This window comes from Sphingomonas sp. AP4-R1 (assembly GCF_013113735.1).
In the GTDB taxonomy this organism is placed as follows: domain Bacteria; phylum Pseudomonadota; class Alphaproteobacteria; order Sphingomonadales; family Sphingomonadaceae; genus Sphingomonas_I.
Window position 1 is genome coordinate 3,018,038 of record NZ_CP053346.1, and the last position, 230,686, is coordinate 3,248,723.

The 230,686-nt window shown below is 66.2% G+C and carries 210 protein-coding genes, 4 tRNA genes and 2 pseudogenes (2 of these 216 cut by a window edge); 112 read left to right on the plus strand and 104 right to left on the minus strand.

Going from position 1 to position 230,686, the window contains the following annotated elements; all coding sequences use genetic code 11:
- From nuoI to HL653_RS14035, 8 genes are all read left to right on the plus strand, one after another.
- Positions 1-271 carry the 3' portion of an NADH-quinone oxidoreductase subunit NuoI gene (nuoI, locus tag HL653_RS14000; RefSeq protein ID WP_171745058.1) on the plus strand. Its footprint begins 215 nt before the window's first position, so the window shows 271 of its 486 coding nt (coding positions 216-486); its start codon lies beyond the left edge, outside the window; it ends in the stop codon at positions 269-271.
- A gap of 36 nt (positions 272-307) precedes the next feature.
- On the plus strand, positions 308-919 hold the full coding sequence (locus HL653_RS14005; protein WP_171745059.1) for an NADH-quinone oxidoreductase subunit J: 612 nt from the start codon (positions 308-310) through the stop codon (positions 917-919).
- The gene (nuoK, locus tag HL653_RS14010; protein ID WP_171745060.1) at positions 916-1,221 is read left to right on the plus strand and encodes an NADH-quinone oxidoreductase subunit NuoK; all 306 of its coding nucleotides are present in this window, start codon (positions 916-918) and stop codon (positions 1,219-1,221) included. The genes HL653_RS14005 and nuoK overlap by 4 nt, the downstream gene beginning before the upstream one ends.
- A 7-nt stretch (positions 1,222-1,228) precedes the next feature.
- Complete coding sequence (nuoL, locus tag HL653_RS14015; RefSeq protein ID WP_171745061.1) at positions 1,229-3,328, plus strand: NADH-quinone oxidoreductase subunit L; 2,100 nt, start codon at positions 1,229-1,231, stop codon at positions 3,326-3,328.
- A gap of 115 nt (positions 3,329-3,443) precedes the next feature.
- Complete coding sequence (locus HL653_RS14020; RefSeq protein ID WP_171745062.1) at positions 3,444-4,970, plus strand: NADH-quinone oxidoreductase subunit M; 1,527 nt, start codon at positions 3,444-3,446, stop codon at positions 4,968-4,970.
- Positions 4,970-6,409, plus strand: a complete 1,440-nt coding sequence (gene nuoN / locus HL653_RS14025; RefSeq protein WP_171745063.1) for an NADH-quinone oxidoreductase subunit NuoN — start codon at positions 4,970-4,972, stop codon at positions 6,407-6,409. Before HL653_RS14020 ends, nuoN begins: the two co-directional genes overlap by 1 nt.
- A 145-nt stretch (positions 6,410-6,554) precedes the next feature.
- On the plus strand, positions 6,555-7,259 hold the full coding sequence (locus HL653_RS14030) for a biotin--[acetyl-CoA-carboxylase] ligase (RefSeq protein ID WP_171745064.1): 705 nt from the start codon (positions 6,555-6,557) through the stop codon (positions 7,257-7,259).
- 107 nt (positions 7,260-7,366) lie between these two features.
- The gene (locus HL653_RS14035; RefSeq protein WP_171745065.1) at positions 7,367-7,993 is read left to right on the plus strand and encodes a trimeric intracellular cation channel family protein; all 627 of its coding nucleotides are present in this window, start codon (positions 7,367-7,369) and stop codon (positions 7,991-7,993) included.
- Positions 7,994-8,048: 55 nt separating this feature from the next.
- Here the strand turns inward: HL653_RS14035 and HL653_RS14040 are convergent, their stop codons facing one another.
- From HL653_RS14040 to HL653_RS14055, 4 genes are all read right to left on the minus strand, one after another.
- On the minus strand, positions 8,049-8,702 hold the full coding sequence (locus HL653_RS14040) for a YitT family protein (protein ID WP_171745066.1): 654 nt from the start codon (positions 8,700-8,702) through the stop codon (positions 8,049-8,051).
- Positions 8,703-8,866: 164 nt separating this feature from the next.
- Entirely contained in the window at positions 8,867-10,339 is a 1,473-nt protein-coding gene (locus HL653_RS14045) for an efflux transporter outer membrane subunit (protein ID WP_171745067.1), read from the minus strand.
- Position 10,340: 1 nt separating this feature from the next.
- Positions 10,341-11,915 (minus strand): MDR family MFS transporter, encoded by a 1,575-nt coding sequence (locus tag HL653_RS14050; protein ID WP_171745068.1) that lies wholly within the window; start codon positions 11,913-11,915, stop codon positions 10,341-10,343.
- Complete coding sequence (locus HL653_RS14055) at positions 11,912-13,000, minus strand: HlyD family secretion protein (RefSeq protein WP_171745069.1); 1,089 nt, start codon at positions 12,998-13,000, stop codon at positions 11,912-11,914. Before HL653_RS14055 ends, HL653_RS14050 begins: the two co-directional genes overlap by 4 nt.
- A gap of 128 nt (positions 13,001-13,128) precedes the next feature.
- Between HL653_RS14055 and HL653_RS14060 the strand changes: the two genes are divergently transcribed.
- Together HL653_RS14060 and HL653_RS14065 are read left to right on the plus strand one after the other, a co-directional pair.
- Positions 13,129-13,536, plus strand: coding sequence for a MarR family winged helix-turn-helix transcriptional regulator (locus tag HL653_RS14060; protein WP_171745070.1), 408 nt, complete (start codon positions 13,129-13,131; stop codon positions 13,534-13,536).
- A 102-nt stretch (positions 13,537-13,638) separates the two neighbouring features.
- On the plus strand, positions 13,639-14,616 hold the full coding sequence (locus HL653_RS14065) for a nitronate monooxygenase family protein (protein ID WP_171746985.1): 978 nt from the start codon (positions 13,639-13,641) through the stop codon (positions 14,614-14,616).
- Between the two features lie 144 nt (positions 14,617-14,760).
- Here HL653_RS14065 and HL653_RS14070 read toward each other — a convergent pair whose 3' ends face one another.
- The 3 genes from HL653_RS14070 to lnt form a co-directional block, all read right to left on the minus strand.
- Positions 14,761-15,435 (minus strand): TetR/AcrR family transcriptional regulator, encoded by a 675-nt coding sequence (locus HL653_RS14070; protein ID WP_171745071.1) that lies wholly within the window; start codon positions 15,433-15,435, stop codon positions 14,761-14,763.
- 130 nt (positions 15,436-15,565) lie between these two features.
- Positions 15,566-16,771 (minus strand): methionine adenosyltransferase, encoded by a 1,206-nt coding sequence (metK, locus tag HL653_RS14075; RefSeq protein WP_171745072.1) that lies wholly within the window; start codon positions 16,769-16,771, stop codon positions 15,566-15,568.
- Between the two features lie 81 nt (positions 16,772-16,852).
- A complete protein-coding gene (gene lnt, locus HL653_RS14080) occupies positions 16,853-18,373 on the minus strand; it encodes an apolipoprotein N-acyltransferase (RefSeq protein ID WP_171745073.1) in 1,521 nt (506 codons plus the stop codon).
- 128 nt (positions 18,374-18,501) lie between these two features.
- Between lnt and HL653_RS14085 the strand changes: the two genes are divergently transcribed.
- The 6 genes from HL653_RS14085 (at position 18,502) to HL653_RS14110 (ending at position 29,430) form a co-directional block, all read left to right on the plus strand.
- The gene (locus tag HL653_RS14085; RefSeq protein WP_171745074.1) at positions 18,502-18,924 is read left to right on the plus strand and encodes a VOC family protein; all 423 of its coding nucleotides are present in this window, start codon (positions 18,502-18,504) and stop codon (positions 18,922-18,924) included.
- A gap of 87 nt (positions 18,925-19,011) precedes the next feature.
- Positions 19,012-20,403: a cytochrome c family protein gene (locus tag HL653_RS14090; protein WP_253716873.1), complete on the plus strand. Its 1,392-nt coding sequence runs from the start codon at positions 19,012-19,014 to the stop codon at positions 20,401-20,403.
- A complete protein-coding gene (locus tag HL653_RS14095; RefSeq protein ID WP_253716875.1) occupies positions 20,400-22,388 on the plus strand; it encodes a heme-binding protein in 1,989 nt (662 codons plus the stop codon). The genes HL653_RS14090 and HL653_RS14095 overlap by 4 nt, the downstream gene beginning before the upstream one ends.
- Positions 22,369-24,459, plus strand: a complete 2,091-nt coding sequence (locus HL653_RS14100; RefSeq protein ID WP_171745075.1) for a hypothetical protein — start codon at positions 22,369-22,371, stop codon at positions 24,457-24,459. Before HL653_RS14095 ends, HL653_RS14100 begins: the two co-directional genes overlap by 20 nt.
- Positions 24,459-28,466 carry a multiheme c-type cytochrome gene (locus tag HL653_RS14105; RefSeq protein WP_171745076.1) on the plus strand — a complete coding sequence of 1,336 codons (4,008 nt, stop codon included), beginning with the start codon at positions 24,459-24,461 and terminating at the stop codon, positions 28,464-28,466. Before HL653_RS14100 ends, HL653_RS14105 begins: the two co-directional genes overlap by 1 nt.
- 757 nt (positions 28,467-29,223) lie before the next feature.
- Positions 29,224-29,430 (plus strand): hypothetical protein, encoded by a 207-nt coding sequence (locus HL653_RS14110; protein ID WP_171745077.1) that lies wholly within the window; start codon positions 29,224-29,226, stop codon positions 29,428-29,430.
- A gap of 244 nt (positions 29,431-29,674) precedes the next feature.
- Here the strand turns inward: HL653_RS14110 and HL653_RS14115 are convergent, their stop codons facing one another.
- Positions 29,675-31,456 carry an ABC-F family ATP-binding cassette domain-containing protein gene (locus HL653_RS14115; protein ID WP_171745078.1) on the minus strand — a complete coding sequence of 594 codons (1,782 nt, stop codon included), beginning with the start codon at positions 31,454-31,456 and terminating at the stop codon, positions 29,675-29,677.
- Positions 31,457-31,627: 171 nt separating this feature from the next.
- Here HL653_RS14115 and HL653_RS14120 point away from each other — a divergent pair, with 171 nt between their 5' ends.
- The 3 genes from HL653_RS14120 to HL653_RS14130 all read left to right on the plus strand — a co-directional run bounded on the left by HL653_RS14120 (position 31,628) and on the right by HL653_RS14130 (position 34,189).
- Positions 31,628-31,936: a PepSY domain-containing protein gene (locus HL653_RS14120; protein WP_171745079.1), complete on the plus strand. Its 309-nt coding sequence runs from the start codon at positions 31,628-31,630 to the stop codon at positions 31,934-31,936.
- Between the two features lie 73 nt (positions 31,937-32,009).
- Complete coding sequence (locus tag HL653_RS14125) at positions 32,010-32,675, plus strand: response regulator transcription factor (protein ID WP_171746988.1); 666 nt, start codon at positions 32,010-32,012, stop codon at positions 32,673-32,675.
- A 116-nt stretch (positions 32,676-32,791) separates the two neighbouring features.
- The gene (locus HL653_RS14130; RefSeq protein ID WP_253718108.1) at positions 32,792-34,189 is read left to right on the plus strand and encodes an ATP-binding protein; all 1,398 of its coding nucleotides are present in this window, start codon (positions 32,792-32,794) and stop codon (positions 34,187-34,189) included.
- A 26-nt stretch (positions 34,190-34,215) separates the two neighbouring features.
- On the opposite strand, the gene HL653_RS14135 is transcribed toward HL653_RS14130, so the two are convergent.
- From HL653_RS14135 to HL653_RS14160, 6 genes are all read right to left on the minus strand, one after another.
- Entirely contained in the window at positions 34,216-34,668 is a 453-nt protein-coding gene (locus HL653_RS14135) for a hypothetical protein (RefSeq protein WP_171745080.1), read from the minus strand.
- A 149-nt stretch (positions 34,669-34,817) separates the two neighbouring features.
- Positions 34,818-35,669 (minus strand): TorF family putative porin, encoded by an 852-nt coding sequence (locus HL653_RS14140; RefSeq protein WP_171745081.1) that lies wholly within the window; start codon positions 35,667-35,669, stop codon positions 34,818-34,820.
- 182 nt (positions 35,670-35,851) lie between these two features.
- Entirely contained in the window at positions 35,852-37,366 is a 1,515-nt protein-coding gene (locus tag HL653_RS14145; RefSeq protein ID WP_171745082.1) for a SulP family inorganic anion transporter, read from the minus strand.
- Positions 37,363-38,058, minus strand: coding sequence for a carbonic anhydrase (locus HL653_RS14150; protein WP_171745083.1), 696 nt, complete (start codon positions 38,056-38,058; stop codon positions 37,363-37,365). Before HL653_RS14150 ends, HL653_RS14145 begins: the two co-directional genes overlap by 4 nt.
- 176 nt (positions 38,059-38,234) lie before the next feature.
- Positions 38,235-39,554 carry an ATP-binding protein gene (locus tag HL653_RS14155; protein ID WP_171745084.1) on the minus strand — a complete coding sequence of 440 codons (1,320 nt, stop codon included), beginning with the start codon at positions 39,552-39,554 and terminating at the stop codon, positions 38,235-38,237.
- 21 nt (positions 39,555-39,575) lie between these two features.
- Positions 39,576-40,283: a response regulator transcription factor gene (locus HL653_RS14160; RefSeq protein WP_171745085.1), complete on the minus strand. Its 708-nt coding sequence runs from the start codon at positions 40,281-40,283 to the stop codon at positions 39,576-39,578.
- 249 nt (positions 40,284-40,532) lie between these two features.
- Here HL653_RS14160 and HL653_RS14165 point away from each other — a divergent pair, with 249 nt between their 5' ends.
- Positions 40,533-40,802, plus strand: coding sequence for a hypothetical protein (locus HL653_RS14165; RefSeq protein ID WP_171745086.1), 270 nt, complete (start codon positions 40,533-40,535; stop codon positions 40,800-40,802).
- Between the two features lie 31 nt (positions 40,803-40,833).
- Here HL653_RS14165 and HL653_RS14170 read toward each other — a convergent pair whose 3' ends face one another.
- Complete coding sequence (locus tag HL653_RS14170; protein WP_171745087.1) at positions 40,834-41,739, minus strand: LysR family transcriptional regulator; 906 nt, start codon at positions 41,737-41,739, stop codon at positions 40,834-40,836.
- A gap of 114 nt (positions 41,740-41,853) precedes the next feature.
- Between HL653_RS14170 and HL653_RS14175 the strand changes: the two genes are divergently transcribed.
- The 3 genes from HL653_RS14175 to HL653_RS14185 all read left to right on the plus strand — a co-directional run bounded on the left by HL653_RS14175 (position 41,854) and on the right by HL653_RS14185 (position 44,356).
- A complete protein-coding gene (locus tag HL653_RS14175) occupies positions 41,854-42,606 on the plus strand; it encodes an SDR family NAD(P)-dependent oxidoreductase (protein WP_171745088.1) in 753 nt (250 codons plus the stop codon).
- 131 nt (positions 42,607-42,737) lie between these two features.
- Positions 42,738-43,814 (plus strand): catalase family peroxidase, encoded by a 1,077-nt coding sequence (locus HL653_RS14180; protein WP_171745089.1) that lies wholly within the window; start codon positions 42,738-42,740, stop codon positions 43,812-43,814.
- A complete protein-coding gene (locus HL653_RS14185; RefSeq protein WP_171745090.1) occupies positions 43,811-44,356 on the plus strand; it encodes a cytochrome b in 546 nt (181 codons plus the stop codon). The genes HL653_RS14180 and HL653_RS14185 overlap by 4 nt, the downstream gene beginning before the upstream one ends.
- On the opposite strand, the gene HL653_RS14190 is transcribed toward HL653_RS14185, so the two are convergent.
- The 8 genes from HL653_RS14190 to HL653_RS14225 all read right to left on the minus strand — a co-directional run bounded on the left by HL653_RS14190 (position 44,353) and on the right by HL653_RS14225 (position 51,703).
- Positions 44,353-45,051 (minus strand): YoaK family protein, encoded by a 699-nt coding sequence (locus HL653_RS14190; protein ID WP_253716877.1) that lies wholly within the window; start codon positions 45,049-45,051, stop codon positions 44,353-44,355. The genes HL653_RS14185 and HL653_RS14190 overlap by 4 nt on opposite strands.
- 26 nt (positions 45,052-45,077) lie before the next feature.
- Positions 45,078-46,466, minus strand: coding sequence for an alginate export family protein (locus tag HL653_RS14195; RefSeq protein ID WP_171745091.1), 1,389 nt, complete (start codon positions 46,464-46,466; stop codon positions 45,078-45,080).
- Entirely contained in the window at positions 46,459-46,884 is a 426-nt protein-coding gene (locus HL653_RS14200; RefSeq protein WP_171745092.1) for a DoxX family protein, read from the minus strand. The genes HL653_RS14195 and HL653_RS14200 overlap by 8 nt, the downstream gene beginning before the upstream one ends.
- Positions 46,881-47,783 carry a glyoxalase gene (locus HL653_RS14205; protein ID WP_171745093.1) on the minus strand — a complete coding sequence of 301 codons (903 nt, stop codon included), beginning with the start codon at positions 47,781-47,783 and terminating at the stop codon, positions 46,881-46,883. The genes HL653_RS14200 and HL653_RS14205 overlap by 4 nt, the downstream gene beginning before the upstream one ends.
- Before the next feature lie 159 nt (positions 47,784-47,942).
- The gene (locus tag HL653_RS14210; protein WP_171746991.1) at positions 47,943-49,787 is read right to left on the minus strand and encodes an amidohydrolase; all 1,845 of its coding nucleotides are present in this window, start codon (positions 49,785-49,787) and stop codon (positions 47,943-47,945) included.
- Positions 49,788-49,870: 83 nt separating this feature from the next.
- A complete protein-coding gene (locus tag HL653_RS14215; RefSeq protein ID WP_171745094.1) occupies positions 49,871-50,110 on the minus strand; it encodes a XapX domain-containing protein in 240 nt (79 codons plus the stop codon).
- A 26-nt stretch (positions 50,111-50,136) separates the two neighbouring features.
- A complete protein-coding gene (locus tag HL653_RS14220; RefSeq protein ID WP_171745095.1) occupies positions 50,137-50,973 on the minus strand; it encodes an alpha/beta fold hydrolase in 837 nt (278 codons plus the stop codon).
- A gap of 70 nt (positions 50,974-51,043) precedes the next feature.
- On the minus strand, positions 51,044-51,703 hold the full coding sequence (locus HL653_RS14225; protein ID WP_171745096.1) for a hydrolase: 660 nt from the start codon (positions 51,701-51,703) through the stop codon (positions 51,044-51,046).
- A gap of 333 nt (positions 51,704-52,036) precedes the next feature.
- Between HL653_RS14225 and HL653_RS14230 the strand changes: the two genes are divergently transcribed.
- Positions 52,037-53,458 carry an MFS transporter gene (locus HL653_RS14230; protein ID WP_253716879.1) on the plus strand — a complete coding sequence of 474 codons (1,422 nt, stop codon included), beginning with the start codon at positions 52,037-52,039 and terminating at the stop codon, positions 53,456-53,458.
- On the opposite strand, the gene HL653_RS24290 is transcribed toward HL653_RS14230, so the two are convergent.
- Genes HL653_RS24290 through HL653_RS14240 form a run of 3 tightly spaced genes read right to left on the minus strand, consistent with a single transcriptional unit; the run spans position 53,427 to position 58,179 of the window.
- Positions 53,427-54,416 (minus strand): nuclease, encoded by a 990-nt coding sequence (locus HL653_RS24290; RefSeq protein WP_253716881.1) that lies wholly within the window; start codon positions 54,414-54,416, stop codon positions 53,427-53,429. The two genes, HL653_RS14230 and HL653_RS24290, sit on opposite strands and share 32 nt — an antisense overlap.
- Positions 54,417-54,430: 14 nt before the next feature.
- Positions 54,431-55,666 (minus strand): YdcF family protein, encoded by a 1,236-nt coding sequence (locus HL653_RS14235; RefSeq protein WP_253716883.1) that lies wholly within the window; start codon positions 55,664-55,666, stop codon positions 54,431-54,433.
- Positions 55,663-58,179, minus strand: coding sequence for a TonB-dependent receptor (locus HL653_RS14240; RefSeq protein ID WP_171745097.1), 2,517 nt, complete (start codon positions 58,177-58,179; stop codon positions 55,663-55,665). Before HL653_RS14240 ends, HL653_RS14235 begins: the two co-directional genes overlap by 4 nt.
- Positions 58,180-58,321: 142 nt before the next feature.
- Between HL653_RS14240 and HL653_RS14245 the strand changes: the two genes are divergently transcribed.
- On the plus strand, positions 58,322-59,431 hold the full coding sequence (locus tag HL653_RS14245) for an ROK family transcriptional regulator (protein ID WP_171745098.1): 1,110 nt from the start codon (positions 58,322-58,324) through the stop codon (positions 59,429-59,431).
- Positions 59,432-59,436: 5 nt separating this feature from the next.
- Here the strand turns inward: HL653_RS14245 and HL653_RS14250 are convergent, their stop codons facing one another.
- The 7 genes from HL653_RS14250 to HL653_RS14280 form a co-directional block, all read right to left on the minus strand.
- Positions 59,437-60,627: an MFS transporter gene (locus HL653_RS14250; protein WP_171745099.1), complete on the minus strand. Its 1,191-nt coding sequence runs from the start codon at positions 60,625-60,627 to the stop codon at positions 59,437-59,439.
- Between the two features lie 78 nt (positions 60,628-60,705).
- On the minus strand, positions 60,706-60,879 hold the full coding sequence (locus HL653_RS14255; protein WP_171745100.1) for a hypothetical protein: 174 nt from the start codon (positions 60,877-60,879) through the stop codon (positions 60,706-60,708).
- Between the two features lie 58 nt (positions 60,880-60,937).
- Positions 60,938-61,651: an extensin family protein gene (locus HL653_RS14260; RefSeq protein ID WP_171745101.1), complete on the minus strand. Its 714-nt coding sequence runs from the start codon at positions 61,649-61,651 to the stop codon at positions 60,938-60,940.
- A 78-nt stretch (positions 61,652-61,729) separates the two neighbouring features.
- Entirely contained in the window at positions 61,730-62,077 is a 348-nt protein-coding gene (locus HL653_RS14265; RefSeq protein WP_171745102.1) for a hypothetical protein, read from the minus strand.
- Between the two features lie 158 nt (positions 62,078-62,235).
- Positions 62,236-62,400 carry a hypothetical protein gene (locus tag HL653_RS14270; RefSeq protein ID WP_171745103.1) on the minus strand — a complete coding sequence of 55 codons (165 nt, stop codon included), beginning with the start codon at positions 62,398-62,400 and terminating at the stop codon, positions 62,236-62,238.
- Positions 62,401-62,456: 56 nt separating this feature from the next.
- Entirely contained in the window at positions 62,457-62,780 is a 324-nt protein-coding gene (locus tag HL653_RS14275) for a hypothetical protein (RefSeq protein ID WP_171745104.1), read from the minus strand.
- 123 nt (positions 62,781-62,903) lie between these two features.
- Positions 62,904-64,172 (minus strand): amidohydrolase family protein, encoded by a 1,269-nt coding sequence (locus tag HL653_RS14280; protein ID WP_253718110.1) that lies wholly within the window; start codon positions 64,170-64,172, stop codon positions 62,904-62,906.
- Positions 64,173-64,321: 149 nt separating this feature from the next.
- Between HL653_RS14280 and HL653_RS14285 the strand changes: the two genes are divergently transcribed.
- Entirely contained in the window at positions 64,322-66,424 is a 2,103-nt protein-coding gene (locus HL653_RS14285) for a penicillin acylase family protein (RefSeq protein ID WP_253718112.1), read from the plus strand.
- A 63-nt stretch (positions 66,425-66,487) separates the two neighbouring features.
- Here HL653_RS14285 and HL653_RS14290 read toward each other — a convergent pair whose 3' ends face one another.
- Complete coding sequence (locus tag HL653_RS14290) at positions 66,488-69,043, minus strand: TonB-dependent receptor (RefSeq protein WP_171745107.1); 2,556 nt, start codon at positions 69,041-69,043, stop codon at positions 66,488-66,490.
- Between the two features lie 267 nt (positions 69,044-69,310).
- Between HL653_RS14290 and HL653_RS14295 the strand changes: the two genes are divergently transcribed.
- From HL653_RS14295 to HL653_RS14335, 9 genes are read left to right on the plus strand one after another with little or no spacing between them, the layout of a single operon-like run.
- The gene (locus tag HL653_RS14295; protein ID WP_171745108.1) at positions 69,311-70,408 is read left to right on the plus strand and encodes an ABC transporter substrate-binding protein; all 1,098 of its coding nucleotides are present in this window, start codon (positions 69,311-69,313) and stop codon (positions 70,406-70,408) included.
- The gene (locus tag HL653_RS14300) at positions 70,405-71,271 is read left to right on the plus strand and encodes an ABC transporter permease (protein ID WP_171745109.1); all 867 of its coding nucleotides are present in this window, start codon (positions 70,405-70,407) and stop codon (positions 71,269-71,271) included. Before HL653_RS14295 ends, HL653_RS14300 begins: the two co-directional genes overlap by 4 nt.
- Complete coding sequence (locus HL653_RS14305) at positions 71,268-72,071, plus strand: ABC transporter ATP-binding protein (RefSeq protein WP_171745110.1); 804 nt, start codon at positions 71,268-71,270, stop codon at positions 72,069-72,071. The genes HL653_RS14300 and HL653_RS14305 overlap by 4 nt, the downstream gene beginning before the upstream one ends.
- Complete coding sequence (locus tag HL653_RS14310) at positions 72,068-72,922, plus strand: nitroreductase family protein (protein ID WP_171745111.1); 855 nt, start codon at positions 72,068-72,070, stop codon at positions 72,920-72,922. The genes HL653_RS14305 and HL653_RS14310 overlap by 4 nt, the downstream gene beginning before the upstream one ends.
- A gap of 43 nt (positions 72,923-72,965) precedes the next feature.
- Positions 72,966-74,075 (plus strand): LLM class flavin-dependent oxidoreductase, encoded by a 1,110-nt coding sequence (locus HL653_RS14315; protein WP_171745112.1) that lies wholly within the window; start codon positions 72,966-72,968, stop codon positions 74,073-74,075.
- Between the two features lie 32 nt (positions 74,076-74,107).
- Positions 74,108-75,370: a sulfite dehydrogenase gene (gene soxC, locus HL653_RS14320; RefSeq protein ID WP_171745113.1), complete on the plus strand. Its 1,263-nt coding sequence runs from the start codon at positions 74,108-74,110 to the stop codon at positions 75,368-75,370.
- Entirely contained in the window at positions 75,357-75,938 is a 582-nt protein-coding gene (locus HL653_RS14325) for a c-type cytochrome (RefSeq protein WP_253716885.1), read from the plus strand. The genes soxC and HL653_RS14325 overlap by 14 nt, the downstream gene beginning before the upstream one ends.
- A 31-nt stretch (positions 75,939-75,969) precedes the next feature.
- On the plus strand, positions 75,970-76,722 hold the full coding sequence (locus HL653_RS14330; protein WP_171745114.1) for an SDR family NAD(P)-dependent oxidoreductase: 753 nt from the start codon (positions 75,970-75,972) through the stop codon (positions 76,720-76,722).
- A gap of 36 nt (positions 76,723-76,758) precedes the next feature.
- Complete coding sequence (locus HL653_RS14335) at positions 76,759-77,766, plus strand: aldo/keto reductase (RefSeq protein WP_171745115.1); 1,008 nt, start codon at positions 76,759-76,761, stop codon at positions 77,764-77,766.
- Positions 77,767-77,796: 30 nt separating this feature from the next.
- On the opposite strand, the gene HL653_RS14340 is transcribed toward HL653_RS14335, so the two are convergent.
- Positions 77,797-78,015: a DUF6771 family protein gene (locus tag HL653_RS14340; RefSeq protein WP_171745116.1), complete on the minus strand. Its 219-nt coding sequence runs from the start codon at positions 78,013-78,015 to the stop codon at positions 77,797-77,799.
- A 438-nt stretch (positions 78,016-78,453) separates the two neighbouring features.
- Between HL653_RS14340 and HL653_RS14345 the strand changes: the two genes are divergently transcribed.
- Together HL653_RS14345 and HL653_RS14350 are read left to right on the plus strand one after the other, a co-directional pair.
- Entirely contained in the window at positions 78,454-80,037 is a 1,584-nt protein-coding gene (locus tag HL653_RS14345) for a Na+/H+ antiporter (RefSeq protein WP_171745117.1), read from the plus strand.
- 301 nt (positions 80,038-80,338) lie between these two features.
- The gene (locus tag HL653_RS14350; protein ID WP_301337922.1) at positions 80,339-81,694 is read left to right on the plus strand and encodes an NAD(P)/FAD-dependent oxidoreductase; all 1,356 of its coding nucleotides are present in this window, start codon (positions 80,339-80,341) and stop codon (positions 81,692-81,694) included.
- 42 nt (positions 81,695-81,736) lie between these two features.
- Here the strand turns inward: HL653_RS14350 and HL653_RS14355 are convergent, their stop codons facing one another.
- The gene (locus HL653_RS14355) at positions 81,737-82,426 is read right to left on the minus strand and encodes a tRNA (guanosine(46)-N(7))-methyltransferase TrmB (RefSeq protein ID WP_171745118.1); all 690 of its coding nucleotides are present in this window, start codon (positions 82,424-82,426) and stop codon (positions 81,737-81,739) included.
- A 67-nt stretch (positions 82,427-82,493) separates the two neighbouring features.
- Entirely contained in the window at positions 82,494-82,685 is a 192-nt protein-coding gene (locus HL653_RS14360) for a hypothetical protein (protein WP_171746995.1), read from the minus strand.
- A gap of 190 nt (positions 82,686-82,875) precedes the next feature.
- Here HL653_RS14360 and gloB point away from each other — a divergent pair, with 190 nt between their 5' ends.
- Genes gloB through HL653_RS14375 form a run of 3 tightly spaced genes read left to right on the plus strand, consistent with a single transcriptional unit; the run spans position 82,876 to position 84,756 of the window.
- Complete coding sequence (gene gloB / locus HL653_RS14365; protein WP_171745119.1) at positions 82,876-83,631, plus strand: hydroxyacylglutathione hydrolase; 756 nt, start codon at positions 82,876-82,878, stop codon at positions 83,629-83,631.
- Between the two features lie 41 nt (positions 83,632-83,672).
- A complete protein-coding gene (locus tag HL653_RS14370) occupies positions 83,673-84,206 on the plus strand; it encodes a flavin reductase family protein (protein WP_171745120.1) in 534 nt (177 codons plus the stop codon).
- Positions 84,207-84,225: 19 nt separating this feature from the next.
- Entirely contained in the window at positions 84,226-84,756 is a 531-nt protein-coding gene (locus tag HL653_RS14375) for a gamma carbonic anhydrase family protein (protein WP_171745121.1), read from the plus strand.
- A gap of 88 nt (positions 84,757-84,844) precedes the next feature.
- Here the strand turns inward: HL653_RS14375 and HL653_RS14380 are convergent, their stop codons facing one another.
- From HL653_RS14380 to HL653_RS14405, 6 genes are all read right to left on the minus strand, one after another.
- Positions 84,845-86,332 (minus strand): CpaF family protein, encoded by a 1,488-nt coding sequence (locus HL653_RS14380; RefSeq protein ID WP_171745122.1) that lies wholly within the window; start codon positions 86,330-86,332, stop codon positions 84,845-84,847.
- Between the two features lie 151 nt (positions 86,333-86,483).
- Positions 86,484-86,744, minus strand: a complete 261-nt coding sequence (locus HL653_RS14385) for an ATP synthase F1 subunit epsilon (protein WP_171745123.1) — start codon at positions 86,742-86,744, stop codon at positions 86,484-86,486.
- A gap of 133 nt (positions 86,745-86,877) precedes the next feature.
- On the minus strand, positions 86,878-88,335 hold the full coding sequence (gene atpD / locus HL653_RS14390) for a F0F1 ATP synthase subunit beta (RefSeq protein ID WP_171745124.1): 1,458 nt from the start codon (positions 88,333-88,335) through the stop codon (positions 86,878-86,880).
- A 27-nt stretch (positions 88,336-88,362) separates the two neighbouring features.
- Entirely contained in the window at positions 88,363-89,250 is an 888-nt protein-coding gene (locus tag HL653_RS14395; protein WP_171745125.1) for a F0F1 ATP synthase subunit gamma, read from the minus strand.
- A gap of 110 nt (positions 89,251-89,360) precedes the next feature.
- Entirely contained in the window at positions 89,361-90,890 is a 1,530-nt protein-coding gene (gene atpA / locus HL653_RS14400) for a F0F1 ATP synthase subunit alpha (protein WP_171745126.1), read from the minus strand.
- A 2-nt stretch (positions 90,891-90,892) separates the two neighbouring features.
- Positions 90,893-91,447, minus strand: coding sequence for a F0F1 ATP synthase subunit delta (locus HL653_RS14405; protein WP_171745127.1), 555 nt, complete (start codon positions 91,445-91,447; stop codon positions 90,893-90,895).
- 229 nt (positions 91,448-91,676) lie between these two features.
- Between HL653_RS14405 and HL653_RS14410 the strand changes: the two genes are divergently transcribed.
- Positions 91,677-92,543 carry a bifunctional transcriptional activator/DNA repair enzyme AdaA gene (locus HL653_RS14410; RefSeq protein ID WP_171745128.1) on the plus strand — a complete coding sequence of 289 codons (867 nt, stop codon included), beginning with the start codon at positions 91,677-91,679 and terminating at the stop codon, positions 92,541-92,543.
- Positions 92,544-92,551: 8 nt separating this feature from the next.
- Here the strand turns inward: HL653_RS14410 and HL653_RS14415 are convergent, their stop codons facing one another.
- Complete coding sequence (locus HL653_RS14415; RefSeq protein WP_171745129.1) at positions 92,552-93,283, minus strand: class I SAM-dependent methyltransferase; 732 nt, start codon at positions 93,281-93,283, stop codon at positions 92,552-92,554.
- Positions 93,284-93,509: 226 nt separating this feature from the next.
- Here HL653_RS14415 and HL653_RS14420 point away from each other — a divergent pair, with 226 nt between their 5' ends.
- Positions 93,510-94,481, plus strand: a complete 972-nt coding sequence (locus HL653_RS14420; RefSeq protein ID WP_171745130.1) for a DUF535 family protein — start codon at positions 93,510-93,512, stop codon at positions 94,479-94,481.
- A 180-nt stretch (positions 94,482-94,661) separates the two neighbouring features.
- Here the strand turns inward: HL653_RS14420 and HL653_RS14425 are convergent, their stop codons facing one another.
- The 4 genes from HL653_RS14425 to gltX all read right to left on the minus strand — a co-directional run bounded on the left by HL653_RS14425 (position 94,662) and on the right by gltX (position 100,066).
- Positions 94,662-96,833 carry a primosomal protein N' gene (locus HL653_RS14425; protein ID WP_171745131.1) on the minus strand — a complete coding sequence of 724 codons (2,172 nt, stop codon included), beginning with the start codon at positions 96,831-96,833 and terminating at the stop codon, positions 94,662-94,664.
- Between the two features lie 147 nt (positions 96,834-96,980).
- Entirely contained in the window at positions 96,981-97,259 is a 279-nt protein-coding gene (locus HL653_RS14430; RefSeq protein ID WP_171745132.1) for a DUF1467 family protein, read from the minus strand.
- Positions 97,260-97,332: 73 nt separating this feature from the next.
- Entirely contained in the window at positions 97,333-98,616 is a 1,284-nt protein-coding gene (gene gltA / locus HL653_RS14435) for a citrate synthase (RefSeq protein ID WP_171745133.1), read from the minus strand.
- Positions 98,617-98,629: 13 nt separating this feature from the next.
- Complete coding sequence (gene gltX / locus HL653_RS14440; RefSeq protein WP_171745134.1) at positions 98,630-100,066, minus strand: glutamate--tRNA ligase; 1,437 nt, start codon at positions 100,064-100,066, stop codon at positions 98,630-98,632.
- Positions 100,067-100,146: 80 nt separating this feature from the next.
- Here gltX and HL653_RS14445 point away from each other — a divergent pair, with 80 nt between their 5' ends.
- The 5 genes from HL653_RS14445 (at position 100,147) to HL653_RS14465 (ending at position 106,331) form a co-directional block, all read left to right on the plus strand.
- Complete coding sequence (locus HL653_RS14445; protein WP_171745135.1) at positions 100,147-102,333, plus strand: ComEC/Rec2 family competence protein; 2,187 nt, start codon at positions 100,147-100,149, stop codon at positions 102,331-102,333.
- A gap of 163 nt (positions 102,334-102,496) precedes the next feature.
- Positions 102,497-104,044 (plus strand): PAS domain-containing sensor histidine kinase, encoded by a 1,548-nt coding sequence (locus tag HL653_RS14450; RefSeq protein WP_171745136.1) that lies wholly within the window; start codon positions 102,497-102,499, stop codon positions 104,042-104,044.
- A 132-nt stretch (positions 104,045-104,176) separates the two neighbouring features.
- The gene (locus tag HL653_RS14455) at positions 104,177-105,034 is read left to right on the plus strand and encodes an MBL fold metallo-hydrolase (RefSeq protein WP_171745137.1); all 858 of its coding nucleotides are present in this window, start codon (positions 104,177-104,179) and stop codon (positions 105,032-105,034) included.
- Complete coding sequence (locus tag HL653_RS14460; protein ID WP_171745138.1) at positions 105,034-105,654, plus strand: DUF4230 domain-containing protein; 621 nt, start codon at positions 105,034-105,036, stop codon at positions 105,652-105,654. Before HL653_RS14455 ends, HL653_RS14460 begins: the two co-directional genes overlap by 1 nt.
- The gene (locus HL653_RS14465; protein ID WP_171745139.1) at positions 105,654-106,331 is read left to right on the plus strand and encodes an SDR family NAD(P)-dependent oxidoreductase; all 678 of its coding nucleotides are present in this window, start codon (positions 105,654-105,656) and stop codon (positions 106,329-106,331) included. Before HL653_RS14460 ends, HL653_RS14465 begins: the two co-directional genes overlap by 1 nt.
- 45 nt (positions 106,332-106,376) lie before the next feature.
- Here the strand turns inward: HL653_RS14465 and HL653_RS14470 are convergent, their stop codons facing one another.
- Positions 106,377-106,955: a cell wall hydrolase gene (locus tag HL653_RS14470; protein WP_171745140.1), complete on the minus strand. Its 579-nt coding sequence runs from the start codon at positions 106,953-106,955 to the stop codon at positions 106,377-106,379.
- A gap of 298 nt (positions 106,956-107,253) precedes the next feature.
- Between HL653_RS14470 and HL653_RS14475 the strand changes: the two genes are divergently transcribed.
- The 4 genes from HL653_RS14475 (at position 107,254) to HL653_RS14490 (ending at position 109,338) form a co-directional block, all read left to right on the plus strand.
- Positions 107,254-108,423 (plus strand): AI-2E family transporter, encoded by a 1,170-nt coding sequence (locus HL653_RS14475; RefSeq protein WP_171745141.1) that lies wholly within the window; start codon positions 107,254-107,256, stop codon positions 108,421-108,423.
- A 158-nt stretch (positions 108,424-108,581) separates the two neighbouring features.
- Positions 108,582-108,658, plus strand: a tRNA-Asp gene (locus tag HL653_RS14480).
- Positions 108,659-108,750: 92 nt separating this feature from the next.
- A tRNA-Asp gene (locus tag HL653_RS14485) sits at positions 108,751-108,827 on the plus strand.
- 244 nt (positions 108,828-109,071) lie between these two features.
- Entirely contained in the window at positions 109,072-109,338 is a 267-nt protein-coding gene (locus tag HL653_RS14490) for a hypothetical protein (RefSeq protein ID WP_171745142.1), read from the plus strand.
- Positions 109,339-109,455: 117 nt separating this feature from the next.
- Here HL653_RS14490 and HL653_RS14495 read toward each other — a convergent pair whose 3' ends face one another.
- The 6 genes from HL653_RS14495 to HL653_RS14520 all read right to left on the minus strand — a co-directional run bounded on the left by HL653_RS14495 (position 109,456) and on the right by HL653_RS14520 (position 112,340).
- A complete protein-coding gene (locus HL653_RS14495; protein WP_253716887.1) occupies positions 109,456-110,403 on the minus strand; it encodes an alpha/beta fold hydrolase in 948 nt (315 codons plus the stop codon).
- A gap of 112 nt (positions 110,404-110,515) precedes the next feature.
- Positions 110,516-110,704, minus strand: coding sequence for a hypothetical protein (locus tag HL653_RS14500; protein WP_171745143.1), 189 nt, complete (start codon positions 110,702-110,704; stop codon positions 110,516-110,518).
- A 77-nt stretch (positions 110,705-110,781) separates the two neighbouring features.
- Positions 110,782-110,988, minus strand: coding sequence for a DUF2842 domain-containing protein (locus tag HL653_RS14505; RefSeq protein WP_171745144.1), 207 nt, complete (start codon positions 110,986-110,988; stop codon positions 110,782-110,784).
- The gene (locus HL653_RS14510) at positions 110,985-111,605 is read right to left on the minus strand and encodes a 5-formyltetrahydrofolate cyclo-ligase (protein ID WP_171745145.1); all 621 of its coding nucleotides are present in this window, start codon (positions 111,603-111,605) and stop codon (positions 110,985-110,987) included. Before HL653_RS14510 ends, HL653_RS14505 begins: the two co-directional genes overlap by 4 nt.
- Before the next feature lie 154 nt (positions 111,606-111,759).
- Entirely contained in the window at positions 111,760-112,131 is a 372-nt protein-coding gene (locus tag HL653_RS14515) for a cell division protein ZapA (RefSeq protein WP_171745146.1), read from the minus strand.
- On the minus strand, positions 112,131-112,340 hold the full coding sequence (locus tag HL653_RS14520; RefSeq protein ID WP_171745147.1) for a hypothetical protein: 210 nt from the start codon (positions 112,338-112,340) through the stop codon (positions 112,131-112,133). Before HL653_RS14520 ends, HL653_RS14515 begins: the two co-directional genes overlap by 1 nt.
- Before the next feature lie 208 nt (positions 112,341-112,548).
- Here HL653_RS14520 and tkt point away from each other — a divergent pair, with 208 nt between their 5' ends.
- From tkt to HL653_RS14570, 10 genes are all read left to right on the plus strand, one after another.
- Complete coding sequence (gene tkt, locus HL653_RS14525; RefSeq protein ID WP_253716889.1) at positions 112,549-114,525, plus strand: transketolase; 1,977 nt, start codon at positions 112,549-112,551, stop codon at positions 114,523-114,525.
- A gap of 14 nt (positions 114,526-114,539) precedes the next feature.
- Positions 114,540-115,547 (plus strand): type I glyceraldehyde-3-phosphate dehydrogenase, encoded by a 1,008-nt coding sequence (gene gap, locus HL653_RS14530; RefSeq protein ID WP_171745149.1) that lies wholly within the window; start codon positions 114,540-114,542, stop codon positions 115,545-115,547.
- Between the two features lie 144 nt (positions 115,548-115,691).
- Entirely contained in the window at positions 115,692-116,147 is a 456-nt protein-coding gene (locus HL653_RS14535) for an MOSC domain-containing protein (RefSeq protein WP_171745150.1), read from the plus strand.
- On the plus strand, positions 116,144-117,337 hold the full coding sequence (gene pgk, locus HL653_RS14540) for a phosphoglycerate kinase (RefSeq protein WP_171745151.1): 1,194 nt from the start codon (positions 116,144-116,146) through the stop codon (positions 117,335-117,337). Before HL653_RS14535 ends, pgk begins: the two co-directional genes overlap by 4 nt.
- A gap of 54 nt (positions 117,338-117,391) precedes the next feature.
- Positions 117,392-117,637 (plus strand): ribbon-helix-helix protein, CopG family, encoded by a 246-nt coding sequence (locus tag HL653_RS14545; protein WP_171745152.1) that lies wholly within the window; start codon positions 117,392-117,394, stop codon positions 117,635-117,637.
- 14 nt (positions 117,638-117,651) lie between these two features.
- Positions 117,652-117,960: a type II toxin-antitoxin system PemK/MazF family toxin gene (locus HL653_RS14550; protein ID WP_253716891.1), complete on the plus strand. Its 309-nt coding sequence runs from the start codon at positions 117,652-117,654 to the stop codon at positions 117,958-117,960.
- Positions 117,961-117,990: 30 nt separating this feature from the next.
- On the plus strand, positions 117,991-118,887 hold the full coding sequence (locus HL653_RS14555) for a fructose bisphosphate aldolase (RefSeq protein ID WP_171745154.1): 897 nt from the start codon (positions 117,991-117,993) through the stop codon (positions 118,885-118,887).
- A 50-nt stretch (positions 118,888-118,937) separates the two neighbouring features.
- The gene (locus HL653_RS14560) at positions 118,938-119,423 is read left to right on the plus strand and encodes a hypothetical protein (protein WP_171745155.1); all 486 of its coding nucleotides are present in this window, start codon (positions 118,938-118,940) and stop codon (positions 119,421-119,423) included.
- Positions 119,410-120,105, plus strand: a complete 696-nt coding sequence (thiE, locus tag HL653_RS14565) for a thiamine phosphate synthase (protein WP_367613563.1) — start codon at positions 119,410-119,412, stop codon at positions 120,103-120,105. The genes HL653_RS14560 and thiE overlap by 14 nt, the downstream gene beginning before the upstream one ends.
- A gap of 104 nt (positions 120,106-120,209) precedes the next feature.
- Complete coding sequence (locus HL653_RS14570; protein ID WP_171745157.1) at positions 120,210-122,042, plus strand: diguanylate cyclase; 1,833 nt, start codon at positions 120,210-120,212, stop codon at positions 122,040-122,042.
- 96 nt (positions 122,043-122,138) lie between these two features.
- On the opposite strand, the gene arsH is transcribed toward HL653_RS14570, so the two are convergent.
- From arsH to HL653_RS14585, 3 genes are read right to left on the minus strand one after another with little or no spacing between them, the layout of a single operon-like run.
- On the minus strand, positions 122,139-122,882 hold the full coding sequence (gene arsH / locus HL653_RS14575) for an arsenical resistance protein ArsH (protein WP_171745158.1): 744 nt from the start codon (positions 122,880-122,882) through the stop codon (positions 122,139-122,141).
- Positions 122,879-123,250 carry an arsenate reductase (glutaredoxin) gene (gene arsC / locus HL653_RS14580; protein WP_171745159.1) on the minus strand — a complete coding sequence of 124 codons (372 nt, stop codon included), beginning with the start codon at positions 123,248-123,250 and terminating at the stop codon, positions 122,879-122,881. Before arsC ends, arsH begins: the two co-directional genes overlap by 4 nt.
- A 10-nt stretch (positions 123,251-123,260) precedes the next feature.
- The gene (locus HL653_RS14585) at positions 123,261-123,590 is read right to left on the minus strand and encodes a helix-turn-helix transcriptional regulator (RefSeq protein ID WP_171745160.1); all 330 of its coding nucleotides are present in this window, start codon (positions 123,588-123,590) and stop codon (positions 123,261-123,263) included.
- A gap of 193 nt (positions 123,591-123,783) precedes the next feature.
- On the opposite strand from HL653_RS14585, the gene HL653_RS14590 reads away from it, so the two are divergent.
- The 3 genes from HL653_RS14590 (at position 123,784) to HL653_RS14600 (ending at position 126,021) form a co-directional block, all read left to right on the plus strand.
- On the plus strand, positions 123,784-125,052 hold the full coding sequence (locus HL653_RS14590; protein ID WP_171745161.1) for an APC family permease: 1,269 nt from the start codon (positions 123,784-123,786) through the stop codon (positions 125,050-125,052).
- Between the two features lie 34 nt (positions 125,053-125,086).
- Positions 125,087-125,269, plus strand: coding sequence for a hypothetical protein (locus tag HL653_RS14595; RefSeq protein ID WP_216599869.1), 183 nt, complete (start codon positions 125,087-125,089; stop codon positions 125,267-125,269).
- Positions 125,270-125,697: 428 nt separating this feature from the next.
- Complete coding sequence (locus tag HL653_RS14600) at positions 125,698-126,021, plus strand: endonuclease domain-containing protein (protein ID WP_253716893.1); 324 nt, start codon at positions 125,698-125,700, stop codon at positions 126,019-126,021.
- 201 nt (positions 126,022-126,222) lie between these two features.
- Here HL653_RS14600 and rpsD read toward each other — a convergent pair whose 3' ends face one another.
- Complete coding sequence (gene rpsD, locus HL653_RS14605) at positions 126,223-126,837, minus strand: 30S ribosomal protein S4 (RefSeq protein ID WP_171745164.1); 615 nt, start codon at positions 126,835-126,837, stop codon at positions 126,223-126,225.
- A 290-nt stretch (positions 126,838-127,127) separates the two neighbouring features.
- Between rpsD and HL653_RS14610 the strand changes: the two genes are divergently transcribed.
- Positions 127,128-128,522 (plus strand): phospholipase D-like domain-containing protein, encoded by a 1,395-nt coding sequence (locus HL653_RS14610; protein ID WP_171745165.1) that lies wholly within the window; start codon positions 127,128-127,130, stop codon positions 128,520-128,522.
- A 155-nt stretch (positions 128,523-128,677) separates the two neighbouring features.
- On the opposite strand, the gene HL653_RS14615 is transcribed toward HL653_RS14610, so the two are convergent.
- The 4 genes from HL653_RS14615 to rpiB all read right to left on the minus strand — a co-directional run bounded on the left by HL653_RS14615 (position 128,678) and on the right by rpiB (position 132,189).
- Positions 128,678-129,742, minus strand: coding sequence for a TrmH family RNA methyltransferase (locus HL653_RS14615; protein ID WP_171745166.1), 1,065 nt, complete (start codon positions 129,740-129,742; stop codon positions 128,678-128,680).
- Between the two features lie 86 nt (positions 129,743-129,828).
- The gene (gene nrdR, locus HL653_RS14620; RefSeq protein ID WP_171745167.1) at positions 129,829-130,290 is read right to left on the minus strand and encodes a transcriptional regulator NrdR; all 462 of its coding nucleotides are present in this window, start codon (positions 130,288-130,290) and stop codon (positions 129,829-129,831) included.
- 138 nt (positions 130,291-130,428) lie between these two features.
- Entirely contained in the window at positions 130,429-131,724 is a 1,296-nt protein-coding gene (gene glyA, locus HL653_RS14625) for a serine hydroxymethyltransferase (protein ID WP_171745168.1), read from the minus strand.
- 6 nt (positions 131,725-131,730) lie between these two features.
- Positions 131,731-132,189, minus strand: a complete 459-nt coding sequence (gene rpiB / locus HL653_RS14630) for a ribose 5-phosphate isomerase B (protein WP_171745169.1) — start codon at positions 132,187-132,189, stop codon at positions 131,731-131,733.
- Between the two features lie 325 nt (positions 132,190-132,514).
- Between rpiB and HL653_RS14635 the strand changes: the two genes are divergently transcribed.
- From HL653_RS14635 to zapE, 3 genes are all read left to right on the plus strand, one after another.
- Positions 132,515-133,294, plus strand: coding sequence for a succinate dehydrogenase iron-sulfur subunit (locus HL653_RS14635; protein WP_171745170.1), 780 nt, complete (start codon positions 132,515-132,517; stop codon positions 133,292-133,294).
- A gap of 134 nt (positions 133,295-133,428) precedes the next feature.
- On the plus strand, positions 133,429-133,755 hold the full coding sequence (locus HL653_RS14640) for a PaaI family thioesterase (protein WP_171745171.1): 327 nt from the start codon (positions 133,429-133,431) through the stop codon (positions 133,753-133,755).
- Positions 133,756-133,765: 10 nt separating this feature from the next.
- Positions 133,766-134,926: a cell division protein ZapE gene (gene zapE, locus HL653_RS14645; RefSeq protein ID WP_171745172.1), complete on the plus strand. Its 1,161-nt coding sequence runs from the start codon at positions 133,766-133,768 to the stop codon at positions 134,924-134,926.
- A 117-nt stretch (positions 134,927-135,043) separates the two neighbouring features.
- Here zapE and HL653_RS14650 read toward each other — a convergent pair whose 3' ends face one another.
- Both HL653_RS14650 and HL653_RS14655 read right to left on the minus strand, forming a co-directional pair.
- Positions 135,044-135,457: a TIGR01244 family sulfur transferase gene (locus HL653_RS14650; protein WP_171745173.1), complete on the minus strand. Its 414-nt coding sequence runs from the start codon at positions 135,455-135,457 to the stop codon at positions 135,044-135,046.
- Positions 135,454-135,972: a GNAT family N-acetyltransferase gene (locus HL653_RS14655; protein WP_171745174.1), complete on the minus strand. Its 519-nt coding sequence runs from the start codon at positions 135,970-135,972 to the stop codon at positions 135,454-135,456. Before HL653_RS14655 ends, HL653_RS14650 begins: the two co-directional genes overlap by 4 nt.
- 93 nt (positions 135,973-136,065) lie before the next feature.
- Here HL653_RS14655 and HL653_RS14660 point away from each other — a divergent pair, with 93 nt between their 5' ends.
- On the plus strand, positions 136,066-137,019 hold the full coding sequence (locus tag HL653_RS14660) for a bifunctional helix-turn-helix transcriptional regulator/GNAT family N-acetyltransferase (protein ID WP_171745175.1): 954 nt from the start codon (positions 136,066-136,068) through the stop codon (positions 137,017-137,019).
- Positions 137,020-137,353: 334 nt separating this feature from the next.
- Here HL653_RS14660 and HL653_RS14665 read toward each other — a convergent pair whose 3' ends face one another.
- Positions 137,354-137,629, minus strand: coding sequence for a hypothetical protein (locus tag HL653_RS14665; RefSeq protein WP_171745176.1), 276 nt, complete (start codon positions 137,627-137,629; stop codon positions 137,354-137,356).
- Between the two features lie 416 nt (positions 137,630-138,045).
- Complete coding sequence (gene mutL, locus HL653_RS14670) at positions 138,046-139,875, minus strand: DNA mismatch repair endonuclease MutL (protein ID WP_171745177.1); 1,830 nt, start codon at positions 139,873-139,875, stop codon at positions 138,046-138,048.
- Between the two features lie 112 nt (positions 139,876-139,987).
- Between mutL and HL653_RS14675 the strand changes: the two genes are divergently transcribed.
- The 14 genes from HL653_RS14675 (at position 139,988) to HL653_RS14740 (ending at position 152,191) form a co-directional block, all read left to right on the plus strand.
- Positions 139,988-141,022 carry a rod shape-determining protein gene (locus tag HL653_RS14675; RefSeq protein ID WP_171745178.1) on the plus strand — a complete coding sequence of 345 codons (1,035 nt, stop codon included), beginning with the start codon at positions 139,988-139,990 and terminating at the stop codon, positions 141,020-141,022.
- 221 nt (positions 141,023-141,243) lie between these two features.
- Positions 141,244-142,122, plus strand: coding sequence for a rod shape-determining protein MreC (gene mreC, locus HL653_RS14680; RefSeq protein ID WP_171745179.1), 879 nt, complete (start codon positions 141,244-141,246; stop codon positions 142,120-142,122).
- Positions 142,122-142,658 carry a rod shape-determining protein MreD gene (locus tag HL653_RS14685; RefSeq protein WP_171745180.1) on the plus strand — a complete coding sequence of 179 codons (537 nt, stop codon included), beginning with the start codon at positions 142,122-142,124 and terminating at the stop codon, positions 142,656-142,658. Before mreC ends, HL653_RS14685 begins: the two co-directional genes overlap by 1 nt.
- Positions 142,658-144,655 carry a penicillin-binding protein 2 gene (gene mrdA, locus HL653_RS14690; RefSeq protein ID WP_171745181.1) on the plus strand — a complete coding sequence of 666 codons (1,998 nt, stop codon included), beginning with the start codon at positions 142,658-142,660 and terminating at the stop codon, positions 144,653-144,655. Before HL653_RS14685 ends, mrdA begins: the two co-directional genes overlap by 1 nt.
- Positions 144,656-144,660: 5 nt before the next feature.
- Positions 144,661-145,758 carry a rod shape-determining protein RodA gene (gene rodA, locus HL653_RS14695; RefSeq protein WP_171745182.1) on the plus strand — a complete coding sequence of 366 codons (1,098 nt, stop codon included), beginning with the start codon at positions 144,661-144,663 and terminating at the stop codon, positions 145,756-145,758.
- A gap of 193 nt (positions 145,759-145,951) precedes the next feature.
- A tRNA-Lys gene (locus HL653_RS14700) sits at positions 145,952-146,027 on the plus strand.
- A gap of 153 nt (positions 146,028-146,180) precedes the next feature.
- On the plus strand, positions 146,181-146,459 hold the full coding sequence (locus HL653_RS14705; protein ID WP_171745183.1) for a type II toxin-antitoxin system ParD family antitoxin: 279 nt from the start codon (positions 146,181-146,183) through the stop codon (positions 146,457-146,459).
- A gap of 2 nt (positions 146,460-146,461) precedes the next feature.
- Entirely contained in the window at positions 146,462-146,767 is a 306-nt protein-coding gene (locus HL653_RS14710; RefSeq protein WP_171745184.1) for a type II toxin-antitoxin system RelE/ParE family toxin, read from the plus strand.
- 128 nt (positions 146,768-146,895) lie between these two features.
- The gene (locus HL653_RS14715; RefSeq protein ID WP_171745185.1) at positions 146,896-147,177 is read left to right on the plus strand and encodes a lipid asymmetry maintenance protein MlaB; all 282 of its coding nucleotides are present in this window, start codon (positions 146,896-146,898) and stop codon (positions 147,175-147,177) included.
- 2 nt (positions 147,178-147,179) lie between these two features.
- Positions 147,180-149,387 carry a chemotaxis protein CheA gene (locus tag HL653_RS14720; protein WP_171746997.1) on the plus strand — a complete coding sequence of 736 codons (2,208 nt, stop codon included), beginning with the start codon at positions 147,180-147,182 and terminating at the stop codon, positions 149,385-149,387.
- Positions 149,384-150,238, plus strand: coding sequence for a protein-glutamate O-methyltransferase CheR (locus tag HL653_RS14725; protein ID WP_171745186.1), 855 nt, complete (start codon positions 149,384-149,386; stop codon positions 150,236-150,238). Before HL653_RS14720 ends, HL653_RS14725 begins: the two co-directional genes overlap by 4 nt.
- The gene (locus tag HL653_RS14730) at positions 150,235-151,245 is read left to right on the plus strand and encodes a chemotaxis response regulator protein-glutamate methylesterase (protein ID WP_171745187.1); all 1,011 of its coding nucleotides are present in this window, start codon (positions 150,235-150,237) and stop codon (positions 151,243-151,245) included. The genes HL653_RS14725 and HL653_RS14730 overlap by 4 nt, the downstream gene beginning before the upstream one ends.
- A gap of 62 nt (positions 151,246-151,307) precedes the next feature.
- Complete coding sequence (locus HL653_RS14735) at positions 151,308-151,793, plus strand: chemotaxis protein CheD (protein ID WP_253716896.1); 486 nt, start codon at positions 151,308-151,310, stop codon at positions 151,791-151,793.
- 35 nt (positions 151,794-151,828) lie between these two features.
- Positions 151,829-152,191, plus strand: coding sequence for a response regulator (locus HL653_RS14740; protein WP_171746998.1), 363 nt, complete (start codon positions 151,829-151,831; stop codon positions 152,189-152,191).
- Between the two features lie 477 nt (positions 152,192-152,668).
- Here HL653_RS14740 and HL653_RS14745 read toward each other — a convergent pair whose 3' ends face one another.
- From HL653_RS14745 to HL653_RS14760, 4 genes are read right to left on the minus strand one after another with little or no spacing between them, the layout of a single operon-like run.
- Positions 152,669-152,956: a hypothetical protein gene (locus HL653_RS14745; protein ID WP_171745189.1), complete on the minus strand. Its 288-nt coding sequence runs from the start codon at positions 152,954-152,956 to the stop codon at positions 152,669-152,671.
- Positions 152,953-153,966, minus strand: coding sequence for a chemotaxis protein CheB (locus tag HL653_RS14750; protein WP_171745190.1), 1,014 nt, complete (start codon positions 153,964-153,966; stop codon positions 152,953-152,955). Before HL653_RS14750 ends, HL653_RS14745 begins: the two co-directional genes overlap by 4 nt.
- Positions 153,967-153,991: 25 nt before the next feature.
- Positions 153,992-154,435, minus strand: a complete 444-nt coding sequence (locus tag HL653_RS14755) for a chemotaxis protein CheW (RefSeq protein ID WP_171745191.1) — start codon at positions 154,433-154,435, stop codon at positions 153,992-153,994.
- 11 nt (positions 154,436-154,446) lie between these two features.
- Complete coding sequence (locus HL653_RS14760) at positions 154,447-155,874, minus strand: methyl-accepting chemotaxis protein (protein ID WP_171745192.1); 1,428 nt, start codon at positions 155,872-155,874, stop codon at positions 154,447-154,449.
- Positions 155,875-156,191: 317 nt separating this feature from the next.
- Between HL653_RS14760 and HL653_RS14765 the strand changes: the two genes are divergently transcribed.
- Together HL653_RS14765 and HL653_RS14770 are read left to right on the plus strand one after the other, a co-directional pair.
- Positions 156,192-157,799, plus strand: a complete 1,608-nt coding sequence (locus tag HL653_RS14765) for a sensor histidine kinase (protein WP_171745193.1) — start codon at positions 156,192-156,194, stop codon at positions 157,797-157,799.
- Positions 157,796-158,413: a response regulator transcription factor gene (locus HL653_RS14770; protein WP_171745194.1), complete on the plus strand. Its 618-nt coding sequence runs from the start codon at positions 157,796-157,798 to the stop codon at positions 158,411-158,413. Before HL653_RS14765 ends, HL653_RS14770 begins: the two co-directional genes overlap by 4 nt.
- A gap of 182 nt (positions 158,414-158,595) precedes the next feature.
- Here the strand turns inward: HL653_RS14770 and HL653_RS14775 are convergent, their stop codons facing one another.
- On the minus strand, positions 158,596-159,072 hold the full coding sequence (locus tag HL653_RS14775; protein WP_171745195.1) for a pyridoxamine 5'-phosphate oxidase family protein: 477 nt from the start codon (positions 159,070-159,072) through the stop codon (positions 158,596-158,598).
- A gap of 210 nt (positions 159,073-159,282) precedes the next feature.
- Here HL653_RS14775 and HL653_RS14780 point away from each other — a divergent pair, with 210 nt between their 5' ends.
- The 5 genes from HL653_RS14780 to HL653_RS14800 all read left to right on the plus strand — a co-directional run bounded on the left by HL653_RS14780 (position 159,283) and on the right by HL653_RS14800 (position 166,334).
- Entirely contained in the window at positions 159,283-161,103 is a 1,821-nt protein-coding gene (locus HL653_RS14780) for a sodium:proton antiporter (protein ID WP_171745196.1), read from the plus strand.
- Positions 161,100-161,741: an OmpA family protein gene (locus tag HL653_RS14785; RefSeq protein WP_171745197.1), complete on the plus strand. Its 642-nt coding sequence runs from the start codon at positions 161,100-161,102 to the stop codon at positions 161,739-161,741. Before HL653_RS14780 ends, HL653_RS14785 begins: the two co-directional genes overlap by 4 nt.
- A 274-nt stretch (positions 161,742-162,015) precedes the next feature.
- Positions 162,016-163,752, plus strand: a complete 1,737-nt coding sequence (locus HL653_RS14790; protein WP_253716898.1) for a CHASE3 domain-containing protein — start codon at positions 162,016-162,018, stop codon at positions 163,750-163,752.
- Positions 163,753-163,891: 139 nt separating this feature from the next.
- Positions 163,892-165,220, plus strand: coding sequence for an amidohydrolase family protein (locus HL653_RS14795; RefSeq protein ID WP_171746999.1), 1,329 nt, complete (start codon positions 163,892-163,894; stop codon positions 165,218-165,220).
- On the plus strand, positions 165,204-166,334 hold the full coding sequence (locus tag HL653_RS14800; protein ID WP_171745199.1) for a dipeptidase: 1,131 nt from the start codon (positions 165,204-165,206) through the stop codon (positions 166,332-166,334). Before HL653_RS14795 ends, HL653_RS14800 begins: the two co-directional genes overlap by 17 nt.
- A gap of 202 nt (positions 166,335-166,536) precedes the next feature.
- Here HL653_RS14800 and HL653_RS14805 read toward each other — a convergent pair whose 3' ends face one another.
- The 3 genes from HL653_RS14805 to HL653_RS14815 all read right to left on the minus strand — a co-directional run bounded on the left by HL653_RS14805 (position 166,537) and on the right by HL653_RS14815 (position 171,989).
- A complete protein-coding gene (locus HL653_RS14805) occupies positions 166,537-168,276 on the minus strand; it encodes an alkaline phosphatase (protein ID WP_171745200.1) in 1,740 nt (579 codons plus the stop codon).
- Between the two features lie 2 nt (positions 168,277-168,278).
- A complete protein-coding gene (locus HL653_RS14810) occupies positions 168,279-170,525 on the minus strand; it encodes a TonB-dependent receptor (protein WP_171745201.1) in 2,247 nt (748 codons plus the stop codon).
- A 219-nt stretch (positions 170,526-170,744) separates the two neighbouring features.
- Entirely contained in the window at positions 170,745-171,989 is a 1,245-nt protein-coding gene (locus tag HL653_RS14815; protein WP_171745202.1) for a TetR/AcrR family transcriptional regulator, read from the minus strand.
- A 123-nt stretch (positions 171,990-172,112) separates the two neighbouring features.
- Here HL653_RS14815 and HL653_RS14820 point away from each other — a divergent pair, with 123 nt between their 5' ends.
- Positions 172,113-173,465 carry an FAD/NAD(P)-binding protein gene (locus HL653_RS14820; protein WP_253716900.1) on the plus strand — a complete coding sequence of 451 codons (1,353 nt, stop codon included), beginning with the start codon at positions 172,113-172,115 and terminating at the stop codon, positions 173,463-173,465.
- Between the two features lie 247 nt (positions 173,466-173,712).
- A complete protein-coding gene (locus HL653_RS14825; RefSeq protein ID WP_253716902.1) occupies positions 173,713-174,900 on the plus strand; it encodes a site-specific integrase in 1,188 nt (395 codons plus the stop codon).
- On the opposite strand, the gene HL653_RS14830 is transcribed toward HL653_RS14825, so the two are convergent.
- The gene (locus tag HL653_RS14830; protein ID WP_171745205.1) at positions 174,878-175,069 is read right to left on the minus strand and encodes a helix-turn-helix domain-containing protein; all 192 of its coding nucleotides are present in this window, start codon (positions 175,067-175,069) and stop codon (positions 174,878-174,880) included. The two genes, HL653_RS14825 and HL653_RS14830, sit on opposite strands and share 23 nt — an antisense overlap.
- On the minus strand, positions 175,066-175,281 hold the full coding sequence (locus HL653_RS14835; RefSeq protein ID WP_171745206.1) for an AlpA family transcriptional regulator: 216 nt from the start codon (positions 175,279-175,281) through the stop codon (positions 175,066-175,068). Before HL653_RS14835 ends, HL653_RS14830 begins: the two co-directional genes overlap by 4 nt.
- Positions 175,282-175,738: 457 nt before the next feature.
- Here HL653_RS14835 and HL653_RS14840 point away from each other — a divergent pair, with 457 nt between their 5' ends.
- Positions 175,739-176,155, plus strand: a complete 417-nt coding sequence (locus HL653_RS14840) for a type II toxin-antitoxin system RelE/ParE family toxin (protein ID WP_171745207.1) — start codon at positions 175,739-175,741, stop codon at positions 176,153-176,155.
- The gene (locus HL653_RS14845) at positions 176,133-176,465 is read left to right on the plus strand and encodes a DNA-binding transcriptional regulator (RefSeq protein ID WP_171745208.1); all 333 of its coding nucleotides are present in this window, start codon (positions 176,133-176,135) and stop codon (positions 176,463-176,465) included. Before HL653_RS14840 ends, HL653_RS14845 begins: the two co-directional genes overlap by 23 nt.
- Before the next feature lie 75 nt (positions 176,466-176,540).
- Here the strand turns inward: HL653_RS14845 and HL653_RS14850 are convergent, their stop codons facing one another.
- Positions 176,541-177,041 (minus strand): ATP-binding protein, encoded by a 501-nt coding sequence (locus HL653_RS14850; protein ID WP_253716904.1) that lies wholly within the window; start codon positions 177,039-177,041, stop codon positions 176,541-176,543.
- Between the two features lie 146 nt (positions 177,042-177,187).
- Between HL653_RS14850 and HL653_RS14855 the strand changes: the two genes are divergently transcribed.
- From HL653_RS14855 to HL653_RS14865, 3 genes are all read left to right on the plus strand, one after another.
- Positions 177,188-177,529 carry a hypothetical protein gene (locus tag HL653_RS14855; protein WP_171745210.1) on the plus strand — a complete coding sequence of 114 codons (342 nt, stop codon included), beginning with the start codon at positions 177,188-177,190 and terminating at the stop codon, positions 177,527-177,529.
- Positions 177,530-177,664: 135 nt separating this feature from the next.
- Positions 177,665-179,104 carry a S41 family peptidase gene (locus tag HL653_RS14860; protein WP_171745211.1) on the plus strand — a complete coding sequence of 480 codons (1,440 nt, stop codon included), beginning with the start codon at positions 177,665-177,667 and terminating at the stop codon, positions 179,102-179,104.
- 73 nt (positions 179,105-179,177) lie between these two features.
- On the plus strand, positions 179,178-180,110 hold the full coding sequence (locus HL653_RS14865; protein ID WP_171745212.1) for a phosphotransferase enzyme family protein: 933 nt from the start codon (positions 179,178-179,180) through the stop codon (positions 180,108-180,110).
- Positions 180,111-180,131: 21 nt separating this feature from the next.
- Here the strand turns inward: HL653_RS14865 and HL653_RS14870 are convergent, their stop codons facing one another.
- Positions 180,132-180,620 (minus strand): NUDIX domain-containing protein, encoded by a 489-nt coding sequence (locus tag HL653_RS14870; RefSeq protein WP_171745213.1) that lies wholly within the window; start codon positions 180,618-180,620, stop codon positions 180,132-180,134.
- Positions 180,621-180,627: 7 nt separating this feature from the next.
- Positions 180,628-181,176: pseudogene (locus HL653_RS14875) on the minus strand (recombinase family protein).
- Between the two features lie 824 nt (positions 181,177-182,000).
- Here HL653_RS14875 and HL653_RS14880 point away from each other — a divergent pair.
- Positions 182,001-183,083, plus strand: coding sequence for an IS630 family transposase (locus HL653_RS14880; protein WP_171745214.1), 1,083 nt, complete (start codon positions 182,001-182,003; stop codon positions 183,081-183,083).
- A 152-nt stretch (positions 183,084-183,235) separates the two neighbouring features.
- Here the strand turns inward: HL653_RS14880 and HL653_RS14885 are convergent, their stop codons facing one another.
- From HL653_RS14885 to HL653_RS14900, 4 genes are all read right to left on the minus strand, one after another.
- Positions 183,236-184,369, minus strand: coding sequence for a lipopolysaccharide assembly protein LapB (locus HL653_RS14885; RefSeq protein WP_171745215.1), 1,134 nt, complete (start codon positions 184,367-184,369; stop codon positions 183,236-183,238).
- Positions 184,370-184,534: 165 nt separating this feature from the next.
- Complete coding sequence (locus tag HL653_RS14890; protein WP_171745216.1) at positions 184,535-187,054, minus strand: TonB-dependent receptor; 2,520 nt, start codon at positions 187,052-187,054, stop codon at positions 184,535-184,537.
- A 62-nt stretch (positions 187,055-187,116) separates the two neighbouring features.
- The gene (locus HL653_RS14895; protein WP_171745217.1) at positions 187,117-187,446 is read right to left on the minus strand and encodes a hypothetical protein; all 330 of its coding nucleotides are present in this window, start codon (positions 187,444-187,446) and stop codon (positions 187,117-187,119) included.
- Positions 187,447-187,921: 475 nt separating this feature from the next.
- Positions 187,922-189,076: a YncE family protein gene (locus HL653_RS14900; RefSeq protein WP_171745218.1), complete on the minus strand. Its 1,155-nt coding sequence runs from the start codon at positions 189,074-189,076 to the stop codon at positions 187,922-187,924.
- 273 nt (positions 189,077-189,349) lie between these two features.
- Here HL653_RS14900 and HL653_RS14905 point away from each other — a divergent pair.
- Positions 189,350-189,637 (plus strand): annotated as a pseudogene (locus HL653_RS14905) (transposase); the annotation flags it as partial.
- A 142-nt stretch (positions 189,638-189,779) separates the two neighbouring features.
- On the opposite strand, the gene HL653_RS14910 reads toward HL653_RS14905, so the two are convergent.
- Both HL653_RS14910 and HL653_RS14915 read right to left on the minus strand, forming a co-directional pair.
- Positions 189,780-190,193, minus strand: a complete 414-nt coding sequence (locus HL653_RS14910; protein ID WP_171745219.1) for a hypothetical protein — start codon at positions 190,191-190,193, stop codon at positions 189,780-189,782.
- A 252-nt stretch (positions 190,194-190,445) separates the two neighbouring features.
- Positions 190,446-190,910 carry a GNAT family N-acetyltransferase gene (locus tag HL653_RS14915; protein WP_171745220.1) on the minus strand — a complete coding sequence of 155 codons (465 nt, stop codon included), beginning with the start codon at positions 190,908-190,910 and terminating at the stop codon, positions 190,446-190,448.
- A gap of 550 nt (positions 190,911-191,460) precedes the next feature.
- Between HL653_RS14915 and HL653_RS14920 the strand changes: the two genes are divergently transcribed.
- Both HL653_RS14920 and HL653_RS14925 read left to right on the plus strand, forming a co-directional pair.
- Positions 191,461-192,033, plus strand: coding sequence for a hypothetical protein (locus HL653_RS14920; protein ID WP_253716906.1), 573 nt, complete (start codon positions 191,461-191,463; stop codon positions 192,031-192,033).
- Positions 192,030-193,553, plus strand: coding sequence for a nucleotidyltransferase (locus HL653_RS14925; RefSeq protein ID WP_171745222.1), 1,524 nt, complete (start codon positions 192,030-192,032; stop codon positions 193,551-193,553). Before HL653_RS14920 ends, HL653_RS14925 begins: the two co-directional genes overlap by 4 nt.
- Here HL653_RS14925 and HL653_RS14930 read toward each other — a convergent pair.
- Both HL653_RS14930 and HL653_RS14935 read right to left on the minus strand, forming a co-directional pair.
- A complete protein-coding gene (locus tag HL653_RS14930; protein ID WP_171745223.1) occupies positions 193,508-193,780 on the minus strand; it encodes a conjugal transfer protein TraD in 273 nt (90 codons plus the stop codon). The genes HL653_RS14925 and HL653_RS14930 overlap by 46 nt on opposite strands.
- 22 nt (positions 193,781-193,802) lie before the next feature.
- Complete coding sequence (locus tag HL653_RS14935; RefSeq protein WP_171745224.1) at positions 193,803-194,108, minus strand: conjugal transfer protein TraD; 306 nt, start codon at positions 194,106-194,108, stop codon at positions 193,803-193,805.
- Positions 194,109-194,281: 173 nt separating this feature from the next.
- Between HL653_RS14935 and traA the strand changes: the two genes are divergently transcribed.
- Together traA and HL653_RS14945 are read left to right on the plus strand one after the other, a co-directional pair.
- A complete protein-coding gene (gene traA / locus HL653_RS14940; protein ID WP_171745225.1) occupies positions 194,282-197,239 on the plus strand; it encodes a Ti-type conjugative transfer relaxase TraA in 2,958 nt (985 codons plus the stop codon).
- Positions 197,240-197,255: 16 nt separating this feature from the next.
- Positions 197,256-197,984, plus strand: a complete 729-nt coding sequence (locus HL653_RS14945; RefSeq protein WP_171745226.1) for a DUF6118 family protein — start codon at positions 197,256-197,258, stop codon at positions 197,982-197,984.
- A gap of 88 nt (positions 197,985-198,072) precedes the next feature.
- On the opposite strand, the gene HL653_RS14950 is transcribed toward HL653_RS14945, so the two are convergent.
- The 6 genes from HL653_RS14950 to HL653_RS14975 all read right to left on the minus strand — a co-directional run bounded on the left by HL653_RS14950 (position 198,073) and on the right by HL653_RS14975 (position 207,704).
- Positions 198,073-200,172: a 3'-5' exonuclease gene (locus HL653_RS14950; RefSeq protein ID WP_171745227.1), complete on the minus strand. Its 2,100-nt coding sequence runs from the start codon at positions 200,170-200,172 to the stop codon at positions 198,073-198,075.
- A complete protein-coding gene (locus HL653_RS14955; RefSeq protein ID WP_171742672.1) occupies positions 200,169-200,711 on the minus strand; it encodes a hypothetical protein in 543 nt (180 codons plus the stop codon). Before HL653_RS14955 ends, HL653_RS14950 begins: the two co-directional genes overlap by 4 nt.
- Positions 200,712-200,950: 239 nt before the next feature.
- Positions 200,951-203,869, minus strand: a complete 2,919-nt coding sequence (locus tag HL653_RS14960) for a site-specific DNA-methyltransferase (RefSeq protein WP_171745228.1) — start codon at positions 203,867-203,869, stop codon at positions 200,951-200,953.
- Complete coding sequence (locus HL653_RS14965; protein ID WP_171745229.1) at positions 203,869-206,904, minus strand: BPTD_3080 family restriction endonuclease; 3,036 nt, start codon at positions 206,902-206,904, stop codon at positions 203,869-203,871. The genes HL653_RS14960 and HL653_RS14965 overlap by 1 nt, the downstream gene beginning before the upstream one ends.
- Before the next feature lie 268 nt (positions 206,905-207,172).
- Positions 207,173-207,247, minus strand: a tRNA-Glu gene (locus HL653_RS14970).
- Positions 207,248-207,362: 115 nt separating this feature from the next.
- Entirely contained in the window at positions 207,363-207,704 is a 342-nt protein-coding gene (locus tag HL653_RS14975; protein WP_171745230.1) for a hypothetical protein, read from the minus strand.
- Between the two features lie 178 nt (positions 207,705-207,882).
- On the opposite strand from HL653_RS14975, the gene HL653_RS14980 reads away from it, so the two are divergent.
- From HL653_RS14980 to leuD, 3 genes are all read left to right on the plus strand, one after another.
- Positions 207,883-208,962 carry a sensor histidine kinase gene (locus HL653_RS14980; protein WP_171745231.1) on the plus strand — a complete coding sequence of 360 codons (1,080 nt, stop codon included), beginning with the start codon at positions 207,883-207,885 and terminating at the stop codon, positions 208,960-208,962.
- A gap of 18 nt (positions 208,963-208,980) precedes the next feature.
- Complete coding sequence (locus tag HL653_RS14985) at positions 208,981-209,781, plus strand: LytTR family DNA-binding domain-containing protein (RefSeq protein WP_171745232.1); 801 nt, start codon at positions 208,981-208,983, stop codon at positions 209,779-209,781.
- Between the two features lie 119 nt (positions 209,782-209,900).
- The gene (gene leuD, locus HL653_RS14990; protein WP_171745233.1) at positions 209,901-210,479 is read left to right on the plus strand and encodes a 3-isopropylmalate dehydratase small subunit; all 579 of its coding nucleotides are present in this window, start codon (positions 209,901-209,903) and stop codon (positions 210,477-210,479) included.
- 4 nt (positions 210,480-210,483) lie between these two features.
- Here leuD and HL653_RS14995 read toward each other — a convergent pair whose 3' ends face one another.
- The 5 genes from HL653_RS14995 to gph form a co-directional block, all read right to left on the minus strand.
- The gene (locus tag HL653_RS14995) at positions 210,484-211,446 is read right to left on the minus strand and encodes an FkbM family methyltransferase (RefSeq protein ID WP_171745234.1); all 963 of its coding nucleotides are present in this window, start codon (positions 211,444-211,446) and stop codon (positions 210,484-210,486) included.
- A 110-nt stretch (positions 211,447-211,556) separates the two neighbouring features.
- On the minus strand, positions 211,557-212,255 hold the full coding sequence (phoB, locus tag HL653_RS15000) for a phosphate regulon transcriptional regulator PhoB (RefSeq protein WP_171745235.1): 699 nt from the start codon (positions 212,253-212,255) through the stop codon (positions 211,557-211,559).
- Between the two features lie 10 nt (positions 212,256-212,265).
- The gene (phoU, locus tag HL653_RS15005; protein ID WP_171745236.1) at positions 212,266-212,967 is read right to left on the minus strand and encodes a phosphate signaling complex protein PhoU; all 702 of its coding nucleotides are present in this window, start codon (positions 212,965-212,967) and stop codon (positions 212,266-212,268) included.
- A gap of 67 nt (positions 212,968-213,034) precedes the next feature.
- The gene (locus HL653_RS15010; RefSeq protein ID WP_171745237.1) at positions 213,035-214,111 is read right to left on the minus strand and encodes an ATP-binding protein; all 1,077 of its coding nucleotides are present in this window, start codon (positions 214,109-214,111) and stop codon (positions 213,035-213,037) included.
- 2 nt (positions 214,112-214,113) lie between these two features.
- Complete coding sequence (gene gph / locus HL653_RS15015) at positions 214,114-214,782, minus strand: phosphoglycolate phosphatase (RefSeq protein WP_171745238.1); 669 nt, start codon at positions 214,780-214,782, stop codon at positions 214,114-214,116.
- 59 nt (positions 214,783-214,841) lie between these two features.
- Here gph and glmU point away from each other — a divergent pair, with 59 nt between their 5' ends.
- Positions 214,842-216,191, plus strand: a complete 1,350-nt coding sequence (gene glmU / locus HL653_RS15020) for a bifunctional UDP-N-acetylglucosamine diphosphorylase/glucosamine-1-phosphate N-acetyltransferase GlmU (protein WP_171745239.1) — start codon at positions 214,842-214,844, stop codon at positions 216,189-216,191.
- A gap of 34 nt (positions 216,192-216,225) precedes the next feature.
- On the opposite strand, the gene HL653_RS15025 is transcribed toward glmU, so the two are convergent.
- Both HL653_RS15025 and HL653_RS15030 read right to left on the minus strand, forming a co-directional pair.
- Positions 216,226-218,745 (minus strand): EAL domain-containing protein, encoded by a 2,520-nt coding sequence (locus HL653_RS15025; protein WP_171745240.1) that lies wholly within the window; start codon positions 218,743-218,745, stop codon positions 216,226-216,228.
- A 364-nt stretch (positions 218,746-219,109) separates the two neighbouring features.
- Positions 219,110-220,828, minus strand: coding sequence for a DEAD/DEAH box helicase (locus HL653_RS15030; protein WP_171745241.1), 1,719 nt, complete (start codon positions 220,826-220,828; stop codon positions 219,110-219,112).
- Between the two features lie 519 nt (positions 220,829-221,347).
- Here HL653_RS15030 and glmS point away from each other — a divergent pair.
- Entirely contained in the window at positions 221,348-223,174 is a 1,827-nt protein-coding gene (gene glmS / locus HL653_RS15035) for a glutamine--fructose-6-phosphate transaminase (isomerizing) (RefSeq protein WP_171745242.1), read from the plus strand.
- A gap of 48 nt (positions 223,175-223,222) precedes the next feature.
- On the opposite strand, the gene HL653_RS15040 is transcribed toward glmS, so the two are convergent.
- Positions 223,223-224,737 (minus strand): PQQ-dependent sugar dehydrogenase, encoded by a 1,515-nt coding sequence (locus HL653_RS15040; RefSeq protein ID WP_171745243.1) that lies wholly within the window; start codon positions 224,735-224,737, stop codon positions 223,223-223,225.
- Between the two features lie 104 nt (positions 224,738-224,841).
- Here HL653_RS15040 and HL653_RS15045 point away from each other — a divergent pair, with 104 nt between their 5' ends.
- Both HL653_RS15045 and HL653_RS15050 read left to right on the plus strand, forming a co-directional pair.
- On the plus strand, positions 224,842-225,957 hold the full coding sequence (locus HL653_RS15045; RefSeq protein WP_171745244.1) for an anhydro-N-acetylmuramic acid kinase: 1,116 nt from the start codon (positions 224,842-224,844) through the stop codon (positions 225,955-225,957).
- Positions 225,954-226,286 (plus strand): hypothetical protein, encoded by a 333-nt coding sequence (locus HL653_RS15050; protein ID WP_171745245.1) that lies wholly within the window; start codon positions 225,954-225,956, stop codon positions 226,284-226,286. The genes HL653_RS15045 and HL653_RS15050 overlap by 4 nt, the downstream gene beginning before the upstream one ends.
- A 19-nt stretch (positions 226,287-226,305) precedes the next feature.
- Here the strand turns inward: HL653_RS15050 and HL653_RS15055 are convergent, their stop codons facing one another.
- Positions 226,306-226,965, minus strand: a complete 660-nt coding sequence (locus tag HL653_RS15055) for a hypothetical protein (RefSeq protein WP_171745246.1) — start codon at positions 226,963-226,965, stop codon at positions 226,306-226,308.
- 118 nt (positions 226,966-227,083) lie between these two features.
- Positions 227,084-228,517: an MFS transporter gene (locus HL653_RS15060; protein WP_171745247.1), complete on the minus strand. Its 1,434-nt coding sequence runs from the start codon at positions 228,515-228,517 to the stop codon at positions 227,084-227,086.
- A gap of 83 nt (positions 228,518-228,600) precedes the next feature.
- Between HL653_RS15060 and HL653_RS15065 the strand changes: the two genes are divergently transcribed.
- Positions 228,601-229,629 carry an aspartate-semialdehyde dehydrogenase gene (locus tag HL653_RS15065; protein WP_171745248.1) on the plus strand — a complete coding sequence of 343 codons (1,029 nt, stop codon included), beginning with the start codon at positions 228,601-228,603 and terminating at the stop codon, positions 229,627-229,629.
- Between the two features lie 221 nt (positions 229,630-229,850).
- Positions 229,851-230,686, plus strand: partial view of a catalase gene (locus HL653_RS15070; RefSeq protein ID WP_301337924.1) — the 5' portion only. It continues 817 nt past the right edge of the window; only the first 836 of its 1,653 coding nucleotides appear in the window; it begins with the start codon at positions 229,851-229,853; its stop codon lies off the right edge, out of view.

A 230,686-nucleotide genomic window follows, 5' to 3' on the forward strand; every position in this document is an offset into this window, starting at 1 on the left:
CCCGGCGCAGGCGATCACGATCGAGGCGGAGCCCCGCGACGACGGCAGCCGCCGCACGACGCGCTACGACATCGACATGACCAAGTGCATCTTCTGCGGCTTCTGCCAGGAAGCCTGCCCGGTGGATGCGGTCGTCGAAGGGCCGAACTTCGAATATTCGACCGAGACGCGCGAAGAGCTGATCTACGACAAGGCCAAGCTTCTCGCGAACGGCGACCGGTGGGAGAGGGCGATCGCCCAGAACCTTGCCGCTGACGCACCCTATCGTTAATCGCCGCCACGCTTTCCCGAGGGATTTACCCTTATCGTGATCCAGACGATCGCCTTTTACCTCTTCGCCACGATCGTGGTGCTTTCGGGCATATTGTGCGTCACCGCGCGCAATCCCGTGCATTCCGTGATGTGGCTGATCCTGGCCTTCTTCAACGCGGCAGGGCTGATGCTGCTGGTCGGCGCCGAATTCATCGCGATGCTGCTTGTCATCGTCTATGTCGGCGCGGTCGCGGTGCTGTTCCTGTTCGTCGTGATGATGCTCGACATCGACTTTTCGGAGATGCGCGAGGGCTTCGCCAAATATCTGCCGTTCGGCATCGCGCTGGTGGCCGTATTGGCGGGCGAGATCATCTTCGCGACGGGCGCCTGGAATGCGGGCGCCATCGCGCTGGTCGACGCACCGACGCCGGATCCGGACACGATCCCGAACATCACCGCGCTCGGCCTGCTGATCTACACGCGCTACCTCTTCATCTTCGAAGTGGCCGGCCTGGTGCTGACCGTCGCGCTGATCGGCGCGATCGTGCTGACCCACCGCAAGCGTGGCGACGTGCATCACCAGAATATCGGCAAGCAGAATCGTCGCCGTCCGGAGGACGCCACCGTGAACATGAATCCGCCCGTCGGGCAGGGAGTGGAGCTGTGATCGGGCTCCAGCACTATCTCACCGTTTCGGCGATCCTGTTCGTCACGGGCGTGTTCGGGATCTTCCTCAACCGGAAGAACCTGATCATCATCCTGATGGCGATTGAGCTGATCCTGCTGAGCGTGAACATCAATCTCGTCGCTTTTTCCGCCTTCCTCCACGATCTGGTGGGGCAGGTGTTCGCGATGTTCGTGCTGACGGTGGCGGCGGGCGAGGCGGCGATCGGCCTTGCCATTCTCGTCATCTATTTCCGTGGCCGCGGCACGATCGCGGTCGACGACGTCAACCGGATGAAGGGGTGAACCCGGAGTGATCGTTCCCCTCGTATTCCTGCCGCTGCTGGCGGCCATCATCGCCGGCCTAGGCAATCGCGCGATCGGCAATGTCGCGGCGAAGGTCGTGACGACCGGATCGCTGTTCGTCTCCTGCGCGCTCGCCTGGCCGATCTTCATCGGCTTCCTGACGGGCAGCGACAGCGCGCATGTCGAGACGGTGCTGACCTTCATCAACTCGGGCAGCCTGCAGGTCGCCTGGGAGCTGCGCGTCGATACGCTGACGGCGGTAATGCTGGTGGTGGTGACGAGCGTGTCGAGCCTCGTCCACCTCTACAGCTGGGGCTATATGAGCGAGGATCCCTCGCAGCCCCGCTTCTTCGCCTATCTCTCGCTGTTCACCTTCGCGATGCTGATGCTGGTGACGAGCAACAGCCTGATCCAGATGTTCTTCGGCTGGGAAGGCGTGGGTCTCGCCTCCTATCTGCTGATCGGCTTCTGGTATGAGAAGCCCTCGGCGCAGGCCGCCGCGATCAAGGCGTTCGTGGTCAACCGCGTCGGCGACTTCGGCTTCTCGCTTGGCATCTTCGGCACCTTCCTGGTGTTCGGCACCGTCTCCATCCCCGCGATCCTGGCGGCGGCGCCCGGCATGGCCGGCTCGACGATCGGCTTCCTCGGCGGCCGCGTCGATACGATGACCCTGCTCTGCCTGCTGCTGTTCGTCGGCGCGATGGGCAAGTCGGCCCAGCTCGGCCTGCACGTCTGGTTGCCGGACGCGATGGAAGGCCCGACGCCGGTGTCCGCGCTGATCCACGCCGCGACGATGGTCACGGCCGGCGTCTTCATGGTGTGCCGCCTCTCGCCGATGTTCGAAGTGAGCCCGACGGCGCTGACCGTCGTCACCTATGTGGGCGCGGCGACGGCATTGTTCGCGGCGACGGTGGGTACGGTCCAGACCGACATCAAGCGCGTGATCGCCTATTCGACCTGTTCGCAGCTGGGCTACATGTTCTTCGCGGCAGGCGTGGGCGCCTATAACAGCGCGATGTTCCACCTGTTCACGCACGCTTTCTTCAAGGCGCTGCTGTTCCTGGGCGCCGGCTCGGTGATCCACGCGATGCACCACGAGCAGGACATGCGTTACTATGGCGGCCTCGCGAAGAAGATCCCGCTGACCTTCCTCGCGATGACGGCGGGCACGCTCGCCATCACCGGCGTGGGCATCGAGGACGTGTTCGGCTTCGCCGGCTTCTACTCGAAGGATTCGATCATCGAGGCGGCCTACGCCAAGGGCACGACCGCGGGCGGCGTCGCTTACTTCGTCGGCATCTCGGCGGCCTTGTTGACCAGCTTCTATTCGTGGCGCCTGGTGTTCCTCACCTTCTTCGGCAAGCCGCGCTGGGAGCAGTCCAAGCATATCCAGCATGCCGTGCATGACGCGCACGGCCATGGCGATCATGGCCACGGCCATGAGGATCACGACCATGGGCATGGCCACGATCATGCCCACGGGCATGCGGCGCACGATCATGGCCACGATCACGCGCACGATCATGGCCATGCGAGCGACGGCACGGCGGGTTATCACCCGCACGAGAGCCCGATCGTGATGCTGCTGCCGCTGGTGATCCTGTCGATCGGCGCGATCTTCGCGGGCTTCGTGTTCGCGGTGCCGTTCATCGGCGCGGGCGCGGAAGCCTTCTGGCATGGCAGCCTGCACGTGAACGAGCATCTGTCGCACGCGATGCACGAGATTCCGGAGCTGGCGAAGCTGGCACCGTCGATCGTGATGATCCTGGGCCTCGCCATCGCTTACTGGGCCTACATGCTCAGCCCGAGCATTCCGGGCCGCTTCGTCGCCACGTTCGGGGGGCTGTACCGCTTCCTGCTCAACAAGTGGTATTTCGACGAGCTGTACGACCTGATCTTCGTCCGCCCGGCCTTCGCGCTCGGCCGCTTCCTCTGGAAGCGCGGCGATCAGCAGACGATCGATCGCTTCGGCCCGAACGGCGCCGCCGCGGTGGTGAAGTTCAGCTCGGTCGCGAGCGGCAAGCTCCAGTCCGGTTATGTCTACACCTACGCGCTGGTGATGCTGCTCGGCCTGGCCGCAGCCGCCACCTGGGCGATGGCGGCATGATCACAGCGTTCGTCATCCCCGCGCAAGTGGGGATCCATTCTTCCAAGGGCATGATCTTGATCGCTATGGCAGCGCCAATGGAGTCCCGCCTTCGCGGGAATGACGGGGGGGCGGAATGACCGGCTTCCCTATTCTCACCATCCTGATCGCGCTGCCTCTGGCGGCGGCCATCGCCTGCCTGTTCGCGGATGCGAAGGCGGCGCGGGTGATCGCGCTGGCCGCCACCGTCGTGGATTTCGTACTCGGCATCCTGCTCTGGTCGAACTACCAGATCGGTGGTCCGCAGTGGCAGTTCCAGGAGAATATCGGCCTGTTCGGCAGCTTCGGCTGGGCGCTGGGCATCGACGGCATCGCGCTGATGCTGATCATGCTCTCCGTCTTCCTGATGCCGCTCTGCGTGCTGTCGAGCTGGAAGGCGATCGAGAAGCGCGTTCCGGAATATATGGCTGCGCTGCTGTTGACCGAAGCGCTGATGCTCGGCGTGTTCATGGCGCAGGACCTGTTCCTGTTCTACATCTTCTTCGAAGCCGGCCTGATCCCGATGTATCTGATCATCGGCATCTGGGGCGGTGCGGATCGCATCTACGCGAGCTACAAATTCTTCCTCTACACGCTGCTCGGCTCCATGCTGATGCTGATCGCGATGCTGTGGATGGTGAATTTCGCGCACACGAGCAGCATTCCGGTGCTGATGAACACCGATTTCCCGGTGAAGGTGCAGACCTGGCTGTTCCTGGCCTTCTTCGCGAGCTTCGCGGTGAAGATGCCAATGTGGCCGGTCCACACCTGGCTGCCCGACGCCCACGTGCAGGCGCCGACCGCCGGGTCGGTCATTCTGGCGGGCGTGCTGCTTAAGATGGGTGGCTACGGCTTCATCCGCTTCTCGCTGCCGATGTTCCCGGAAGCCTCGGTCCAGCTCTTCTGGCTGGTGATGACGCTGTCGAGCATCGGCATCGTCTACACCTCGCTCGTCGCGCTCGTGCAGAGCGACATGAAGAAGCTGATCGCTTATTCGTCCGTCGCGCACATGGCGTTCGTCACCTTCGGCCTGTTCGCCTTCAACCGTCAGGGTATCGAGGGCGCGCTGATGGTGATGCTGGGCCACGGTATCGTGTCGGGCGCGCTCTTCCTGTGCGTCGGCGTCGTCTATGATCGCCTGCACACCCGCGAGATCGCGCGCTACGGCGGCGTTTCGACGAACATGCCGCGTTACGCGATGCTGTTCCTGCTGTTCACGATGGCCTCGATCGGTCTGCCGGGTCTGTCCAACTTCGTCGGCGAATTCCTGTCGATGATGGGCACCTATGAGGCCTCGTCGACGGCGGCCTTCATCATGACGACAGGCATCATCACCGGCGCGGCCTACATGCTCTATCTGTATCGCCGCGTGGCCTATGGCCCGCTCGACAAGCCCGACGTCGCCGCGATGAAGGATCTGTCGGCGCGCGAGCTGGCGATCCTCGTCCCGCTGGCGCTGGTGACGATCTGGATGGGCGTCTATCCGGAAAGCTTCATGGCGCCGATGCGGAAGGACGTGGCCGTCGTTCTCGCACGCACCGATCGCGCCTGGCATGGCGGCGATTCCAAGCTGGCCATGGGTGTTCCTGCCACTCCTGCCGAAGCGCACGGGGAGGCGCATTGATGACCGGGTCCGTCACTCTCGCGGCGAGCGTGCCCGAGCTTATCCTTTCGATCGGCGCGCTGTTGCTGCTCCTCGTCGCCGGCTGGCGCGGGGATGGCGGGGCCCGCGCGATCAGCTGGGCCGCGGTCGCGCTGCTCGCCGCCGCCACATATTCGCTGTGCGGTACGCCGAGCCATGCGGGCAGCGCCTATGGCGGCCTGTATCGCGCGGATGCCTTTGCGGGTTACGCCAAGCTGCTGATCTACATCACCTCGGCGGTGGCGATTATGGCGGCGCCGGGCTGGTTCAGTCGGACGGGCGCGATGCGCTCCGAATATCCGATCCTGATCCTGTTCTCGGCGACGGGCATGGGCATCATGGCTTCGGCCGGCGATCTGCTGACGCTCTATGTCGGCCTCGAACTGCAGAGCCTTGCGGCCTATGTTCTCGCCAGCTTCATGCGGCGTGACACGCGCTCGGCCGAAGCGGGTCTGAAATATTTCGTGCTGGGCGCGCTGGCGAGCGGCATCCTGCTCTACGGCATCTCGCTGCTCTACGGCTTTGCGGGCACCACCCAGTTCACCGGCCTGCGCACCGCTTTCGGCGGCGGCGTTTCGACCGGTCTGCTGTTCGGCCTCGTCTTCGTGCTGGCGGGCCTGTCCTTCAAGATCTCGGCCGTGCCGTTCCACATGTGGACGCCGGACGTGTATGAAGGCGCGCCGACGCCGGTGACGGCCTTCTTCGCCTCGGCGCCGAAGGTGGCGGCGATGGCGCTGCTGGTGCGCGTGGTGGTGGAAGCGATGGGCCCGGCGACCGATGCGTGGCGCCAGATCATCATCTTCACCAGCCTCGCCTCGATCGTGCTGGGCGCGGTGGCGGCGATCGGCCAGACGAATATCAAGCGTCTGCTGGCCTATTCGTCGATCAACAATGTCGGCTTCGCGCTGATCGGTCTCGCGGCGGGCACGCCCGAGGGCGTCTCGGCCGTGATGATCTACATGACCGTCTATGTTGCGATGACGCTGGGCAGCTTCCTGTGCATCCTGCGGATGCGCGACCAGAATGGTGCGCCGGTGGAATCGATCGCGGCGCTGTCCGGCCTGTCGCGCTCGCGTCCGGCTCTGGCGGCGGCGCTGGCGATGTTCATGTTCAGCCTCGCGGGCATCCCGCCGCTGTTCGGCTTCTATCCGAAGCTGGCGGTGTTCGGTGCCGCGACCAACAACGGTCTGTTCTGGCTGGCGCTGGTGGGTGCGGTCGGCTCAGTGATCGGCGCCTTCTATTATCTGAAGATCGTCAAGACGATGTACTTCGACGAGCCGGCGGCACCGCTGGCGTCGTCGGACGACAAGCTGGAGGGTGGCCTGATCGCCATCTCGGCGGTGATCATCTCGCCGCTCGGCTATCTCGCCATCCCGGCGCTGAGCGCCGTGACGCTGGCGGCGGCCAAGGCCCTCTTCTGAGAGTCTGTTCGATGCGCCTCTCGGCGCATGGCCGCACCGGCCCGCTCCCCCACCCGACCTCCCATAGCATACAGCCGTTGGGAGATCGGGCGGCGGAGCGGGCCGGTGCCGGCGCGAAGTGCGGTTCCATACGCAGGTTACATCCATGATCCGGACCGTCGCGGAGACGGGATCGACCAACGCCGATCTGCTGGCCACCGCAGCCACGCTTCCGGAAGGTACGTGGCTGCGCGCCGAGCGGCAGACGCAGGGGCGCGGGCGCCTCGGCCGGGTGTGGGCCTCCGAGCCCGGCAATCTCTATACGAGTACGCTGGTGCGCGTGGGGCCGGGCGATCCGGCCGCGCCGACGCTGGCCTTGGTGGCGGGGGTGGCGCTGCATGCGACGGCATGCGCGTGGACGGGCGAGCGTGCGTCCGCGCTCCAGCTGAAGTGGCCCAACGATCTGCTGGCCGATGGCGCGAAGCTGGCGGGCATCCTGCTGGAGCGGAACGGCGACGCGATCGTCGCGGGCTTCGGTGTCAATCTGGCGGCGGCGCCCGAGGGGCTGGGCCGGGCGACGGCGAGCTTCGCAGGGCTGACAGGTGCTGCCCCCGATCCGGCGCTGTTTCTGGAGGATCTGGCGCGGGAGTTCGCCACATGGCTGGGCCGCTGGCGCGCGCAGGGCATCGACGCGGTGCGCGCGGCCTGGCAGGAGCGCGCGCATCCGATCGGCACGGCCCTGGTGACGCGCGGGCCGGAGGGCGAGCGCGAGGGGCTGTTCGAGGGGCTGGATGGCGAAGGCGCGCTGCGGCTCCGGCGCGCGGACGGGACGATCGAGACGATCCGCGCGGGGGACGTGTTTCTGATGTGAACGGGGCGACGGGCGGCGTGCCTGCCGTTCCGCTCTCATGAGCGGTTGGCGGAGCTTCCCGCTGCCGGTAGGCGGGGCGCGAAGGCAGGCGGCGCGGGTAAGGACTTATGGCTATCATCGGGCCGAACGCGGTGTCGCCCGTTCTGCATCTGCTCAGCATTGCCGGCCTCACGGTCTTCGCGATTTCCGGCGCGCTCGCGGCGGCACGGCAGCGGCTCGACATCATCGCGGGGGGCTTCTTCGCCGTCGTGACCGCCACCGGCGGCGGGACGGTGCGCGATGTGCTGATCGACGAGCCGGTCTTCTGGATCCGGGACTGGTCGCCCGTCGTCATCTGTGCGCTGGCGACCGTCGCCGTGTGGCTGGTTCCGCTGCATCGCTGGCCGGCCAAGGCGCTCGACTGGTTCGACGCGGCGGGATTGTCCGCCTTCGCCGTGTTCGGCACGGCCAAGGCCCTCGGCGTCGGCGTGTCGCCGTTGCCGGCGGTGGTGATGGGGGTCGTCACGGCCTGTCTGGGCGGCATCATCCGCGACATGGTGGCGGGCGTGCCGTCGATCATGCTCCGCAACGAGCTCTATGTCACCGCCGCGCTGGCGGCGGGGCTGGCGTTCGTGGGCCTGCTTCATACCGGGATGGGGTATGGCTGGGCGTCCCTGATCTCCGCCGCCGTCGGTTTCGCGCTGCGCGGCGCGGGCATTCGCTGGAAGCTGGCGCTGCCCCGCCATCGCGGCTGACCCTCGGACGACAGAACACTCTTCCGGGCGACGCGATCGCCGGACCCGGAGGGACTCAATAGCCCGTATAGCGCCCCGGCCGATGCCAGACGATCATGATGCCGTTGAGCGCGACGGCGCTGACAATCGACCAGCCGAGCCGATCCCAGGGAACGACGAAGGCGGAGGCGGCCAGCACGCAGGCGTCGAGCGTCATCTGCGTGCGGCCCGCATTCAGGCCGCGCGAGCGATAGAGCCAGAGCGCCACCACGCCGAAGCCGCCGACGCCCGACTGGTGCCGGGCGAGGGCGAGGACGCCCATGCCGATCGCGGAGCCGCCGACGAGCGCGGCGAAGGCGGGGTTGATCGTCAGCACCTGCATCATCTGCGGCGCGAAGCCGGACAGGCCGGCGAGCGCGACGTTCAGCAGGATCGTCTTGATCGTGAACTCAGCCCCCATCGTGCGCGCGGCGAGGATCAGGAAGGGCAGGTTGGCACCGGCCAGCAGCAGGCCGACGGGTAGCGGCACCAGATAGCGCAGCAGCAACGCCACGCCCGCGACGCCACCCGTGACGAGCTTCGCCGCCTGCAGCAGCATCAGCCCGACCATCACGAGCGACCAGCCGACGGCGAGCGCATAGACATCCTCGCCCCAATGATGCTCCTGCGGCACGACGGCGCGCTCGGACGGGGGCGGGGCAGGGGACTCGCTCAGGGGGTGGTTCCTCATCGGGTGATGCGGCGGCTCTAAGCGGGCGGGGGGGAAGAGGGAAGCGGCGCCTCGGCGCGTCCGGATGCTTTCCGTGCTCCAGCGAACGCCGGAGCCCAGGGCTTCAGATCATGCGCTGGCAGCCCTGTGTTCCTGCGTTCGCAGGAACACAGGGCAGGATCGGGTCAGGCCCAGCCGAGGCCGAGTGCCTTTTCCACGCTGATGAAGGCGGCCGTCAGCGCGGCTTCCTCGGCGGCGAGGCTGGCTTCGGCGGAGAGGCGGCGGCGTTCGGCCTCGGCGGCGTCGATCTTGGTGGCGGTGCCGGCGCGCTCGCGCTGGGCGGCGAGATCGGCGGCGGTGCGCGCGGCGACGAGCGCACGGGCGCGATCCGCGACGATCGCGCGCTGATCGCGGAAGCGGGCGAGCGCGCCTTCGGCATCGCGCAGGCCGGACAGGACGGCGGCACGATATTTGGCTTCGGCCTCGTCGCGCACGGCCTCGGCCTGCGCGACCCGGGCGCGGTTGCGGCCGAAATCGAGGAAGCTCCAGCTGATCTGCGGGGCGAGCAGGGCCGTGAAACTGCTGGGATCGACCAGATCGGACGGGCTGGTGCCGCCGAGGCCGAAAATGCCCATGAACTTCACCTTCGGGAAACGGGCCGCCTCGGCATTGCCGATCTTGGCGGTCTGCATCGCCAGTTCGCGTTCGGCGGCGCGGATGTCCGGACGCTTTTGCAGCAGGGCGGCGGGATCGCCGATCGCCACTTCGGCGGGGGGCAGGGGCACGGCGGCGCCAGCAGAGGCAGGGGCCTGCAGCTCCGCATCCAGCGCGCCGGGGGCGAGCGCGAGCAGGGTGGCGAGTTCGTCGCAATAGGAATCGCGCTGCGTGGCGAGGGGAACGAGCTGCGCGCGCGCCTCCTCCAGCTGCTGCCGCGCCTGCTCCAGTTCGGCGCGGGGCGCGGTGCCGCCGTCGAAGCGCTGCTGCGTGAGCGCGAGCGCCTGTTCGCCGAGCGCTACCGAGCGCTGGCCGAGCGCGATGCGGCGCTGGCGATCGCGCAGATTGACATAGGCCTGCGCGACCTCGGCGGTAAGCGTCACCTGCGCGTCCGCGAGCTTCGCCTCCGCCTGCTCGGCCTGCGCGCGCGAGGCTTCCACGGAGCGGCGATTGGCGCCGAACAGGTCCAGCTCCCAGCTGGCATCGAAACCGGCATTGTAGAAATCGAAGCTGCTGGATCCGTTGCTGTCGCTGCTGCCGGAACTGCCGGAGCCGCTATCCTGCTGGACGTTCAGGCCCGGCAGCGACGCATGGGCATAAGCGCCGGTCGCGCTGACCGACGGCAGTGCGTTGGCGCGCTGGGCCCGGAGGGCGGCGCGCGCCTGGCGGATGCGCGCCTGTGCGGCGGCGAGATCGGCATTGGCGGCGAGCGCGCGATCCTGAAGGCTGTTCAGCACGGGATCGCCCAGCGCGGTCCACCATTTGCCGGCGAGGGGCGCCGTGGCCGGGGAGGCGCCGGCGCGCGCGAAGGCGGCCGGAGGGGCACCGGCGCCCAGAGCGGGCGGCCCCTTGTAATCCGGGCCGACCGTGCAGCCGGCGAGCGCGGTGGCGGCGATCAGGAGCGGAGCGGCCAGTGGAGAGAGGGGGGAGCGGGCATATCGCATGTCAGTGACCCATTTCGGCGGGCTTGAACCGCTTGGGCAGCGGCCGGAGCAGCAAGGCGAGCGGCAGCGTGGCGATCACGCCGACGGTGAGGATCCAGAACATGTCGACATAGGTGAGCGTCAGCGCCTGCGTCTGGATCGTGCCGGCGAGCGAGCGATAGGCGCTGGGCATGCCGCCGAGCGTCATCGCCTGACCGTTCATATAATCCTGAACGGTGAGCGAGTTGGCGGGCAGGGCTTCCTCCAGCCGGCGCTGGTGAAGCCACATGCGCTCATCCTGCACGACCGAAATGCCGGCGAGCGCGAGGCTGCCGCCGAGATTGCGCGCCGTGCTGAACAGGCCCGCCGCATCGCGCGCATATTCCACCGGCACGGAGGAGACCGCCGCCTGATTGAGGAACATCATCGCCATCGTCTGGCCGAGGCCGCGGATGAGCTGGGAGTGGGTGAAGCTGTCACCGGCGGAGAAAGCGGTGAGATCGGTTTCCAGCCAGCAGCTGAAGGCGAGCAGACCGAGCCCGCCCATCACCATCACGCGCACGTCGATATTCCGCAGCAGCCACGGCACGCACAGCATCAGCAAAGCGGCGGGAATGCCGGCGAGGAAGACGACGCCGCCCGACTGGAGGGCGTTGTAGCCGGCGATCGCGGTGAGGAACTGGGGGATGATGAAGGAGGTGCCGTAAAGCGCCATGCCGACGACGATCGCCATGATGATCACCGCGCCGAACTGACGATCCAGCAGCAGCCTCAGGCGCAGCACGGGCCGTTCCGCCACGGCCTGCCCGATCATCAGCGAGACGAAGCCCGTCAGCGAGACGCCCGCCATGATCACGATCAGCGTGGAATCGAACCACTGCTCGCGCTCGCCCTCCTCCAGGAAGACGGTGAGGCCGCCGAGGAAGAAGACGATGCCGGCGATGCCGAACCAGTCCGCCTCGCGCAGCAGATGCAATTGCGAGCGGATGGCGGGCAGGCCGAAGGTCAGCAGGCACAGCAGCACGACGCCGACGGGAAGATTGAGGAAGAAGGCATAATGCCAGGAAACATTCTCGGCGAGCCAGCCGCCGATGACGGGGCCGAAGACCGGGCCGGTGATCGCGGTGAAGCCGAAGGCGGCGATGCCGACCGGCTGCTGGTGCGGCGGCAGGCGCGTGGCGATGATCGACATGGCCGTCGGGATCAGCGCGCCGCCGGTGAAGCCCTGCCCGACGCGGCCGACGATCATCATCGGCAGCGTGGTGGAGAAACCGCACATCATGGAGAAGGCCGTGAACAGGCTGACCATGATCATCAGGAAGGTGCGCAGGCCCACCAGCCGCTCCAGCCAGCCGGCGAGCGGGATCATGATGATCTCCGCCACCAGATAGGCGGTCGCGATCCAGGTGCCCTCGGTGCCGCTCGCGCCGATCTCGCCCTGGATGGTGGGGAGGGCCGAGTTCACGATCGAGATGTCGAGCGTCGCCATGAAGGCGCCGATCGTGCCGGCCGCCACCGCCAGCCATGCGGCGAAATCGGCGCGGGCGGGCGGGGCGGGGGGAGAGGCGGGCGCGGCGCCGGCCGCCGCTCCGCTCATCGCGCGCCAGCCCGCGTATCGACCGTGACGCGCACGGACAGGCCGGCGATCAGGCGGCGGCGGACCTCCGGCGCGGCATCGATCGCGATGCGGACGGGCACGCGCTGGACGATCTTCGTGAAGTTGCCGGTCGCGTTCTGCGGCGGCAGCAGCGAGAATTCGGCGCCGGTGCCGGGCGAGAGGCTCTCGACATGGCCGCGCACGTCGGCATCCGGCAGCGCATCGATGCTGACCGTCACCGACTGGCCGGGACGCATATGGCCGATCTGCGTTTCCTTGAAATTGGCGACCACATACAGCGCATCGACCGGCACGATCGACATCAGGCGCATGCCCGGCTGCACATATTGGCCGATCCGCACGCTGCGATCGCCGATCTTGCCCGTGATGCTGGCGCGGATCAGCGCCGAGTTCAGATTGACGTTGGCGGCGGCGAGCTGGGCCTGTGCCGCCTTGCCCTGCGCTTCGGCCTGGCGGATCTGGGCGGTGAGGGATCCGATGCGGCGCTGGGCGGTCTCAAGCCCGGCGCGGCGCTGGGCGACATCGGCATGCGCTTCCTCGGACTGACGACGCAGGCTGGCGAGCTTCTCGCGCGTTTCCGCACCGGAGGCGGCGAGGGGCGTGTAGCGGGCCAGCTCGCCATCGGCGAAGCGCTGCGTGGCGAGCGCGCTGGTGAGCTGGGCGCGCGACTGATCGATCGTGGCTTCCTGCTCGCGGATCTGCGCGCGGATATTGTCGGCATTGGCGGAGGAGACGCCCTGCTGCGCCACATATTGGGCGGATTGGGCGCGATAGTCGCGCGCATCGAGGCGAACGAGCGGGGTGCCGGCGCGGACGTCCTGATTGTCCGCGACGAACAATTGCTCGACATAACCCGACACCTTCGAGGAGACGGTGACGCTGTCGCCGCGGACATAAGCGTCGTTCGTTTCCTCGAAATAGCGGCCGACCAGCAGATGATAGACGAGCCAGCCGCCGCCGCCGATCAGCGCGGCCGCCGCGATGATCGCGATCACCCGCCGCATGCGCCCGTTGCGCTTCTCCGCCTCGGTGCCTGCCCGCTCCGCTTCCGATGCCGTCGCCATATCTTCCAGCCCTAGTTTGCGGGGGGCGCTCTTGCCGCTTGCCGCAAGATATGGCAATACCATTCATTATGGGATTGCGAAATAAGTTTGATGTGGGGGGATTGGGTCACGCCCTGCGGGATTTCTATGTGAAATCGCAGCTGGAGATGGACCGGATGCTCAAGGCGCAGGGGCATGGCCTGTCGCTGCCGCGCCTGCGCCTGCTGGGGTTCATCGCCGAAAAGGGGCAGACCCGATCGGTGGATGTGGCCGAGGCGTTCGGCTTCGCGCCGCGCACCGTGACGGAGGCGCTGGACGGGCTGGAGAAAGCCGGGCTGATCGGGCGCACGGCCTCCGCCACCGATCGGCGGGCCAAATTGATCGCGCTGACCGATGCGGGGCGTGCGGCACTGGATGCGTCGGAGCCGGCGGTGAAGCGCTTCGTGGACCAGGTGTTCACTGCGCTGGACGCCAGCGAGAAGAGCGCGCTCGCCGGGCTGCTGACGAAACTGACGGACCGGCTCGATACGCTCGCGGCGGAGCGGGAGCCCGCCTGACCCTCGGGCCGCGACCGACCTTATTCACCGTGGCGATTGCGGAGAGGCCGCAACGCGCGCTATGCCTGCCGATAACGATAAGTAGATGACGTATATGATAGGCTGGCCATGAAGACGCGTTTCACCGAATTGTGCGGCATCGCGCATCCCGTGATGATGGGCGGCATGATGTGGGTGGGGCGCGCGGGGCTGGCGGCGGCGGTGTCCGAAGCGGGCGGGCTCGGCACGATCACCGCGCTGACGCAGCCGACGCCCGAGGATCTGACCAAGGAGATCGCCCGCGTCCGCGAGCTGACCGACAAGCCCTTTGCGGTGAACCTCACACTGCTGCCCTCGATGCGCGATACGCCATATGCCGAATATCGACGCGCGATCATCGAAGGCGGGGTGAGGATCGTCGAGACGGCGGGCAACAAGCCCGAGGAGCATATCGGCGAGCTGAAGGCGCACGGCATCGTCGTGATCCACAAATGCACGTCGGTGCGGCACGCGCTGTCGGCCGAGCGGTGGGGTGTGGACGCGATCTCGATCGACGGTTTCGAATGCGCGGGTCATCCGGGCGAGGACGATATTCCCGGCCTCGTGCTGATCCCGGCGGCGGCGGACAAGGTGACGATCCCGATGATCGCCAGCGGCGGCTTCGGCGATGGACGCGGGCTGGCGGCGGCGCTGGCGCTGGGGGCCGAAGGGATCAACATGGGCACGCGTTTCTGCGCGACGCGGGAGGCGCAGATCCACGAAAACTGCAAGCAGGCGTTCGTGGCCAATGACGAGCGCAGCACCAACCTGATCTTCCGCAATCTCCACAACACTGCGCGCGTGGCGAAGACGCCTTTGTCGGACGAGGTGGTGAGGCTGCTCGCGCAGCCCGGCGCCAAGTTCGAGGATGTGGCGGAGCTGGTGCGCGGCGTGAAGGGGCGCCAGCTGCTGGAGACGGGCGACATGGAGGCCGGCCTGTTCTGGGGCGGGCAGGTGCAGGGCCTCATCCGCGACGTGCCGACGGCGGGCGAACTGGTGATGCGGATCGTGCGTGAGGCGGAGGGGATCATCCGCGAACGGCTGGCGGGGATGGTGGGGTAAGGGCTCACCCTCCCCGTGAGGGGGGAGATGGCGCCGAAGGAGACGGAGGGGGAGGTCGGCGACCGGCTGGCTTCCTCCCCCTCCGTCAGGCTGAAGCCTGACACCTCCCCCTGGCGGGGGAGGATCAAGGAAGGGGCCGCATTCTTACTCCTCGATCAGCGCGCGCAGCGCCGCGATCGTCGCGTCCACGCCATGCTCGAAGATGGCGCGGCGCCGGTCGGTGTCGGCGTGATCGAGCAGTTCCTGGGCCAATGCGCGCTCCTGCGGAGGGATCTCGCCCAGAAAGGCGTCCGTGACGAGGCAGGTCGGCGCGCGAAACTGGCCGACCATCAGCGACATCGCCATGTCTCCGAACCAGGAGGTGGCGAAGGCGAGCCGTTCGCCACGCAAGCCGGCCTCGCGGAGGATATGCGCCATCGGCAGCCAGATGCGAACGCAGGCGGGCACCAGTTGTTCGTCCCACTTGATCAGCTTCAGGGCGACCGGCCAGCGCCGGAACAAATGTTCGAGCCCGTCCAGCCAGGCGCGGATCGCGGGCTCCCAGCCCCCCGTGGATCCGCCCATTTCGAACTGGCCGAAGATCGTCTCCGAGGCCGCTTCCAGCAGCGCGTCGCGGCCGGAGAAATAGGTGTAGAGCGCCATCGGCGAGGCATCCACGCGCGCGGCGAGGCGGGCCATGCTGAACGGCTCCAGCCCATCGGCCGCGAGCATCTCCAGCGTCGCTTCGATCAGTTGGTCGCGGGAAATGCGGCTCGGGCGCCCGCGGCCCCGGGTCGAGGCTTTCGCAGTGGTCGCGTCTGGCTTGGGGAGCCGGGCCATGAGGAGCGCAGTGGATCCGCGCGCGGCATCACGCAAGATTTAGCGTGAGCGATAAGGATAATCGGTGAAAGAAAAGGGGTGAACCGCAGCCTGTGGCAGACTGCGGCTCACCCCTTCGAGGATCAGTCGATCAGAGCGCGGCCTTCAGCGCGTCGACCAGATCGGTCTTCTCCCACGGGAAGAAGTCGCCGTCGGGCTTGCGGCCGAAGTGACCATAAGCGGCGGTGCGCTGATAGATCGGCTTGTTGAGCGCCAGATGCTCGCGGATGCCGCGCGGGGTGAGCCCGCCGAGCGCCTCGATCTTGCCGATCGCGGTCTCGATCGCGGCATCGTCCACCGTGCCGGTGCCGTGCGTGTCGACATAGAGCGACAGCGGCTTGGACACGCCGATCGCGTAGGCGAGCTGGATCGTCACGCGCTTGGCGAGGCCGGCGGCGACGATGTTCTTCGCCAGATAGCGCGTGATGTAGGCGGCCGAGCGATCCACCTTGGTGGGATCCTTGCCCGAGAAGGCGCCGCCACCGTGCGGCGAGGCGCCGCCGTAGGTGTCGACGATGATCTTGCGGCCGGTGAGGCCGGCGTCGCCGTCCGGGCCACCGATCTCGAAGCTGCCGGTGGGGTTGATGTGGTATTCGGTCGCGTCCGAGAGCAGCTCGGCCGGCAGGATGTCAGCGACGACCTGCTTCACATAAGCGTGCAACTCGGCCTCCTTGGCGCCCTCGTCATAGCCCTTGGCATGCTGGGTCGAGACGACGATCGCGGTGGCGGCGACGGGCTTGCCGTCCTTGAAGCGCAGGGTCACCTGGCTCTTGGCGTCCGGCTCCAGGAAGGGAGCGGCGCCCGAGTGGCGATCGGCCGCCATCCTGGCGAGGATCTTGTGGCTGTAGTCCAGCGTAGCCGGCATCAGATCCGGCGTCTCGTCGCAGGCGAAGCCGAACATGATGCCCTGGTCGCCGGCGCCTTCGTCCTTGTTGCCCGAGGCATCGACGCCCTGCGCGATGTGCGCGGACTGGGCGTGGAGATTATTCTCGAAGCGGAAGGTCTGCCAGTGGAAGCCATCCTGCTCATAGCCGATGCGCTTCACCGTCTCGCGGACGGTCTTCTCGATTTCTTCCTCGGCGCCGGGCGCCCATTCGCCATTCTCATAGACGCCCTTGCAGCGGATCTCGCCGGCGAGGACGACGAGCTGGGTGGTCGTCAGCGTCTCGCACGCGATGCGCGCATAGGGGTCCTTGGACAGGAACAGATCGACGATGGCGTCGGAAATCTGGTCGGCGACCTTGTCGGGATGGCCTTCGGAAACGCTTTCCGAGGTAAAGAGATAGTCGCTACGCATATGATCGATCGTTCCTTCGTTCGGACCCGCGCCGCCCTCGGCGGTCGCACTTAAAGACATCTTTATGTCTCGACACCGCCCTTAGCGACGGCGGCGCCCGCTGGCAAATCCCCATATGAGCAGTAGGAGTGCACCGGCCGCAGCCAGAACGTTGCCGAAGCGCGCGAACGGGGTGGGCGCCAGCACCGGTGGCAGGCGCGAGTCGATCGCGCCGGCCTGATGCCAGGGCAGCGAGGCGAGCAGGCGGCCGTGCCCGTCGACCACGGCCGAGATGCCGGTGGGGGTCGAGCGGATGACGGGCATGCCTTCCTCGGCGGCGCGCAGCCGGGCCTGCGCCAGATGCTGGGGCGGGCCCCAGCGGCCGAACCACGCATCGTTCGAGGGATTGAACAGGAAGCGCGGGCGATGCGCGGCATCGATCACATGGCCGGAGAAGATGATCTCGTAGCAGATCTGGACGCCGACCAGGCCGATGCCGGGCATCAGGATGCCGCGCGGGCCGGGGCCGGGCTGGAAATCCATGTCGCCGGGGGCGAGGCGGGAGAGGCCGATCGCGGACAGGATCGGGCGCATCGGCAGATATTCGCCGTAGGGGACGAGATGCGACTTGTCGTAGCGGCCGATCAATCGCGCCTCCGGCGTGAGGCCGAACAGGCTGTTCGTGGCGGTGACGGGGTTGCCGGCCTTGTCATAATTGAAGTGGATCGCGCCGGTGAGCAGCAGATCGCGCGGGCCGAGCAGGCTGGCGATCGTCTCGCGCGCCAGCGGATTCTCGTCGAGATACCAGGGCACGGCGACTTCGGGCCACAGGATCAGGCGCGGCGCGCGGCCGGGCTTGCCGGTGAGGCGGACGAGGCGATCATAGTTGCGTGCCTCGGCGCCTTCCTCCCATTTCTCATTCTGGTTGATGTTGGGCTGGATCACGCGGATCGCGATCCCCTCCCGCCCGGCGCCGTCGAAGCTGACGGCGTGGATCGCGGCGGCGACGATCGCGAGCAGCAAGGGCGCGCCCGCCATGAGGAGGGCACGAAGGCCGGTACGGGTGACGGCGAGCCAGATCAGCCCGCCGGTCAGCACCGCGAGGCCGGACAGGACATAGGTGCCGAACAGAGGCGCGAGCGCGGTGGCGCCGGGCACCTCCAGCCAGACCACGCCGAGCGGATTCCAGGCGAAGCCGGTGAAGGCGGTGGCGCGCAGCCATTCGGTGACGATCCAGAGCGCGGCGGCGAACACAGCGAGCGCCTCGGGCCGTTTCACGATCTTGCCGAGCGCCCAGGCGAGGGCCAGGCCGAGCGCGGGATAGATGGCGAGATAGAGTGACAGCAGCAGCACCGCGATCCAGCCGAGCCACGCCGGCATCGCCGCCTGGAAGGTGAAGGCGGTGGCGATCCAGTTCAGCCCGACCGTGAACTGGCCGAGCCCGAACCACCAGCCGAGCCCGAACGCCTGCCCGAAGCGCCGCGCGCGGATCAGCAAGGCGAGCAAGGCCGCGAGGCAGCAGAAGGTGAGCGGCCAGATCGCAAAAGGCTCGAACCCGAAGGCCGAGGCGCAGCCGAGGAGGAAGGCGAGGGGGAGGGCGCGCGTGGCGCTGAGAGGACGCATCGCCGCCTGCTCTAGCGCCGGTTCGTGACGGATGCAGCGATGATGTTGCTGCTTCCTGACGTTCTCGTCCGCGACGGGGAGGAATCGGGTATCTTGCGCTCCCGCCGGTCGCGATTATCCATCCGTCTATGACGCTCCAGCCCTTCCACCTCGCTTTCCCCGTTCACGATCTGGCCGCCGCGCGCGCCTTTTATGGCGGACTGCTGGGCTGCGGGGAGGGGCGGAGTTCGGATCACTGGATCGATTTCGATCTGCGCGGACACCAGATCGTCGCGCATCTGGATCCCGCCGCCAAGCCCGCCGGTGTCACCAATCCGGTCGACGGGCATGACGTGCCCGTGCCGCATTTCGGCGTGGTGCTGGAGTGGGACGACTGGCACGCGCTGGCCGAGCGGCTGAAGGTGGCAGGGGTGCGGTTCGGGATCGAACCATATGTGCGCTTCAAGGGGCAGGCGGGCGAGCAGGCGACGATGTTCTTTCGCGACCCGTCCGGCAATGCGCTCGAGTTCAAGGCGTTTCGCGACATCGGGCAGCTTTTCGCGACGGATTAGGCACGTCGTCGCAACAAAGGCTCGTTACGCCTATGGCCTCTTTGCCCGACTTTCGCTAACCGATGACGGACGGAGCGGGGGCGACGGGTGGGGCTTGAGAAAAACCGGACGGGACGCATCGCGCTGACCACCCTGGTGGTCGCGGCCTTCGCCGTTCTCGCGATCCTCTGTTTCGCAGGTCCCAAAGGCGATCGGGCCGAGGCCGCAACCCGCATTTCCGGCGCCGAACATCTGGGCGTGGCTTCCTGCGCCGGCACCACCTGCCACGGCCGGCAGGAGGCCGATGGCGCCGTCGTACGGCAGGACGAAATCCTGCGCTGGCAGGACGAATCGAGCCAGGCCGGCGCGCACAGCCGCGCGTGGCGCGTGCTGGGCCAGCCGCGCGGGCTCGCGATCGCGGCCAAGCTGGGCATCGGCGATCCGCAGAAGGCGGGCGAATGCCTCGGCTGCCATGCCGATCCGGCGCCGACTCGCGGGCCGCGCTGGACCGTGTCCGACGGGGTCGGCTGCGAATCGTGCCACGGCGGCGCGAATGCGCCGTGGCTGAGCAGCCATTATGCGGTGGGCGCGACGCATGCCTCCAACGTGAAGGGCGGGCTCACCCCGATCGACGAACCTTCGGCGCGCGCGGACCGCTGCCTCGACTGCCATTTCGGCAGCGCGCGCGAAGGCCAGTTCGTCGACCATCGGATCATGGCGGCGGGCCATCCGCGTATCTCGTTCGAGCTCGACCTGTTCACGACGCTGGAGCAGCATTGGAACGAGGATGCGGACTATCTGAAGCGCAAGGGCGCCTCCTCGCCGATCAAGAGCTGGGCGGTGGGCCAGGCGGCGGCGGTGGGCCGCGCGCTCAGCGTCTATTCGGGGCCGCGTGGGGTCGCGGGCGTATTCGCCGAACCCTATTTCTTCGATTGCCACAGCTGCCACCGGCGCATTTCCGACGATGCCGATTTCAAGCCGATCTCGCTGCCCAATCCGGAGCGGCCGACGCCGGTGGGCGTGCCGCCCTTCCAGGACGAGAATATGATCATGCTGTCGGCGGCGGCGAAAGTGGTCGCGCCGGCCGAAGGGCAGCGCTTCGACGCGGCGGCGCGCGGTTTCCATGTCGCGCTGACGCAGGGGCGGCCGCAGGCGCTGGCGGCCGCCGGTCGGCTGAAGTCGGCGGCGGGCGCGCTGGAGAGCGCGATGGCGAGCCGGACCTTCTCGACCGCCGAGACGCGCGCGATCGTGGCGGCGATCGCGGCCGAGGGCGGGCGGCGCTACACCGATTATGAGGCGAGCGCGCAGGCGGTGATGGGCCTCGATACATTGCTCAACGCGCTGGTGAAGCAGGGCGCGGTGACGAAGGAGCAGGCGGGCGGCGCGCGCGGGCCGATCGACGCCGCCTATCGCGCGGTGCGCGATCCCAACGCCTACAAGCCGCTGGAATTCCGGGCCGCTTTCCAGCGCGCCGCATCCGCCGTCGGGGGGCTGCATTGAGCCCAGCCCGTCGCCTGATCGGCGCGTTCGTAGCCTGCGCGTTCCTCCTCTCCTCCTGCGGCGGCGGGGGAAGCGGCAGCGGCGTGCTGGCGAGCGATCCCACCACCGGGACGACCAGCCCGACCACACCCAATTTCACGCCGCCCGCGCAGGAAGCGCTGACGACGGCCGATGTCGGCAAGATCATCGCGCAGGCGGCGGGCGAGGCGACGGCGCGGGGCATGCCTTCCGTGATCGCCATCTCCGATCGCGTGGGCAATATTCTGGCCGTCTATAACATGACCGGCGCCAGGCCGACGGCGATGATCCCGACGCCGCCCTCCGGCACCAATCTCGACGTGCAGGGCGCGACGATCCCGGCGGCGGGCGGCGCGATCGCGAAGGCGGTGACGGCGGCCTATCTGTCGAGCGGCGGCAACGCCTTCACCACGCGCACCGCCAGCCAGATCGTGCAGCAGCATTTCCCGCCCGCGCCGACCACGGTGGGTCTGGAGAGCGGGCCGCTGTTCGGCGTGCAGTTCAGCCAATTGCCCTGCTCGGACCTGTCGGCGCGCTATGTCCCGACCGGCGGCGCGGCGGCCCTGATCGGCCCCAAGCGGTCCCCGCTGGGGCTTTCGGCCGATCCGGGCGGCATCCCGCTCTACAAGAATGGCGTGATCGTCGGCGGCATCGGCGTGATGGGCGACGGCGTCTATGGCCTCGACGCCAACACGCTCGACGTGGATGTCGACGACGAGGAATATATCGCGCTGGCGGGCACGATCGGCTTCCAGCCGCCCGCCGCGATCACCGCCGACAAGATCACGGTCGACGGCACGACGTTGCGCTTCATCGATGCGACGACAAGCGGGCTGAAGAGCAATCCCGCCCAGGCGCCGGCCTTCGCCAGCCTGACCTCGGGCGCGCTCGTCCCGGTGCGCGGCTATTTCGCGGAGACGGGGACGCCCGCTCTGCTGGCCGGGCAGGCTTATGGCACGGAGGCGTCGGGCATCCGCGCCTCGACCACGGCCGAGTTCTCGAACCGCGACGCTTATGTGCTGACGGACGGATCGGGCACCAATCGCTTCCCGGTGATCGCCGCGACCGACGGGGGCGATGTCGCCCAGCCGCTGACGCAGGCCGAGGTCCGCACGATCCTGGAGGAAGCCTTCACGATCATGACGCGGGCGAGGGGGCAGATCCGCCGCCCGCTGGACAGCCGCGCGCAGGTGTCGATCACGGTGGTGGATACGCGCGGCGTGTCGCTGGGGCTGGTGCGCGCGCCCGATGCGCCGATCTTCGGCACGGACGTGGCGCTGCAGAAGGCGCGTACGGCCGCCTTCTTCTCGGGCGCGCAGGCGGGGGCGAACCTGCAGGCCGATCCCTCCGCCGACGTGCGCGGGTTCGTCGCCGCCGATCGCGGCTTTCTGGGTGACCAGACCTCGCTGACGGGCAAGTTCGCGTTTACCGATCGCGCCAACGGCAATCTCTCGCGCCCTTATTTCCCGGACGGCGAAGTGGGGCGGCCCAACGGCCCCTTCTCGCGCCCGATCGCGCAGTGGAGCCCCTTCTCGACCGGGCTGCAGTCCGCGCTGATCGCGACCAATCTGGTCGAGCATCTGACCTATGTGACCGACCGGACGGGCACGGTGCGCGATACGGATCCGCGCTGCACCAAGCTGCCGACGACGGCATCGGGCAAGGCGCGCATCGCCAACGGCATCCAGATCTTCCCCGGATCGGTGCCGATCTATCGCGGCAACGTACTGGTGGGCGGCATTGGCGTATCCGGCGACGGCATCGACCAGGACGACATGATCTCGTTCCTCGGCCTCTACAATGCGGGCAACAAGCTGAACACGGGCGTGGCCAACGCGCCCGCCGCGATCCGCGCGGACCAGATCGTCGTCAATCTCGGCGATAAGAGCGTGCGTCTGCGCTTTATCGGCTGCCCGTTCGCGCCGTTCCTCGACACGAGCGATCAAGATGCCTGCTCGGGCAAATAGGGGCCTTTGGCTCTGGCTGCTGGCGGGGGCGGCGGCTACGCCCGCTTTCGCGCAGACGGCCGGACCGGGCGCCGGCAAGGCCGAGCCCGCGTCCCCGATCCTGTGTGCCGAGCCGGTCGATGGCGTACCCACGCCTTTGATCACGGCGGGGCCGCGAAATTGTCTGACGCAGGCCGAGGTGGATGCCGCGCGGACGGCGGCGCCTTTGCCCAAGCGCTCCGACGTGCCCAATCCGACGCCCGCGGCGCAGCTCGTCCCGGCTCCGCCCGCGCCGGCGGTGGATCATCAGGCGCTCGAGCCGCAGCCGGTCTTCCCCGAGGTCGATCCGATCCTGAAGGGGCGTCGCCGCCCCGGTGCGGCGCGGCCCGCGCTGCCGGATGCGATCGTGCAGGACAATCCGGGCGCGGTCCGCCCGCCACCGCCCAGCGCTTTCCCGACCGAGGAAATCCCGATCCCGGATCGCTGGCGCCTGATCTCGGCGCTCTGCCCGGACCGGAATTACGTGGCCGTGCAGGCCGTGTGCCACAACAAGCGCGACCCCTATCACCAGAATCTGCTGAAGGGCGACAAACCGCTCGATCCGCACAAATTCCCGCTGCCGATCAAGGGCGACGACTGGTTCCTCGTCCTTTCGGGTACGTCCGACACGATCTTCGAGCCGCGCTCCTTCCCGACGCCGGTGGGCGTGCAGACGACGGCCAATCCGGGCAGCCTCGACGTGTTCGGCAAGGGCGACAGCATCGTCTTCGCGCAGACCTTCATCGCCAGCGCCGGGCTGATCAAGGGATCGACGGCGTTCATGCCGCCGCACATCGAATATCGCGTCACGCTCGCCTACAACGTCAATTATGTCGACGTGAACGAGCGGCGTATCCTGAACGTGCGCCCGTCCGCGCCGACGCACCGCACGGACCACTTTCTGGGCGTGCAGGAAGCGTTCTTCGATTATCATCTGCGGAACGTCTCCGACCGCTATGATTTCGACAGCCTGCGCGTCGGCATTCAGGAATTTCAGGCCGATTTCCGTGGCTTCCTGTTCAACGACAGCGCGCTCGCGATTCGCCTGTTCGGCAATCGCGACAATAACCGCTTCCAGTATAATCTCGCCGTCTTCCGCCGGCTGGAGAAGGATACGAACAGCGGGCTGAACGATGTCACCCGGACGCCGCGCAACGATTATGTGTTCCTGGCGAACCTCTATCGGCAGGATCTGCCCGTACCGGGTTTCACGAGCCAGCTGATCGGCGTCTATAATCGCAACCGCGAGGGCAATGACGTCCAGATCGACACGAATGGCTTCCCGGTGCGCCCGGCTCTGCTGGGCGATCTGCGCGGGCACGATTACGACGCTTATTATATCGGCTATAATGGCGACGGCCATTTCGACCGGCTGAACCTGACCGTGTCGGCCTACGGCGTATTCGGGCGCGACAGCCACAATTTCCTGACGGGCGAGCGCAACACGATCCGCGCCTTCTTCGCGGCGGCCGAGCCCTCGATCGATTTTTCCTGGGTGCGCGTGCGCGGGGCGGCGATGTTCGCGAGCGGCGACAGCAATCCCTACGACAAGACCGAGACCGGCTATGACGCCATTCTCGAAAACCCGATCTTCGCGGGCGCGGACACGTCCTACTGGATCCGGCAGACGATCCCGTTCGCGGGCGGCGGGCGCGTGATCGGCGTGAACGGGCGCAACGGCATGCTGGCCGATCTGCGCTCGTCCAAGGATCAGGGCCAGTCCAACTTCATCAATCCCGGCACGGTGCTGGCGGGCGGCGGCGCGGATTTCGACCTGACGCCGACCCTGCGGATCTCGGGCAATGCGAACCATCTGTGGTTCCAGACGACCAAGGTGCTGCAGGCGCTGCGCTCCGAAGGATCGATCCCCCGGTCGATCGGCTGGGATCTGTCGGCGGCCGCGATCTGGCGCCCCAAGATGACGCAGAACATCGTCTTCCGCCTCTCCGGCTCCACGCTCCTGGCGGGCAAGGGCTTTCAGGATCTGTTCGCCCAGCAGAACAAATCGAAGGCCTATTATTCCGTGCTCGCCAACGTGATCCTGAGCTACTGATGCGGCGGCGGCTTTCCTCTCTTCTCCGCCACGGAAAGTGGCTGGGGCTGGCGGCGTTGCTGCTCGCTTTCGCGGCCTTGCTACCCGCCACGCGCTCGCTGGCGTCCGAGAGCGAGAAGCCGCACTTCATCACCTATCCGGTGACGCCGGCCGCGCCGCAGAGCCAGACCAAGGACGAGGCGCACGCCAAGTCCGAAGGCTGTATGGATTGCCATTCGGCTAGCGACACGCTGACGATGCACAAGAATGACGCGGTCGTGCTGGGCTGCACCGATTGCCACGGTGGCAATCCCGCGATCCGCGTGGGGCCGGGGCTGAAGCCGGACGACGCCACCTATGTGGCCGCGCGCGACAAGGCGCATGTGCTGCCGCGCTACCCCGAAAGCTGGGGCTGGCCGAAGTCCGCCAATCCGAAGCGCAGCTACACATTGCTCAATCGCGAGGCGCCCGAATATATCCGCTTCGTCAATCCGTCCGACTATCGCGTGGCGCGGCTGGCGTGCGGCGCGTGCCATCTCGAGACGATCGAGGCGGCCGAGCGCTCGCTGATGTCGACGGGCGCGATGCTGTGGGGCGGGGCCGCCTATAATAACGGCATCCTGCCCTACAAGAATTACATCACGGGCGAGGCCTACACGAAGGCCGGCGAGCCGGCGAAACTGCTGTCTCCGGGCACGCCCGTGGGCACGGTGACGCCGCAGCAGGCCGCGCGCGGCGCGCTGCCTCTGCTCTATCCGCTGCCGACGTGGCAGGTGGTGCCGCCGGCCGACGTGTTCCGGGTGTTCGAGCGGGGCGGCCGCACGATCGGCAGCCAGTTCGCCGAGATCGGCCTGCCCAATCCCTCGGGATCGATCCAGAAGCTGGACGAGAATGGCCGACCCGAACTGAAGCAGTCGAACCGCGGGCCGGGCACCGGCATCCGCGTCGCGATCCCGGTGCTGAACATCCACAAGACGCGCCTCAATGATCCGTACATGTGGTTCATGGGCACGAACGACCAGCCGGGCGACTATCGCAATTCGGGCTGCGCGGGCTGCCATGTCGTCTATGCGAACGATCGCGATCCCAAGCACAGCCTGACCTGGGCCTCCTACGGCCGCGACGGGCAGACCGGCACCAAGGACCCGACGATCGCGAACCTGATGGAGCGCGCGGCGGCGGACTTGCACGGCGCGCATGACAAGCCCGCCGGCCATCCCGTGCTGGACGGCGAGAAGGAGCGCGGCCACCCGATCGAGCACGCCTTCACCCGTGCCATCCCGACCGCCCAGTGCATGAACTGCCACATGCACCAGCCGAACATCTTCCTGAACTCCTACCTCGGCTACACGATGTGGGATTATGAATCCGACGCGCCGTTGATGTGGCCGGAGAAGCAGAAATACCCCACAGCGGCCGAGACGCGCGAAGTGGAGGAGCGCAACCCCGAAGCCGCGAGCCCGCGCGGCAAGTGGAGCGACGTGGAGTTCCTGCGCCGCGTCTATGACGACGTGAACCCGTCCGCCAAGGACACGCAGTTCGCCGATTATCACGGCCATGGCTGGAATTTCCGCGGCATCTTCAAGCGCGATCGCGAGGGCAATTTGCTGGACAAGGACGGCAAGATCGTCTCGCCCGACGATCCCGAGAAGTTCAGCAAGAAGGGCATGCCGGACTTCGCGCCGGTGGGCGAGCAGAAGGGCAAGGCGGTCCACCTGATGGACATCCATGCCGAGAAGGGCCTGCAATGCGCGGACTGCCATTTCGCGCAGGACAGCCACGGCAACGGCCTGATCTACGGCGAAGTCGCCAATGCGGTGGAGATCGGCTGCAAGGATTGCCACGGCACTGCCGATGCCTTCCCGACGCTGAAAACGAGCGGCCCGGCCGCCCGGCCCGGCGGCAACGATCTGAGCGTGCTGCGCAATGGCGATGGCCGCCGCCGGTTCGAATGGACAACGGGCGCCGCCGGTGAGCGCGTCCTGATCCAGCGCTCGATCGTCGACCCGAAGCTCGAGTGGAAAGTGTCGCTGGTCAAGAATTCGGTCGATCGCGCCCTCCCGGAATTCAACGTGAAGGCGGCGCGCGCCAAGCTGATGGGCCGGGAGGGCGTGGAGACGGGCCGCTTCGCCTTCGGCCCCGGCGTGGCGCCCGATGCCCGCGCGCATGATCCGAACAAGATGGCCTGCTTCACCTGCCATCTGTCGTGGACGACGTCGTGCGGCGGCTGCCATCTGCCGATCGAGGCGAACTGGAAGACCAAGGAGCATCACTTCAAGGGTGACGAGGAGACGCGCAACTTCGCGACCTACAACCCGCAGGTGGCGCGCGAGGACATGTTCCAGCTCGGCATCCACATGACGACCAAGGGCAATGAGATCGCGCCGGTGCGATCGACCTCGGCGCTGGTGCTGTCCTCCACCAACATCAATCGCGAACGCATCTATATCCAGCAGGCGCCGATCTCCTCGATCGGCTTCTCGAGCCAGGCGTTCGCGCCGCATTTCCCGCATACGGTGCGGACGACCGAGACGAAGACCTGCTCGGACTGCCACCTGTCCGCCGCGAACGACAATAATGCGATCATGGCGCAGCTGATGCTGACCGGCACGGGCAGCGTGAACTTCATGGGGCTCAACGCCTGGCTCGGGCTGGAAGGCGGCGTGGAGGCCGTGCGCGTGACCGAGTGGCAGGAGCCGCAGGCCGTGATCGGCTCCTATCTGCAGCGTTACGCCTATCCCGACTGGTACAAATTGCACGTCGACCGCAACAAGCGCGAGCTGGTCGACTGGAACCGGGGCGCGACGTTCGACAAGAAGATGTCGGGCGAGACCAATCCGGTCGAATCCTTCCGCAACATCGTCCAGAAGGCGGGCGGCAATGCTGCCTGCGTGCAGTTGCGCGGCGAATATCTGTTCGTGGCCGAGGGCAAGGGGGGCTTCCGCGTCTATGACGTCGCCTCGGTCGCCAACAAGGGCTATTCGGACAAGATCACGAGCGCGCCTTTCTCGCCGCTGGGCCAGCGCGATCATGTCGGTTCCGCCAACGCGACCTGCATGGCGCTGCCGACCAACCAGCCGATCAACCCGCTCCGCAACACCGCCGCGATGCGCGCGATGAACCAGGAGCAGGCCTTCGATCCGATCTATCATTATGCGGCGGTGACGGACGCGAAGGAGGGGCTGATCCTCGTCAATGTCGACACGCTGGCCGATGGCGAGCCGCGCAACAATTTCCTCAAGCGCGCGGTGACGTGGAATGCGGGCAACGTGCTGGCGGGCGCGCGGCATATCCAGCTGGCGGGCCACATCGCCTACATCACGGCGGACGTGGGCCTCGTCGTCGTGGACCTCGCCGATCCGCTGCGGCCGAAGCTGGCCGCGACCGTGCCGCTGAAGGATGCGCGGGCGAGCGCGATCCAGTTCCGGTATCTCTGGGTGACGACGGCCGAGGGGCTGCGCGTGCTGGACGTGACGAAGCTGACGGCGCCGAAGCTGCTGCCCGCGATCGTGCCGCTGGCCGATGCGCGCCGGCTCTATGTCGCGCGCACCTATGCCTATGTCGCGGCGGGGGCGGACGGTCTGGTGATCGTCAACGTCACCAATCCCGAGGCGCCGGTCGTCTACCAGAAGGTGACGTTCGACGGGCGGATGGTGGATGCGTCCGACGTCGTGATCGGCGCGACCAACGCCTCGCTCTTCGCCTATGTGGCGGACGGCAAAGCGGGCCTGAAGGTGATCCAGTTGACGAGCCCGGCGAGCCAGCCCAATTTCTACGGCTTCTCGCCCGCGCCGAAGCCCGAGCTGATCGCCTGGGCGAAGACGCCGGCCCCGGCGCGCGCGCTTTCGCGCGGCCTCGACCGCGATCGCGCGGTGGACGAGACGGGCGGCCAGATCGCGATCTTCGGCCGCGTCGGCTCGCGGCCGTTCACGCGGCCCGAAATGGAGCGGTTCTTCCTCAATTCGCGCGGCGTGCCGTGGAAGGTGATGGATCACGCCGACCTCAAGGATTGGGCGGCGGCGCGATAGGGCGCAGACCGCCGCGGCGCGCCCGATCTGGCGGCACGGCGGCCCGAAATGGCCGGGACGCACGAGGCGCTCGAATGTCCGGCCGCTGTCTGGGGCGCGAGAGACCCGGCGCGATCCCCGCGACGTGGCGGACGGGGCGTTTCGGCACGGCGGCGTCAGCGCTGCGAGATCGACCTCAGGACGGATCGGCAGTCAGCATTTCGATCCTCCCCTGCAAGGGGAGGTGACGGCGCAAGGGTTGACGGAGGGCGCGCGCCGTCAGCGGGAATCCCCGTCCGCCAGCCTCCGGCCGATCCTCAGTTCGGGTTGCCCAGGTCCGGCATGGCCAAGATCGTCCGGGATACGACCCGACCCGGAAGGCTGAAGCATCGCGGGCGGGCAATTGTGCCGCCAAAAAAACTGATCGGATACGGATGGTTTATCTGGCCATTGTCACTGCGGAACGGGTTCGTGCCGATAAAATCGTCGGCCGCCGAGTGATCCACTTGCTGCGGCTGCGAAGTGCAAATGTTAAGGGCCGTGCGTCACGGCCTCTCGCCAATAGAGGGAAATAAGCCCGAATTGTTTCGGCTGTGATCCGCATATTGCGCGGCGCATCATATCCAGTTGGGGCTATTCGCTGGCGAACAACTTGGTTGCCATCTTCCCGCACCGGCGCCCGGCCCCGCATCCTTGCCTGAGTTATCCTTCAGTATCCGTGAGGATTATATAAACCAACTCCGTCTAGTGACGTGGCTGATTCCTCTGGAGGCGTGTCGTGCTCGCGTTCGTTGTTCTGGCTTTGATTCCCTATCTCGTCATCGCCTTCGCCATCGGCCGGGTTCTGGGCGCGGCGGACGACCAGCGTGATCGCGAGCGGACGGAGGCGGGCTTGCCGCCTTATGAGGATGTTCCCGGTCCGGTCGTCACCTCTGCGGGCGAGCCGCAGCCCGCTCCGATCTCCCGCATTCTGCCCCACCGCTGAACCAGCGGGTCCAGAGGCGGATCGACGTTCGGCGATTGGAACGGCCGCTTTCGGGACATCGTCACCCTGAACCCTTCGACAGGCTCAGGACAGGCTCGTTTCAGGGGCCATGACCCGACCGTTGAACCAAGCCGACCCGTCAGGTCATGAATGCTGAAACGAGTTCAGCATGACCGTCTGGAATAATATCCGGCACAGTCTTTCAAGCGATCCGAATGTCCATCCGGTCTGGAGGCGGCCGGGGTCAGGCCAGCCCTTCGGCCATTTCCGCCAGTTCCAGCCAGCGCAGTTCGGCTTCCTCCTTGCGGGCGCGGGCCTTATCCAGCGCGGCCATCAGGCTGTCGAAGCGCTTGGGATCGCGCGCATAGAGATCGGGATCGGCCAGCGCCGCTTCGTCGCGGGTGATGGCGGCTTCCAGCTTCTCGATCTCAGTGGGTAGCAGATCGAGGTCGCGCTGGTCCTTGTAGCTGAGCTTGGCCTTCGCTTTAGGCGGGGCGGCGGGCTCGGCCTTCGGGGCCGCCGCCTTGGCGCGCAGCTCCGGCCTGGGGCCGCGCTGCTTTTCCCAATCGGCATAGCCGCCCGCGACCACATCGATCTTGCCCGATCCGTCGAGGCCGAGCGTGACCGTCACCGTGCGATCGAGGAAGTCGCGATCGTGGCTGACGATCAGGACGGTGCCGTCATAATCGGAGATCACCTCCTGCAGCAGATCGAGCGTCTCGAGGTCGAGATCGTTGGTCGGTTCGTCCAGCACGAGCAGGTTGGAATGGCGGGCGAATTCGCGGGCGAGCAGCAGGCGCGAGCGCTCGCCGCCCGAAAGCGTGCCAACTTTCGCATCGATCATGTTGGGATCGAACAGGAATTCCTTGAGATAGCCGATCACGTGCTTGCGCTCGCCCAGCACGTCGATCCAGTCGCCACCGTCCGCGAGAATGTCGCGGATGCGCTTTTCGGGTGCCATCAGCTTGCGCTGCTGATCGATGACGATGCCATCCAGGGTCTGCGCGCGCTTCACCTTGCCCTCGTCGGGCTCGATCTCGCCGGTCAAAAGCTTGAGCAGGGTCGTCTTGCCCGCGCCGTTCGATCCGACCACGCCGATCCGGTCGCCGCGCGTGATGCGGAGCGAGAAATCCTGGATGATCGTGCGCTCGCCATAGCGCTTCGTCACATGCTCGGCATCGATCACGATCTTGGTGCGGGTGTCGTTGGCGGCGTGGACGATCTTGGCGGTGCCCTGCGGGCCGATCATCGCCGCGCGGGTGGCGCGCATCTCCATCAATTTGGCCTTGCGGCCTTCGTTGCGCGCGCGTCGGGCGGTGACGCCGCGCTGGAGCCAATGCTCCTCCAGCTTGAGCTTGGCATCGAGCCGCTCGGCGTTGCGCGCTTCCTCGGCATAGACCTGCTCGGTCCAGGCATCGAAGCCGCCGAAGCCCACTTCCTTGCGGCGGATCAGCCCGCGATCCAGCCACAAGGTCTGGCGGGTGAGGCGCGTGAGGAAGGTACGATCGTGGCTGATCGCGATGAAGGCGCCGCGATAACGGCCCAGCCATTCCTCCAGCCAGTCGATCGCGGCCAGATCGAGATGGTTGGTCGGCTCATCCAGCAGCAGCACGTCGGGATCCATCGCCAGCGCGCGGGCGATGGCGGCGCGGCGGCGCTCGCCGCCCGAGGCGGTGGCGGCCTCACGCGAGAGATCGATGCCGATCTGGTCGGCGATCGCCTCCACCTCATGCGCGACGGGCGCGTCGGGGCCGTTCAGCGCATAATCGCGGAGCGTGGCCATGCCGGTCATCGCCGGTTCCTGCTCCAGCAGGATCACGCGCGTGCCGGGCACGATCGTGCGGCGGCCCTCGTCCGCCTCGATCTGGCCGGCGAGCAGGCGGAGCAGCGTGGTCTTGCCCGCGCCGTTGCGGCCGATCAGCGCCAGCCGGTCCCGCTCGCCGACGTGGATGTCGAAATTGCGGAACAGCCAGCCGGAACCCTGGACGAGACCGACATTTTCGAAAGCGAGGACGGGGGCAGCCATGCGCCCCCGCTAGTCGATGTGGGCGCGCGCGTCATCCTCCCGTAACCCGAAGGATGGCAGATGCCCCGTCTCTCCTGACCTCTGCCTCTCCTGACAGATGCCCCGAAGCCACACCTGCGGCTTTTGAGCCATTCATGGGCTATTCAAGGCCATAACCCTATGCGACGCTCCATGCCGATGTTGAGGCCTCTTGTTGCCGCCGCCGCGGTTCTCGCCCTTGCGCCTGCCGTTCCGGCGGATGCTGGCCAGCGCCGTCGTGAGCAGGATCAGGTGCTGGATGCGCGGCAATCCGGGCAGGTGATGTCGCTGCGACAGATCGAGCAGCGCGTCGTGCCCCGTATGTCCGGCTTCGATTATCTCGGCCCCGAATTCGATCCGGGAACCGCGAGCTATCGGCTGAAGTTCATGCGGGCCGGATCCGTGGTGTGGATCGATGTCGATGCCCGCACCGGTGCGATCATCGGACGAACGGGAAATTGACCGGCGATTGAACCGCCCTTCCTGAACGACCATAAGCGGCGGCGTAACGAGATACGCCCCTTGGGAGACAATGATGCGCGTCCTGATCGTGGAAGACGAACCGAATCTGGGCCGCCAGTTGCGGGCGACCCTGGAGGGGGCGGGCTATGCGATCGACCTCGCCACCGATGGCGAGGATGGCCATTATCTCGGCTCGACCGAGGATTATGACGCGATCGTGCTGGATCTGGGCCTGCCCGAGGTGGACGGGCTGACGGTGCTGGATCGCTGGCGCAAGGAGGGCAAGGACATGCCCGTTCTGGTGCTGACGGCGCGCGACAGCTGGTCCGACAAGGTCGCCGGGCTCGATGCGGGCGCGGACGATTATCTCGCCAAGCCGTTCCAGACCGAGGAATTGATCGCGCGGCTGCGCGCGCTGATCCGCCGCGCTTCGGGCAACAGCTCGTCCGAACTGATCGCGGGCGACATCCGCCTCGATACGCGTTCGGGCAAGGTGACCAAGGCGGGCGAGCCCGTGAAGCTCACCGCCCAGGAATATAAGCTCCTGTCCTACCTGATGCACCACAAGGGCAAGGTGGTGAGCCGGACCGAGCTGATCGAGCATATTTACGATCAGGATTTCGATCGTGATTCCAACACGATCGAGGTGTTCGTTACGCGCATTCGCAAGAAACTGGGTGCCGAGGTGATCACCACCATCCGCGGGCTCGGCTATTCGCTCGACGAGAATGGCGGCTGAAGGTGGGTGCGGGCGTTGAACCGCCCCCGCCCGAACCATCCCGGCGCATGCCGCGCGGCTGGCGCTGGGTCGAGATGCCGGTCAATTTCCTTCGTATGCTTTTCGGGCGGCCGCTGATGGTCACCAACGGTCAGGATCCGATGCTGCATGTGGCGGCCCGCACGACGGGGTCGCTCACGCGGCGCATGATCGGCATCGCCGCGCTCTGGATCCTGCTGCTGCTGGTGGGCGGGGGCGTGGCGCTGGACCGCGTGCTGAACTCCGCGATCAGCCGCAATTTCGACGACCAGCTCGGCTATGTGCTGAACGCGATGATCGCGTCGGCCGAGCTGGATGCGGACGGCGAGGTGCGCTTCACGCGGCCGCTGGGCGACCAGCGCTTCCTGGAGCCGGCCTCCGGGCTTTATTATCAGGTGTCGGGCGACGGTCATGAGCCGTTCCGCTCGCGGTCCCTGTGGGATCGGACGCTGGAAAGCCCGACCCACCATTCCGATCTCGACACCCATATCTATGACAGCAAGCAGTTCAATTACGAACCGCTGCGCGTGATGGAACGGGATCTGCGCCTGCCGGGATCGCAGACGGTGTGGCGGTTCGAGGTGGCGCAGGGGCGCAATGGCCTCGACGAGCAGATCGCGATCCTCCGGCGGACCCTGGTGCGCTCCTTTGCAATCCTCGGGCTCGGGCTGATCGTGATGTCCGCGCTGCAGGCGACGTTCGGACTGTGGCCGCTCCGCAAGGTGCGGCGCGAGATTGCGGCGGTGCGCGCCGGGCGCAGCGCGCGCGTCAATGCGCGCCTGCCGATCGAGATTGCGCCGATGGTGGAGGAGTTGAACGACCTGCTCGCGCATAATGAGCGGCAGGCGGAAGAGGCGCGGCGCCATGCCGGCAATCTCGCCCACGCGCTGAAGACGCCGCTGACCGTGATCATGAACGAGGCGACGGCGAACAGCTCCGATCTGTGCCGCACCGTGATCCGCGAGGCGACAACGATGCGGCGGCAGGTGGATCACCATCTCGCCCGTGCGCGCGCCGTAGGGCGGCGTGGCGCCGCGCAGAGCGTGGCGGCGGTGTGGCCCTCGCTGGACGCGGTGGAACGCGCGGTGAGCCGGCTCTATCCGCAGGTGACGATCGATCTCGACGGCAACCGCGACGCGCGCGTGCGGATCGAGCGGCAGGATCTGGACGAGATGCTCGGCAATCTGATCGAGAATGCCGCCAAATATGGGGGAGGGCGCGTGTTCGCGACGGTCTGCCCGATCACGCGGGGGGTGAAGGGCGCGGACGGAAGCGTCGACATTCTGATCGAGGATGACGGCGTGGGCATTCCCGAGAGCCAGCGCCTCGCCATCTTCGAGCGCGGCGCGCGGCTGGATACGGGCAAGCCGGGCACGGGCCTCGGCCTCGCCATCGTGCGCGACGTGGCCGAGATTTACGGCGGGACGGTCACGCTGGAAGAGAGCGAGGATCTGGGCGGCCTGCTCGTGCGACTGACGCTGCCGGCGGCGGAATAAAGAGATCCGCCGGCATCCGGTCGGCGTCAGTTATAGTCGCAGCGTATCTCGCCGGGGAGAATGTCGATCTGCTGGAGGCCGAGCTTCGGCACCTCGCCCAGATCGATCGCGCATTCGCTGCCATCCTCATTCGCCTCGCAGCGCTCCTTGAAGCGACGGTTCATCGCGGGAATGAGGCGCGCGCTGTCGTCGTTCAGGAGCATGAAGGACAGGCTGGCCGGGGCATCGCGGATGATCTGAAGATCGCTGTAGAGCAGCCGGATGGCGACCTGGGAGATGCGTTCGCCATAAGCGGTGGCGCCGCCTTCGATGGCAAAGAACGCGTCGGTCGTGTCCCGCGTGCCGTCATTTTCGTGGAACGGCTCCAACTGGCTGACGAACCGCCGGGCGGCGGCGGCATTGGGCGGGCAGACGAGATCGACGGCGGACGCCTGCGTGGCGGCGGCCATCATCAGCCCCGTTGCGATCATCCATTTCATCGAAAGCCCCCCCCAACCATCACGTCGCGGTCTTTTGGCGGGCGGGGACGGGCGCGACAAGGGTGTTGCCGCCGTCATGCCGGGCGTTGCGAAGGAGCAGGAGGAAAAGGAGGCGAGGGGGATGCCCTCGCCTCCGGATGGTCATGGGATCAGAAGGCGGCGGTCAGCGTGGCCACCACCGTGGCGCCCGCAATCTGGCCGGTGCCGTCCTGCCCGCGCGTGAAGCTCGGTGCGAGGTAGGCGGCGTCCTTCTTGGAGATGTTGGTGTCGATATAGGCGACGCCGACCGTGAGCGGCGTGCCCGCGATCGTATAATCCACGCCCGCCAGCCAATCGACATATTCGCCGGTCGGCGCGACCGAGGTGGCGAACGGGCCGAGGCCCTTATTGCCGTTCGAATAGCCGAGATGCGCCTTCACGGTGAGGCCCGTGTTCGGGATCCCGCTGGAGACGTCACCCCAGACATAGACGTTCGCATTCTTGTCGCCGGGCTGGTCATAGACGCCGTTGGCGGCCGACGTGCCGTTCAGATACCAGGCGCCCAGCGCTTCCTGCTTGGGTGCATAAGCGACGCCGCCGAGCAGGTTGACCGGGCCGATCGTGGTGGACACCTTCACATAGGGCTCGAGGAAGTCCGTATTGTCGAAGCCCGACGGGTACATATACCAGGTGACGCCCGCGTCGACCGTGACGGTGTCGAACGTCTTCTTGAACCCGGCGACGAGATCCAGCTCCATATTGGCGCCGCCGAACGTGCCCCAGCCGGCGAGGTTGGAGCCCCATGTCGCGACATAGAGGCCGCTTTCATGTGCGATCGTGATGCCGCCCTGCACCGCCAGATTCCGGTCGCTCTGCGAAACGCCGCGGAAACGATAATCGGACGTGAGGCCGACGCTGCCGGAAATAGTGAAGGGTTTGGAAGGCGCTTCCTGGGCGGACGCGGAGCCGGCCGCGAGGCCGGCGAACGCAAGAGCCGCGAGGGCGGCGATGCGGTTACTCATAGAACATTCCCCTTTTTTTAGGATGAATGTTCCCCTGCAGCCAGAGGCTGTCCGTATCTCGACCGACGTGCGGCGGTACGTGCATCCCTCCGGATGACGTCGGTGCTACGCAGCTATTGCGAACCGCCCGCTTCCCGATCGTGACAAAGTGTGTCTCGATCGGGAGGGGCGAGGAGGTGGCGTCAGACCTCGAGGCGACGGAGCTTGTGGGGCGCGCCGGCCAGTTCGACCTGCAGGCCCGCGCTGCGGCGGCGCTGGAGCCAGTCCGCGAGCATTTCGGCGCAGGTGTGGTCGATGCCCGACATGCGGCGCAGATCGAGGCGCAGCGGGCGATCCGTCGGCGTTTCGTCCAGCACCTTCGACAGCTTGGGCAGGCTCAGGAAGGTGGCGGCACCCGCCAGCGCGATCTCGCGAAGGTCGTCCTGCTCGCTGACGTCGACCCGCAGGCGCAGCTTGTTGATCTGCGGCAGGATTTCCAGCGCCGACAGGCCGATACCCACCAGCACGCCGGTCAGCAGATCGGTGGCGATGACGGTGGCGAAGGTGGCGACCCAGATCGCCGCCGGCAGCGCGCCATAATTGTGGAACAGGTGGCGCACATGGCTGAGGCCGACGAGGCGCCAGCCGGTGACGACGAGGATGCCGCCGAGCGCCGCCATCGGGATCTCGCGCAGCAGCCAGGGCAGCAGGGCCACGAAGCCGAGGATCCAGATGCCGTGGAGGATGGCGGAAAGGCGCGTCTGCGCGCCGGCCTGCACGTTGGCGGACGAACGGACGATCACGCCCGTCATCGGCAGCGCGCCGGCAAAGCCGCAGAGCAGATTGCCGACGCCCTGCGCGCGCAGTTCCTTGTTGTAATCGGTGCGCGGGCCATCGTGCATGCGATCGACGGCCGCCGCTGACAGCAAGGTTTCGGCGCTGGCGATGAAGGCGATGGCGAAGCCGGTGGCGATCAGCGAGGGCGACAGCATCTGCGCGAGGAAGCCCTGGCCGGGCACGTCGACCGCCGCGACGATCGAGGCGGGAACGCTGACGCGCAGCACCTCGAGGCCCCCGAAATAGGCGACGAGCGTGCCCGTCACCACGCCGACGAGCGCGCCGGGGACCAGCTTCATCGACGCGGGACGGAATTTCTCCCACGTCAGCATCGCGGCGATCGTGATCAGGCCGATCAGGAAGGCGATTTCGGTAACGGTGGCGTTGGTGGGCTCCAGGCCGAGCAGGCGGCCGGGCATGGCGGCGAGATTGTCGAGCCCGTGGCTGAGCGGCTTCGCATCGAACAGCACATGGAACTGGCCGAGCACGATCAGCGCGCCGATGCCCGCCAGCATCCCGTGGACGACGGCGGGCGAGATGGCGCGGAACCAGCCGCCGAGCTTCATCACGCCGGCGATGAACTGGAGGATGCCCGCCATGACGAGGATGGGGCCCAGCGCGGCGATGCCATGCTCGCGCACCAGCTCGAACACGATCACGGCGAGGCCCGCCGCGGGGCCGCTCACCTGAAGCGGCGATCCGGCCAGCATGCCGACGACGATGCCGCCGATAATGCCGGTCACCAGTCCCTTCTCGGGCGGAACGCCGGAGGCGACCGCGATGCCCATGCAAAGCGGCATCGCAACCAGGAACACTACGATCGACGCCGTCGCGTCGCGGGCCAGCGTCTTGCCCGAGAAGAGGGACTGGAGGTTGATCATTCGGCAGCCTGTGGGAATGCGTAATCGGCGGCGCGGCGGGGCGAAGCCTTCAGCGCGACGGGCAGGTCTTCGCCTTCCTTGATCGCGATGAAGCGGTTGGTTTCGCCATCGAGCGCGAGCATCTGGCCGTGGCCGATATCGAAGAACCAGCCATGCAGCGAAATCTCGCCGCGGGCGATGCCGGCCGCGACCGACGGATGGGTCCGCAGATTGGCAAGCTGGGCCACGACATTCTCGATAATCACGGCACGGAGGCGCTCCGTACCCTCAAGCTCGGGATAGCCGTCATTCACGACCTTGGCGGCGGCGGCCGAATGGCGCAGCCAGGCGGCGACGTTGGGCATCGCATCGAGGCCGGCCGGATTGGCCACGGCCTTCATCGCGCCGCAATCCGAATGGCCGCAGACGATGATGTCGCGGATGCCCAATGCCATCACGGCATATTCGACCGTGGAGGTCACGCCGCCATTCTGGGTGGCGTAGGGCGGGATGATGTTGCCGGCGTTGCGGCAGACGAAGAGGTCGCCCGGCTGGGCCTGCATGATCTGCTCCGGCACCACGCGGCTGTCCGCGCAGGAGATCATCAGGGCCTTGGGGGTCTGGCCCTGGCTGGCGAGCTGTCCGTAGAGAACGCTCTGATTCGGGAAGACCTGCTTCTCGAAGGAAAAGACGCGTCCGATAAGCTCGTTCATTACTGGCTCCTCTGTGCCCTCAGGGAAGGGGCTGAGCCTAGTTACCGCGCTGCTTTTTCTGCGGCGCAGCGCGCCTGTAAGGAAACGTTGCCGCGCGCTGACATGATGAGTGGCGGTTCAGAAATAGGCCGTTGCGGCCACGAAATGTCTCTTTTCGGCTACTTGTGGCCGATTGCTCATGCGCGCGGCAGGATGATCTCGGCGCGCAGGCCGCCTTCGGGCCGGTTCGACAGACGCAATTCGCCACCGTCCTGTTGCACCGCGCGCAGCACGATCGCGAGGCCGAGGCCGAGGCCCTTGGTGTTGCGCGCCCGCGCCGCATCGAGGCGGGAGAAGGGGCGCAGCACCGCCTCCAGCTGATCCTCGGGAATGCCGGGGCCTTCGTCCTCGATCCGGATGCGGATCGCGTCGGGGGAGGAGTCCAGCGTGAGCGTCGCGGACTGGCCGTAGTGGATCGCATTCTCGACCAGATTCACCAGCGCGCGGCGGAAACCCATGCGGCGCAGATCGATCTCCAGATGATCGGGGCCGACATACTGCGCCTCCTGCCCGCGATCCTGCGCCTCCTCGATCGTGGTGACGGCCATCACGGCGAGGTCGGTGCGCGTCGGCGGCTCGGGATCGCCCTCGCCGCCGAGGAAGGCGAGGAGCGAGGCGACCATCGCCTCCATCTCGCCCACGTCGCGGCCGATCGCCTCGCGCAGCGCATCATTGTCGATCGCCTCGGCGCGCAGCTGCACGCGCGCGATCGGCGTGCGGAGATCGTGACCGACCGCGGCCAGGGCCTGCGTGCGATCGTCGATCAGGCGGTGGATGCGCTCCTGCATCGTATTGAAGGCGCGGATCAGCTGGCGGACCTCGCTCGTACCTTCTTCCTCCAGGTGGATGCCGTCGGCCGAACCGACCTTTTCCGTAGCGCGCGCGAGCAGCCGGATCGGAACCAGCGCGCGGCGGATCAGCAGGCCGCCGAGGATGATGAGCGCGACGGCCGGCGCCAGCGCGAGCGCGATCCGGCCGACCGAGAGGTCCCAGGACTGCACCAACTCATGCGTTTTGAAGAGCAGCCAGCTGCCGTCCGAAAGGCGCAGCTCGCCCTGGACCGAGGCGTTGCGGCCCGGCGAGGACAGCCGGATGCGGAGCATGCTCTGCTCCAGCCGGGGCTCCCACGCGATGATCTGGTTGCGCGTCTGGTCCAGCGCGGGGGCGAAATGGGGTGGAGGCGGGGCGTCGGGGCTCCATCGCACCGCATAGCGATCGGTCGTGAGCTGGATGGCGACGAGCGCGCGATCGCGGCGCGGCGCCTCGTTCATCAGCTTGCGCGCGATGATGAGATGCTCGGCCAGCCGACGCGCTTCGTCCTCGCGCACGGAGAAGTGGCTGGACCGCTCGTACAGATAGGTGCTGGCGCCGAACTCGATGACGATCGTCAGCAGCAGGATCGCGAAGATGCGGCCGAGCAGGCCCAGCGGGCCGCCGATGCGGCGGATCAAGCGCATGGGCCTGTCACGAACGTCCCATCAGGCGCGCGCCACCTCGGCATTCAGCATGTAGCCGACGCCGCGCACGGTGGTGATCGGCGCATTCTTGCCATCGGACGAGAGCTTGCGCCGCAGCCGGCTGACGAGAACGTCGATGCTGCGATCGGAGGCGTCGCCGAGGCGGGTGCGCGACAGCTCGATCAGCCGCTCGCGCGAGATGACGCGCTGGGGCTGGCCGACGAAGGTGGCGAGCAGATCGAATTCGGCGCCGGTAAGATCGATCACGGCGCCGGTCGGGCTGCGCAGCTCGCGGCGCGGGAAATTGAGGATGTTGCCGTCGAAATGCGCCTCGCTCTCGCGCGTGCCGGCCTGCTGGCGCTCCAGCCCGCCGCGACGCAGGACGGCGCGGACGCGGGCGATCAGTTCGCGCGTGGAGAAAGGCTTGGCGAGATAGTCGTCGGCGCCGATCTCGAGGCCGATCACGCGATCCGGCTCGCTGCCCTTGGCGCTGATGAAGATGATCGGCACTTCGGACTGCTTGCGGATCTGGCGGCACAGCTCGATGCCGCTGGTGCCGGGCAGCATGATATCGAGCAAAACGAGATCGACCGGCCCGCCCTCGAACGCGATCCACATTTCGGGCGCGGTGGACGCCGTGCGAACGAAATAGCCATTTTCCTGAAGCGCGCGGGCCGTGAGCGTGCGGAGCGCGGGATCATCCTCGACGATGACGATGGAGGGGGTCATTCGATGGCTCTCAATATGTCCGTTCAGTGTCCCGAGGGACCTAGGAAGGTGCTTTCCGTCGATCAACCATTGTAACGCCGTTTGCGCGGAAACTCCCGGCTAGCAATGATTTGTCACGTACTCGCAACCGCCCGGCAGGTTCCGCGACATGCTTCCTTACGAACGCGCCCGAGGCTGGAAATATGTCTCGATTACGTCTGGATGGAGACGGTCGTCAGGGCCGTTTCCGGTTCAACAGGAGACTATATCGTGCGTCGTTTCTTTGCCACCCTTGCCGCGATCGCGCTGCTTCCGGCGATGCCCGCGCTCGCCCAGAGCGTGCACGACACGCATGTCGAACAGGCCGGAACCTCCGGCAAGACCCCGACCAAAAGCTATCGCCCGCTGGCGCGCGAAACGTGCCGCACCGCGACCAACCACCACCAGACGGGCAAGATTCCGCTGACCCCGCAGGCGGCGGCCAGCAGCACGTGCCAGACCGAACTGGCCGCGCGCGAGACGAACGAGCGCAGGGATTGATGCCGCGCGCGGGCTCGGCACGGATGTCGCCTCAGGCGCTCCCGCCGAGCACGTCGCGGGGAAACCCCGCCGCCAGATGATCGATCAGCGCGCGGACCGCCGGCGGCAGTCCGCGCCGCGTCGTGAAGACCAGATGCACGATGCCCTGCAGCCCGCGCCATGCCGGCAGCACGCGCACCAGCCGCCCCGCCGCCAATGCCTCGCTACAGACATGATCGGGCAGGATGGCGACGCCGAGCCCCTCGATCGCGGCGTCGCGCACCGCCGTCATGCTTTCGCAGCCCAGCCGCGGCGTGACGAGCAGCACGCGCTTGGCACCATCCTCCGCTTCCAGATGCCATTCCAGATCGTCGGCCGCATCGTTCGTCGCCAGAACGGGACAGGCGACGAGCTGATCGACATTGCTGATCTGTGAGGCCAGCCGGGGAGCGGCGACGAGGATGCGCGTCGATCGCCCCAGCGAGCGCATCGTGAGCGCCGCATCGCTGGTGAGGCTGCCGCGTACGCGCAGCGCCAGATCGATCCGCTCCTCGATCAGGTCGACCGCGCGATCGGTGGCGATCAACTGCAACCGCACTTTCGGATAGCGGGAAAGGAAGGACGAGATCAGCCCCGATATGGGCTGCAGCATCCCCGTCGGGCAACTGAAGCGCACGCGGCCATGCGGCTCTGCCTGCGCCTGCACCACCAGCGCCTCGGCCTGCTCCGCCTCCGCCAGCATCGCGCGGCAGCGCTCGTAAAAGGCCTGCCCCGTGTCGGTGACGCGGAAGCGGCGGCTGGAGCGCTCGATCAGGCGCAGCCCCAGCCTCTCCTCCAGCCCGGCAACGCGCCGGCTGAGCTTCGACTTCGGTTCACGCAGCGCGCGGCCCGCCGCCGCGAAGCCGCCATGCGCCACGACCTCGGCGAAATAGGCGTAATCGTTCAGGTCGATGCGCATCAGCGTTCCTCCAATGGAACGCTAAGTGCCATATTTGCCCGCTACAGGCATCATCGTTCTCGCCGCATCTACGAGGGGCACCGGCGATCCGCCGGCTACCCAAGGAGACAGACGATGACGAACAGGTTCAACGGCAAGGTCGTGGTGGTGACCGGCGGCACGAGCGGCATCGGCCTCGCGACGGCCAAGGCCTTCTCGGACGAGGGTGCTTCGGTGTTCATCACCGGCCGGCGCCAGGAAACGCTGGATGCGGCGGTGAAGACGATCGGCGGCAAGGTGACGGGCGTGCGCGGCGACATGGCCAACCTCGCCGACATCGATCGCCTCTACGATGCCGTCCAGCAGAAGCATGCGCAGATCGACGTGGTCTTCGCCAATGCCGGCGGCGGCACGATGCTGCCGATCGGCGCGATCACCGAGGAGCATTATCAGAGCATCTTCGATACGAACGTGAAGGGCGTGCTCTTCACCGTGCAGAAGGCGCTGCCGCTGCTGAAGGACGGCGCCTCGGTGATTCTGACCGGATCGACGACCGGCATTTCGGGTACGCCCGCCTTCAGCGTCTATTCGGCGACCAAGGCGGCGGTGCGCAACTTCGCGCGCAACTGGATCCTCGACCTGAAGGATCGCCACATCCGCGTGAACACGGTGAGCCCCGGCGTGACCGACACGGAAGGCCTCAACGATCTGTTCGGCGGCGGCGATCAGGCGCAGGGCACGAAGGATTATCTCGCCAGCCTGATCCCGCTCGGCCGCGTCGGCCAGCCGGAGGAGATCGCGCGGACCGTGCTGTTCCTGGCATCGGACGAGGCGAGCTTCGTCAACGGCGTCGAACTCTTCGTCGATGGCGGGCAGGCGCAGATCTGATCCGGGCGACGAGGCCGGGACCCGTTCGGGGTTCCGGCCAGCCGCCGGCCGGGACGCGCACTCCATAGCGAAGTATGTAACGACGCCCCGGCGCGCGGCGAATATGATGATCGCAGTTGGGAGATCAGCCGATGCCGTTACCGAAACATGCCCTGCCGAGGCTTGCCGTCATCGGCGTCGTCCTCGCTGCGATCGTGCTGCTGTTCGCCTGGGTCGGCGGCTTCCTCTCGCCCGCCCGGATCAGCGGCGGCAAGGTGGCCGACGCGCTGCAGGCGGCGAACGGCAAGGTCTTTCCGGGCTTCCGTCGCGCCCATGCGAAGGGGCTGTGCGTGAGCGGCCGGTTCGAGGCGAACGGGGCGGGCGTGGCGCTCTCCCGTGCCGCTCTGTTTCCGGCGGGGACGGTGCCCGTGACCGGACGCTTCTCCACCGGCGGCGGCAATCCGCTGGCGACCGACGGGCGCAACGTGTTCCACGCGCTCGGCCTGCGCTTCTCGCTGCCCGGTGGTGAGGAGTGGCGGATGGCGGTGGATCACACGCCGATCTTCATCGTCTCCAACCCTGCGGATTTCGTGGCGCTGCAGAAAGCGGGCATCCCCGATCCCAAAACCGGCAAGCCCGATCCGGACAAGGTGAAGGCGTTCGTGGCGACGCATCCCGAAACCAGGGCCTTCATGGACTATATGAAGACCGCGCCTCTGCCCTCCAGCTTCGCCAACGGCACCTATTACAGCATCAACGCCTTCCGCTTCATCGATGCGAAGGGAAGCGAGCGCTTCGTGCGCTGGCAGTTCGTGCCCGAGGCGCCCTTCGCGGCGCTGGACAAGGCGAAGCTGGACGCGATGCCGCGCGATGTCCTGTTCGACGAACTGATCGGTCGGATCGGCAAGGGGCCGCTGAAGTGGCATCTCGTGATCGTCGAGGCGAACCCCGGCGACCGCACCGACAATGCCACCGTGCGCTGGACCGGCGCGCATCGTCAGGTGGATGTCGGTACGCTCGTGCTGGACAAGGCCGCGACCGAAGAGGCGGGCGGCTGCCGCGACGTCAATTTCGATCCGTTGATCCTGCCGGAGGGCGTGGCCGCCTCGGACGATCCGCTGCTGCCCGCGCGATCGGCCGCTTACTCCGCCTCCTACCGGCGGCGCACGATCGAGGGGCCGCACCCGGATGCGCTGACCCAGGCCAAGAGCGAAGGAGAAGGCAAATGAGCCGCCGCCCGACCGCATTGTTCGCGCTGCCCGCCCGCATTCTCCACTGGACGATGGCGGCGCTGATCCTCGCCATGCTGCTGATCGGCATCGGCATGGTTTCGACCACCACCGCCCGCTATCCCGAGCTGCTCGCCTGGCACCGGCCGATCGGGATCGCGATCCTGCTGCTGGCGCTGGTGCGGCTGGTGGTGCGGATCACGCACCGGCCGCCGCCGCTTCCCGCCGATCTGCCCGCCATCCAGGTGCTGGCCGCGAAGGGATCGCATTATCTGCTCTATGCGCTGATGATCGGCATGCCTCTGATGGGCTGGGCGATGCAGTCGGCGGCGGGCTATCCGGTGACGCTGTGGAAGGGCTTCGTGCTGGTCCCGATCCTGCCGCCGAACGGGATCGTCTATGGCTGGCTGCGGCTGCTCCATGGGGTGATGGCGTTCGGCTTCTTCGGCATCATCCTCGCCCATCTCGGCGCCGCTTTGTTCCATGGCCTGATCCGGCGCGACGGCGTGATGGGGAGCATGACCGGCGTGGCGAAGGATTAGATCGGACGTCGCATGGCGGGGTGGAGCGCGCAGGCGATCGTCCCCAGCAGCACCAGCCCGCCCGCCACCGCCAGCGGCGCCGCCAGCCCGACGTGAAAGAGCAGCCACGCGCCGATCGCGGCACCCGCGAAGATCGCGATCACGGCGGCGATGCGGCGGCCCCAATTGGGGTTGCCGCCGCCGGCCGCGCCGGAATCGGCCGCGATGCCGGTGAGCGTCAGCGTCAGAACGGTGGTGGTGAGATCGGCGACCTTGAGCGAACGGATCGTGGCGTTGCGGAAGCCCATGGCGAGGCCCGTCAGCGCGATGATCGCGAACAGGGCCGGATCGGGCGACTGGCTGGCCACGTCGAAGCCGCGCGCGACGAAGGCTGCGATCCAGAGCAACACCGTCTCGACCAGCGCGGCCGTCAGCAGCCAGCGCCGTTCGCTCAGGCCGGCATATATCCGCGCGGTGCGGCCCGCGATCAGCGCGCCGACGAGAAAGCTCAGGATCGCGATGACGAACGGCGCCACCCTGAAGCCCGGCGTGCCCGCCGCCGCGAAGCCGAGGAACACGACATTGCCCGTCATGTTTGCGGTGAAGACCTTGCCGAGGCCGAGGACGCTCGCCGCATCCACCAGCCCGGTCGTGACCGAGAGCAGCAGGAGCAGAGGTACGCGCGGATCCATCCCGCTCTTGATGTCGTCAGCCATGGGACACTCCCTGAAAATGCGTGATGTCAGAAACGGAAATTGGCCTCGCAGCCCAGCATGCCGATCGTCTTGCCGGAGCCGGTCTGGCGGATGAAGCCGCCCGGCACGAAGGCCGAGAGCGAGGTGGAAAGCTCCAGTTCGGGCGTGGCCTGCCAGGCGATCGTCGCCTCGGCTTCCTTGCCGATGAAGCGCGCCGTGGCATCGCCCGGCGCGCGGATCAGATTGCCGGGGATGTCGTACACGCCGTCCGCCTTGGACTGGCGCCAATAGGCCATGCCGGCGAGGCTGGCGGTGATGCCGCCGCCCAGCGCCATCCCCACGCGCGGATTGACGCTGATGATGTTGGTGGGGCCGACCGGCGACAGCTCGCCGAAATATTTGCCCTTGGGAAAGAGCGCGTTGAACGTGTTCAGCCGATCGTCGCTGCGATGTTTGTCGCCGCTCACCACGTTGACGCGCAGCACCGCATCGGGCGCGAACGGCGCCTGCGGGAAGCGGCGGCCGATTTCCGTGCCCACAGTCCAGGCGGCAATGCGGCTGCCGGCGAACTGGCCGAACTGGCCGATGCCCTCGACATTCCAGTGCCAGTCGCCCGCCGTGCCGAACGAGCGCGCGCCGATGCTGTGGCGCAGCTCGCGGCCGGATTGATCGCCGAATTTGGCGGCCGTGTTGCGATAGCCGAGATAATAGAGATCGAGGCCGATGCCGGGGATCGTGGCATAGGCGCCCCACAGGGATTTGGTGCGCGAGCGGCGATCGTCGAACGTGCCGGGGCCCGGCTGGACCGGGCGCACCGCGAGCAGGCTGACGGTGGCGCCGTTGAGCGAGACGAGCGCGCGGGCGCCGTCGAAGGCCAGCGGAACGTTCGGGCCATAGCGCGTGCCGACCAGCCGCTCGGTGCCGAGCGAGAGCATCTGGCGGCCGGCGCGCAGCGTGATGCCGGTGCCCGCCGCGTCGCCCGTCTTCGCCTCGCCCAGCCGGACATCGACGAAGCCCTGCAGCAGATCCACGCGCGTCTGGTCCACGGGACTGGCGGAGGGCTTCACGCCCACGGCATAGGCCGCGATCGGCTGGACGAAGGCGCGCACCCGGCCGACATGAAGATCGGCATGGGGCACGAAGCGAGCCCAGAGATAGCCGTCGTTCGGAGCGGGGCCGCCTCCCCACTGATTGTCGCGATAGGCCTCGTTGCGCAGGCGCAGTTCGGCGCCGGTGGTGAGATAGGCGTCGTCGCCCAGCGGGATATATTTGAAGTCTTCGGTCCAGCGCCCGGCGCGCGCGGCGGGATCGGCCAGGTTCGACCAGTCCTCGTCATAGCGCGTGGTGGTGAGCGTCGGCGGCTCCCACGGCTCGCCGGACTGGGCGGCGGCGGGCGCCGCTGCCAGCACGGCGAGGAGGGGGGCGAGCTTACGCACGGCGCGGGCGCTCCGCGACGTGGGCCACGAGGGCTACGAGGATGAAGCCGCCGATCAGGCCGAGATGCTCGAAGAAGGCGTTGGTCGCCATGAAGCGCGCCTCGCCGGCGGGCATCGCCCAGAAGGCGTTGGCGGTGATCGCGGCGAGCAGGGTGAACACGCCCAGCATCCCTGCGCCCAGCCACGCCAGCCGGCCGGTGAGGATCAGCAGCGGCCCGACCAGCTCGACCGCGATCGTGAGCGCGGCCCACAGAGCGGGCGGGCTCATGCCGAAATGCGCCTGCTCGGCGACGGCCGCGCTCCAGTCGCTCGCCTTCACGATGCCGCCGAGCAGATAGGCGCCGCACAGCAGCAGGCGGGCGGCGAAGACGGTGGGGCGCCAGTCGAGAATGAAGGCGATGGAGCGCGGCGTGGTCACTTGGCCACCGGCGCGTGGATCTCGGCGATATAGCCGCCGGGGAAGCGGACGAGCGCGGCGGTGCGGTCGCCTTCGTCATGGGCGGGAACGAGCATTTCCACGCCGGCGGCCGCAGCCTTGGCCAGCGTCGCGGTCAGGTCGCTGACCTCATAGCCGGTCATGTCGCGGCCATAGGGCCAGGGCAGCTGACCGTCCGAGACGATCACCGCCATCTTGCCATAGCCGGAGCTGAGGCGGACGCGGCGATAGGTGGTGCCGGGGCGGCCGATCTCGGCGCCGGGCGCGGCCTTGTCGTCGGACAGGACCTTGGCGTGGGCGAAGCCGCTCCACTGGCGCAGGAACGTGTCGGCCACGTCCGAGGTCAGGTAGATGCGGTTTTCGGGCACCGTCGCCAGCGCCGGATAGTTCGGCTTGGTGGTGTGCCAGTAGAGCTGCATGTTCACGCCGCCCGCCCACTGCACGACCACGTCGCGGCCGATCGGATCCAGGAAGGTGGTGATCAGGCGGGCGGCGCCGGCCTTGCGCGCCGAGGCGACGGCGGCGTCCATGTCGTCGACGAGATAGCCGGTCCGCTCGGCACCGAAGGGCACGGGGACGGGCGTGAGGAAGCCGAAGACCGAGAGCGAGCCGGCGGGCGTCAGCACGAGCTGCGACATCGTCTTGCTGGTCGTGGGGGTGACCTGGAACTCGCCTTTCTTCGTGGCGGTGCCGCCGAAGGTGGCGGTGAGGCTGGTGACGAAGCGATCGAAATCGCCCGGCGCTACATAGACATGGGTGGTGTCATATTGCGGGCCGATGGCGTGATCGGCGGTAGCGGTTTCGGGGGCTTCCCGAGCGAAAGAGGTGGCGGGGGTGACGGCGATCAGGGCTGTCGTCAAAATCAGCGTGAGGCGGTTCATGTCCGTTGCTCCGGTTGAGAGGCGTGGGCCCCGTTCGGTGTGAACACAGGTCTAGGGTGCGCGTGACATCGCATCGATCCGAATAAAATCGGCGATGATGTTCGATATTCTTGAATAGTTTCCCGGCCCCGCCGTGATCGGAGGGGCCGGGTGACGGCGTCACACGGCCCAGCAGCCGCAGCCGAGCGCGCCCCAGAAGGTCTGGACATCGGCGGCCGGAACAGTGGCGCCAAGCGAGGCGGCATGATCGTGGCCGTGGACGGAGCAGGCCGAGGCGCAGCCGCAGGCGCTGGCGAGCTTCGCAGCCGTCTCCGGCTCGCGATGATAGCCGCCGAAGGTGGCGACCGGGGACCAGTCGGGCATGGGCCTGGGCAGGGCCGGGGCCAGCGGCGCATAGTCGCCCTCGCCGTACACCACCTTGCCGCCGAGCAGGGTGAGGACCGAGCGGATGTGCGGAATGTCGCTTTCGGCCACGCTGAAATAGTCGGCGGTGAGCAAAGCGAGATCGGCGAGCTGGCCCGCCTTGATCTGCCCCTTCTTGCCGATCTCGTTGGAGAACCACGTATTTTCGTGCGTCCACATGCGCAGCGCCTTCTCGCGGCTCATACGGTTGGCGGAGGGATAAAGGCCGAGGCCGCCGACCGTCTTGCCGGTGACGAGCCAGTTCAGCGACACCCACGGATTGTAGCTGGCGACGCGGGTGGCATCGGTGCCGGCGCCGACGGGAATGCCCGCCGCCAGCATCCGGGCGATGGGCGGCGTGCGCTCGGCCGCCTTGGCGCCGTAACGCTCGACGAAATATTCGCCCTGATAGGCCATGCGATGCTGGACGGCGATGCCGCCGCCGAGCGCGGCGATGCGATCGATATTGCGATCACTGATCGTCTCGGCATGATCGAAGAACCAGTTGATCCCGTGCAGCGGGATGTCGCGGTTGACCTTTTCATAGACGTCCAGCGCGCGGCCGATCGTCTCGTCATAGGTGGCGTGCAGGCGCCACGGCCAGCGATGCTCGGCGAGCAGGCGGATCACCGGCTCCAGATCGCCTTCCATGTTCGGCGGCATGTCCGGACGCGCGACCCGGAAATCCTCGAAATCGGCGGCGGAATAGACGAGCATCTCGCCCGCGCCATTGTGGCGATAGGTGTCGTCGCCCTGGCCCGGCGTCACCTGCTTCACCCAGCCGGAAAAGTCGGCCAGTTCTTCCTTCGGCTTCTGCGTGAAGAGGTTGTAGCTGATGCGGACGGTCAACTGATCGTCGGCGTGGAGCTTCTCGATGATCTGATAATCGTCGGGATAATTCTGGAAGCCGCCGCCCGCATCGATCACGCCGGTGACGCCGAGGCTGTTCACCTCGCGCATGAAGTGGCGGGTGGAGTTGATCTGATAATCGGGGGGCAGCTTCGGCCCCTTGGCGAGCGTTGAATAGAGGATCGTGGCGTTGGGCTGGGCCAGCAGCAGCCCGGTGGGATTGCCGGCGGCATCGCGCACGATCTCGCCGCCGGGCGGGTTGGGCGTGTCCTTCGTATAGCCGACGACGCGCAGGGCGGCGGCGTTGAGCAGGGCGCGGTCATAGAGGTGGAGGATGAAGACGGGCGTGTCGGGCGCGACCGCGTTCAGCTCGGCGATCGTGGGCAGGCGCTTCTCGGCGAACTGATGCTCTGTAAAGCCGCCGACGACGCGCACCCATTGCGGGGCGGGGGTGTTGTCCACCTGCCGCTTCAGCATCGCCATCGCCTCGGCCAGGCTCGGCACGCCTTCCCAGCGCAGCTCCATATTATAGTTCAGCCCGCCGCGGATGATGTGCATGTGGCTGTCGATCAGGCCGGGGATCAGGCGGCGGCGGCCGGCATCGATCACGGTGGCGTGGGGTGCGGCCGCGCGGACCTCCGCCTCGCTGCCGACCGCGAGGAACTTGCCGTCGCGGATCGCGACCGCCTCGGCCTGCGGATTTTCGCGATCGAGCGTCGTCACCTTGGCGTTGATGATGATGGTGTCGGTCATCGGGCGGGTCCGTTGGGCGAGAAGGGAAGAAGAGAGTGCGGCGGTGGCGGCGGCACCCACGAGCGTCTGGCGGCGGGTGAGCGTCATGCGTCGTGGCCCGGCAGGCGGCCGAAGATATGGCGGGCGCTGTGATCGCGCAGATAGGCGACGGCGGTGTCGCGCGAGCCGATCCGCTTGAGCAGAGGCGCGGCCTGTTCGCCGACGAGGATGCCCAGCAGGCCGATGAGGGCGATGGCGGGTGGGGCCGGAGACCGGACCCCGAGGAGACTGTAGATGACGCCGACGAGCAGGCCGGCGGCAAGCGAGAGAAGATAGGGCTTCATCGTTCGTCTCCTCGGGGATCGCGGGATCAGGCCTGGACGAAGGCGAGCAGATCGGCGTTCAGCACGTCCGCATTCACCGTCAGCATGCCGTGGCTGAAGCCGGGATAGATCTTCAGCGTGGCGTTCGGCAGGAGTTCGGCCTGCAGGACGGCGGCATTCTTGTACGGCACCACCTGATCGTCATCGCCCTGCAGGACGAGCGCGGGGACGGTGATCGCCTTCAGATCGTCGGTCTGGTCGGTCTCCGAGAAGGCCTTGATGCCTTCATAATGGGCGAGCGCGCTGCCCATCATGCCCTGGCGCCACCAATTGTCGATCACGCCGGGCTTCACGTCCGCGCCTTCGCGATTGAAGCCATAGAAGGGACCGGCGGCGACATCGCGGAAGAATTGCGCGCGATTGGCGGCGAGCCCGGCGCGCAGGCCATCGAACACCTCGATCGGCAGGCCGCCCGGATACCGCTCCGTCTTCAGCATGATCGGTGGCACCGCGCTCACCAGCACCGCCTTGGCGACGCGGCCCTGCGGAATGCCGTAGCGGGCGACATAGGCCGCGACTTCGCCGCCGCCGGTGGAGTGGCCGATATGGATGGCGTTGCGCAGGTCGAGATGCTCGGCCACCGCCGCCGCATCGGCCGCATAATGATCCATGTCGTGGCCGAAGCCGACCTGCGCCGAGCGGCCATGGCCGCGCCGGTCATGGGCGACGACGCGATAGCCCTTCGACACGAAGAACAGCATCTGCGCGTCCCAATCGTCCGACGAGAGCGGCCAGCCGTGGTGGAACATGATCGGCTGGGCGTCCTTCGAGCCCCAGTCCTTGTAGAAGATCTCGACGCCGTCCTTGGTGGTTACAGTAGCCATGATGAAAATCCTTGATGAGATGAGGTGAAAAGGGACGGGGAGGGCCGGGCCTCCCCATTGGAAGAGGCGATCAGTGCTGGCCCTCGGAGGCGCCGAACATCGACTTGGCGTAGGTGATGCCGATGCCGTAGGCGCCGCCCCACTTGCGGGCGATGCCGGTGGTGGAGTCGTAGGTTTCGGTGCGAGCCCAGTCGCGCTGCAGTTCCAGCAGATATTGCAGCGAGGTCATCGGCTTGGCGCCCAGCTGGATCATGCGCTGCACGGCGCGCTCATGCGCTTCCGGCGAGATGTCGCCGCAGGCATCGGCGATGAAGTAGCAGTCGAAGCCCTGATCGATCGCGGAGGCGACGGGGCCGACGATGCAGACGCTGGTCCAGAGACCGGCGAACACGATGCGCTCCTTGCCGATGCGGTTGACCTCGGCGATCACGCCTTCGTCTTCCCACGTATTCATCGAGGTACGATCGAGCAGGGGCTGGCCCGGGAAGGCCTCGGTGATCTCGTCGAACATCGGGCCGGAGAAGCTCTTTTCGGCCACCGTCGTCAGGATCGTGGACACGCCGAACGACTGGGCGCCGCGGCTGATGAGCGCGGCATTGTTGCGGAGCAGTTCTGGAGCGATCGACTTGGTCGCGAACGACATTTGCGACTGGAAATCGATCAGGACGAGGGTGTGGTCGGTCGGCGAGAGCAGCGACTTGCCCGGGGTTGCAGTTGCAGTAATCGTCATCGTCAGTCTCCCTTTGGTGCGTGGTTCCGTTGGCGTAAGGAAGGTCTAACGGGTCCGGTTTATTCCAGGAACACGGATAAGATTGTCCTCATGTTTCGAAAAAATAGAAAAGCTGGAGAGGTAAGCCGCCATTTGCCCTTATAGCCGCCTAGCGGCGCGGCTCACGGGCGGGCCCCTGCAGGGGCTCCGTTCGGGCGCTTTCAGTTGCATTAAGTGCAACTATCGCGGGCGATTTCGGCGCCGAGGAGCGGCGGCGCGCTGTCGCGGCGGAGCGTCGCGAAACTGAAAGACAAGGCGGCTATCGGTCCTGCCGTCCCTCGCGACGCTCCCGCCATGCAGTTACCTCCCCACCGCTCCGCTTTTCGTGCCCGGCCGGTGGCGCGCCTGCCCGGCATGCTGAAGGAGACGCGTCTCCTCGCTTATTCCTCGGGCAATTTCGGCAAGAATATCGCGTTCGGCGGCGCCGATGCGACCATCCTGTTCCTGCTGACCGACCTGTTCGGCGTCTCCGCAGGCATCGCCGGCGCGCTGATGCTGATCGCGCTGGCGGGCGATCTGGTGTTCGATCTGCTGGCGGCGGCGCTGGTGATCCGGCTGCGGCGATCGGGCCGGGGCTATCGCTGGCTGATCATCGCGGGCGCGGTGCCGGGCGGCGCCGCATTCTCCCTGCTCTATGCCGTGCCGGCGCTGGGCGCGCGGCAGGCGTGGATCATGGCGATCACATTGCTGGTGTTCCGGGGCGCCTATGCGGTGATCGACGTGCCGCACAATGCGCTGATGACACAGATCAGCCCCGACAGCCGCACGCGCGGGCGCATCTCCGGCTATCGCCTGTTCTTCAGCACCACGGCCTCGCTCGCGGTCGCCTCGATCCTCGCCCCGGCGGTGCAGGCGGCGGCGGGCAGCGGGACGTTCGGGCGGCTGGCGCTGATCGGGCTGGCGGGCGGCATCGTCTTCGCGCTGACGCTCACCGCATCGGCGCTGACCTCGCGCGGCTCCGATTCCCCGGAGGCCGCCGCCACGGACGGGCTGGCGGTGCCCGTGCGTGACCGGCTGGTGCTGGCGATGGCGCTGATCGGCATCGTCACCGGCTTCGCCGCGCCGGCCTTCGTGCGGATGCTGCTCTACATCGGCAGCTATGTGCTGGTGCGGCCGGCGGATGTGAGCGCGATGCTGATCGCGCTGACGATCGGCCAGTTCCTCGGCGTGTTCCTGTGGACCGCGCTGACGAGCCGCTACGACAAGAGCGTGCTGCTGGCGGCCGGCCATATGGTCGCGATCGGCGGGATGATGCTGTTCGGCCTGTCGCTGGCGTGGCCGCCCGCTTTGCTGGGCTGCTGCGTCGTGATCGGGATCGGCCTCACCAGCGTCTATATGCTGCCGTGGGGATTGCTGGCGGATCTGGTGGATTTCGTCGCGTGGCGCCACGGGCGGCGGCTGGAGACGGGGCTGTTCGCCGCCTATCTGGTGGTGGTGAAGGCGAGCGGTGCCGCCTCGACGGCGGCGATCGGCTGGTGTCTCGACGGGCTGGGCTATGCGCCCGGCGCGGCCCAGACGATGGCGGTGCGGATCGGCATGCTGGCACTGGGGCTCGGGCTGCCGATCGCGGGCAGCCTCGCCGCGATCCTCGTGCTGCGCCGGCTCGATATGGGGCACGCCCGCCACGGCGCGCTGGTGAAGGCGCTGGCCCGACGACGCGACCGCGCCGCCGGGGTACGCATCCTCAATCCGGGGCCGAACCCGTCTCGGGATTGAAGCGGGGATTTTTCGGATCGAGCGGCGAGGGCTCGACCGGCGCGGGCTTCACGGCGCTTTCCTCCCAGGCGCGGCAGATCATGTCGCGCAGCATCGCGGCGCCTGCCGCCGTCTGGCGATAGACGAGCGCGCGCACGTCCTTGTCCGCATAGTTCGAGAAACCGTCGCGCTTCTCGAGGACATAGACGCTCTCCATCCGGCTGGACGCGTCGTCGAGGAAGGCGAGGACGGCATCGAACATGTCGCCGCTGCGGTGGCCGGGCGCGCCGATGCGCGGGGCGATGTCCCGCGTCGTCAGTTGGATGCTGTCGACGAAGCGGCTCTCGAAGCGGCCGTGGACCGATCCGTCGCGGGTATAGCCCTTGGGGTTATCGCCCCGCCAGCCGTCGCTATGGATGGAATCGTGGAGCGGCTGCGCGCCGTCGCCGATATAATGGCCGAGCCGGATCACCTGGAACGCGCAATGCTGCTCGGGAAAAGCGCTGTCGCGACCTTCCGCTTTCGCCAGCCGCACGTAGCGCATGCAGACGACCAGCCGGTCATAGGCCTCGATCGCGGCATAAGGCAGCGTGCCCGTCCAGCGCACGTTGGTGCGCGCGGCCGTCGCCGGATCCGTATCCTTGATCTGCTCGTAGCGTTTGTAGAGCGCGAGGATGAATTCGTAGCGCGAGCGGGGGATCGGCGTCAGGAACGTGAACTGCTCCTTGAACCAGCCGTGGTTGGGATCCTCCTCGATCTTCGAGAAATTTTCCGACGCGCCCCGCCAGCTGTCCGGCAGCGAGGCCGAGCCGGCGATATAATCGGTGTATTTCCGCAGGAAGACCGGGCCGTCGGCGGGGATCGCGTCCAGAGCGGCGTGATCGATCACCTCATGGGCGCGGCCGCCCCAGGCCGAGGCGGGCGCGGGCAGGCAGGCGAGCGGAAGCGCGGCTAGTGCCGCGAGCAGGGAAAGGCGCATCTCGGTACTCCGGATCAGGGGTCGAGCGGATCGTGCGGATCGACGCGGACGGACGTGGCGGAGGGCGTGAATTCCAGCTCGGTCGGCGACAGGCGCCGGCCGATCCGGCCCGGCTCGTAGCCCAGTTCCTTGCGGTTGCGCTCGGCGAACAGCGCGCTCTCGATATTCGCGCTCTGCAGCGGATTGCTGACGACCAACGTCTCCTTCGCGAGCGGCGCGCCCATCGTCACCAGCAGGCGCGCGGCGTTGCGCATGTTGGTGGTGGTGTGGCGGGCATAAGGCTCGATCACGATCGCGTCGGCGGGCACGCCGTAGCGCTCGATCAGGGCCGCGCGCATCTCGATCGCCTCGGCGAAGCGGGTGGCGCGCGGATGGGCGCGGCCGCCGCTGACGATGATGAACGCCACGTCGCCCCGTGCGAAGCGATTGGCGGCGAGGCGGACGTGCAGCTTGCCGAGCTGGCTGAGCGGCATCTCCGTCACCTCCGGGCCCGAGCCGGGGATGATCATCGCGCTGTAGCGATACGCGCTCCAGTCGATGCCCTTGGCGCGCGCCATGGCCGGGGCGTTATAGCCACCCGCCAGCGGCTCGAAGCCGATCGCGTCGGTGCGATCATGCGCGTCGAGCAAGGCGATGCCGAACTCGATCGAGGGGTCCAGCGCCTGCAGCGATCCGGCGCGCGGCGTCTGCGCGATGGCGAGCGCGGCGCGCAGGCGGGCCTGCGCTTCCACGCCATCGGCGGGGATGCCGGGGCCGTCGATCTGCGGATAGCTAGGCGCGGCACCCAGCGCATAGACGTTCACGATCGTGTTGAAGCCGCTCACCTCGCGCCGAACCTGCGCGGCGAGGCCATCATCGGCCGCGAACCGCTCCAGGCCGGGTACTTTCTGGAGTGCGGCGACCAGTGCCGCCGTCTCGGCATCGCTCCAGAGCATCGCCTGGGCGGCGCAGTTCGGGCCGGCCGCGTCCTTGGGATCGGTGCTGCAGACGGCGCGGCGCTTCGCCCGATCGGCCAGCACGCGCTTCAGCTCGGGCCGGGCGGAGAGCGCCGCGAGACGATCGGGCCGCCCCGCCGCGCTCAGCACCGGGAAGAGCCGGGCCGAGAGCGCGTCGGACAGGCTGTCCGCCACCGCCGCGCTCTGTGGCACGGAGCCTACGCCATCCGCCCCGGCAAAAGCCGTGGCGGTGGCGAAGGTGAAGGCCCCGACGGCCACGCAGGCCATCGCGGCGATGGTCAGGCGAGAAGTCACCAGGACTTGCCGATCACGAAGCGGAAGTTCCGGCCGAAGATCGGGCGACCATAGATGGCCTCGGCGCTGCCCTGGCCGCTCAGCGAGTCGGTGCGGGTATTGCCCTCGGTCAGGCCGTGCGCGTTGAACAGATTGTCCCCCACCACCTGGAACTGCCACCCCTTGCGGCGGAGCGTCACGCCCGCGCCGATCGTGCCGTACGCCGGCAGCGCCGTGTTGTTGTACACGTCGACATAGCGCTTACCCATATAGGTGTAACGGCCATAGACCGACACGTCGGTGCCGTGCGTATTGAAGTCGAAGCTCGGGCGGATATTGCCGTAGATCTTCGGCTCGCGGACGATCTGGTTGCCCTCGGCCAGCGACGGATCGGCGCCCGTCGAGCTCTGGAAATTCTTGTACTTCGGATCGCTCACCGTCAGCGCGCCGTTCAGCGTGAAGTAGGAGGTGAGCGCCAGCGCGCCGTCGAACTCGACGCCCTTCACCTTGGCCTTGCCGATGAAAGGCACGTTCACGTCGTTGCGGCCCGTGGTCGGGTCGAAGGCGAGGAACGAGGCGTTGAGCGGATCGAAGTTCGTGTAGAAGCCCGTGAGGTACAGATACGAACGGCCCTTCGAGAGCTTCAGGCCGATTTCATACTGATCGGCCTTAGTGGTGATGATCGTCGGGTTGATGCTCATCACGGTCTGCACGTTCGGCGGCGTCTCGAGATGCGAGGCGCGGCCATAGACGCCGATATGATTGTTGAGGTCATAATCGGCGCCGACCGTCCAGTTGGTGGCGTGGGTCGCCAGCTTCTGGTTCAGGATCGCGCCGGTGAAGGCGCGGGTGGTGTCGTCGGCCAGCGTGGTGCGGTCGCCGAGGTCCGCCTGCGTGGTGAGCGCCGCCCAGCCGGTGTAGTTATAATGTTCGTAGCGGATGCCGGCGTCGATCTTCAGGCCCGGCACGATCTCCCACGTGTCGTTGCCGTAGAAGGCGAACATCTTCGCGTCGGAATCGCCCTGGTTCAGCGTGGCGGCATAGTTGAGCACGCCATTGTCGGTCACGCGGCCCAGCACCGAACCGGTGGCCGAATAGGCGACCAGATCCAGCGTGCGCGGCTTGCCCGCCACCTCGATCAGGTAATTCTGATAGAGCGACTTGCTGTCCTCGCCATAGAGGCTGCCGTAGAAGCCCACCTTCAGATCGTGGCTGCCGAGGCCGGTATCGAAGCGGCGCGCGACCGTGACGGTGCCCTGGCCCGAATAGAATTTCGAGTGGATGTCGCGATACTGGCCCTGCATCACGAGGCCGGATGCCGAATAGGGATCATAGACGGTGTTGCTGCCCGCCAGCACATAGCCGAGCGAGGTGACGTTGGCGCCGAACGCGGTGCGCGCGCGGGCGAGATAGGAGCTGGCGAAGGTATTGCCGTCGGCCGGATTGGTCGTGGAATAGAAGGCCGTGAAGTCGAGCTTGCCCTGCGTGTAACCGGCCTTCGCCTCGACCAGCCATTCGCCGAAATGGCCCTCATATTGCGCGCCGACATTTACCATCTGCATGTGGCGGCCGTCGGACAGATCGCTGTTGCGGCTCTGAATCTGGCCGTTGCCGTCGCGATACTTGAGGTTCACGTGCCGGAAGGCCGGCGAGTTCATCGTGCCGTCGAAATAGTCGATATACTTGTTCAGCGACACGCTGGGATTGCGCGGATCCGCCGTCGGGATCGGCAGGTAGAAGACGTTGTGATCGTTCACGTAATTGACGTTGAACTTGATCGAACCGTTGGCGAGATCATGCTTGATGTTCGCGCGGATCTGGCCGCCCTTGTCGTTCGGAAAGCCGTTGTCGCGATAGCCGTCGTGATAGCGGAGGAAGCCGCCGATCGCATAATAGGTATCGCTGGAGAGCGGACCCGCCTGATAGGCGTCGAGCCGGTAGAGGCCGGTATCGCCGAGCGTCACCTGCGCCTTGCCGCGCGCCTGATCCTTGCCGGTGACGGTGATGGCGTTGATGATCGCGCCCGAATAGCTGGCGTAGATCGGCGCCGGGCCGCCGCGCACCACTTCGACGCGGTCGGTCATCAGATCCTGCTTCAGGATCGCGTCGCCACGGAAGAAGACGCCGTCATTCTCGTGGAACAGCGGCAGGCCGTCCTGCTGGAAATTCACGAAGCCGCCGTCGTTCGGCAGGCCGCGGATGCGATAGATGTTCTGGACTTCGCCGCCGGTGATCTCGGTCTGGAAGCCGGGGAGCTGGCCGATCAGGTCGGCGAAATTGACGGGCGCGATCTTCTCGATCTGCTCCTGCGAAAGCGTGTTGATCGCATAGGAGGCATCGAACCGGCGCTGCGCGCGGGTCGAGCCGGTGACGATCACGTCCGGGCCCTGCTCGCTCTGGTCGGCCGGAGCGGCATCCGCCGGCGCGGCGGCGGCGTCGGCGGCCGCAGCGCCCGCGTCCGCTGCGAAGGCAGGCGTGGCCAGGCTGACGCACAGCGCGAAAAGCGCCGTGCCGGCGAGAATGGATGTCCGCATATTGCCCCTCTTGAGATTTCGTGGTCGCCGGTCTGGCGACGCGAGAGGCCCCATGGCCGCACAAAATGACGCTTTTAATTATTTTTGTAAAAATAATGATTTTATAAGCGCCCCGGAACGAGGGATCGGGAAGGGACGACGAATGGTACGCGCGCTCGCGCTGGCGAAGGATCAGCGCCGCATCGTGCAGGAGCTGCGCAAGACGGGCGGCCTTTCCCGATCGCTGCTCGCCACGCGGCTGGAGATCAGCAATGCGGCGGTGACGAAGCTGTCGCGCGAGCTGCTCGCGCTCGGCGTGATCGAGGAAGTGGACGGCCCCGAAGCCAGGCAGCGCGGGCGGCCGTCCATCCCGATCCGGATCGCGCCCGGCGGCGGCTATGCGATCGGCGCCACCGCGCACAAGGGCGTGCTGGATATCGTGCTGGTGGATTTCGCCGGGGGCACGATCGCCACGCATCACGAAAACGTGCCGCCGATCGATCCGCGCGAATTCGCGAAACGGGTACGCCGGATCACGCACCGGCTGGCCGATCGCCACCAATTGCTGGGCCAGCGCATGCTGGGGATCGGCGTCGCGGTGCCCGGTCCGGCCCTGTCCAACAAGGGGGATCGCTGGAGCATCGTCGATCAGTTGCCGGGCTGGCGGGGCGCGGACCTGCCCCGGATCATGGGCGACGAGCTGGGCTGGCCGCTCTGGATCGAGAATGACGCCAATGCGGCGGCGCTGGCCGAACATTATCTCGGCGGGCTGATGGACAAGGTCTCGACGCTGGCGGTGATCCTGCTGGGCTATGGCATCGGCGCGGGCGTGATCGTGGACGGGCGGCTGATGCGCGGCGAATATGGCGTGGCGGGCGAAATCGGCTGTCTGTTCCCGATCGACCAGCCCCGGCCGAGCCCGCTGGATCTGCTGTCGCTGCTGCAGGCGGCGGGCTGCCGGGTTTCCTCGGTCGCGGATATCGATCCCGAGGCGCCGGCGCAGGTGCCGACGATCGAGGCCTGGATGGACCGCGCCGCCCACCAGCTGGAACTGGTCTGCAACACCGTCTTCGCCTGGCTCGATCCCGGCGCGATCGTGCTGGCCGGGCCGCTGCCGGCGAAGATCCTGCGCGGGCTGGGCGAACGGCTCGGCCGCGCGGCGCTCGTCTCGACGGTGAACGAGCGGCGGCCGCCCGTCCGCGTGTCGGGGCTGGTGGGATCGCCGATCACGCTGGGCGCGGCCTTGCTGCCGATCCACAGCTTCGCGGGCTGACGGGCTCAGGCGGTGCGGGCCTCGTGCGGCTCGGTGGCGAAGAGGAGCAGCGCCGCCGTGCCGATCGCGGCGCCGACGATCGCGGTGAGCGACCAGCCGCCATGCTCCAGCGTGACGGTGGCGAGCATCGAGCCTGTCGCGCCGGCGAGGAACACGACCGTCATATAGACGGCGTTGATGCGGCCGCGCGCCTCCGGGGCGATCGAATAGAGGATGCGCTGGCCGAGGACCTGATTCATCTGCGTCGCGGCATCCAGCAGGATGGCGGCGGCCGCCAGCACGAGCAGCAGGTGCACCGCCTCGGCCCAGCCCGCCAGCGCGAATGCGGCGATGCAGCCGGCCAGCGCGGCGGCCGTGCCGGTGCGGATATGGCCACGATCGCCGAGCCGCCCCGCAATCGGCGCGGTCAGGGCACCCCCGGCGCCGGCCAGCGCGAACAAGGCGATCCCGCCTTGCCCGAGATGAAAGCGGCTGGCGAGGACGAGGGGCACGGCCGTCCAGAACAGGTTGAACGCGGCGAACATCGCGGCCTGATAGGCCGTCCGCCGCTGGATGATCCGCGTGCGCGCCAGCAGGAGCAGGCCGGAGCGGAGGATCTCGCCATAGCGGATGCGGTGCGGCGGGCGCCGCTCGGGCAGGGTGACGGCCAGCACCGCGAACAGCACGGCCAGCGCGAGCCCGGAGACGCCGAAGATCGTGCGCCATCCCGCCAGCGCGGCGAGCCCGCTCGCCAGCGGCCGGGCGAGCATGATGCCGGCGATCAGGCCGCCCATGATATTGCCGACGACGCGACCCCGGCTGTGTTCGGGCGCGAGATGCGCGGCGAGCGGCACCATGATCTGCGCGCCGACCGAACAGATGCCGGCGAGGCAGGAGAAGATCAGGAAGCTGGTCGCCCCGGTGGAGAAGAAGATGCCGAACTCACTGAGGCAGGCGCCCGCGGTCGTGATCAGGATCAGCCGCCGATTCTCCAGCAGATCCGCCAGCGAGACGACGAAGAACAGGCCGGCGCCATATCCCAATTGGGTGAGCGTGACGATCAGCCCGGCCAGAGCGGGGCTGAGCTGCAGGGCCGGCGCGATCTCGCCCACCAGCGCCTGCGCGAAATAGAGGTTCGCCACCATCATGCCGCAGGCGACGGCCAGGACGATCATCAGGGGCGCGTCGAGGCCCGCCGGCTCGTGAGTCTGCTCCATTCGCTCGCCCTAGCAGCAAAAAGCCGGGGCGAAACGGCCGTACCGGGCGAACGGCGGCGGCGGTCATCACGCGCCCCGCTAGCGGCGGCGCGACTTGATCAGCGCGTAGCCGCCGACGATGGCGACCAGCGTCGCGACGGCCAGGCCGGATACCGTGCCGATCAGGGCGATCCTCGGGCTGTTCAGAAACGCGCCCAGACCGAGGCCGAGCAACGGCAGGACCAGAAACAGAAGGCAACCAAGCGCGGGCATCGTCACACCTTGTCATCGTCGTCATCGTCGTCATCGCCGGGCTGGATCGGCCGTCCCGTCATCCGCACATCCGCCAGCCCATGGCACCGCGCGGCGCCATATCGAGATGGAGATGATCATGATGGGCGGCATTATAGTCCGGCGACAAGGTGGTGGCGAACAGCCGGCATGCGCCGTCGCGCACCCGGTGTAGAAACCGGCCGCGCGCGTCGCCCCGCCAGTCACGGGAGAGCGTGACGAGGCGGCCGTCCGACAATCGGAATCCCGCGATATCGATGGCGTTGGCGAAGGCGTGCTGGCTCCAGCGCCCTGCGGACCGGCCATAGGTTCGGCGACAGGAATAGCTTCCCAGGCTTTCGATCCCCCGAACATCGGCGCCGAGCAGCTCCATCGCGGCCGGCTGCACGACCCGGCGCATCCAGAGATCGAAGGCGGCGGCCAGCGGGCAGCTCAGCGTGGCGTCGGGTCGCGGCGCATCCGCAGTCGATGCCAGGCGGACGGCATCGTTCCAGCCGCACGTTTCGCCGGCGCGGCGCGGCGCGACCGGATCGAACCGGATGCCGGCCTGCCGCAGGAGCCCGGAGCAGAGGGGGGCGTCATCGGCCAGCGCGGCGAGCTTGTAAGGCGTGGCGAGTCCGATCGGCGCGCGCAGATCGAGCGGCGTCCAGGGCAGGTCCTCCGCGGCCGGGGCATGATGGGTGAGCAGGGACTGCACGCCGACGGCCGCCAGAAGACAGAGGAAGACGATCCACAGGAGGCGGGAGAGTCGCACCGCGACCCGACGGTTGAAAGCCTGGTTCGTTGCATGGCGGGCGCGGAATGGCGGCCGGGCTGCGCCGCCGTCCCGGGATCACTCGATCTGCGCGAGCATCGCCACCAGGCCGTCATAGTGCGGGGCTTGCCCCTCCGCGCAGTAAGCGGCGCGGAGGGCACGCGCCAACGGATGCGAAAATCGCTGACCCGCCGCTCCATCGTCCGATGTGTCTTCCGGCGCGCGCGACGCCGGATCCGCGCCCATGGCCGGATCGTCATTGCCGAGATGACTTTGGGCGGCATGGAAACCGTCGAGCCAAAATGTCTGGAGGTTGTGCGCCTCGGCCTTGAACCCGTTCGACGCGCCGAACCCCAGAGACGCGCCGGCACGCCATCCGCTGTCGAAGGCATCGATCATGCGGTCCACCCCGGCATCGTGATCCACGGCCCAACCCCGGCGCTGTTACTGGCGAGCCCATATAGCGGCTGCGGCGAAGCGGTCTATTTCCAGGGTGTAAGCCAGCGTAATTTTTTATGAAGCACGCGGTGCGACGCGGGCGCTGCGGCGCGATCCGAGCGCGGTTTTCCGCCATGCCCTGTTCGTCAGTGGCGCATCTCCGCCCGCGCGGCGTCCCGCTCGGCCGGGCTGGACACGTGGCCGGGGCTGCGGGTGGTGTAGGCGACGATGGCGACGGCGACCGCCGCGGCGATGCTGAGATAGATGATCAGGTTCCGCAGCGGGCGCTTGGCGGTTTTCTTGTCCTGCATGGTCGCTCCTTGATTGTCGGATCAGGAACGCGCCATTCTCCGCTTTCGTGCCCGCCTCAGGCCAGCCAGCTCCATGCCCACCATCCGAGATTGAGCGAAAGGAACGCCGCGAGCGTGAGCGCGGCGATGCGCCCGCGCCCTGGCGGCGGCGGTGGCGCGCGATCCCCGGCATCGCGCATCATGCTTTGGACGATCGCGGTGAGCGATGCCGATTTCGGCGGAGATTCCGTGGCGTCGCTACAGATGAGCAGCAGCTTTCCCGGCGCGACCGAGGGGGCTTCGTAAATCGGATATCCCAGAAGCCAGTCCGGCCTTGTCTCCACCGTTACACCCCGGCGGGCGGCAAGCCGCATCAGATCGCCCACCGTCTCCGGATGCATGCGCCAGCCGATCGGAGATCGGCACCGGCGGTGCGCACCGGACACAAGCTTTCGCGCGTCGTCGAGTAAAGATCCCACCCCTGAACGCCCCCCACAGCGCGACTGGTTACCAAAGCGATAACCTCACTTGCGGCCGACGTCCACGGAGTCGCTGCGAACGATCACACCACCTTTCATGACGAGCGCCACCGTCCGCACCGCGGCGACATCGCGCGTGGGATCGCCTTGTACGGCGATCAGATCGGCCAGCAGGCCGGGCTTCACCGCGCCCACCCGATCGGCGATGTGGAAGATGCGGGCATTGCCGGAGGTCGCGGCGATCAGCACCTGTGCCGGGGCCATGCCGGCCGCCTGCATCAGCACCATCTCCCGCGCATTCGTGCCGTGCGCGAACACGCCGACGTCGCCGCCCATGCAGATCGGCACGCCGGCGGCCATCGCCATGCGGAAGGCGGCACGGTTCTGCGCGACGCTCTCCGGCGCGGGCTCCTGCCCGTTCCACCCGCGATAGCGCGCGACGGCATCGGAGGCGGCGAGGGTGGGGCAGAGCGCCACGCCCTTGTCGTGCATCGCCTTGAAGATCGCCGGGGTGCCGCCATAGCCATGCTCGATCGTGTCGATCCCGGCGGCGATCGCGCGACGCATCCCTTCCGGGGTGGACGTGTGGACGGCGACGACGCGCCCGGCATCGCGGCCGGCCTGCGCGCCGGCGGCGAGTTCGGCCTCGCTCAGCGTGGGGCGGCTCGGCTCGCCGGGGCGGTAGCGATAATCGGCGTACATCTTCACCACGTCCGCGCCGGCGGCGATCTGGTCGCGGGCGGCGCGGGCCATCTCGTCGACACCGCTGACTTCCTCCGCGCCCTGCGGAACCTTCACGCCGGGCTCGAAGCCCTTGGGGCCATAGGCGCCCTCCGCGACGATCGCGCGCGTCGCCACCAGCAGGCGCGGGCCGGGGACGATGCCTTCGTCGATCGCCTGCTTCAGCCCCGCATCGGCATAGCCCGCGCCCTCGGTGCCGAGATCGCGCTCCGTGGTGAAGCCCGCCATCAGCGTGTCGCGCGCGTGGACGACGGCGCGCGCGGTGCGCAGCGCCAGCGGCTCGTGCAGCACCTGATCGTCCCAGCTCGTCTCGTTATAGGGATGGAGGAACAGATGGCCGTGCCCCTCGATCATGCCGGGCATCAGCGTCTGGCCCGGCAACGGGACGAGGCGTGCGCCGGCCGGCGCCGCTAGATGCGGGCCGACCGCCATGATGCGGTCCCCCTCCACCAGCACCTGCCAGCCGGCATGGGGAGCGGGATCGACGCCGTCGAACACGCGATCCGGCTGCAGCAGGATCGGGACCGGGGGCTGGGGCGCGGCGATCGCGGCCTGCGCCAGAACCAGCGCCATCCACCAAGCCATCGTCGATCTCCTTGCTCCCGCCATCGCACGTCGATAGCGCGGATCTCATGGTGAAACCCTCGCGCCGCTTGCGCAACAATCTCGCCTTCGCGGCGCTTTTCCTCCCCGCTTCGCTGCACGCCGCACCGCCCGGCGACATGACCCGCTGGCGGGCCGAGGCGGCGCGGGTGACGATCGCACGCGACGAATGGGGGATCGCCCATGTCACGGGCAAGACGGATGCGGATGCCGTGTTCGGCGCGATCTACGCGCAGGCGGAGGACGATTTCGACCGGGTCGAGGCCAATTATCTGACCGCGCTCGGCCGCACGGCGGAGACCGAGGGGCAGGCTGCGATCTGGCAGGATCTGCGCCAGAGGCTGTATGCCGACCCCGCCACGCTGCGGGCGCAGTATCGCGCCAGCCCGGCTTGGCTGCGGACGCTGATGAATGCCTGGGCGGACGGCCTCAACTTCTATCTCGCCACGCATCCGGAGGTCCGCCCGAAGGTGATCCGCCGGTTCGAGCCGTGGATGGCGCTGTCCTTCACCGAGGGCAGCATCGGTGGGGATATCGAGCGCATCTCGCTCACCAAACTGCAGAATTTCTACGACGGCACGCAGATCCCGCCGACCGCGCTGGAGACGGGCGCGCTGCAGGAGGAACCCAAGGGCTCCAACGGCATCGCCATCGCGCCGAAGAACACGGCCGACGGCCATGCCTTGCTGCTGATCAACCCGCACACCAGCTTCTATTTCCGCGCCGAACTGCAGATGACAAGCGGCGAGGGGCTGAACGCCTATGGCGCCTCCACCTGGGGGCAGTTCTTCATCTATCAGGGCTTCAACCCGCAGATCGGCTGGATGCACACCTCGTCCGGCATCGACAATGTCGACGAGTTCGCCGAGACGATCGTGAAGAAGGGCAAAAGGCTGTTCTATCGCTATGGCACGCAACTGCGCCTGGTGAAGAGCGAGACGATCGCCATCGCCTATCGCACGCCGGAGGGCGGCAGCGCGGTGCGGCGCTTCACCGTCCATCGCACGCATCACGGCCCGATCGTGGCGGCCGACAAGGGCAAGTGGATCGCGGAGGCGCTGATGTGGACGCCGGTGCCCGCGCTGGAACAGAGCTGGCTGCGGACCAAGGCCGGTGATCTCGCGTCCTATCTCAAGGTGGCCGAGCGCAAGGCGAACAGCTCCAACGACACGATCTTCGCGGATGCCAAGGGCGAGATCGCCTATCTTCATCCGCAGTTCGTGCCGGTCCGCGACGATCGGTTCGACTATCGCAAGCCGGTCGACGGTGCCGATCCGGCGACCGACTGGAAGGGGCTGCACGCGCTCGACACCTTGCCCAAGGCGATCGATCCGGCGGTGGGCTGGGTCCACAATACCAATGACTGGCCGTGGGACGCGGCGGGGCCGGACAGTCCGAAGGCGGCGGACTTCCCACGCTATATGGATCAGCTCGGGCCCAACTTCCGAGGCGTCCATGCGGACGAGGTGCTGACCGGGCGGCATGATTTCACGGGCGAGAGCCTGATCGGGGCGGCGTTCGACAGTCATCTACCCGCGTTCGCGCTACTGATCCCGAAGCTGGTGGCCGATTATGACGCGCTGCCCGCCACCGATCCGCAGAAGGCGAAGCTGGCGGGGCCGATCACGCTGCTGCGCGGCTGGGATGCGCGCTGGGGCTATGGCTCGCAGGCGACCACGCTCGCCGTCTTCTGGGGCGATACGCTGGCGGGCGATCTCGGCGCCTTCGCCAAGGCGGAGCGCATGAACGTGCCCGATTATATCGCCACGCGCACGACCGCGTCGGTGCGCCTTGCGGCCCTCTCCCGCGCGGTCGAGCGGCTGACGGCCGATTTCGGGAGCTGGAAGGTGGCCTGGGGCGATGTGAACCGCTTCCAGCGCCTCGACGACAGCATCGTGCCGCATTTCGACGATGCCAAGCCCAGCATCCCGGTGCCGTTCACCTCGGCCCAATGGGGATCGCTCGCGTCGTTCGGGGCCAAGCCTTATCCCGGCACGAAGCGCTATTATGGATCGAGCGGCAACAGCTTCGTCGCGGTGGTGGAATTCGGGCCGCGCGTGAAGGCGTGGGCGGTGACGGCGGGCGGCGAGAGCGGGAATCCGGCCTCGCCCCATTTCGACGATCAGGCCGAACGCTACACGACCGGGGGACTGCGCCCCGTGCATTTCTATCCGGACGAGGTGGCCGGCCACGTGCGGAAATCCTATCATCCGGGGGCGTGATCCCCTGGCCGCGACGGATCGCCTGATGGCGCGATCCGTCGCTCCGGTTCCTCCCGCCCCGCGTCAGTATTTGGCTCTCAGCGTGATGCCGTATCTGGCGGGCTGATTGTAGGTCGCCGTCCGGCCCAGATATGCGGTGACGCCGGCGCCCGACGGCGCCGACAGCAGAGCCTGCGAGATGATGTTCCGCTCGTTGGTCGCGTTGTTGGCGTAGAAAGAGATATCGTATTGGCCGTCTTTCAGCCGCACGCCGGCGCGCAGGTTGAGGTTAAACTGGCTGGGCACCTGCGTATAGATGGACTGGGTTACGCCCGTGCCATACGAACTGGTGTAGGAATATTGCGCGTAGCTGTAGAATTCGGTGCCCGGCCCGATCCTGAAATCCCAGGACGGCGTGACCGAGAGAGCCCATTTGGGCGAGTAAGGCGCTCTCTGCCCCTTGGCGTCGATATTCGCGATTCCGTTATAGCTTAATTCGGCCGGGGCGGGGAGCGACGGCGCCCGCGTGTAGATGCCGTCATTATAATTGCCGTCGAAGGTCAGCCGGACCCCGTGGCCCAGATTGCCGGCCACGCTCCATTCGAAGCCCCGCGCGCGGATATTTCCGACGTTGGTGGCGCCTCTCTGGATCGTGCCGTCGGGCAAGGTGAAGGAAATGGAGGTCTGGAAGCCTTCGAGCTTCTCCTGATAGGCGGAGAGGCTCAGGGTCACGCGGCGATCGAACAAAGAGGCTTTGACGCCCGCTTCGATATTCTTCGTCTTCGTCGGCTGGACATCGGGAGCGGAGGGGGAGAGGGCGCGATTGTTCAGATCCAGTCCGCCCGCCTGGAAGCCCGTGGCATAGGTGACATAGGTCGTGACGTCCGGCGTGATCTTGTAGGACAGGCTCACCGTGCCGGAGACATTGTCGTTGGATGTCCTGCGGCCGAGCGCATAGCCGGTGGTCGCGACCCCCGCCGGATAGCCCGGCACGGCATAGGCCACGCCCGCATTCCTCTGCACGGCATCGATCGCGTTGTAGAATGCGGTCAGCTGCGCGTTCGTGATCCCGGCCGGCAGCGAGGTCGGGAGCAGGCTGGTATCGACCGGGCTGCTGCCGTTCTTGCGATCATAGGTGTAGCGCAGGCCGCCGGTGAGATCCAAGGCGCTGCCGATATGCCAGGTCCCCTGGCCGTAGACGGCCGCGTTCCTGTTTTCGACGCGCGTATCCTCGATGATCTGCGCGCCGGTCAGCTGGGACCGGAAGGACAGAGGGATCGGCGTGAAGGCCGTGCCCGCCAGCGTGTTGTACGCATTGTACCAGGGGATGACGTCGGCGCCGAACTGGTGGACGACATAATGGTCCTTCAGCCTGGAATAATAGAGGAATGCCCCGATCTGCCATTCGATCGGGTGGCGCCCCTGGGAGGCCAGCCGGAATTCCTGGCTGAACTGGTCGCTGTGGCTGATCGCCATATTCTGGTAGATGTCGATCGGCGTGCTGTCGCTGTCCTGCGGCGGATTGAAGGTCCAGAGCCGCCATGCGCTGATGGACGTCAGGTTCGCCCATCCGAAGTCGTAATCTGCGGTCAGCGAGACGCCGGCATTCTTCGTCTTCATGTGATTGTAATTGTTGGTGATGCTGGATTTCGGGTCGACGGTCGGGGTCCAGTCCCGCACGCCGCCGAAGCTGGAAAGCTGGCCCAGCGCCCGCAGCGCGGTCGTGACCCGGGTCTGCTGTGCCGTCGTCGTGTTGATGCCCCAATTGCCGGGGCCAAACAGCTCCGTGATCCCGCCGCCGGAACTGTAACCGGATGAGCTGTCGCTCTCGACATTGAGGTCGCCCGCGAGGTTGATCTTGAGATCGCCGGCGTTGAGCAGGAATTGCTGGCGTATGCCCCAGCGCCCGGTGCCGGCCGTCTTGGAATCGCCGGTCGCGGTCGGCGCGTAGATGCCTTTCTGGAGCGCCGCGTCCCGGAATGCGGGCCTGAAGGGGGTGGAAACCCACCCGTCGGACCGGGTGCCGTACGCCACGGTGCGGTAGGCGATGGTGTCGGTGAGCGGGCCGGTGAGGATCGCCTTGCCCTGCGCGAAATTATACCGGCCGTACGACGCTTCGAACGTATAGCCCGGCGTGAAGCTCGGCTTGTTGAAGGTGACGTTCAGCGCGCCCGCCGCCGCGTTGCGGCCGAACAGCGTGCCCTGCGGCCCGCGCAGCACCTCGAAGCTCTGGACGTCGACCAGATCCTGCAGAACCTGCCCCGGCCGGGCCTGATAGACGCCGTCGAAATAGACGCCGATCGCATTGTCGAGGCCGTCGGCGGCGGTCGGCGCATAGCCGATGCCGCGGATCGTGACCGAGAAGTTGCGCGGATTGCCGCCCGTCGAGTTCAGGCCCGGCGTCTGATCGACCAGGCTTTGCAGATCGATCGTGCCCTTGCGCTGCAGCGTCTCGCCGCTGATCGCCTGCACCGAGATGGGAACATCCTGAATATTCTCGGCGCGACGGCGCGCCGTCACGACCACCTCATTGTCGCGATCCGCATCACCGGCCGGGGCATTCTCCGCCCACGCGATCGACGGAATCGCCAGAGCGGCCGTGGTCGCCAACAGCGCGCGCACGAAAACGATACGGTTCATCCGAGAGACCCCCATTATGGTATGAACAATTCCTACTGAATCGCTATGTTTTGGTAGAAACTACAATTCCTATGGGGTAACTAGAGAATCTGCGGGGGGCGGAAGTTTTTCTGCATCGCGGCGGCGGCCGCTCCGATCCAGACATGCGTCACGAAAGCGGAGGGCAACGTGACGACGACCGGATCGTTCGAATGGAATGGGGAGGGGCGGGGCGCCTCCAGCCTGCGGGCGAACGGGGCGGGCCTGATCCGCGCCGCGGCCTGAGCGATGGCCCTCTCCGGATCCACCTGGCCGAAAGGATCGGGCGTCTTCGCGCTCGTCGTGGTCGCGTCGATCGCGCTGCTTGTCGCCTTCGCCCCGGCGCGACGGGTGGCCGCCGCGAAGCAGGGGCTGGCCCTGACCGCGCCGCTGCCGGACCGGGTGCCGCCCGGCGTGGTGCTGCGGGTCGGCGATCCGGTCACGCGCTGGGTGTTCGAGCATGAGGGCTGGGACAAGAAGCTGCCGTTCCGCATCGAATGGGCGGAAATCACCGGCGGGCCGGAGGTGACGGAGGCCCTTCATGCCGGTGCGCTGGATGTGGGCTTCGGCGCGAGCGTGCCGCCGATCCACGCCGTCTGGATGGGCATTCCCGTGCGGATCATCGCCTTCCGCGAATATGCCGATCGCGCGCGGCGTCAGGCCTATGTCTTCGGTATCGCGCCCAAGGCGAACATCCGGACGCTGGCGGACCTGCGCGGCAAGCGGATCGCGTTCAGCCCGAGCCAGGTTCAGGCGCAGATCGTGATCGAGACGCTGAAGGCGGCGGGCATCCGGCGCGACGAGGTGACGCTGGTCGAATTGTCGTCGAACATCGGCGGCGACGTCTATTCCAACGCGCTCGCCTCCGGCGCGATCGATGCCGCGCCGATCCGGGCCGATCTCGTCGCGCAACGCTATCTCCGCGATTTCGGAGAGCGCGGCGCGCATATCCTGAAGCATCCCCCGTTCCGCGACGACGGCGCCAACGTCTATGTTCCGGAGACCGCGCTGGCCGATCCGGGCAAGGCGGCCGCCCTCCGCATCTTCGCCCGCTACTGGGGGCTCGCCCAGGCGTGGATCAACGCGCATCCCGAGGAGCTGGCGCGCGGCTATTATGGCGAAAAGCGCGGGCTCCCGATCGCCGATGCCCGCGTGATGGCGGCCTATATCTGCAACGTGGCGGTGCCGCGAAACTGGGCGGGCGCGATCGCCTATCAGCAGGCCGCGATCGACACGCTCGGCCCCGAAACGAAGCATCCCCGTTTCGACGCGGCGACGCTCTTCGATCGCCGTTTCGAGGCCATCGCCGGCGACGCCGCATCCGCACCGCAAGGAAATCGGTCATGAACGCCTATCCGGAAGGGCTTCGCGTGCCATCCCCACAACAGGACGCGCCGATCGCGCGTCCTTCCGCAGCACGCCTCGAACCAAGGCGACAACGCCTCAGTCCCGGCAAGCCGGCCCGCTACGGCACGCTGCTCGGGCCGGCCCTGCTGCTGCTCTACTGGTCCGTCCTGTCCGTGACCGGCTGGCTCGATCCGCGCATCCTGCCGGCCCCCTGGACGGCGATCACCACCGCGATCGACCTGATCCGCGAAGGCCGGCTGCAGGAGAATCTGGCCATTTCCGCCTGGCGGGCGATGACCGGGCTGGGCTTCGGCGTGGCGATCGGCGTGGCCCTCGCTTGGCTGTCCGGCCTGTCGCTGCTGGGCGGCTACGTGATCGACGGGCTGGTGCAGATCAAGCGGGGCATCCCGATCCTGGCGCTGATCCCGTTCATGATCCTGTGGCTGGGCATCGGCGAGACGATGAAGATCACGCTGATCGCCACCGCTGTCTTCTTCCCCGTCTACATCAACACGCACAACGCCCTGCGCGCGATCGACATCCGCCATGTCGAACTGGCCGAGACGGTGCGGCTGAGCCGCTGGCAGTTCCTTCGCGCCGTGGTCGTGCCGGGATCGCTGCCGGGTTTCCTCACCGGCCTGCGCTTCGGCGTCACCTCGTCGTGGCTGGCGCTGGTGGTGGTGGAGCAACTGAACGCCACGAGCGGCATCGGCTATATGGTCACGCTCGCCCGCGCATATGCACAGACCGACGTGATGCTGGTCGGGCTGGTCGTCTATGCGTTGCTCGGGTTCGGATCGGACGCTCTCGTTCGACAACTGGAACGACGCCTGCTCTCCTGGCGCCGGACGCTCGGCCGATGAGCGCGTTTCCCGACACCCCGGCCGTCGAGGTTCGCGGCCTCGTGCGGACCTTCACGCTGAAGGGCGTGCTCAACGGGATCGATCTGGATATCGCGCCGGGCGAGTTCGTCGCGCTGCTCGGCCGCAGCGGATCGGGCAAGAGCACGTTGCTGCGCGCGTTGGCGGGCATCGATCACGAAGCCGAGGGCACGGGCGAGATCCGGCTGCCCGAGCGCCTCTCGGTGATCTTTCAGGATGCCCGGCTGCTGCCGTGGATGCGCGTGCTGGACAATGTGCTGCTCGGCATTTCGGGCGGCCGCGCGCGGGGCGTGAAGGCGCTGGCCGAAGTGGGCCTCGCCGGCCGCGAGCATGCCTGGCCGCACGAGCTTTCGGGCGGCGAGCAGCAGCGCGTGGCGCTGGCCCGCGCGCTCGTCCGCGAGCCGAAGCTGCTGCTGGCAGACGAACCCTTCGGCGCACTGGACGCGCTGACCCGCATCCAGATGCACGCGCTCCTCCGGCGCCTGTCCGACGTCCACGATCCGGCGGTGCTGCTCGTCACGCACGATATCGACGAGGCGATCCTGCTCGCCGACCGGATCGTGATGCTCGACGACGGCCGGCTCGCGGCGGATCTGCCGGTCGATCTGCCCGAGAGCGGGATCGCCCGGCGCGAGCGCATCGCCGAATTGCGGGCGCTGCTCCACCGCCTACTCGGCGTGGAGGAGGCCCCCGCCGACTATCACGAAGACCGGCATCCGCCCGAGGCGCGGACCGATCTCCCCGGCCTCATTCCTGGCATCAAGGACGGTGAAGCAGCATGAGCGAGGTGAAACTGGCCTATTCGGCAGCGGCCGAGGCGGAGCGCCTCGGCGCGCGGCTGTTCGATCGCTACCGGCACGATCTGGACCTGCCGGTGGCGTGGAACGAGACGCTCGACACGATCCTCTCCCACCGCTCGGTGCGCGCCTATGCGCCCGATCCCGTGCCGGACGGGGCGATCGAGCTGGCGGTCGCGGCGGCGCAGTCGGCCGCCAGTTCATCCAACCTCCAGCCCTGGAGCGTCGTCGCGGTCGAGGATCCGGCGCGCAAGGCGCGGCTCGCGGCGCTGGCGGGCAACCAGAAGCAGATCCTGCAGGCGCCGCTCTTCCTGCTCTGGATCGTGGATCATCAGCGCTTGACGCGGGTGGGCGAGCAGGTGGGCACGCCCGCCGACGCGCTCCACTATCTGGAGAGCTTCCTGCTCGGCGCGGTGGATACGTCGCTCGCCGCACAGAGCGCGGTCGTCGCGCTGGAATCGCTCGGGCTCGGCACCTGCTATATCGGCGGCATCCGCAACCGGCCCGCCGAGGTGGCGGCCGAACTGGGCCTGCCGCCGCAATCCTTCGCGCTGTTCGGCCTCACGGTCGGCCACCCCGATCCCGCCGCGCCCGCGTCGGTGAAGCCGCGCCTGCCGCAGGAGGCGGTGCTGTTCCGCGAGGCTTATGGTCAGTCCGCGGCACCCGCCGCGCTCGCCGCTTATGATCGCCGCCTGCGCGGCTTCCAGCGCGAGCAGGGGATGATCGAGCGCGACTGGACCGAGCAGGCGTCCCAGCGCGTGCGCGGGGCGGACTCGCTTGCCGGCCGCGACGTGCTGCGCGGGGTCCTCCACCGCCTCGGCTTCAGGCTGAGATAGCGCCGTCCCCTCCCACCTTTCCTCTCGCCGAAGGATCACGTCCATGAGCTCCGAATTCCTCTGGTACATTCCCAATCAGGTCGAACCCGGCCATCGCGGCGATTCCGCGGGCGAGGGGCATCGCAGTCTCGATACGCTGACGCGCCACGCACTCACGCTGGAGCAGCATGGCTGGGACGGCGCGTTGATCGGCACCAGCTGGGGGCGGCCCGACACCTTCATCGTCGCCACCGCGCTCGCCGCACGCACGACGACGTTCCAGCCGCTCATCGCGATCCGCCCCGGTTACTGGCGGCCCGCCAACTTCGCCGCCGCCGCCGCCACGCTGGACGATCTCACGGGCGGGCGCGTCCGCATCAACATCGTCTCGGGGCAAGACAATCTGGCGGCCTATGGCGACAGCGAGGGCGATCAGGCGCATCGCTATGGCCGCACGAAGGAGTTCATGCGCCTCGTCCGGCGGCTGTGGACCGAGGAGGAGGTCACCTTCGCGGGCGAGCATTTCGGCGTGACGAAGTCGACGATCGCGCCGCGCCCCGTCCGCCGGGGTGACCGGCTGCATCCCCGGCTGTATTTCGGGGGCGCATCGGACGCGGCCGAGCGGGTCGCCGCGACCGAGGCCGACGTCCAGCTCTTCTGGGGCGAGCCGCTCGACGGCGTCGCGGATCGGATCGCGCGATTGAAGCGCCTCAGCCGCGATCTCGATCGCGATCTGGCCCCGCTGCAATTCGGCCTCCGCATCACGACTTTGGTGCGCGACACGACCGAGCAGGCCTGGGCGGATGCCGAGGCCAAGGTGGACGAGATGGCGAAGAATCAGGGCACGGTGGACGAACATCGCCGCGCCCCCGCCGTGGGCCAGCAGCGCCTGCTCGACCTTCACGCGCGCGGCGAGGTGCTGGACGACAATCTCTACACGGCGCCCGGCCGCTATGGTGGCGGCGGTGCCGGCACGACCTGGCTGGTGGGTTCGGCGGCCGACGTCGCGAACTCGCTGCGCAAATATCGCGATCTGGGCATCACCCACTTCGTTCTGTCCGACACGCCCTATCTGCCCGAGATACGCCGGCAGGGCGATCAGCTGCTCCCGCTCCTGCGCGACGATGCGGTCCCGGCGGTGGAGCGGCGGCTCGATCCCGAACAGGTGGCCTGAGCCCGCCCGGCCTGCCCGACGAGGAACGCCCGATGGTGACGGACGATGGCGAGCGCGAGGAGCGCATCGCGGGGGGCGGGCTGCTCCATCGCCGCGCGTTGCTCGTCGCGGGCGCCGTTTCGGCGGGCGGCTGGGCGAGCGGGCTGGGCGCCGCGACTGGCGCTCGCTCTCCGGACTCGATGCGGGCGCCGGGCGCGCCTCTGTCGGGATATGGCGCGCCGGCTCCGTCCGCCGCGAAGATCCAGCGCCTCGTGCCGAACCTGCCCTTTCCCGGATCGGGCTCGGCGCGCACGCCGCTGGAGCTGCTGGAGGGGACGATCACGCCCAACGGCCTCCATTTCGAGCGGCATCACAATGGCGTGCCTGCGATCGATCCGGCGACGCACGAATTGCTGATCCACGGGCTCGTCCGGCAGCCGCTGCTGTTCCGGTACGAGGATCTGCTGCGCTACCCGCGCGAGAGCCGGATCCTGTTCCTCGAATGCTCGGGCAACAGCGGCACGATCGCGGCGGCGACGCCGGTGCAGGCGAGCGCGGGACAGCTCAACGGGCTGGTGTCCTGCGCGGAGTGGACCGGGGTGCGCCTCTCGACGCTGCTGGACGAAGCGGGCCTCGATCCCGCGGCGCGCTGGGTGCAGGCGGAGGGGGCCGATGCGGCGGGCATGACGCGCAGCATTCCCCTGTCGATCTGTCTCGACGACGCGATGATCGCGCTGTTCCAGAATGGCGAGCCGCTGCGGCCCCAGCAGGGCTTTCCGATGCGGCTGCTGTTGCCCGGCATCGAGGGCAATGCCTCGATCAAGTGGCTGCGCCGATTGAAGGTGATGGCGACGCCGGCTTTCTCGCGCGAGGAAACGTCGAAATATTCCGATCTGCTGATCGACGGGCGGGCGGAGCTGTTCTCGCTCCGCATGGGCGTGAAGTCGGTCATTCTCGCGCCCTCGTTCGGGCTGGATCTGGCCGGCCCCGGCTTGCGCGAGATCAGCGGCCTCGCCTGGTCGGGGCGCGGTCGCATCCGCCGGGTGGAGGTGTCGGCAGACGGCGGTGCCAGCTGGGCCGAGGCCGCGCTCGGCGAGCCGGTGCTGCCCAAGGCGCTGACGCGGTTCCGCATCCCGTGGCGATGGGAGGGCGGCGTCGCCACGCTGATGAGCCGCGCCGTGGACGAGAGCGGGGCGGAACAGCCCCGGCGCGCCGATTGGATCGCGAAATATGGCCCCGGACAGGGCTATCACAGCAATGCGATCCAGAGCTGGCGCATCGACGGGCAGGGGCATGTGAGCCATGTCTATGCGTAAGCGGGCGATCGTCATGGCCGGCTGCGGCCTGCTGGCTGGGGTGTCCGGCGCGCGGGCGCGCGATGCCGGTGCCGAAACCCCGCATTACGGTCGCCCGGCCTCGTCCGAGGCGATCGAACGGATGGACCTGACCGTGGCGCCGGACGGGACCGGCCTTCCCCGCGGCTCCGGCTCGGTGGTGGAGGGGCGGGCGACTTATGCGGCGAAATGCATGGCGTGCCACGGCCCTGCCGGAAGCGGCGGGGTCGCGGATCGGCTGACCGGCGGGATCGGTTCGCTCGCCTCCGCCAAGCCCGTCCGGACGGTCGCCAGCTACTGGCCCTATGCCACCACGATCTTCGATTATGTCCGCCGGGCGATGCCGCTCACCGCGCCCCAGTCGCTCACCGACGAGGAGGTCTACGGGCTGGTCGCCTATCTGCTGTCCGTCGACGGGATCGTCCGGCCCGACGCGCGGCTGGATGCGGACAGCCTGCCGAAGATCGAAATGCCCAATCGCGCCGGATTCGTGAGCCTCGAGGCGGATCGCTTCGACGGCAATCTCGAACGGCATCGCCAGCCGCGTTGACCCCTCAGCGCGGCGCATCAGGAGAAGACAGGTGAAGACAGCGATCGTTACCGGCGCCACGTCGGGCATCGGGGAGGCCACGGCGCGAGCGCTTGCGGGCGCGGGTTGGCAGGTGATCGTCACCGGACGCCGGGCCGAGCGGCTCGCGCCGCTGACCGAAGCGTTCGGCGACCTCATCCACCCGGCCGTGTTCGACATTCGCGACGAGGCGGCGCTGGCCGCCGCGCTCAATGCCTTGCCCGAGCGGTTTCGCGGCATCGATCTGCTGGTCAACAATGCCGGCCTCGCGCTCGGCACGGCGCCCGCGCAGCGCGCCGACCTCGATCAGTGGCGCACGATGATCGACACCAACGTCACGGCTCTGGTGTCGATCACCCACCGCCTGCTGCCGGGCCTGATCGAACGGCGCGGCGGGATCGTCAACATCGCCTCGGTCGCGGGAACCTACCCTTATGCCGGCGGCAATGTGTACGGCGGGACGAAGGCCTTCGTGCAGCAGTTCACGCTGGGCCTCCGCTCCGATCTGCACGGCACGGGCGTCCGCGTCAGCGCGATCGATCCCGGCATGGTCGAAACCGAATTCACGTTGGTGCGGACCGGCGGCGACCAGGCGGCGTCGGACACGCTCTACGGCGGTGCCGAGCCGATGACCGCCGAGGACATCGCCGCCACCATCCTGTGGATCGCGACCCTGCCGCCGCACCTCAACATCAACCGGCTGGAACTGATGCCGGTCAACCAGTCCTTCGCCGGCTTTCAGGTCGCCCGCACGCCCGCAGCCTGAAACCACGCACCCCGCATTTCCCGCACGGAGCCATTCATGACAGTCACCTATCGCTATCTCGGCCGGTCGGGCCTCAAGGTTTCGCCTCTCTCGCTCGGCACGATGATGTTCGGCGGCCAGACCGACGAGGCGACGTCGCACCGCATCATCGACAAGGCGCACGAGCAGGGCATCAACTTCATCGATACGGCCGACGTCTATAATGGCGGTCAGTCCGAAATCGTCGTCGGCAAGGGCATCAAGGCACGCCGCGACGATTGGGTGCTCGCCACGAAATTCTCGAACCCGATGGCGCCGGGGCCGAACGGCGGCGGGCAATCCCGCAAATGGATCATCCGCAGCGTGGAGGACAGCCTGCGCCGGCTGGGCACGGATTATATCGACCTGCTCTATTTCCACCGTGCCGTGTTCGATGCGCCGCTGGGCGAGGCGGTGCGCGCGATCGGGGACCTCGTCGCTCAGGGCAAGCTGCGCTATTTCGGCGTCTCGAACTTCCGCGCGTGGCGGATCGCCGAGGTCTCCCATCTGGCCGATCAGTTCGGGATCGACCGGCCGATCGCGAGCCAGCCGCTCTACAATATCTTCAATCGCGTGGCCGAGGTGGAGCAGCTGCCGGCGGCGGATTTCTACGGCCTCGGCACCGTCTCCTACAGCCCGCTGGCGCGCGGCGTGCTGACCGGCAAATATGATCCGAACCAGGCGCCGCCGGCCGATACGCGCGCCGGGCGCGGCGACAAGCGGATCCTGGAAACCGAATGGCGCCCGGAATCGATCGAACTCGCCGCCAGGATCGCGGCCCATGCGCGCGAGCGGGGGATCGATCCGACGGCGTTCGCGATCGCCTGGGTGCTGAAGAACCGGCTCGTCACCAGCACGATCACCGGGCCCCGCACGGAGGCGCATTGGGACAGCTATATCCGCGCGCTGGATGTCGCGCTTTCGGCGGAGGATGAGGCGCTGGTCAACGGGCTGGTGACCACGGGCCATGCCTCGACGCACGGCTTCAACGATCCGGGCCATCCGATCGAAGGCCGCATCGTATAAGGGCTGATAACGGGGCGGCGAGGCGCGTCGTCAGCGTGCGGCATTCACGGCGGGAGTGACGGCCTCGCCGGCCGTCCGCCGTGCCGGCGCAGGCGTGCTGTCCCGTCCCAGCGCGGCGGACAGCAAGGCGGCGATCTCGGCCGCAGCTTTCTCCCGCAGCGCGCTATCATTCACCGACAGGCAGTGTCTTGCCCAGGCCGGAGCGGCCAGCAGCAAGGCGGCGATTTCCCTGGTATCGATTGTATTCATACCGGTTCGGTGGGGCATGTTCGGGCGGGGGCCACAAGCGGGTTCTCGACCGGGCGGTTGAAAATCAAGGCGGGGTCGGGATCCGGTTCAGGTTCCGGATACGATGGTTTCGCACGGCTTTACCGTCATTCCCGGTCGCTCCCGGCGACGGCCTTAGGACGGATCGATGTTCGGATAGTTTGAAAACTGAGCTGAGCATCCTTCCAGACTGTCATGCTGAACTCGTTTCAGCATCCATGACCTAACGGGCCGGCCTGGCTCAACGGTCGGGTCATGGACCCTGAAACGAGTTCAGGGTGACGCTTTCTCGAAAGCTGCCGACATCGCGATCCTGATGATCGATCGGCCTCAGCCTGCCCGCATTTTCACGACGGGCGCGGGGGAGGTTGTCAACCGCATCGGTCCGTCGCCATTAGGTGTCTCCGGGCGGAGGTACCGATGCACCCTACAGAATTGTTCGAGCTGGTCGTCGGCATGCTGGTCGCGATCCTGGCGCTGCACTGGATCGCCGAGCGGATGGGATGGCCGCCGTCCATCGCGCTGCTCATCGGCGGAGGGGCGATCGCTTTCATTCCCGGCATCCCTCCGGTGCGCCTCGATCCCGAACTGGTGCTGGTGCTTTTTCTGCCGCCGCTGCTGATGGACGGCGCCTGGTATACCGCGATCGCGCGGTTTCGCCGCCACTTCGCCGGGATCATGTCGCTGGCGGTGGGCGCGGTGCTGTTCACCACGGCGTTCGTCGCGGTGACGGCGCATTGGCTGATGCCGTCCCTTCCCTGGGCGGCCTGCGCGGCGCTGGGCGCGATCGTGGCTCCACCCGATGCGGTTTCGGCGCGCGCGGTGCTGCAGCAGGTGCAGCTGCCGCGCCGTCTGTCGACGCTGCTGGAAGGCGAGAGCCTGCTGAACGATGCCGCCGGCCTCGTGCTGTTCCGCTTCGCCGTCGCGGCGACGATGGGTGGCGTGTTCGATCCGGCCGTCGCGGCGGGACAGTTCCTGATCCTGGCGCTGGGCGGTCTGGCGGTCGGTCTGGCGATCGGGCTGCTCTGCGTGGCCCTCGCGCGGCGCGTGCATGACGAGCTGTCGCTGGTCGTCATGTCGGCCCTGGTCGGCTGGATCGCGTATCTCACGGGCGAGGCGGTCCATGTCTCGGGCGTGATCGCGACGGTCACGACCGGGCTGGTGCTGGGCTGGTATCAGCATGTCGTCTTCTCGGCGGCCGTCCGGGTGCGGGGGACCTCGTTCTGGACGGTGATGGTCTTCCTGTTCGAAGCCTCGGTCTTCATGCTGATCGGCTTCTCGCTGCGCGACGTGCTGGATCGCACCGGTGGGGTGGAAGCGGTGCTGGGCGGGATGGCATGGCCGCTGCTGGCGATCGTCATCGCGTTGACCGCCGCCCGCTTCGTCTGGGTGTTCGGCTCGGACGTCGTGCTGCGCCTGCTGGTGGCGGCGGGCTGGAGCCGGGAGGCGCCGCTGGGCACTCCTAATGCGCTCGTCATGAGCTGGGCGGGCATGCGCGGCGTCGTCACGCTCGCGGTGGCACTGACCTTGCCCGAGGCGATGCCGGGGCGCGATTTCATGCTGCTGGCGGCGTTCGGGGTGATCCTCGTCACGGTCCTCGTCCAGGGTTCGACCCTCGGCCTCGTGATCCGGCTTGCCGGCGTTCGCCAGAGCGAGGCGGATGCGCCGCCGATCGACATGATCGCGGCCGAGACGATGATGCTGAAGGCGCAGCTGCGGGCGGTGGAGCAGCTCTCCCACGGGCCGGACGGGACGCTCCTCCATCCGCGTCTGCTGGAGCAATATTCGCGGCGCGCGCATGTTTCCGAAACCTATGGCGGAACGCCCGCCGAGCGCACGATCGCGATCGCCGAACATTTCGATGTGATCATCGCCGCGGTCGCGGCCGGACGGGAGGAACTCGTCCGCCTGCACCGGGCGAACCGGATCGACGACGAAACCCTTCACAGCCTCGAACGCGATCTCGATCTGGAAGAGCTGGGCGCGATTTCGGCGAAGGCCTGAACCGGGCCGGCCGGTGCCTCGCCGGCCGTGGTTTCGGGGGCGGAGGCGATATATCGGCCCGCCGACACGACAGACGGTATCTTGAAACGGGTGGATTCGGATCCGATTTGCCCGCATGGGGACGCCGTAACAGGGCTCGTTCATTCCCTTACCGGCACATTGCCGCAATAGCCGTTCGCCCTTCCATGGCGGGCCGACGGCCAATTCGATCATCACAGGAGACCGGATGCAGCAAGGCTGATCATCGACGGGCAGGCTACCCCAGCGGCCGGCGCCCGCTCCGTTCGAAGAAAGGGCTTTAGTGCAATCGCAATCTCGGGAACTCCGCTTCCCCGCCACCGGCGCGAAAAAGAAGAAGACCCAGATCGTCATCGTCGGCGGGGGCGCCGCCGGGCTGGAACTCGCGGCCCGGCTGGGGCGGCGTTTCGGCCGACGCGACCATGACGTGATCCTGGTGGAGCGCAATCGCACCCACGTGTGGAAGCCGCTGCTGCACGAAGTGGCGACCGGCGCGCTCGATGCGAATATCGACGAGGTCGGCTATCGCGCGCATTGCAAGCGCTGGGGCTATCGCTTCTTCAACGGCACGCTGGAGTCGGTGGATACCGAGGCGCGGATGATCCATCTCGCCCCGCTCGTCGAAAACGGGCGCGAGCTGATCGGACCGCACTCGCTGCGCTACGATTATCTCGTGCTGGCCTTCGGTTCGATCACGAACGATTTCGGCACGCCGGGCGTGGCCGAACATTGCATGGCGCTGGACAGCCGGGCCGAGGCCGATCGGTTCCGGGATCGGCTGCTGAACCACTGCCTGGCGGTGTCGCGCGCGATGGTCGTCGATCCGGACTCCGATGCGCGCGTGAAAGTCTCGATCGTCGGCGCGGGCGCGACCGGCGTGGAGCTGGCGGCCGAGCTGTTCAACGCGGCCGACGCTCTCGCTTATTACGGCCTGGAGGTGTTCGACAGCCGGCGGCTGGAAGTCACGCTGATCGAGGCCGGCCCGCGCATCCTGCCGGCTTTGTCCGAGCGCCTCTCCGGTGCTGCCCAGCGCGAGCTGGAAGCGCTCGGCGTGCGCGTGCTGACCAACGTCCCGGTGACGGAGGTGACGGCGGATGCGATCGTCACGAAAAGCGGCGAACGGATCGAATCCGACCTGATGGTGTGGGCGGCGGGCGTGCGGGCGACGCCGATCGCGGGCCGGCTCGGCGCGCTGGAACTGACGCGCACCGGCCAGATCCTCACCACGCCGACGCTCCAGTCCGTCTCCGATCCGCGCGTCTTCGCGATCGGCGATTGCGCCTCCTGCACGCTGCCGGGCAGCGAGCGCCCCGTGCCGCCGCGCGCGCAGAGCGCGCACCAGATGGCGGCCAGCGTGTTCGACAATCTCACGCGCATGATGAGCGGCAGGCCGCTGCACGACTTCGTCTACAAGGATCACGGCTCGCTGGTGTCGCTCAGCCGCTATTCCACGATCGGCAGCCTGATGGGCAGCCTGAGCCGGGGATCCCTCGCGATCGAGGGGCGGATCGCGCGCTTCTTCTACACGTCGCTGTATCGCATGCACCTGATCGCGATCCACGGCTGGATCCGGGGCTCGGCGCTGATCGTCACCAGCCATGTCCATGCGATCCTGCGTCCGCGGCTCAAACTGCACTGAGCCGGCAAGGCGGCTGCCGCCCGGCATAAGCCGGGTGGCGGCCTATCGGCGCCGGTAGCGGAAGTACCAGACCTCGTGGCCCAGCCGCCGGGCCTTCGCCTCGTAGCGCGTTTCGGGCCAGTCGTCGGGGCGGACGAGGAAGTCCTGCGGGCCTTCGACCAGCCATTCGAATTCGGGGCGCGCCTTCATCACCATCATCGCCCAGCGGCAATAAATGGGGTGGTCGGTGCCGAAGCGGAATTCGGCGCCGGGCTTCAGCTTCTTCGCGATCAGGGAGATCGGCCCCGCATTCATGAAGCGGCGCTTGGCGTGGCGCGCCTTGGGCCAGGGATCGGGATGGAGCAGGTAGGCGCGGTCGAGGCTCGCGTCGGGCAGCCGCTCGATCACCTCCAGCGCGTCGCCCATGTGCAGGCGGACATTGTCGAGGCCCAGCCGTTCGATATGGCCGAGCGCGCCGACGACGCCGTTGAGGAAGGGCTCGCAGCCGATCAGGCCATGATCGGGGCGCATCGCAGCCTGCCCCGCGAGATGCTCGCCCGCGCCGAAGCCGATCTCCAGCTGGAGCGGGCGATCGTCGCCGAACAGGCGCAGGGCATCCAGCGGACCGTCCGTGGGCACGGACAGGCGGGGCAGCAGATCCTCGACGAGGTTCGCCTGGCCCTCGCGCAGTTTGTGGCCCTGGCGCCGCCCGTAGAGGCGGCGGATGGTGGTGGGATCGCCGGTCGTCGTCATCCGACGCGCCCTTAAAGAGTACCGGGCGGCCGGGAAAGCCGCCCGATGCGATCTTCCCTGATCGGGCTTACTTGATCGGCTTGGCGCCGGGGGCGCTGCACTTCACGAACTTGCCCTTGGCGTCCTTGCAGGGGACGGGCTTGGCCGGCGGGCATTTGACGAACTTGCCCTTGGCATCCTTGCAGGGGGCGGCCTGCGCCGCGGTGGTGCCACCGACGGCGAGGCCGGCGAGGGCGAGCGGGATCAACAGCTTGGACATCTTGGACATGGGAACTTCCTCCTGTGCCGATGCAGGCTAATCCCCTCCGCGTGCCGGTTGAAGCGGTGTGAGACGAACCGAGCGGTGACGTAACCATTTGTGATGATCGTCGGTTTCCGCCGCGTGAGGCTGCACGGCGCGGCGCGGATCCCTATATCGGCGCGGATACCCCGCAGGGACCTTCGCCACGATGCCGCTCACGATCCACCAGTTCCGCTGCCTGTCCGACAATTACGGCTATCTCGTGCGCGACGAGGCGACGGGGCGCGTGGCGGCGATCGATACGCCCGACGCCGATGTCTATGCCGCCGAGCTGGACCGGCTGGGCTGGGGGCTGGACCTGATCCTCAACACGCATTGGCATCGGGATCATGCCGGCGGCAATGCCGCGCTGAAGGCGCGCTATGGTGCGCGGATCGTGGCACCGGGCGAAGTCACCAAGACGTCGCCGATCGATCGCGAGGTGCGGGATGGCGATACGATCGAGTTGGGCGAGACGCGCTTCGCGGTGATCGATACGGGCGGACATACGCTCGGCCATGTGAGCCTGCATGATGCGGCCGATGGCGTGGCGTTCGTGGGCGATACGATGTTCACGCTGGGCTGCGGCCGCATGTTCGAAGGCACGCCGCCGCAATTCTGGGCGAGCCTCGGCCGTCTGGCGGCGCTGCCGGATGCGACGCGCATCTTCTGCGCGCACGAATATACGGGCTCCAACCTGCGCTTCGCCCGATCGGTGGACGAGAGCGCGGCGCTGGCGGCCCGGGCGGTGGGGCTGGAGGCGAAGATCGCGGCGGGCGAGCCGACCGTGCCGACCACGATCGGCGAGGAGAAGGCGACCAACCCCTTCCTGCGCGCGCCGGGGCTTGCGATTGCGGCGGGCGCGAAGGATGCTGCGGACGCCTTCCGGATCGTGCGCGCGGCGAAGGATGACTTTAAGGGTTAGGTTCCGGCGATCGCGAGCGTGCGCGCCGATGAGGAGAGACGATGTCGGAAACCAGGTTCGCGGATACGGCTGCGGAGCTTTCGAACGGGCTGAAATCCGCGATGCGGCGGATGCCGGGCGCGGTCGCCTTGATCACGACGCGCGATCCCGCGACCGATCAGCCCGCCGGGCTGGCGGCGTCCGCGGTGATTCCCGTCTCGATGGAGCCGCCGTCGATGCTGGTGGCGATCAATCGCGCCTCCAGCGCGCATAGCGCGATCGAGCGCGCGCAGCGTTATTGCGTCAATCTGCTGGGCACGACGCACACCGCGTTCGTCAGCCTGTTTTCGAACAGCGCGATGCGCGAACAGCGCTTCGCCTCCGACGAATGGCGCTATCAGGACGGCATTCCCTATCTGCCCAGCGCCTGCTCCAGCATCTTCTGCGAAATCCGCACGACCCTCGTCCACGGCACGCACGAGCTGTTCATCGGCGACGTCTATGACGTGCGGAGCGCGGGCGGAGACGGTGAGCCCGCCGATCCGCTCGGCTGGCTGGAAGGGACGTTCGCGCAACTGGGCCGCCTTCCGATCTGAAGCGAAGCGAGGAACGCCGATGCCGCTGTACGAACTGGACGGGCTGAGCCCGACTTTGCCCGAGGACGGATCCGCCTGGATCGCGCCGAGCGCCGACGTGATCGGCGATGCGCGACTGGGGCAGGGGGCGAGCATCTGGTTCGGCGCGGTCGTGCGATCGGACAATACGCCGATCGTGATCGGCGCGCGCAGCAACGTGCAGGACGGGGCGATGCTCCATTCCGATCCCGGATCGCCGCTCACGATCGGGGAGGATGTGACGGTGGGGCATCACGCGATCCTCCACGGCTGCACGGTGGGCGATGGCGTGCTGGTGGGGATGGGCGCGACCATCCTCAACAATGCGGTGATCGGGGATGGCTGCCTCGTCGGCGCGGGCGCGCTGGTGACGGAAGGCAAGATCTTCCCGCCCGGCAGCCTGATCGTGGGATCGCCCGCGCAGGTGAAGCGCACGCTGTCGCCGGAGGCGGCGGCGGGGCTGCGGGCGTCCGCCGCCAGCTATGTCGCCAATGCGGCGCGCTTCCGGGCAGGGCTGAAGCGGGTGGATTGATAGGTTCGTCCGTCATTGCGAGCGTGCTTCGCTACGCTCACAATGACGGAGAGCTGGATAGCGACCGGACGTACACTGGCGGCCAAAATCAGAGGCAGCTTTCCAGATAGGGCTGATCGAAGCCGAACTGCTTGGCCTTTTCCAGCGTGTACGGGCGCAGGCCCGCCGAGCGATATTCGCCGATGATCTTGCCGTCGCTCGTCTCGTCCAGATATTCGAACTTGAACAGCTCCTGCGTGACGATCACGGGGCCTTCCATGCCGATCACCTCGGTGATGTTCGTGATGCGGCGGGAGCCGTCGCGCAGGCGCTTCACCTGGATGATCAGATCGACCGAATCCGCGATCTGACGGCTGATCGCCTCCTTCGGCACCTTGATGTCCGACATCATCACCATGTTTTCCATACGCGCCAGCGCCTCGCGCGGGCTGTTCGAGTGGAGCGTACACATGGAGCCGTCATGGCCGGTGTTCATGGCCGCGAGCATGTCGAAACATTCGGGCCCACGGATTTCGCCGAGGATGATGCGATCGGGGCGCATACGCAGCGCGTTGACGACGAGATCGCGGATCGTGATCGCGCCGTGGCCCTCCAGATTGGCGGGGCGGGTTTCCAGCGGCAGCCAGTGCGGCTGCTGCAGGCGAAGCTCGGCCGCGTCCTCGATCGTGATCACGCGCTCGCCCGGATCGATCATCTTGGAGAGCGCATTGAGCATCGTCGTCTTGCCCGAGCCCGTGCCGCCCGAAATGACGATGTTGAAGCGGCTGGCGCCCGCGATCTTCAGCGCCGTCGCCATCGCGTTCGACATCGAGCCGCCATTGGCCATCATGTCGAGCGTGATCGGCTTGGCCGAGAATTTACGGATCGAGATGGCCGTGCCGCGCAGCGAGAGCGGCGGCACGATCACGTTGACGCGGCTGCCGTCCTGCAGGCGGGCGTCGGCGAGTGGCGTGGTCTGATCGACGCGGCGGCCGACCTTGGAGACGATGCGCTGCGCGATCTGGAACAGATGCTCCTCGTCGCGGAACTGGACGTTGGCCAGCTCCAGCTTGCCCTTGCGCTCGACATAGGTCTGCTCGGGGCCGTTGACCATGATGTCGGTGATCAGCGGATCGGACAGCAGTTCCTCAAGCGGCCCCAGGCCGAGCAGCTCATCGACCAGCACCTTTTCGAGCGCATATTGCTCGCGCCGGTTCAGCGTGATGCGCAGTTCGGCCAGCACCTCGCCGATGATCGGGCGGAATTCCTCGGCCAGCTCTTCCTTGGAGAGCGTGGCGGCGGCTTCGGCGTCGACCCGCTCCAGCAGGCGGGGAAGCACCTGCTCCTTGATCTTGTGGACAGAGGCCTCGAAGCCGTCGCCGCGCGAATTGCCGGCCTCGGCGCTGGCGGCGACGCGCGCGGCGAGCCGCTCCATCGCATCGCGGGGGGAGGCGCCATCCGTCTCGGGCTCGGCCGGTGCGTCGATCGGAGGAAACTGGGCACCGCCCTCGACGGCGCCGGGCTGGACCGGCCGGGCCGATCCGAATCCGCTGGCGCGACCGCCACCCATTCCACCACGTCGCCCGAAAGCACTCATCAGTCTGTCCCGTCTCCGCCCTGGCGGCGGCTATCACCCAGAGACAGGAGCCTTAGGCAAAAGCCCTTGACGAGGCGTTAAGCAACGAAAGACGCTGAGAAAATCGGAAGCGAGAAAGAAGGGCGCTAGGGACGGCGCGCCCGTGCCGGGATCAGGCGTCGACAGCGCTTTCGGCGAGGACGGTCAGGCCCTTTTCGTTCACCTCGGCAAAGCCGCCGTCGAGGCGGATGCGCGCGGAGACGGTGGTGGCGCTGGAATAGACGGTCAGCTCGCCGGGACGGATCACCGACATGACCGGCGCATGGCCTTCGAGCACGCCGAAATCGCCCTCGGTGCCGGGGACGACCACCATGTGGACCTCCTCGGAGCGGACCAGTTTCTCGGGCGTGACGAGTTCGAAGTGCAGGGCCATCTCAACCTTCTTCCCCCCTCCCGCGTGCGGGAGGGGTCGGGGGTGGGCTTCGCGAGCGCCGTCAGGCGGTTCGCCGGAGGTGGGATATTGCCCACCCCCAACCCCTCCCGCAGGCGGGAGGGGGGTCTTTCAGTTACGCCGCTTCGGCGAGCTTCTTGGCCTTCTCGACGACTTCGTCGATGCCGCCGACCATGTAGAAGGCGGCTTCCGGCAGGTGATCATATTCGCCGTCGACCACGGCCTTGAACGACTTCACCGTGTCCTCGACCTGCACGAACTTGCCGCTGATGCCGGTGAAGACCTCGGCGACGTGGAACGGCTGCGAGAGGAAGCGCTCGATCTTGCGGGCGCGGCTCACCGTCAGGCGATCGTCTTCCGACAGCTCGTCCATGCCGAGGATCGCGATGATGTCCTGCAGCGACTTGTACTTCTGCAGGATCACCTGAACGGCGCGGGCCGTGTCATAATGCTCCTGGCCGACGATGCGCGGCTCCAGCACGCGGCTGGTGGAGTCGAGCGGATCGACCGCCGGATAGATGCCCTTTTCGGAGATGGCGCGGTTCAGCGTCGTCGTCGCGTCCAGGTGGGCGAAGGAGGTGGCCGGCGCCGGATCGGTGAGATCGTCGGCGGGCACGTAGATCGCCTGCACCGAGGTGATCGACCCCTTGTTGGTGGAGGTGATGCGCTCCTGCAGCGCGCCCATGTCGGTCGACAGGGTCGGCTGATAGCCCACGGCCGACGGGATGCGGCCGAGCAGAGCCGACACTTCCGAACCCGCCTGCGTGAAGCGGAAGATGTTGTCGACGAAGAACAGCACGTCCTGGCCCTCGACGTCGCGGAAATATTCCGCGTTGGCGAGACCCGAGAGGGCGACGCGGGCGCGGGCGCCCGGCGGCTCGTTCATCTGGCCGAACACGAGCGCGACCTTCGAGCCCTCCGGCGTCGGATTGCCGTCGGCATCCTTCGCGATGACGCCCGCATCGAGGAATTCGTGGTAGAGATCGTTGCCCTCGCGGGTCCGCTCACCGACGCCCGCGAACACGGACACGCCGCCATGGCCCTTGGCGATGTTGTTGATCAGTTCCTGGATCAGCACGGTCTTGCCCACGCCGGCGCCGCCGAACAGGCCGATCTTGCCGCCCTTCGCATACGGCGCGAGCAGATCGATCACCTTGATGCCCGTGACGAGGATCGAGGCTTCGGTCGACTGGTCGACGAAGTCGGGCGCCTTGTTGTGGATCGGGCCGGTGAGATCGCCGGCGACCGGGCCGCGCTCGTCGATCGGCTCGCCGATCACGTTCAGGATGCGGCCGAGTGTCTGCGGGCCGACCGGCACGCGGATCTGCGAACCCGTATCCTTCACTTCCTGGCCGCGCGTGAGACCCTCGGTGGAGTCCATCGCGATCGTGCGGACGGTGTTCTCGCCCAGATGCTGCGCGACTTCGAGCACGAGGCGATTGTCGCCGTTGCGCGTCTCGAGCGCGGAAAGGATCGCCGGCAGCGTGCCTTCGAAAGCGACGTCGACGACGGCGCCGATCACCTGGCTGATGCGGCCGGTATTGTTCGTACCGAGTGCGGGGGCGGTTGCCATTGCGTTTCTTCCTGCCTGTCGTCTTGCTTACAGCGCTTCCGCGCCAGAGATGATTTCCACCAGTTCGGTCGTGATCGCGGCCTGGCGGGCTCGGTTATACTGGATGCTGAGGCGCTTGATCATGTCACCGGCGTTGCGGGTGGCATTGTCCATCGCGTTCATCTGCGCGCCGTAGAAGCCCGCCTGATTTTCCAGCATCGCGCGGTAGATCTGGATCGCGACGTTGCGCGGCAGCAGCTCGGCGAGGATCGATTCCTCGTCGGGCTCATATTCGATCGCGGCGGACGCCGTCTCGACCGCGCCATCGTTGGCGGGCTTGGTCACGGCGGCGGGGATGATCTGGATCACCTGCGGCGTCTGGACGAGCGCCGACTGGAACTTCGAGAAGATCAGGTGGCACACGTCGAACTCGCCGGCCTCGAACCGCGCGATCAGATCGCGCGCGATCGTGAGCGCCTCGCCGAAGGCGGCGTTCTTCACATGGCTCATGTCATGATCGTGGACGATCATGCCCGGATACATGCGGCGGATCACGGCGCGGCCCTTGCGGCCGGCAATGTAGAAGCGGACCTTCTTGCCGGCGGCGATCAGCGCATCGGCCTTCGCGCGGGCGGCACGGACGATATTCGTGTTGAAGCCGCCGGCGAGGCCGCGCTCGGACGTCGCGACGACGAGCAGGTGGACCTCGTCCTTGCCGGTGCCGGCGAGGAGCTTCGGCGAATTCGGGCCGATCGTCACCTTGGACGCCAGGCTCGCCATCACCGCTTCGAGGCGCTCCGCATAGGGGCGGCCCGCGACGGCGGCGTCGGTCGCGCGGCGCAGCTTGGCGGCCGCGACCGTCTTCATGGCGCGCGTGATCTTCTGGGTCGATTTGACCGAGGCGATCCGGACCTTGAGGCTCTTGAGACTAGGCATTCGTCATCCAAATTGCCCGTTCGGACTGAGCTTGTCGAAGTCCCGTTCTTCTTGAAAGAAAGGACGGACCTTCGACAGGCTCAGGGCGAGCGGGTTTTCCCCAGTATCGATTACGCGAACGTCTTGGCGAAGGCGTCGAGCGCGGCCTTCAGCTTCGCCTTGGTGTCGTCCGAGAGATCCTTGCTGTCGCGGATCGCGCTCAGGACTTCCGGCGCGTCCGAGCGCAGGTAGCCGAGCATCGCGCCCTCGTAGCGCACCACGTCCGACACGCCGACGCTGTCGATATAGCCGTTCGTGCCGGCGAAGATCGACGCGACCTGCTCCTCGAAGGGCAGGGGCGCGAACTGGGCCTGCTTCAGCAGCTCCGTGAGGCGCGCGCCGCGGGCGAGCAGCTTCTGGGTGGAGGCGTCGAGGTCCGAACCGAACTGCGCGAACGCAGCCATTTCGCGATACTGGGCCAGCTCCAGCTTGATCGAACCCGCGACCTTCTTCATCGCCTTGGTCTGCGCGGCGGAGCCGACGCGCGACACCGATAGGCCGACGTTGATGGCGGGGCGGATGCCCTGATAGAACAGCTCGGTCTCGAGGAAGATCTGGCCGTCGGTGATCGAGATCACGTTGGTCGGGATGTAGGCCGACACGTCGCCCGCCTGCGTCTCGATGATCGGCAGCGCGGTGAGCGAGCCGTTGCCATTGTCGTCGTTCATCTTCGCGGCGCGCTCGAGCAGGCGGCTGTGGAGATAGAAGACGTCGCCCGGATAGGCTTCGCGGCCCGGCGGACGGCGCAGCAGCAGCGACATCTGACGGTAGGCGACGGCCTGCTTCGAGAGATCGTCATAGACGATCACGGCGTGCATGCCGTTGTCGCGGAAATATTCGCCCATCGCGCAGCCGGTGTAGGGCGCGAGGAACTGCAGCGGAGCGGGCTCCGACGCGGTCGCGGCGACGACTATGGAATATTCCATCGCGCCATTCTCTTCCAGCGTGCGGACGAGCTGGGCGACGGTCGAGCGCTTCTGACCGACGGCGACATAGACGCAGTAGAGCTTCTTGCTCTCGTCCGTGCCGGCGTTCGCGGTCTTCTGGTTGATGAAGGTGTCGATCGCGATCGCCGACTTGCCGGTCTGACGGTCGCCGATGATCAGCTCGCGCTGGCCACGGCCGACGGGGACGAGCGCGTCGAGCGCCTTGAGGCCGGTCTGCACCGGCTCATGCACCGACTTGCGCGGGATGATGCCGGGCGCCTTCACCTCGACGCGGCTGCGCTGATCGGTGACGATCGGGCCCTTGCCGTCGATCGGATTGCCGAGGCCGTCCACGACGCGGCCGAGCAGGCCCTTGCCGACGGGAACGTCCACGATCGTGCCGGTGCGCTTGACGACGTCACCTTCCTTGATCTCGGAATCGGTGCCGAAGATCACGACGCCGACATTGTCGGCTTCGAGGTTGAGGGCCATGCCCTGCACGCCGTTGGCGAATTCCACCATCTCGCCGGCCTGGACATTGTCGAGGCCGTGGATGCGGGCGATGCCGTCGCCGACGGACAGAACGGTGCCGACCTCGGAGACCTGTGCCTCCGTGCCGAAGCTCGCGATCTGGTCCTTGATGACCTTCGAGATTTCTGCCGCGCGGATATCCATGTTCAGCCTTTCATCGCCTGGGCGAGCGTATTGAGTTTGGTGCGGATCGAGCCGTCGATCTGACGGCTGCCGAGGCGGACGATGAGGCCGCCGAGAATGGAGGGATCGACCTTCAGATCGACCGCGACCTCGCTGCCGACCATCGACTTCAGCCGGGTCTTGAGCGAGGCGACCTGGCCATCATCCAGAGGATGGGCCGACACGATCTCGGCCGAGGCCTCGCCGCGCTGGCGGGCGGCCAGCTGGCGGAAATCGCGGATGATCGCGTCGAGCGAACCAAGGCGGCGATTCTCCGCCAGCACGCCCAGGAATTTGGTGGTGAGCGGATCGACGCCGAGCGACGCCGCGACGGCGGCGATCGCCTTGCCGGCGGCTTCGCGACCGATGAGCGGGCTGGATGCGAGCGCACGAAGATCGGCCGATTCGGCCAGAGCCTGTTTCACGCTGCCCAGGCTCGCCTCTACCGCCGAGAGCTGGTTCTCGTCGCGGGCGAGCTGAAACAGCGCGCTCGCATAACGTCCGCTAAGGCTTGCCTGTATGCCGCCGGACTGCTCCACGCGCTTACTTTCCCCCGAATGATATGGTGCTCCGCCACCAGAAGCGGAGCCAATGACGAGTGCGCCCGGAACCGGGCTGCTCGTCTCAGTCGCGGCCGCCTAGCAAAGGGGGGCAGGCGATGCAAGCGAGGCTCCGACCGGGGCGGACGCATGGGCGGAAATGTCAGGGGGGGGGCTTTGACCGCAAGGCGCGGGATGCGGGCGACGTGGCCTGTGGTACAAGGGCCGCATGATCGAGGATGCGATGCGGATCGATGAGGCGGAGGCGTGGCGGGCCGTGCGGGCCCGCGATCGGACGGCGGACGGGCGCTTCGTCACGGGCGTCCTGTCGACCGGGATCTACTGCCGCCCGTCCTGCGCGGCGCGGCACCCCCGCCGGGAGAATGTGCGCTTCCATCCCGATCCCGCCGCCGCGCGCGCTGCCGGCCTGCGCCCCTGCCTGCGCTGCCGGCCGGACGACGTGGCGGCCGACGAACTGGCCATCGCGCGCGCCATCGCCCTGATCGCCGAGGCGGAGATGCCGCCCTCGCTGACCGAGATGGCGGAGGTGGCGGGCTACAGCCCGCATCATTTCCACCGCCTGTTCCGGCGGGCGACGGGGGTGACGCCCGCCGCCTATGCCCGAGCCGTCCGCGCGCGTCGGGTGGAGCAGGCGCTGGCGGCGGAGCCGGACGTGACGGCGGCGGTCTATGCGGCGGGCTATGCCGCGCCGGCGCGTTTCTATGCCGATGCGGATCGCCGGCTGGGCATGACTCCCGGTGCATGGCGGCGGGGCGGACAGGGGGAAATGATCCGCTGGTGCCGCGTGCCGACGGCTCTGGGCGCGATGCTGTTCGCCGCGACCGGGCGCGGCGTGTGTCGGCTCGCGTTCGACGAAGGCGAGGATGATCTGCGGCGCCGTTTCCCGCTCGCGCGGGTGGAGCATGGCGGCGCCGACATGGTGACGCAGGCGGCGCGCGCGGTCGCCGCCGTGCGGATGCCGGCGGGCGGCCCGGCCGTGTCCGATGCCGTGCGCCGTGCCGCCTTCGAGGAAGCCGCCCGGATGGAACTCGCCCGACCCCCGATAGCAGGCGAGGCCGACCGGGACGCGGCCTGACCGGACGCTCAGCCGTCGTGCGGCGGGGCGAAGACGGAGAGGCCGGGACGCGCCGGGCGCTCCTGCCATCCGCCCGCCGTCCAGGCGGCGTGATGGACAGGGTTCATGTAGAGGATGCGGATCGGCCGGGGATCGGCCTTCCACGAATCCATCGCGGCATCCACCACATCGGTCAGCACCGGCGGATCGAACGGGTTGAACAGGAACAGGACCAGGGGGCCCGGGGGAAGCGGAAAGCGCGTCGCATCGTCCAGATGGAGCGCGACGCGATCGTCGGCCCCATGGAGCGCGGCGCGCTTCGCGAAGTTGGCGACCGCCACGTCGTGCAGTTCCTTGGCGAATTCCACGCCGATGACGCGTTGGAACGGGTGATCGGCGGCCATCAGCACCGCGCGGCCCTTGCCCGAGCCCAGATCGATGAAGGTGGCGCCTTCGACCGGAATGTCGAGCAGGGCGACGGCGGCTTCGAAATCCTCGGTCGGCGTGGCGATGTGATTGCCGCCGGCCGCTCCGTTCTCGCCCACGATCTTCATCGTGTAGAGCGTCTGGATCCCGCCCGTATCGTAACCGGCGGCGTCGAAGCGCGCATCATCCTGCCGCTTCATGCGCCGATAGGCGCGACCGCTCGCGCCCAGCCGAGAACGCACCTTCTCGATCAGCCGGGACGGGCCCTCGGCCGCCAGGATGGTCGACATGCGGGCCACAAAGCGGGCGGCTCTCGACAGAGCGGATCGGTTCATTCGCGGGTTCCTATCGGCTGCGCACATATTGGGACAACGGACCCGCTATCAGGCTGGGGTTTCCAAAAGGATAGCGCCTGCGCACCACTTCGTCCGCAAGGCCCGCCGATGTTTACCAAATGTTGCACACCTCCGCGTAGGTGAACCCTATGACCGGGGGATGCCCGCATCCCTTTGTCGCGGGCAATGGCTGGGAACCAACTGTACCGTGCGTATAGATTTTTCGATGACCAAGCCTGAGATCGGCCCCGCTTATCCCGGGGATCGGCCGGATATTCCGCAGGAGCCGCGCAAGGCCGTGCGGCCGGGCGCCTCGCGCAACCGCGCGATGATGGCGCTGCGGCACGTGGCGCTCGGCCTCCGCCACTGGCCGCTGATGCTGAAGCTGTGGCAGGCGCCGGCCGGCAGCCCCCTGTCCGCGATCGTCCGCTGGCGCCCGGAAATCTGGGGCATGCTGCAGGCCCCGTTCGTCTCCGCCTGGTGGGAGGCGGACGAGCGCTTCGACCGGATCATCGATCATTGCGATCTGGTGGCGACGCTCGGGCGGCCGTTCGATATCCTGCCCAACGAATTCGTCGACCTGATCGACCTGCCCGAACTTGGCGCCGACGTGCGCATCAAGATCGATTCGCCGCGCTGGATGCTGCGCGACGGCCTGCTGGTGATGAGCCTGTGGATCGGGGCGGACCGGGTCTATTCGCTCGCCTTCACGCTCTCCGACGCGCACGGGCAGCGCGTCGCCTATGTCGGCGGCATCCAGGGGCGCCGCAGCGACCATTCGCTGGAGCGCAATCGCCTGCTGACCAAGACGGCGCATGGCATGCGCCCGTCGGACCTGCTGTTCGAGATCTTCCGGATGCTGTGCCACGAGATCGGCGTGGAGCATATCCGCGGCGTATCGGACAGCAATCGCCACCAGCGCAGCGACTATTTCCGCGCGCGCACGGATTTCAGCGATCCCGTCCGCTTCGATTATGACGGCTTCTGGCGCGAGCGGGGCGGCGTGCGCGGCGCGCGCGGCTTCTTCATCCTGCCGGCCATCGCGCGCCAGCGCGCGGAGGAGGAGATTCCGGCACGCAAGCGCAAGCTCTATCGCCAGCGTCACCAGATGCTGGAGAGCATCCGCCAGCATCTGCACATCACGCTGCGCCTGCCGCACCTGATCCAGATCCAGGAGCATGAACCGCGCTGGATGTGAGCTCGTTGAGAGAAATGCGCGAAAGAGCGCATTTCTGAGGCGGCACCGGCCCGCTCCCCCACCCGGCCTCCCACCGGCAGTATCTTATGGGAGGCCGTCGGGTTCCCAGCAAAGTATTACTTTGCTGGGGCCCATGCGTGGGGGAGCGGGCCGGTGCCGCCATGCGCCGACAGGCGCATCTCACAGGAAGCTGTAGGGATCGACGTCGACCGCGACGCGCACGCCGCGCGGCCATTCCAGCGGGCCGAGCCACGCGCGCATCACATCCTGCACGTCGAGCGAGCGGCGGGCGTGGACCAGCAGCCGCTGGCGATGGCGCCCGCGCAGCATGGCGAGCGGCGCGGGGGCGGGGCCGTAGACCTCCATCCCCTCCACCTCGGGCGCGGCGCGGCCGATCAGGCGCGCGGTGGCGACCGCTTCGTCGAGGCTTTCCGACGAGACGATGATGCCTGCGAAGCGCCCGAACGGGGGCGCATTGGCGATGCGGCGGGCGTCCGTCTCGGCCTCGTAGAAACTCTCCCGGTCGCCCGAGACGAGCGCCTGGATGACGGGCGCGCCGGGCTCATAGGTCTGGACGATCACGCGGCCGGGTTTCTCGCCGCGCCCGGCGCGACCCGCCACCTGCGCGATCTGCTGGAAGCTGCGCTCGGCCGCGCGCAGATCGCCGCCCGACAGACCCAGATCGGCATCGACCACGCCCACGAGCGTGAGATTGGGGAAGTGATAGCCCTTCGTGACGAGTTGCGTGCCGATCACGATATCGATTGCGCCATCCTCCATCCGCCCGACGAACTCGGCCGCCTTGGCGGGCGACCAGAGCGTGTCCGACGTGACGATCGCGGTGCGCGCATCGGGCAGGATCGCCGCCACTTCGTCCGCGATGCGCTCCACGCCGGGCCCGCAGGGGACGAGGCTGTCCTCCTCCTTGCACTCCGGGCAGGCCTTGGGCGGGGGCATCACATGGCCGCAATGATGGCAGGCGAGCCGCGCGGTCAGGCGATGCTCGACCATCCACGCCGTGCAGTTCGGGCATTGGAAGCGATGTCCGCAGGTCCGGCACAGCGTGAGCGGGGCATAGCCGCGCCGGTTGAGGAACAGCAGGGACTGCTCGCCACGCGTGATCGTCTCGCGGAGCGCCGCCACCAGAGGGGGGCTCAGCCAGCGGCCGCGATCGGGGCGGTCGTGCGTGAGATCGACCGCTATGATGTCGGGCATCGTCGCGCCGCCGAAGCGATCGGGCAGGGTCAGCTCGGCATAATGGCCGAGCGCGACCTGATGGCGCGTCTCGATCGCGGGCGTGGCGGAGGCGAGGATGATCGGCACATCCTCGAACCGCGCGCGCATCACCGCCGTGTCGCGGGCGTGATAGGCGACGCCTTCCTCCTGCTTGAAGCTGGTCTCGTGCGCCTCGTCGATCACGATCAGGCCGAGATTCGCATAAGGGAGGAACAGGGCCGAACGCGCGCCGACCACCACCTTCGCCTCGCCGCTGGCGATCGCGCGCCACGCGCGGCGGCGCTGCGACTGGCGCAGATCCGAATGCCAGGCGACGGGCGCCACGCCGAAGCGGCCGGCGAAGCGCTTCAGGAACGGCTCGGTCAGCGCGATTTCGGGCAGCAGCACGAGCGTCTGACGGCCCGAGCGGAGCGCGGCGGCGACCGCCTCGAAATACACCTCCGTCTTGCCCGATCCGGTGACGCCGTCGAGCAGCCAGGGCTTGAAGCCCTTCGCCTCGACCGATCCGGCCAGCGCCGATGCGGCCCCGGCCTGCTCCTCGCTGAGCGCGGGCTGGGCATGATCGGGGTCGGGCTCCGGGAAGGGATCGTCGATATGGACCTCGACCGGCTCGATCGCGCCCGCCTTCACGAGACCACGGATCACGGCGTCCGACACATCGGCCACCGTCGCCAGTTCGCGGACGAGGCCCTGCCTTTTCTCGATCCGCTCCAGCGCCTGCGCGCGCTGCGGCGTGAGGCGCGGCGGCACATGGCCGGTGGCGCGATATTCCACGATCGTGCGCCCGCCATCCAGCGCCGAAGCCGACGCCAGCGCCATCCGCAGCACGGCGGCGGGCGGGGCGAGATAATAATCGGCGGTCCACTCGATCAGGCGGCGCAAGGGCGCGGCGAGCGGCGGCAGATCATAGACGCCCGCCAAGGGCCGCAGGCGATTGTCGCCCACCTCGGCGTCGGACGGCATCCGCTCCGGCTCCCACACCACGCCCGCCAGCTGGCGGGGCCCAAGGGGAGCGAGGACGATGCTGCCGGGCTCGACATGCTGGCCCGGATCCACCCGATAATCGAGCGGGCCGAGCGCGGCATTGAGCAGGAGGACGCGGGCGCGTTTATTCACGCCTCGCCACGTAGGAGATGCGGCGGCGCTTTGAAACCGGGTCGATCCGGGGGCGGGCGCTGGGTGGCTCTGAACGAACGGAGAGTTTGAGTCGCTCTGGGACGGGGCGACGCGCAACAGCGCCGTGCTTCTTCGAACGGGCGGCGGTCAGTGGCCTTCGAGCATGCCGTGGGGCACGAAGTCGAAGGCTTCGGCGGGGAGCCAGCCCATCACGTAATTCAGATAGAACAGGCCGAACAGGACCGCCGCGACGATCGTCGTCCAGAAGGCGGTGCGGCCGAAGCTGAAGCTGGGCGGGGCGCCGGGCATGGAGCCGGGGACCGGGAGGTCCGCCTGACCCTTCCGCTGGAGGCGGAAGGGCAGGACGAAGAAGAAGCTCAGCGCCCAGAAGAGCGAATAGATCGCGATGATCGAGCTGAGCTTCATGGATCAGATGATAACCCGAAGCGCGCCGTCACCCCAGCCCTGCTGGCGTGACGGCGGAACCGGTGCGTGCGGCTCAGCGGGCGCTGAGCGGCACGTAATCGCGCTGGGTGGCGCCGGTGTAGAGCTGACGCGGACGGCCGATCTTCTGATCGGGATCCGTGATCATCTCGTTCCACTGCGAGATCCAGCCGGCGGTGCGCGCGAGCGCGAACAGCACGGTGAACATCGAGGTGGGGAAGCCGATCGCGGACAGGATCACGCCCGAATAGAAGTCCACGTTCGGGTAGAGCTTCTTCTCGATGAAGTAATCGTCCTTGAGGGCGATCTGCTCCAGCTCGCGCGCCGTATCCAGCACGGGATCGCTGATGCCCAGCTTGTCGAGCACTTCGGTCGCGGCCTTGGACAGGACCTTCGCGCGCGGATCGAAATTCTTGTACACGCGGTGGCCGAAGCCCATCAGGCGGAACGGATCGTCCTTGTTCTTGGCGCGGGCGATATATTCCGGGATCTTGTCCGGCGTGCCGATCTCGCGGAGCATGTTCAGCGCGGCTTCGTTCGCGCCGCCATGCGCCGGGCCCCACAGGGTGGCGATGCCGGCCGCGATGCACGCGAACGGGTTCGCGCCCGACGAACCGGCGAGACGCACGGTCGAGGTCGAGGCATTCTGCTCATGATCGGCGTGCAGAATGAAGATCTTGTCCATCGCGCTTTCGATGATGGGATCGATCTCATACTCCTCGGCCGGAACGCCGAACGTCATGCGCAGGAAATTGCCTGCATAGGACAGGCTGTTGTCCGGGTAGAGGAAGGGCTGGCCGACCGAATATTTGTAGGCCATCGCCGCCAGCGTCGGGATCTTCGCGATCAGGCGGTGGCTGGCGATCTTGCGCTGCTCGGGATCGCCGATGTCGGTCGAGTCCGGATAGAAAGCGGACAGTGCGCCGACCACGCCGCACATGATCGCCATCGGGTGCGCATCCCGACGGAAGCCACGGTAGAAGGTGGCGATCTGCTCGTGCACCATCGTGTGGCGGTTGATCGTGTAGGTGAACTTGTCGAGTTCGGCCTGGTTCGGCAGCTCGCCGTTCAGCAGGAGGTACGAAACCTCCATGAAGCTGGACTTTTCGGCGAGCTGGTCGATCGGATAGCCGCGGTGGAGCAGGACGCCCTGATCGCCATCGATATAGGTGATCTTCGATTCGCAGCTCGCCGTCGAGGTGAAGCCCGGATCGTAGGTGAACGCGCCGGTATCGGCATAGAATTTGCGGATGTCGACGACGTCCGGGCCCGTACTGCCGGAGCGCACGGTGTAATCGAAGCTTTTGCCATCGATGCCGATAGTGCTCGTTCCGCCCATGCCGATATTCTCCTTAAAATGTTTCCGGCCGGTCGATCTGGTCACCCAGACGGGCCAGACATTCCTCGCGTCCGAGGAGCACGAGGACATCAAAGATCCCCGGTGAAGTCGTCCGGCCGGTCAAGGCTGCGCGCAGAGGCTGCGCGAGCTTGCCGAGGCCGAGTTCCTCCTTTTCCGCAATCTGACGGACGGCGGCTTCGAGCGCTTCCAGGCTCCAGTCGTCAACCGCCGCGAGCGCGTCCCGGGCACGCGCCAGAAGAAGGCGCGCGGGGCCATCTAGCAGCTTGGTTGCGGCTTCGTCCACGTCCAGCGGGCGGGTGCGGAAAAGGAATCCCGCGCTCTCTGCCAACTCATTGAGATTCTTGGCTCTTGGCTTGAGAGACGGCATGGCGCGGCGCAACAGATCGCGCTTTTCCGAGTCGTTTTCGAGGCCGATCCGGGCGCTTATCAGATCGGTCAGCCGATCATCGTCCGCCTCGCGCAGATAATGGCCGTTGAGGTTCTCGAGCTTCTTCAGATCGAAGCGCGAGGCGCTGCGGCCGACGCCCGCCAGATCGAACAATTCGATCGCGCGGTCGCGGGGGATGATCTCCTCGTCGCCATGGCCCCAGCCGAGGCGGAGGAGGTAATTGTTCACCGCCTCCGACAGCAGACCCAGTTCGTCGCGATAGGCGTCCACGCCCAGCGCGCCATGACGCTTCGAAAGCTTGGCGCCGTCCGCGCCGTGGATCAGCGGGATGTGCGCGTAGGTCGGCTCGGGCCAGCCCATCGCCTTGATGATGCCGAGCTGGCGGAAGGCGTTGTTCAGATGATCGTCGCCGCGGATCACGTGGGTCACGCCCATGTCGTGATCGTCGACGACGACCGCGAGCATATAGGTGGGCGTGCCGTCAGACCGGAGCAGGATCATGTCGTCCAGCACGTCGTTGGCGACGGTGACGGCGCCCTGCACCTTGTCGTGGATCGTCGTCTCGCCGCCGCGCTCGGCCTTGATGCGGACGACGAAGGGCTGGCCTGCGGGCGCCTCGGACGGATCGCGGTCCCGCCAGGGGCTGTCGACCTTGAACGGGCGCTTCTCGGCCTGCGCCAGCTCACGGGCGGCGGCCAGCTCCTCCTGCGTCATGTAGCAGCGATAGGCATGGCCGTTGTCGAGCATCGCCTTCGCCACCTCGGCATGGCGCTCCATCCGGGCGAACTGGAAGACTTCCTCGCCATCCCAGTCGAGGTTCAGCCAGCGCATCCCGTCCAGGATCGCCTCGATCGCGGGCTCGGTGGAGCGGGCGCGATCCGTATCCTCGATGCGGAGCAGGAATTTGCCGCCATGGTGGCGGGCGAACAGCCAGTTGAAGAGCGCGGTGCGCGCTCCGCCAATGTGGAGATAGCCGGTCGGCGAGGGGGCAAAGCGGGTGACGACCGCCGTGCCCGTCGCTTCAGGTGCGCTTGCGCTCAACGAATGCCTCTTACAAGCTGGGTCCGCGACATGCGGATCAAGGGGTTGGGGGCCCCTAGCATGGCGCCGGTGGAGGGCAAATGGGGGCGGAGGGCAAATGGGCGCCGCGACGCCTTCCGCCGGTGCGGCCGCGCCCGGATGCCGCGTGGCACACGATCGAACACTGGCTGGAGACGGAGCGCGACCAGATCGGCCTGTGGCTGCCGGTGGCGCTGGGGGTGGGGATCGGGCTTTATTTCGGGCTCGGCCAGCGCGGGATGTGGCTGGCGGCGCTGGCCTTGCTGGGCGGTGCGGGCACGGCGGCGCTGGCGGTCGGCCGGGGCGGGCGGGTGGCGAGCCTCCTGGGGTGGGGCGCGCTGGTGGCCATGCTGGGGCTCGGCCTCGCCTGGGGGCGGAGCGAGCGGGTGGCCGCACCCGTATTGGCGCGGCCGATGGTGGTGCCATTCGACGGCCGGGTGATCGAGGCGGATCGTCTGCCGGCGCGCGGGCAGATCCGCTTACTGATCGCGCCCGATGTCGAGGCGGGGCTGCCGCCGCAGGTGCGGATGTCGCTGGACGAGGAGGGCGCGCCTGCGGGGCTGGAGCCGGGCGCGCGGATTTCGGTGCGCGCGCGCCTGGTGCCGCCGCCCGATGCCGCCGTGCCCGGCGCCTATGATTTCGCGCGGGTGGCGTGGTTCAAGGGGATCGGCGCGACGGGCAAGGCGCTGGGGCCGGTGACGGTGGTGGCGGCCCCGACGGAAAGCGGTTTCTGGCGCTGGCTGGCGATCGAGCGCACGGCGCTGACGCGCCATATCCAGGCGCAGCTGGCGGGCAGCACGGGCGGGGTGGCGGCGGCGTTCGTGACGGGCGATGTCGGCGCGATCGATCAGGCGGATGCGGATGCGATGCGTCGCTCTGGCCTCGCCCATCTGCTTTCGATCAGCGGGCTGCATGTGGCGGCGGCGATCGGCGCGGCGATGTTTCTCACGCTGCGGCTGCTGGCGCTGAGCGAGCGGCTGGCCCTGCACTGGCCGCTCCATCTGATCGCGGCGGGCGTGGGGGCGCTGGCGGGGATCGCCTACACCCTGCTGTCGGGTGCCGAGGTGCCGACGGTACGCTCCTGCGTGGCGGCGCTGGTCGTGCTGGCGGGGCTCGCGCTGGGGCGGGAGGCGATGACGCTGCGGCTGGTGGCGGTCGGCGCGCTGGTGGTGCTGCTGGTCCGGCCCGAGGCGCTGGTGGGGCCGAGCTTCCAGCTGAGCTTCGCCGCCGTCACCGCGATCGTCGCGCTGCACGATCATCCGCGCATCCGGGCGTTCGCGCAGAAGCGGGACGAGGGGCTGGCGCGGCGCCTCGCGCGCGAGATCGCCTCGCTGCTGCTGACCGGCATCGTCGTGGAGGCGACGCTGGCGCCGATCGGGCTCTATCATTTCCACAAGTCCGGGCTTTACGGCGCCTTCGCCAATATCGTCGCGATCCCGCTGACGACCTTCGTGGTGATGCCGGCCGAGGCATTGGCCTTGCTGGCGGACCTCATCGGCCTCGGCGCGCCCGTCTGGTGGGTGGCGGGGCAGGGGCTGGCGCTGTTGCTGTGGCTGGCGCGGACGGTGTCGGCCTTGCCCGGATCGGTGACGGCCCTGCCTTCGATGCCGCCGGGCGCCTTTCTGGCGATGGTCGCGGGCGGGCTGTGGATCCTGCTGTGGCGGACGCGCGCGCGGCGGCTGGGCTTCGTGCCGCTGGCGCTGGGCGCGCTCTGGGCGCTGCTGACCCCCGCGCCCGATCTGCTGGTGACCAGTGACGGCCGCCACCTCGCGATCCGCGCGCCGGACGGCCGCCTCCATCTGCTCCGCCCGAGAGCGGGGGATTATGTGCGCGACGTGCTGGGCACGGGCGCGGGCGTGGAGGAGGAGGCGATCGATCTGGGCGCGATGCCGGGCGCGCGCTGCAGCGTGGATGCCTGCGTCGCCGCGATCCGCCGGAGCGGGCGGACGTGGCATCTGCTGGCGCTTCGCAGCCGCTACCGGCTGGATTGGGCGCGGCTGACGCAGGTGTGCGGCTGGGCCGACATCGTGGTGGCGGATCGGCGGCTGCCGCGCGGCTGCGTGCCGAAATGGCTGAAGCTGGACGCGCCCGCGCTGCGCGCGACGGGCGGCGTGGCGATCCTGCTGTCGGACGGGACGGTGCGGACGACGAGGGCGCAGGATCGCCACCCCTGGGCGCTGACGGCCCGCCAGCCCGCCCCTGCGATCCGCATTCGGTCACGAGGCGGCAATCGAGGCAACACTATTTGACGCTATTCAGCCAAATTTGAAGTCGAATAGATTCGATTTCGTTCGATATGGAAGATATCGAACATCCTCTTCTGTTTTTTCGAAGTACCTAATGATGTGTTAACATCGATTTATTGTTCATATTTCGTAATGTCGTGCTAATTCGGCGTGAGAAGGAGCGCCTATGACGGATATGCATCCCAGCCTTTGGGAAGTGATTGGCCAATCCGATCAATCACCTATCTGCGCCTTCGACCATGAATATCGTCTGATCGGCTTTAATCGCGCGCATAGCGACGAATTCTTCCGCATCTATGATTATCGCGTCCAGATCGGCGATGTGTTTCCCGATCTTTTCCTGCCGGAACAGGCGCCGGTCATTCGCGGTTTCATGACGCGCGCTCTTGCGGGAGAGGTGTTCAACGTCACCGAGGAGTTTGGCGATCCCGATCTCTTCAAGCCGTATTGGGACATCTATTATGCGCCGCTGCGCAACGGCGACGGCACGATCATCGGCGCGTTCCACCACGCCAAGGATATCAGCGCCCGCCTGCGCGCCGAGGCTTCGCTGCGCGGGGCCGAGGATGCGCTGCGCCAGTCGCAGAAGATGGAGGCGGTGGGCCAGCTGACCGGCGGTGTCGCCCACGATTTCAACAATCTGCTGACGGTGGTGAAATCCGCGGTCGAGATGCTGAAGCTGCCCGACCAGAAAGAGGAGAGGCGCGCTCGCTACGTGGCGGCGATCGACGAGGCGGTGGGCCGTGCGGCGAAGCTGACGCAGCAACTGCTCGCCTTCGCCCGGCGCCAGACTCTCCGGCCCGAAACCTTCTCCACCAACGCCAATATCGAGGCGATGGCCGAGATGATGCAGACACTGGTCGGCGCGCGCGTCACGATCGATCGCACCCTGCCGGGCGAGCCGCTGTGCGTGAATGCGGACACGAACCAGTTCGACACGGCGCTCGTCAACATGGCGGTGAATGCACGTGACGCGATGGAGGGCGAGGGGCAACTGACCGTCACGGTGCGCGCGACCGAGGGCATTCCCGCGATCCGCGAGCGCCCCGCCGTGGATGGGCCGTTCGTGGCGATCTCGATCGCGGATACGGGCAGCGGCATCGCGCCGGGCGACCGGGAGCGGATCTTCGAACCTTTCTACACGACCAAGGTGGTGGGAAAGGGGACGGGGCTGGGCCTCAGCCAGGTGTTCGGCTTCGCGCGGCAATCGGGCGGCGAAATCCAGGTGGAGAGCGAGGTCGGGGTGGGCAGCCGCTTCACGCTTTACCTGCCGCGCGTGGCGACGCCGGCCAACATCGCCGAACTGGCGGCACCGGTGGAGGTGGAGACGCTGGAGACGACGCCCTGCGTGCTCGTCGTCGAGGACAATGCCGAGGTGGCGGCGAGCACCGTCGACGCGCTCGACCAGCTGGGCTTCACCACCGTGCTGGCGACCAACGGCAATGAGGGGCTGCGCGAGATCGCGAACGATGCGGAACGGTTCGACGTCGTCTTTTCGGACGTGGTGATGCCGGGGATGACGGGGATCGAGATGGGACGCGAGATCCGCCGCATCCATGGCGGCCTGCCCGTGGTGCTGGCGAGCGGCTACAGCCATGTGCTGGCGGCGGGCGGCACCGAGGGCTTCGAACTGATCCACAAGCCCTATTCGATCGACCAGGTTTCCCGCATCCTGCGCCGCGCGGCGGCCGGGCGCGAGCGGAAGGCGGCGTAGGCGGCGAGAGGGCGCATCAGGGCCCGGCCGTGAAGCGCCGGGCTTCCGCCTTCAGGCAACGACGCGGCCGCGCACGGATTTGCCTGTGTCGCCGCCCTTCACATCGGCGGGGGGCGATGCCACATCGGGGCGATGTCCGATCAGGCCGCCGGCGTCGTCCAGACGCTCCATCCGCTCATCCGGCGCCTGCTCGCGCCCAATCCCTCGCCCTTCACCTATACGGGCACGCAGACCTATATCGTCGGCACAGGCGAGGTGGCGGTGATCGATCCGGGCCCCGACGATGCCGATCATGTCGCGTCGATCCTGCAAGCGGTGGCGGGCGAGCGCGTGGTGGCGATCGTCTGCACGCACACGCATCGCGACCACAGCCCTGCCAGCCGCGCGTTGCGCGCCGCCACGGGCGCGCCGATCGTCGGCTGCCCGCCGCTGGCGCTGACGGATGACGGGCCGCGCTCGGATGCGGCGTTCGACGTGGACTATGCGCCCGATCGCGCGCTGGTCGACGGCGAGGCGATCCGGGGCGAGGGGTGGACGCTGGAGGCGGTGGCGACGCCGGGCCACACGTCCAACCATCTCTGTTTCGCGCTGCCCGAGGCGGGGGCCTTGTTCACCGGCGATCATGTGATGGGCTGGTCCACCAGCGTCGTCTCTCCGCCCGATGGCGACATGGGCGCCTATATGGACAGCCTCGACAAGCTGATGCGGCGCGCGGACCGCATCTATTATCCCGCGCACGGCGAAGGCGTGGAACAGCCGCAGCGCTTCGTTCGTCATCTCGCAGGCCACAGAAAAGGCCGGGAGAATCAGATCTTGAAACTGCTGGGCGACGGGCCGCAGACCATCCCCGACATGGTGGCCCGCATGTATGTCGGCCTCGATCCGCGGCTGATCGGCGCGGCGGGGCGATCGGTGCAGGCGCATCTGCTGCATCTGGAGCAACGCGACGTCGTTTGGCAGGACGGCGATCACTGGCTGCTGGCCGCCTGATGCGCCCGGCCCTGCGCGCCCTCGGCGGCGTCATCCTGATCGTGGCGATCGTCGGCCTGCTCTATGTCGGCGTCGGCTGGCGAATGCGGCACATGTTCGACGGCGATCCCTCCACGGTCGCCCGCGCCAGCCTGCAGGCGGTGCGCCAGCAGAACCGGCTGACGCCGTTCGCCGCGCGCTTCGTGGCGGTGGTGACGGCCGAGGAGAGCCGGTTCGGCTTCTCCGCGCGCAAGACGCTCATCATGCCCGGCCTCGTGCGTTATTCGATCGATCTGGCCAAGCTGCGCGACCGCGATCTGCAGTGGGATGCGGCGACGAAGACGCTGGCCATCAGCCTGCCGCCGATCGAACTGGAAGGGCCCGAAGTCGATCTGACGGCGGTGCGCGAATATGGCGAGGGCGGCGTGCTGATGACGCTCACCAATGCCGAGAAGGAACTGGACGCGGCCAATCGCAAGGCGGGGCAGGCCGAACTGGTGACGCAGGCGCATGATGTGCTGCCGATGCGGCTGGCGGCCGATGCGGCGCGCTCCGCGATCGAGCGCAGCTTCGCGATGCCGCTGAAGGCGGCGGGCATCGACGCGACCGTGACGGCGCGCTTCCGCGACGAACCGCGCTGATGGCGGCGCCTATGGTGCTGCTGGTGGGCGCGTCGCGCGGACTGGGCAAGGCGATGGCCCTGGAATTCGCGGCGCGCGGCTGGGACGTGATCGCCACCGTGCGCGATCCGGGACGGGCCGATTTCGGAGGCGGCGGCATCGAGATCGAGATGCTCGACATCAATGCGCCGGATCAGATCGCGGCTTTGCGCGAGTGCCTGTCCGGACGCCGGATCGATGTGCTGTTCGTGAATGCGGGCGTGGCGCCGGCCACGCCGTTCGCGTCGCTCCATCAGGTGAGCGACGACGAGTTCGCGCAGGTGATGGTGACGAACGCGCTGGGCCCGATGCGCGTGATCGAGGCGCTGGAGGCGCTCGTCCCCGCCGATGGGCTGATCGGTGCGATGTCGTCGGGGCAGGGGAGCATCGCCGGCAATGTGGCGGGCCGCAACGATGCGTATCGCGCCAGCAAGGCGGCGCTGAACATGCTGATGCAGGGCTTCGCCGCGCGGCGGAAGGACGATCCCCGCGCCCTGATGCTGCTGGCGCCCGGCTGGATCCGCACCGAACTGGGCGGCCCCGATGCGCCGTTCACGATCGAGGAAAGCGCGCCGATCCTGGTGGACCTGCTGCTGGAAGCGCGGGCGACGCCCGGGCTGCGCTATGTGGATCGGTTCGGGAAGACCGTGCCCTGGTGACGGGCCGGTGAAGCGGGCTGCCGAGGACGGCAGCCCGACACTCTATCAGCGATAGAAAACGTGATCGCCGACGGCCGCCACGCGCTGGAGCGAGCGGAAGAAGGTGGTCGGCGCGGCATAGGACGCGCGGTAGAAGGTCGCGCCGGGCACGACCTCATCCTCTTCGCCGCTCAGCGTATCGCGGGCGACGTCGACGGCGGCCTCCCACGTCTCGTCCTTGGCGGGACGATAGGCGTGGGTGTTGAAATATTGGCCGGGCTGGTTGGCGACTTCGCAGATCGTGCTGCCGAAGCGGCCGCCGACCTTCATGCGGTTCACCAGCGTCTGGGCGACGGCGACCTGACCCGAGCGCGGCTGATTGGCCGCCTCGTGACGGACGACCTTGGCCAGGCAGGTGACGGAGGCTTCGTCCAGCTTCGCTTCGGTCTGGACCGGGGCGACGGGGGCGGATGCTTCGGCCGGGATGTCCTGCGCACTCGGGGCGGACGAAACCAGACCGGTGAAATCGTAGCTCAGCATCGGGATGCGCTCGGCGGCAAGGCCGGTGCTGGCAGGAAGAATCACGACTGCGGCGGCGATCAACGCGCCGGCAGAAACAACAAGAGTTCGCCGAATGGCGGGCATTGAGGGCTCTTACGCATGCGCGAAGCCGCCCACGCCGCCGGAACTATGGCAACGCTCGCAAGTTTCACGTCTTGTCCAGGTTGCCGAAAAAACGCCCGCCACCTGACCGGATGGCCGCCAAATCGTTAACGACGGCGCGTTCGTCAATTCATCCACGATGAAATGTGACGTTCCCGCGACGAGTTGCGGATCCTCGAAACGCCTTTGTCGCGCAAAAGATGGCAGCATGGGGCGCTTAGCTGTTTATTTTGATCGAAATTTCCCCCGGCCCACGCTAGCGCTGGGGCCAAGGGGAAAAATGGTGGAAGACGGCGGTTCGGGCATCGTCCAGCTGGTGAAGAGCGCGTTGGCCACGCGCGAGTCGGAATCGCTGCGGCGGGATCGGCTCCTCGCCGCGATCGCCTTGTTCCTCGGCCTCGGCTTCTTCCTCGCCCTTCCGTTCGCGCTGCAGGCGGGCGCGCCTTTCTTCCTGCCGATCACCGCCGCTTTGGTCGTCGCGATCGCGCTGGTGCCGATGCTGGAATGGCTGGAGCGTCGCGGCATCCCCTCCGGCCTCGCCGCCTTCCTGTGCATCGCGACCTTCCTCGCCGTCGCCAATGCGGCGATCGTGGCGATCGTGGTGCCGGCGGCGGGGTGGTTCGCGGTGCTGCCGGAGCGGATCGGCCGGATCCGCCACAATCTGCGCCCGATCCTCGATCTCTATGCGAGCCTCGACCGCTTCATCAGCGACACGTCGCAGACCTTCATGCGCACGTCGAGCGGCGCGCGCACGGTGACGGTGCAGACGCCCAACTCGCTGCTCGATATCGTCGCCACCTCGGCGCCGGTCGCGCTGATCGAGGGCTTCTTCGGCATCCTCGTGGTCTTCTTCTTCCTGTCGGGCTGGACGAGCCTCCGGCGGCAGACGATCACCAGCCGCGGCAGTTTCTCCAGCGCGATGGCGACCGCGCGCGTGATCCAGGAGATGGTGGACCGCACCTCGGCCTATCTCTCGACGATCACGATCATCAACATCTCGCTCGGCCTGCTGGTGGCGCTGGGCCTCTGGATCATCGGTTTGCCGACGCCCCTGATGTGGGGCGGGATCGTCGCGCTCTTCAATTACATGCCCTATCTCGGGCCGATCATGGCGGCGTTGCTGCTGGCGCTGGGCGCTCTGATGAGCTTCAAGGACGCCTGGTACGCCTTGTTCCCGCCTTTGATCTTCGTGGTGTGCCACATGATCGAGGCGAACATGATCACGCCGACTTTGGTGGGGCGCAGGCTGACGATCAATCCCCTGCTGATCCTGGTGGCGCTCAGCTTCTGGGGCTGGGTGTGGGGCGCTGCGGGCGCGCTGCTGGCGGTGCCTTTGCTGATCATCACGAAGACGGTGATGGCGTCGGCCGGAAAACCGGACATTGCCGGCTTCCTGTTCGAGGAGGGGACGCTGACCAATCCCCAGCCGGATCCCTCGAATTCGCACTGATCGGCGCGCTTGTCCGGACACATGTGCAAGCGGGGCGGGGCCCTCCGCAATCCATGCCCGACGGCGAAAGTGAGAAAAGCCAAAGCAAAGATCGATATGGCCGTTGACAGTCGGACGGCCGCTCCGTAGTTGGCGCCCTCCGCCGATACGGCCTATCAGCGGGTGTAGCTCAGTTGGTTAGAGCGCCGGCCTGTCACGCCGGAGGTCGCGGGTTCGAGCCCCGTCACTCGCGCCATTCCTTACGGGGAATGGCCTCGAGATAGAGCCAGTAATGCGGAATTCCCCTGTTATTTCGTGGTTGGCGTTTTTCGCCGATGCGGATTGTCAGCGGGTGTAGCTCAGTTGGTTAGAGCGCCGGCCTGTCACGCCGGAGGTCGCGGGTTCGAGCCCCGTCACTCGCGCCATTCCTTGCAGGGAATGGCATGCCCCCGAATGGGGGCTTCCACCGATCCGGTCATGTCCCGCCGATCCCGCCCGGCTTTGTGTCGTCTCCGGACCCGAATGCGCCGTGCGGCGTTTATCCGGGGCAAGATCGCTCAGATCGAGGGAGGGGCCGGTGGCACCGGACGACGCATCCTTTCACATGACCCGAAGACCCGATCGAGAAGCCTATTGCGCCCGCCTCGATCCCGCGCGACACTCCTTCTCGTGAGCGAGTCTGCCTATAAGCCGACCGAAGCCTATGAGGACGAGCTGGACCAGCTGGCCCATTCGATCCGCGATGAGCTGCGCCAGATCGGTTTCGCGCCCGCTTTCGATCCCTTGCCCGAAGAACTGGCGCGAATCCGCAACGCGGAGAAGGTGGCGCACAAGCGCCGCGAGATGGCTCGCCTGATCCTCGTCAGCTACGTGGCGCCCGCTCTGGTGGTGCTCGCGGTGGGATTGGCGCTGAGGCTGCTCGTTCCCGGCATCTGAGTTCGAGGCGAATCGGTTCGCGTCGAGTTTCGCTGTGATGGATATGCGGTACGGGGCTCCAGAGTCCGTCGCGCTCGTAGCTCCGGGCTCCCGCGTTCGCAGGAGCACGGATCGGCTTCAGTCTTCGCTGAGGATGAAGCGGGCGACCACGTCCGGCTGCGTGACCGGCAGCATATGGCCGCCCTCGATCATCTCCAGCCGCGCACCGGGGATGGCCTCCGCCGTCCGCGCGCCATGGATTGCCGGATCCAGCACCTGATCTCCACGCCCGAATAGGATCGAAACCGCCATGTCGATCTGCGGATAGCGCGGCGCCATGCTCGCCAGCTGGATGGCGGCGGTCGAGATTTCCTCGAAGCCGGCCGCGAGCGTCGCCGGGCGCAGCACCAGCGCGCCACCGCCCGCGACGTCGAAATCGGGCGCGATCGGCTCGGGCCAGAAGGTCGCGCGATGCGCGCGGTGCCGGATCGCGGCGCCGAGCGGCACGGCGACGGTGGTGCAGGCCGCCTCCCGAACCCAGGGGCGCGCGGCGAGGAAGGCCTTGAAGGGCTGGTGGACGACCATGTCCGGCTGCGTGAGCGGCGCGATCAGCACCAGCCTGCGCACGAGCCGCAGGTGATCCAGCGCGAGCGCGAGCGCCACCGCGCCACCGAAGGAGTGGCCGACGACGATCGGGCGATCGATGCCCATTTCCTCGATCAGGCGGGCGACGAGCGCGGCATGCTGGGCGATACCGTAACCCGCGATGCGCGGCGAATGGCCGGCACCGGGACGATCGACCAGGATGACGCGATGCGTATCGGCCAGCCTAGCCAGAAGCGCATAGGAGAAATGGCGCAGCTGGCCGCCAAGACCGTGAATGATCAGGATCGGAGGCCCGCTGCCGGCTTCGACGACATGCAGCCGTGCGCCGTCCACGGTGACGAAGCGGCCGGTCGGCGGCGCCACGCGTTCGGACCGGCGGCGTGTCAGCGCCGAAAACAGAAATCCCGCACCCAGCACCGCCCCGACGGCGGCAGCGGCACCGGCCGCGACTTTGCCGACCTTCATCGAGTGGTCGGGCATCGAGCGATCGGGCAAGCGGGGTGAGAGGAGAGGGGGCGGGACGGATCAGGGACGTGCATCACCCCTGATCGCATTTCGCGGCCGCCGTATCCAGAGGCGCGAAAAAGCGCGCCTATCGTTCCGCCATGCGGTTGCGGCGGCTGCTGGCGCGGCACAATTGGGTGAGACGCATGCGGTCCACCAGACCGAACGTCGTCGGCGCCCGCCCGTAGCCGAGCTTGAACAGCGCGAAGATGACCGCGCCGGCATCCTCATATCGGCCGCTTTCTGCGAGCTGCCACGCTTGGTCTCGAACGTCCATGGGACGAACCTACCCCCCTCTTACTAAACAAAGCCTCTACGATACTAACGGAACGATAACCCCTGCGCCCGTGTAACTCATCTCCTGCCCCCAAGTTCCATCCAACGCAACAAGGGCTTGAGCGGCGCGATCCAGGCGATGCCAAGAAACGCGTAAATCGGCGCTTGCGCGAGTGCGGGCAGGCGGCCCAGCAGGACCGAGAGACTCGCGACTCCGACGCACCAGACGAGAATCAGCAGCAGGATCAGGCTCATGCCCACCGGCTTGCGCCAGGACGGCGTCATGCGACGGGGCCCGGCATCGGGATCCATTCCCGCTCGGTGACGACGGCGTGGAGCGGCATGTCCCAGGGATCGTGCGGCAGATGGCCGGGCACCTCCTGCACGCTCCAGGCGAAGCCGATGCGGTGCGCGCCGGGATAGCGGACGAGCGCGCGATCATAATGGCTCTTGCCCTGTCCGATCCGGCCGCCGTGCCGATCGAAGCCGACCAGGGGCATCACGATCAGATCGGGTGTGACGAGCGGGGCCGAGGGGGGCGGCTGGCGCAGGCGGAACGGGCCGCGCTCCAGCGCCTCGCCCGGCATCCAGCGGCGAAAGTCCATCGTCGTCGCGTCATACAGAGCGGGCAGGGCGAGCGGCTGGGCGCGTGCCGCCAGCATGTCAATCAGCGGGGTGGGGTCCATCTCGTCGTGGATGGACAGATACAGCGCGACGATCGCCGTGTGCGGGATATGCGGCAGGATCAGCCGGGAGGCCGCCTCGGCAGCGGCGCGGGTGCCGTCCGGCCCCAGCGTCGCGACATGATCGGCGCGGGCGGCCCGCAGCGCCTCGCGCAGCGCCGGCTTGTCCGGGTGCGATGCGATGTCGGCGGGGGCGGGAGAGTGTGGTGAAACCGCCATGACCGTTTTCCGGAATATCCTCTGACGCCCAAAACGTCAGGTGGGGACCATGTAGTTCGGGCCAGGGCCCTACCAGGGACAGCCCCCTTGGATGATGAATAGCCTCAGGGATGTTCTCAGCAGATCGTATCGGGCAGTTCCACCACGACCCTATCTAGATATCCTGCCCCTGCTTCTCAAGCATGTGCGCGATCTTCTCGATTCTTTCGGCGAGCGCATCGATCTGGCCGGCCGCGGCGCGCATGCTCTCGTCCGTCCGCGCAGGAGCGGGGGCGGGGGGCGCGGGGGGTGGCGGCGGCGGGGCGGGAGCGGCCGCGGCGGGAGCCGGAGCGTTGCCCATCTCGTCGGCCAGCAGGAGCGAGGCCATCAGCAATTGGCGCGCCTCGTTGATCGTGCCCATCGCGCCGGAGACGGCGCGCACCTTGGCATCGACGATCCCGGCGAGCTTGCGGAAATGCGCTTCCTGTCCGTCGCGCACCGTCATCTCATAATGGCGGCCGGCGATATCGAGCGTGACCTGGGCCATCAGTGGGCGGCCCCTTCCTGATCGATCAGCGCATCCAGCCGCTCGATCGTCTCCTGGATCCGCAGGCGGAGCAGATCGTGGCGCTCGTCCAGCTCCGCATAGGCCAGGGCGAGGCCCGGCGTGGCGGGGGCCGGCGGACCGATCCGTTCGAGCCGCGCGACGGCGCGATCGAGTCGCGCCAGTGCGGCGTCGAGGGAAGTTTCGCTCATAAGCAGCAGAGATAGCAGCCCTATCGCGCCCGACAAGCGACCCCCGAGACAGTCCGTGCTTCCGCCCGGTTGACGCTCTGGCCCGGCAAGGCCAAAGAGCGCGCGTCTCGCATCCACGCGAGCCCCGGATGGGGGGGCATCCGGGATCATCACGGCCGCCCCCGGTGGCTATCAGATGCCGCGTCTGCGGCGCGACATAAGGGCCATCATGACGCAGTCCATCCGCAACCTCGCCAACGCGATCAGGGCGCTTTCGATGGATGCGGTGCAGGCGGCCAATAGCGGCCATCCCGGCATGCCGATGGGCATGGCCGATGCGGCCACCGTGCTGTTCCAGCAATTCGTGAAGTTCGATCCGTCCGCGCCGAAATGGCCGGACCGCGATCGCTTCGTGCTGTCCGCCGGCCACGGATCGATGCTGCTCTATTCGATCCTGCATCTGACCGGCTACGCCCGGCCGACGATCGACGACATCCGCACCTTCCGCCAGCTCGATTCGGTCTGCGCGGGCCACCCCGAGAATTTCGAGCTGGAGGGTGTCGAGGCGACGACCGGCCCGCTCGGCCAGGGGCTGGCGATGGCGGTGGGCATGGCATTGGCCGAGCGCCACCTGAACGCGACCTTCGGCGACGATCTGGTCGATCACCGCACCTGGGTGATCGCCGGCGACGGCTGCCTGATGGAAGGCATCAACCATGAGGCGATCGGCCTGGCCGGCCATCTGAAGCTCGGTCGCCTGAATGTGCTGTGGGACGACAATCGCATCACGATCGACGGGCCGACCGACCTTTCGACGAGCGAGGACATCAAGGCGCGCTATCGGGCGACCGGCTGGCATGTCGTGGAGTGCGACGGTCTGGACGGCGCCGACGTGGCGCGCGCGCTGGCCGAGGCGGTGGCGGACGAGCGGCCCTCGCTGGTCGCGTGCCGCACCGTGATCGGCTTCGGTTCGCCCAACAAGGCGGATTCGCACGCCGCGCACGGCTCGCCGCTCGGCGCGGACGAGATCGCGCTGACCCGTGAGGTGCTGGGCTGGACGAGCCCGCCGTTCGAGGTGCCGGGCGAGATCGTCGCGGCGTGGACCGAGATCGGCAAGCGCGGCGGCGCCGTGCGCCACGATTGGGAAAAGCGGCTTGTGGCCGCCGGCGCGCAGGGGCTGGAACTGTCCCGCCGCATGGCCGGCGATCTGCCCGACGGCTTCAGCCTGAAGGCGCATATCGACGGGCTCATCGCCGCGCCGCAGAAGGTGGCCACACGTGTCGCCTCGCAGCTGGCGCTGACCGCGATCAACGATCTGCTGCCCGAGACGGTCGGCGGATCGGCCGATCTGACGCCTTCGAACAACACCGCAACCAAGGGCCTGAAGTCGCTGACGGCGGAGGATTATTCCGGCCGTTACGTCCATTACGGCATCCGCGAATTCGGCATGTCGGCGGCGATGAACGGCATGGCGCTGCACGGCGGCGTGATACCCTATGGCGGCACCTTCCTGGTGTTCGCGGACTATGCCCGCGCCGCGATCCGGCTGGCGGCGATCCAGCGCGCGCGCACCATCTTCGTGATGACGCACGATTCGATCGGCCTGGGCGAGGACGGCCCGACGCACCAGCCGATCGAGCATGTGATGAGCCTGCGCCTGATCCCGAACCTGCAGGTGTTCCGCCCCGCCGATACGGTGGAGACGGCGGAATGCTGGCAGCTCGCGCTGGAAAAGTCGGACGGCCCCTCGCTGCTCGCGCTTTCGCGCCAGAACCTGCCGCAGCTTCGCACCGAGGCGAGCGCCGAGAGCCTTTCGGCCAGGGGCGCCTATCGCCTCGTCGCCGCCAAGGCGGCGCGCAAGGTGGTGCTGCTGGCGACCGGATCCGAAGTGGAGATCGCCGTGAATGTCGCGGCGGCGCTTGAAGCCGAAGGCATTGGCGCCGATGTGGTGTCCATGCCGAGTTGGGAATTGTTCGACGCGCAGGATGATGCCTATCGCGCCGATCTGCTTCCCGACGACGCGCTCCGCGTCTCGATCGAGGCGGGGACGACGATGGGCTGGGAGCGCTACACGAACATTCGCGGCCTGCGCTTCGGCATCGACCGGTTCGGGGCCTCCGCTCCGGCCGGTGACCTCTACAAGAAATTCGGGCTGACGGCGGATCAGATCGCGCCGAAGGTTCTGGCGGCCGTACGCGGCCTTTGAAGGAGACGAAAACCATGGCGAAGGTGGCGATCAATGGTTTCGGGCGGATCGGCCGCCTTGTGGCGCGCGCGATCCTGTCGCGCCCCGACTGCGGGCTTGAGCTGGTCGCGATCAACGATCTGGGCGATGCCAAGTCGAACGCGCTCCTGTTCAAGCGGGACAGCGTTCATGGCGCGTGGCCGGGCTCGGTCGCGGCCGAGGGCACCGATCTCGTCATCGACGGCAAGCGCATCAAGGTGACCGCCGAGCGCGATCCCGCCAACCTGCCGCATGCCGAGCTGGGCGTGGAGATCGCCCTCGAATGCACCGGCATCTTCACCGACAAGGCTGCCTGCGAGAAGCATCTCGCCGCCGGCGCCAAGAAGGTGCTGATCTCGGCCCCGGGCAAGAATGTCGACCTGACGGTCGTGTTCGGCGTGAACCATGACAAGCTGACGGCCGATCACACGATCGTCTCGAACGCGTCGTGCACCACCAACTGCCTCGCGCCGATCGCCAAGGTGCTGAACGACACGATCGGCATCGAGCGCGGCCTGATGACGACGATCCACAGCTACACGAACGACCAGCGCATCCTGGACCAGATCCACAGCGACATGCGCCGCGCGCGCGCCGCCGCCATGTCGATGATCCCGACCACGACCGGCGCCGCCCGCGCCGTGGGCGAGGTGCTGCCGGAGCTGAAGGGCAAGCTGGACGGCTCCTCGATCCGCGTGCCGACCCCGGACGTCTCGGTGGTGGACCTGACCTTCACGCCGAAGCGCGACACGACCAAGGAAGAGGTCAACGAGGTGCTGAAGGCGGCGTCCGAGAACGGCCCGCTCAAGGGCATCCTCGAATATGTGACCGATCCGCTCGTCTCGATCGATTTCATGGGCAATCCGCATTCGTCGTCGGTCGACAGCCTCGAGACGGCCGTGATCGACGGCAAGCTCGTGCGCGTGCTGAGCTGGTACGACAATGAATGGGGCTTCTCGAACCGCATGGTCGATACGGCCGGTGCGATGGCGAAGCTGCTGTAATCGGCTGCTGACATGCCTTACCCGTTTGGTTCGAGCAGCATCGAGCCTGTCGAGATGCGATCGTCGAGAAGCTTTCTTGACTGCGTTCTCGGCAAGCTCGAACTCCGCTCGAAGCAAACGGGGAAGGAATAGCGGGGCGTCGAAATGACCGGCACTCTCCTCGGCATTGCCCGCCATGCGCGTCCGCGTGGGGAAATGGAGACGGTCGAGCATGCCGAGATCGGGCTGGCCACCGGCGTGCACGGCGACTTTCGCGGGGCGCTGAAGCCGGGGCGCAACAAGCGCCAGGTGACGGTGATGACGGCCGACAGCTGGCGCCATGCGATGCGCGATCTGGACGCGAGCATCCCCTGGGAATTGCGCCGGGTGAACCTGCTGGTCGAGGGGATCGAGCTGGAGGACACCAAAGGCGCCAGGCTCATCTTCGCGGGTGGCGTGGTGCTGGAAGTGACCGGCGAGTGCGATCCATGCAGCCGCATGGAGGAGATCGCGCCGGGCCTGAAGGCGGCCCTGCTGCCCCACTGGCGCGGCGGCGTGACGACCATAGTCAGACAAGAGGGCCGCATCGCGGTCGGCGACAGCGTGAGGATCGATCGATGAGCTTCAAGACCCTGGACGACATGGGCGATGTTTCGGGAAAGCGCGTGCTGGTGCGCGAGGATCTGAACGTGCCGATGGACGGCACGCGCGTGACCGACGACACCCGCCTGCGCGCGGCGGCCCCGACCGTGGCCGAGCTTTCGGACAAGGGCGCGATCGTGCTGGTCCTCGCCCATTTCGGCCGGCCCAAGGGCGAGCGCAATCCGGACATGAGCCTGGCGATGGTGACCAAGCCGTTCAGCGACGTGCTGGGCCGTGAGGTGCGCTTCATCGACGATTGCGTGGGCGAGGCGGCGGCTACCGCGATCGCGTCGCTCCAGCCGGGCGATATCGCGCTGCTGGAGAATACCCGCTTCCACAAGGGCGAGGAGAAGAACGATCCCGCGCTCGTCGCGGAGATGGCCAAGCTGGGCGATCTCTATGTGAACGACGCCTTCTCCGCCGCGCATCGCGCCCACGCCTCGACCGAAGGGCTGGCGCATGCGTTGCCCGCCTTCGCCGGCCGATCGATGCAGGCCGAACTGGAAGCGCTGCAGAAGGCGCTGGGCGAGCCCGAGCACCCGGTGGCGGCGGTCGTCGGCGGGGCGAAGGTGTCGACCAAGCTGGACGTACTCAAGCATCTCGTCAGCAAGGTGGATCACCTCATCATCGGTGGCGGCATGGCCAACACCTTCCTCGCCGCGCGCGGCGTGGATGTGGGCAAATCGCTGTGCGAGCATGATCTGAAGGATACGGCGCTCGCCATCCTCGATGCGGCGGACGCGGCGGGCTGCACCGTGCATCTGCCATACGATGTCGTCGTCTCGAAGGAGTTCAAGGCCAACCCGCCGACGCGCACGATCAACGTGCATGAGGTGGAGGCCGACGAGATGATCCTCGATTGCGGGCCGGCCGCCAGCGAGGCGATCTCCGATGCGTTGAAGACCTGCCGCACGCTCGTCTGGAACGGGCCGCTGGGCGCGTTCGAGATCCCGCCGTTCGACACGGCGACGATGGCGCTGGCGCATACAGCGGCGGCGCTGACGAAGTCGGGCGGGCTCGTCTCGGTGGCGGGTGGCGGCGATACGGTGGCGGCTGTGAACGTCGCCGGCGTGGCCGACGACCTGACCTTCATCTCCACGGCCGGCGGCGCCTTCCTCGAATGGATGGAAGGCAAGGAATTGCCCGGAGTTAAAGCGCTCGAACGTTGATTTGTCATATCCGCTCCGTTAGACGTTAAACACGTTTAACGGAGTAGGCGGTGCATGCTGGGCGTCAGGCTCGATAGCGAACTGGAGCAGCGGCTGGCCGCCGTCGCCCGTTCGCAGGGCCGCAGCAAGAGCGACATCGCCCGCGAGGCGGTGCGCCGTTACGTCGATCTGCATGATGAAGCCTTCAGGGCCGAAGCGAAGCGGCAGTCGCTGCGCGCGGGAGCTCGGGAGGCAGCGGGGGCAGGCGAAGGGCCGCTCTTCTGGCAGGCCAGCGATGCCGAGGCCGGCGCGTGGAAATAAGGCGCGGGTCGATCGTGATCGCGGCGGGAGCCGGGGATTTCTCGGGCAAACCGCGGCCGTTTCTGGTAGTCCAGTCCGATCTGTTCAACGAAGCCCATGCCACCCTCACGCTCTGCCCGATGACGAGCATGTTGGGTGGCGAGACGCTGTTCCGCGTCGCCTTCGCGCCGACGCTGGAAACCGGCCTGCTCGCCGAGAGCGAGGTGCAGGTCGACAAGATCCAGATCATCGAACGTACGCAGATTTCCCGCGTGATCGGCCAGGCGCCCGCCACCGCGATGGAGCAGGTGGATCAGGCACTTCGCCGCTGGCTTGAACTTTAAATCGACATTCTCAACCCGAAAGGTGAGCCTATGAACATCGACGACATGACGACCAAGATTGCCGCCGGCCAGGGCTTCATCGCCGCGCTGGACCAGTCGGGCGGCTCCACGCCCAAGGCGCTCGCCGGCTATGGCGTGGACGCCAGCGCCTTCTCCAGCGAGGAGGAGATGTTCGGCCTGATCCACGATATGCGCGTCCGCATCATCACCTCGCCCGCCTTCACCGGCGACAAGGTGATCGGCGCGATCCTGTTCGAGAAGACGATGGACGGGCAGGCGGACGGCAAGCCCGTGCCGACCGCGCTGATCGAGCGCGGCGTGGTGCCCTTCATCAAGATCGACAAGGGGCTGGAGGACGAGAAGGACGGCGTCCAGCTGATGAAGCCGATGCCGACGCTCGACGCGCTGCTGGCCCGCGCCAAGGGACTCGGCGTGTTCGGCACCAAGGAGCGTTCGGTGATCAACCTCGCCAATCCGGCGGGGATCGCGGCGATCGTGACGCAGCAGTTCGAGATCGCCGCCCAGGTGATCGCGGGCGGCCTGATGCCGATCATCGAGCCGGAAGTGAACATCAAGAGCGCCGAGCGCGCCGGCTGCGACCAGATCCTGATGGACGAGATCCTGAAGGCGCTGGACGCGATGCCGGGCACCGACAAGGTGATGCTGAAGCTGTCGCTTCCGGAGAAGGAGGGCCTGTTCCAGCCACTGGTCGATCATCCCCGCGTGCTGCGCGTGGTGGCGCTGTCGGGCGGCTACAAGCGGCCGCAGGCCTGCGTGGAGCTGGCCAAGAATCCCGGCATCATCGCCAGCTTCAGCCGCGCGCTGCTGGAAGACCTGCGCTTCCAGATGACGGCCGATGAATTCGACACGGCCCTCGGCGAGGCGATCGACGAGATTTACGGCGCCTCGGTCAACAAGACGGCCTGATGGAGGTGGACTGCCTTGATCGGTAGTCCGCCCTCCGGCGTAGAGACGCGGTGAGGAGCTTTTCCTATCATCGCAGCCTCGCGCCCATGCTCTGGACGCTGGTCGCCATCTCGCTGGTCGAGATGGCGACCATACATCTGCTGATCGCCTTGTGGCGCCCGTGGGTGGGCGCGATCCTGAGTCTGGCAAGCGTGGCGGTGATCGTCTGGCTCGTGCGGCTGATCCGCTCGTTCCGGCGCCTGCCCGTACTGGTGGGCGAGGGGCATGTGCTGATGCGGGCGGGCACATTGCACCGGATCGACATCCCGGCGGCCCGCATCGCCGGTCTGCGCTCCGAATGGAGTGCCGCCAGCCTGAAGGACAGGAGCATCGCCCGCTTGTCGCTGCTGGCCTATCCGAACGTTATCGTCGAGCTGAACGCGCCGATCCGGGGTCGCCGGGGGCGCCTGATCCATGCCGTCGCGCACAGGCTCGATGATCCTGCCGCTTTCTCCGCCGCGCTGACGGAGCTACAGGGCGCGGATGGACATGGATGACGAAGACGATGCGCTGGCGCTGGACCCCGGTTTTGCGGACCGTTTCGAGCGGGACGAGCGGCGGCCCGCCTGCCAGCTTTACCTGATCTCGCCCCCGGCGATCGATGAGAGCTTCACCGATCGCCTGACGGCCGCGTTCGATGCCGGGCAGGTCGCCGCTTTCCAGCTTCGACTGAAGGGTATCGACGATCACGCGATCGCGCGGCTGGCCGAACCGATCCGGCGGCTGTGCGCGGATCGCGAGGTGACCTTCATCGTCAACGACAGCATCGGACTGGCGAAACGGCTCGGCGCGGACGGCGTGCATCTGGGGCAGGACGATGGCGATCCGCGCGCGGCGCGCGATCTGCTGGGCCCCGACGCACAGATCGGCGTGACCTGCCACGACAGCCGCCACCTGGCGATGGAAGCGGGCGAGGCGGGGGCGGACTATGTCGCGTTCGGCAGCTTCTATCCGACGACCACCAAGGAGGTGAAGCATCGGGCGGACCCCTCCATCCTCGGCTGGTGGACGACGTTGTTCGAGCCGCCCTGCGTGGCGATCGGCGGGATAACGCCCGTTAACGCCCCACCCCTGATCGCGGCCGGTGCGGACTTCATCGCCGTAAGCGGCGCCGTGTGGAACGATCCGCAGGGCGAGGCGGCGGCGATGAAGGCATTCATGGCGGTTCTCGGCCAATAGGACGGCCTTCGGGCGAGCGGAAAAGAGGCGGGAACTTTCGACGGGCCGTGGCATTACGGCATCGCCGGTTGATCTTTGTTAAGGTCGTTCGGTTACGAAGAGGCATGTTCCCTTCGCTTTCCTCCCGCGTCGCCGCCCTCGGCACCGTCGTCATCGTCGCCCTGCTGGTGCTGGTCGCTTCTCTGGCGGACGCCTCCGTCCAGACGCGCGAGAGCTTTCGGTGGGTGACGCATTCGGGGCAGGTGATCGAAGCGCTGGAGACGGCGCTGATCAATCTGCGCGAGGCGGAATCGGGCCAGCGCGGTTTCCTGCTGACGCACAACCCCCAGTTCGTCCGCTCGTTCGAGCAGCGGGTCGCGGCGGCGCAACGCGCGCTGACGCAGGTGGACGCGCTCACGGCGGACAATGACGTGCAGAATGGCCGCGCGCGCGAACTGAAGCAGTTGATGGCGGAGCGCATCCAGGTGCTGCGCACGCCGCTGGACCTGGGCCGGCACGGCGATTTCGCGCAGGCGGAAGCCTATATCGCGACCGGCAAGGGGCGCGATCTGATGATCGCGCTGACGGCGCGCGCAACCGCGCTGCTGGAAGAGGAGCATGCGCTGCAGGCGGGGCGGATCAAGGCGGCCGACGATCGCCTGACGCATGTGAAGGAACTCGCGCTGATCGGTGGTCCGGTGATCGCGCTGATGGTCCTGTCCGTCTGCATCGTGCTGATCCGCAACATCCGTCGTCCGGTGGGGCTGATCGAGGATGCTATGGCGGCGCTGGGCACGGGCGATCGCAACCGGCGCATCGAGGACGAGATGGGATCCGAGGAATTCGCCCATCTCGCCAAGGGCTATAATGCGATGGCCGATCGGCTGGAATTCGCGGTGTCCGATCAGGTCCGCAGCGAGCGCGAGCTGAAGGTGGCGCATGCCGAGCTGATGCAGAGCAGCGAGACGCTGCGCGAGCATGGCGACGTGATCGCTTTGCTGGGCGGCATGGCGCACCGGATGCAGGCGGCCCGCACCGACGACGAACTGGCGCAGGTGATCCGCGTGTTCGTGCCGCGCGTGCTGCCGGGCAGCGGGGGCATGCTGTTCGCCCACAACAATTCGCGCAACCTGCTGGTGCCGATCGCGGGTTGGGGCGGGCAGGAGGCGGCCGAAATGGACGGCTTCGCGCCGGACCAGTGCTGGGCGTTGCGTCGCGGCCAGCCGCATTTCCTGACCGAGCCGGGCTCCGACATCGTCTGCGCGCATGTCCACGACACGGAGGCGAGCTATCATTGCGAGCCGCTGCTGGCCGGCGGCGAAGTGATCGGCACGCTCTACCTGGATGGCGTCGTGAGCGAGGATGCGAGCTTCCGCCTCTCGATCATGGCCGAGAATATCGCCTCCGCGCTCGTCAACCAGCGGCTGCAGCGCGGCCTGCGCGAGCAGACGATCCGCGATCCGCTGACCGGTCTGTTCAACCGCCGCTACATGGAAGAGACCCTGGCGCTGGAAATCGCGCGCGCCAGCCGCTCGGGCGCGCCGCTGAGCGTCGTGATGTGCGACGTGGATCACTTCAAGCGCTTCAACGACGAGTTCGGTCACGACGCGGGCGATGCCGTGCTCCAGGCGGTGGCCGCCGAGATGCAGCGCCTGTTCCGCGACGGCGACGTGGTGTGCCGCTATGGCGGCGAGGAATTCACGATCATCGTGCCGGGCTGCTCGGCCGAGACAGTGGCCGAGCGCGTGGAGCGCGTGCGCCAGGGCATCACCGAACTCAACATCAAGCGCAGCGGCAGCACGCTGGGCGCGACCAGCATGTCCTTCGGCGTGGCGCGCTGGGACGAGAGCATGGCGCGCGACGGATCGACTTTGGTGCAGGCGGCCGACGCCGCGCTCTATCGGGCGAAGCGCGAGGGCCGCAACCGGGCGGTGTTCGATTATCTGAAGGCGGCCTGAGAAGGGCGCGGGCCTGTCCGGGAGCGTCTGCGCTTATAGGGCGCGCGGGCCGGGCCCGGTGTCCCGTCAGAAAATCCGATATCGCGAAGGGAGCGCTCAGCGCGATGGGAGGGCGGCCGCGGCGGGGTCTTCGGCGCGGGCCTTCTCACCGGCCTCCCTGCGCTCCGAATAGCGATCGACAAGCTGCGTCGCATGCGGGCGCATCAGCACCGTGATCCGCACCAGTTCCTCCATCACATCGACGATGCGATCATAATAAGGGGAGGGGCGCATCCGATCGTCGTCGCCGAACTCCTTATAGGCCATCGCGACCGACGATTGGTTGGGGATGGTGAACATCCGCATCCAGCGGCCGAGCAGGCGCAACGTGTTGACGCTGTTGAACGATTGCGAGCCGGCCGACACCTGCATCACCGCCAGCGTGCGCCCTTGCGTCGGCCGCATCCCGCCCAAGGCCAGCGGCAGATGATCGACCTGCGCCTTCATCACGCTGCTGATCTGGCCATGCCGCTCCGGGCTGCACCAGACCTGACCTTCCGACCAGAGCGAAAGCGCGCGCAGTTCGTGGACCGCCGGATGATCGTCGCCCCGTGTCTGATCGGGCAGGGGCAGGTCCGACGGATCGAAGATGCGCGTTTCCGCCCCGAACCGCTGGAGCAGGCGCGCCGCCTCCTCCACGCAGAGCCGCGAGAAGGAACGCCGGCGCAGCGAACCGTAAAGCAGCAGGATACGCGGCGGCGGCTGATCCGCGCCAAGGCCGAGCGCGGGCCGATCGATCACATAAGCGGGATCGAGGGCGGGAAAGCGATCGGGATCGGGCAGAGGGCGGACGCGGCTCATGCCGGAGCCTTCTGCGGGGAGAGGAGGTCGCGCACCGTATCGGATGGGCGGCACAGCTTCACGCCTGACGGCGTCACCACCAGCGGGCGGTTGATCAGGATCGGGTGCGCCATCATCGCGTCGATCAGCGCCTCGTCGGTCAGGCCGGGATCGCCGAGCCCCAGTTCGGCATAAGGCGTGCCGGCCTCGCGCAGCAGCGTGCGTGGGGTGAGGCCCGCGCGGCGGATCAGGTCGACGAGCAGCGCGCGGGCGGGCGGCGTCTTCAGATATTCGATCACGTGCGGCTCCACGCCCGCCGCCCTGATCAACCCGAGGACGTTGCGCGAAGTCCCGCAATCGGGATTATGATAGAGGATGATGTCGGTCATGACCGGCCTCTCAGCAGCAGGTGAGTTCGGCGAGCAAAGGCTCGCACAATTCCGGGCGACCCTGGCAGCAATCCTTCACGAGAAAGGACATCAGCGCGCGGAGGCGATCGATATTCGCGCGCTGGATCTGCTGGCGCCCGCGCTTCTCGGCCGTGACGAGCCCGGCACCGGCCAGCACCGCGAGATGCGTGGACAACGTACTCTGGCTGAGCTTGCTCGCCTCGACCAGTTGCCCGGTGCTGAGGCCCTCGGGTTCGTGCCGGATCAGCAGGCGAAACGCGTCGAGGCGTGTCGGATGAGCGAGCGCCGCGAGGGTGGCGAGGGCGGAGTCGGTTTCCATGCATCGGAAATTGCCGATGTTATCGGGGTCGTCAAGATCGATCGGTATTTCCCGATCATTTGACGTGCCTTGCAGAGGCTCCCCCGCTCGGGCACCTTCCCCGCTTCATCGGCAAGAGGGGGCGGCGCTGGCGGGGATCGGGGCGAACATCGCGGGCGAAGAGGTTTCGCGCGATCAGGGGCTACGGCGCGGCGTGGGGACGTGGGCGCTGGCCGCCAGCATCGTCAACGGCGTGGTCGGCGGTGGCATCTTCACGCTGCCGCGATCGATGGCGGCCTCGGCCGGGCCCTATACGATGCTCGTCTATCTGGGCTGCGCGCTGGCGATGGGCGCGGTGGTGATCTGCTTCGCCGAGGCGGGCAGTCGGGTTCCGACCAGCGGCGGCGCTTATGGCACGGTGGAGGCGGCGTTCGGGCGGCGCTGGGCGTTCCTGTGCGGCATCTACATCTGGCTGGCGAGCGTGCTGGCCTGCGGCGGGATCGCGGCGGCCTTCTGCGACGGGATCGGCACGCTGACGCCCGCATTGGCCGGGCCCGGCGCGCGGATAGTGCTGCTCCTGCTGATGTTCGGCGGGATCATGACGGTGAATCTGCTGGGCGTGGGACTGGCGGCGCGGATCATCGCGTCCGGCACCGTCATCAAGCTGATCCCGCTCGGCCTGTTTCTGGTGGTGGGGACGGTGGCGATCCTTGGCGGACATCGGCCTCCGGAAAGCCATGCGGCGCCGACGCCGCTCGACCTGGCCAGCTTCGGCGCGGCGGTGCAGCTGGCTTTGTTCGCCTTCTGCGGGATGGAGACGCCGCTGGCGGCGAGCGGCGAGGTGGCGGACCCTGCGCGCACCGTGCCCAAGGCGACGATGCTGGCGATGGTGTTCGTGCCCTTCCTCTATATCGCGATCCAGCTGGTGGCGCAGGGGCTGCTGGGCCCGGCGCTGGCCGGATCGGCCGAGCCGCTGGCGGATGCGATGGGCGCGGTGAACCCCACGCTGGGGCTGGTGCTGCTGTTCGGCGCGGCCTTGTCGCGATTGGTGTGGATCGGCAGCGACATTTTCGGGGCGCCGCGCGTGCTGTTCGCCTTCGGGCGGGACGGGCTGCTTCCGGCCGTGTTCGGGCGCGTGCATCCCACGTGGCAGACGCCCTATGTGGCGATCCTCTTCCACACCGTGCTGGCGTTTCTGCTGGCGGCGACGGGGACGTTCGAGGGGCTGGCGATCCTGTCGACGCTGGCGACGGCGGGGATCTACTTTCTGGCCTGCGCGGCGGCCCTGTCGCTGCGGCGGCGGGACGTGGCGATCGGGGGGAGGCCGTTGACGTTTCGCATCCTGGCGCCTGCCGCATGGGTGGGGATGGCGGCGATGGTGCTGCTGGTCGCGATCGGGAAGATGGGGGACATCCTAGGCTTCGTGGGGGTCACGGTGGGGAGCCTGGCGCTGTTCGCGGTGATGCGGCCGCCGCGTCGGTGAGGGCAATATGATCTCGACCCCCTGCTGCGATAGGATGGCCGCCGATTTGAACTCCACCTGCGCAATTCATGCAGATCGAGCGGATTGCCCAGATGCTTTGATCACCGAGCTCAATGGCGGCTACGGCTTGATGATCCACGACGGTGGAAGCAGTGTAATCGATATCGCATTCTGCCCTTGGTGCGGCGCGGGCCTGCCGCCGATCGAAATGCGATGAGCCTCTAGGTGAAGGACGCTTGGGCAATGCCAGATCGGCCTTTGACCTTCGCGGAATGGATACCCTTCGAAGCCGAACGGATTGTCACTCTGGGGCTCATGGCATCTAAAGAGGATCGGGAAGGATGGTGCGCCTTCAGATAGAGGCTGCGCTGAGAAAGGCTGGTGCGCACTTCCGCGACGGCCTCGCGGATAGCGATCCGCCGCGTGCCGTTCATCGCTGAACAAGGGCGTAGCTCCAGGCGAGGCTGGCGGGCCCTCGACAGGCTCGAACTGAACGGAACAGGGCGTGGCGATTAGAGGCGGTGACCATCTCGTCCTCCCCCGTCAGGGGCAGGTGGCGGGCGCAGCCTGACGGAGGGGGAGGATGCTGTGCGGCTGACGGGATCAGAGGACGGCCGCCTCCGGGCAAAGCGATTGCGGGCGGAGATGACTTTACCCGAGGTCCGTCTTTGGCTTGCGCTGCGAGGCAATGACGCCGGCCTGCGCTTCCGCAGGCAATATCCGGCGGGCGATTATGTGCTGGATTTCTATCATGCGCCGTCACGTCTTGCTGTTGAGGTGGACGGCGAGGCACATAATCGAGCCGATCACCCTGCACGCGATGCGAAGCGGGATGTGTGGCTGGCGGAGCGGGGCGTTCTGGTGATCCGTTATTCTGCCGGGGATGTGCTTGCGGAGCTTGAGGATATGGTCCGGCAGATCGTTGCGCTCGCGGTTGAGCGAGGTGCCAAAGTCGAAGGGGATCGCTGACCTCCCCCTCCGTCGCCTTCGGCGCCACCTCCCCCTGGCGGGGGAGGATGAACTACTGGCCTCGTGCGGCGCTGGCGGGTTCTCGACAGGCTCGAACCGAGCGGACGGGGTGTGGCGGGGAAGGGTGAGCGAAGCCCCCAAAAACGAAAAGGGCGGCGCCGTTGCCGGCACCGCCCTTTCGTTGTCTCCCGGAGGATCCGATCAGCGCGAGTAGAACTCGACGACCAGGTTCGGTTCCATCTTCACCGGATAGGGCACCTCATCGAGCGCCGGAACGCGGATGAAGGTGACCTTGGCGCTGCCATCGGCGGCGACGTAATCGGGGATTTCGCGCTCGGAGAGGCCCTGGGCCTCCATCACCAGCGCCATTTCCTGCGCCTTGGTGCCCAGCGTGATCTCGTCGCCCGGCTTCACCAGACGCGACGCAATGTTGCACTTCACGCCGTTGACGCGGATGTGGCCGTGGCTGACGAGCTGGCGCGAGGACCAGATGGTCGGCGCGAACTTGGCGCGATACACGACGGCGTCCAGACGGCGCTCGAGCAGGCCGATCAGGTTCTGGCCGGTGTCGCCCTTCATGCGGTCCGCCTCGGCATAGGCCTTCTTGAACTGCTTCTCGGTGACGTCGCCGTAATAGCCCTTGAGCTTCTGCTTCGCCTTCAGCTGGATGCCGAAGTCGGTGGCCTTGCCCTTGCGGCGCTGACCGTGCTGGCCGGGGCCATATTCGCGCTTGTTCACCGGGGACTTCGGGCGACCCCAGATGTTCTCGCCCATGCGGCGATCGAGCTTGTACTTGGCGCTGGAGCGCTTCGACATATGTCTGTCCTTCAATTGCGTGGTGCGCGGCCGAAACCGCACGGAAATCCCGGGTCCGCGCTGCTGGTCTCGATCCGAGGATGAGGGCAGGGCCACCACTTCACCGGGGTGTGGGGCCAATTGCGAAGCGGCGCCTTTAGAGAGGTGGGTGGCGCGAGTCAATTCTTGCGGGGTCGTGCCGGCCGGGCCAAGGGCAGGCTTCGGAAAACGCCCGCATTTCCGGGCCGGGAATCGCGGAGGCAGGCCCAGTGGACGAACGGCTTTTCTGGCGGAGCGCACGGGCATCGCGGATGAGCGTGATCGTGGATGCCGAGGATTATTTCCGGCACGCCCGCTCCGCCATGCTGAAGGCGCGGAAGCGGATCATGCTGATCGGCTGGGATTTCGACGCGCGCATCCGGCTGATCCATGACGGCGAACGCGAGCCGGGCGAACCCGAGACGGTGGGCGATTTCCTCTACTGGCTGGTGGAGCGCACGCCGGGGCTGGAACTGTTCCTGCTGCGCTGGGACGTGGGCGCCCTGAAGACGCTGTTGCGCGGCACCAATGTGGTGACGATCGCGCACTGGATGATGCATAAGCGCATCCACACCAAGCTGGACAGCTTTCACCCGCCGGCCGGATCGCACCACCAGAAGATCGTGGTGATCGACGATGCGCTGGGATTCTGCGGCGGGATCGACATGACCAGCGAGCGCTGGGACACGCGCTGCCACCGCGATGGCGATCCGGGGCGGACGACCCCGGCGGGCGAGCCCTACAAACCCTGGCATGACGTGACGACCGCGCTGGAAGGGCCGGTGGCGGCGGCTCTGGGCACGCTGGCGCGCGATCGCTGGAAGCGGGCGGGCGGCCACAAGATCATGCCGGTGCGCGCGAGCGGCGATTGCTGGCCGGACGGGCTGGAACCGCAATTCAGCGACGTGGAGGTCGGCATCGCCCGCACCCGGCCGGATATGCCGGGCTGCCGCGCGGTGCATGAGATCGAGGATCTGTTCGTGGCGCAGATCCGGGCGGCGAAGACGGCGATTTATGCCGAGAGCCAGTATTTCGCCTCGCGCCGGATCGCCGAGGCGATCGCCGCGCGGCTGGACGAGGTGGACGGGCCGGAGATCGTGATCGTGAATCCGGAGAGCGCGCAGGGCTGGCTGGAGCCGATCGCGATGGATACGGCGCGCGCGCGGCTGGTGGCGGCGCTGCGACGGCACGACCGGCATGGTCGCTTCCGCATCTATCATCCCTATACGGCGGACGGCGCGCCCATCTACGTCCACGCCAAGGTCATGATCGTGGACGGGCGCACGCTGCGGATCGGCTCCGCGAACATGAACAATCGCTCGCTCGGCCTCGATACCGAATGTGATGTTTCGATCGATCCGGGCGGGGCGGGGGCCGACACGATCTGCGAGATCCGCGACGATCTGATCGCCGAGCATCTGGGCGTGAAGGCCGCGGTGGTGACTGCGGAAATCGCGCGGCGTGGATCGCTGATCGGCGCGATCGAGGCTTTGGCGAAGAAGAGCGCGGCGAAGGGCGGCAACACGCTGCGGCCGTACGAAATCCCCGAACTCAACGAGGTCGAGGCATGGCTGGCCGAGAATGAGGTGCTGGACGCCGAAGGGCCGGGCGCGATGTTCGAGGGGATGACGAACGGCGGCCTGCTGAGGAAGCTGCGCGGGAAATAAGCGGGCTTTTTCCCCTCCTTTCCCGTTTGTGCTGAGCTTGTCGAAGCACGGCTCTTCTCCTGCGACGGGATAGAAGAAAGCAGTACGGTGCTTCGACAGGCTCAGCACGAACGGGGAGAGCTGAGCTCGTTTTTCTCACCCCCGACGCGGGTTTCTCACCCCCGGCGCGGGCGGGGGCGATCGAGCGCGGAGAGGACGCCGCGCACCGTGCGGACCTCCTGCGAATTCCAGCCGGGCTTGGTGAGCAGGGTGCGCAGCGTGCGCTTCACGGTGGCGCGGCGATCGGGCGGGAAGAAATAGCCCGAATCCTCCAGCATCACGTCCAACTGCGCGATCATGCCGTCCAGCTCGGCCTGCGGCGCGGGCGAGCCGAGATCGGTGGTCGGCGGGGAGGCGAGCGCCTCCGCCTTCGACCATTCATAGGCGACGAGGATCACCGCCTGGGCCAGATTGAGCGAGCCGAATTCGGGATTGATCGGCACGGTGAGGATCGTGCGCGCGACGGCGACGTCGTCCGTCTCCAGCCCCGAACGTTCGGGACCGAAGAGGATGGCGGTGCCGCCGGGCTCGGCATGGATCGTGGCGGCGGCCTGCTCGGGCGTGACGACCGGCTTGGTGACGCCGCGCTTGCGAACCGTGGTGGCGAAGACGTGCGCACGATCGGCCACGGCCTCCGCCACGCTGTCGAACACGCGGGCGCGCTCCAGCACGATGTCCGCGCCGGACGCGGCGGGGCCGGCGGACGGATTGGGCCAGCCGTCGCGCGGGGAGACGAGGCGCAGATCCGTGAGCCCGAAATTGAGCATGGCGCGCGCGGCCTTGCCGATGTTCTCCGCCAGCTGGGGGCGGACGAGGACGATGGCGGGGGGAGGGATGATGGCAGACAAGATCGTGTTTGAATCCGTTTGGTTCGAGCGAGCATCGAGCGCAGTCGAGATGCGGGGTCGAGAACGCGCGGCCTCCGATAGAGACTGCCAGTCCGATTGGAAGAGGGCTTCCTTCTTCTTCCGCGACCAATCCTTGATCTGTTTCTCCCGCTCCAGCGCTTCGAGGCGGGTCTGGACGTTCTCTGAGAACATCAGCGTCACCGGGCGGCGATCATGGGTGTAGCCGGGGAGGGCGCCTGCTTCATGTTCGGCTATGCGGCGGTCGAGATCGTCAGTGTGGCCAGTGTAATAGGTGCCGTCGGCGCAGCGGAGGATGTAGATCCAGAAGCTCATATGCCGAAGCTTGCCGCGCGGGCGGGGTTCTCGACAAGCTCGAACCGAACGGGGGAGGGAGCGGGCGGCAGAAGAGAGGAAGAGCCCTATTCCCCTCGCGCCGCCTGCACGGCCCCTACGAATTCCTCGAAATCCTTGGCCTCGCGGAAGTCCTTATAGACGCTGGCGAAGCGGATGTAGGCGACGCTGTCGAGCGCGCGCAGGCCTTCCATCGCGGCCTCACCGATGCGGGTGGCCGAGACTTCGCTGTCGCCGCTCGTCTCGAACTGGCGCTGGATGCGGCTGATCAGGCGTTCGATCTCCTCCTGGGAGATCGGGCGCTTGCGGGCGGCGGTTTCGATCGCGCGTTCCAGCTTGGCGCGGACGAAGGGCTGGCGCTCGCCATCCTTCTTCACGACCGTCAACTCGCGCAACTGCACGCGTTCGAAGGTGGAGAAGCGCGCATCGCACTTCTCGCACTGACGCCGACGACGGATCGCCGCCCCATCTTCCGCGGGGCGGCTGTCCTTCACCTGGCTATCGGCATGTCCGCAGAAAGGGCAGCGCATGGCGCGCCCTTAGGCATGACATCGCGGCAATGTCGAGTAGGCTTGAGCCTGCCGAGAGATCAGCGCGAGATGGCGGCGCCTTCTCGACTGCGATCCCGGCAGGCTCGATCTCCGCTCGAAGCGAGCGGATCGCGTGTTTTACAGGCCCGGATAGATCGGGAACTTGTCGCACAGCGCCTCGACGCGGGCGCGGACATTCTGCTCCACCTGCGCGTCGCCCTGCTCGCCATTCTTGCGCAGGCCATCCAGCACGTCCGCGATCATGTCGCCGATCTCCTGGAATTCGGCCACGCCGAAGCCGCGCGTCGTGCCGGCGGGCGAGCCCACGCGGATGCCGCTCGTCTTCACCGGGGGCAGCGGATCGAACGGGATGCCGTTCTTGTTGCAGGTGATGGCCGAGCGCTCCAGCGCCTCGTCCGCATCCTTGCCGGTCACGCCCAGCGGGGTGAGATCGATCAAAGCGAGATGCGTGTCCGTGCCGCCCGAGACGACGGCGGCGCCGCGCTCCTTGAGGCGGGCGGCGAGCGCCTGCGCATTGTCGATCACGGCCTGGGCATAGAGCTTGAAGCTGGGCTGGAGCGCTTCGCCGAATGCGACCGCCTTGGCGGCGACGACGTGCATCAGCGGGCCGCCCTGCAGGCCCGGGAACACCGCCGAGTTGATCTTCTTGGCGATCGCCTCGTCATTGGTGAAGACCGCGCCGCCGCGCGGGCCGCGCAACGTCTTGTGCGTGGTGGTCGTCACGACATGCGCGTGGCCGAACGGGGTGGGGTGCGTGCCGCCGGCGACGAGGCCGGCGAAGTGCGCCATGTCGACCATGAATTTCGCGCCGACCTCGTCCGCGATCGCGCGGAAGCGGGCGAAATCGATGTGGCGGGGATAGGCCGAGCCGCCCGCGATGATGAGCGTGGGCTTGTGCTCCTTCGCCAGCGCCTCGACCTGATCATAATCGATCAGGTGGGTGTCGCGGGTGACGCCATACTGGATCGCGTTGAACCACTTGCCCGACATGGCCGGGCGCGCGCCGTGCGTGAGGTGGCCGCCGGCATCCAGGCTCATGCCCATGATCGTGTCGCCGGGCTTGGTCAGCGCGAGCATCACCGCGCCGTTCGCCTGCGCGCCCGAATGGGGCTGCACGTTGGCGAAGTCGCAGCCGAACAGCTGCTTGGCGCGATCGATCGCCAGCTGCTCCACCACGTCGGACGGGTGGCAGCCCTGATAGTAACGCTTGCCCGGATAGCCCTCTGCATATTTGTTGGTGAAGACCGAGCCCTGCGCGTCCAGCACCGCCTTGGAGACGATGTTCTCGGAGGCGATCAGCTCGATCTGCTTCTTCTCACGCACGATTTCCTGCGTGATGCCGGCGAACACGGCCGGATCGGAGTCCTTCAGGGACTGGGTGAAATAACCTTCGGGCTTCAGAGCGTCGCTCATAGATAGTCAGGCCTCTTGGACGTGGGAGCCGAGCTCCGGGCTGGACAGCATGGCGACGCGGCGCTGATGCCGGTCGCCTTCGAATTCGGTGGCGAGGAAGGTGCGGACGCAGGCCTTGGCCATCACCTCGCCGATCATGCGGGCGCCGAGCGCGATGATGTTCGCATCATTATGCTGGCGGGCGAGGCCGGCGGAGACGGGCTCCGACACGAGCGCGCAGCGGGCGGCGGGGTGGCGGTTGACGGCGATCGAGATGCCGATGCCCGATCCGCAGAGCGCGATGCCGCGATCGGCGCGGCCTTCCCCGATCGCGCGGGCGAGACGATAGCCGTAATCGGGATAATCGACGGAGGCGGTATCGAAGGGGCCGAGATCCTCGACGCTGTAATCCTGCTCCCGCAACCATGCCACGAGCGCGGCCTTCAGCGCAACGGCGGCGTGATCGGAGGCGATGGCGATGCGCATCGGCAGGAGCTTCCTTATGGTTCGATTCGGAATGGCGGTGCATTAGTGGCGGCGAACGCCCTTCGCCACCCTGCATTCCGGCGCGGGCGTGCCCCGCATGTGTTCAGCGCATTAGCAGGGTGCCGTGAACAATTCTACAATCAAATATCGCAATACCTGATGATATGCATTAATATTCCGACATTATGTGCTGATATCCTGTCACCGATGTGCTGACGTCGATGCATCTCGCGATCCGATGGCCTTTCGCGCTGCGTTGCGGCAATCCGGGGCTTTTCGTCGCCGGTCGTAGCCGCTATCGGCCTTCGCAACGGAAGGATCACGCATGGCCGAATTCGCGCTCCCCAAAAACAGCGTCATCAAGAAGGGTAAGGCGCATAAGGCAGAGGCCGCGGCCAAGCCGCGCTCGTTCAAGATCTATCGCTACGATCCCGACTCCGGCGAAAATCCGCGGTACGACACGTATGAGATCGACCTTGCCGAAACTGGCCCGATGGTCCTCGACGCGCTGATCAAGATCAAGAACGAGGTCGACAGCTCGCTGACGTTCCGCCGTTCCTGTCGCGAAGGCATCTGCGGCTCGTGCTCGATGAACATCGACGGCAAGAACGGCCTCGCCTGCACGACCGCGATCGAGGATTGCAAGAGCGAGGTGCGGATCACGCCGCTGCCGCACATGGACGTGATCAAGGATCTCGTCCCCGATTTCACGCACTTCTACGCGCAATATGCGTCGATACAGCCGTGGCTGCAGACCGTGTCGCCCGCGCCTTCGGGCAAGGAGCGGCTGCAGTCGCCGGAGGATCGCAGCAAGCTGGACGGCCTCTACGAGTGCATCCTGTGTGCCTGCTGCTCGACGTCGTGCCCCAGCTACTGGTGGAACAGCGACAAGTTCCTCGGCCCGGCGATCCTGCTGCAGGCCTATCGCTGGCTGGCCGACAGCCGCGACGAGATGACCGGCGAGCGTCTGGACGAGCTGGAAGATCCGTTCCGCCTCTATCGCTGCCACACGATCATGAACTGCGCGAACGTCTGCCCCAAGGGCCTGAGCCCGGCGCGCGCGATCGCCGAGATCAAGAAGATGGAAGTGGAGCGCCAGGTCTGAGCGACGCTCTGCCCGATGGCCGGGGAAGCGGATCGTACGGCTACGCGCCCGATCCCGAAAATCCCGGCTGGCTGCTCCGTCCCGCGATCGAGACGGGGACGTTCTTCGACATCTTCGGCGCGAGCCGCGTCCGCGTGGAGGCGGCGACCGTCGCGCGGCTGCGGATCGATACGCATCGCGGCCACCAGAATGTCGGCGGATCGCTGCATGGCGGCTTCCTGATGGCGCTGGCCGACCAGGCCCTGTTCATCGTGCCGACCGCGCTCGGCTATAATGTGCTGGGCGGCGTCACGGTGGATACGAGCTGCCAGTTCATCGGGGCGGGGCAGGTCGGCAAGCCGGCGGACGCCGTGGTCGAGGTGCTGCGCGAGACGGGGCGGATGCTGTTCGCGCGCGGGATGATCGAGCAGGACGGCGCGCCCGTGATGGCTTTCTCCGGCACGCTCCGCAAACCGCGCTGAGGAACCGGGCATGGCGGCGGTCCTCGAACGCTATCGGGCGCTGGTCGCGGCCGGCGAGCTGAAGCCCGATCCGGATCAGGCGCGCGCCGTGCAGCGGCTGGACGCGCTGGCGGTGGAGCTGGCCAAACCCGACGAGACGGGCCTGTTCGGGCGACTGCTCGGCCGCAAGAAGGCGGTGCCGCGCGGCCTGTACATGTGGGGCGGCGTGGGGCGCGGCAAATCCATGCTGATGGATCTGTTTTTCGACAGCGCCGAGACCCAGCCCAAGCGCCGCGTCCATTTCCACGAATTCATGCTGGAAGTGCATGATCGCCTGCGCCGCGAGCGCGTGAAGGAAAAAGGCGATCCGATCCCGCCCGTGGCCGACGCGCTGGCGGCGGACGCCAAGCTGCTCTGCTTCGACGAAATGGTCGTCAACAACATGGCCGACGCCGCGATCATGAGCCGGCTGTTCGCGGCCCTGTTCGAGCGCGGCGTGACGGTGGTGACGACCTCCAACCGCGCGCCGACCGACCTCTACAAGGATGGGCTCAACCGCCAGCTTTTCCTGCCCTTCATCGATCTGCTGCAGGAAAAGCTGGACGTGATGACGCTGGACGGCCCGACCGATTACCGGCTGGAGCGTCTGGCGGGTTTCCCGACCTGGTATGTGCCGTTGGGCGATGCGGCGACGCAGGCCGTGTCGCGCGCCTTCTTCCGCCTGACCGACTATCCGCCCGAGGACCGTGCGCATGTGCCGTCCTGCGATCTGGCGGTGCAGGGCGGACGGACGCTGCATGTGCCCAAGGCGCTAAAGGGCGTGGCGGTCTTCTCGTTCAAGCGGCTGTGCGGCGAGGCGCGGGGCGCGGCCGATTATCTGACGATCGCGCGCGCCTTCCACACCGTGATCATCGTCGGCATCCCGATCCTGACGGTGGAGAGGCGCAACGAGGCGGCGCGCTTCAAGGTGCTGATCGATGCGCTGTACGAACATGGCGTGAAGCTGCTGGCGACGGCGGCGGCCGAGGCGGAGAAGCTGTATCCGGCGGGCGAGGACGCGTTCGAATTCGAACGCACCGTTTCGCGCCTGATGGAGATGCAGTCGGCGGACTATCTGGCGCGGGGTCACGGTGTGTCGGGTGAACCGGAGACGGCATCCGTGGACGCTGCGGGGGGATCCAAGGCGCGGTAGGGGCGGCCGCAAACGGCCTAGCTGTTCTTTTCGTCATTCCCGCGAACGCGGGAACCTAGCTGAAACAAGAAAACTGGGTTCCCGCGTTCGCGGGAATGACGAGGAAGAGGGAAAAGTTCAGCCGAACAGCGGGCGGACGTTGTAGCCCTGCGCGTCGGCCTTCGCGACGAGATCGGCGGGGGCGTCGCCCAGTTCGGCGCGGGCGAAGGCCCAGAGGAAGGTGGAGCGCGTGCCCGAGCGGCAGAAGGCCAGCACCGGGCCGGTGGCGGCTTCCAGCGCGGCCTTCATCGCATCCACCTGATCGCGGCGCATGCCCGAATGATCGACCGGGATCGCGACATAGGACAGGCCGGCGGCCTGCGCTGCGGCTTCGATCTCGGCGCCGGTGGGCTGGCCGGGATCCTCGCCTTCGGGGCGATTGTTGATGACGAGCGCGTAGCCGGCGGCGGCGGCCTCGGTCACGTCGGACGGCTGGATCTGGCCGGCGGCGGTGAAGGTGTCGTCCAGCGTGCGGAACGGGGTCGTCGTCATGGCTGTAACTCCTTCGCCAGCACCACCATCGAAAGCGGCGGATCGAGCGGGATCGGGAAGGCCCGCCGCTCGCCCGTGCGCCGATAGCCGCGCCGCTCATAATAAGCGACAAGTTCGTGACGGCTGTCGATCACCGTCATCTCGATCGTGGTGGTGGCGAAGGTGACGCGCGCGTCCGCTTCGGCTGCGGCGATGAGCTGGCGGCCGAGTCCGGCGGCCTGCAGCGCGGGATCGATGCAGAGCAGCCCGAGATAGGTAAGGCCCGCGTCCCGGTCGCTGATCTGCACGCAGCCGATGATCGTGCCGTCCCGCTCCGCGACCAGCAGGCGGCTGTCGGGCGCGGCGAGGATCGCCTCCAGCGTGGCGAGATCGGTGCGCGCGCCCTCGATCAGGTCCGCCTCGTGCGTCCAGCCGCCGCGCGCGGCATCGCCGCGATAGGCGCGCTCGATCACGGGATGGAGGCGGGGAAGGTCGGCGGCGGCGGCGAGGCGGATCATGAGCGGCGATTCGGACATGGCGCCTTATGACATCGGCGGAGAACGGCGCCATCGCTTGACCGGGACCGGGAATCTCCATACCTCACTATATAACATGTTATGAGGTTGGTGATGCGGGATATCGTGACCGAGCGGGCGCAATTGTTCCTCGGCAGCCGGCTCAAGCGGCTGGCGGAGAAGATGCAGGCCGATGTCGTGAAGATCAGCGAGCGGATCGGGCTGGCGGTGCAGCCCGGGCAATATGCGCTGCTGGCGACGCTGGATCTCGATGGGCCGCAGACGATCGGCGAACTGACCGAGGCACTGCAACTGAGCCAGCCGGCGATCACACGCACCGTGGCCAAGCTGTCCGAGATGGGTCTGGTGGAGGTGGCGCGGCGCGGGCGCGACCAGCGGCACAAGACGGTCGCGCTGACGGCGGAGGGCGAGGCGGCGATGGCACGGGCGAAGAGCCTGCTGTGGCCGCAGATCGAGGGCGCGGTGGGGGATATGCTCGGCGATCTGGCCGGGCCGTTTCTGGCGAACCTCGGCCACATCGAGGAGCGGATGAGTGAGCGGCCGCTGCATCGGCGCGCGGTGGAGGCGGCCCAGCAGGGGCTGGTGATCCATGACTATAGCGACGCGCTCGCCCCGCATTTCCGCACCATCAACGGCCAGTGGATCGAGGCCATGTATCGGCTGGAGCAGACCGACATCGACGTGCTGGATCACCCGCGCGAACGGATCATCGACGGCGGCGGGACGATCCTGTTCGTCGAGGCGCCGGGGCTGGGGATCGTCGGCGCCTGCGCGCTGCAGAAGACGGGGCCGGATCAATATGAGCTGACCAAGATGGGCGTGCTGGAAAGCGCGCGCGGGCTGAAGGCGGGGGAGTTCCTGCTGAAGGCGATGATCGCGAAGGCGGGCGAGATGGGCGCGCGCAGGCTCTATCTGCTGAGCAACCGCAAGTCCGAGGCGGCGATCCACCTCTACGAGAAACTGGGCTTCGCGCATGATGCGGGGATAATGGCCGAGTTCGGCGCGCGCTATGCACGGTGCGATGTGGCGATGCTGTATCGGGGGTAGGCCTTTTCCATCCTCCCCCGCCAGGGAGTGTCGGGATGGATTGCCCCCGGCAATCCAAGCCCATGCCGGGGGCATGCGCGACCCGACACTGTGGGGCCGAAGGCGACGGAGGGGGCGGTCAGCGACCGCTCTGCTTCCTCCCCCTCCGTCAGGCTGAAGCCTGACACCTCCCCCTGGGGGGAGGATGTTGGCGATGCCCTACTTCCGGCCGAACAACTTCTCGATGTCGGCGTGGCCGAGCTTCACCAAGGTCGGGGCATGAAACACAATGGCGGCGTCTGGAATGGGTGGGGAGCGGTCCGACCGCTTTTCGCAGTCACGAGGGATTGCGTCGTTAGGGGCGGATGGCCTTGTTGCCAATGAACCCGAGTTCAAGCTTCGGATGCGCAAGGAACCATTCCATCACACAGTTGAGGCGATGATCGCTGAAACTCGCCATCGGCAGTGCGACGACGGTAGCGCCGAAGAAAGCCTTTGTTACTGCCGCTTCATTGTATCCGCACTTACGGGCAGCTTCCGCAAGCTTCCCCAACGAACTCGCTGGGCCGCCAAACATCATTGGGTCCGAAACTGCTCCAGCCGTCGCGGCGAGAAACGCAAGCCAGATCACTCACCATCCTCCAACACAGCAGCTCATCGCTAGCGATGAACGAGCGGCTGCTTTCGAGCAAACAGAAAGGAAGATCTAACGTCCGCTACTGGGGCGTTAGCTACCGTTACGCGGCCACCGGCTTACCGCAACCAGCATGAGAAACGTTGAGGCGATGAAGGCTGCGCCAGACGCATAGACCAGCCAGACCAACACGAGGGCGTCAGACTTCTTGAATGCGATAGAAACACCGAAGCCGACGAGGCTCGCAAGTAGCATCAAACGTATCCACCAATCCAGTCCGCGCCGCATATCTTGCTCCCGATCTCAGGTGTTATGCTCCGTGATCGACACACCCGCTACTGGGCGAAAGCGGTCGCTTGCCAAACCACGGTCGTTCGACCTTCTTGTATCTGACCGATGTTCAGGTAAGTTATTCATTTTCTTCCAAAAAGCTTCTCGATATCGAGATTTGATAGTTTCACCCAGGTCGGGCGGCCGTGGTTGCACTGGCCGCTATGGGGCGTGACCTCCATTTCGCGGAGCAGGGCGTTCATCTCCGCCACCGAGAGCTGGCGGCCGGCGCGGACGGAGCCGTGGCAGGCCATCGTCGCGGCGACGTGATCGAGGCGCTCCTTCAGCGACAGCGCCTCGTCATAGGCGGTGAGTTCGTCGGCCAGATCGGTGACGAGGCCCTGCGCGTCGCTCTTGCCGAGCAAAGCGGGGACGGCGCGGACGAGGACGGCGCGGGGGCCGAAGCGCTCCAGTTCGAGGCCCATTTCGGCCAGTTCGGGGATGCGCGCCTCCAGCCGGTCGCAGGCGGGCTCGTCCAGTTCGACCACTTCGGGCAGCAGCAGCGCCTGGCTGGCGACGCCGCCTTCGGCGACCGCGCGGCGCATCCGTTCGAGGACGAGGCGCTCGTGCGCGGCATGCTGGTCGACGAGGATCAGGCCGTCCTCGGCCTCCGCCACGATATAGGTGAGCGCGACCTGTCCGCGTGCCACGCCCAGCGGGTGGAGGATGGGCGAGGGCGGAGGCTCGATCGCGGATTCGGCGCGGGCGGCGGGGGCGAAATCGCGCGCGGCGTCGTTGACGGTCGACCAGAGCGGGTCGCTCGCGGGAACGGCATAAGATGTGGGGGGCGCTGTCGGGCTGAACAGCGAGCGGGCGGGTGTCGCCGCGCTGGAGGCCCACCCTCCGGCCCCCTCCCGCATGCGGGAGGGGGAGGTGTCCCCCGGCTGCCACAGGCCGAGCGCGCCGGCGGAAGGCTGCTGCGCGCTGCGATGGCCGGCCGAATCGAGCGCGGCGCGCAAGCCACCCACGATCAGGCCGCGCACCAGCGAAGGTTCGCGGAAGCGCACCTCCGTCTTGGCGGGGTGGACGTTCACGTCGACCTCGCTGGCGGGCACATCGAGGAACAGCGCCAGCACGGGATGGCGATCGCGCGCGAGCATCTCCTGATAGGCGCCGCGCACCGCGCCGATCAGCAGGCGATCCTTCACCGGGCGGCCGTTCACGAACAGATATTGGTGATCGGCCACGCCCCGATTGAAGGTAGGCAGACCGGCGACGCCGCCGAGGCGGATGCCCTCGCGTTCATGATCGACCGCGACCGAATTGCGGACCAGTTCGCGATCCGTGAGCGCGGCGACGCGCTCGGGCGCGCTCTCGCCCGGCTGGACGGCGAGCGTGCGGCGGCCGTCATGCTCCAGCGAGAAGCCGATCTCCGGCCGCGCCATGGCGAGGCGGCGGACCGCATCGAGGCAGGCGGCATATTCGGCGCGGGGGGAGCGCAGGAATTTCGCGCGCGCGGGCACGCGGCCGAACAGGGCCTCCACCTTCACGCGCGTGCCGGGCGGAAGGGCAGCGGGGCCTTCCTCGACCACGGCGCCATTGTCGACGGTGCGGCGCCAGCCCTCGGCGCCGCGCACGCGGCTCTCGATCGTGAGGCGGGCGACGCTGGCGATCGAGGGCAAGGCCTCGCCCCGGAAGCCGAGCGTGCCGACCGCCTCGATCGCGTCGTCGGGCAGCTTCGAGGTGGCGTGGCGCTCCAGCGCCAGCGCCATGTCGGCCGGGGCCATGCCGATGCCGTCGTCGGTGACTTCGAGTCCGTCGATGCCGCCCGCCCACAAGCGCACGGCGATGCGGGTCGCGCCCGCGTCGATCGCATTCTCGACCAGTTCTTTCAGCGCGCTGGCGGGGCGTTCCACCACCTCGCCTGCGGCGATCCTGTTGACCAGATGCTCGGGGAGTCGTCTTATTGACACAAGCGGCGGTCTAGCCCAACGGGCGGCCTTCCGCGACCCGTCGAGACATCTTATTGTGCGTTTGCCGCCGCGCGCGGGGGCGGCTTTCACCTATAACGGATATCATCCCTTGATGCGTTGGCTCAAATTCATGTCGCAGGACATGGCGATCGATCTCGGCACCGCCAACACGCTCGTTTACGTGCGGGGACGCGGCATCGTTCTGGACGAACCCTCCGTGGTCGCCATCGAAATGATCAACGGCGTCAAGAAGGTGCGCGCCGTCGGCGACGATGCAAAGATGATGATGGGCAAGACGCCTGAGCATATGGAGGTCATCCGGCCCCTGCGCGACGGCGTGATTGCCGACATCGACATCGCCGAGGACATGATCAAATATTTCATCCGCAAGGTGCACGGCGGCAAGAAGCGCCCCTTCACCTGGCCGGAGATCATCATCTGCGTGCCCTCGGGCTCCACGAAGGTCGAGCGTCGCGCGATCCGCGACGCGGCGAGCAATGCGGGCGCGAGCCAGGTGTTCCTGATCGAGGAGCCGATGGCGGCCGCGATCGGCGCCGACATGCCCGTGACCGAGCCGATCGGATCGATGGTGGTGGATATCGGCGGCGGCACGACCGAGGTGGCGGTGCTGTCGCTGCGCGGCCTGGCCTATACGACCAGCGTGCGCGTGGGCGGTGACAAGATGGACGAGGCGATCGTCTCGTTCGTGCGCCGCAACCACAATCTGCTGATCGGCGATGCGACCGCCGAGCGGATCAAGCAGGATCATGGCGTGGCGCGCATGCCGGCGGACGGCGTGGGCGATCGTATCCAGATCAAGGGCCGCGATCTCGTCAACGGCGTGCCGAAGGAGATCGAGATCACGCAGGCGCAGATCGCCGAGGCGCTGAGCGAGCCGATTTCCGCGATCGTGGAAGGCGTGCGGATCGCGCTGGAGAATACCGCGCCGGAGCTGGCGGCGGACATCGTCGACCAGGGCATCGTGCTGACCGGCGGCGGCGCGCTGCTGTCCGGCCTGGACGACGTGCTGCGCGAGGCGACCGGGCTGCCGGTGTCGGTGGCGGACAATCCGCTGACCTGCGTGGCGCTGGGCACCGGCCGGGCGCTGGAGGATCCGATCTTCCGCGGCGTGCTGCACACCGCCTGATCCGGGCCGTCACGCCGGGGACTTCCGGCAGATTTCTTTACCCGTTCGTGCTGAGCGAAGTCGAAGCACGTGCTACAGGCGGAACGATGCTTAGCCCGTCCTTCGACTTCGCTCAGGACGAACGGAGTTGGACAGTCCTGCCCATCTTGTCGGCAGCCATGCGGCGCGCCGCCCTTGGGCGTGCGCGCCGTTCGTCGGTTGTCGGGGCAGGGATCTAGCGCATGCCCGCTCCCCGCCATCGCACGCGCGGCTTTTCGCGGCGCATCCAGTACAGCCTGTTCGTGGGCTATGTCGTGGCGATCGTCGGGATCGTCGCGGGGCTGGGGCTCGTGCTGGTCGCGCGCTTCGATCCGGTGGCGTTCCAGGGCATTCGCGGCTTCGCGCTCGATCTGACGTCGCCCGCGGCCGTCGCGTTCGGCAATGTCGGGCGCGGAGCGGACGAGATTGGCGGCGGGATCGGCGCCTATATCGATGCGGCGCGGCAGAACCGCCTGCTGCGCGCGCAGCTGGACGCGACCGCCAACCGCCTGATCCAGGCCCGCGCGACCGAATATGAGAATGCGCGCCTGCACCGTCTGCTGAAGATCGTCGAGCGCGGCACGCAGCCGATCGTGGTGGCGCGCGTGATCGGATCGGATGCGAGCGGCCATCGCCGCTATGTGACGCTGGCGGCGGGCACCACCGATGGCGTGAAGGCCGGGCAGCCGGTGCGTGGGCCAGGTGGACTGGTCGGCCGCGTGGCGGAAGCGGGCGCGCGCGTGTCGCGCATCCTGCTGGTGAGCGACGGCGGCAGCTCCGTGCCCGTGCGCGTGATGCGGACGGGGCAGCCCGCTCTGGTCGCCGGGCGCGGCGACGGGACGATCGACATCCGCTCCACCCAGACGGGTGCGCCGCCGCTGCATCGGGGCGACCTGCTCGTCACCTCCGGCACGGGCGGCGTCTATCCGGGGGGCATTCCGGTCGGCGTGGTGCTGTCGGTGAGCGGCGAGCTTTCGAGCGGCCGGCCGTTCGCCAATCCGGCGAAGCTGGATGTGGCGATGGTGCTGCCCGAGGTGGAGCTTGCGCCGCCGCCGCCCGCGCCCGTGGGCACGGCCAACTGATGGCGCGCTCGCCGCTCGCCGCTGCGACCGAGCGGCCGCCCGTGCGGCTGTGGCTGGTGCCGGCCGCCTCTGTGGTGGCGGGATCCCTGCTCTCCATCGGCTGCTACGTCGCCTCGGTGCCGCTGATGCCGCCGCTGGGGCTGATCATGCTGATCGCATGGCGGCTGCTGCGGCCGGAGGCGTGGGGCGCGTGGGTGGCGCTGCCGCTCGGCCTGATCGACGATCTGATCGGGGGGGCGCCGCTGGGCTCGGCCATGGCGATCTGGACGATCGTGATGCTGGGCTTCGACCTCGTCGATCATCGCCTGCTGTGGCGCGATTTCGCGAGCGACTGGGGGCTGGCGATGGTCGCGCTGGTGTTCGCCACCAGCGCCGCCTGGAGCGTGGCGCTCTTCACGGGCGGCGCGGGGCCTTACTGGACGGTGGTGGGGCAGATGCTGCTTTCGGCACTGGCCTTCCCGGCGGTGGCGCGGCTGTGCAGCGCGCTGGACCGCTGGCGTCTGGGCAATCGCGGCGACAGCGGCCGGGTCGCCTGATGGCGACACGCCGCCCCGGACGGTTCATCACCGACCAGAGCCTCGTCTACACCTTCACGCGGCGCGCGCTGGTGCTGGGCGGGCTGCAGGTGGGGCTGGGCGGGCTACTGGCCGGACGGATGGGCTGGCTCGCGATCAGCCAGAAGGACAAATATGACCGGCTGGCCGAGAGCAACCGCGTTCAGAGCCAGCTGATCCCGCCGCGGCGCGGCTGGATCGTCGACCGCTTCGGCAAGCCGATCGCGATCAACCGGACCAGTTTCCGCGTCGACCTGATCCCCGATCGCCTGCAGGATCCCGACCGGATCATCGACGAACTGCGCGCGCTGCTGGACCTGGCGCCCGAGGACATCCGGCGGATCAAGGACGCGCTGGACAAGGCGCCGGGTTATCAGCCCGTGCCCGTCGTCGAAAATCTGGATTACGAGCGCTATGCCGCGATCAGCCTGAAGCAGCCCGATCTGCCGGGCGTGGCGCCCTCCAGCGGCTATGCGCGCGCCTATCCGCTGGGGGCGGGAGTGGCGCATCTGGTGGGCTATGTCGGCCCGGCCTCGATCGAGGATTACAAGAAGAACCGCGATCCCCTGCTGATCACCCCCGGCTTCAAGGTGGGCAAGGAGGGGCTGGAGCGGACGATGGAGCCGTGGCTGCGCGGCAAGCCCGGCGCCAAGCGCACCGAAGTGACGGCGCACGGCAAGCTCGTGGCGGACCTGACGACGCGGCCCGAGCAGATGGGCCATACGCTGCGCCTGACGATCGATGCGGGGCTGCAGGAATATACGGCGCGCAGGCTCGGCCCCAATAGCGGCGCCTGCACCGTGATCGAGGTGGCGACGGGCAACATCCTCGCCATGGCCTCGATGCCCGCTTACGATCCCAACAGCTTCTCCGACGGGATCGGGCAGAGCGAGTGGGCGATGATGTCCGCCGACGATCATCTGCCGCTGATGAACAAGACGCTGCAGGGGCTCTACCCGCCGGGCTCCACGGTGAAGCCGATGGTGGCGCTGGCGCTGTTGCGGGCGGGCGTGCCGGCGACGGATACCGTCGTCTGCTCGGGCGCCTATCGCGTCGGCAACGGGCTGTTCCACTGCTGGCGCCACAGCGGCCACGGCGCGATCGACATGCACCGGGCGATCGCGCAGAGCTGCGACATCTATTTCTATGCGATGGCGCGGCGCATCGGCATCGATCAGATCGCGCGGATGGCCCGGATGCTGGGCATGGGCGAGAAATATGATCTGCCCTTCGCCTCGCAGCGTTACGGCACGGTGCCCGACACCGCCTGGAAGCTCGGCAAATATCACAAGCCCTGGACGGTGGCGGACACCGTGAACAGCGCGATCGGGCAGGGCTATATGCTCGTCAATCCGCTGCAACTGGCGGTGATGGCGAGCCGGATCGCGGGCGGGCAGGTGCTGCAGCCGCGCCTGATCGGCAACAAGCGCTATGGCCCGCAGGGGCCGCCGATCGGCTTCGATCGCGAGCATCTGGATTTCGTCCACCGGGCGATGCGCGATGTGATTTCCGGCGTCGGCACGGCCGGGAGCGCGCGCCTTCAGGTGGCCGGCGTGGAACTGGCCGGCAAGACCGGCAGCGCGCAGGTGCGCCGCATCTCGATGGCTGAGCGGCGCGCGGGCAACACCGCGAGCGAACGGCTGGCATGGAAATATCGCGATCATGGCCATTTTCTGGGCTTCGCGCCGTATGACGCGCCGCGCTACGCGATCGGGGTGACGCTGGAGCATGGAAATCATGGCGCGGCGGCGGCGCAGGTGGCGCGCGACGTGATGACCTATCTGTTCGCGCCAGAGCGCGCGATGGCGACGCTGGCGGCCAACGAGGCGCAGTGGGGCGGCGGCATCACCGAGCGGATGGCGGCCGAGGCGGCCCGCTGGCAGACCGCGCATGTCGCCGGCCCGACGGTGGAGCAGGACGACGCCGAGGCCGATACCGCGCAAGGGCCGCGTACGCCGCCGGGCGAGCGCGGCGATTGACCCGGATGTCGCTCGTCCCCGCGCCGATCGCGAAGCTGCCGTGGGGCGTGCTGGCGCTCGTCTGCGGCATTTGCGGATTCGGGCTCGTCGTCCTCTATTCGGCGGCGGGCGGGAGCTTGCGGCCCTGGGCGCTGAGCCAGGGCGTGCGCTTCTGCGCGTTCCTCGTCGGCGCACTGATCCTGTCGCGGATCCGCGTGGAGACGCTCAAGGGGCTCGCGGTGCCCGGCTATGTGCTGCTGGTGGGGATGCTGGTGGGCGTGGAGGCGCTGGGCGCGGTCGCGGGCGGCAGCCGGCGCTGGCTGGATCTCGGCATCATCCGGCTGCAGCCGTCCGAGCTGATGAAGCCCGTGATCGTGCTGGTGCTCGCCTGGTTCTACGACATGCTGCCGGCCGCCGAGATACGGCGCTGGTCGGCCATCTGGCCCGCCGCCTTGCTGATCGGCGTGCCCTTCCTGCTGGTGATGGCGCAGCCGGATCTTGGCACCTCGCTGATGATCGTGTTCGGCGGGATCGTGGTGATGTTCCTCGCGGGCATCCCGGTGCGGCTGTTCGTGGGCGGGATCGCGGCTCTGGTGGCCTTGATCCCCGTCGCGCTGGGCATGCTGCACGATTACCAGCGCAGCCGCATCGAGATCTTCCTCAATCCCGAGAGCGATCCGCTCGGCACCGGCTATCACATCATCCAGTCCAAGATCGCGATCGGATCGGGCGGGATCCTCGGCAAGGGCTTTCTGGCCGGCACGCAGAGCCACCTCGATTATCTGCCCGAGGGGCATACCGATTTCGTGTTCGCCACCATGGCCGAGGAATGGGGGCTGATGGGCGGTGTGGGGCTCATCGTCGCCTATCTGATGGTGATCCTGTGGGGGATGCGCGTGGCGGGCCGGGCGACGACGCGCTTCGGCCGGCTGGCGGCGGGCGGCCTCTCGACGACGATCTTCTTCTATGTGGCGATCAACATGTCGATGGTGATGGGGCTGGCACCGGTGGTGGGCATTCCGCTGCCGCTGGTTTCGTTCGGTGGCTCCGCGATGATGACGGTGCTGATCTGCCTGGGCCTGCTGATCGCGATCGATCGCGAAGGGCGCGACGCCGCGCGCTGAGCGGACGCGCGGCGCGTTGCCGTGATGCCTGTGGCGGCATGCGGGAAGGGGAGCGTGCTCCGGGCCATTCGCCTCCGATTTTCGCCGATGCGAAATTTTTTGGAATTGGGTGTTTACAGCCCGGGGAGGGGCAGCTATTGGCCGCGCCTCGCCCAAGCGGACCACCCGCAAACGGCGGTTCGCCCCGGCGAATGGACGCATAGCTCAGTTGGTAGAGCAGCTGACTCTTAATCAGCGGGTCCTTGGTTCGAGCCCAAGTGCGTCCACCATTTTCAATGATTTAGCGGGAATGTCGCCCCCCTCCGATGCGAGGCACGAGAGGGGCCGGCCTTTCCAGGCGGTGATCGGCATCCCGCTCTCTCCCTCTCCATTGAGTTCGGCTTTGAGTAGGATTAAATCCTATCGGGCACGGGAGGCCGGCTTTGCGATCGACTCAGCAGTTCAGCGTTACCTTGCCCAATGAGATGGCAGCTTTGGTTCGTGCCAAGGTTGCCTCCGGGGAATATGCGAGCGAGAGCGAAGTCATTCGGGAGGGATTGCGAGCGCTCGGAGCTCGCGAACGTGCGATGGACGACTGGCTCAAGCAGCATGCCCTTCCCGCCTATGACGCTTACCGGGCCGATCCTTCGTGTGGGCTTTCGGTGGATGACGTTCGCGCGTCGATCGGCAAGCGAGATGGTGAAGCCGCGACCGAAATTTGATCGTGAGCCATCGGGTCGTTTTCACGCGCGAGGCGCGCGATGAACTCAATTCGCTTCATGCCTATATCGCGGCGCTGGCCGATCCTGAGACAGCTTCGCGGTTCGTGGATGGAATTATCGATCACGCGGCAACGCTGAGCGCGTTTCCGAAGCGGGGCACGCCGCGAGATGATCTGCGCGTTGGCTTGCGGACAATCCCCTGGCGGCGACGCGTGACGATCGCCTTCATGGTCGAGGAAACCGACGTGGTCGTCATTGGAATCTTCTATGGCGGCCGCGACTTCGAGACTTTGCTGAAATCCGAGTAAGTCCGCGAGACCGGCGTTGGTTCGCGCCGCTTTGCGTATATTTACGGGGCCGCCTCCTCACGCAGGCTTAAATTGCTCTGGCCCATCGCACGGTGCCGATCGTGTGATCGGGCACGGTGAAGGCGAGCATGATGTCCCCTACCCAGCAACTCCCCCCGATCCTGGATACCGCCGCGGCAGGGCCGCTCGCGATCTTCCTGCGCGCGCGTCTGGAGGAGGAGGGGGCGCTGATCCTTGATGCCTCCACCGTTTCGCAGCTCGGACAGGCATGTCTGCAGGTTCTGCTGAGCGCCCGGCGCGATGCCCTGGCACGGGGCAGGTCGTTCACGATCGTCGACCCCAGCGAGCCTTTCCGGGCGCTGGCGACGATGGTCGGTGCCGGGCAGCTCTGCGCGGAGGTCGTGGCATGAGCATGGATCTCGACGCCATCCAGGAGATGTTCTTCCAGGAGAGCGAGGAGGGGCTGCAATCGCTGGAAACCTGCTTCGCGCAATGCGGCGAGGGCGCGGCGGACGGCGAGACGATCAACACGATCTTCCGCGCCGTGCATTCGATCAAGGGCGGCGCCGGCGCGTTCGGCCATGAGGCGCTCCAGACCTTCGCCCACCATTACGAACATGTGCTCGACCAGCTCCGCAGCGGGGGGATCGGGATGACGCCGGCCCTGCTGGACGTGCTGCTGGCGGCGTTCGACATCCTGTCCGATCACGTCGCGGCGGCGCGCGGCGAGCGCGGCGCCCCGGACGATGTCGCCGTCCTGGCACAGCTCGCCGCCGCCACGCACGCGCCGGAAGCGCCGCATGCCGGAGAGAGCATCCCGGACGCGGTCGGTGATGCCGCGCCGGTTCCGTCGAGCGACGATTTCGATGCGCTGCTGTCCCTGTTGGAGCCGGCCGAGGCGCCGGTGCAGCCGGATCCGTTCGACGATCTGATGAATTTGCTGGCGCCACCGACTTCCGTCGCCGATCCAGCCGAATGGTGGGTCAGCGCCACCCCCGGAGCCCATGCCTTCGCCAATGGCGCGGAGCCGCTGCTGCTGCTGCGCGAGCTGTGCAGGATGGGCGCGACGAAGGTGACGCTCGATGCGGCCGGATTGCCGGGCATCGATCGGCTCGACCCCGAGCAATCCTATCTCGGCTGGCAGCTGGCGCTTCCGGGCAGCGTGCCCAAGGACGACATCGAGGCCGTGTTCGAATTCGTCGCGGGGTGGGATGTCCGCATCGACACCGAACCGCATGCGTCGCCGCGGGATCTGCCATCGACCGAGCCGGATCCCCTGCCGGAGCCTGCGGCGATCCCGGTGCAGATCGTGGATGGTCCGTCGCCGGCCATGAAGGCTGCGGCCGCCGTCGAGCGCGTCGAGCCGGCCGAACCCGTCGAGAAGGCCGAACCCGTCGAGAAGGCCGATGCGCCGGCGGCGGCGCAGGCCGCGCCGGCTGCGGGGGCTCAGGCGGCGGCGACGATCCGCGTCGAACTCGAGAAGCTCGATCGGCTGGTAAACCTCGTAGGCGAGCTGGTGATCACGCAGGCGATGCTGGCGCAGCGCCTGAGCGAACATGGCCTGGCCGGATTGCCCGAACTCAACAGTCTCGAAAATCTGACACGCGAGCTTCAGGACAGCGCGATGTCGATCCGCGCGCAGCCGATGAAGGCGGTGTTCAATCGCGTCCCCCGGATCATCCGCGAGCTGGAGGCGGATACCGGCAAGCGGGTGCGCCTCCAACTCGACGGCGAGATGACGGAGGTCGACAAGACCGTCGTCGAGCGGATCGGGGAGCCGCTGACGCACCTGATCCGCAACGCCGTCGATCACGGCATCGAGCGACCGGACGAGCGTGTCGCCACGGGCAAATCGTCCGACGGTTTCCTGCGGGTGGGGGCCGAGCAGCGATCGGGCAAGATCGTGATCACGGTGGCCGACGATGGCCGCGGGATCGATCGCAAGCGCGTCAGGGAAAAGGCGATCGAGCGGGGCATCGTCCCGCCGGACGTCGCGCTCACGGATGAGGATATCGACAATCTCATCTTCGCCCCCGGCTTTTCGACGGCCGAGACCGTATCCAATATTTCGGGGCGGGGCGTCGGCATGGACGTGGTCCGCCGCAACGTTCAGGCGCTGGGCGGGCGGATCGGCGTGTCCTCCAAGCTCGGCCAGGGGACGTGCTTCACGCTCAGCCTGCCGCTGACGCTCGCGGTGCTGGACGGCATGATCGTCCGCGTGGGCGACCAGACCTTCGTCATCCCGCTCGGCAACATCGTCGAGAGTTTGCGCGCGACCGCCAGCCAGCTCAATTATCTGTCGGACGACGCGGCCCTGCTCGACGTCCGGGGATCGCATCTGCCGGTGCTGCCGATCGGCGCTTTGTTGGGAATAGAGGCGCGGTCCGATCCGGAAAACACGGTGATGATCGTGCTCGAAACGGATGCCGGCCCGGCGGTGGTGATGGTCGACGCGATCGAGGACCAGCGCCAGGTCGTCGTCAAAAGCCTGGAGGCCAATTATCAGGCGATACCGGGCGTCAGCGGCGCGACCATTCTGGGCGATGGCCGTGTCGCGCTGATCCTGGACGTCGAAGGCGTGCTGGCGCGCTGCCGCCGCCGCCCGGCACTGGCGGCATGACCGCGCCGATGCTGGTGGCCTATGAGCGGGCGGAACTCCGGCCCGATACGTTCGCCACCATATCCGAAATGGCCTATCGCGAGGCGGGCATCCTGCTGCCGCCTACGAAACGCGAACTGGTCCGCTCCCGCCTGGCGCGGCGGTTGCGCGACAGGCGGCTCAGCCGGTTCGAAGATTATGTGCGCCTGATCGCGACGGATCAGGACGAGCGCGCGATCGCGATCGACGCGCTGACGACCAATCATACGGGCTTCTTCCGCGAGGCGCATCATTTCGATCATTTTGCGGATGGCGTTCGCGACGGCCTGCTCCGTCGCGCCGACGCCGGACAGCGCGTGCGCCTGTGGTCGTCCGCCTGTTCGAGCGGGGAGGAGCCGTATTCCCTCGCGATGACGCTGCTCGGGCCCGATCGCCGCGCGGCGGCCGCGTTTCTCGACGGCGATGTGAGGATCCTCGCGACCGATCTTTCCACGACCGTCATCGCGCGGGCGAAGGCCGCGACCTATCCGGTCAACGGGGTGGCCGCGGTGCCCCGCCCGCTGGCGAGCGTGTGGCTCAAGGACGTCGGCGACGAGGCGCGCGTGGACAAGGCCTGCGCGGCGCTGGTCCATTTTCGCATGCTGAACCTGCTCGGGGACTGGCCGATGACCGGGCAGTTCGACGCGATTTTCTGCCGCAACGTGATGATCTATTTCGACGATCCCACCAAGGCGAAGCTCCAGCGGCGCCTCGTCGAGCGGCTCATTCCGGGCGGGCATCTGTATATCGGGCATTCGGAGCGACTGATCGGCCCGGCGGCCGAGCAATGCCGCCCGATCGGAAACACCATCTACCGGAAGAATCCGGTGTGAGCGTCCGGACCCTCATCGTCGACGATTCACCCGTGATGCGGGCGGTACTCAGCATGATGCTGTCGCGCGATTCCGAGATCGAGGTGGTCGGCACCGCCGATGGCCCGGAAACGGCGCGCGCCATGATCAAGCAGCTGAACCCGGACGTGCTGACGCTCGATATCGAGATGCCGGGTATGGACGGGCTGGATTTCCTCCAGAAGATCATGCGCTTGCGGCCGATGCCCGTCGTGATGGTCTCCTCGCTCACCGAGCGCGGGAGCGAGGCGAGCATCCGCGCCCTGGAGATCGGCGCCTTCGACGCGCATCCGAAGCCGCTGTTCAGGGAAGCGCGCGACGATGGGGGCGTCCTGGCCCGGATCGTGAAGGCGGCGGCCCGATCGCGGGCGAGACGCCTCGAGCCCGCGCACCGCGCACCCGAAAATTATCGCCCGAAGGCGGACAGCCTGATCGCGATCGGTGCCTCGACAGGCGGTGTCGAGGCGCTCCTGAACCTGTTTCAGACCTTTCCCGAACAGTGTCCGCCGACTCTGGTGGTCCAGCACATGCCGGCGGCCTTCACGCGCAGCTTCGCGGCCCGGCTCGATCGTTTCTGCCCACCGCGGATCGTGCTGGCGGAAGAGGGGATGCCGCTCGTGCCCGGGCAGATCGCGATCGCGCCCGGCGGCGACACGCATCTCATCCTCGGCCCCGGACGACAGCGCCGATGCCGGCTGATCGAGGGCGCGCTGGAGAGCGGCCATCGTCCTTCGGTCGATATCCTGCTCGCTTCGGTGGCGAGAGCCGATCTCGCGGTCGCGGCAGGCGCCATCCTCACCGGCATGGGCGCCGATGGAGCCCAGGGGCTCAAGGCGATGCGCGAGGCCGGCGCGAGGACGTTCGGCCAGGATGAATCCAGCTCGGTCGTCTACGGAATGCCGGCCGCCGCCTATCGCGCCGGCGCAGTGGAGACGCAGCTTCCGCTCGGCCGGATCGCCGGTGCCCTGCTCGGGGCCTGCGCCGCGTGATGGCCGCCTCCATCGCTCTTCCGGGCCCGCATCGCCGGATCACCATCGGCCAGGGGGATGCTATGGCCTCCACGGCGCTGGACGTGAGTTTCACGACGGTGCTCGGCAGCTGCATCGCGGTCTGCCTGCACGATCGCGGCGCGGCCGTGGGGGGCATGAACCATTTCCTGCTGGCCGATTATGCGCCGCTGGCGGGCGAGGATCCGCAATTGCTCAGCCGCTACGGCGTGCATGCGATGGAATTGCTCATCAACGCGATGATGCACCGGGGCGGGCGCCGGGATCACCTGAAGGCCCGGATCTATGGGGGGGCCTCCATGCGCGACGGCCTGGGCAATATCGGCGAGAGAAACACCGAATTCGCGCGCACCTTTCTGCGCCGGGAAGGCATTCCTGTCCTAGGCGAGGAGGTGGGCGGCAATGCCGCGCGCCGGATCGAATTCCTGCCGGCGCTGGGGCGCGCGCGTTGCAAGTCGATCGTCGCCGCGCCGCCGATCCCGGTGCGGATTTCGCCGCCCCCGATCACGGGCGAAGTCGAACTCTTTTAATGTTTCAAAGATAAAGAGCCTTGCGAGGTAGCATGATGACCAAACGAATTCTCACGGTGGATGATTCTCCCAGCATGCGGATGCTGCTCAAGGCGGCGCTGACCGAGCAGGGGTTTCAGGTTTTCCAGGCGGAAGACGGCGTCGACGCGCTCGAGAAGCTGGACGCCGCGCAGCCGGACCTGATCATCACCGATATCAACATGCCCCGCATGGACGGGTTTCAGTTGATCGAGACGTTGCGCGGCGAGGCGGCTTCGCGGCTGCCGATCCTGGTCCTCACCACCGAGGCCTCCGACGCGAAGAAAGCGCGCGCGCGCGAGGCGGGCGCCACCGGCTGGATCGTCAAGCCGTTCGATCGCGACAAGCTCGGCGCGGCCATCCGGCGCGTTCTCCACTAGAGCGGATCGACATATAGCGATTGGAAACGGCAGCTTTCGGGAAAGCGTCACCCTGAACTCGTTTCAGGGTCCACGACCCGACAGTCGAGCCAGGCCGACCCGTCAGGTCATGGATGCTGAAACGAGTTCAGCATACAGTCTGGAATAATTTCCAGCTCCGTCTTTCAAAGTATCCGAATGTCGATCCGTCCGAGGGCGGATCACATTCTGCGTCTTCTGCTCTTCTCGCCGTCACCCCGGCCCCTTCGACACGCTCAGGACAGGCTTAGGCCGGGGTCCCGCTGCCTCTGTGAAGGGGGCCGGTGAGCAAAGAAGTGGGATCCCGGCTCAAGGCCGGGATGACGGAATGGATGGAGTTGCGCCCGTCTTTTCAGAGGGCCTGAATATCGATCCGGGTTGAGCGATGCGCTGCCACGCCGGGTTGGTCGGCTCGGTAAGCCGGATCGGGAAAGGGACGCGGGCGGGGCCCGCGCCTTATCACGCCGCTTCGGAGGAGAATTCCACCGCGTCGGACAGGCGCGCCGCGAGCGCTTCGACGGGGATGCGCGCGACCTTCTGTTCCACGCTGTCGGAGCCGCGCAGAACGTCCGCCAGCGCGCGCTGGATCTGCGTCATGAGGTCGATCGACTGGAGCGCGTCGAGATGGCGATCGACGACGCCCATGTCGGTCGCCAGCGTGCAGGCGAGCTTGCACAGGCAATCGGCCAGATCCATCATCTCGACGGCGATGGCCTCGTTCAGGGGCTGGGGCAGGGCGGCGGTCATTTGCCGCACAGCTTGATGATGCCCGCCACCAGATCCGATCGTCCGACCGGCTGCGCGGCGGAGCCCTTCTGGAGCGTGAAGCCGTCCGCAGCCGTGCCCTCGTCGAGCAGGCCCGTCGGCGCGATCGCATAGCCACCGGCGGCGACCATCGCCTTGAGGCCGGCCGGGCCGTCATCGCCGGCGGGCGAAAGGAGCAGGCCGACCGCATCCGCCTTGGACGCGCACAAGGACGCGAACAGCAGCGAGATGGAGGGGCGATGGCCGGCGACGGGATCGCGCTGCAGCGCCCGGATCGTGCCGCCCGGCCATTTGTCGACGACGATGTGATGCTCGTCCGAACGGGCCAGATAGATGCAGCCCGGCTCGACCGCGAGGCCATCCTCCGCGATCAGGACCTTGGGTTGCACATGTTCCCGGAGCTTGACCGCCAGCGTGTCGAGCAACTCCGGCCGCATATGCTGGACGACGATGGTGGGCGGGCAATTGGCGGGAAAGCTGCCCAGCAGGTCGAACAAAGTCTGCGTGCCGGCCTCGTCGCTGCCGATCGCCAATATCCGCCCGTTCCAGTCGAAGTTCGTCGCGACCGCGGGGGTGACGGCGACACGCTGCAGCGGCACGGTCTTGGCCGTCTTCAGGCGCTTGGCGATCTGGCTCAACAGCTTGCCGAATTCGTCCTGCGTCGCGACCTTGGGCTTCGGGAAGCAGTCGATCGCGCCGAGCCGGAGCGCCTCGATCGAGGCTTCGGCGCCGGCCTCGGTGCGCGCGGAGAACATGATCACCGGCATGGGCTGGCGCTGCATCAGTTCCTCGAGATATTCGATCCCGCTCATTCCCGGCATCTCGACGTCCAGCGTCATGACGTCGGGCCGCAGGCGATCGACCTCGGCGCGCGCTTCCGCCGCGCTGTCGGCCGTGCCGACCACCTGGATGCCGCTGATTTTCTCGAGGGCGCCGCTGATGAGCGCGCGCATGGTGATGGAATCGTCCACCACGAGGACTTTGGTTGCCATTTGCGCTTACCTATCGGGTGTTGGGTCAGGCGGCCTGGCCGAGCATGGCGTTCGCCTCGGCGAGGCGGTCCAGGCTCAGCAGCATGATCAGGCGATCGTCGAGCGTGCCGATGCCGTCGAGAAAGACCGAGGCCGAGGCGTCGCCCACGTCCGGCACCGGCTGGATATTCTCCGGCGCCAGCGTGACGATGTCGCTCACCGCATCGACGATGATGCCCTGGAGCTGATCGGCGATGCGGACGACGATGATCACATGACGCGCGCTCGGTTCGGTCGTCCCCCATCCCAGCCGGCGGCGCAGATCGATCACCGGCAGGACGACCCCGCGAAGATTGACCACGCCGCGCACGTGCGCCGGCACGTTGGGCAGGGGGGTCGCGGGAGACCATGCCCGGATTTCCCGAATGGCCATGATGTCGATGCCGAGGCGCCGATCACCGATTTCGAAGGTGATGAGCTGACGATTCATGGGATCGGTCCTCAGAATTCCGACCAGTCATCGTCAGCCAGCGCGACGGCTGCGGACGAGGAGGCGGAGGCGCGGGGCAGGCTGCGCTGGGCGCGGGACGCGCGCGCCTGCAGCTGACGAACGGTGTTGGCGGCCTGCGGATGCTGCCGGGGGGCCGGCTGGCGGCCGAGCGTGAACCGTCCGATCTGGGCGGCGAGCGCATCCGCTTCGGCGGCGAGGCTGCGCGAGGCGGCGGTCGCCTGCTCCACCATGGCCGCATTCTGCTGGGTGACGCCGTCCATTTCGGCGACCGCGCTGTTCACCTGCTGGAGGCCGCTGGCCTGCTGTTCCGACGATGCGGCGATCCCCGCCACCAGGCCATCGATCTCGCCGATGCTGGTGATGATCCGCTGCAGCGCGGCGCCCGTCTCGCTGACCAGCGACACGCCGGCATCGACCTGCTGCGAACTGGCGGTGATGCGCGCCTTGACGTCCTTGGCGGCGTCGGCCGAGCGCTGGGCGAGCGCCCGCACCTCAGACGCGACCACCGCGAAACCCTTGCCGGCATCGCCGGCACGCGCCGCCTCGACACCCGCGTTCAGCGCCAGCAGATTGGTCTGGAACGCGATGCCGTCGATCACGCTGATGATCTCGGAAATTTCGGTGGACGAACGCTCGATCCCGCCCATGGCATCGATCGCGCGGCTGACCACGGTGCCGCTATGCTCGGCTTCCTGACGGGCCTGGATCACCGCCTTGTTGGCGCGGGCCGCGCTCGCCGCGGCCTCGCGCACCGTCGTGGTGATCTCGTCCATCGCCGCAGCGGTTTCCTCGAGGCTGGCCGCCTGCTGCTCGGTGCGCCGCGACAGATCGTTGGAGGCCTGGCTGATCTCGCTCGCGCCGGTATGGACGCCGCCGCTGGCTTCCGACACCGCGCCCAGCGTGGCCGAGAGTTCGTCCATCGCATGGTTGAAGTTGGACCGCAGCGATTCATATTGCGGCGGGAAGGCGATCGAAATCCGGTGGCTCAGATCGCCCTGCGAAAGCTTCTGCAGGCCGGTCGCCAGCGATTCCGCCATCGCCTCCTGATTGGCGGCGACCATCGCTTCTTCCATCTTGGAGCGGAAGATGGACATGGCCTTGGTCATGCGGCCGACGCAGTCGCCGTTCGCCGTGAAAAGGATCGGCGATTCCAGATCTCCGGCCGCCAGCGCTTCCATGCGCAGCACGGTGCCGACATAGGGCCCGCAGACCAGCCTGGATGCCAGCGCGGTGACGCCGATCAGCAGGCAGACGCCGCCGATCGCGATGCCGTCGATCGCCATCGCGTTCACGCCGGCGGCGTGGTTCGCCGCATAGACGGCGGCGGCCGCCATCGCGGCGCCGATGGCACCATAGACCGCCATCAAGGCGCGGAATTTGACGCGGATAGGAGCGCGGTTCCCAAACCAGCTTAGCATAGACCAGTCCTCTCGAAGGGCTGATGGGCCCTGACGGACCGCTTGTGGCTGATGGCCTATTAAACAGGCGTGAGATCCATTCCCCGTATTTTTACCCAAGATCATCTGTAAAAATGAACTTGAAAGGGGGTATGTTAACGTAACAACATACGGTTTTTCTGAAAAAACTCACGAATATACCGATTGAATGAGAGATTAATCAGAAGTGGATCGGCATTATGGTGGGATAGATTGTTTTCTACTAGACGAATCCTGGCTAAAATGATGAGTCTTAGCCCCGAGAATTTGGGTATTTCCGCCCAGCCATGCAGACGACGATGAACCCTGGAAGCGCGAACAAAGCCGCGGAGCGGGCGTCTTTCCTGCCGGAAGGGCTGTTTTCGGTCGCGGCGCTGGCGGCCGTTGCCTCGCTGGCCGGCTGGGTCGAAAACTGGCCGGAACTGCGCGGATTCGGCATACCGGAATATCCCGACTGGCCGTTGACGGCCCTCTCCAACATCCTTCTTTCCATCGCGCTGCTGCTGACCGATCGCGTGCCGCAGAGCGTGCGGCGCGGGTTGCTGGCCGTTCCGATCGGCATCGCCGCGATCGCTCTGCTGGAATATGGCTTCCGCACGTCGTTCGGCCTCGACGCGCTGCTGTTTCCGTCCCAGCTGCGCGGGATCGGATTGCCTCAACCCGGTCGGCCGGGGCTGGTGCCCGTCATCGCCCTGATCTCCATCGGGGTGGCGGCCTGGCGTGTCGGCGATCGCTCCCACCCGGCCGACACCAATGTCTTCCTGCTGGCCTGCGCCATGGTGGGGCTCAGTGCGACGTCGATCGCGCTGCTCATGCTGGAAACGGGCCTGACGGATCAGACCACCCGGCTGGCGGCGTCGCTTCCCGCGTCGGTCGCGTCGCTGGCGCAGGCCGGAGGGATCCTCGTCTGGCTGGGGCTGCGCGGCCGGGGTCTGCCGGCAGCGACCGGCAGGAGCAGGCGGCTCGTCAATCTGGCGTTCGTCGCGGTTCTGATCCTGCCGGCGATCCTGTTGCCGATCCAGGTCAAGCTGGCGCAGATCGCCTTCGCGCCGAAGCTGACGACCGAGATCGTGGCATCGGCGCTGAATCTGCTGATCGTGGTCGGGTTGCTGGGCTGGACGATCGAGCGCCTGTCTCGCGAGCAGAGCGCGCTCCAGCAGTTGAACGCGGAATATGCGCACAGCGCGCGCCTGAACGCGATGGGCGAGATGGCGTCGTCGCTGGCGCACGAGTTGAATCAGCCGCTGGCGGCGACGGCGAATTATCTCGGTGCCGCCAAGATCATGGTGGCGACACGGCCCGACGATCCGGACGTCGCGCAATTGCTGGATGCCGCGAACGCCCAATTGCTCCGCACGGGCGAGATCATCCGGCGCCTGCGCGATTTCATCGCCCGGCGCGATGTGGAACTCCGGGCGGAGGATCTGGCGCAGGTGATCCCGGAGGCCGCCAGCCTCGCGCTGGTCGGGCGGGGCGAAATCCTCACCAACTATCTGATCCGGCCCGCGGCCCGGCGCGTTCTCGTCGACCGGATCCAGATCCAGCAGGTGCTCGTGAACATCATGCGCAACGCCGCCGAAGCGGTGAAAAGCCTGCCGCCCGACGAACGCACGATCGACGTCACGACCCAGAATGCGCAGACGAATTTCGTGGAGGTGGCGGTGTGCGATCACGGGCGCGGCTTTCCGGCGCGCGTCCTCGCCGGCCTGCAGGCGTCTCGGCCATTTCCCGGCGCGGGGTTTCTCGGCGAAAAAGGGAGCGACGGGCTGGGCGTCGGGCTTTCGATCAGTCGCCGGATCGTCGAGGCGCATGGCGGCAGGCTGATCGCGTGGAACAATGCCGATCGCGGTGCGACCGTCGCCTTCACGCTGCCTTTGTATCACGCCATGACCGACATCGCGGCGTGATCCGCTACATCTTCATCATCGACGATGACGATGCCATGCGCGCGTCGCTGCTGTCGCTCCTCCGGACCCGGTCCGATCTGATCATCTCTCCCTTCCCGTCGGGAGACGCCTTCCTCGCGGCGCTGGGGGATCTGGAGCCGGGGGTCGCGCTGATCGACGTGAACATGCCGGGCGCCGACGGCGTCGAGGTGCTGCGCCGGTTGCGACAGGCGAAATCGCCGATCCAGAGCATCTTGATCACCGGGCACGGCAACATCGCGATGGCGGTCGAGGCGATGCGGAGCGGAGCCTATGAATTTCTGGAAAAGCCCTTCGATCACAGGGCGCTGCTGGCCGCGATCGACGGTGCCTATGTGCATCTGGACCAGATCAACGCCGATAACGCGCAGGAAAAGCAGGCGAGGGCCAAGTTGCAGGCGCTTTCAGAGCGCGAAAAAACCGTTCTGAACAGCCTCGTCCACGGCATGTCCAATAAACAGATCGCGTTCGATCTGGATATAAGCCCGCGAACCGTCGAATATTATCGCGCCAACGTCATGGAAAAGCTGAACGTCTCCAATCTGTCCGAGGCTTTGAGGGTGGCCTTCAAGGCGGGTATGTTTCATCTGTCGTGAAGGGGATGAGGCCCTGGAGAATGCCGCGTCGGGTGATGCCGTCGGTCATGGCAGGCTGGGCTCCCAAACTGTGAAGAGGCAGATCTGTTGCCGGCGCGTCGGCGCTGCGACCATCGCGGCGATGGCGTGGCTTCAGGCCGGCCTTGGTGGGCCGTGGCCGCACGTTGGCGGCCACGATCCCGTCAGGCGGTGCTGGCGACCCGCGCGTGGCTGCCCGCCTCTGACGGGCTGATCGCGCTGCCGGTGAGGAGCTTGAGCTTGCCGGCGAGCGACAGGTCCGCCTCCCATAGTTCGGCATCGTCGATATCGAAGCGCAGCAGCGCCAGATCGGGATCGTCCTTCCCGCCCGGAAACCAGGCTTCCGCCGGCTTCGACCACAGTCTGTCGATCATCGCCTTGTCCTCATCGATCACGACCGAGCCGGAAAGACAGGCGAAAAAGTCATGTCCCTTGGATACGAACTGCGCCATCGCGCGGCCGCCGGCGGCAAGACGATTGCTCCGGCCGACGAAGAAATAGAGTCGATCGACCTGATCCTCGTCAAGCTGAGCGGTCAGCGGTTCGCTATGGCCGCCACCCTCGGTCAGCCCGATCATCAGGAAGGGGCTCTTCGACATGTATTTCCAGAGATCCTTCTTCAGCTGATGCACGTCCGCCATGTCTCGCTCCTTGTCGTTCACGAGTGCCAACGAACGAGGGATCGCGGGTTTCCGGGGAAAGACGATCTCGGTCCGACAGGCGGGCATTGCGCGGCGAGCAGGGTGTGGGGTCACGCCCGTTCGTGGCGCCCCAACGGTCCGCCGCTGTTCGCGCGCGGGTCGCCCCGTCATTCGCTTTGCGTGCGAAAGTTCGGTCGCTAAGGCGCGCGGATGGAGCGACAGGCCCTCGTTATCGCGTTGATCGGTTTTCTCGGCATCGGCGCCCAGTGGGTTGCGTGGCGGACGGGATGGCCGGCGATCGCGCTGATGCTGGTGGCGGGCGTGGTCGCCGGCCCCGTCACCGGCCTGATCGTGCCCGCGCAGACATTCGGCAATTTGCTGGAGCCGATCGTGTCGATCGCGGTCGCCCTGATCCTGTTCGAAGGCGGGCTCAGTCTCAATTTCCGGGAGTTGCGGCGCACGGACGGCGCGGTCACCCGCCTGTTGATCCTCGGTGTGCCGATCGGCTGGGTGCTGGGTGCGCTGGCCTGCTATTATGTCGGCGGCCTCGTCTGGCCGGTCGCCATCCTGTTCGCGGGCATCATGGTGGTAACGGGTCCGACGGTGGTGCTGCCGCTGTTGCGACAGAATAATATCGCGGCGCGGCCGCGGGCGATCCTGAAATGGGAAGCGATCGTCAACGATCCGATCGGCGCGCTGTGCGGGGTCGTGACGTACGAATATCTGCGGCGCGTGGGCGAGGGGGGAACGCTGGCAAGCGTGGCGGTGTCCCTGCTGGCGGCCAGCGTGATCGCGGGGCTGATCGGCTGGCTTTCGGCCAGGGCGGTGGGCTGGGCATTCCCGCGCGGCCATGTGCCGGAATATCTGAAGGCGCCGGTGCTGCTCGTCTCCGTGATCGGAGCTTTCGTGATTTCCAACCTGATCCAGCAGGAAACCGGATTGCTGGCGGTGACGGTGATGGGCGTGGCGCTGGCCAACATGCAGCTGGATTCGCTGCGCGACATTCATCCGTTCAAGGAGAATGTCACCGTCCTGCTGATCTCGGGCGTGTTCGTTTTGCTGTCGGCATCGCTCAATCTGGAGGTGCTCCGGCTTTTCGAGTGGCGCTTCCTCGCGTTCCTGGCCGCGCTGCTGTTCGTGGTCCGCCCGCTTACGGTGTTGCTCAGCCTCGCCTTCACGCGCGTTCCCTGGAACGAGCGGCTGCTGGTCGCGTGGATCGCGCCGCGCGGCATCGTGGCGGTGGCCATTTCCGGCCTGTTCGCGCTGCGGCTCGATCATCTTGGCTATAATGACGGGTCGATCCTCGTCACCCTGTCCTTCTCCGTCGTCGTCGCCACGATCGGCGCGCACGGTTTCTCGATCGGGCCGGTCGCGCGCCTGCTGAAGGTGACGGGCGCAACCGAGCGCGGCCTGCTCATCGTGGGGAGCACGTCGTGGAGCCTCGCCCTTGCCGCCCAATTGCGCCAGCTCGACGTGCCCGTGACGGTCTGCGACACGAGCTGGCAGCGGCTGGCACCCGCGCGCCACGCCCGCATTCCGACCTATCATGGCGAGATTCTCGCCGAGGCGACGGAAGACCGGCTCGATCTGTCGCAGTTCGAGGTGATGGCGGCGACGACCGACAACGAGGCGTATAACACGCTGGTCTGCAACGAATTCGCGCCGGAGGTGGGGCGCGACAATGTCTACCAGCTGGGAAGCGGATCCGACGAGGAGGATGTTCGCGCCCTGCCGGCATCGCTGCGCGGGCGCGCGCTGTTCGAAAGCGGGCACGGCGTGGAGGAGATCGTCGAGCGGGAGCGGCAGGGCTGGATCTTCCGCAAGACACGCGTGACCGAACAGTTCGATTTCGGCGCCGTGAAGGCGGATCTGCCCGACGAGGCCGACATGCTGTTGCTCGTGCGGAAGGGCGGTGGACTCCGCTTCTTCTCGCATGCCAGCCGGCCGACGCCACAAGCGGGCGACACGATCATTTCCTATGTTCCACCGGGCGACACGAGTGGGCGGGAGAGGGCAGGAGAGAGCCGATGACCAGCTATCGATCCGCGTTCGTTCCGGCGCTGGGACTGGCCCTGACGGCCTGCTCGCCGTCGTCATCCCGGAACGAGGCGGAGCCGGCGCCAGTATCGAACGAGGAGGCTGTTTCCGTCTCCGACAATGCCGTGCGGGAAGACGTGCCCGCGATCGTCGCCGAGGCGCACAAATCCATCCTCCGGCCCGAAATCGTCGAGCCTGTGCCGGAGGCGCCGCCGCTCGTGCCGCTCGATGCCATCGTCGCATTCGGCACCTCCGGCCTGACGCTGGACGAGGAGGGGCGCAAGGTGCTGGACGCCGCGCTGGCGAGCCCGGCCTTCCAGGCCGGCGGCCGGATCATCGTGCGCGGCCACTCCGATACGCGAGGCGCCGACGCCGACAATCTCGTCACATCGCGCAAGCGCGCGGAGGCCGTGCGCGCCTATCTGCTGGCAAAGGGCGTCGCGGCGGATCGGATCGACGTCATCGCCTTGGGCGAGACCAGACCGATCGCCCCCAACGCGCAACCCGACGGACGCGACGATCCCGAAGGCCGGGCGAAGAACCGGCGCGTGGAGGTGTCGATCGCATTGCCCCCCGCCAAGACGACCGCCGTTCCGGCCGTGGCGCCCGCGGCGGGCGACCGGGTGCCATAAGCTCTGTTCCGCAACCCGTGTCGGTTCGAGGGACGCGGCCAGACTTTCCACATTTCCGCCAATCCCCGACGCGTCGGGTCGAGCCGGACGTGCACATTGCGAAACCTTCGCATTATGGTTAGGCGCAGCTTTGCGTCTTATCCTGACGCCAAATCCCGTGGGGGATCTCTTGATTACGCGCCACGCAGCCCGCGCGCTTTGGCCGCTTGCCCTCGGGTTTCTCGTGCTGGTCGCGAGTGCCTCGATATCGATCTGGCTTTCCGAAAAACAGGACGTGGCCACCCGGTGGGTGCGGCATACGCTGGAGGTCGAGAACCGGCTGAACGTCATTCACCGGCTCGTCCTGAGCGCGGAATCGGGTCAGCGCGGCTATCTCCTGTCCGGCCAGCCCGGTTATCTGCGGGCCTATCAGGGGGCGATCGATCAGCTTCCCGGCGAGCTGACGGCGCTTGAGGCCGCGACGCGCGACAATCCCCGCCAGCAGGCAAATTTCATCGACCTGAAGAAAGCCACGCAGGCCAAGCTTTCGGAACTGGGAAGCAGCATCGAGCTGATCAGGCTGGGCCGTCCGAGCGATGCGATCGCCGTCATGCGGTCCGGCGCCGGCGAACGCTATATGGGCCTGCTCGTCGCCTCCCTGCAGCGTATGGCCGGCGAAGAGGAGCATCTGCTGTCCGATCGCGCCGCTTATGCGGGCTGGATCACGATCGCGGTGCGCGCGGCCCTGTTCGTGAGCGCGTTGCTGGTCGTCATCCTCGCCATCTTTGCGGTGTGGGACAGTGCGCGTCGCATGGTGGCGCTCGAAACCAGCAATCGTCTCCTGCGGGAGGAGGCCGCGGCGCGCCAGAGCGCGCAGTCCGAGGTCAGGCAGCTTCAGAAGATGGAGGCCGTCGGCCAGCTTACGGGCGGGATCGCCCACGACTTCAACAATATGCTGGCGATCGTCATCGGCAGCCTGGACATGGCCCGGCGTCGGCTGACGGGAAGCGAGCATGCCAATGTCGCCAAATTCATCGACAATGCGAGCGAGGGGGCCGGGCGTGCCGCGACGCTGACGTCGAAGCTGCTCGCCTTTTCACGACGTCAGCCGCTCGAACCCAAGATTCTGGATCCCAACAAGCTCGTCGCCGGCATGTCCGAGATGTTCCGCCGCACGCTGGGCGACAATATCCGGGTGGAAACGGTCCTGGCCGGGGGGCTCTGGTCGATCTCCGCCGACCCGACGCAGCTGGAAAGCGCGCTGCTCAATCTGGCGGTGAACGCGCGGGACGCGATGCCCGACGGCGGCAATCTGACGATCGAAACGGGCAATGCGGAACTCGACGATGCCTATGCGCGGATGCACGACGAGGTGACGGCGGGACAATATGCGGTGATCTCCGTCACGGATACGGGAAGCGGCATGACGGCGGCGGTGATCGACCGCGCGTTCGATCCCTTCTTCACGACCAAGGAAGTCGGCCGCGGCACGGGGCTGGGCCTGAGCCAGGTGTTCGGTTTCCTCAAGCAATCGCGCGGCCATATCAAGATCTATTCCGAGCTTGGCCATGGCACGACGGTGAAGCTCTATTTCCCCCGCCAGCTCACGGCGACCCTGTCGACGGCGACGATCCCGCATGGGGCGGCCGAGATTCCGGCGGGCGCCCCGGACGAACTCATCCTGGTGGTCGAGGACGAAGCGGCCGTCCGGCGCATGTCGGTCGATGCGCTTCGCGACCTTGGCTATACCGTGATCCACGCCTCCGATGGCCGCGAGGCGCTGGAGAAGATCGAACGCCATCCCGGGATCCAGCTGCTCTTCACCGACATCATGATGCCGGGAATGACGGGACGACAGTTGGCCGATCAGGCGCAGGTCCTGCGCCCGGATCTGAAAGTCCTCTACACCACGGGCTATACGCGCAACGCGATCGTCCACAATGGCATGGTGGATTACGGCATCGCCTTCCTGCAGAAGCCTTTTTCGTTGCAGTCGCTCGCCCGCAAGACCCGGGATGTGCTCGATGCCTGAGCGGGGGAGCGTATCCGCCCCATCGGGCAGGGAATGCCGCACGGGATCGCCAGTCCGCCGCATTGATTTGGCCGGGCAACGCTCGGATAGGTCGGCGATGCACCGGACGCTCCACCTCTGCCTGGCCACGATCCTCGTGATGTCCGGGGTCCCGGCCTTTGGCCAATCTGCGAAGGCGGGATCTTCGACGCTCTATTCCGATGTGACGCTGATCGATGGCAGCGGGAAGCCGGGGCTTCCGCATCGGGATATCCTCGTTCGGGGCGAAAGGATCGTCGCGATCGCGCCGCACGGGGCGATCGCCGAGGCGGATCGCGGGGATGCCGCGCGTGTCGATCTCGCGGGGCGTTTCGTCATGCCGGGATTGATCGACAGCCATGTCCATCTGGCGACCCCGCCCGATGCCCCCAAGGCGCAGGCGACGTTGCGCCGGGATCTGTATGGCGGTGTCACGGCGGTGCGTGACATGGCGGATGATCTCCGCTCGGTCGCCGAGCTGGCGCGCGCTTCGCGCACCGCGGAGATACCGGCGCCCGACATCTATTTCGCGGCGGTGATGGCGGGGCGCCCCTTCTTCGTCGACAAGCGCGTCGCGGCGGTCAGCCAGGGCTATGTTCCCGGCACGGCGCCCTGGGCCCAGGCGATCGACGAGACGACCGATCTGCGCGAAGCCGTCGCTCTGGCGCGCGGCACGGGGGCGACGGCGATCAAGATCTATGCCGATCTTCCGCCCACGCTGGTCAAGGCGATCACGGCCGAGGCGCACCGGCAGCATGTGATGGTCTGGGCGCACAGCGCGATATTTCCCACCCGCCCGGCCGATGTCATCGCCGCCGGGCCGGATGTGGTGAGCCATATCTGCTATCTGGCCTATCAGCTCGAACCCGTGATGCTCGCCTCCTATGAGGATCATACGCCCGTTCATGCGGCATTGCTGAAATCCGGCGACGATCCGGTGATCGCAGGCCTCTATCGCGAGATGCTGACGCGCGGGACGATCATCGATGCGACCGGCAATCTGTTCGTGCGCTCCGATGCCGAGCGCAAGGCGCATCCCGAGCGGCGCCCGCTTCGTTGCGACGGCCCCGAGACGATCCGGCTGACCCGGCAGGCATGGCGCGCGGGCGTGCCGATTTCGACCGGCACCGATCATGGCGCGGGCGTCTCCGATCCCTGGCCGGAAGTGCATGACGAATTGGTCTATCTCGCCCGCGACGTCGGGATGCCGCCGCTGCAGGTGATCCGTTCGGCGACGCTGGTCGGCGCGCAGGCGGCGGGGCAGGCGGAGGACATGGGGACCGTGGAGGCGGGCAAGCTCGCCAATTTCGTCGTGCTGACGCGCGATCCCTCCGCCGACATCGCCAATATCCGGAGCATCGAGATGACGGTGAAGCGCGGCCGCGCCTATCGCCGGGCCGATTACCGGCCGGTGACCAAGGCGGAGATGGGCGATGGCGACGATGATTGATCGACGCGGCTTCATCGGCGGCGCTGCGGGGCTGGCTGCAGTCGCGACGATCTCGGATGCCCGGGCCGCCACGGATCCGCTGGCGGCCATGATCGTCGTGAATGCGCTGGGCGGGCTCGACGATCCGAACCAGCACGGCGAAGGCCTTGTTCCGGGGCTCAGCGCGCGCGTGCTGCGCGAAGCGCATCAGTCAGGCGTCACCGCGATCAACGTCACGCTCGGCTACGTTTCCGGTCCGAAGGAGCCGTTCGAATATTCGGTGCGCGAGATCGCGCAGACCGATGCGCTGGTCCGCCTGCACGATCGCGATCTGCTGAAGATCCTGAGCGCGGCCGACATTCGCCGCGCCAAGCGCGACAACAGGATCGGCCTGATCTACGGATTCCAGAACGGCGCGATGATGGGCGGGGACGCCAGCCGGGTGGACATCTTCGCCGATCTGGGCGTGCGGATCTTCCAGCTGACCTACAATCCCGCCAACCAGTTGGGCGACGGATCGATGGCGCCCGAAAACCGGGGGCTCACCCCGTTCGGGCGCGAGGTGATCGCGCGGCTCAACGCGCGCCGGGTGATGGTCGATCTCTCCCACAGCGGCGAGCGGACGTGCCTGGAGGCGGCGCGCGTCTCGACCCAGCCGATCTCGATCAACCATACGGGCTGTCGTGCGGTCACGGATCTGCCGCGCAACAAGACCGATGCCGAGCTGCGGCTGGTGGCGGAGCGGGGCGGCTTCGTCGGCATCTATTTCATGCCCTTCCTCGACATATCGGGCCATGCCCATGCGCAGGATGTCGTCGCGCATATCGATCATGCGGTGAACATCTGCGGGGAGGATCATGTCGGGATCGGCACCGACGGCACGGTGACCCAGATCGACGATCTGAAAGTCTATGAATCCGCGCTCGCCAAGGAAATCGCGGAGCGCCGCGCGGCGGGGATCAGCGCGGCCGGCGAGCGGCCCGACACCTATCCGTTCGTGATCGACCTGCGCGGGCCGGACCAGTTCCGCAAGCTCGCCCGGCTGCTCGGGGAGAAGGGATATTCGACCACGCGGATCGAAAAGATCCTGGGGCAGAACTTCCTGCGCTACGCCGAAACCGTTTGGGGCGCATGAGGCCAGCGGCGTGATCTGAAGTATCGAATAGGCGCTGGCGACGATCCGCGGGTGTCGCCGCTTATTCTTCCCAGCGCCGCGTGAGTGCGGTCTTCACCAGACCGCGGAAGCGCTTCCCGCGCAGTCCGCCGTGGCGGGAATTGCCGGGCCTTCAGGTGTTGGCGCAGCGCGCGCCGATCGATCGGCGCGCGCTGCGACCATCCTAGGCGTCGGTCCAGCCGCCGACGCCACGCTCCGTCAACGCGGCGCGCGCCCGTTTGCCGGGTCGCGCCTCGAACGCCGCCCGGCGCGGGCCGGGAATGTCGACGAACTCCGCCTCGACGCCCTGCCGCGTCACGCGCACCGCGACGAAGCCGACGGCCACGTGATCGCACCATGCCACGTCGCGATTCTCGTCCACGAAATGCTGTCCCACCGCCGCTTCGTCGAACAGCAGCATGCTGCCCATCGAAGGGCCGGTGAGGGTGGATGTCGACACCTCGACCGCCACGCGGCGCTCGCCGTCATGCAGTTCATTCAGCCAGGCCATGTGGCTGTCTCCGGACAGGACCACCACGTTGGCTCCGCTCTTCTCGAAGATGTCGTAGACACGCTGGCGTTCGGCCGGATAGCCGTCCCAGGAATCGAGGTTGAACAGCGGCAGGCCGAGCCCCGTCATCCGGTAGAGCGCGGATGCGCCGGGCTGCAGCGCCTCGAACCGGGCCTTCGATGCCGCCGGCACCAGCGCGTCGAGATCGGGATAGACATAGCGGCCCATGATCGTGGGGCTGCCGAACAGGAGCCACGGCTGCCGCTTCGCGACCGAGGCTTCGGTCTCGCGGCGGATCCAGTCCAACTGCTCGTCACCCACCATTCGCCGCGCCGGATCCGCCAGCTTCGCCCGGAAGGCGGCGATGTCCGGCTCCATCCTGTATCGCGCTGGCAAGGCCTTGGGATCGAGCGTGGCGAGGATCGTCGGATCGGTGACGGGCACGGGATGCGCGGGATCGGCATGATCCATCATCCGCACCTTCAGATCGTGCGGCAGCGTCAGTTGCGCGTCGCGCGCCTCCAGCCGCGTCTCGGGCAGGATCAGCGTCGCCAGATCACCGAACGAGAAGCTGCGCTGCACCGCATAGGGATGCGCCGGATCTGGATCGCGGATCGGCATCCACTCCAGATAGGCGCGCACGGCCGCCGTCTTGCGGTCCTCCCAGGGGCCCTGCTTCGCCGGATCGTGATGCTGGGCACCACCCATCCAGTCGTCATTCGCGATCTCGTGATCGTCCCACATGCAGATCCACGGCGCGCGCGCGTGGGCGGCCTGCAAGGCGGGATCGGCGCGCCACGCGGCATAGCGGGCGCGATAGTCCGCCAGCGTCACCGTATCATGCGTCGGCACCGGCACGCGGATGTCGGGCGCGGTGGGGAAGCTGTTCGCGCCATATTCGTAGATATAGTCGCCCACGAACAGCACGAGATCGAGATCGGTGCGTTCGGCGATCGCACGATAAGCGTGGAATTCGCCGAGCATGTACATCGCGCAGCAGGCGAGCGCGATATCGAGCTTCTCCGTCCCACCGGTCGGAAGCGTGCGGGCGCGGCCGGTCGGCGAAACATCGTGAGCGGTGCGGAAGCGATACCAATATTCGGTTCCGGGCCGGAGCCCGTCCGCGACGATCTTGGCGACATGGTCGCGTTCGGCGGATGTGGCGAAGTCGCCCTCCGACACGATCCGCCGGAAGCTGCGGTCCGTCGCGACCTGCCAGCGGCCTTCGACCGCAGCGCCGCCCGGCCCCATCGCCCGCGTCCAGAGCAGGAGGCTGTCGGCATGGGGATCGCCGCTGGCGACCCCGTGCGTGAAGACGCTGAACTGCCTGGGGCGGGCGCCGGCACCGGCGGCGAGCATCAGGCTCCCCGCCGATACCGCCCCCAGGACCGACCTGCGATCGAAGTCCGCCATCGTCAGAACTTCACGCCGACGGAGGCGCCGTAGGTGCGCGGGGCGCCACGGAACACGTTGTAGACGGTCGTCGATGCGCCGCCGAGGCCGGTGGAATAACGGACGTTGGTGAAGTTGCGGACATAGCCCGCGATCGACCAGCGCTTGTCGAGGTTCAGTTCCAGCCGCGCGTCGCCGAGGAAATAGCCACCGATCGTGCGGTAATTGTCCAGCTCGGTGAAGTAATTGTCGACGAACCGGCCCGTAATGTACGGGATCAGCGAGACGCGATCGTTGAGCGGCATTTCGTAGCGGATGGATCCGTTGATCGTCATGTGCGGCGCGTTGGGCAGATCGTTGCCGAGCCGGCGTGCGGCCTCGGCGGCGCTGGCCGAGACGATGCTGGTGATCTTTGAGTCGAGCAGCGACACGCCGACGCGCAGATCGAGGCGCTCGATCGGGCGGATCACCGCCGAAGCCTCGCCGCCGAAGATGCGCGCCTTGCCGACGTTCGTGCGGATGTTGGTGAAGACGCCCGGGCTCGGCTGCAGCAGGGTGTTCGCCTGCAGATTGGAGTAATCGTAGTAGAAGCCCGACACTTCCAGCTGCACGGGGCCGCCGCGCGGCAGGAACTTCACGCCGCCTTCATAGGCCCACACATTCTCCGACTTGAAGGGCAGGGCCTCCGGCGTGGAGAAGATGGTCGAGCCGTCGAAGCCGCCCGCCTTGAAGCCGCGCCCGATCGAGACATAGGCCTGTGCGTCGCGGCTGAGCTGGTAGCTGAGCGAGGCCTTGCCCGAGAGGCGGCCGTCCTTGAAATGATTGTCGAAGATGGCGGGCACGCCCGGCAGCGCCACCGAGGCGATCGACAGGCCATACGGATTGAGATCGATCGTCGAGCCGGAGAACTCGCTCGTCTCGCGCGTGTAGCGCAGGCCCGCGCCGATCTTCCAGCGATCGCCCAGCTTGATGCTGCCGTCGGCGAACGTGGCCCAGCTCTGCCGCTTCTGGAGATAGTCCGCGGCGAAGATCGTGCGGAACGCGTCGGATCCGTCGAGGATGCTCTGCATCCGCGTGCGATCCTTGAAATAGGCCCCGCCGACGACCCAGTCGAACCGGCCCTTGTCCTTGTTCTGCAGGCGGGCTTCGAGCGATCCGGCCTTCAGCGTGTCGTGATAGTTGATGTCGAAGGTGCGGGTCGGTGCGCCGTCGCCCCAGTCGAAATGCTGGTCGAGATGCTCATAGGCGCCGATCACCGTGAGCAGCGCCGCGCTGCCGACCTCCTGCGTCAGCGTGGCGGAGCCGCCGTAATTCTTCTTGTCCAGGCGGGGGACGATATTGGAGTCGAACGTATAGGGGGCGTTGGCGGGCAGGGTGGCCGACGGCAGCGTGCGTTCGGCCTGCGCCTGGCCGCCCTTCTCGCGGAAGCCGTGCGCGTTGAACAGCAGGTCCGTGCCCTCGCCGAGATTGACCGACATCAGCGCGCGGCCCGCATAGAATTTGGTGCCGCTGGCCTTGTCGTCCGTGGCCACCTGCGGAATGGCGGGGATTGCGGGGTTCGGCGTGTAGCCCGCATAGCTGCCCGGCCCGACATTGGTCTGGTAGCCGTCGGTGCGGTCATAGACGCCGGACACGCGCACCGCGATCTTCTCGTTGAGCGGCACATTGACCGCCGCCTCGCCGCGCAGGCTGTTGTAATTGCCATATTCGAGGTTCGCATAACCCTCGACCGTCTGGCCCGGCTTGTTCGAGATGACGTTCACGGCGCCGGCGGTCGTGTTCCGGCCGTAGAGCGTGCCCTGCGGCCCCTTCAGTACCTCGACTCGCGCCACGTCGAACATCTGCCCGCCGATCAGCGCGGCGGAGCCTTCATAGACGCCGTCGAAATGGACGGCCGCCGACGGGCTGCCGTTCGGGCGGAAATCGTCATAGCCGATACCGCGGATCGTGAAGGTCTGGATCGTGCGGCCGCCGGCCAGCTGGTTCGAGACGATCACGCCCGGCGTCTGCTGCGAAAGCTGGATGAAGTCGCGCACGCCGCTGTCGCGCAGGCGCTCGCCGCTCAGGGCCAGCACCGAAGACGGCACTTCCAGCAGCGTCTGCGGGCGCTTCTGGGCCGTCACCAGGATTTCATTCTGGTCCGCCGCCGCGGGCGGGGTGGCCGCGTCTTCCGCCATCGCCGGCATGGCGGCGGCGCCGCAGAGCAGGGCGGCGACGAGAAGCGCGGAGCGGCATCGCGAAGAAGGGCGGGCGGCGGACGAGATGATCATGAAACACCCTTTTAGTTCGGCGCCAGGAGTGTGCAGGGCTCATCTGGAGCGATGGCCTGCTTGTCCTGTAACGTCTGTTTGATTTCGACGACGCGCCGATACGGAGATTCTGTTGGGGTTTTATGACAGATGTTTAGCGCGATCCTCGCGCACATGAAGGGAACGCGAAGACAAGGCTTCGGCCCTCCGGCTTAAAATTGTAACGGGTGTTTAAAATGATCAGGAGCGGCCGAAAGCCTGTCCCACCTCCGCGAGGCCGCGCCGGATCATGTCCGCGTCCGTGCGCCCGAGGGCTTCGTTGAGCGTGGCATAGCCCTTGATCCAGATCGCGAATCCGGTCGCGCGGGCCCGGTCCATCGCCAGGCTCTCCGGCCAGGTGGCTCCGCTGGCGTGGTGAATGCCCGAGCCTTCGATCGCCCGCAGATAGCGGACCATCGGCACCAGCGCGGGATCCTGTCGCGCGCGCAGGCACAACTGGCCGACGATGCGCGAATAATTGACGTAGAATCCCTTGGGCGCGTCGCCATCGCCGGGCTGCACGCTCCGTTCCAGGCTGCCGACCCAGTCCTCCATCGTCGGCAGGCGGGCCGCCGGTCGATCTTCGCCGGCATCGTGGAGGAAATCGGGCAGCCCTGCGAACAGGGCATGCCAGATCGCCGCATTGAACAACGTCGCCATGTCGCCGAAATGATAGATGATCATGGCCGCCGACACGCCGGCCTTGGCGGTCAGGCGACGGTGGGTGAGCGCGGTGACGCCGTGTTCGAACACTTCGCGCGCCGCCAGATCCAGGAGCCGGACGCGCAGCGCCGCGTCCCCGCTCTGCTCGGGCTGCCGTGGCGCCGGCGTCGTCGCGGAGAGCCAGGCCGTGACGGGGGCAGGAGCACGCGGCTCCGGCGCCGGCTCGGCCAGCAGGTGCGTCGCCGTCTCGCGCAGCAGGAGGCCATAGGATGTCTCGCCCGCCAACGCGCCGGCATAGACATCTTCCATGGCCGCGAAGGTCGCGATCCGCGCCGAATCGTGGCGCCGTTCCGGTGGCAGGATATCCGTCCAGAAGGAGATCCGCATCGCGTGCCATTCGCGCAGCCTGTGGACGACTTCTGGAGGCTGTTCCGAACTGAACAGCAGCTCGGACCATATCCGCAACGCCGGATCGTCCAGACGGGCGCGACGCTCGATCGTCAGCGCCAGCACGTCCGCCAGAATGGCCGGCGTGGCCCGCAGCCCTTGGAGGTCGGCCGCGAGCGCGGCGTGAAATGCCCGGTCGCGCGCCATCGCCTCGTCGACCGTGGCGAGGAGCAGGCCGTTCTTGTTCCCGAAATTCTGGAACACGGCGGTCGTGCTGCGTCCCGCCTTCGCGGCCAGGACGCGCAGCGAGAGCGCCGTCAGCCCACGCTCCGCAATATCGTGCAGACTCGCGTCGATCAGGACGTCGCGAAGAGAATGTTCGTCGTGCTTGCTCAAACCCGGTTCATCTGGTCGCCGTGCCGATCAGGCCTCCTAACCGCCATGCTTCGGGATGGCGAGCGGATCATGGCTGGTTATACAGCGGATTTTGCGCCCTCTGCCGTTTCCCGGAGACCGATAGTGAGTCCGCCGATCCTGAAAAACGTGGTTATCGTCGGCGGCGGTTTTTCCGGCGCGTTGCAGGCCGTGAATCTCCTGCGGCACGATGGCCCGCGCGCGATCCTGATCGAGCGTCGGCCGGAGGTGGGGCGTGGCCTCGCTTATACGGCGGCCGATCCGAACCTGCTGCTGAACGTGCGCGCCGGGAACATGAGCGCGCTTCCGGACGAGCCCCGTCATTTCGTGGAATGGCTCGATCGGCGCGGTCTGCCGTCGGACGGCTTCGTGCCACGCGTCATCTATGGCGAATATCTGGCCGAGTTGCTCGCCGCCGCGCGTGAGGCCGCTCCCGATCGGCTGGAGATCGTCCGCGGCGATGCCGTGGCGGCCGCTTTCGGAGACGGCGTGACGGTGGCGCTGGCCGACGGCCGGAGCATCGCCGCCGACGCGCTGGTGCTCGCGCTCGGCAATCTGCCGCCGCTCGATCCGGGTGGGCTCGATCCGCGGGGCTGGCCGCCCGGCTGGTATGCGCCCGATCCCTGGAGCGCCTCGATCGCGGACGATCTGGAGGATCAGACGGTGCTGATCGTCGGCACCGGCCTGACGATGATCGATGCGGCGCTGGTGCTGGATGCGCGCGGTTTTCGGGGGCGGATGGTCGCTCTTTCGCGACGGGGGCTGGTGCCGCGCGCCCATGCCGGCGGCAGCGTCGCGCAGGGGCTTCAGGAGCGGCCCCCGATAGAATTGTCCGCGCTGGCGCGACAGGTGCGCGCGCGGGCCCGCGAGACAGGATGGCGTGCCGCCGTGGACGAGCTTCGCCCTTATACGCAGGGCATGTGGCGCGCCGCCTCGCCGGAGCAGCGCGGACGCTTCGTGCGCCATTTGCGGCCGTGGTGGGAGGTGCATCGCCACCGCCTTGCGCCCGCCGTCGCGGATCGTCTCGATGCACTCAGGGCGAGCGGGCGCCTGTCGATCGTGGCCGGCAAGACCCAGGATTTCGCGTTCGACGGCGATCGCATCCGCGTTCGCTGGCGTCCCCGGGGGAACGAACGCAGCGAAGTGCTTTCGGTGCGCCGCGTGATCAACTGCAGCGGACCGCAGATCGATCTCGACCGGACCACGGAGCCGCTGCTGCTGGATCTCCTGCGTCAGGGACGAATCGCCGCGGATTCGATGCGGCTCGGCCTTGCGACCAATGCGAGCGCGCAGGCCCTGAACGCGAAGGGGGAGCCGAGCGACCGGCTCTATGCGCTTGGTCCGCTCACGCGCGGGACCTTCTGGGAGATCACCGCCGTCCCGGACATCCGCCATCAGACATGGTCGCTCGCGCGCCTGCTTTCGAACGCGCATTGGGTGGGAGGCGAGGGGCTGTAGCCCGGGCCGACGCCGATCAGGCTGGCCTGGCCGCACCGCCGCGCAATATGGTGACCCCTACGAGAGTAGAACTTTATTCTCAAGCAATATCAGGGCGTCCCTAAGTCCTTTGTAAAATCAGCGATTTGTCTTGTAGTGTGTTCGCGGTCGGTCGCCCTGATTTGCCTGAATTCCCGACGAAACGTGGGAACGATTGTGGGATCATTTCAGGCCGGGAATAGAACCGATGGCTCTTACTGCGCTTAGAGTGAAGAATGCCAAGCCCGGCCGCCATGTAGATGGCCGGGGCCTGTGCCTGCTGGTCAAGGACAGCGGTGCGCGGACCTGGGTGCTGCGGATGCAGAAGAACGGCAGGCGGCGCGATTATGGCCTAGGATCGGCGCTGGACGTGTCGCTGGCCGAGGCCCGCGACGCGGCGGCGGCATTGCGCCGTCAGGTCCGTCAAGGTGTCGACCCGGTGGCCGAGCGACGCAAGTCGCGCAAGGTGTTGCCGAGTTTCGAAACGGCAGCGCGGGCCTGTTACGAGGCGATGAAAGAGGGATGGAAGAACCAGCGCCATGCGAGCTGGATATCCAGCCTTGAGAATCACGTCTTTCCGTTGATCGGGACGAGGCCGGTGGACGAGGTGGACAGCGCGTGCGTGGTGGAGGTGCTCGCGCCGATCTGGCTCGATATTGCCGACACCTCTCGGCGCATCTTGCAGCGCATCGGCGCAGTATTGGATTTCGCGCACATCAAGGGATGGCGAAAGGAAGAAACCTCGCTGCGGTCCGTCCGCAAAGGCCTTCCCCGTCAGGTAGACAAGGGCGGGCATCTCGAGGCCATGCCCTATGCCGATGTGCCCGCGCTTATGGCGAGGCTGGCGGCAGCGTCGCCGACCACCGGGCGGGACGCGCTGCGCTTCACCATCTACAACGCGGTGCGCTCCAACGAGACGCGTTTTGCCGTCTGGACCGAGTTCGACCTGGATAAGGCCATCTGGACCATTCCAGGCGAGCGGATGAAGGCCGGCGAAACCCATGTCGTGCCACTGTCCGCGCCGGCCGTGGCGTTGCTGCGCAAACGGTGGAAGGAGCGCGCGAGCGATACCGGCCTTGTCTTCTCCGCCGACGGCGAAAAGCCGATCAGCGACATGACCATGACCAAGCTGCTCCGCGATGACGGCATCAAGGGCGTGACCGTTCACGGCTTCCGTTCCGCTTTCACCGACTGGTCATCGGAGCGGACAGATTTCCCGAAGGAGGTTGCCGACAAGGCGCTGGCGCACAAGCTGCCCAACAAGGTGGAAGCCGCCTATCGGCGCACCGACTTCTTTGACAAGCGGCGCAGCCTCATGATGCGCTGGACGGAATTTCTGGAGAAGGTGCCTGCAAGGAGCAGTTCGGACGCCGGCCCCACGGCGTCCGAACCCGTCAGCCTTCGCGTTGCCGCTTGATGAGGTCGTGCAGACTGGCGGTTGTGATGCGGGTAGCCTTGCCGAGTTTCACCGTCTCGACCTCGCCCGCCGCGATCAGCGCGTAGAGTTTGGTGCGGCCGACGCCGATCATGCGAGCCGCGTCGTTGACGCGCAGGCAGATCGGATCAGGAGGGGGAGACGCGATCATTGCACCTGGCTCCCCGCCCGATCGTCGCGATAGCCGACAGGATCGGCCACCCAGCGATTGATGGCGGACTCATGCCAGCCCGCGCCATGGATGCTGATCTTTACTTGGCGCGGGAAGGTGCCTTCGCCTATCTTACGATAGAGCGTTGTGCGGGAAAGGCCGGTGCGGGCCAGAACTGTTTTCAGTCGAATGATACGATCGGGATTGTTCATGGGGCAGTCTCTTCACGTCAAAATGTTGCACGCGCCCCCACCCAAAAGCATTGGATACCTCGTCGTCCCGGGCAAGAGGCGTTACGGGGCCATTGCAGGCCAGTCCGGTTTGCGCGGGTGGGCAGCGGCGGTGAACGGCGTTCAGTGGCGTCCAAGGGCGGTTCGTGGCGTAGCGCTGTCGTAAGGCACGCCCGCCGTAGAAATTTTCCCACTGCGTCCCGAATAACACGCGGCTCAGTGCCTAACGCCGCTGCGCGTGGCTTGGCATCGGTCAGGTCGAATCGTTCATGGCTTCGCTCCAAATCTTGGAGGCCTGCCCGCCAGAGGCCCACGCTGCGCCAGACGATGCCGCGCCGCAAGGGGTGGGGCACTGTAATGCCGATTGGGGGCATTTCAGTGCCGCTCGCTCCGATATCGGCATAACAGGCGCGTTGAAACATCACGCTATGTGTTATATATGAAGCTGAAAACAGGGAGAGCCGCCATCCCGCGCGTCTTCAAGAATGGCTGGTTCGAGCGTTTCGCGCGGAAGGAGCGGATTGCCGATTGGGCGCTGCGGGATGCCGTGGAGCGCGCGGAAAGCGGGCTGGTGGACGCCGACCTTGGCGGCGGCGTCATCAAGCAGCGCGTGGCGCGGCCGGGAAAGGGCAAGTCGGGCGGCTATCGCACGCTGATCCTGTTCCGGCAGGGCGACCGGGCAATATTCGCGTTCGGGTTCGCCAAAAGCGCACAGGCGAACATTTCGAAGGCCGACCTCGCCTTGTTGCGCGATGCGGCCACCGAGGCGCTGGAATGGAAGGACCAGGAACTGGACCGGCTGGTGGCGTCGGGAACGCTGGTGGAGATAGACGATGGGAACGACCGTGAAGGATAAGGGCTATCGCAGCGAGATTGCGGGCGCGATCCATGAGATGATGAGCGACGCGCATGACGCGGGCGTGGTGTCGCTCGCGACACTGCGCACCTTTGACGAGGCGTGCCTTGCCCCCGCCCCGGCGCTGGCGGGCGACGAAATCCGCGCTATTCGCGAGCGCGAGCATGTCTCGCAGCCGGTGTTTGCCGCCTATCTCAACGTCTCGCGCAATCTGGTGTCGGATTGGGAACGGGGCGTGAAGCGCCCCGGCGGGCCTGCCCTCCGGCTGCTGTCGATCATCCAACGCAAGGGGCTGCGGGCGGTCGCGTAGGAAGCACTTGATTGTCGGGCCTTGGGTGGTTTCGAGACAGTCCGGTGTTGAGTGATTTAGATGCCTATATAGACGTCAAAACAGGCGTCGAACCTCCGCCAGCACTCTGTCCAAATCGACCGGGGTCCGTGTATCGACCTCTACGACCGAACCTAAGCCCATCGGACGGTCATATTCGTCAAGCATCTCCGGGGGCATCTCTTTCAGAGGATGCGCAGCATGGTGGCCACCGGTGGCTGCACGTTCCCGAAACCGCTTGGCCGTTTCGGCCCGGCCGCAATCACAATGGACTTCAACGATCATCCCGCCAAGGGCCGTCAGTTTAGCCCGCTCATAGTCGCTGTGCGGCCGGAAATTGGCTTCCAATACTGCTTGCGGAGCGCGGCTTGCCAAGGACCAGATCAGTTCCATCGACGCACCACCGATCTTCCGTGATGCCGCTAAATCGCCACCTGCATCGCCAAACACGTCGATCAAAGTCTCTTTGATGAAGTCCTTGGAGAAAAGCGGAAATCCGAGCCGTAGAGCAAGGAGGATCGCTAGGGTCGTCTTGCCGGCACCGGGTGCGCCGGACACGATAACGATCTTTCTTCCAACAGCCGCCACGACACACCCCAGTGATCCTGCCCGACATCGTACCTGATGCATGTCCGTTCTCACAAAGGAACGGCGATGCGAGGTGACGGGGAATATGCTACGAGATATGCGGAAGGAGCTAGCTGATGGCCATCGGGATCGTGTCAGCGTTCTTCATTTTGGTGATTTGCATCCTGGGGTATCGCGCCAACACACGCTTTGGAAGCGAAGCCCGCCTTCCCATGCAATGGGGATTTACAGGTCAGGTGAACTGGTCGGCCCGTCGCCGGGTCGCACTTGCCTTCGTGCCGGTGCTAGCAATCGTCCTTCTCGGTTTCTTCACAGTCATATCGATCAATGTTCCACCGAGAGCTGGGCAGGATGATCTAGTCTTTCCGATATTGGTGGTCATGGGTGTCACGCTCGTTGCAGCGCAACTCTTCCACTTCTGGCTAATCGAGCGGACGATCCGCCGGAACATCGATTAGGGCCGTCGCCCCCTCTCGGTCTGATTTTCCCGTCTTACGTTCCTAATCGGGAAGCTGGTGCGATACTTTACATCTCGCAAGTAGGGCCGCAGCCGGTTTAGATCGATGCCCCATGGAAATGAGAGGGGAGTTTTGTTGTTCAAAGGTGCCGCGCTGACCGTCTCGCTCCTTGTTGCGACCCCGGCAATGACCGCGCCACTCATAGGGCAGGATTGGGCTTCAAAGGCGCGCCAGGACATTGCATCTGCTCATGATATTATCCGGGACAATCATCCTGGACCAGTCGATGTGTCGAATCCGAGGTTTAAGAATTGGCTCGAAAGGGGCCAATCACAGGCGTTGGCACGAGCTAAGGCTGCAACCACCGAAAGCGATTACTGGCGGGCGCTGACCTTCTACATCAACGGATTTCAAGACGGACACCTCACAATCCGGCGCAATGGCAGCGTGGCCCAGGTTTGGCCCGGTTTCCTGACTTCCACGGATGCATCGGGCTCAACACGCATCACCGTCAGCACGATCCCGGCGGCCCCGATCGGCGCACGGGTCATAGAGTGCGACGGTGTGCTGGCCACGCGCCTGCTGGACGAGCGGGTCCATCCATACTTCACGAACGCTGGCATAGCGCATGAACGTGTGCTTACCGCTTCTTACCTGTTCGTTGGCGACGCGGGCGAGCGGCCGAAGCTGATGAAGGCTTGCACGATCGAGACGGGCATCGGTGCGCCGCGTCGTATTCTGCTGGACTGGAAACCCATCGACAAGGCCGACCTCGCACAACGGCTTCCTGAAGCGCAAGGAAGGGTGGAGCCGCCCTTGGCTGTGCGCGAGATCGACGGGGTGTGGTTCGTCTCCCTGCCATCCTTCAACTGGTGGGGCGATCAGGCGGCCAAGATGCAGGCGATGGTGGAGGAGGTGAAGCGGCAAGCTGGCACGCTTCATTCCGCTTCCCAAGTCGTCATCGACGTTCGAGGTAATCCGGGCGGAAACAGCCAGTGGGCCAGCGAGATCGCATCCGCCCTATGGAGTGATAACGCCGTCTTGGCGATCACCAATAGCTTCGATCAGACGGTCGATTGGAGGGCATCGGCCCAGAACGCCCAGCTCACTCGCGCATCTGCCGCTCGCTCAATGGCGGCGGGGCTGACCGAGGATGCAAGAGGCCGCAACCGTGTCGCCGACCAGATGGATGCAGCAAGGGCCAAAGGGCAAGACTTGTTCACCGACGCCGAACCACCAACGTCGCGCGGCCTTCCGTCAGGTTACACGTCGCCGTTCAAAGGCAAGGTGTTCTTCCTCACGGACATGCGATGTGCCAGCGCCTGTCTGGATTTTGCCGATGTTGTCACCCGTATGCCGGGGGTCACGCATATCGGCCAGCCGACCTCGGCCGATACCGTTTACATAGACAACGTCGAGATACCGCTTCCAAGCAGTGACGCCCGGCTAAGCTACTCACTTAAGGTCTACCGGCACAGGCTGCGGGGCAGCAATCAGTGGTACACCCCAAAGGTGGTTTGGCCGGGAGGGCAGATGACAGACGTCTCTGTGGCACGATGGGTTGCTACGCTCTGAGCTGTTGACAGTCTGGGCTTTTACCGAAGCACCATTTGCTTGAGGGGAGAGCATAGAGGTGCAAGAGGGACCAATGGATGTGGTCGCCGCCTTCCCGTTCGATCATCCGGACGAGCCCGTGTCGCTCTACGACTATGCGCCCGTGCTGCGTGTTCGTGATCGTCGCGGCGATTGGGTTCTGAAGCGAACGGGGCTCATCCATTCGGACGGCGAGGCGATCGGAAGATGGCTGACGGCGCTACATGGCTTGGGCGTCGATGTGGTGGCCCCGGCAGCGCACCTCCACCCCAATCCCCGCCGCCTTGATGACGGCAAGGAGTGGGTGGTCTATCCCTTCGTGTCGGGCACCGGCTACCATGCCGATGAAAGCGAGATTGCCGACGCCGGGCGCTTGCTCGGCCAAATGCACACGGCCGATCCGCCCGAGACGAATGCCTTGGCGATCTACAGTGAGCCGGTAGTGCGAGATGCGGAATGGATCGAGCCGCACCTTGTTTCGGCCGAAGATGCCATCGAGACCGCCGGTGCGGATCGGCACGCATTCCGGCAGGCGACGCTAGCACGCCTTGCCACGGCCGAACCCGTCATGGGCTTGCCGCTCGCCGGGTGCAGCTTCGACTTCAAGGCGTCGAACCTCGTTTTCAGCCCGAAGCCTACGCTGGTCGATCCGGACCATGCGGCACGGATGCCAAGGCTCTATGACCTCGCCGTCGCTCTGCTCCTGTTCCACTGCGACCTCTCCACCGCTCCCGGTCGATTATGGAAGCCGGCCGAATGGGCGACCTTCCTGCAGGCCTATGCTGGGCATGTCGCCTTCACCGACGCGGAGCTGGCGGCGTGGCCGTCGATCCTGGAACTGGCATGGCTCGATCAAGGCGTCTGGCTTTTGGGAAACTGGCCGGAGGGCTGGGCGGACGCGAAGGATCGCGCATACCTATTGGACGTAGCGGCATTCGACCCGGCGGTGTTCCCGCTAACGCCTCCCGATCAGACCTTGAGCGGTTAGCGACATTCCCGATCAACGATCTTAATCGGGACGGTCGCGGGGCTTAGCGTACGATTTTGGCCATCCTCTCTCCGGAACCAAAAACGGGGGGCGACTAAATGAGAGCGTGCGGGACAGAGGCAAGATATGGTCGCGGGTCAAAGGCGCCAATGGCAAAGCTGCCGCTGCGACCTCATCGACCCAGACCGCCTCCTCAATCTCCGACGGCGTAGCGGGGTCATGCCGCACCCGCACGTGGAAGATTTCGGCCTCAACGGTATGGCCGGGCTCGTTGGCAGCAGGCGCGGAGTAGCAGCCAAGATGGCGCACGTCGCCCTCAGCCAACATCAGCCCGATCTCCTCACCAAGCTCACGGCAAAGTGCGCTGACGGGGCTTTCACCTTCCTCGATCTTGCCGCCGGCCTGCATGAACCATGCGGTTCCTGCTTTGCGGACCAGCAGCAAGCGGCCTGCGCCATCGTCAATCAAGGCGGCTGCTATGCGGATGATGCGTGCAGCCTGGTTGCTCATAACGTCATCATCCCGCCTGTAGCCGTGAAATCGTCGCCTGGCTCACGTTGAACAGCGCGGCGACAGATCGCTGTGTGTCGCCGGCATCGAGCTTGCGTAGCGCCTCGGTCTGCTGGTGAGGGGTGAGAGCGGTCTTCCGGCCGAACTTCACCCCTGCGTGCCTTAGCTTGGACACGGCCGACGCTGGTGCGCTCGGTGATTCGCTGCTGCTCCCAGCTCGCCGCGACACCCAGCACCGCGATCACCACTTCGGCGAGCTGCGATGTTGTATCCAGCATCGGTTCCGCGATCGAGCTAAAGCCGGCGCCGGCTTCCTTCACCGCATGGAGGATGTTCAACAGGTCGCGCGTGTTGCGGGCGAGGCGATCGGTCGCCGTCACCATCAGCACGTCGCCATGATCGAGCGCGCAGATTGCGCGCTTAAGCTGGAGCCGCACGGCCGAAGCGCCGCTGATCTTCTCGCGATAGATCTTCGTACGGCCGGCGCCTCAAGCTGGGCGAGCTGCTGCGCTATGTCCTGGCCGTTAGTCGAGACGCGGGCATAGCAGTAGATCATGGCGCGATTCTGCATCGGATATTTGCATCAGGGAAGAGCGCGGGAAAGCTGGGTTTTCTGATTGATGCAAAACTTGTGATTTTTGCATCGGAAGCACCGGAGCTGGCGACTGCGGACAAACGGCTTACGGTGGTCCGCTCGGGAACCCGCCGTCCCGCGATAACCTTTCGCCTCAGCCAAGCCTTTGATTTCACGATCGAGCAGGCACCGATGCAAAAGAGAACCCTTTACAACAATCGGAACGGAAGTAGCCGCCTCAGTTGCATGCAAAGCTACCGCATGACATCTTCTACAAAATCTGACGATGGGAAGTTGTTTTGCTCCCGATTTTATTTCTCGTCGCTGCCACTGCTGACCAGCCTCCGATGCCATCGCAATGGGCGCAATTTAGTCGATCAGCAGCGCTCAGTCGCGTTACTGAGAAGGTTGATATTGCGACGGGTGACATGAAGGGCCGTAGTCAGTTCCATTATAGACTGCGCTACACCAAAAATGCACCTAGAACCGGGAATACGGTCGAATGGGCCGATAGCGAAACCTGCCCGGTGATCCGATCCATAATGGCGAAATATGCGGAACATCACGATGCCGGCTCCCGCACGCTATGGTCTGCCGGATGAATCAATGACGATAACGGCAGACGGAATTGGGTATTCTCTTACCGCTCCCTCGTCAGACAATATGGGTCAGATAACCATTAGCTCAAATGTTGGTTCCTCGCTCGCGGCATGGATTGATATGTCGTTCGAGCAACTAGTGGTCGCCTCCTGACAGAAGAGCCCTGAGGGGATTCCCCTTACGGAGCTGGCGTGCGAAGCTCCGACATGCGCACGGGAGTATCGTTCACCGTCTCAGCCGCTGACCGAGGCCGCCTGGAGGCGGTGGTGGCGGATCGGAATGCACCGCAGAAGCACGTGTGGCGTTGCCGGATCGTGCTGGGCACCGCCGATGGGCTTGGTACCAATGCGATCATGCGGGAAGCGGGAGTTGCGAAGACGGCGGTGTGGCGCTGGCAAGAGCGCTTCATGGCCGAGGGCGTCGAGGGCCTGCTCCGCGACAAGACCCGGCCATCGCGTATCCCGCCGCTCGGGGCGGATGTGTCGGAGCGCGTGGTGCGCCTCGCGCTCGAAGACCCGCCGGACGAGACGACGCACTGGACGGCAGATGCGATGGCGCGCGCGGCCGGGATCAGCGCCAGCGCGGTGCGCCGCATCTGGAAGGCGCACGGGCTCGAGCCGCATCGGTGCCGGCAGTTCAAGCTGTCAACCGATCCCAGGTTTGTCGAAAAGCTCCGGGACGTGGTCGGGCTCTACGTTGACCCGCCCGCACATGCGCTCGTCTTCTCGGCCGATGAGAAGAGCCAGATCCAGGCGCTCGACCGCACCCAGCCTGGCCTGCCGATGAAGAAGGGCCGCGCGGGCACCATGACCCACGACTATAAGCGCAACGGCACGACGACGCTGTTCGCCGCGCTCAACTTCCTCGACGGCACCGTGATCGGTCGCAATATGCAGCGCCACCGCCACCAGGAGTTCATCCGCTTCCTGAACACCATCGAGGCGTCCGTGCCTGCGGGCAAGCAGGTCCACCTGATCCTCGACAACTATGCGGCGCACAAACACCCCAAGGTCCGCGCATGGCTCGACCGCCACCAGCGCTTCACCTTCCACTTCACCCCAACATCCTGCTCGTGGCTCAACGCCGTCGAGGGGTTCTTCGCCAGGCTCACCCGGCGTCGCCTGAAACGCGGCGCGTTCCACTCGCTCGTCGACCTCCAGGCCGCCATCAACCGCTTCGTCGCCGAGAACAACGAAACCGACCCAAAGCCCTTCCGCTGGACCGCCGACCCCGACCGCATAATCGCCGCCGTCAGGCGCGGGCACCAAGCGTTAGATTCGATCCACTAGGCTGATGCGGAGGCCGTCCACAGCATCAGGTCAGAGACTATGGAGCGAAGGCTGCTTACGATCCCTAATTTCGGGATGTCATGCCTTGAGGAAGTCCGAACCCTCGTTGAAGCTGCTCAGCGAACAGCGGGCTGATTGCAGCGCAAAGCCCATCAACGCTGCGGTTGTTGTGATGCGGGCGATGTCAAATCGAGAACCTCGAGACTTGGCGGCCCTATTCGGCGGCGTATAAAGCTGCCCGGCGGAACGCCGTAGGCTCCCCGCAGCGTGAACCGCTCAATACGATAGGCGCCCTGCATCATTTTTCCGCCGGTTGACGGTGCATAACGACGGCGCGAAATCTGAGTTACTATCGATTTTGTCCAACCTAGACCCGCCGAGCCTCTGATAACATCAATCGCGTCGGTACGTCCGTTAGGCCTTATCCAAAACCCGATGTCTGCCCACCTTAATCCACCAAAATCGCTAGACGCCGGAGCGACGGGATCGACCAAGCCAAATTTGAGCGCAGTGTCTCTCGCTTCGGCGCCTGGAGATGCCTCATACGCAGGTGCCCAAACCAGCATCGGCTGCGGTGAATCACCGCTTTGCTGAACGCTCTTCACTAGGCGATCAATCTCTGTGTCGCTGGCGTGGCCAAGCGCGAGGCGCAGCTTGAGAATCGGCAATATCCGACGGATTTCGATATTTTCAGGGCCAGCGCGTGCCGCAAGTCGATCAACCATCTCATTGGCTTGAGTTGTTTGCCCGCGTAAGCTTGCCAGCCAAATTCGCCGGATTGCCGCCATCATAGAAATCATGGGCTGTTCTTGAGAGAGCGCGCGCTGCTCTGCCGAACGATACGAGCGTTCGGCGTTAACCGCGTTGCCGAGTTTCATCCACATGTCGCCAATCGCAAGCATGGTGTCCAGTACGGCGGGATCTGAATCGGGAAGGTTATCGCGAAGGGTCTGAACCTGACCGGCCACGGCCCGTCGATAAACGTCTGTGTCGCCCTCCTGCAGCGCAACGGTTGCATAGGCTTCATATATGGCAGCAACGGGCCGAGGTGCTACTTTAGCAAAGCGGCGATTTCGACTGACAGCTTTCCCTAAAGCTCGCTTTGCTCCTCGGTAATCTCCGTTTCGGAACAGCTTTTCAGCCCAAGCGATCGAAATCTGAGCGTCTTTGAGCGGCTCGCAGCTACCAGAAGCGCAGTCGGTGTATGCTTGATCCAATCGCTTTCCCGAAACGACTATCTGGACAGGCACTCCCTGCATGGCCGCGAGCAGCAAGACCAAACTCATAGGGGCGCAATCGCCGGATCGTAGACGCAGGATCGCAGCATATAAGGAAATCGATCCTTCACCGCGTCACAATGCCATCCTTCGCGGAGCCTGCAAGCGGCACAGAGAAGCTGGCGCTATCATTTTGATCTAAATTGGATCAATTCCGTCGGAGCGACGAGCGACTCAAAACTGCTTGCGGATCGTCAGACGCACTGTGCGGCCGACAGGATCGACTTCGTAACGCGAGTATCCGGGGGCAGAATCTCCATCCTTGTCCAAAAGCTGCCGGTAGCGGTCGAAAAGGTTCTGAACACTGAATGTCATTTTCCAGTGGCCGGCAAGAGATCTATTGGTCAAATGCCCGATCAATTTATCAGGATAGGCAAACATAGATAAACCTAATATCATCGCTGGCTTCACCCGAAGACGGTTCGCATCAACACCTATGAAGGCGTCACTACTCCATTGACCATTGAGACTGACGCCAAACGCCGGAGTTCCTGTGTTCATTTGCAGGGCAATCGACTGGCGAGGCAATCCCTGCCCGCCTTTCAATCGTTTTACGATCGGCAAGCCAGCCTTAGTAATAAATCTGGATGCAAGTGTAGCCTGATAAGCGAAAGATGCTCCAAAGTTCAAAGGTGATCCAATAGATTCGGATTTCTCCCGCGATGATCGTGTGCTTGAGGGAGTTCGACGAGAGCGAAAGGAAACGCTAGCTCCGATCTCGTCTGAAACATCTCTGTAAATATTAATGGGACGCATATCGACTGCGATCAGATCGCCATTTGCATCACGTGAGACACGTTCGGGAAATCCTTGCTCTATCTCCTGGGTAAGATCCGGAAAAGGGGCAATAGCATCACGAAGGTGAGATGTTCTATATGATGCGGTCGCTGTAACGAGCTTCAAAAATTCAGGCTGTATCGATGCGGAGACCACCCGTCTCAATTGCGAGCCACCCCGGAGATTTGGATTTCCACCAGAAGCACGGATTATTTCGGCGGGCTCTTGGCGCGTATAGTCAAACACCGATTGTGGCACGAACGTGGTTTGGCCATTCAGTTGAGCTATGGTTGGCGTCGAGGCAAGACGTTCAATTGATGCACTTATTTGAATGGCTGATATAGGCGACCAAAATATCTCATATGCGGAGTTCCACAATGGTCTCTGCCCACTAATGGCGCGTCGCCCGAACTTTATATTAAAAGATAAATCTCCAACACTGTCGGCGATTCCGAGTATCCGTGAGACCGGAGCGCCAATTGATAACTGAGTAGCGAGCATCGATCGATGCGCACCTGCCGTTGCGTATGCGGCCCTATCGTCATTTGGCTCGGTCTGCCTTGTTCTTGCGTCGAGGAGAGAGTTATTGACGGTCCATGAAATGAGAGGCGAGATGAACGACACGTTACCCCTCGCCATTACATCTAGCGAGAAACTGCTAGAGAGAGCTCGCTCGTAGTTCGATTTTATCAAACTACTAAAAGCTGATGAGTATGGATTATCGTTAATATTGTCATTTAACGCTGATGAAGCATAATCGACTTCTGTAACATATTGTGATTGAAGTCTATTTGTCGATTTTGAGGTCGAAAATGAACTAGATATTGATGCACTCACCCCATAAAGGCGCCCGGATAAACTTCCTGAAATAGATTTTTGTGTTTGCAGATTTCGCGCCAGAAGTGGCTCGCCGCTATTTAATGGACGATGAAGGTCTATATCACTTTTGAATGGGGACCACATGCTTCCCTTTGGTATGATGATAGACAGCATTGGAACTCCTAGCTGACTGTTGTCGCTGTCGCGCGAGAACCCTAAAGACAAAGTTGCCGACACTTTTCCAAAGCGACGCGCCGCGCTTAAGTCGAGTCCAGCGCTACTCGCCGCAGGCTTAAGGGACCGGAACATGTCGGGATTGCGCAGAAGAGATGGATTCGCGGATTCTCGGAAGTCTGAGATTTCGTATGCCGCTTGGGCTTCCTCCGGGGGTATTGCAATCAACCCGGCGTGTCCCACCATCTGGCTGAATGAGGGATCAATCTCACCCCCGGATGGCGTGACGATGTATCCGGTTGGGCCGAATGGGATCGGGTTTTGAGGAAACTGGCGCGAGCTTCGCAAGAGCGCGCCTTGATGGTTTGAGCGAGCCTCGGCGCTCCAGCGCGTATCGCCTTTGATGGCGCTATACGTTGCAGAGAGGCCTGCGCCATCTTGCCCACCGGCTGTCGCTGCGTTGAAGGCTATCTCTGCATCGACTCGCCGGAACTTCGCTTTCAAGACAAGATTGACGACGCGCTGTCCCGCTGAGGTGCTATACTGGGTTCCCGCGCCTTGCTTGAGAACCGTTATCTCAGAAAGGGCCTCCGGCGGGAATTTTAGCAGCGCCTTATCAAGGCCGATCGGAACCCCGTTTACTAAGACAATGGGCTCACGGCCTTCGGGGTCGATGTAGGGGCTCAACCGCGTGAGAAGTTCACCGATGCTGTCCGTGCCTTGAGATGAAATCTCGTCCTGATCGAATTTAGTGGCAACATCGGCAGTGGACTGCGTGCTGCGATCGCCCGTAACCACGATTTCGAGGGGCTGATGTATCGGTTCGGCTTGAAACCCGGCTTGCACGCTTTCCGCGCTGCCAATGTTGACGCCCTGCGCCGCAGCAATCAGCGCAGGCGCAAGTAGCGACAGATAGTTGAGCAATCTGATTATCCGATTTGTATTGCGCCCGCTCGTATCCTGCAGAACGAACGGGCGCTCTCAGCTTAGTCGGATCGTGGGGTTCCAGTGTAGGTCATCAGACTTGCATAAGGTCCGCCCCAAGTAGTGGCGAATGACGCATAGTCTGGCAGAGGAAACGAGCTTTGATGGAAGATGTCACTGAACACCTCAGATCCACCGCCACAATCGAGGAAGTTGGTTCGACCGACCCAAACGACGCTGTAAGTCACGCCATTTGGCCCCTTCCAGTCGTAGCAGCGCTCGTCACTAAAGTAGTAACCGAACTTCGTCTGCTCAGCAGCGATTCCTGCAATTGATGGTGTAGAGAGCGCCGACGCGAATAGTATCGCGCTTGAAACAAGGAATTTTTTCACCCCATTTTCCTTCAAAATACTGAAACAAGTCTCAGCACTTTGAAGTTATAATTCTCACTATACAGCATCAAGATGTATGATCCGATTTGGATTGTTATTTTTTTCGGTGAAATAATAATTCGTATTGAGCTTTAGAATTCCATCTCAAATAACGAAAATCAAACTACATTCCTTCAGGCAGACTGACTTTTTATCTGACATATTGCTCATAAGATCATGAGGCACTTCGAGTGATCGCCGCTGGTAGAGTGCATTTACTATGTATTCCCTCCGCGAAATCCGAGCGCAACACGGCACTATGCGTCGCGGGTAACTATACCCGCGCGGCATATGGCATCCTGACGCCAAGGAAGGGTAACTGCCTTATGCGTTCGTACAAAATGGAGAATGCCCCAATATTTTATCTCGGCAATCCAAAAAGACTATAGGACAGAGAATTCGATCAAGAATGGATCATGACTCAAAATATCGAGTATTAACGGATCGTTTTGTCCGTTTCGGCCATTTTTATAAAAATCTCGTTTTCGCCAAATTGAGATATTACCAGAGCGTTGCCGTCTGGCATGAAACTTATGTCTCTTGGAAATCTGCCTACCTTAATTTCGCTCACGGCCTTAGCCTTAGACGGGTCAGCAGGTTCAACCAGAGTCAGACTTCCGGCGGTGTAATCGTAGCGCCCGGAATTCGCGACCCAAAGCCGACGCCCGTCCGGGCTGATGGCCAATCCGATTGGGGAGCTGCCAACCACCAGCGTTTTAACAAGGGCCGATCTTATTAGGGGGCGAGCGATGAGATCTGCGTCAAAGGCGAGGATGCGGCCATCGCTCCGTGCGCTGACCCAAAGGTATTGCCCGCTTGATGATATCTCGACGCGGACAGGATTGCAGCCAGCTTTTTCTATCCGGATAACTGACCGCTCAGGAGAGGCTATTGCCAGAGCGGTATCGATTACAAAAACAGCGCCCTCCGCGTATGGTGTTTCCGCGCCCTGTTCGGGGCGGCAGGGCCCCGTACCGCCTAGGCTTTGACTAGTGGAAAATAGCTTGGTCCCATCGGGAGACAAAGCGAGGCCGACTGGCGCCTGCCCCACTGGCACGCGGCCGATGATAGCCTTGTTAGTTCGACCTTGAACGGCATTGGCAACATTAATCACCACTACACTCTGGTTCCGCTCCTCGCTCACAAAAAGGATCGAGTCGTCCTTAGAAAATTGGGGATATAGCGCGCCGAATGCTCCTTCTGGGACGACGGCTACTATCGGATCACGCGCCGCATCGGGATTGGCCAAGATATGCGCGTCGAGCAGTATGACAGCCTGTTTGGCGGCGACAGCAAGCAAATCGCCATTATGAGAGAGCTTGAGCCCCCCTCCCGAGCCCATGGGGGTCTGTACGATACGCGTGAGTTCGAATTTGCCGTTCTTATTGGATAGCACAGCGATGCTGCCGGCATTTCGGTCCTGCACCAGAGAAGCAAAAATCTGGCAATTGTCGGACGATGACACTGATGCGAATGGGCGTCCTGGCAGCTTGATCGTTTGATCGCCGGACAGACGTATGCACGAGGCGTGGCTGGCGGTGCCGACAAACATCGCTAACACAGCGTATGCACTTAGGCGAAGGCGCCGCATTGAAAACTCCCACACCGATCTGCAGCGTTTAAACGCCTGAGTGTCTAGCGCAAACCAGATGGCGGCGACACTGAGGCTCTATCTCTCTTTCGCAAAATGGCTTGGATGCGAGCCACTTTTTTTGGTGAGAGGGCGACGATCAGCAAAAAGCAAAGCCTTCGCTACTCCGCATCTCTTCTTTCGCGACATTGGGCCGAACCCGTTCTGGGAACTCACTATCTGAACCGCCCCGGGTTTGTCGGAGGCTCCAACTCCTGAGAAGGTGGAGCCTGTATGAGCAAGACGACGAACAAGTTTGCGCCCGAGGTCCGCGAGCGAGCGGTACGGATGGTGCTGGATCACGAGCGCGATCACCCATCGCGATGGGCAGCGGTAGTTTCCATTGCGGAGAAGATCGGCTGCGTTCCGCAGACACTGCATGAGTGGGTAAAGAACGCTGAGGTGAACAGCGGCAAGCGCGCTGGCGTTCCGACCGAAGTTGCTGACAAGATGAAAGCGTTGGAGCGCGAAGTCCGCGAGCTGCGACAGGCCAACGAGATCCTGCGCAAGGCATCCGCATATGATGATCGCGCACGAATGCCGCGACGCCTTCGGGCGTCGCGGCATTGGCCGCAGCTCCAGATGCCAGGGCCATGATCACGCCTGCTGTTTGCCTCAGTGCGTATTCTAGAGGTTGTCTCCTGGCGTGTCGATCGGCCGTAGATTATGATGCGGGTGGCTCCATCAATGTTTCAAGGCGGCCGAGCGTTTTGCCCCAAGCACCCACACGACGGTAATCGCCTTTGAACCCGTCATAGTTGATCGTGACAAGAAGCTGCTCGCCGATAAAGTTCGGCGAAGGCAACTGACCGTCCGGCTCTACGCCCGACCTCAAGGTTGCCAAAATGCGATCGATTTCGGCCCCAGATTCGGGCGATAATGCGTAGGTTCTCGCATCATGATCGATGGAAGCGCCGCAATGTGGCGACATCGCACAGGCATAAGACACCGACCAGCCCGCTCCCGTCTTATTCCCTACGATACTCAGCATAGTGTCCAAAGGGCCATGCCCGACATCGATTATCTCGATCTGCCCATTGGCGGAGGCGGCCGGCAATCCCGCAAGCCGGCGGATCATCAAATCGGTGGGTTCCCGTTTGGTGGATGATTGCTGCCCCTGTGCGGCGCACGTTGCCGACATCAAAATCGCGAACGCTAAAGGCGGTTTTTTCGAAAAGCCATCGCCTGCACTCCCATTTCTGGATGAACCAGGTTAACGCCGGTTTGGCGGCACGAAAACGGGGAACACGGGGAATGACCAAATTTTTCATCGTGCCAATCTCCCGTTTGTGACAGAAGTCCTTTTCTCAGCACGATAGCTTCCAATTTTTTACAGGGGGAGGCCAAGAAAAGACGCGCCGGGGACCGGGTTGAAGGAAACCGGCTCGGCCGCTACAAAATTGAAGGCCGCATAGAGCTTCCGCGCGGAAACGGATTTCTCCTGCACGTCGAGCCTCATTTCGCGATAGCTGGCGACACGAGCCTCCGCGATCAGTCGCTCTACCAGCTTGTGTCCTACCTGCCGGCCCCGCGCGCTGGGGCGAACATAAAGCCGCTTCATCTCGCATATGTCGGCGCTGACCTCGCGGAGCGCGATACAACCTTCGATCTTGCCACCATGATCGGCGAGCAGCACGCATCCCTTGGGCGTCGCGTATTTGCCGGGGAGGTTTGTAAACTCGGCGTCGTTCCCCTGATAATCGAGATTCACCGGGGAATTGGCGATGAACTCACGCCAGATGCTCAACACCGAAGCGGTATCATCGGGGAAAATCGCGTGCCTGATGATGGTCATGGCACGTTGCGTCGCTGATAATCGTGGCAGCAATGGGACGCCGTCGTGGCAATCATAAACGGCAGGAAATGAGGCGACTGCTGACCGGCAGTTGTAGCGGGTTGCCAGCGCTTCCGAAGGAAAATCACGGTAAGTGGCGCCTATGCGGCGGGTCCCCTTTATCCAGTTTTGCCTTGCTCGTTCTCGCGGCGCTCGACCTCGCGTTCTAGAACCTCGCGAATGAAGGCGGCGCGGCGCTGCCGTCCTACCAGCTTATCGATCCGTTCGCCAAGACCTTCGGGCAAACGGACATTAGTCGATTTCACATTGAGCGGCGGCCTTCCCATCCTGTCGTCGTAGCCGCGTATCAGGCCCTTTCAATCGGAAGCCGATTAAGCGGTGCCGGTTATTGAACATTTCCTGCCTTTAGTGTTATAAGCGATGCCGCTTAGTCCTTCCGAAGCACGTGATCGCTTCGGGACGGCCGGAAGAAGGCGGACCAATGACCTCACGGGAAAGTCCTCCGGGTGATTCGACGGGCGGCACGTCGCGTCGTAATTTACTGCGCCACATGGCGACGGCTCCGGTCGCGGTGTCGGTGATCGCCTCGCCCTGGGCGAAGGCGCTGGCGGCATTGCACGACCGCTACGAGGATGCGCCCGCCTTGCTACGCCGCAGCCGGGAAGGACGCCGGATAAGCCACGACCGCTACCACAGCGCGGAAATCGCCTTCATAGGCATCGAGGCGGGGTTCTTCGCCGATCCCCGTCATATCCGCACGACGCTGCATCAAGCGGGAGCCGTCGCCAAGCTGGCCTTGTGCGCGCATCTGCTGGACGTGGGCTTTGCCGACGAGTGGAACGCCGAACATATCCGGCAGGACATCACCAAGGCCCTCGCTTATGCCAATGCGACGGGGTTCGGGCATGACTGCCCGGAGACGGCGCGGCTGGCGGTCATTCTCTCGCCTTATTGGAAATGGGGCTATCCCCATTTGATCGGCGACCCGCCGATGGACGATGGCGGGTGGAAACACGATCGGGTCCGCGGTCTCATCCGCGCCTTGTTGGCTCGCGTGGCGGACGTGACCGGCCATCCCCGCCCGAAGGGATGCGACGGCTTCGGTCGGGAGGCGCGGGCATGATGCTGCGCACCGACGCCGATCACTTGCCCGTCCCGATCCGGGAGGAACTGCTGCACGTCGCGACGATATTATTCGAGGCGTTTGCCGAGACGACTAAGGGCAGATGCTCCGAACATTATCGGGCGGGCCGTATTCTTGCGCTGATCCTGCATGGCCCTCATGCCGAGCAGGATTGGGAGCATATCGTGCCGGGAGAAGCGTTCCGGTTGCTGGCGATCGTCAACTACCCACGGCTCGCGCGCAGCGAACGCGACTGGCGGCTGGTGCGTGACCGTCTGCGCCGCGCATGGGAGTTCGGCGAGATTGCACGACCTGTGCGTCTTTCCGTCGAATGCCTCGAACGAATCAACCATGCTCTTGTCGAGGGCGTTCCACATTTCGTCTCGGTCGCCGAACGAGGAATAGCGCTCTACCAGATGGAGGGGTTGCGCCTCAAAACGCCGCGCCACCTGCCCGCGCGGGAACGGGCCGTTCGTGGCATCGCGGAGTATCTGCGCTGGCACCAAAGCGGCAGCGATTTTCTCGCTGGTGCGGCCTTCTATCGCGATCAGGGTAACGGGCCAATGACGGCGCTGTTGCTGCATCAGGCGTGCGAGCATCTCTATCTGTGCGTGCTGTGGTCGCTCACCCTTCATGGCCCGCGCACCCACGCACTGGACGAACTGCGCGAAGCCGCCGAGGCGCTGGATAGCAACCTGACCGCGACGTGGCCGAGGGCAACCCGATTCGAGCGTCGCGCCTTCGGTTGTATCCGTCGTGCCTATATCGAGGCCCGTTACGGACGCTCCTACAGGATTTCGCCGCAGGAATTGACGTGGGCGTTCGGGCGCGTCGAGATATTGCAGGAATCGACGGTCCGGGCGTGCGCCGATTACCAAGCGGCGCTGATCGCGGACACGTCAGCTCCCATGCTTCCGGCACCCACAGAAGCGGCGACAACGGCCACGCTTCCACAGCCCCTCCAATGCACCAACATGCTGAAACGGACATGGCAGATCGCACGCCGTACCGCGCCATCGCGGGTTCACTGGAACCGGCTCATTCACGTTCGCCGGTTTTGGCATTCGCAGAGATTCACGCAATGGGCCGGGAGCCTGCACTTCGCGATGATCGGACTATGTCTGTTTCTAGCCGGTGCGGAGGCGGCGCTATGGCGGGTGCGCTCGATCTATTCCGCGCAGACCGTTCGCTCGGAACCCGCAGACCCTTCCGCCGTGCTGGACTTCGATGTGCGCGCGGACACGGTATTGGGAGCGGTAGGAGATATTGCGAACCGCGCGGGCTACCGGATCAAGGCCACCGAGGATATTTGGGCCGTGCGCTGGACCGGGGCCTATCGCGCCAAGGCGACAACCTTCGACGCTTTGGCGGACGTCCTGTACGGCTCCGGTCTTTGCCCCGCGATCCGGGGCGACACCATCACCGTGCGCTATTGCGACAAGAGCCGCCCGCCAAGGGTCGTCTCGATCGAATATCAGACCATGCCGGACGGCACCGTGCGCATGGAGGTGCCGCGCTGATCGCTCCCCTGTTCCGCCTCGAATGCGCGCTTTCCCTTGCGCTTCCAGACGGCAAGCGCGTTGTCCCGTTCGTCGCCGCGCAGCCGATCGGCCACCGTCAGGAATGCGCCGTAGAGGGTGGCGCGGTCATCGTCGGTCAGATCGACCAGCCCCGCCTTGATGACAAGGCCACCGAGTTCGATCAGATGCCGCGTGCGTTCCCGGCGAGCAACGGCCCAATCGCGCATGTCGGTTCGCGTCTTTCGTGCCTCAAGCCGATGCCGCGCCGCCGTCGAGCGGGAGAGAGCCGCTCGAACCCCGTTCAGGTCCACCCGCAGGCTTGCCGCCTTTGCCGAGAAAGAAGGCCGCGCCCGCCTTGTGCCAGCCCTCCCGTGTGGTGGCGTCTTTCACCGTGGTGACGTGGAGCAGCGCCCCGGCGAGTGTGTCAGCGTCGAGCGTATCGGCACCCGTCGCGGCCACCAGTTCGCCAAGCTGATGCACGCGCCGTTCCTTGAGCGCCTTCGCCTTGTCGGCCAGCGCCTTGAGTTCCGAATCGAAATCCCGTGGTTTACGCATCGCAAAGTCTTTCGTTGAGTGGTGATCCGGCGATGATAAGATGAACCCGCCCACAGTGCAGTAGAGTCGCCGGGACAGTCTGACACCGCCTAGTCCCGTCCGAGAAATTTTCGAGAAGGGCGCGCTTATACGTCGTGCCGACGTGCGCTCAGAAGTGTAGATGGTATGTCGCCATGGCGATCTACCATTTCAGCGTGAAGGTCATCAGCCGCGCCAGCGGACGCAGCGCCGTCGCTGCCGCCGCCTATCGCGCGGGCGATCGGCTGCACGACGAGCGGCTCGATCGCGATCATGATTTCCGCGCCAAGTCGGGCGTCGTGCATAGCGAAGTGCTGCTGCCCGACAACGCGCCCGAGGAATGGCGCGACCGCGAACGCCTGTGGAACGATGTCGAGCGGCAAGAGAAGCGCAAGGACGCGCAGCTTGCCCGCGAAGTCGAGTTCGCCATTCCGCGCGAGATGACGCAGGCGCAGGGCATCGGGCTTGCCCGCGATTTCGTCGCCCAAGAGTTTGTCGCGTCCGGCATGATCGCCGACCTCAACGTGCATTGGGAAATCGGCCCGGATGGTCTGGCCCAGCCGCACGGCCATGTCATGCTCACCATGCGCGAGGTTGGCCCGGATGGCTTCGGCCGGAAGGTCCGGGACTGGAACGCTACGGCAAATGTCGAGCAATGGCGTGAGCGCTGGGCCGATCATGTCAACACCCGCCTTGTCGAACTCGACATCGACGCCCGCATCGATCACCGCAGTTTGCAGGCGCAGGGCATCGACCTTGAGCCGCAAAGCAAGATCGGCCCGGCCGCATCGCGCATGGGCGAGCGCGGCCTTGAGTCCGAGCGGATCGAGGATCATCGCGAGGTCGCGCGCCGCAATGGTGAGCGGATCATAGAGAATCCGCGTCTGGCGCTCGACGCGATCACGCACCAACAGGCGACATTCACCCGCCGCGATATGGCGATGTTCATCCACAGTCATTCGGACGGCAAGGAGCAGTTCGACGCTGCAATGAGCGCGGTGCGCGGCTCACCCGATCTCGTCGCCCTGGGCAAGGATGGGCGCGGTGAGGATCGGTTTACCAGCCGCGAGATGATCGAGGCCGAGCAGCGAATGCACCGCGCCGTCGAGATGCTGGCGGAGCGCGAGCGGCAGAGCGTCAGCAAGAGCGGGCGGGAAGCGGCGCTGGCGCGCGCGGAGCGACGTGGGTTGTTGTTGTCGGGCGAACAGCGCGCGGCGTTCGACCATGTGACCGATGGACGAGGGCTTGGCGTGGTCGTTGGCTATGCCGGGACCGGGAAGAGCGCGATGCTGGGCGTGGCGCGGGAGGCTTGGGAGTCGGCGGGTCTCACTGTGCGCGGCGTGGCGCTCTCAGGGATCGCCGCTGAGGGCTTGGAGAACGGCTCCGGCATCGCGTCGCGTACCATCGCCAGCATTGAGCATGGCTGGGCGCAGGGCCGCGATCTGCTCAACCCCCGCGTCATGCTGGTGATCGACGAAGCGGGCATGGTCGGCACGCGCCAGATGGAACGTCTGTTGTCCCATGCCGCAGCGGCGGGCGCACAGGTGACGATGGTCTTCGACCCGCAGCAGTTGCAGGCGATCGAAGCGGGGGCAGCGGCCCGGTCGATCCACGAGCGGCATGGCGGCGTCGAGATCACCGAGGTTCGCCGACAGCATGAAGGCTGGCAGCAGCACGCCACCCGGCATCTGGCGACGGGGAGGACCGGCGAAGCCATCCGAGCCTATGCAGAGCATAACATGGTTCACGCCGCCGACACGCGCGAGGCCGCACGGGGCGACATGCTGGATCGCTGGGACCGCGAGCGGCAGGGCCGCCCGGATGACAGCCGCGTCATGCTCACCCACACAAATGACGAAGTGCGTAAACTCAATGAAGCGGCGCGCGGACGGATGCGCGATTCCGGCGAACTGGGCGATGATGTGCTGGTGAAGACCGAGCGAGGGCCGCGCGCCTTCGCCAGCGGCGACCGTGTGATGTTCCTGCGCAACGAGCGCGGGCTAGGCGTGAAGAACGGCACACTGGGCACCGTCGAACAGGTCAGCGAACGCCATATGGCCGTACGCACCGATATTGGCCATTCCGTGGCGTTCGACACAAAGGACTATCGCGACCTCGATCATGGCTATGCGGCCACGATCCACAAGGCGCAGGGCATGACCGTCGATCGCGCCTATGTCCTCGCGACACCGGGCATGGACAGCCACGGGGCCTATGTCTCCCTGTCGCGCCACCGCGACGGCGTGCAGCTTCACTATGGCGGCGACGATTTTAAAGATCAGTCCCGGCTCGTCCGCGCCCTGTCGCGTGACCGCGCCAAGGACATGGCGACGGATTACGAGCGGGCCGACCCGGCGCAGCAGTTCGCCGAGCGGCGCGGGATCACGTTTGGCGAGCGCGTCGCCGAGATCATCCGCAAATTGCCGGAGAAGGCGCGCGGGATCTTCGACAGTTTCCGGCCGAAGATCGCGGCGCATCGCGAGGCAGACAGGTTCGAGGGCTTCCGGCCCGATGCGCCGCCGCGCGACGAACCACCGCAGCTAGAGCCGGTCCGTGCGGGTGGCCAGCGCGGCGCGGTCGAGCGCTACGCCAAGGTTCGCCAAGAAATCGAACGGATGCACGATTCCGGCTTGGCGGCCATGCCGCACCAGACGGCTGCGCTGGACCGCGCCAGAGAGGCCCTCGACGCGGTCCGGCCCCATGCCTCCGACGATCTTGGCGCGGCCTTCGAGCGCAGCCCGGAGCTTGTCCAGGAGGCAGCCGAAGGGCGAGGCCAGGCTGCGCTGCGGGCGATGCAGCTAGAGGCCGAAATCCGCATCGACCCGTTCCAGCGCGCCGACAGATTCGTGGAGGGCTGGCAGCAGTTGCAGCGCCACCATGAGGAGTTGGTGCGCGACGGCAATTTTCGGGGCGCGAAGACCGCCGCGCAGCAGATGGCCGACATGGCGAAGAGCCTTGAGCGCGACGCGCAGCTTGAATCGGTGCTGGGCCTGCGCAGCCGCGAGCTTGGCCTTGAGATCGGCGAGAGCATGGGCCGCAACCTATCGCGCGACCTCGCTGATTCCGTCCCCTTCGATCACGGCCGGGACATCAGCCACGGCATGAGCCGCTAAACAAGGAGAAGACGATATGGACGACGAACAGTCACTGTTAAACGAACCCGCCGCCAAAGAGGAATCCGCTGCGCAGGCGTTCGCGCGGCTGGACGGCCGTATCGCAATGATGGCGCGCGCGGTCGAGCATCTGGCAGCCGAGCGGGCGAGTATCGACATTCCCGATTACAGTGCGACGCTGACGCAGATTAACACCCGCCTTGCCGCCGTCGCGCAAGGGCTGGCAGGCATCGCCGAGAAGCCCGCCATGCAGTTGACCCCGGAAGGGCTGGCGGCGCGGATGGACGCGGCGGCCGAGAAATCCCGCAGCACCGACAAGGTGACCATCAGGGAGGCGCGAGAAGCTCATCAGGAAGCAGTGCGAATCATCCACGGCCTTGTCGGCATCGTCCGCGGAACCCACGAGCAGCGCAAGCATCAGCTACAGGCCATAGGCGGCGGCGTGTTGATGGGATGCCTGCTATGGTCATTCCTTCCCGGCGTGGTGGCGCGCATACTGCCCGACGACTGGCATATGCCGGAGCGTATGGCGCGGCACATGGTTGGCGAGTTGACCCTATGGGAGGCGGGCACTCGAATCATGCGCGCCGACAGTCTGGAGACATGGCAGTCCATCGCCGACGCTGCCGAGACGCGGCGTGACAATCGGGAAGCCATCGACGCTTGCGAGCAAGATGCGCGCAAGAGCCAGCGGCCTGTGCAATGCACGATCAGGATCAGAGCGCGCAACATAAATGGCACTTAGCGGCACTTGGTTAGAGCGGAGTAACAAGTCCTTCTGGACCCGGCTTTAGTTCAGCTTCCCTCGGTAGACATACCCGGTTAGACACGCGCTACTTCCCGGCATCCAGAAGGTCGTCAAGGAACTCAGACGCAGGCTTCACCCCACTTACATGGAGCCGGTCACGTGCCCGCGTGCAAGCGACATAGAACAAGTGGCGCTCGGTATCGAACACCTCCCGGAGTTCGTCCTCATCTGTCGCTTCATCAATGCGCGTTTGCAGCGGTAGCGCCTCGTCGTCGCACGCCATGACGGCCACGGCTTTGAACTCCAGTCCTTTGGCGAAGTGCATGGTTCCAAGCGCAACGCATTCCGGGTTATCCTCTACCCGGTCGGAGAGTTGACGGCAGGCAAGGCCGGTTAGGCCAATCGCCGCCCGCGCCCGCGCGAGTTGTTCGTCCGATCGCACGAATACGCCCATCTCGAACGGGGCGATCTCCGCATCGCTTGCCGCCCGTAAAAAGGCGGCGACAGCGTCGGCCTCGGCGGCATCATTCTCACATTCTGCAATTTCTGGCGGTGGTCCTTCAAAGACCGATTGCGCGTCCGCGCGGCTATCCTCGATGCCGTCCACGTCAGTGACTTTCGGCGGCAACAGCTTGTCGGCTGCCTCCCGGATTTGGCGCGATGTGCGGTAATTGATGCGGAGCGATGATGACCGCCCACGCACATCGACGCCCAGCGACTTCCACGAAAAAGGATGCTGAAAGATGCGCTGGCCAAGGTCGCCCGCAAAGAACAGTGCGCCTGGTCCGCCCGCCAGCGCCGCCATCATCCGCAGTTCGTTGACGCCCAAGTCCTGCGCCTCATCGACGATGACATGGGTGTAGAGCTTGTCCCCACGGGTGGCATAGTGCGCGGCCACGTCGGCATAGAGTTGGCACAGCGTCACCATGCCCCGCGCCTTGAGTGTTTGGCGCGCCGCCATGAAAACGGGCCACAGCACTTCTCGCTGCTTCGCCCCCAGCCGGTTGCGTCTGCCGACACGCGGCACTGACGCATAGGCATCAAGATAGGCAATGCCCCATCCATCTACGACTTGCCGCCATTCCGCCCATACGAAGCGCGCTGGCAGTTCGGCATAGCGTTGGGCCGCAATCGCCCGGTCTAGCGCCGCTTGCTGCACATCGGGCGCGGCCACGACTGGGCGCCGTCCTGTCGCCAGTTGGTAGAGGTCGCCCGCCGCGTCCTCAAACGATGCAACCGAAACGCGGTCGATCATCCCGTGATCGCCGGTTAGCAGAATCGCGAGCTTGGCGCGCAGGGCGTTCGCCAATGGGCGCGAGAACGTGGTCAGCAATACTCGTGCATGGGCATCCTCGCGCACGACCCGCGCCGCGCGGTGGAGCGCCACGATAGTTTTTCCCGTTCCCGCCGATCCGGTGACGCGCGCCGGGCCAGCGAAATCGCGGTCCACAATGTCGCGCTGCGACGGGTGGAGGAATACGCTCCATTTGTCCCACGGGAAATCGAGCGCGGCTTGCAGGTCTTCGCTGGTCGCAATGGTGATGACACGGCGCAGCGTATCGGGATGGGCAAAAGGCGCGTTCGCCTTCTGCATCCAGACCGCCTGGGGCACGATCCCGGTCGCGGCATAGTCGAGCAAGGCTTCGGCGACTTCGGCGGGGAGCCGATCGCTCATCGTGAAGAAGCGATCCTCCGTCCAGCTTCGAACGTCCTCCACCCAATCCTCGGGCGTGCCAATGTCTAGCAACTCGTCAGCGGTTAGCGCGGCGAAGAGAGCGGGCGCGGGCGGTTGCGCCGCGACGGGTTCGGGCGCGCGTTCGGCGATCAGTGGGAATTGCGGCTGAGCTTCCTCAATCCGCTCATGCACTTCGACAATCTGAATCGCATTGGTACGGGGATGCGCCTCGATCCGGCGGCGCTCCGCCCACGCATAGGCTTTGTCGTGGTGATCGACATAGGCGAGCATGAAGCTCGCTTCCGTCTTGTGGATGATGATGCGAATGTCTTGATTGACCCGCGCCGACCAGAAATTCGGATCGCGACCATTGTCCAGCCGGTGCATTTGGAGTCCCGGTCGTTCCGGGCTGAGTTGGAGGTCGAACGCAGCCGTCTTCACCTGCTTCTGTTCCTGCCCGGTCAGGCGTGTCAGCGCGGCCGTGAAGGTGTCGGCGATCTGGAAGTTCACTTGCGCTTCCTTCTCGCTTTGCGCCTTCTTGCAGCGCGTTTCTTCGACGAAGATACTGCTTTCGTGCTCTTGCGTTCGATACTGACTTCCTGTGGTACGAAATCCGCAAAGCTGAAGAAGGACATTCTATTGCCGCTCAAATATAGGGTTTCTTCGGAAGATGGCAGGTCAGGGCGGGAAGAGGTGGAAAATCGAATTGACCTATTTGCCGGATCGGAAGCGTTATAGACAATGAAGTAGGCCAGCCCTTCACGATCCGACCGCTTTCTGACAACGCAGCGATCCCAGCCATGGCCTGTTCGCAGCGGCGGTGAGTAGTCGTCATCGACTTCACTTTCCTCAACCAAGGCGTCGGATGCTAGGCGGCGAATGACGACGCTAATGCCCGGACCTTTTGCAACAGGAATTGACTGACCGACCGAAACGCCGGGACGCCCAATGGGGTCTGGTTCGTTGTCGGTACAGGGATGCTTGGGCCACGGCGGACCAAGATCATCAAAGAAAACTCGGCTCCCATATTCGTTCTGGTAGAAAAACACCTGCGCGCCGCAAACCGGACAAGTCGCGTTGGGGATCGTGAAAGATGCGTTTCGGCCATCGGGAAAGCTAGGCGGCGGTGCTGCAGCTCGCGGCGGCGATGGCTGAGTTGGAGGCGGTGGAGGCGGTGAATAATAGGAATAACGATCCCAGTCGTAGCGATCCACCGTGTGGCCGCTGACCCAAAAGGTCGTGCCGTTGCTGTTGGTCCGATAGTGCCCGGATCGCGTGAAGCGGGACACTACACCCCGAACACTTTCATCACTTCATCGCCGAAGTGATTGATGACCTTGACCGCGATCCGCCCCGTGCTGGGACGCGCAAAGGGGCGGGAGGTGTCGCGGTAGAGGGTGGCCCAGGCGTCCTCGTCCACCTCTGCCTTCAACGCGGTCTTGAGCTGTTTGTAGGGATCGTTCGCGCCAACGAAATAGGCGTGGCGGACGAAGAAACTTTCCTCGTTATAGGCCGTGTCGATGAACCATGCGGCGATGCCCTTCACGTCGTTGGAGCGGACTTCGCCGGTGTTGGGATCGTAGATGTCCACGCCGTTGACCTTCACCGCGATGCGCCCGTCCGGCTGTTCCAATATATCTATGTCGGGTTCGCCGAAGATCGTGAAGAGGTTGCCCTTGCCGGTGTTCTTGAGATCGTCGGCCATGTGCAGGTCAGGGTTCATCTTGGCCTTGAGGACGGGCAGCGGGCCAAGGCGGGACAGCTCGGAAGCGTGCGCGTCGAAGGCGAAGCTGCACGCGATCAGCACGTCGAAGCGGCTCTCCGCCGCCTCCCGCGCCGCCGCCGTAAGCTGGACTCGGCTCACGGTGCCAAATTCCGGGCCGATGAAGATGGCCGCTCGGCGCTCGGTCTCACCCTCCATGAAGCGGCCTTCCGCGCCGATATATTCGCCCGGCCAAGGGGTCAGGCTGGTGAACTCGATACGGTCGCCACGCTCGATCTGGTGGACGCCCGCCGTTTTCAGATGTTCGAGAACCATCGTCGCAAAATCGGTCTGGCTGTCGCTCTGCGTTTCGCGCGCCACCTTGCCGTCGGCGGCATCGGCCAAATGGATCAGCTCATCGGCATCGGCGGGAACGATGCGATGTGGTGACAGGCTCTCGACCGTGAACGGCCCCGCGACACGGATGCGGTTCGGATCGGCATAGGGCTTGTCATAGAGATATTCGACATCGGCGGCGCGGGCGATGGAGGCGTCGATTTCCCGCTGCCGGGCAATGCGCGCATCCCACCACGCCTTATGGACGCCGACGACGTTGGACGACCACCCGGCCAGCGCCTCGCGCGGGATTTCCCATTCCTGCCAGTCGTTGCCGGTTATCTGGTTCAACTCGGCGCGTAGCGGCTCCAGCCGTGGCTGCCACTTGTCCCAGATGATGTCGATTTCAGTGTTATTGGTGATCGACTTGACGGTGATGTGCGGAACCCGCTCATAAACGAAACCTTGGCGAATGTTATTTTGGATTGGAGCTTCGTTTGGAAGCTTTCCAGCAAGCTCCGCTTCCTTGCGCTTTCCCTCAAGGCTATCGGCCAACAGATACCAAGGATAACGCGCAGACATGAGCCTTGTGCGGGCAAGCGCCAATGCGACCCGGCTAGTGTCGATGGTAATCCAACGTCGGCCCATATGTTCAGCAGCAAAAGCGGTAGAGCCAGAGCCGCAGGTCGGATCGAGGACAAGATCGCCCGGATCGGTCGCCATAAGCATACAGCGTTCGATCACTTTAACGGCGGTTTGAACGACAAATATTTTGTCTGTCGGCGGCGCTGTATCTGTCCACACGTTATGGAAGGGGGATACAGGATAGTCCTCGTTAAATAGCCGATACCGAAGTGTGGCTCCGCCTGAGTAAGGCTCGATACGGGCGGCCTTGGCTAACCGATCCATGCCGGCCTTCGGACTTTTCCAGCTTCGTCCGGGCGGTGGGGTGTAGGTTTTCCCCTGATACTCATAGGGATATATCCCAGTCGCAAATGGACCAACCGGGTACAGTGCGTATAGTTGGTAAACGCGAGCGTCAGCAGGAAGGGTGCTATGTGAGCGTACCTCTTCCGGTTGCATCTTACGATATGAGCCATCTGGAAACATGATCTGATTCCAATGGCCGTCACCCTCAATGTCCGATTTGTAGAACATACGGCGAAACTTTATTTGTGATTTGTCTTTCGCATACCACGCGATGTAATCGACGACGCCTTCCATCAGCCGTCCACCAAGTGCCATTCTCGTCTTAAATGATATAAGTTCTACAAAGTTATCAGCACCAAATACCTCATCACACAGTGACCGAATAAGATGCTGGTTTTCAGAACCGATCTGAATAAATACAGAGCCACTTTCCGTAAGAAGCTCTTTCATAACGGAGAGTCTATCGCGCAAATAGGTCAGGTACGAGTGCGTCCCATCCTTCCACGTATCACGAAATGCCTTGACCTGTTCAGGTTCACGGCTGAGATCAACTTGCTTTTCGCTGACGGCGCGATTTTGCGTAGAAACCTGCCAGTTTGATCCGAATTTAATCCCGTAGGGCGGGTCGAAATAGATCGCTTGGACCTTGCCTTTCAGCGCCTCGCGCTCGGCAAGGCTCGCCATCACCTGCAAGCTGTCGCCCAGGATCATCCGGTTCGCCCAGTGCTGATCGTGCTGGTAGAACTCGGTGCGCTGCATCGGATCGTCGAGGCCGTTGAAATCGGCGAACAGATCGGGCGCGTCGGTCTTGTCCTCGCGCGCTACCTTTGACTGGCGGACCAAATCGTCGATGATCGCCTTGGGATGCACCTTTTCCTGTGTGTGGATCATCGGCGCGGTGACGATCAGGTCCGACCAATCCTGCCGATCCTTGCCGCGCCACACCAGTTGCGCGTCGCCAATCTCGATGCTGCCGGTGGCGTTAAGCTGCGCCACCTGATCGCGCGTCAACGTGATCTTTGCGCCGTTCCACACGATCTGCGGATCAAGGTCCTCATCGCGCGCCCGCGTCTCGCCCGCCGCCAAGGGCCGGGCGCGGGGATAGGTGACGGGCGGCAGCGGCTGCATCTCCTCCTGCATCGCCGCCAGATCGGCCATCTCCGCCGTCGGGATATTGACTCGCCCTTCCGGGTGATTGAGCGTGCCGACTTGCTTCGGCCCTTTTGGTGTGCGGGCCATTATGCGGCTTCCTTCTTCGTCAAATCGTCCACAAGTTTCGCAAATGCCCTTTCAATCTCAAATACGTCGGTGAACTCGGCAAACGCCCATGCGCCGAACGTGCCAAGATTGTTCACGCCCGGCACCCACATCGTCTTCATCGTCTCCGCCTTGAGCTGAGCATCGCCCTTGCGATACCCCTTCGTCTCAAGGATCAGATTGAGCGGTTCGGCATCGCCGGTATCGAGCCGCACGATCATGTCGGGGATATAGCGTCGGGGCGTCGATCCATCGCGGTAAGGCACTTCAAAACCCAACCCCTGGTTCTTGACGTAGGCCGTCACGCGGGGATGCGTTTCCAGCACGCGGGCCAGTTCAGCCTCCCATGTGCTGTCGCAAACGACGTGGCTGACATGGCTGCGGCGCAGATCGGTGGCGTAGGTGTCCTTGCTCGTCGTGAAGTTGACGAAGCGCGTGCTGCTCTTGGGATTATAGGGATCGAGGATCGCCTTGATCCGTGACGCTCCATGCTCGAACCGCTGGCAGGCGAGGAAGATGCGCTCAGCCGCCTGATCCTTGATTTCCAGATAGTCGAGCACGCCCATCGGCACGCCCTTGAGGACGAGATAGCCACCGTCCAGCCACTCGCGGACGACGCGGCGCACCTGTCCGAAGAGGTGAACGGGCAAGTCGCCATCATCCGCTGCGAACCGCTTGAGCAGGTGTGCAGCAAGGCTATAGGCGATGGCGCTTGGCCGCTGATCGCCGACGCCCGCCGCGCGCAATTCCTCGCTCTGGCCGACGATACCCTGCATCGTGACGCGCGATGGGCCGATCATCGACGGATCGACGACAAGGCGGCTGTCGTCCGTGAACTGCGCCGCGATCCGTTCTTCGGGCAGATCGACGCGATAGCCTTCGACGCGGGGGAATATGATTTCAAGTTCCGGGCGCAGAGCCACCCGTTCCTTGACCGCCTGCACCCGCGTGACGAGTTTCGGCGGCATGGGCTTCACCACGACCGGCTTGGCCGTGAAGTCAAACGGAATGCCGAGAATGTCGGCATATTCGACATCGAACAGGCCGTCGCTGTTCAGCTCATAGGATTGGCGACGCAGGCCACGTCCGACCACCTGCTCGCACAGCAACTGCGTGCCGAATGCGCGGACGCCAAGGATATGGGTGACAGTGTTGGCGTCCCAGCCTTCGGTGAGCATTGATACCGAGACGATGCAGCGGATGCTTTCGCCAAGGCGTCCGACACGCCCGACCGTGTTCATCACCTCACGCAGCAATTCCGCATCGTCGATGTCGTCGGCATCCTCTACGCGGCCTGTGCGGTCCTGCCGTTCGCGCCGGAATTGCTCGATTTCGGCGGAGGCCAATGCGCGGAAATCTTTGTCGAGCGCCTCGCCGCTTTCGAGTTGGGCGCTGTCGATCAGCAGCGTGGGCGCGCGCCCGATCCGGTTGCCATGCTCGTCATAGTTGCGGAACAACGGCAGGTGGCCGCGATGGATATTGATGGCTTCACCATCCTTGTTCGGACGGTCCCAGCCCGAAATCCATTCATAGACCAGTTTCGATGTGGACGTATTATTACAAACGACGATGAATACGGGCGGCACGGGAATGCCGGCCCGCCGCCACTCGTCATCGACCTTCACATAGTGATTGTAGAGCGCGTCCAGTGCGGTCAGCAATTCGGTGGGGAGCTTGAGCGGGTTCAGCTCTTCGGACTTTTTCGCGCCCTTTTTGGGCATATCCTTGCCGATATGGTCCCACAGCTTCCGGTAGATCGGCATATCCGCGATCGGCAGATTATCGGCGACCGGCACGCGCGGCAGTTTCACGATGCCGCATTCGATCGCGTCCATCAGCGAGAAGTCGCTGATCACCCACGGGAACAATGTGCCTTCGACATAGCCCGATCCGGCAAGGAAGAAGGGCGTTGCGGACAGGTCATATACTGCACGGACGCCTACCTTGCGCTTCAGCGCCTTCAGGCCGTTGATCCAGAGCCGGGCGGCCTCCTTGTTTTCCTTGGCTTCGGCCTTTGTGTCCGCGTCGGCGATTTCTTCGACGCTGCCTTGCGGGCGTTCTTCGTAGCAGTGGTGCGCCTCGTCGTTGACGACGACGACATTCTTCATCGCCAGCAGATCGCCGCAGGCGCGCTGGAGCATCTGCCCTTCAGTTTCCGTCGTTTTTGGCGCTTCGCCGCGCCCTTGCAGCAGGCTTTTGCCGACCTTGGACAGATCCAGCGTCTCCCGGCGCTTGAACGAATGATAGTTGGTAATGACCACCTTCGCCTTGGCGATGTCGCCAAGCATATCAGACGGCACGATGTCGCGGAACCGATAGTAGTTGTCGGGATCGTCCGGCAGCAGCACACGGAGCCGATCCTTAATCGTGATGCCCGGCGCAACAAGGAGGAAACCACGGCTGAAATGTGAGCTGGTCGGGGAGCGCACTGCGTTCACCGACTGCCATGCGATTATCATCGCCATGACCGTTGTTTTGCCCGCGCCGGTCGCCATCTTCATCGCGATGCGGAGCAAGTCCGGGCTAGACTGCCGGTTCGCTCCGCGCAGATGCTCCCATAGATGGGCATAGCGTTTTTGGCTGGAAGCAACCTCCGTTAGCCAGATGACCGTCTCGACAGCTTCAACCTGACAGAAGAAGGGACGCAGACCTTCAACCTCGGTGCGCCGCCAATAGTGCAACAGCTTCGCGGTCGCAGGCGTCACGCCCCAATCCCGATCGCTCGGCAGGCTGCGCCACGACGCAACGTGCGAGCGGATTTCGTTGATGATCGGCTTCGGGTTGTATTCCTGATCCCCGTCGCTCAGCCCCGCCGCATCCTCGAACACCATAGAGGTTTGGCTGGCCTTGCCCGACTTGCGCTTGGGCTTGGGAACCGGCGTGATGAAGTCGCAGGGGCGGCGGCCATCAATCGGCGGCACTTCGAGCGGCTGGCCGTCAGCGTCCAGCGCATGATAGCGCGTCGGCACTTCATACGGCGAATTGAGAATCGGATAGTCGAAAAAGCTCTGAGACACACATCCCCCTAGGCTCGGTGATATGTGCCCTTCACACTACTGACAAGGCGAACGGTGGTCGTGTCCCGGTTTTCGCCAATGCGATCGGAGACTTTGATTGTTCAAGCCGCCAAGGCGACTGACTGAAGAAAAGCTTGTTGCTAGCCAGCGTCCCGTACGGGGGCGCATCATCCCATTAAGACCCACGCAAAATGTGGGAACATTTGGGGTGCCATCCTTTTGGAACTCTAACGTTATCACACAAAATCAATGCGATAAATCGCTTGACTGGTGACCCCTACGAGAATCGAACTCGTGTTTCAGCCGTGAGAGGGCCGCGTCCTAACCGCTAGACGAAGGGGCCGTGCGAGCGGAGTGGCGCGCTTAGAGGGGCGGCCGGGCGACGTCAAGCGCCGGCATGCTCAAATATGCGAAAACCGGCGGCGAAAGGGATCGCCGCCGGTTTCGGTGCGGGTCGCTCAGTAGCCGTAGCCGTAATAATAAGCGGGCGGCGGCGGGGGCGGCGGCGCATAATAGCCATAGGCCGGAGGCGCGTAATAATAGCCGCGCGGATAAGGCCGGGCATAATAATAAGGGCGATCATAATAGCCGCGGTTCGACGAGGCGATAGCCGCACCGACGCCGAGGCCCAGAATGCCGGCCGCGACGGCGGCACCGCTTCCGCCGTGACGATAATAGCCGCCACCATAATGGCGGCCATAGCCACCGCGCCAGCGCTGGGCATCCGCAGGGGCCGCCACTGCTACGACCGTGCCAGCCAGAGCCAGCGCCGTGGCTGTCGTAGTAAGAAACTTACGCATCACCGATCTCCATTCGACCGAACGGTTCCAATCCGTTGAACGCTTTGTACGCCGATTCGGATGAACCGCCCGAAAATTACCTGTTTAGCCCGCGTTCAGGGGGCGAAGATGCCGGAAGGGGCGGCGCTATGGCGCGCCGGGTGGCACCGGGCGCCGGCTTGGGCTAGTTTCACCGCCAATGCCCCTGCCGTTGCTCCGCTCGCGCCCGTTGTTCGAGGACAAGAACCGCGCCTTCTGGTCGCTCCAGACCATCGGCTGGTCGGGCTATTTCATCCTGCGCGGGCTGGGCGGGATCGCCAATGCGATGGGCTGGCTGTTCGTGGTGCCGACCGCGCTGACCACCGCGACCGGCTATTCGCTCACCCTGCTGATGTCGGCCGCCTATCGCCGGCTGTTCCGCCAGTCGGCCGTGATCACCTGGCCCGTCTCGATCATGATCCTGCTGATCGCGTCGGCGGCCTTCTCCTCGATCGAGACGTGGGCACACGCGACCTTCTATCGTACCGGGCCGATGCCGGAGGGTATCCAGTATCTTTCGGCGATCCTGCTGGATTTCTCGGTGCTGGCGGCGTGGTCCGCGCTCTATTACGGCATCAATTTCTATCTGGTGGCCGAGGACCAGCGCGAGCAATTGCTGCGGCTGGAGGCGCAGGCCAGCTCCGCCCAGCTGGCGATGCTGCGCTATCAGCTCAACCCGCACTTCCTGTTCAACACGCTCAATTCGATCTCGACGCTCGTGCTGCTGAAGCAGACCGATCGCGCCAATGCGATGCTGTCGCGCCTGTCCTCCTTCCTACGCTACACTCTGGTGAGCGAGCCGGAAGGGGCGATGACGGTGTCGCAGGAGATGGCGACGCTGAAACTGTATCTCGAGATCGAGAAGATGCGCTTCGAGGATAGGCTGCGGACCGAATTCGATATCGATCCGGCGGTGGCGGATGCGCGCATGCCCTCTCTGCTGCTGCAGCCTCTGGTGGAAAACGCCGTCAAATATGCGGTGACGCCGAAGGAGGAGGGGGCCGACATCGCGATTTCGGCGAAGCGGATAGGCAACCGCGTTCACATTGAAGTCAGCGACACGGGTCCAGGGTCGAACCTTACCGAAGCGATGGCGCGGGCAACCGTGTCCACCGGAGTCGGTTTGGCGAATATCAGGGACAGGCTCACCCAGGCCTATGGGGCAGACCATCGTTTCGACATTCAGGCAGGGGAAGGCGGTTTCGCCGTCGCCATCGAAATCCCCTACCAGGCCGCATGATGTGAGGACTTCCGACGCATGACCATCCGCACGATCCTGGTGGACGACGAATCGCTGGCGATCCAGGGGCTGGAACTCCGCCTCGAGCCGCATGAAGACGTGGAGATCGTCGAGACCTGCACGAATGGACGCGAAGCGATCCGCGCGATCAAGACGCAGAAGCCCGATCTCGTCTTCCTCGATATCCAGATGCCGGGTTTCGACGGTTTCTCGGTCGTCTCCGGCCTCGCCGAGGTGGAGCCGCCGCTGTTCGTGTTCGTGACCGCCTATTCGGATCATGCGCTGAAGGGCTTCGAGGCCGGCGCCGTCGATTATCTGATGAAGCCGGTCGATACGGATCGCCTCGCCGATACGATGGAGCGTGTGCGCCAGCGTCTGGCCGAAAAGCGCGCCGCCGAAGAGGTGGTGCAGCTGAAGGAGGTGATCGCCGAGCATGCCCCCGAAGCGCATGAGGCGCTGCCCGACAGCGCGGACCAGCCCGCCTCCAGCCGCTACGAGAAGCTGATCAACATCAAGGATCGTGGTCAGATCTTCCGCGTCGATGTCGACACGATCGAGCGGATCGATGCGGCGGGCGACTATATGTGCATCCACACGGGCGACAACACGCTGATCCTGCGCGAGACGATGAAGGATCTGGAGCGCCGCCTCGATCCGCGCCGTTTCCAGCGCATCCACCGCTCGACGATCGTGAACCTCGATCTGGTGAAGCAGGTGAAGCCGCACACGAACGGCGAATGTTTCCTGGTGCTCGATTCGGGCGCGCGCGTGAAGGTGAGCCGCTCCTATCGCGACGTGGTGGCGCGCTTCGTTCACTGAGCCCCATCCGTCATTCCCGCGAACGCGGGAACCCAGCAACAACAGTTGAAACTGGGTTCCCGCGTTCGCGGGAATGACGAGCGGTTGATTTCGCGGCTCTGCGAGCCGAAAGGGCTCCCATGGACAAGCTGACCGAGATCGAGGGCCGCGCCTATCCGCTGGGGCGCAAGAATGTCGACACCGACGTCATCATTCCCGCCCATTATCTGAAGACGATCACGCGCTCCGGCCTTGGCAAGGGCGCGTTCGAGACGATCCGGGCCGAGCCGGGCAACGTGTTCGACGATCCCGAATATGCGGGCGCGCCGATCCTGATCGCGGGCGACAATTTCGGCTGCGGATCCAGCCGCGAACATGCCGCCTGGGCGCTGGGCGACCTCGGCATCAAGGCGGTGCTGGCGCCGAGCTTCTCGGACATCTTCTCCGGCAACGCGTTCAAGAACGGCATCGCCACGATCGTGATGCCGCAGGATGCGATCGACCGGCTGATGGAGGTGGCGGCGACCGATCCGATCGTCGTCGATCTGGACACGCAGACGGTGACGACGCCGTTTCAAAATCGGTTCGAGTTCGCGATGGACCCGTTCCGCCGCGATTGCCTGATGAAGGGTCTGGACGAGATCGGCCTGACGCTGGCTGCGGCGAACGATATCGACACGTTCGAAGCGGGCATGGCGAAGACGCGGGGCTGGCTCTGAGGGTTCAAACCCCGAGAATGGAAAGTTTTTCGCGCGGCGCTAACAATATGTCTTCTATATGTAACGGGGATGGCCAGAATTGGATCAATTCTTCGGGTGATATTTCCGGTCGTAACTGGTCGCTTTCACGATCAATAATGTGGATGGCATAATCCTTTTTTGCCAGCCATGATAGAAGAGCGATGGGGTCGATGGCGGAGACCCGTATCAGCATTTCCGTGCTGAATTCACTGATGATCCATGGTCGCGTGCGATCGATTAGCGACTCTCCGCCCATAAGAACGCGATATTCGGCGCCTTCGACGTCGATTTTGATCATATCAGGATCGGGCAGGGAAAGACTGTCCAGGCGGAACATCGGAATCACGTTCCCATAGCCGTTTGCCTGAACGGTTCGCTCCGCGATCATACCTCCGTTCGAGCCGAGATGAGAGGTGAAATATGTCCAGCCCTCCATATCCGCGAGCGCGATAGGAACGAGATCGATCTTGGCGTGCTCCGGTTTGCCCCGGCCGGCGAGAATGACGCGGCAATTTTCGGAGTTCGGCTCAAAGGCGATGACGCGTCCCAAAGGGCCCGCAAGGTTTGCCATCAGCATCGAATGGATGCCGATATTGGCGCCAATATCGAAACAGGTATCGCCCTTCTTCACGATGCGGCGCAGGCAGGTCGCGATATGGGGTTCGTACGAGCCGGACGCGATCGCTGGCGCGGCGACCGACGCATCGTGCGCATCGACGGGGCAGGATATGCCATTGATGACCGCTTCGCCAATATTGCGTTGCGAGATCTGGATAGTTAGCGGCGTGGGATAGGTCTGACGATCGAGTATCAGTCCAATGGCCCGCAGATCCTCTAGCGAGGCGACGATATCGTAGCCCAGCCGGTTACGGACGTCAGCGACGAGATCACGACGGGATGCGACTTCCTTGCCGTAAACGAGCGCAATGACGCTCTCGAGGCGCATCCCGTTTCGATGCGATCTCGTCCACGCCGACAGCCGCTTTATCAAGCTCATCCCCACATGACCCGATATTCCCTCGAAGAGATATCATGGGTCTAGCGTGCAGTGAAACCTCAGGCCACGCCCTCCGCATCCAGCGCATAGCCCGCCGAACGCACCGTGCGGATCATATCCGGCAGGTCGCCGACGTTGATCGCCTTGCGCAGGCGGCGGATGTGGACGTCCACGGTGCGCGGCTCGATGTCGCTCTCGCGGCCCCAGACGCTGTCCAGCAGCCGCTCGCGCGAGAAGACGCGCCCGGGATGCTCGAGGAAGTGGCGGAGCAGGCGGAATTCGGTCGGGCCCAGCGGCACGGTCGATCCGTCGCGGCGGACGCGGTGGCTGGCGAGGTCCATCTCGATCCCGCGATATTCCAGACGCTCACCGGCCAGCGCCGGACGCGTGCGGCGCAGCACCGCGCTCACGCGTGCGACCAGTTCGCGCGGGGAGAAGGGCTTGGTGACGTAATCGTCGGCGCCGGTCTGGAGGCCGCGGATGCGGTCCTCCTCCTCGCCGCGCGCCGTGAGCATGATGATCGGCACGCGCGCCGTCTCCCGCGCGCGGCGCAGGCGGCGGCAGACCTCGATGCCGGAGACATTCTCGATCATCCAGTCGAGCAGGACGAGATCGGGCGTGCGCTCGGCGGCGAGCAGCATCGCCTCCTCGCCGTCGCCGGTGCGCTCGACCGAATAGCCGTCGCGCTCCAGATGCCAGGCGATCAGCTCGGCGAGCGCCGCATCGTCTTCGACCAGCAGAATGTGACCCGTCGTCATGCCTATCCCTTCAGGCGTTGATCGGTGCGAGAGTATCGGCGCCGCGCCCACGCTCGGCGACCTGCTCGCCCGTGGCGGCGAAATGAACCATTTCAGCGATGTTGGTGGCGTGATCGCCGATCCGCTCCAGATTCTTGGCGACGAACAGCAGATGCGTCGACGCCGAGATCGTGTGCGGATTTTCCATCATGTAGGTGAGCAACGCCCGGAACAGGCTGTTGTAGAAATCGTCGACCACGCGGTCCTGCGCGCAGACGGCCATGGCGGCGTCCGGATCGCGCGCGGCGAAGGCGTCGAGCGCGTCATGCACCATCTCGGCGGTGGCGCGGGCCATGGCGGGCAGGATCGAGATCGGCTCGATCCCCCGGCTATCGAGCAGCAGAGGCACGCGCTTGGCGATATTCTTGGCATAGTCGCCGATCCGCTCGATCACGCCGGCGATCTTCAGCGCGGCGAGGATCTCGCGCAGATCGTCGGCCAGCGGCGCACGCAAGGCGATCAGGCGGACCACCTGGCGCTCCAGCTCGGCCTCCAGCCGGTCCAGCTCACGATCGGCTTCCACCACATAAGCGGCGGCTTCGGCATCGCGATTGGCGAGGGAGGCGATGGCGCCGTCAATGGCCTCTTCGGCCAGACCGCCCATCTGGGCGACGAGCGCGCGGAGCTCCGCAAGATCCTCGTCGAAGGATTTCAGGATGTGTCCGCTCGCCATTGCCATTGTCCGCCTTGATGCGCCTATCTGCGCTTGAAGACAGTGATGTTACACAATTTAGGCGCCCTCAGGGTATAGCCGCGAGCGGCAAACTAATTGTGACAGTGGTGCCGGTGCCGACGGTGCTGGCAATGTCCAGCCGCCCGCGATGCCGCTCCACCACATGCTTGACGATGGCGAGGCCGAGCCCCGTGCCGCCCAGCGCACGGCTGCGGCCCGGATCGACGCGATAGAAACGCTCTGTGAGGCGCGGGATCAGCTCCGAAGGGATGCCGTCGCCTTCGTCCCGCACGGTCAGCACGACATTTCCCTCGGCCAATGTGACAAAAACCATAACGGGGCTTTCGGCGCGGCCATATTTGAGCGCGTTGCCGATGACGTTGTGCAGCAGCTGCAACAATTGTGCGCGATCGCCGTGGACATTGGCCTGCTCGATCTCGATCGTGGCGCGCACCCGGCCGCCCGCCTTGCCGCCGCCCTCGATCTCGGCGCAGGCGACGCGGGTGAGCGCGACCAGATCGATCGTCTCGCGCGGCACCACGAAGCGATCCGCCTCGATCCGCGAGAGCGACATCAGATCGTCGATCAGGCGCTGCATCCGGCGCGCCTCGGCGCCCATGATGCCGAGGAAGCGCGCGCGGATCGGCGCGTCGTTCGGGCCGTTCGCATCCTCCAGCGTCTCGATGAAGCCGATCAGGGCCGAAAGCGGCGTGCGGAGTTCGTGGCTGGCATTGGCGACGAAATCGGTCCGCATCCGCTCGGCCGCCTGCGCGGAGCTGCGATCCTGCAGCCGCACCATGCGGCGGCCGTCCGCCAGCGGGCTCAGTGTCATCTCCCAGCGCCGATCGGGATTGCCGAGGCCGCCGATCATCACCGCCCCTTCGCGCTTGCCGGTGAGGAGCGCGCTGGCCTGCGGATGGCGCAGCGCGAGGCGCACATCCTCGCCATCGACATAGGCGCCGAACAGCTTCCGGGCGGCGGCGTTGGACGCGATCACCGCGAGGCCGTTCAGCAGCAGCAAAGGCTCGGGAAACACATCGAGCAAAGCCGTCGTGTCGGCGGCGCCGTTCGCTTCCGGCGCCGGGCCGGCCATATCATTCTGGTGCGAGCGGCGACCGCCCAGCAGGTCCGGCCATCGCGCCATCGTCAGCCGCCGAGCCTCTCCAGAGCGGGAATCAGCTCGTCATAATGATCGATCACGAGATCCGCGCCGAGTTCGGCAGGCGGCCGATCGTGGAAGCCGAAGCTGAGCGCGACGCAGGGAATGGCGGCGTTCAACGCCGTGGTCGTGTCGGTGATGCTGTCGCCGACGAAGGCCGCGCGGCCGCCGCCGGCGCGCTCGATCGTGGCGAGGAGGGGGGCGGGATCGGGTTTGCTCACACCCACGGTATCGCCGCCGATTATGACAGAGAAGCGACGTTCCCAGCCCATTTCTGTCACAAAATGCCGTGCGAGGCTTTCCAGCTTGTTCGTGCAGATCGCCAGCGTCACGCCGCGCGCCGCCAATTCGTCCAGAGCCGCCTCGCAGCCGGGGAAGGCGAAGCTCAGATCGGCGATGTGCGCTTCGTAATAAGCGAGGAAGATCGGGAAGCCGCGATCGACGATCGCCTCGTCCTCCACGCCCGCCGCCGCCAGCCCCCGGCGGAGCAGTACGCGGACACCGTGCCCGACCATGTGGCGGACATCCTCGGCGGGGACGGGGGGATAGCCGAGCTCGACCAGGGTGTGGTTCAGCGCGGCGGTGAGATCGGGGGCGGTGTCGGCCAGCGTTCCGTCCAGATCGAAGGCGACGACGTCGAAGGGAAAGGATGCCATGCCGTCGCCTAGTCACGCCCAAGTGGCGCGTGCAAGCGGAACATGGCAGAGGACGCGCCATGACCGATCCGCGCCCGCCGCTCGCCGCCATCATCCTCGCTGCCGGCAAGGGCACGCGGATGAAGTCCGATCTCCACAAGGTGCTGCACCCGATCGCGGGCAAGCCGATGCTGGGCCACCTGACCGATGCGGTGGCCGGGCTAGGGGCCGAGCGGACGGTGATCGTGGCCGGCGCCGGGCGCGAGCAGGTGGAGGGATTCGCCGCTCCGCTGGGGCTGTCCGTGGCGGTGCAGGGCGAGCAGCTCGGCACGGCGCATGCGGTGCAGCAGGGCGAGGCGGCGCTCGCAGGCTTCGCGGGCGACGTGCTGATTCTCTATGGCGACGTGCCGCTGGTGACGCCCGAGACGATGGCGCGGATGATCGAGCGGCTGAATGCGCCGGACGGCCCGGCGATGGTCGTGCTGGGTTTCCGGCCGGCCGATACGCTGCGTTACGGCCGGATCATCGCCGAGGGCGACCGGATCGTGAAGATGGTCGAGCATAAGGACGCGACCGAGGCCGAGCGCGCCGAGACGCTCTGCAACAGCGGACTGATGGCGGCGCGCGCGGCCGATCTGTGGCCGCTCCTGGCGCGCGTCGGCAACGACAATGCGGCGGGCGAATATTATCTGCCCGATATCGTGATGCTGGCGGCGGCGGACGGCCGCGCCTCCGCCGTGATCGAGGCGGACGCGGACGAGGTGGCGGGCGTCAACAGCCGCGCCGAACTCGCCACGGTCGAGGCGATCTGGCAGCGGCGGACGCGGGCACGCGTGATGGCGGACGGCGCCACGCTGCTAGCGCCCGAGACGGTGTGGTTCGCGTGGGACACACGGATCGGCCGCGACGTGACGATCGGCCAGAACGTGGTGTTCGGCCCCGGCGTCACGATCGCCGACACGGTGGCCATCCACGCTTTCTGCCATATCGAGGGAGCCAGCGTGGCCGCGGGTGCGATCATCGGCCCCTATGCGCGGCTGCGGCCGGGCGCCGAAGTGGGCGAGGAGGCGCATGTCGGCAATTTCGTCGAGCTGAAGAAGGCGCGTCTCGGCAAGGGCGCGAAGGCCAACCATCTCAGCTATCTGGGCGATGCCGATATCGGGCCGGGCACCAATATCGGCGCGGGCACGATCACCTGCAATTATGACGGCTTCCGCAAATCGCTGACGCAGATCGGCGCGGGCGCCTTCATCGGATCGAACAGCGCGCTGGTCGCGCCCGTCTCGATCGGGGCGGGCGCGATCGTGGCGGCGGGATCGGTGGTGACGCGCGACGTGGATGCCGACGCGCTGGCCGTGGCGCGTGGCGTGCAGGAGGAAAAGCCCGGCTGGGCGGCGCGCTTCCGCGAGCGGAGCAAGGGCACGAAATAAGCGTCGGCGCGCCAGCGGCGCCCGACGGCTCGCCTCAGCGTTTGGCCTCCTGCGCGCGCAGCATCGCCTCGGCTTCTTCCGCCGTCACGGCCTTGCCGAAGAAATAGCCCTGGCCGAAGTCGCAGCCCTGCTCCAGCAGATAGGCGGCCTGTTCCTGCGTCTCGATTCCCTCGGCCACCACCGTCATCCCGAGCCGCTTGCCGAGCCCGACCACGGCATCGACGATCGCCGCGTCGCCGGATCCGGGCTGGAGGTTGCTGACGAAGCTCCGGTCGATCTTGATCACGTCCACCGGAAAGGCCTGGAGGTGCGTGAGCGAGGCATAGCCCGTGCCGAAATCGTCGAGCGCCACGCGAATGCCCTGCCGGTGAAACGCTTCCAGCATGCTGCCCACGTCATGCGCGCCGCGGCCGAGGAAGATCGTCTCCGTCACCTCCAGCTCCACGCATTCGGGTGGGATGCCGGAATGGGTGAGCTTGTCCATGATGCGCGGCACGAGATTGTCGTGGCGGACTTCGGCCGGCGACAGGTTGATCGCGATGCGGCCGAAATCGATGCCCCGGTCCAGCCAGCTCCGCATGTCGCGCGCGATATGTTCCAGCATGCGCTCGCCCATCTGCATGGCGAGATCGAAATCCTCGAACGCGGCGGCGATGGTGGCGGGCGGCTGGATGCCCTTGATGTCGTGCCGCCAGCGCAGCAGCGCCTCGAAGCCGGTGATCCGCCCGTCGGCCAGCGATACTTTGGGCTGATAATGCGGGATGATCCGATTCTCGCGCACGACCACGCGGGCGAGCCCGAGCATCGACGAGCGGCGCTGCAGTTCGGCGCGCATTTCGGAGCGGAAGACTGAAAGCCCGCCGCGCGCCGACGCCTTGCCGGCGTAGAGCGCCATGTCGGCCGCCTTCAGCAGATCCGTCGCCGAGCCGCCGTTGCGCGGAAAGAGGGAGACGCCCGCCGTCGCCGCGCAATCGAGCGTATGGCCGTCATGCGTGAAGGGATCGTGCAGCGCCTTGAGCGCCGCGGTGATGCTTTCGATCGTCTCCGCCTCGTCCGGCACATGGATGAGCGCGGCAAATTCGTCGCCGCCCAGGCGGCCGAGCGTCGATCCCTTGGGCAGGGCCTCGCGCAGGCGCTGGGCGAAGGTGCAGAGCAGCAGATCCCCGGCATCGTGGCCGATCGTGTCGTTCGTGCTTTTCAGATGATCCACATCGAACAGCACGAGCGCGAGGCTGGCATCGCTGCCATGCGCCATGCCGATCGCCATATCCAGCTGATCGGTGAACGAGGCGCGGTTGGGCAGGCCGGTCAGCGTATCGTGCGTCGCCGTCCAGCGGATGCGCTCCTCCGCGGTGCGCTCCTCGGTGACGTCGCGCACGGTGACCAGAATGCGATCGAGCCGCCCCGACGGGGCTTCGATCCGCCAGCCGTCCGTCCTCAGCCAGCGGAGCGCGTTCGTATCGGCGCGGTGGATGCGGATCGTCGCGTCGAAGCGCCGGCTTCCATCCCCTTCCTCCACCGCCTGGACCAGCTCCTCCAGCAGATGCCGGTCTTCCGGAATGATCAGGTCCATCGCGGTCGCCAGATCGGGCGGCGTGTTTTCGGGCATGCCGAATATCGTTTTCAGTTCGCGCGACCATTCGCGCCGGTCGCGCACCGCGTCATAGTCCCACACGCCGAGCCCGGCCGCCTGCGCCGCCAGCCGGAAGCGCTGTTCGCTCTCGCGCACCGCTTCCTCGGCGAGCTTGCGGTCGTGCGTATCCTCGAGCGTGCCGTACCAGCGCACGATCGCGCCATCATCGTCCCGCCGCGCCGTGGCCCGCGCGCGGAACCAGCGATAATGGCCCGCGCTCGTTCGCAGCCGATATTCGACGTCCACCGGATCGCCGGTGTCGAGCGCGCCGCCCCACGCATCCAGCGTCGGCTGGATATCCTCGGGATGCAGGCGATCGATCCAGCCCACGCCCACCGCCATCGCGGGATCCCCGCCGGTCGCGTCGGCCCAGCGGGGGCTGACTTCCTCGATCAAACCGTTGGGGGAGGCGGTCCAGGCGATCTGCGGCGCCAGTTCGACCGTGTGGCGATAATGTTCCTCATTCTCGCGCAATTCCAGCTCGGCGGCGCGGCGCTTGCCGATGTCCTGCGCCACCGTGATCGTCGAGGTGATCTCGCCCTGATCGTTGCGGACGTACGAGACATCGACCGACACCCACACCGTCGAGCCGTCGGGGCGGACATAGCGCTTTTCGACGCAGAACGGTTCGCCCGTCGCCAGATGCGCGCGATACAGAGCGGTGCTTTCCTCGCGGTCATCCGGATGGGTGAAGCTTTCCATCGGGATTCCATCGAGTTCATCGACGGTCAGGCCGATCAGCTCGCAATAATAATCGTTCACGATCAGCACGCGGCGATCGAGATCGCGGTGGAGAATGCCGATCCGCGCCTGGCTGAGGATGGCGTTGAGATTGAGGAAGGAGCCCAGCCGCGGCAGAGCGGATCGCCCTTCCATCGATGGGCGCGGCCACCCCGTCAGGGCGGCGCTCAATTCCGCCACGAGGTCTCCGGGTGAGCGTGCGGCGGTTGTGCGGCTGCCCGAGGGCGAACCCTTGGTGATGTCAAAGTGGCGTAACTTGGCCCCACCCACGCACACGACTCCGCAAACCGCCGCCGCGCCGGAAAGGATTTCCCGGCTGCCGTTGGCCCCAAAGCGCTCCGCCTATTCGGAGGCCCGCCATCTCCCTATCGGAATATCTGCGATTAAAACCTTAAAATGCAACGATAATCATCGAATGGATTGGAGGTTTCCAGTCCAACCGCAGATTTCCGGCATTTATAAAATCGACCCGCCACGTGGAAAGTGAATGGCGGCCCGGCCGGGACGAGGAAAACATCCTCGACTCGGCCGGGCGCCGATCGGATCAGGCCGGGCGACGACCCCGATGGGCGGGACGCGCCGGGCGGCCATGAGGCGGACGCGGACCGGCATGACCGCCGGGCGCGCCATGCGGGCGACGGCCCTGTGCCGGGGGCTCGCCGGGCGCGCGCTCGATGCGGACGCCGTCCTCGCCTTCGCCCTGCGCGTCGGCGGTGCGGGCGATCGAGGCGGCGAACTTGCCGGCAATGGCGTTCGGCACCTGGAACCAGGTTTCGCTCGGCATGATCCGGATCGCGCCCACCTCGTTCTTGGTGATGTGGCCACGGCGGCAGAGCAGGGGCAGGATCCAGCGCGGATCGGCATTCTGGCGACGGCCGACATCCATGCGGAACCAGACGGTGTCGTCGAAGCCGGGGCGATGGCGCTCCTGCTGGGCCGCACGGCGCGCCTCCGGCGAATTTTCCATCAGCTCCTCGGGCTGCGGCATCGCGGCGCGATGCGCGCGGACGAGGGCTGCGGCGATATCCTCGGGCGACTTCTCGGCCATCAGGCGCTCGGCCAGCGCGCGATCCTCATCGTCGAACTCCACCGGTTCGAGCAAGGTGGTGATCAGGCGCTCGCGGTCATTCTTGCGAATGTCCTCGGGCGTCGGCGCCTCGATCCACTCGGCGTTGATGCGCGCGCCCTTCAGCACGGCTTCCACGCGGCGACGGCGCGGATAGGGCACGATCAGCACGGCCGTGCCCTTCTTGCCCGCGCGGCCGGTGCGGCCCGAACGGTGCTGGAGCGTCTCGGCGTCTCGCGGCAGCTCGACATGGACGACGAGGCTGAGCGACGGCAGATCGATGCCGCGCGCGGCGACATCGGTGGCGACGCAGACGCGCGCGCGGCGATCCCGCAGCGCCTGCAGCGCATGATTGCGCTCGGACTGGCTATGCTCGCCCGACAAGGCCACGGCGGAGAAGCCGCGCTCGACCAGAGTGGCGTGCAGGTGGCGCACATTGTCGCGCGTGGCGCAGAACAGGATCGCCGTCTCCGCCTCGTGGAAGCGCAGCAGGTTGATCACCGCATGTTCGATGTCGGAGGGCGAGACGGTCACCGCCTGATAGGTGATGTCGCCATGGCCGCGATCCTCGCCCACCGTGGAGATGCGCAGCGCATCCTTCTGGTAGCGCTTGGCGAGCTGGACGATCGGCTTGGCCATCGTCGCGGAGAAAAGGAGCGTGCGGCGCTCGGGCGAGGCGGCATCGAGAATCTCTTCCAGATCCTCGCGGAAGCCCATGTCGAGCATCTCGTCCGCCTCGTCGAGCACGACGACCTTCAGCGACGACAGATCCAGCGCGCCGCGCTCCACATGATCGCGCAGGCGGCCCGGCGTGCCGACCACGATATGCGCGCCGTGGCTGAGCGTGCGGCGCTCCTTGGAAGCGTCCATGCCGCCGACGCAGGTGGCGACGCGGGCGCGCGCCGCGCCATAGAGCCACATCAGCTCGCGGCTGACCTGCAGCGCGAGTTCGCGAGTCGGCGCGATGACGAGGGCGAGCGGGGTCTGCGGCGCCGGCAACTGGCCGTCCTGCAGCAGCTGGTCGGCGAAGGCGAGGCCGAAGGCGACGGTCTTGCCGGAGCCGGTCTGCGCGGACACGATGAGATCACGGCCGACCGCCTCGGGCTCCAGCACGGCGGCCTGGACGGGAGTGGGGGCCTCATAGCCACGCGCGGCGAGCGCCTCGCCGAGAAGCGATGGAAGAGTAGAAAAGGGCATGGTCGTCCTGAAATGGGGGCGTCGTCAGACGCTGCAAGCGAGGGGGAGCGAGCGCATCCCGCAGCCCGCGACAGATCCTTATGTCACAAAATGCACGCAACGCGAAGGGGAGCGCTCGATTTGCTCTCAAACCCGTTCGTGCTGAGCCTGTCGAAGCACCGTCCTTCCTGCGTTTCGATACAGAAGAACGGCGCTTCGACAGGCTCAAAGCCTGTTTGGAAATGCGAGGAAGATCGCATTTCGGAGGCCGCACCAGCCCGCTCCCCCACGCATGGGCCCCAGCAAAGTAATACTTTGCTGGGAACCCGACGGGCTCCCATATGATACTGCCGTTGGGAGGCCGGGGGGAGCGGGCTGGTGCGGCCATGCGCCAAAAGGCGCATCTCCAAACAGCCTCTCAGCACAAACGGGAAGAAGGTGAGTGCGTAACGCTCCGAACGGCTCGCGCGGCGTTCAGCTTCGTGTAAACCGCGCAGGCGCTTTGCGCCGTCGCGCGAGGCTCCAGGGAATCAGAAACGCATGTGCGGAATTATCGGCATCGTCGGCAAGGAAGAGGTTTGCGGGCGCCTGTTGGAAGGGCTCCGGCGGCTGGAATATCGCGGCTATGACTCGGCCGGCATCGCCACCGATCATGATGGCGCGATCGATCGCCGCCGCGCGCCGGGCAAGCTCGACAATCTGGCGGCGGTGCTGAAGGATCAGCCTCTGCCGGGCACCACCGGCATCGCCCACACGCGCTGGGCCACGCACGGCGCGCCGACCGAAGACAACGCCCACCCGCACGCCACGGGCGAGGTGGCGGTGGTCCACAACGGCATCATCGAGAATTTCAAATCGCTGCGGGAAGAATTGCAGGCGCGCGGCCGCACCTTCACCTCGCAGACCGATACGGAGGTGGTCGCCCATCTCGTGTCCGAACGGATCGAGGCCGGCGACGAGCCCGCCGCCGCCGTGGCGCAGGTGCTGAAGCGGCTGCACGGCGCGTTCGCGCTCGCCATCCTGTTCCGCCAGCATCCCGATCTGCTGATCGGCGCGCGGCTCGGTTCGCCGCTGGTGGTGGGCTATGGCGAGGGCGAGACCTATCTGGGCTCGGACGCGCTGGCGCTGGCGCCGCTCACGCAGCGCATCTCCTATCTGGAGGAGGGCGACTGGGTCGTCATCACGCGCGACGGCGCGCAGGTGTTCGACAAGGACGACCAGCCCGTCGAACGGCCGATCGTGCCCTCGGGCGCGACCGACATCGCCATCTCCAAGGGCAATCACCGCCACTTCATGCTCAAGGAGATTTACGAGCAGCCGATCGTCGTCGCGCAGACGCTCCGGACCTATCTGCGCCGGCTGGATGGCGAACTGGCGCCGGTGCCGGTCGAGGATTTCGATCTGAGCGCCATCCGCCGCGTGACGATCGTGGCGTGCGGCACCAGCTTCTATGCAGGCCTCGTCGCCAAATATTGGTTCGAGCAATTCGCGCGCGTGCCGGTCGACATCGATGTGGCGAGCGAGTTCCGCTACCGCGCGCCGGTGCTGGAGGAAGGCGGGCTCGCGCTCTTCATCAGCCAGTCGGGCGAGACGGCGGACACGCTGGCGGCGCTGCGCCACGCCCGCGCCGAGGGTCAGAAGATCGCGGTCGTCGTCAACGTGCCGACCTCGACGATGGCGCGCGAGGCGGACCTGCTGCTGCCGACGCATGCGGGGCCGGAAATCGGCGTCGCCTCCACCAAGGCCTTCACCTGCCAGCTCGCCGTGCTGGCGGCGCTGGCGGCGAACCTCGCCAAGGCCAAGGGACGCCTGACGCCCGCCGAGGAGCGCGAGATCGTGCGCCACCTGTCCGAAGCGCCGGCCTCGCTCAACGGCGCGCTGGCTTATGACGAGACGATTCAGGAGATGGCGGGCGTGATCGCCGGCGCGCGCGACGTGCTGTATCTGGGGCGCGGCCCCGATTATCCGCTGGCGCTGGAAGGGGCGCTGAAGCTCAAGGAAATCAGCTACATCCATGCCGAAGGTTATGCGGCGGGTGAAATGAAGCACGGCCCGATCGCGCTGGTGGACGATGCCGTGCCGATCATCGTGATCGCGCCCTCCGGCCCCCTGTTCGAGAAGACCGTCTCGAACATGCAGGAGGTGCAGGCGCGCGGCGGCAAGGTGGTGCTGATCTCGGACTATGACGGCGTGCAGGCGGCGGGCGAGGGCTGCGTCGCCACGATCACGATGCCGAAGGTCCACCCGCTGATCGCGCCGCTCGTCTATGCGGTGCCGATCCAGCTGCTGGCCTATCATGTCGCCGTGGCCAAGGGCACGGACGTGGATCAGCCGCGCAATCTGGCCAAGAGCGTCACGGTGGAGTGAGCGGGGCCGGGAGCGGCGCGCGCCTCGCGACGCCGCTCCCGGCCTCGATCAGGCGCGAACCGGCCGGGCGTGCGATAGCGGCCGGCGGCGGAGCGCCGCGCCGATCAGGCCGAAGCCCGCCAGCATCAGCATCCAGTTGGCCGGCTCCGGAAGCGCCAGAAGCGAGGCGAGGCGATAGATGTCGCCCGAATTCTTGGCGATCAGATACAGCTCGCCCGCATTGTCCGTGCCGAGGCGCAGATCGACCCGGTTGTAGACGCCGACATTCCCGTCCGTCGCGGCGAGGGTGGAGGGCACACCGTTTATGACGAGCCCCAACTCGTAGAGGGTGGCGGGGGTGGCGCCGGCCACCGAGAGCGGATCATAGTAAAAGAGGCGGCCCGAGACGAGTTCGGCGAGCACCACCATGCCCGTCAGTTCCGGTACGGCGGTGCCGGTATAGGCATAAGCGCCGCTGATCGCGGCCAGAAAGTAAGCGCCGCTGCGAAAGATCTCCTCGTGATCGAACTGCGCGACCGGATCGAGGAAGGCGCCCGAATTGGCGGGCATATCATAGACATTGGGATCCCAGCTGACACCGCGCGCGAACGTGCCCTCGCGGATCGGCCAGCCATAATTGCCGCCCGCCACCCCGATATTGACCTCTTCCAGCTGGGACTGGCCGATATCGGCGATCAGCATCTGGCCGGTCTTGCTGTCCCAGCTGAACTGCTGCGGATTGCGCAGGCCGGACGCCCACACCTCGCCCAACACGCCGGATTGCCCGACATGGGGATTGTCGGCGGGGATCGTATAGGCCTCGCCGTTGAGGCCGGCGGCGGGATCGATGCGGAGGATCTTGCCGAACGGGCTGCCCGGATCCTGGGCATTGCCATAGGGATCGCCCACGCCGCCGCCGTCGCCCAGGCCGATATAGAGCTTGCCATATTCGGCCGAGTCCGGCGTCGCGGTCGGATTGAAGGCGATCGTGCCCGCGCCATGATCGCTGAACGGCTGGGCGACGCGCAGCACCTCGCGCTGCGAGGCGATCGAGGCCGTCGCCGCAGTGGGATCGTCGACGCGGAATTCGGTGACGACATTGTCGTGATCCACGCTCTGCCCGTTGCCCTTGTAGGTTTCGGTGCCCGAGGGGCGCGTGGTGGCGATCGTGTAGAACACGCCGTAGCCGGGCTTCTGCGGATCGCCGGCGAAATTGGGATGCAGCGCGAAGCTCATCAGACCGGTCTGCGACGGGTTGGTGGCGGTGCTGAAATCCGCCAGCGTGCCGCGTATGTCGAACCAGGTCTGGGGCGCGCCGCCAGCCGCGCCGACGATGCTGATCGTGCCGCGCGTGTCGTTCACGAACAATCGGCCGGACGTGTCCGCCACCGGCTGCAATTGCTGGATCCTGCGGGTGAACCCATCGATCACGGGATCGCCGCTGACCTGCGCCTGACCGAACAGGGACAGGCCCACCGTGATCCCCTGCGCGATCGGCGCGGGCACGGGATTGGTCACCACGGCCGCATGCGCCGTCGATGCGGCGAGCGCACCCATCATCGCCAAGATACGATACGATTTCACAAAACGCCCCCGTTCCGGAATTAACGGAGAATTAACCCATATGCGCGTCCTGTCAACGATTCCGGTGCTTGGCGCTATCGGATCGGGGCGGCTAGACGGGTGCGATGGACATCATGCTCGCAATCGGCCTCATGTCGGGTACGTCGCTCGACGGCGTGGACGCCGCCCTGATCGAGACGGACGGCGAGGGCCATGTGCGCCCGATCGGCTTTGCGGGCGACGATTATACAACGGACGAGCGGGGCGCGATCCACCGTGCGGTGCAGCGCGCGCTGGAGATGGATCAGCCGGGGGAAGACCGCCTGATCCGGACCGCCGAGCAGATGCTGACGCGCCGCCATGCCGAACTGGTCGAGCGGTTGTTGACGCAGGAGGGGCTCGATGCGGCGGCCATCCACGTCGTCGGCTTTCACGGCCAGACGATCGCGCACCGGCCGGATCGCGGCTGGACCTGGCAGATCGGCGACGGCGCCGGGCTGGCCGATCGGCTGGGCATTACCGTGGTGGACCAGCTTCGCATCGCGGACGTGGCGGCGGGCGGGCAGGGCGCGCCCCTGCTGCCCGTCTATCATCGCGCGCTCTGTGCGGCGCTGCCCAGGCCGGTGGCGGTGCTCAATCTGGGCGGTGTCGGCAATCTCACCTGGATCGGCGAGGGGGATGCGCTGGTCGCCTTCGATACCGGCCCGGCCAACGGCCTCGTCAACCAGTGGGTCGAGACCCTGACCGGCGAGCCGTTCGATCGGGATGGCGCGCTGGCGGATACAGGGCACGTGGACGGCGATGTCTTGCGGGGGATGCTCGCCCATCCCTGGTTCGATCTGCCCGCGCCCAAGAGCCTCGACCGCCACGATTTCACCGACAGGGCTGCGGTCGGCCTCAGCCTCGCCGACGGCGCGGCCACGCTGACCCGTTTCACGGCGGAGACGGTCGCCCTCGCGCTGGGGCTGGTTCCGCAGCGGCCCGAGCGCCTGATCGTGGCGGGCGGAGGCCGCCGCAATCCGACGCTGATGCGGATGATCGGGGAAGCGTGCGGCGTCGCGCCGGAGCCGATCGAGGCGCTCGGCTGGAATGGCGACGCGACCGAGGCGGAGGGATTCGCCTATATGGCCGTTCGTTCGTTGAAGGGGGCGCCGATCAGCTTTCCCGGCACCACCGGCGCGCCCGCGCCGATGACGGGTGGCACGGCCCATGCGCCCAACGAGAGGATCAGAGCGGCATGATGAAAGTTGCGAGTCTGACGGCGGCGGCTCTGGCGGTTACCGCGCCCACCATGGCTTCCACACCTGCGGCGTGGAACACGATGCACGTAGCGGCCCGCCGTGCCTGCATCGCCGCCGCCGGGCTGCGCGCGCCGAGCGTGTCGGACGCGCTCGATTTCTCGGACACGAGCGCGAAGACGGCCCTGCTGGTGCGCGGCACCTATACGCAGCGCTTCATGAAGGGCGCCACGGGCACGTTCCTGTGTCTCTACGATCGCCGGACCAAGAAGGCCGAGGCGATGGAAGCGCCGGGCTTCGCGCTGGACGGAGCCGCCCCGCGCGGGAAGTGACGCCGGCGCGGCGGTTTCGTCAGCCGCGCGCGCTGGCGCGGGTGGCAAGCAGGTCCAGCAGGCACTGGTGATGCAGCATCATCTGGCGCGCGCCGAATATGAGCGTGCGCTCGAGGCGGGGCTGCTCCGGCATCGAGGCGAGGACGTGTGCGGTTTCCTCCTCGCTCGGCAGGAGCAGGGGCGCGAAGGGCACGTTGAGGCGCGCGGCGGCCGTTTCCATGGTGGCACGGATCGGCTGCCAGTCGAGCAGCAGGCCGACGACCGCGCCGATCGCGCAGCCGAATCGATCGGAGCGCGCGATCGTCGCCATCGCCTGACGCTGGGCGAGGATGGCGGAGACGGTCGCCGCCTCGCCCGGCGTGCCGGGCACCGGGCCCGCCGCCACGATCAACTGGCCGAGATTGCCCCGCTCGTTGGCGAAGCCGCGCGCGGCCTGCGCCAGCCAGGCATCGCCGCCCGGCCAGATATTATGGTCCGCCACCAGCTCGACCAGACCCGGCTGCGGACCGTGCAGCATCGTCAGCAGATGCAGCATGTCCGACAGGTTGCGAGTCGCGTCCGCGCTCGCGTTCAGCTCCGGCGAATGCAGCCAGGCATGAGTGGCGCTACCTTCTCCCGCGACCAACGAGGTCAGCAGCCCGCCCCGATCAAGGGGGGAGGTTTCAAGGGCGACGCGCATACACGGCTCCAAATCAATGCAGTTCGACCCCTCATGACCGAACTCTTATACCGGAGGGCGTAAGGATTTGGTTGATAAGCCGTTTGCCAAACCGTTCGTCGTGTCGTTTTTCCGGCGTTCAGGCGGCGGTGACGTCTCCGTGTCCGCCGGGCTGCGCGGCATTGGTTTCGGGGGCGGTAGGGTTACGGATCGAGGGACGCAGGCGGGCCACGCTGAAGAGGCCGGCCGTCACCGCCAGACCGGCGGCCAGGATCGGCGGCACGCTGGACGTGGCGAAGCCGAAGGCCAGCACCGTCGCCACGCCGGTCGCGCCCATCGTCTGGCCGACGAGTCGCGTCGTGGAGACGAGGCCGCCGGCCGATGCCGCGCGCTCGCGCGGGGCGGAGCCCACGATCAGGCGCGCATTGGGCGAAAGATACATGCCGAAGCCCGCGCCGCAGACCGACATGCGCCAGGCGATGTCGAAATATTCGGGATGCGCGGGCAGGAAGGCGAGCAGCAGGAGGCCCGCCGTCGCCACCGCCATGCCGATGCCGCCGAGCAGGCCCGCCGGATAGCGATCGGAGAGGCTGCCCGCGACCGGCGCGACGATCATCGTCGTCAGCGGCCAGGGCGCGATCATCGCGCCCACCTCGCTCGGCTCGAAGCCATAGCCGTGCTGGAGGCGGAAGGGCAGCGAGAGGATGATCATCTGCGAGGCGCTGAACGCGATGAAAGCGCCCGCCACCGACAGCGCCAGCACCGGACGCGAGAGCAGATCGACCGGGAGGATCGGGGCCGCCTCGCGCCGCTCGTGCAGCACCAGGGCCACGCCGAACAGGATGCCGATCGCGACGATCGCGAAGCTCACCACGGGCGAATTGCCGTGCACCACCGCCTCCAGCCCGGAGATGATGAGGCCGAAGGTGGCCATGTTCAGCATCGCGCCCGCGAGATTATAGGGGCCGGTCTGGCGCGGGGGCACGTCGGGCAGGGCCCAGCGGCCGAGCGCGAGCGACAGGATCGCGAAAGGCGCCGCCATCGCGAACACCCACGGCCAGGGCGCCACCGCGAGGATCAGCCCGCCCGCCGTCGGCGCGAGCGCGCCCGAGACGGAACCCATGATATTGTTGAGGCCCAGCCCCCGGCCAAGATGCTTCGGCGGATAGACGACGCGGATCATCGCCGCCATCACCGATAGAGCGGCGGCCGCGCCCGTCGCCTGCAGCGCACGCACCACCAGCAGGAAACCCAGGCTGTGCGCGAAGAAGCAGAGGATCGTGGCCAGCGTAAAGACGAGCTGGCCACCCTGATACAGCCGCTTGAGCCCGATCCGGTCGCCCAGCGCCGAGAAGGGCAGCAGCGCCATCACCAGCACCAATTGATAGACGGTGACGACGAGCACGGCGGACGAGGAATCGACGTGCAGATCGCGCGAGATGGTCGGCAGCGCCACGGTCGCGATCGCACCGTCTATGATGGTGAGCATCGTCCCCAGGCTGATCGCCGCCACCGCGAGGGTGAAACGCCACCCCTCCAATCCTATCTGGGGCGCGGCATCGTCACTTTGCATCGATCAAGATTTCCTCGGGCGCCGATCGGCTGGACATGCAGGCCGTTATGCCGGAATGCGCCCGCGTCAAAGGAGCTTCAGTTATGGGTTATCGGGTCGTCGTCGCGGGAGCGACCGGCAATGTCGGTCGTGAGATGCTCAATATCCTCGCCGAGCGCGAGTTCCCGATCGACGATCTCGCCTTGCTCGCTTCGTCGCGCAGTCAGGGCGACGAGGTCGAGTTCGGCGAGACCGGCAAGATGTACAAGATTCAGAACATCGAGCATTTCGACTGGACCAGCTGGGACATGGCGCTGTTCGCGATCGGATCGGAAGCGACCCAGAAGTACGCGCCCGTCGCCGCTGCCGCCGGTTGCACCGTGATCGACAACAGCTCGCTCTACCGGATGGATCCGGACGTGCCGCTGATCGTGCCCGAGGTGAATCCGCAGGCGATCGACGGCTACACCCGCAAGAACATCATCGCGAACCCGAACTGCTCGACCGCGCAGATGGTGGTGGCGCTCAAGCCGCTGCACGATGCGGCGAAGATCACGCGCGTCGTCGTCTCGACCTATCAGTCCGTGTCCGGCGCGGGCAAGGCGGGGATGGACGAGCTGTTCGAGCAGAGCCGCAACATCTTCGTCGGCGATCCGGCCGAGCCGAAGAAGTTCACCAAGCAGATCGCGTTCAACGTGATCCCGCACATCGATAGCTTCCTGGACGACGGCTATACCAAGGAAGAGTGGAAGATGGTGGTCGAGACCAAGAAGATCCTCGATCCCAAGATCAAGGTGACGGCCACCTGCGTGCGCGTGCCGGTGTTCGTCGGCCATTCCGAGGCGATCAACATCGAGTTCGAGAATGAGATTTCCGCCAAGGAGGCGCAGGATATCCTGCGCGAGGCACCGGGGATCATGCTGGTCGATAAGCGCGAGGATGGCGGCTACGTGACGCCGATCGAATGCGTCGGCGAATTCGCGACCTTCATCAGCCGCGTGCGCGAGGATCCGACCGTGGAGAATGGCCTCGCTCTGTGGTGTGTGAGCGACAATCTCCGCAAGGGCGCGGCGCTGAACGCGGTGCAGATTGCCGAACTGCTCGGCCGTCGTCATCTGAAGAAGGCGGACTGATCGCACCGGGGCACGGCTGGCCGTGCCCCGCATGCCGTTTCACGAAATATTCGGCGGCGGGTTCGTTGCCGGATTCCACGAATGTGATTTTTCCCACGCGGAATCGGTGTGCGGCGGTTCCATCGATTTGATTGCTTACAGTCTCCTTAAAAATCGATTTTCTTGATCGTTCGGCGTGCGATTATTCCGGCTCCCATCCAATCGGAACAGGGAACCGGATCATGGCTCGCCACGCATATAGCCCCCTCGCACTTCTCCTCCTGTCCGGCGCGGCTCCCGCTCTCGCGCAGAGCGCCGCCACTCCCGACACACAGGTCGAAACCCGCATGACGACGGCCGCCGCACCGATGGCGGCGCGCAAGACCACCGCCTTCCAGGCTGCCGCCACGGGCGATGCCGCCCCGCAGATGACGCGCGACAATGGCGCGCCGATCGGCTCGAACCGCAATTCGCTGGCGGCGGGCGATACCGGCCCGGTCCTGCTGGAAGACACGACGTTGATCGAAAAGCTCGCCCGCTTCGATCGCGAGCGTATGCCGGAACGCGTCGTCCACGCGCGCGGCACGGGCGCGCTCGGCATGTTCCACGCCACCGCCGACATCTCGGGCATCACCAAGGCCAGCCTGTTCGCGCCCGGCAAGGACACGCCGGTGTTCGTGCGCTTCTCCACCGTGATCCACCCCTCGGGCAGCCCGGAAGGTCTGCGCGATCCGCATGGCTTCGCGGTGAAATTCTACACCGATCAGGGCAATTGGGATCTGGTGGGCAACAATCTGCCGATCTTCTTCATCCGCGATGCGATCCAGTTTCCGGACATGATCCATTCGCTGAAGCCGTCGCCGGTGACGAACAAGCAGGATCCGAACCGCTTCTTCGAATTCTTCTCGGGCACGCCCGAGGCGACCAACATGCTGGTGCATGTCTATTCGAACCTCGGCACGCCGGCATCCTATCGCACGATGGACGGCAACGGCGTTCACGCCTTCAAGCTGGTCAACGCGCAGGGCCATACCGTCTTCGCCAAGTTCCGCTGGATCAGCCATCAGGGCGTGAAGAG

Coding starts and splice junctions, on each gene's coding strand:
- HL653_RS14420 (WP_171745130.1), top strand. CDS start 93,510: ATGACCAAGCCTGAGATCGGCCCCGCTTATCCCGGGGATCGGCCGGAT.
- HL653_RS15030 (WP_171745241.1), bottom strand. CDS start 220,828: ATGCCCTTTTCTACTCTTCCATCGCTTCTCGGCGAGGCGCTCGCCGCG.
- HL653_RS14715 (WP_171745185.1), top strand. CDS start 146,896: ATGATGTCCCCTACCCAGCAACTCCCCCCGATCCTGGATACCGCCGCG.
- HL653_RS15010 (WP_171745237.1), bottom strand. CDS start 214,111: ATGGCGCGATGGCCGGACCTGCTGGGCGGTCGCCGCTCGCACCAGAAT.
- HL653_RS14945 (WP_171745226.1), top strand. CDS start 197,256: ATGGACGACGAACAGTCACTGTTAAACGAACCCGCCGCCAAAGAGGAA.
- gltA (WP_171745133.1), bottom strand. CDS start 98,616: ATGGGCGGAACGAGCACTATCGGCATCGATGGCAAAAGCTTCGATTAC.
- HL653_RS14355 (WP_171745118.1), bottom strand. CDS start 82,426: ATGACGACGACCGGCGATCCCACCACCATCCGCCGCCTCTACGGGCGG.
- HL653_RS14410 (WP_171745128.1), top strand. CDS start 91,677: ATGATCGAGGATGCGATGCGGATCGATGAGGCGGAGGCGTGGCGGGCC.
- HL653_RS15065 (WP_171745248.1), top strand. CDS start 228,601: ATGGGTTATCGGGTCGTCGTCGCGGGAGCGACCGGCAATGTCGGTCGT.
- HL653_RS14210 (WP_171746991.1), bottom strand. CDS start 49,787: ATGACCGACACCATCATCATCAACGCCAAGGTGACGACGCTCGATCGC.
- HL653_RS14055 (WP_171745069.1), bottom strand. CDS start 13,000: ATGGCGACGGCATCGGAAGCGGAGCGGGCAGGCACCGAGGCGGAGAAG.
- HL653_RS14785 (WP_171745197.1), top strand. CDS start 161,100: ATGACCAGCTATCGATCCGCGTTCGTTCCGGCGCTGGGACTGGCCCTG.
- atpA (WP_171745126.1), bottom strand. CDS start 90,890: ATGGATATCCGCGCGGCAGAAATCTCGAAGGTCATCAAGGACCAGATC.
- HL653_RS14385 (WP_171745123.1), bottom strand. CDS start 86,744: ATGGCCCTGCACTTCGAACTCGTCACGCCCGAGAAACTGGTCCGCTCC.
- HL653_RS14190 (WP_253716877.1), bottom strand. CDS start 45,051: ATGGCTGACGACATCAAGAGCGGGATGGATCCGCGCGTACCTCTGCTC.
- HL653_RS14510 (WP_171745145.1), bottom strand. CDS start 111,605: ATGGCGGTTTCACCACACTCTCCCGCCCCCGCCGACATCGCATCGCAC.
- gloB (WP_171745119.1), top strand. CDS start 82,876: ATGCCGCTCACGATCCACCAGTTCCGCTGCCTGTCCGACAATTACGGC.
- HL653_RS14395 (WP_171745125.1), bottom strand. CDS start 89,250: ATGCCTAGTCTCAAGAGCCTCAAGGTCCGGATCGCCTCGGTCAAATCG.
- HL653_RS14925 (WP_171745222.1), top strand. CDS start 192,030: ATGATGCTGCGCACCGACGCCGATCACTTGCCCGTCCCGATCCGGGAG.
- HL653_RS14415 (WP_171745129.1), bottom strand. CDS start 93,283: ATGAACCGATCCGCTCTGTCGAGAGCCGCCCGCTTTGTGGCCCGCATG.
- HL653_RS14810 (WP_171745201.1), bottom strand. CDS start 170,525: ATGATCATCTCGTCCGCCGCCCGCCCTTCTTCGCGATGCCGCTCCGCG.
- HL653_RS14520 (WP_171745147.1), bottom strand. CDS start 112,340: ATGAGCGAAACTTCCCTCGACGCCGCACTGGCGCGACTCGATCGCGCC.
- HL653_RS14475 (WP_171745141.1), top strand. CDS start 107,254: ATGGTGGAAGACGGCGGTTCGGGCATCGTCCAGCTGGTGAAGAGCGCG.
- HL653_RS14720 (WP_171746997.1), top strand. CDS start 147,180: ATGGATCTCGACGCCATCCAGGAGATGTTCTTCCAGGAGAGCGAGGAG.
- metK (WP_171745072.1), bottom strand. CDS start 16,771: ATGCGTAGCGACTATCTCTTTACCTCGGAAAGCGTTTCCGAAGGCCAT.
- pgk (WP_171745151.1), top strand. CDS start 116,144: ATGAGCTTCAAGACCCTGGACGACATGGGCGATGTTTCGGGAAAGCGC.
- HL653_RS14285 (WP_253718112.1), top strand. CDS start 64,322: ATGACCCGCTGGCGGGCCGAGGCGGCGCGGGTGACGATCGCACGCGAC.
- nrdR (WP_171745167.1), bottom strand. CDS start 130,290: ATGCGCTGCCCTTTCTGCGGACATGCCGATAGCCAGGTGAAGGACAGC.
- HL653_RS14275 (WP_171745104.1), bottom strand. CDS start 62,780: ATGCATCCGGAGACGGTGGGCGATCTGATGCGGCTTGCCGCCCGCCGG.
- HL653_RS14290 (WP_171745107.1), bottom strand. CDS start 69,043: ATGAACCGTATCGTTTTCGTGCGCGCGCTGTTGGCGACCACGGCCGCT.
- HL653_RS14760 (WP_171745192.1), bottom strand. CDS start 155,874: ATGCTAAGCTGGTTTGGGAACCGCGCTCCTATCCGCGTCAAATTCCGC.
- HL653_RS14930 (WP_171745223.1), bottom strand. CDS start 193,780: ATGCGCGATTGGGCCGTTGCTCGCCGGGAACGCACGCGGCATCTGATC.
- HL653_RS14125 (WP_171746988.1), top strand. CDS start 32,010: ATGCGCGTCCTGATCGTGGAAGACGAACCGAATCTGGGCCGCCAGTTG.
- HL653_RS14585 (WP_171745160.1), bottom strand. CDS start 123,590: ATGGAAACCGACTCCGCCCTCGCCACCCTCGCGGCGCTCGCTCATCCG.
- HL653_RS14455 (WP_171745137.1), top strand. CDS start 104,177: ATGTCCGATCAGGCCGCCGGCGTCGTCCAGACGCTCCATCCGCTCATC.
- HL653_RS14035 (WP_171745065.1), top strand. CDS start 7,367: ATGGCTATCATCGGGCCGAACGCGGTGTCGCCCGTTCTGCATCTGCTC.
- HL653_RS14130 (WP_253718108.1), top strand. CDS start 32,792: ATGGTCACCAACGGTCAGGATCCGATGCTGCATGTGGCGGCCCGCACG.
- HL653_RS14270 (WP_171745103.1), bottom strand. CDS start 62,400: ATGCAGGACAAGAAAACCGCCAAGCGCCCGCTGCGGAACCTGATCATC.
- HL653_RS14655 (WP_171745174.1), bottom strand. CDS start 135,972: ATGTCCGAATCGCCGCTCATGATCCGCCTCGCCGCCGCCGCCGACCTT.
- HL653_RS14900 (WP_171745218.1), bottom strand. CDS start 189,076: ATGCGGCGCCTTCGCCTAAGTGCATACGCTGTGTTAGCGATGTTTGTC.
- HL653_RS14935 (WP_171745224.1), bottom strand. CDS start 194,108: ATGCGTAAACCACGGGATTTCGATTCGGAACTCAAGGCGCTGGCCGAC.
- HL653_RS14305 (WP_171745110.1), top strand. CDS start 71,268: ATGAGCGCGTTTCCCGACACCCCGGCCGTCGAGGTTCGCGGCCTCGTG.
- zapE (WP_171745172.1), top strand. CDS start 133,766: ATGGCGGCGGTCCTCGAACGCTATCGGGCGCTGGTCGCGGCCGGCGAG.
- HL653_RS14220 (WP_171745095.1), bottom strand. CDS start 50,973: ATGGCTACTGTAACCACCAAGGACGGCGTCGAGATCTTCTACAAGGAC.
- HL653_RS14995 (WP_171745234.1), bottom strand. CDS start 211,446: ATGCGCCTCGAGAGCGTCATTGCGCTCGTTTACGGCAAGGAAGTCGCA.
- HL653_RS14245 (WP_171745098.1), top strand. CDS start 58,322: ATGGTACGCGCGCTCGCGCTGGCGAAGGATCAGCGCCGCATCGTGCAG.
- HL653_RS14835 (WP_171745206.1), bottom strand. CDS start 175,281: ATGAACAATCCCGATCGTATCATTCGACTGAAAACAGTTCTGGCCCGC.
- glmU (WP_171745239.1), top strand. CDS start 214,842: ATGACCGATCCGCGCCCGCCGCTCGCCGCCATCATCCTCGCTGCCGGC.
- HL653_RS14870 (WP_171745213.1), bottom strand. CDS start 180,620: ATGAGCAACCAGGCTGCACGCATCATCCGCATAGCAGCCGCCTTGATT.
- HL653_RS14100 (WP_171745075.1), top strand. CDS start 22,369: ATGCCTGCTCGGGCAAATAGGGGCCTTTGGCTCTGGCTGCTGGCGGGG.
- glmS (WP_171745242.1), top strand. CDS start 221,348: ATGTGCGGAATTATCGGCATCGTCGGCAAGGAAGAGGTTTGCGGGCGC.
- HL653_RS14685 (WP_171745180.1), top strand. CDS start 142,122: ATGGCGCGCTCGCCGCTCGCCGCTGCGACCGAGCGGCCGCCCGTGCGG.
- HL653_RS14650 (WP_171745173.1), bottom strand. CDS start 135,457: ATGACGACGACCCCGTTCCGCACGCTGGACGACACCTTCACCGCCGCC.
- HL653_RS14150 (WP_171745083.1), bottom strand. CDS start 38,058: ATGAACGAGCTTATCGGACGCGTCTTTTCCTTCGAGAAGCAGGTCTTC.
- HL653_RS14570 (WP_171745157.1), top strand. CDS start 120,210: ATGTTCCCTTCGCTTTCCTCCCGCGTCGCCGCCCTCGGCACCGTCGTC.
- HL653_RS14910 (WP_171745219.1), bottom strand. CDS start 190,193: ATGATCCGCCGGCTTGCGGGATTGCCGGCCGCCTCCGCCAATGGGCAG.
- HL653_RS14370 (WP_171745120.1), top strand. CDS start 83,673: ATGTCGGAAACCAGGTTCGCGGATACGGCTGCGGAGCTTTCGAACGGG.
- rpiB (WP_171745169.1), bottom strand. CDS start 132,189: ATGCGCATCGCCATCGCCTCCGATCACGCCGCCGTTGCGCTGAAGGCC.
- arsH (WP_171745158.1), bottom strand. CDS start 122,882: ATGAGCCGCGTCCGCCCTCTGCCCGATCCCGATCGCTTTCCCGCCCTC.
- HL653_RS14615 (WP_171745166.1), bottom strand. CDS start 129,742: ATGAGCTTCTGGATCTACATCCTCCGCTGCGCCGACGGCACCTATTAC.
- HL653_RS14255 (WP_171745100.1), bottom strand. CDS start 60,879: ATGCCCGCGCTTGGTTGCCTTCTGTTTCTGGTCCTGCCGTTGCTCGGC.
- HL653_RS14735 (WP_253716896.1), top strand. CDS start 151,308: ATGGCCTCCACGGCGCTGGACGTGAGTTTCACGACGGTGCTCGGCAGC.
- HL653_RS14800 (WP_171745199.1), top strand. CDS start 165,204: ATGGCGACGATGATTGATCGACGCGGCTTCATCGGCGGCGCTGCGGGG.
- HL653_RS14545 (WP_171745152.1), top strand. CDS start 117,392: ATGCTGGGCGTCAGGCTCGATAGCGAACTGGAGCAGCGGCTGGCCGCC.
- HL653_RS14515 (WP_171745146.1), bottom strand. CDS start 112,131: ATGGCCCAGGTCACGCTCGATATCGCCGGCCGCCATTATGAGATGACG.
- HL653_RS14050 (WP_171745068.1), bottom strand. CDS start 11,915: ATGAGCGGAGCGGCGGCCGGCGCCGCGCCCGCCTCTCCCCCCGCCCCG.
- HL653_RS14555 (WP_171745154.1), top strand. CDS start 117,991: ATGAACATCGACGACATGACGACCAAGATTGCCGCCGGCCAGGGCTTC.
- HL653_RS14325 (WP_253716885.1), top strand. CDS start 75,357: ATGTCTATGCGTAAGCGGGCGATCGTCATGGCCGGCTGCGGCCTGCTG.
- HL653_RS14740 (WP_171746998.1), top strand. CDS start 151,829: ATGACCAAACGAATTCTCACGGTGGATGATTCTCCCAGCATGCGGATG.
- HL653_RS14215 (WP_171745094.1), bottom strand. CDS start 50,110: ATGAAGCCCTATCTTCTCTCGCTTGCCGCCGGCCTGCTCGTCGGCGTC.
- mreC (WP_171745179.1), top strand. CDS start 141,244: ATGCCCGCTCCCCGCCATCGCACGCGCGGCTTTTCGCGGCGCATCCAG.
- HL653_RS14315 (WP_171745112.1), top strand. CDS start 72,966: ATGAGCTCCGAATTCCTCTGGTACATTCCCAATCAGGTCGAACCCGGC.
- HL653_RS14845 (WP_171745208.1), top strand. CDS start 176,133: ATGGGAACGACCGTGAAGGATAAGGGCTATCGCAGCGAGATTGCGGGC.
- HL653_RS14295 (WP_171745108.1), top strand. CDS start 69,311: ATGGCCCTCTCCGGATCCACCTGGCCGAAAGGATCGGGCGTCTTCGCG.
- rodA (WP_171745182.1), top strand. CDS start 144,661: ATGTCGCTCGTCCCCGCGCCGATCGCGAAGCTGCCGTGGGGCGTGCTG.
- HL653_RS14380 (WP_171745122.1), bottom strand. CDS start 86,332: ATGAGTGCTTTCGGGCGACGTGGTGGAATGGGTGGCGGTCGCGCCAGC.
- HL653_RS14240 (WP_171745097.1), bottom strand. CDS start 58,179: ATGCGGACATCCATTCTCGCCGGCACGGCGCTTTTCGCGCTGTGCGTC.
- HL653_RS14345 (WP_171745117.1), top strand. CDS start 78,454: ATGCACCCTACAGAATTGTTCGAGCTGGTCGTCGGCATGCTGGTCGCG.
- leuD (WP_171745233.1), top strand. CDS start 209,901: ATGGACAAGCTGACCGAGATCGAGGGCCGCGCCTATCCGCTGGGGCGC.
- HL653_RS14920 (WP_253716906.1), top strand. CDS start 191,461: ATGGCGACGGCTCCGGTCGCGGTGTCGGTGATCGCCTCGCCCTGGGCG.
- gap (WP_171745149.1), top strand. CDS start 114,540: ATGGCGAAGGTGGCGATCAATGGTTTCGGGCGGATCGGCCGCCTTGTG.
- HL653_RS14885 (WP_171745215.1), bottom strand. CDS start 184,369: ATGAGTTTGGTCTTGCTGCTCGCGGCCATGCAGGGAGTGCCTGTCCAG.
- phoU (WP_171745236.1), bottom strand. CDS start 212,967: ATGGCGAGCGGACACATCCTGAAATCCTTCGACGAGGATCTTGCGGAG.
- HL653_RS14445 (WP_171745135.1), top strand. CDS start 100,147: ATGGGGGCGGAGGGCAAATGGGCGCCGCGACGCCTTCCGCCGGTGCGG.
- HL653_RS14535 (WP_171745150.1), top strand. CDS start 115,692: ATGACCGGCACTCTCCTCGGCATTGCCCGCCATGCGCGTCCGCGTGGG.
- HL653_RS14040 (WP_171745066.1), bottom strand. CDS start 8,702: ATGAGGAACCACCCCCTGAGCGAGTCCCCTGCCCCGCCCCCGTCCGAG.
- HL653_RS14635 (WP_171745170.1), top strand. CDS start 132,515: ATGGCCGAATTCGCGCTCCCCAAAAACAGCGTCATCAAGAAGGGTAAG.
- HL653_RS14675 (WP_171745178.1), top strand. CDS start 139,988: ATGCGTTGGCTCAAATTCATGTCGCAGGACATGGCGATCGATCTCGGC.
- gph (WP_171745238.1), bottom strand. CDS start 214,782: ATGGCATCCTTTCCCTTCGACGTCGTCGCCTTCGATCTGGACGGAACG.
- HL653_RS15060 (WP_171745247.1), bottom strand. CDS start 228,517: ATGCAAAGTGACGATGCCGCGCCCCAGATAGGATTGGAGGGGTGGCGT.
- HL653_RS14120 (WP_171745079.1), top strand. CDS start 31,628: ATGCCGATGTTGAGGCCTCTTGTTGCCGCCGCCGCGGTTCTCGCCCTT.
- HL653_RS14505 (WP_171745144.1), bottom strand. CDS start 110,988: ATGACGCCGTCCTGGCGCAAGCCGGTGGGCATGAGCCTGATCCTGCTG.
- HL653_RS14135 (WP_171745080.1), bottom strand. CDS start 34,668: ATGAAATGGATGATCGCAACGGGGCTGATGATGGCCGCCGCCACGCAG.
- HL653_RS14980 (WP_171745231.1), top strand. CDS start 207,883: ATGCCCCTGCCGTTGCTCCGCTCGCGCCCGTTGTTCGAGGACAAGAAC.
- HL653_RS14230 (WP_253716879.1), top strand. CDS start 52,037: ATGCAGTTACCTCCCCACCGCTCCGCTTTTCGTGCCCGGCCGGTGGCG.
- HL653_RS14045 (WP_171745067.1), bottom strand. CDS start 10,339: ATGCGATATGCCCGCTCCCCCCTCTCTCCACTGGCCGCTCCGCTCCTG.
- HL653_RS14140 (WP_171745081.1), bottom strand. CDS start 35,669: ATGAGTAACCGCATCGCCGCCCTCGCGGCTCTTGCGTTCGCCGGCCTC.
- HL653_RS14450 (WP_171745136.1), top strand. CDS start 102,497: ATGACGGATATGCATCCCAGCCTTTGGGAAGTGATTGGCCAATCCGAT.
- HL653_RS14300 (WP_171745109.1), top strand. CDS start 70,405: ATGAACGCCTATCCGGAAGGGCTTCGCGTGCCATCCCCACAACAGGAC.
- mrdA (WP_171745181.1), top strand. CDS start 142,658: ATGGCGACACGCCGCCCCGGACGGTTCATCACCGACCAGAGCCTCGTC.
- HL653_RS14610 (WP_171745165.1), top strand. CDS start 127,128: ATGAGCGTGATCGTGGATGCCGAGGATTATTTCCGGCACGCCCGCTCC.
- HL653_RS14840 (WP_171745207.1), top strand. CDS start 175,739: ATGAAGCTGAAAACAGGGAGAGCCGCCATCCCGCGCGTCTTCAAGAAT.
- HL653_RS14805 (WP_171745200.1), bottom strand. CDS start 168,276: ATGGCGGACTTCGATCGCAGGTCGGTCCTGGGGGCGGTATCGGCGGGG.
- atpD (WP_171745124.1), bottom strand. CDS start 88,335: ATGGCAACCGCCCCCGCACTCGGTACGAACAATACCGGCCGCATCAGC.
- HL653_RS14495 (WP_253716887.1), bottom strand. CDS start 110,403: ATGCCCGACCACTCGATGAAGGTCGGCAAAGTCGCGGCCGGTGCCGCT.
- HL653_RS14600 (WP_253716893.1), top strand. CDS start 125,698: ATGACTTTACCCGAGGTCCGTCTTTGGCTTGCGCTGCGAGGCAATGAC.
- HL653_RS14170 (WP_171745087.1), bottom strand. CDS start 41,739: ATGCGCATCGACCTGAACGATTACGCCTATTTCGCCGAGGTCGTGGCG.
- HL653_RS15055 (WP_171745246.1), bottom strand. CDS start 226,965: ATGCGCGTCGCCCTTGAAACCTCCCCCCTTGATCGGGGCGGGCTGCTG.
- HL653_RS14865 (WP_171745212.1), top strand. CDS start 179,178: ATGGATGTGGTCGCCGCCTTCCCGTTCGATCATCCGGACGAGCCCGTG.
- HL653_RS14660 (WP_171745175.1), top strand. CDS start 136,066: ATGCGGGATATCGTGACCGAGCGGGCGCAATTGTTCCTCGGCAGCCGG.
- glyA (WP_171745168.1), bottom strand. CDS start 131,724: ATGAGCGACGCTCTGAAGCCCGAAGGTTATTTCACCCAGTCCCTGAAG.
- HL653_RS14085 (WP_171745074.1), top strand. CDS start 18,502: ATGACGCTCCAGCCCTTCCACCTCGCTTTCCCCGTTCACGATCTGGCC.
- nuoN (WP_171745063.1), top strand. CDS start 4,970: ATGACCGGGTCCGTCACTCTCGCGGCGAGCGTGCCCGAGCTTATCCTT.
- HL653_RS14465 (WP_171745139.1), top strand. CDS start 105,654: ATGGCGGCGCCTATGGTGCTGCTGGTGGGCGCGTCGCGCGGACTGGGC.
- tkt (WP_253716889.1), top strand. CDS start 112,549: ATGACGCAGTCCATCCGCAACCTCGCCAACGCGATCAGGGCGCTTTCG.
- HL653_RS14115 (WP_171745078.1), bottom strand. CDS start 31,456: ATGGCTGCCCCCGTCCTCGCTTTCGAAAATGTCGGTCTCGTCCAGGGT.
- HL653_RS14880 (WP_171745214.1), top strand. CDS start 182,001: ATGCGCACGGGAGTATCGTTCACCGTCTCAGCCGCTGACCGAGGCCGC.
- HL653_RS14430 (WP_171745132.1), bottom strand. CDS start 97,259: ATGAAGCTCAGCTCGATCATCGCGATCTATTCGCTCTTCTGGGCGCTG.
- HL653_RS14960 (WP_171745228.1), bottom strand. CDS start 203,869: ATGGCCCGCACACCAAAAGGGCCGAAGCAAGTCGGCACGCTCAATCAC.
- HL653_RS14745 (WP_171745189.1), bottom strand. CDS start 152,956: ATGACCGCCGCCCTGCCCCAGCCCCTGAACGAGGCCATCGCCGTCGAG.
- HL653_RS14030 (WP_171745064.1), top strand. CDS start 6,555: ATGATCCGGACCGTCGCGGAGACGGGATCGACCAACGCCGATCTGCTG.
- HL653_RS14470 (WP_171745140.1), bottom strand. CDS start 106,955: ATGCCCGCCATTCGGCGAACTCTTGTTGTTTCTGCCGGCGCGTTGATC.
- thiE (WP_367613563.1), top strand. CDS start 119,410: ATGGACATGGATGACGAAGACGATGCGCTGGCGCTGGACCCCGGTTTT.
- HL653_RS15050 (WP_171745245.1), top strand. CDS start 225,954: ATGATGAAAGTTGCGAGTCTGACGGCGGCGGCTCTGGCGGTTACCGCG.
- HL653_RS14725 (WP_171745186.1), top strand. CDS start 149,384: ATGACCGCGCCGATGCTGGTGGCCTATGAGCGGGCGGAACTCCGGCCC.
- HL653_RS14855 (WP_171745210.1), top strand. CDS start 177,188: ATGGCCATCGGGATCGTGTCAGCGTTCTTCATTTTGGTGATTTGCATC.
- HL653_RS14185 (WP_171745090.1), top strand. CDS start 43,811: ATGAGCCGCCGCCCGACCGCATTGTTCGCGCTGCCCGCCCGCATTCTC.
- HL653_RS14105 (WP_171745076.1), top strand. CDS start 24,459: ATGCGGCGGCGGCTTTCCTCTCTTCTCCGCCACGGAAAGTGGCTGGGG.
- HL653_RS14180 (WP_171745089.1), top strand. CDS start 42,738: ATGCCGTTACCGAAACATGCCCTGCCGAGGCTTGCCGTCATCGGCGTC.
- HL653_RS14795 (WP_171746999.1), top strand. CDS start 163,892: ATGTCCGGGGTCCCGGCCTTTGGCCAATCTGCGAAGGCGGGATCTTCG.
- HL653_RS14020 (WP_171745062.1), top strand. CDS start 3,444: ATGACCGGCTTCCCTATTCTCACCATCCTGATCGCGCTGCCTCTGGCG.
- HL653_RS24290 (WP_253716881.1), bottom strand. CDS start 54,416: ATGCGCCTTTCCCTGCTCGCGGCACTAGCCGCGCTTCCGCTCGCCTGC.
- HL653_RS14460 (WP_171745138.1), top strand. CDS start 105,034: ATGCGCCCGGCCCTGCGCGCCCTCGGCGGCGTCATCCTGATCGTGGCG.
- lnt (WP_171745073.1), bottom strand. CDS start 18,373: ATGCGTCCTCTCAGCGCCACGCGCGCCCTCCCCCTCGCCTTCCTCCTC.
- HL653_RS14340 (WP_171745116.1), bottom strand. CDS start 78,015: ATGAATACAATCGATACCAGGGAAATCGCCGCCTTGCTGCTGGCCGCT.
- HL653_RS14280 (WP_253718110.1), bottom strand. CDS start 64,172: ATGGCGCTGGTTCTGGCGCAGGCCGCGATCGCCGCGCCCCAGCCCCCG.
- HL653_RS14775 (WP_171745195.1), bottom strand. CDS start 159,072: ATGGCGGACGTGCATCAGCTGAAGAAGGATCTCTGGAAATACATGTCG.
- HL653_RS14500 (WP_171745143.1), bottom strand. CDS start 110,704: ATGGACGTTCGAGACCAAGCGTGGCAGCTCGCAGAAAGCGGCCGATAT.
- HL653_RS14160 (WP_171745085.1), bottom strand. CDS start 40,283: ATGACCCCCTCCATCGTCATCGTCGAGGATGATCCCGCGCTCCGCACG.
- HL653_RS14975 (WP_171745230.1), bottom strand. CDS start 207,704: ATGCGTAAGTTTCTTACTACGACAGCCACGGCGCTGGCTCTGGCTGGC.
- HL653_RS14375 (WP_171745121.1), top strand. CDS start 84,226: ATGCCGCTGTACGAACTGGACGGGCTGAGCCCGACTTTGCCCGAGGAC.
- rpsD (WP_171745164.1), bottom strand. CDS start 126,837: ATGTCGAAGCGCTCCAGCGCCAAGTACAAGCTCGATCGCCGCATGGGC.
- HL653_RS14155 (WP_171745084.1), bottom strand. CDS start 39,554: ATGCGCTTGATCCGCCGCATCGGCGGCCCGCTGGGCCTGCTCGGCCGC.
- HL653_RS14595 (WP_216599869.1), top strand. CDS start 125,087: ATGGCCGCCGATTTGAACTCCACCTGCGCAATTCATGCAGATCGAGCG.
- soxC (WP_171745113.1), top strand. CDS start 74,108: ATGGTGACGGACGATGGCGAGCGCGAGGAGCGCATCGCGGGGGGCGGG.
- HL653_RS14335 (WP_171745115.1), top strand. CDS start 76,759: ATGACAGTCACCTATCGCTATCTCGGCCGGTCGGGCCTCAAGGTTTCG.
- HL653_RS14250 (WP_171745099.1), bottom strand. CDS start 60,627: ATGGAGCAGACTCACGAGCCGGCGGGCCTCGACGCGCCCCTGATGATC.
- HL653_RS14915 (WP_171745220.1), bottom strand. CDS start 190,910: ATGACCATCATCAGGCACGCGATTTTCCCCGATGATACCGCTTCGGTG.
- HL653_RS15045 (WP_171745244.1), top strand. CDS start 224,842: ATGGACATCATGCTCGCAATCGGCCTCATGTCGGGTACGTCGCTCGAC.
- HL653_RS14755 (WP_171745191.1), bottom strand. CDS start 154,435: ATGAATCGTCAGCTCATCACCTTCGAAATCGGTGATCGGCGCCTCGGC.
- HL653_RS14780 (WP_171745196.1), top strand. CDS start 159,283: ATGGAGCGACAGGCCCTCGTTATCGCGTTGATCGGTTTTCTCGGCATC.
- arsC (WP_171745159.1), bottom strand. CDS start 123,250: ATGACCGACATCATCCTCTATCATAATCCCGATTGCGGGACTTCGCGC.
- traA (WP_171745225.1), top strand. CDS start 194,282: ATGGCGATCTACCATTTCAGCGTGAAGGTCATCAGCCGCGCCAGCGGA.
- HL653_RS14985 (WP_171745232.1), top strand. CDS start 208,981: ATGACCATCCGCACGATCCTGGTGGACGACGAATCGCTGGCGATCCAG.
- HL653_RS14310 (WP_171745111.1), top strand. CDS start 72,068: ATGAGCGAGGTGAAACTGGCCTATTCGGCAGCGGCCGAGGCGGAGCGC.
- HL653_RS14750 (WP_171745190.1), bottom strand. CDS start 153,966: ATGGCAACCAAAGTCCTCGTGGTGGACGATTCCATCACCATGCGCGCG.
- HL653_RS14830 (WP_171745205.1), bottom strand. CDS start 175,069: ATGATCGCGTCTCCCCCTCCTGATCCGATCTGCCTGCGCGTCAACGAC.
- HL653_RS14070 (WP_171745071.1), bottom strand. CDS start 15,435: ATGGCCCGGCTCCCCAAGCCAGACGCGACCACTGCGAAAGCCTCGACC.
- HL653_RS14145 (WP_171745082.1), bottom strand. CDS start 37,366: ATGATCAACCTCCAGTCCCTCTTCTCGGGCAAGACGCTGGCCCGCGAC.
- HL653_RS14175 (WP_171745088.1), top strand. CDS start 41,854: ATGACGAACAGGTTCAACGGCAAGGTCGTGGTGGTGACCGGCGGCACG.
- phoB (WP_171745235.1), bottom strand. CDS start 212,255: ATGACGACGGGTCACATTCTGCTGGTCGAAGACGATGCGGCGCTCGCC.
- HL653_RS14205 (WP_171745093.1), bottom strand. CDS start 47,783: ATGAACCGCCTCACGCTGATTTTGACGACAGCCCTGATCGCCGTCACC.
- HL653_RS14360 (WP_171746995.1), bottom strand. CDS start 82,685: ATGTCCAAGCTGTTGATCCCGCTCGCCCTCGCCGGCCTCGCCGTCGGT.
- HL653_RS14225 (WP_171745096.1), bottom strand. CDS start 51,703: ATGACGATTACTGCAACTGCAACCCCGGGCAAGTCGCTGCTCTCGCCG.
- HL653_RS14765 (WP_171745193.1), top strand. CDS start 156,192: ATGAACCCTGGAAGCGCGAACAAAGCCGCGGAGCGGGCGTCTTTCCTG.